This window comes from Pseudomonas sp. Leaf127, assembly GCF_001423155.1.
Taxonomy (GTDB): Bacteria; Pseudomonadota; Gammaproteobacteria; order Pseudomonadales; family Pseudomonadaceae; genus Aquipseudomonas; species Aquipseudomonas ovata.
Genome location: NZ_LMOA01000001.1, coordinates 453,401 through 684,086 on the forward strand (window position 1 = coordinate 453,401; position 230,686 = coordinate 684,086).

Consider the following 230,686-nt stretch of genomic DNA (forward strand, 5'->3'; position numbering starts at 1 on the left):
CGTTGTGCCTTGCCGAAGGCATAGGCGAACAGCACGCTGGCCTTGCCTTGCGCCGCATTGCTGCGCCACCAGTCATTGATGCCGGCAAAGATCTGCGCCTGCGGGGTCCAGCGGTAGATCGGCAGGCCGAAGGTCGACTCGGTGATGAACGTGTGGCAACGCACCGGCTCGAAGGTCTCGCAGGTGCCGTCGGGCTCGACCTTGTAGTCACCGGACGCCACCCAGACCTCGCCCTGGTATTCCAGGCGCACTTGCGCCGAGCCCAGCACATGCCCGGCCGGGTGCAGGCTGATGGTCACGCCGTGATGGGTCACGGTTTCGCCGTAGGCCAGGGTCTGCAGGTTGATGTCCTGACCCAGGCGCCAGCGCAGGATGCCCTCGCCACTGGCCGTCGCCAGGTAATGCCCGCTGCCGGTGCGCGCATGGTCACCATGGCCGTGGGTGATGACGGCGCGGTCCACCGGCCGCCACGGATCGATATAGAAATCTCCGGGCGGGCAATACAGACCTTCGGGACGGGCAACGACAAGATCCATGGGGCAACCAGTGCAATGGGCGTGTCAGTTAGGAGCCGCCGCGCCGTGCGCAAGTTCAGCGGTTTTATCTCGCAACCACCGCCTGGGTGCCCGCCAACACTCGATCTGCAGGAGGTGATGTTCATGCCGCTCAGGCGTTGGGTCTGACAAGAGCCCGCTGCGCCGCCTCGACCAATCCTTCCAGCCACTGCTGATGCCCATTGATCATCGGGTTGGGGCGCGTCCTGGCCAGTGCCTTGGCCGGCGCGCCGTTCTGGGTTTCCTGGGTCAGGATCCGTAGCCGCCCACCCGGCAGGTCTTCGAGCAGCCAGGCGTGGTGCACGTCCAGTCGCGTATCGGCAGCGCCTTCGACCCAGCCATGCCAGGCCACCCGTGCCGGCTGCCCAGGCTGGGGCGCAACGTGCTCGACTACCTCAGCGTGGACCGGAAAACCAAAGGTACTGAAACGAAACCGTGCGCCGGTGGCCAGTTCAGGCCCGTGCCCGGCCTCGAACGCAATGTCGGCACAGTTGCTGTAATAGTCGGGCCAGAGAGACGGCGTATCGAGCAACGGCCAGACACTGGCCACGCTCAGGCCGGCGACGATGACTTCGTTGCTGGCAAAGTTATCGGCTGTGCCCGGGAGGTAGCCTTGCGGCCAATCAATCGCATGCTGCATGAAGTGTTCCTCGGTGATGAGCTTTGACGAGGGCCATTTTCGCGGCGCACACTCCATAAGACCAATCGTATCTCCTGAGGCTTTTCATCAGCATGCGTGATATCAGAAGCCTGGACCTCAACCTGCTCAAGGCCCTCGACGCCCTGCTTGAAGAAGGCAGTGTCACCCGCGCCGCCAGTCGCCTGTCGCTGACGCAGCCGGCGGTCAGCGGCATGCTGATCCGCCTGCGTGAAAGCTTCGACGACCCGTTGTTCGTACGTGCGCAGCGCGGCATCGTGCCCACGCCACGGGCGCAGGCCCTGGCCGTCCCGGTGCGGCAGGTGCTGAACGAGATCGAACAGTTGTTGCAGCCACAGGCCTTCGAGCCGGGGCAGGCCACCCTGACGCTGACCCTGGCCGCCACTGACTACGCCCAACGCACACTGGTACTGCCCTTGCTGGCCCGTGTGCGCAATGAGGCGCCGGGTGTGCGTCTGGCGGTCCGGCCGGTGGACGATGAGCGGGTAACCCGCCAGCTCGAAAGCGGCGAGGTCGACCTGGCGATCCTGACCCCGGAAACCACGTTCGAAGGCCTGCATGCCCGGCACCTGTACGACGAACGCTATGGGGTGGTGATGCGCCATGGGCATCCGGCGGCGCAGGACCTGGACCTCGACACGTTCTGCGCGCTGGACCATGCCATCGTGTCCTTCAGCGGTCATGCCTTCAGCGGCGTGACCGACCAGGCGCTGGCGGCACTGGACCGAACGCGGCGGGTCAGCCTGTCGGTCACCAGTTTTCTGTTGCTGCTCGAAGCGGTCAGCCACAGCGACCTGATTGCCGTGGTGCCCCGGCGCCTGGTGTCCGCCCACGACGGCCTGCACTGGCACGAGCCGCCACTGGCGATTGCGGGTTTTGCCAAACGGGCCGCCTGGCATGCGCGTACCCACCACAGCGCAGCCCATCGCTGGCTGCGCAGCCTGTTGTTCGAGGTGGCGGGCCTTGGCACACATTGACGCAGCGCCACAGTTGCCATTCACGGCGATTTGTAAACAATAGCGCCCCTGATGTTCTTGCTGCCGAGACCTGCATGCCCGTTTTTCCTGTTCATAGAGATGCCACGCCACACCCGAAGGCCCGCCCATGACCGAACTCACCATCGAATTGGTCCCCACCGACCCCGAACAGATCGAGCTGATCAGCAACCTCTATCAGTTCTATGCCTACGAGTCCTCGGACTGGGAGTTGCAAGACGTCGAAGAGGATGGCCGCTTCTACATCCATGACGAACACTTGATGCGCTACTGGCATGAGCCTGACTGGAGCGCCAACCTGTTGCGGGTCAATGGCGAAGTGGCCGGCTTTGTATTGATCGAGCGCAGCGAGTTGCCCGGCATCGACGCGCTGGAGCTGGCCGACCTGTTCATCCTCAAGCGTTACCGGCGCCGTGGCATCGGTCGCTCCTTGATGGGTGAGGTGCTGATGAGCGGCCATGAGAACTGGCTGGTGCGCTACTACCCGCACGATGAAGTCGCCGACGCGTTCTGGGGCAAGGTCCTGGAAGACCTGCCCCGCCCGGCGCGCGCCATCGAGCTTGACGATGATCCGGAACTGGTCAACTACCTGGTGACCCGGGTCATGCATTGAGACCCGTTATGCCTGGCGGCGGCATGCGGCGTGTTCAGCGTCGCGTGGGGCTTGGCTGGCGGGCATGTTTCCTCGCCCCGACCACGCAGCCGATCACCGCGACGGTCACTGCCAGCATGCCCGGGCTGACCGGCTCGCCGAGCAGGGTTGCCGCCAGCGCCAGGCCAAAGAACGGTTGCAGCAACTGCAACTGGCCCACGGCCGCCACGCCGCCCTGGGCCAGCCCGCGATACCAGAACACGAAGCCCACCAGCATGCTGAACACCGAGACATAGCCCAGGCTGAGCCAGGCTGGCAGGGTAATGGCGTCCAGGGTTGCCGGCAGTGTCCACAGGCTCAGCACCAGCATGAACGGCAAGGCCAGCACCAGCGCCCAGCAGATCACCTGCCAGCCGCCGAGCGTCCTGGACAACTGTGCGCCTTCGGCATAGCCCAGGCCGCAGGCCAGGATCGCCAGCAGCATCAGCCCGTCGCCCAGCAGGTTGGCGGCCACGCCCTGGCTGAAGGCAAAGCCGGCGACCATCAGGCTGCCCAGCCCCGAGAACAGCCAGAACACCGGGCGGGGACGCTCGCCGCAACGCAGCACGCCAAACAGCGCGGTGGCCAGTGGCAGCAGGCCGACAAACACGATGCTGTGTGCCGAGGTGACCTGTTGCAGGGCCAGGGCTGTCAGCAAGGGAAAGCCCACTACCACGCCAGCGGCGACGATGCCCAGCGACAGCCGTTGTGAGCGGGCCGGGCGTGGCTGGCGAAACAGCCACAACACGCTCAGCGCCAGCACTCCGGCAATGCTGGCTCTGGCAAAGGTCAGAAACAGCGGCTCGAACTGCGCCACCGCCAGACGCGTCGCGGGCAGCGAGCCACTGAAGATGATTACGCCGATCAGGCCATTGAGCCAGCCGGCCAATGCAGGCGTCGGTTGCAGGGCAAGAGTAGGGGGCATCGGGGCTGACTCATGGCGGTTGCGAGAACCCCATGCTAGGCACCACTATCAGCACAATCAAAAAATTGTCATGGATACATTGCCCATGCCCCGTGCACGTTACAAATCCCTGGTCGACAATCTGGCGGCAGACATTCGGGCCGGTCGCCTGCTGCCCGGATCACGTCTACCGACTCACCGTCAACTGGCCTGCGAGCAAGGGCTGGCGCTGGTCACCGCCTCGCGGGTCTATGCCCAGTTGCAGACCATGGGCCTGGTCAGCGGCGAGACCGGACGTGGGACCTTCGTGCGCGACCCTTCGCTGTCACCCGGACTGGGCATTGACCAGAAGCAGGTGGCGGTCGGCATGGCGGATCTGAATTTCAATTACCCGGCGTTGCCGGAGCAGGCCGACTTGTTGCGCAGTGCCTTGCGCCAGCTGGCAGCGAGCGGTGACCTGGACGCGCTGCTGCGCTACCAGCCTCATGCCGGCCGCGCGCATGAGCGTGCCTGTGTGGCGCGGCACCTGGCGGCGCGCGGGCTGATGGTGAGCGCCGGGCAGGTGCTGATCGTCAATGGCGCGCAGCAAGGACTGGCCGTGACGCTGATGGCGCTGTTGAAGCCGGGGGATGTGATTGCCGCCGATGCCGTGACCTATTCGGGCTTCAAGGTGCTGGCCGAGGCCCTGCATCTGGAAATCGTCGCCATCCCGGTGCTGGCGCACGGCCCGGACCTGACGGCACTCGCCAAGCTCTGTGAACGGCGGCGGGTGAGGGCGGTGTACAGCATGCCGACGCTGCACAATCCGCTGGGCTGGGTCATGGATACCGCGCAACGGTCGCAGCTGGTGGAGATCGCTCGCCGCCACGATCTGCTGCTCATCGAAGACGCCGCCTATGCCTTTCTGGTCGAAGACGCACCGCCACCACTGGCCAGCCTGGCGCCGGAGCGCACGGTGCATGTCTGCGGGCTGTCCAAAAGCGTGGCCACCGGATTGCGCGTCGGCTTTATCAGCGCGCCGCTGGACCAGGTGCCGGCGCTGGAGCGCATCATTCGGGCGACCACCTGGAACACACCGGGCGTGTTGACCGCCATCGCCTGCCAGTGGCTGGCGGACGGCACGGTGATGCAGCTTGAAGAACAAAAACGCCAGGACGCACAGACCCGCCAAGGCATTGCCGCCCAAGTGCTGCAAGGGCTGGGCGTGTGCAGCCATCCGGCTTCGTATTTTCTCTGGTTGCCCCTGGTCGAAGACGCCCGTGCCGAGCCGATTGTCGCCGCGTTGCAGCGCGAGCAGGTGGCCGTGTCCAGCGCCGAACCCTTTGCCATCACCCGCCACGTCCCGCAGGCTTTGCGCCTGGCGCTGGGTTCGGTGGACCTGACCACGCTGCGTACGGCGCTGGAAAAGGTGAAGTGGGTGGTGGAGGCGCATACCTGATTGCCGCGCATGACGCGGGAGCGACCCACGGTCGCGAAAGGGCCGGCGCAGGCCCACCATTTCTGGCGCCTGGCGATCAGTTTTCGCGACCGCAGGTCGCGCTTACCTGCGCCAGCTCTGCCTTGAGCGTGGTAGCCCGTTCCGGCGCCCGGGCCAGGCCGATCTGCACCAGGTCCTGGGCACGCTCGCTCTGGCCCAGGTGCATGGCAATGCGCGCCAGGTGCAGGGCGGTGCGGCCGTGGATCGTCGCCGGGTCTATTTCGCGTTGCAGCAAGGCCTCATAGCTTTGCGGGTAACGGGCATGTTGGGCAAAGAACGCTCGCCCCACGCGTGCCCATTCGCTGAGGATGAACGCGATGGTTTCTTCGGCCTCGGCTGCATCGGCGCTGTAGGCCCAACCGAAGGCCGGCCCGGTGGGGGGATCGATGCGGTCACGGAAGATGCAGTGCGACTCGGTCATGGCTTGCGCAGTAACCGGCAAACCACCCTCGGGCGGGATAAAGTCCAGGTGCGCCCCCAGGTTCAAGTAGCACTGGTCGCCACCGCGCGCACCTTGCACGTTGAACACATGGATCAGTGGCCCGTCGAGGCGGCGCAAGGTCTGGCCCGAGCCCTTGAACCCTTCGGCGCGCAGCACCGGATACAGCCTTTGCGCCAGAAGCTTGAAAAAATCATTGCGGTTCATGGGATATGGCCTCAAGGAGTTGAACCATGGCCGTGTCAGACCAGGATAGACGCGAATCCAGCCAGACATGCCGGCTCTTGCCTGGCACCCACGGCGTATCCAGCGTGGCCACGGCCAGTGAAATCCAGTCGGCAAACTGCCCGCTGGTATCGTGCCAGAACAGCGACGATCCGCAGTGCGCACAGAACTGCCGGGTGACGCCGGGCGAGGATTGATAACCCTTTAGCGCCTCAAGGCCGCTGACGATCGACAGCGCTGTGCGCGGCACGCTGGCATAGGAGGCAAAGGCGGCGCCGTGGGCTTTCTGGCATTGCGTGCAGTGGCAATGGCTCAGCGCCTTGGGTTCATTGAACAGTTGATAGCGAATGGCGCCGCACAGGCAACTGCCGTGGTGAAGTGCTTGCATGCAATGAAAACCCCTGGGGTTCATGAAAGATCACCCTGTGTTGCTGACACAGCGCTTTCGTGCAGCAAACATGGAATCGGTGTAGGAGCGCGCTTGCCCGCGACTGGGCGCGAAGCGGCCACAAAATTGATGAAACACTGCAATTTTACGACTGCTGCGCAGCCGGTCGCGGGCAAGCGCGCTCCTACACCGGGTCCATGTCTGCTGCGCGCAAGCGCTCTCACCAAACATAAAATAACTTATTGATTTTATTGGCTATAAAAACTTGCCGGCGACTGGGCGCGAAGCGGCCACAAAATTGATGAAACGCTGCAATTTTACGACTGCTAACGCAGCCGGTCGCGGGCAAGCGCGCTCCTACACCGGGTCCATGTCTACTGCGCGMAAKCGCTCTCAYCAAACATAAAATAACTTRTTGATTTTATTGGCTATAAAACTCACACCTGTAGGAGCCCGCTTGCCGGCGACTGGGCGCGAAGCGGCCACAAAATTGATGAAACRCTGCAATTTTACGACTGCTGCGCAGCCGGTCGCGGGCAAGCGCGCTCCTACACCGGGTCCGTAGGAGCCCGCTTGCCGGCGACTGGGTATTGATTTTATTGGCTATAAAACTCACACCTGTAGGAGCSCGCTTGCCGGCGACTGGGCGCGAAGCGGCCACAAAATTGATGAAACRCTGCAATTTTACGACTGCTAACGCAGCCGGTCGCGGGCAAGCGCGCTCCTACACCGGGTCCATGTCTGCTGCGCGCAAGCGCTCTCACCAAACATAAAATAACTTATTGATTTTATTGGCTATAAAAGCGCTTGCCGGCGACTGGGCGCGAAGCGGCCACAAAATTGATGAAACGCTGCAATTTTACGACTGCTAACGCAGCCGGTCGCGGGCAAGCGCGCTCCTACAGCATTGGATTTAATATCTAATAAAATCAGTAAGTTATTTTTTCTGATGAAAGCCGACAGGCTAGCCGGTTTTCAAGCGCATGACACCTTGCGGCTAAAGCGATGGCCCATCGACCCTGGCCGGTAGCACCAGCTCCACCACCGTGCCATTGTCGTTGCGCCAGACCGGCGTCGCACCCAGCTGCGCAGCAAAGCTGCCAATGATCTTCAGGCCCAGGCTGTGCCGTCCGGCCGAGGGTTCGGGGCCGGCAAAGCCACGGCCATCGTCGGCCACGCGCAGACGCAGGGTGTCGAGCGGCAGGCGTTCCAGTGACACACGAATGGTGCCCGGCTGGTTGGGCGCAAAGGCGTGCTTGAGGGCATTGGTCACCAGCTCTGCGACCAGCATCGACAAGGTGGTCAGGCGGGTCAGGTCCAGGCGCACATCGCCGGGCTCGACAATGCACCGGACAGCGTTCTGGCCGCTGACGCTGAGCAGGTCCTGGCACAGTTCGGCCAGGCACGCCGAGGCCGGCAGGTCGGCGCGGCTGGGGTCGTACAGGCGGCGGTGGATGCGCGAAATGATCTGCAGGCGCTCTTGCGCATCGCCCAGCACCGCAAGGGCGTCGGCACCACGTTGCACCTTCTGGCGGCCGACATACAGGATGCTGGAAATGAACTGCATGTTATTGGCCACCCGGTGCTGCAGCTCGGTAAACATGAAGTTCTGTTGCTCATAAAGCTGGCCAATGACCTGTTTGTCGCGGCGCAGGCGCGTGCTGCTGCGTTGCATGTAGTGGATCAGGGCAATGTCCACGGCCACGATAAAGGCATAAAACGCCAGCGCCAGCAGGTCGCTGCCACTGGTGGAGAATGGCTTGCCCGGTGAGATGAACCAGGCCCATGAGGCACCCCCCGACAACACCGCGCACAGAATGCCCGGGCGGGTGCCGCAGAAGAACGCCGTGAGAATGACGGCCGGAAAGAACGTCAGGAAGGGAAAACCGACCGGCAGGTCGCCCATCAGGTGCAGGCGCGCATACAGGCTGGCGCCGAAGATACCCAGGCTGGCGGTGTAGGCGAGCCATACGCAGTTGCGCAGCAAGGCCGCAAACGCGAAGACGCGTTGCAGGAGTGGCCGTTTTTCAGACAAGCAATTCCCCCAGGGGCGGCGGATCAGTGAGCGGGCGATGCGGATGGCCCGGCATCCTATCCCAGCCGCCTGGCCTGTGGGGAGGTATTTTCAGCCTGGCAGCGGCCTGACGGTCATCGCTGCCAGGCCGCTGTGGGCGCGCTCGCGCACCCGCTCATCTTCATCGGCCTGTGCGGCCCGCAAGCCCTGCACGGCGCGCTGCCAATCCGCCTCTTCAAGGTCACGATGATTCAAGACCTCCACCGCATGCCGACGGATCGCAACCTGCGACACGCCCAGGCCACGCAGGGCTTCGCTGACATCGGCAGGGGTGCCGTCCATGCCGCCGTTTTGTTCGCCCAGAGTGTCTTCGATCATTGCCGTCCATTCCGGGCGCTGTTCCAGCAAGCGCTGCAGCGGCGCGTAATCAAGCACCGGGCGGCGGGCGCCCTTGCGGCGAAAGCTGTCGAAAGGGGCGCAGAAGCCGCTGACGGCAACCTCCTGGGCCTGCTCGATCAGCCAGTCGAAGTCACCCAGGTAACCCAGGGCGCTGGCGCACCAGTTACGCAGGGGCGCCTGCCGGGTGCGCAAGGCCTGCTGGCGCAAAGCGTCGATCACGACCGGGTCGGCACGTCCCGCCAGGCCCAGAATGCGGGCGGCAGGCGTGGCGTCCTTTTTGCTCATCAACTGCTCGATCAGGCCCTGCTGCGCGGCGGCGCCGTGGGCGATCAGCCAGGGTTCGGCGACTTCGCCGGACACGCCATCAACGCGGTGCAGGCGCCCAAGGTAAAATGCCGCCTGCTCGGCCTCCGATTGTGTGGCCACGGCTTTCAAGGTGGTCTCGATGGCCAGCTCTACCGGAAACAGGGATTCGAACTGCTGGCGACTGATGCTGCGCCGGGCCAATCCGATATCGCCGTCGAAATCGTGAAAGATCACCACGAAATCGGCCGTCACCCCGGGATGTCCGGCAAAGTGCGCCCCCAGCGCCCGGGCGGCCCGCGCCACACTGACCATAAAGCGGCGCTCGGCGTGGCGCCACTGGCGCGGGCCGGCGCGATTGGCAAAGGCTTGCAGGGTCTCATCCAGCGCCAGCAGCGCCGGTGTGGCGTATTCGATGTCCAGGTCGTGGCGCCAGTCCGCCGGGTTCCATTTCACCGAGCTGAAGCTTTGATCCGTCTCGTCGGCAAAGTCTTCGTCCAGGGCCTGCAGGCTGTTGAAGGCCAGGGAGGGCAGCGACAGCACCGCTTCCTCTTCACGGTAACTGCCATGAAAAGCGGCCGCATACAACGGTGCCCCGGCCTGGTCGAGGTGCGCGTGCAGTGCCTGGCGGGCCGAGTCGAACATGTGCTGCTCAAAGGCTTGCCAGTTCATGGCCCGGTCGTGATAGGTGCTCATGGAAGGTCCTTGTCGATGATCGCAGCGCAGGATCATAGCAACACCGGGGCCGTACTGAACCTTGGGCGCATGCGCCGATCAATCAGTCATGCCTGAGCCTCAGGCCAACCGATCAATACGGATGCAAGGACAGTCGAACATGGTGGCACGCTGGCAGTGGCTGTTGACGCAATCGACCAAGCGGCTGTGGTTCCGGGCCAGCCTGTTCTCCTTGCTGGGCGTGGTCACCGCGCTGATGGCCATGATCCTGAAGGATTATGTGCCGATCACCCTGTCGGCAAAGATCGGTGCCGACGCGGTCGACAAGATTCTGGGCATCATTGCGTCGAGCATGCTGGCGGTCACCACGTTTTCGCTGAGCACCATGGTCGCCGCCTACAGCGCGGCCAGCAGCAGTGTTACCCCGCGTGCCACGACGCTGCTGATGGAGGACAGCACGACCCAGAATGCGCTGGCCACCTTCATTGGTTCGTTCCTGTTCAGCCTGGTGGGCATCATCGCCCTGAGCACCGGCGCCTATGGCTCGCAAGGCCGGGTCGTGCTGTTTGCCGTGACCCTGGTGGTGGTGATCCTGATCGTCTACACACTGCTGCGCTGGATCGATCATCTGTCGCGGCTGGGGCGGGTAGGAGAGACGATCGACCGGGTCGAAGCGGCCACCCTCAAGGCGGTCCGCGATCGCGCCGAACGCCCTTGCCTGGGCGCCTGTGCCTACCCGGCCGGGCTGGCCAGGGCCGATACGCAGGTCATTGGCAGCCAGGCGATTGGCTATGTGCAACACATCGACGTGCAGGCGCTGGAAGGGCTGGCCGACACATATTGCCTGCAGATTTTCCTGGAGGTCGTGCCCGGCGACTTCGTGCATGAAGGCACCGCGGTCGCACAGCTCGCGTTTCAGGAGCCCGCTTCAGCGCAGCAGACTGATCGGCTCATTGAGGCCCTCCTGGCGTCGCTGACCATCGGCCTGCGCCGCACCTTCGAGCACGACCCGCGCTTTGGCGTGTCGGTGCTGTCGGAGATTGCCTCGCGGGCCTTGTCACCGGCCGTCAATGACCCCGGCACCGCCATTGATGTGATCACCCGTGGCGTGCGGGTTTTTGCCGCACTGGGCAAGCCTGCGGCCGCAACACAGGCCCCTCCGGCATGCACCCGGGTGTACCTGCGCTGCCTGCAGGCCAGTGATTATTTCGAGGACTTTTTCTCACCCATTGCCCGTGACGGTGCCAGCCTGATCGAGATTAACCTGCGGCTGGTCAAGGCGCTGGCCAGCCTGCGCCAGATGCAGCCCGGCTGTTTCAAGGCGCTGTGTGACCAGCACATCGAACTGATCTGCGCGCGGGCCGAGGTGGCCATGACCCTGGCGCACGACAAGCAGCGCCTGCGCGAGTGTGTGGCCCGGCTTGCCAAGTGACCGGACCTGGCTTGACTTGACTTGACGCATACCGGCAAGCGCGCTTCTACGGGGGACGTCGGACTCACGCCATCACCAGTTGTAGGTAACATCCGCCGTCAACGTGCGGTTCTGGCCGTAGTAACAGTCCAGGTCGGAACCATGGTTGCCACGCACATAACGCACGCCCAGCCCAGCCGGCGATACAGCCAGCCCTTGAGCCAACTGTTGTGCTCTGCATACAAAAGCCCGAGATGATCGTTGCCCACGGCGCACTCTCCCTGAAGAAGCGCGCAAGATAAATGGTAATGATTCTCAAATCAATAAGGCTTGCCTTGTGCATCCCGGCAACAAACGCACCGCTGCGATCATTGATACGGTAAAACAGGAAACTTTTGCACGTTCATTGCCTCTGACCGTGCGACGAAATGAATCAGGTGAGCCATGACAAGGGACGATGCGATTTATCAGGAGTTAGGCGAGATCTTGCTGGCCATTGTGCCCAAGCGCGCCTGTGTGGCGTATCTGGATGCCTGGGTTTCCCGCGAGGCCGACCATGCCAGGCTGCAGTTCAACTACCTGGACGAGCAGGGTGAGTTGCAGGCATTCATGTCGCCCAATGCCCGTACCGATCACGACATCCTGGTGCTGCTGGCCCGGTTGCGCGAGTTCTTCGTGGTCAACGGCCTGTATGCCGGTGGCCAGCCCTGGAGCGGCTGCCAGGTCACCCTGCCACTCGACAGTGCCAGGGTCAGTGTGGATTTCACCTACGATTAACGGCCGGGGTCGTAGGCCGACAGGGCGACGTCCCACTCGATCACATGGTTCTCGACCGCCACGCGCCACTCACAGGCCGGCAACGCGTTGCGCAACTGGCTCAAACACAGGCACCAGTGCTGCACGCCGATCCAGGTGGCCTCATCGGTGTTGTCGGGCAACGTGCTTGAACCGCTCAGGACCGTGTATTTGTCGTGCACGGCGTCGTAGGTGGCATTGACATCCAGATCAAACGACGACCAGTTCAGGCCCTCGCCGCTGGCCAGATAATCCTCAATGGATCGATCCTTGCTGAAACGCCCGGCGATGGCCCTGGCTTCGGCTTGCTGATCAGGTGTCAGCGGGGTATCGCTCATGGCGGTGCAATAGATGGCAATGGCCATGGAACCTCTTGAGCCGCACGCGGTGTCGAGCGGCCAATGGAAGGGGAAGGGCGACTACACCGGACGCTCGATCAACTGCGCCACCCGTGCCGCAATATCGTCACGGCGAAACGGCTTGGCCAGCACTTCAAATGCCTGCAACTGCGCAGGCTTGAGGTTGGCATAGCCGGTGATGATCAACACCGGCAGGTCCGGTATCGATTGGCGGACGTCGACGGCCAGTTGCGCGCCGGTCTTGTTGGCCATGAGGTGGTCGGTGATCAGCAGGTCGGGGCGCAGGCCGGCTTCGATCATCTGCAGGGCATTGTGCGCCGTGGCCGTGTCGGTCACCTGGTAGCCCAGGTCGCGCAGTTGCAGGGCCGTGGCATAGCGCGCCAGGTCTTCGTCATCGACCAGCAGAATATGCGTGGGGCAGGGCGCGACCGGTGCGCTGGCCTGCGCGTCGGTTTCACGGGCGACAACCGCTTCGGTCACCGGCAGCCAGAGCATCACCTGCGTGCCCTGGCCATCCTGCGAGGTGATGTCGAAGCCGCCGCCCGATTGCAGCGCCAGGCCCTGCACCATCGACAGGCCCAGTCCCGTGCCCTTGCCCACGCCCTTGGTCGAATAGAACGGCTCGACGCAGTGCTTGAGGGTTTCTTCGTCCATGCCGCGGCCATTATCGGCCACCACCAGTTGCACATAGTGACCGGCGCCCAGGCCGTTGACCTGGCCGTCGCTGACGACTGCCAGGTCGGCGGTGATGCTCAGTTGCCCGCCCTCATCCATCGCATCGCGGGCGTTGACGGCCAGGTTGAGCACTGACAATTCCAGTTGGTGCGGGTCGACGAACACCGCTGGCAGTTGTTCGGGAATGTCGATCAGCACCTCGAACAATGGCCCCAGCGAACGCTCGACCAGTTCGTTCATGTCGTTGATCAGGCTGTGCAGGGCCACGGCCTGTGGCTTGAGGGTCTGGCGCCGGCCGAAGGTCAGCAGGCGACCCACCAGGATGCGTGCCCGGTCGGCCGCCTGCAACGCGCCGTCGATCAGGCGGCTGTGCTGCGGGTCAGGCGAGCGCCGGCGGATCAGCTCCAGCGAAGCCATGATCGGGGTCAGCAGATTGTTGAAATCGTGGGCCATGCCGCCGCTGAGCTGGCCGATCATTTCCAGCTTGCGCGACTCGTGCAACTGCACGATGGCCTGCTCGCGCTCGGCAAGGCTGGCGGCCACACGCTGTTCAAGGCTGTCATTGAGCTCGCGCAGTTCAAGCTCGGCCTGGATGCGCGCACTGATGTCGACGCACACGCACAGCAAGCCATTGAATTGTTGCTGGTCATCATGCAGCGGCGTGATGTGGTTCTGTACCCAGACCAGGCGGCCGTCGGGGCGGGTATAGCGCTTGGTGATTTCGAAAGGGGTGGCGTTGTCGAGGTTATGCCCGCCGGCCAGGGTATGCAGCGCGGCGTCATCAGGGTGGGTGATGGTTTCGATGGGCCGCTGGAGCAGGTCCTCACGGCGGCGGCCGACGATGGTGCAGTACTGATCATTGACCCGCACCAGGGCGCCGCTTGAGTCACAGACAGCAATGCCGGCGCCGGCCTGGTCAAACATCGCCGACAACTGCGCCGAACTGGTGCGCAAGGCTGCCTCGGCACGGGCATGATCGATCCACAGCCAGCCCAGCTTGGCGGCTTCCTCGGCCAGCAGGACCTCGTGGCTGTCGAAGCCGGTCGAGCGGTTGCGCTGCACATCAAGCACCGCCTCAAGCTGGCCGTGACGCAGCACCGGCACCAGCAGGCGTGAAGCGGGTGCGAGGCTGCTGCCCTGTTCAGGCGCCACCTGGAGTACGCTTTTGCCTGCAAGCAACGGCGTCAGTTGCTGCGCATCCAGTTGCAAAGGCAGGCACAGCTCAGGCTTGTCAGAGGGGCGATGAGGTAAAAGCCGGTCATCGGCGCTGGCGCTCTCGACCAGAAAGGCCTGTGCATCGCCGAGCACCTCGCACAGCCGTGTGAGCACCAGGGTCTGCATCTGCCTGGGCGCGGTGATCGAAGGCAAAAGCTTGCCCAGCTCCAGGGCAAAGGCCTGGCGCCGCTCGAACTGCACCCGCTCGGTGGTCTCGGTGACGATGCACAGCACGCCGCCGACCGAGCCGTCGGCTTCGCGCACGGCCGAGTAGGACACATCGAACCAGACGTTTTCGCCGCGACCATGGCGCTCGATATAGAACGGCCGGTCCTTTGCCGAAAAGGTCTGGCCGGTCTCGCGCACTCCGCGCAGCAGCGGTTCCAGGTCGTCCCACAGTTCACGCCAGTGCTCGATGGCCGGCCGGCCGAGGGCGGCGGGGTGCTTGTTGCCGATGGTCGGCGCATACGCGTCGTTGTACAGCGCGACATACTCCGGGCCCCAGAACACCACGATCTGCGCCTGCACCGGCAAGACGGTGCTCATCAGGGTTTTCAGGCTGGCCGGCCACTGGTCGGGCATGCCCAGAGGAGAATGTGCCAAGGCACCTTTTTGCAACAGCGCACTCATTTCACCGCCATGGGCAAGAAAATCCCAGGTGCAGGGCGCGGTTTCGCCAGTATTCATCCTGCTGAGCAGTTCCATGGCTGAGTAGGCTCGAGTGGCACAGGGTGGAATAAGTGATCTGGCGGTTAGAGCGGCAAAGGGGGATGGATGTTCCCCAAAAGGTCGATACGGCCGCGCTCGCAGCAGGTGCAAGGCGGCCGTGCGGGTTATTTTTCCGGGGTCAGGGTCAGGCGCTGTTTACCGTAGCCGCGCTCATAGTTCTGCTGTTGCAACGGCAGGGTGGTGTACTGGCCCTTGAACCAGGCCTCGATACTGTTGGCGTGGTAGGGGCTGGCCGGGTTGCCGGACTGACCGGTGGAAACCTGCGCCTGCAGTGGCTCGGCCTGACTGAAGTCGACCAGCATGCGCAGGCTGGCGACCGGTCGTGTGTCAAAGTCCTGGCCCCAGGCCACTGGCGTGGCGTTGAGCGTGGTGTTGTCGCCACCGATCGGCACCGCCGCCCCACGCGCAAAGTTGCCGTCGTCGCCCAGATAACGCGCCAACGGGGCGCGTGATGGCGTCCAGTCCAGACGATGCAGGTTGCCCCATTGCCATGCCTTGCGGTCCTGGCCCAACCGGCTTTCGCCGGCAGTGATCGTGGCCGCCAGGCTGCGCGCCAGGATGGCTGGCTTGTCTTCCTGCTGCGGGGTGCGGGTGTCGTTCCAGAACGGGCTGTCCTCGCGGCCCAGCAGGTGATCGACCTGCGGCGACCAGGCCGAGCGGGCCTGGGTCACCAGTGCCTGCCAGGCCGGGCTGTCGGTCGGGCCCAGTTCATCGGCAAAGATCTGCTGCGCACTCTGCTGCAGGAACAGCTCGAACAGCGCCGCATCGGCCGAGGTGGCGCTCAGCTTGCCGTCGAAGGCCATCAGCCGGCTGTAGGCCTCGCGGGCCTTGGCGCGGTCGGTCTCGGGCAGGGCATCGATAGCCTGCTTGAGCGGCTTGACCATGCCGGGCGCCTCGAACATCTGCTTGAGTTTTGCCGCCAGGGGCGTGGTCTGGTCGTTCTGCAGGGCAATGCTGCTGCGGCTGTCATGCTTGCCGTTGCCGGCCACTTCGGCCAGGCGTTCGGCGCGTTCCGGGTAGCCCCAGGTGTTGGACAGCTGCATGCCATAGCCCTTGGGGATCACGCGGTTATTGGCGGTGCCCAGCCAGCCCTGGCGCGGGTCCTGGTCGTAGGGGTGCAGCATGGCGTCGGCGAAACCGTCCCAGTCGTAACGGCTGTCCCAGCCCGGTGACGGCACCAGGCCTTGGCCATCGCGGCGGTTCGGGTAACGACCGGTCACCTGCCAGGCAATATTGGAGGCGGTGGCAAACACCATGTTCAGGCCGATGGCGCGGATCTCGCGGGTGCTGTCGAAGCCTTTGTCGACCGTGCCGGCCCGCGACAGATCGAAGAACGCATCCAGGCTCTTGTCGTCCTTGAAGTCCGGCATCTGCAGCGCCAGGCCCAGCGCATTGGCCGACTGGCCGGCGTCGAGCAAGGTGCCGTGGCGAGTGGCATAGACGGTCTCGCGCACCGGCTGGCCGCCCTTGACCAGGAAGGTTTCCTGATGACTGGCCGCTGGCAGCCACTTGCCGTCGGCCTGGTACATCAGGCGATTGTTGTCGCGGCTGAGCTTTTCCAGAAACAGGTCCTGGTTGTCGCCCTTGAGGTTGCCCATGCTCCAGGCCAGCTTGCCGTTGAAACCGCTGAGAAACAGCGGCATGCCGGCCAGGGTCACGCCGGACACCTGATACTTGGGTGCGCGAATCTGCACCAGGCTCCAGGCCGAGGCGGGGCCGGCCGGCACCTGCATCTCGCCGGCCAGCAGGCTGACGCCGCTGCGGGTGCGTGGCGGCGCCAGCGCCCAGTGACTTGAAGCGGCAGCGCCGAGCAGGTTGAAGTCCGCCAGTTGCATCGCCACCTTGTTCAGGTCGTTGAGCGCCGATGCTTGCCCGGCCAGGCTCAGGCCCTTGAGCTTTTCGGCCTCGGCCATCGGCAAGGCTTCGTCGGGGTAGGTCGGCAGCAGCCAGGCGAGCCGGTCGGCGCCGACTTTCTGGTTGAGGGCCAGGGCGGCCAGTTCCTGTTGCAGGTTGACCGACAGATTGAAGCTCAGCAGGCTGAAGATCAGCGCCGAATCCTCAGGCTGCCAGTACTCCAGGCGCATGCCGGCACTGGCCAGGTCGCCCGGCAGCTTGTCGCGGTAGCGGAACAGATAGGCGTTGACGCCGCGGGCATAGACTTCGAAGAACCGCTGCAGGCGCGGCGACGAGGCCTTGTACAGCTCACTGGCACTGCGCTTGAGGTTGGCCGCGCGCATCAGCCGGTCGACCGGCAACGCCTCGGCACCCGCCACTTCGGCCAGTCGCCCCTGGGCCAGCAAACGCATGTGCAGCATCTGCCCGATGCGGTCGCCGGCATGCACGTAGCCCAGGGTAAACAGCGCGTCATGGAACGAGCTGCTTTCAATCAGCGCCATGCCCTGCGGGTTACGCCTTACCGAGACGTTCTGTGCCAGCCCCTTGACCGCAAAGGTGCCAGCGTCAGGCAACAGGGTCGAGGCATCGCCACCGCCCAGCTGGCAGCCGGCAAGGCCCAGAAAAGTGGTGGCCAGGGCGGCGGTACCAAAACGGGAAAAGGCATGAAACGAGGCGGGCGAGGCCATGGCGAAACTCCGGCGACGAGGCAACTGCAAAGGTCGCTACGTTAGAGAGCAGGCTGGCGACGCGCAAGCGCGCAGGCGAGGTTTATTGCGGAATATTTCCCAAGGCATCACCCACGCATGAAAACGGCCTGCAAGGCAGGCCGTTGACGTGAAGCGAGGCGTTGTATCAGGCGCCGTGGCACTTCTTGAACTTCTTGTCGCTGCCGCACGGGCACGGGTCGTTGCGACCGACATCCTTCAGGGTGTTGCGCACCGGCTCCTGAGGGGCGTGGTTGCAGTGCGGACCATGGACATGACCGTGATCATGGGCGTGATGGTCATGATCATGGTCGTGGTTGCAGTCAGGGCCATGGACATGGGGCTGGTTCATCTGGGGTACTCCGTCATTGAATCGGCGGGTAGTATCTCGCCATTGAAGCCAATACGCACGCTGTCCCTGAACAGCAGGCCGGTCTTGAGCTTGCCTTCGAGCCGGTAGGGGATCGGCCGGTCGCGGTGCTTGAGGCGCTGGGCGATGGGCTTGGCGTAGCGCCACAGGTTGGTGCGCACCGGCACCACCAGCACTTCATGGCTGTTGCCGGCGACAAAAAACCAGTCGCTGACCTTGTCGTCGATCAGCGGCATGCCGTCGAGCTCCACCGTGTAGCGCAGGCTGCGCACCAGCAGGCGAGTGTCATTGGGGTTGTCGATCTCGAAATACAGGCGCAGGTCCTGTTGCAGCAGGCGAATCTTGACCGCCTCGACCTTGAGCAGGCGCACATGCGGCGGCTGATAGGCCGATGCGCCCCACCAACTGGAGCACCCGCTGAGCCCGCACAGCAAAAAAACGATCATCAGGGTTCTGTGCATGGGGTGTTGAGTGGTCATGGTGCGCTCCGTTCACGACATCGGTGGCAAGGGGATGGACCGTCCAGCCCCTCGGCTTGTCGCTGCGATTGACGCTGCGCCATACTCGGGCCACATGGTGAAGAGTGCCCATAATGCCCTTTTACGAGATCGTCTTCAGCGGCCAGGTGCTCGAAGGCGCCCAGCCCGATAACGTCAAAGCCAACCTGGCCCGCTTGTTCCAGGCCGATGCCCAGCGCATGGCCCTGCTGTTTTCCGGGCGCCGGCTGGTGCTCAAGAACAATCTCGATGCCCAGGCGGCGGAAAAATACCGTTCCACCCTGGCGCGTGCCGGTGCTTTGGTCGAGATGCTCGAGATGCCGCCACACATAGAAGAAGTGGAGCTGGCGCCGCCGCCGGACGCACCCACGTGGCTGAAAAAGGCCAGGCCGGCCGACGGACGGTTGCAGGTGGTGCCGCGCGACAACTACATGGCCGCGTTCGCTGCCGTCGATGCCCCGGACCTGTCGCTGGCCGAGGTCGGCAGCCCGATGCAGGACCCCAGGCCTGCGCCCCAGGCGCCACGGCTGGACCTGACCGGCCTGAGCCTGGCGCCGGCCGGCAGTGACATGGGCCAGGCGAAGAAGCCACCGGCCGGTCCGCCGCCGGACACTTCGCACCTCAAGTTGCGTTGAAAACAACAGGCCAGAAAATAGTCCGCCGGCCCTGTCACTTTTCGCTTTTCGTCCGGCTAGGGGACATCGACCTGTATTCCCGACCGGAGTTGCTCCATGTCCCGCTCTCTCGACACCGTATTACGGCCCGGCCTGCTGGCCGTCGCCATTGCCCTTGGTACGCCGTTGGCCAGCCCCGCCCTGATGGCGGCCAGCCAGGCAAGCGGTGTCAGCGCCTATGACCTGCCGGCCGGTGCCCTGGCCGGCACCCTGAACCAAATTGCCAGCCAGGGCGGCCTGGCCCTGAGCCTGGACCCTGCGCTGGTGGCCGGCAAGCGCAGTGCGCAAGTGCGTGGCCAGTACGATGCGCCGTCTGCCTTGCGCGAGGCGTTGCGCGGCACCGGCCTGCAACTGGTGCAGAGCGGCGCCGGGACCTACACGCTGATGGCGATCGAAAGCGGCGCGATCAACCTTTCGGATGTGAACATCAATGCCAGCGCCACGGCCCGTGAAGGCAGCGAGGCGACGGGCTATCGCAGCGAGAATGTCAGCAACGTCGGCGCGCTGGGCAGCATGAAGCTGCAGGACACACCGTATTCGATGAGCGTCATGCCCCAGGCCATGCTCAAGAACATCCAGGCCACCTCGCTGGACGATGTGATCAAGCACAACCCGTTCACCCAGATGTACTCGCCCACCAGCGCAGGCTACGCCAGTGCCGTGAACATGCGCGGCTTCAGCAGCGCCGGCAGCCTGAACATCGCCAATGACGGCCTGCGCTTCACCAATGGCGCCGACGGCAACAATTACCTCGAAGAGCAGGAGCAGGTGGAAATCATCACCGGCCTGAGCGGCTTCCTGTATGGCCCGGCCTCACCGGGCGGGCTGGTCAACTACGTGCTCAAGCGCCCGACCTACGAGCGCTACAACAGCGTGACCCTGGGCAATGCCGGTGGCGACAACTATTACCTGCACGGTGATTTCGGCGGCCCGATCGACCCTGAGGGCCGGTTTGCCTACCGCGTCAACGTCCTGACCCAGGACGGCGAGACCGCCATCGACATGAACAAGCGCCGCCGCGAAATGCTTTCGGTGGCGCTGGACTGGAACGTCACCGACGACCTGCTGCTGCAGTTCGATGCCTCGCACAAGAAAACCGAACAGCGTGGCCTGAGCAGCTACTGGTATTTCGGCAATGAAGCGTTTCGCCCCAGCGCTGCGTCATTGAAGAACGACGAGCTGTACAGCCAGAAATGGTCGTACTCCGACTTCGAAAGCGACAAGGCCGGTGTGCGCGGCACCTGGCGCCTGGACGACACCTTCACCTTGCGCGGCGCGTTCTATGCCACGCAATACACCAGCAAGAACGCCTACACCGGCCCGACCGTCTACAGTGCCGGCCGCTATTCGCAGCCGTTGTACGCCTTCGCGCCCATCGACACCGAAGAGAAGACCGGCTACCTGTTTCTGGATGCGGCCTTTGATACCGGGTTTATCGGCCACAAGCTGACCGCCGGTTACCAGGGTAATACTTCGCGCCAGCGCCAGTACGAAGACCACATTCCTTACCCGGGCCCGCAATACGTCTCGCCAGTCGGTGAAATCCCGCTGAGCGAGCGGCCGCAGGTCGGCAAGCCGTCCTACTCCATCGGCCATGGTGACCAGCGCCTGGCCAATGTCACCGAGACCAACAACTTTTTGATCGGCGATGTCATCACCTTCAACGAGCAATGGTCGACCATCCTTGGCGTGACCCATACCCGGATCAAGACCTACGCCAACGAGTTCGTCTACGCCCGGGCCTTCGGCAGCCCCGAGACCGAGACGCGCTATGACCAGAGCGAGACCTCGCCCAGCCTCTCGCTGATCTACAAGCCAGTGCCCTGGCTGACCACCTACGTGACCTACATCGAAGGCCTGCAGTCCGGGGGCGTGGCGCCCAGCGGCACGGCCAATGCCGGCCAGACCTTTGCCCCGCAAGTCAGCGAACAGTATGAAATCGGCGCCAAGGCCACGTTCGGTGAAACCCTGCTGACCCTGGCGCTGTTCAATATCGAGAAGCCCAACGGCTACACCACCGGCGGTAACGTCTATGTGGTCGATGGTCGCCAGGAGAACAACGGCCTGGAATTCAGCGTGACCGGCAAGGTGCTGCCTGAGCTGACCGTGGTGGGCGGTTTTACCTTGCTCGATCCGCAGGTTAAGAAAACCGGCGTGGCCGCCAACGACGGCAATGTGCCGACCAATGTCGCCAGGCAACTGGCCAAGGTGTATGCCGAATACGACCTCAATCCGGTGCCGGGCCTGGCCCTGACCGGTGGCACGTTCTACACCGGCAAGCAGTACACCGATCTGGCCAATGACTACGACCTGCCGGCCTTCACCACCTTCGACGCCGGCGCCCGCTACCGGATGAACATTTCACAGAACGACCTGACCTTGCGCATGAATGTCAGCAACCTGACCAACAAGGAGTACTGGCTCAACAGCAGTTACCTGGGCGACCCACGCACCGTGACGTTCTCGGCCCAACTGGAGTTTTGATCACCGGCTGACAGGGTCAGCGGTCGCGAACGCGAATGCTGAGACTCTTTCGCGACCGTTGGTCGCTCCTACGGGATAGGTGGCGTGCGCAGGGTCTGGGCGCGGCACAACCATTGGAGCGATCAGCAGTCGCGAAGGCTGACGAACCGGCGGCGCAGGTCTGTCAGACATACCCCGCGCAGCACTTCTTGAACTTCTGTTCGCTGCCGCACGGGCAGGTGTCGTTGCGCCCGGCCTTGAACGCGACCGTGGGGTCGATGAAGTACCAGCGCCCCTGGCTCTGCACGAAGGCCGAGCGTTCGCGGTGGCTGTGTTCGCCGCTTTCGTCATGCCAGCGGGCGGTGAAGGTCACGAAGGCATGCTCGGGCTTGCCGCCCAGCACCTCAATGTCTTCCACCTCCAGCCCCAGCCAGGTGCTCTGCGCGCTCCACCGGGCAATCGCCTCGCGGTCCAGGCCTGGCTGCTGCGCCGGCAGTGTGGTAGCCAGCAGGTAATCCACCCGCCCCAGCACATAGGCGCTGTAGCGCGAGCGCATCAGTTTTTCGGCGCAGGGCGCCGACAGGCCGCCGTGGTAACGGTCGCAGCAGGCCAGCAACAGGTCCCCGCTGCCGCAGGGGCAACTTGTACTACTCATCGATCACCACCAGTATTTGCCAAAGTTTTCCGGGTTGGCCCAGAACTTCGCGTTCAGCCAGTCAGGCACCTGCTTGTATTCGCGCAAGTCGTAGGTGAACAGCGTCAGGACCTGTTCGTCACGGGCAAAGCGTTCGCTGGCCTGCAGGGCCAGGGAGAAGAAATCGGTTTCCTGCCAGCCGCAGGCCACCAGGTCGGCCAGCACCGCGATGCGGCTGGCATTGAGGTTGCGGATGCCGCCCAGCAACTGCAAGCCTTCACGGCGCGGAATGTGTTCCAGGCAATCGACCACTATTGCCAGGTCGAAGCGTTGTGCGGCCAGTTCGGCCGGCAGCGGGCCTGGCGCACTTACCGCCACTTCCGTCTCGGGGTGCGCTTCGCGAAACGCCTGCAAGGCCGGAAACTCATGGGCACCGATCAGCAACAGACGCTGCGGGGCGTAGCGGTCGAGCAGGGCGGCCAGCGCCTGCTGGGGCGTGCGGGTAGAAAAACCGGCGGTCATCAAAAATCCTCGTGAAAGCCTGCAAGACAGCCTGGCAATGAAAGAAACACGCCTGCGCAGTCTACTGGATCAGGTTGGCGTTCGACATGCACGCGTCTATTTCAGGCCTTGGCTTAAAAGCTTGGCCGTCGCCCGGATTCAAGGCCAAAACCGCATCGGCAAGCAGATCACCGGTCCATGAACTTAAATGCTTGCGGGGGGTGAACCTTCTTGAATTCACAACGGACAAACCTTAGCGCAATGGCAAAGTGCCGTCGCATCAGCGGCAGAACCGCCGCCCCATGGGAGTAAATAATAATGACCATGTTTCGGACAGCAGTACCTTTGATTCTGGTGACCAGCGTGTTGACCGGCTGTGCCGGTCTGCAAAAGACCGATTGGCCCAAATGCGCCGCCGGTGGCTTTCTCGGCGGGGCGGCGGTGGGTGCATTCCAGACGGCGGCCGTGGCGGCCAGCCTGGGTGGCGCGGTGGGGGTAATGGCCGGTGCCTATTGCTGGGTGCACGGTGATGGCGACGACGATGGCGACGGCGTGATGAACAGCGTCGACAAGTGCCCCGATACGCCACGAGGCACACCGGTCGACGCCACCGGTTGCCCGTTCCCGCCGCCGGCCCCTGAAGTCATGCCGGTCGCTCCGGTGCCACCACCGAGCGAAGAAGTCATCGTGATCAACAAGGAAGTGCTGTTCGAGTTCGACTCGGCGCGCCTGACCCCTTCGGACCGCAATGGCCTGGACGCGGTAGCCACTCGCCTGCGTAACGAGGCCCCCAATGTGCAATTGCGCGTGACCGGCCATACCGACAGCGTCGGCAGCGATGCCTACAACCAGAAGCTTTCCGATCGTCGTGCCCATTCGGTCACCGACTACCTGATCGGTGCGGGCATCCCGCGCGCCTCGTTCGTCTCGGTGAGCGGTGAGGGCGAGGCCCGTCCCGTGGCCGATAACAGCACCGCCGACGGCCGTGCGCAGAACCGCCGCGTGGAAATCAAGATCAACCGCTAACGCTCCTGCCTTCGATCTGCGGCCTGGCCCTTGAGGGCCAGGCCGGCAGTCTGTCCCGTGTGTTCAATGCTGTATCGGCGCTGGCATAGTCCTTATGCTTGGCGTTACTGTGCGTGCTGGAAAAGGCAGGCATTACAACGATCGGGGGCATGACATGAAGCTGTTCTGGGGGCTGGGCAAACTGTTGACGCTGGGGTTCTGGACCGTGGTGCTGGTCAGTGCGGTGATCGATACGCCCAAACCGTTCGGTGCGCTGATCTCGATGGCCGCCCTGCTGATCCTGCTCATTCATGTCTTCGAAGTGCTGTTCTTCAATGCCAGCTTGCGCGGGCGCACGCACCCGTGGCGTGATCGCGGCAAGATCATCCTGTTCGGCATCTTTCATCTCCAGGCCATCGGCCGCTCCCACCTCGGAAACCGTCATGCGTAAATTGCTGTTGCTCACCGCCTTGTGCAGCCCGATGGCCATGGCCCAGACCCTGGTGGTCGAGGCCAACTCGCTGATGCGCCTGCCGGCCAGCGGCACCACCTTGCAGCTCGATCGTCTTGAGGTCGCCGATTATGGCACCTTGCTGGTGCCGGGCGGCGTCACCGAACTGAAGGTCGGGCAACTGCTGCTCGGCCATGAAGCGCGTATCGCCATCGTGCCCAGTGCCCAGCCGCTGAGCGTGCAGGTGAGCCACGCACAATTGGGCAGCGGCAGCCAGATCACTGCCCGTGGCGCGCCGGGCACTTACCAGAAGTTCGCCACGCCAGGACGCACGCTGACGTTGCGCGTGCAGCAACTGGACGCCGAGCAGTTGTCGGTGGACGCCCGGGGTGGAGCCGGTGCGCCGGGTTTTGTCGGCCTCGATGGCGCCAATGGCCAGGCGCCGGGCTGCACCTGGGGGCAGGCCGGTCGAGGGTATGACGGTGATGCCGGAAGCAATGGCCATAACGGCGCGCCCGGCGGCCAGGTGCGCCTGGAGCTGCCACTGGCGTATGCCGCCGAACGCATCAAGGTCAATGTCGACGGCGGTGCCGGCGGGCCTGGCGGCAGCGGCGGCAAGGCCGGCAAGGGGGGTGATTCCAAGGGTTGCATCGTCTACCGTGCCGACGGCGGCAAGGCCGGTGTGTCGGGCCAGGCCGGTCAGGCCGGCAGCGCGGGGCCGGCGGGCACTGTGAGTGTGCAGCGGTTTTAAGCCGGCCCTTTACAGCGAAGGCCGGGCTGCGGCAATCGCCACCACCGCCAGACCAATCAACAGGTTGATGCCCACCAGCCGCCGAATGCGCCCCAGCACCGCCGCGCCTTCGGCCCATTGCTGGGCCTGCACGGCTTTTTTCAGCTCGGGCAACTGTAACGAATGAATGCGCAGAAACAGCGCGACCATCACCACATACAGGCCCATCATCACCTGCACGTAGCGCGGCGCATGCTCAAGGCTCGGGTAGGTGAGGTGGACCATGCCGACCCCGGTCACCGGCAACACCACCACCGCGGCCCAGACCCAGACGAAAAAGCGCGGGAACACCTCGACCCACAGCTTCAGGCGCGTCGGCCCCTCAAGCGCTGCGATGATGGCCGGGCGCAGCACCATCCAGGCGAAAAACATGCCGCCGACCCAGACCAGGGCGGCCAGGACGTGCAGGGTGTAGACAGAAGCGAAGGCGGTCATGCAAAACTCCAGAGGTGCCGTTCGGCCGGCTGTAACGTTTTTTACCAATGCGCGTTCTGCGCGATTGAAAATAGCGCGCTATGATAGCGCCCACCCGCAAACACTGAAAATTTATCCAGCCTTTCAGGGCTGCGTCTGAACCGAGCCGATGATCACCACAGAACTCAAATCCCAGATCCAGGGCGCCTACACGCGTTTTCTGGAAGCCAAAAGCCTCAAGCCGCGCTATGGCCAGCGCCTGATGATCGCCGAGGTGGCCAAGGTGCTGGGTGATGTAAAAACCGACGACGAAGGTCGCCGCCTGGGCGACCCGGCCGTGGTCGCGGTGGAGGCGGGCACCGGTACCGGCAAGACCGTCGCCTATGCCATCGCCTCGATTCCCGCGGCCAAGGCGGCCGGCAAGCGGTTGGTGATCGCCACCGCCACGGTCGCCCTGCAGGAGCAGATCGTCTACAAGGACCTGCCCGACCTGATGCGCAACAGCGGCCTGAATTTCAGCTTCGCCCTGGCCAAGGGGCGGGGGCGCTACATGTGCCTGTCCAAGCTCGACATGCTGCTGCAGGAGGGCGACCAGACCAACGCCACCGCACAACTGTTCGAAGAGGAAGGCTTCAAGATCGAAGTCGACGAAGCCAGCCAGAAGCTGTTCCACAGCATGTTGCAGAAACTGGCCGGCAACAAATGGGACGGCGACCGCGACAGCTGGCCCCAGGAACTGGAAGACCAGACCTGGGCACGCCTGACCACCGACCACAGCCAGTGCACCACACGCCATTGCCCCAACTTCCAGCAGTGCGCCTTCTACAAGGCCCGCGAAGGCATGGGCAAGGTCGATGTGATCGTCACCAACCACGACATGGTTTTGGCTGACCTGGCGCTGGGCGGCGGTGCGGTATTGCCCGACCCGCGCGACACCATGTACGTGTTCGACGAAGGCCATCACCTGCCCGACAAGGCCATCGGTCACTTCGCTCATTACACCCGGCTGCGCTCCACCGCCGACTGGCTGGAGCAGACCGCGAAGAACCTGACCAAACTGCTGGCCCAGCACACCCTGCCCGGTGACCTGGGGCGCCTGATCGAACAGGTGCCGGAGCTGGCTCGGGAGATCAAGGGCCAGCAGCAGTTCATGTTCGCCGCCTGCGAGCAACTGGCCGACTTTCGTGCCGGTGAAGACATGGAAGGCCGCGAGCGGCCGCGCCACCGCTTTATCGGCGGGGTCATCCCGGAGCACATTCGCGACATTGGCATCGAACTCAAGAAGGGCTTTTCACGCCTAAACGACCTGTTCACGCGCCTGACCGACCTGCTTAAAGAGGGCATGGACGGCGAGGTGAGCATCGGCATCGCCAGCCACCAGGCCGAAGAGTGGTACCCGCTGTTCGGCAGCCTGCTGGCGCGTGCCGAGGGCAACTGGGAACTGTGGACGGCATTTACCGCTGAAGATCCCGAAGACAACCCGCCCATGGCCCGCTGGCTGACCCTGGCCGACAGCGGTGCGCTGTTCGATATCGAAGTCAACGCCAGCCCGATCCTGGCCGCCGAGATGCTGCGGCGCAACCTGTGGAATGTCGCTTATGCGGCACTGGTGACCTCGGCCACCCTGACGGCGCTGGGCAAGTTCGACCGCTACCGCATGCGCGCCGGCCTGCCTCGGGACGCGGTCACCGCCGTGGTGCCCAGCCCCTTCCACCATGCCGACGCCGGCGTGTTGCGGGTGCCGGACCTCAAGGCCGACCCGCGCGATGCGCCCGCGCACACGGCCGCGATCATTCGCGACTTGCCCGCGCTGGTCGAAGGCTCGCGCGGCAGCCTGGTGCTGTTCTCGTCACGTCGGCAGATGCAGGACGTGTTCGATGGCCTGGAGCGCGACTGGCGCAAGCAGGTATTCATCCAGGGCAACCTGTCCAAACAGGAAACGCTGAACAAGCACAAGGCGCGGGTCGACAGCGGCGAGTCCAGCGTGCTGTTCGGCCTGGCCAGCTTTGCCGAAGGGGTCGACCTGCCCGGCGCCTATTGCGAGCATGTGGTGATCGCCAAGATTCCTTTCGCGGTGCCGGACGATCCGGTCGAAGCCGCGCTGGCCGAATGGATCGAGGCGCGCGGTGGTAATCCGTTCATGGAAATCGCCGTGCCCGACGCTTCGCTGCGCCTGATCCAGGCCTGTGGCCGGCTGCTGCGCACCGAAGCCGACCGCGGCACCATCACCTTGCTCGATCGCCGGGTGGTCACCCAGCGTTATGGCAAGGCGATTCTCAATGCGCTGCCGCCGTTTCATCGCGAGATTTCCTGAGGTTCACAACGCCTGCAAACACTGGAACAATGCAGGCCAATTTTTTGTGTCGGGCCTTCGCGGCGGCTCCTGCGGTTCAATGCAGGAGCCGCCGCGAAGACCTTGATAAGGAGCCCCCCATTGCAGATCCAGGGTCATTTCGAGCTTGAATTCGAAGCTGTGCGCGAAGCGTTCGCGGCGTTGTTCGACGACCCCCAGGAGCGAGGCGCGGCCTTGTGCATCCAGGTCGGTGGCCGCACCGTGCTCGACCTGTGGGCCGGTACGGCCGACCAGCAGGGCAGTGAGGCCTGGCACAGCGATACCCTCGCCAACCTGTTTTCCTGCACCAAGCCCTTTGCCGCCGTGACGGCCCTGCAACTGGTCGAGGAGGGCAAGCTCCACCTCGACGAACCCGTGGCCCGTCTCTGGCCTGAGTTCGCCGCCGCCGGCAAGGCGTCGATCACCCTGCGCCAGTTGCTGTGTCACCGGGCCGGCCTGCCGGCGCTGCGCGAGACCCTGCCCGCCGAGGCACTTTACCAATGGGACACCATGACCGCGGCACTGGCCGCCGAGACCCCGTGGTGGACGCCCGGCCAGGAACACGGCTATGCGGCGATCACCTATGGCTGGCTGGTGGGCGAGATGCTGCGCCGCGCCGACGGTCGCCAGCCGGGCGATGCGATTGTGGCGCGGGTGGCACGGCCGCTGGGGCTGGACTTTCATATTGGTCTTGCCGACGAAGAATTCCACCGGGTGGCGCACATCGCCCGTGGCAAGGGCAATGCCGGCGATGACGCCGCCCAGCGCTTGCTGCATGCCACGATGCGCGAGCCTGACTCGATCACGGCCCGTGCCTTCACCAACCCGCCGTCGATCCTGACCAGCACCAACAAACCCGAGTGGCGCCGTTTCCAGCAACCGGCCGCCAACGGGCATGGTCATGCACGCAGCCTGGCGGGCTTCTATACCGGCCTGCTCGACGGCAGCCTGCTGGGCTCTGACATGCTCAACGAACTGACCCGTGAACACAGCGTGGGCCAGGACCGTACCCTGTTGACCTCGACCCGCTTCGGCCTGGGTTGCATGCTCGACCAGCCCGAGGTGGCCAACGCCACCTACGGGCTCGGGCCGCGGGCCTTCGGCCATCCGGGGGCGGGCGGCTCGGTGGGTTTTGCCGACCCCGATTACGACGTGGCCTTCGGTTTTGTGACCAATACCCTGGGCCCTTACGTGCTGATGGACCCCAGGGCGCAGAAACTGGTGGCGGTGCTGCGTGAGTCTTTGCAATAACAATCGCCCATAAGTACTTGTAAAATACCGACTGTCAGTTAATGAGGCCGAACCTGAACCACAGGACGGTTTCTTTTTCCAACGCAGCCGTGATGCGTGTTATATGGACGCTCCTGCGTTCTTCTGTCTGATCAATCTTGCTGTAGGCCTTCCATGTCCGTGAATAAAAGCCTCGTTCTTGCTCTGTGCATCGCCGTGACCGGCTGCGCCCAAACGCCAAAAACCGACTCTGCCAGTGCTGCAGGCCCTTGGTACTGGCCGTTCAGTTCCGAAGCCACCGCTGATGCCAGCCCGCAAGAGGCCGCAGGCAAGGCTGCGCAAAAGCCTGAGGTCAAGCCGGCGCCGGCGGTAGCCGCCAAGTCCGAAGGCGAAAGCAAGTGGTACTGGCCATTCGGCTCGGACGCGACCGCTGATGCCAAGGCGCAACCCTCGGCCGACAAGGCGGCGCAGAAACCCGAGGCCAAGCCGGCACCGGCCCTGGTGGCCAAGTCCGAGACCGACAGCAAGTGGTGGTGGCCGTTCGGCGCCAGCAACAGCGCCGACACGCCACAGGCGGCCAAGGCCCTGCCGATGCCGGATCCCAAGATCACCCAGGCCTGGCTGGACGAGTACGAGCCACGCGTGCGCCTGGCCATCAAGGACAGCAATTTTCAGGTCGAGCGTCGTGAAGACCTGCTGATCGTCACCGCGCCGGTCGACGGCTCGTTCAACCCGGATCGCCCCGCCATGCTGCTGCCGGTGAGCCTGGGTCCGATCACCCGCCTGGCCAAGGCGGTCGAAGCCGACCCGAAGACTGCCGTGCTGATCCTGGGCCATGCCGACACCACCGGTGCTGCGGCCGCCAATCAGAAAATCAGCCAGGAACGCGCGCAGTCGATCTCTGCCATCTTCCGCCTCAGTGGTCTTGAGCGTAACCGTCTGAGCAACCGTGGCATGGGCGCGGTCATGCCGCGTGCCGCCAATGACAGCCCGCAGGGTCGTGCGCTCAACCGCCGTGTGGAAATCCTGCTGACTCCACAAGACACCATGCGCGCCCTGATGAGCCGCTACGAAGTGCCAGCGGTTGCACCGACCATGGTCGCCGTGCAGGACGCCAAGCCGGCCGCCCCGGCACCCGCGGCGAAAAAGGCCGCCCCGGCCAAGAAAGAAACGGCCAAGAAAGCCACTGTAGCCAAGAAAGCCGCTACGCCGGCGAAGAAGGCGCCGGCCAAGAAAGCCGAGCCTGCCAAGAAAAGCAATACCCAGGCCAGCAACTGACCTGTGACCGTACCGCCTGCGTCCTCGGCTTGAGGGCGCAGGCCTGCACGGTCTGCGCTTCGAACTACCCGCTGCCAGGCGGTTGTGCTTAACTGCCAGGCCTCGCACCGTTTCGAAGGAGCCCCGCCCCATGACCTCTTCCCTGGCCGATATGCGCCGCGACTACACCCGTGACGGCCTGACCGAAGCCCAGGCGCCGGACGAACCCTTTGCCCTGTTTCACCAATGGTTCACCGAGGCGGTCAAGACCGAACAGGCGCCGGTGGAAGCCAACGCCATGACCCTGGCCACGGTCGATGCCGAGGGTCGCCCGCATTGCCGCGTCTTGTTGCTCAAGGCGCTGGACAGTCAGGGCTTCACCTTCTTCACCAACTACGACAGCGCCAAGGGCCAGCAACTGGCGGCACAGCCGTTCGCCGCCATGACCTTCTTCTGGCCGACCCTGGAGCGCCAGGTGCGCATCGAAGGGCGGGTGGTCAAGGTCAGTGCGCAGGAGTCCGATGCCTATTACCAGGTTCGTCCGCTGGGCAGCCGCCTCGGCGCCTGGGCTTCGCCACAGAGCCGGGTGATTGCCGACCGTGACCAGTTGCAGGACCTGTTGCGTGAAACCGAGCAGCGTTTTCTCGATACCTTGCCGCATTGTCCCGAGCATTGGGGCGGCTACCGGCTGTTGCCCGACCGCATTGAGTTCTGGCAGGGACGCTCCAGCCGCCTGCATGACCGTTTGAACTATCGTTTAAAGGATGACGCCTGGATTCGCGAGCGCCTGGCGCCCTGATCGACGACGCCTGCCGTGGGTGAATTATTCCCCGCCCACGCCGTCTTAAGCTGTGTGGGCGGGTGCTGTATGCCGCCTGAATGAATTCGATATGTATGAGCCGGCACCGTGACGTCCCCTTTGGGTGGGCGTTTAATGGCGACTGGTTCTTCTGGAGATACCCCTTATGCGCAAGTCTGCACTGCTGGTTGCTTCCTTCACGGCCATGGCCTTGACCCTGGGTGGCTGTACGTCAAACCTGACCGGTGATTCCTACTCGCGCAGTGAGGCGCGCGCGGTCCAGACCGTGCGCCTGGGCACTGTGGAATCGCTGCGCCCGGTCAAGATCGAAGGCACCAAGACCCCGATCGGCGCCGGTGCCGGTGCGGTGGTAGGGGGTGTCGGCGGCAGCGCCATCGGCGGTGGCCGTGGCAGTGTCGTGGCGGCGGTGATCGGTGCCGTGGCCGGTGGCCTGCTCGGGTCGATGACCGAAGAAGGCCTGACCCGCACCCAGGGTGTGGAAATCACCGTGCGTGAAGACGATGGCGGCATGCGCGCCTACGTGCAGCAGGTCGAGGAAAACGAAATTTTCCGTGTGGGTGATCGCGTGCGCGTGATGACCGTCAACGGTACCAGCCGCGTCACCCACTGATCATCTACTGATCAGTCCGTTTCGTTCCGGCGGCTGGCCAGGGCCATGACCCCATAGCCCAGCACTGCCGCCAGGATCGACCCGGTGAGAATACCCATGCGGTCCACGCCGGCAAACGGACTGACGCCGGCCTCGAAGGCCAGCGAGCCGACGAACAGGCTCATGGTGAAGCCGATGCCGCACAGGATCGACACGCCCAGCACCTGGCCCCAGTTCGCCCCGTTGGGCAGCCTGGCCAGACCACAGGCCACGGCCAGCCAGGTCAGCCCGAACACTCCCACCGTCTTGCCCACCAACAGCCCTGCGGCAATGCCCATGGCTACCGGGTGGGTGAAGCTTTCCAGGGTCAGTCCGGCCAGCGGTACGCCGGCATTGGCAAAGGCGAACAGCGGCAGGATAGCAAAGGCCACCCAAGGGTGCAGGCTGTGTTCCAGGATCAACAGCGGTGAGGCCTCCCTGGCCGGATTCTGCGCATTGCGCAGCGGAATGCAGAAGGCCAGGGCGACGCCTGCCAGGGTGGCATGCACGCCGCTCTTGAGCACACACACCCAGAGCACCACGCCAATCAGCAGGTAGGGCGCCAGCCTCACCACCCCCAGGCGGTTCATCAGCACCAGCGCCACCAGCGAGGCGGCCGCCAGGCTCAGGGCCATGCTGGACAATTCGCCGGAATAGAACAGCGCAATGACAATGATCGCACCCAGGTCGTCGATGATCGCCAGGGTCATGAGAAACAGCTTGAGCGACAACGGCACGCGCTTGCCCAGCAAGGCCAGTACCCCCAGCGCGAAGGCGATGTCGGTGGCCATCGGGATGGCCCAACCGGCCATGGCCGCGGTGTCGTGCCTGTTGAGGGCCACGTAGACCAGCGCCGGTATCAGCATGCCACCGATGGCCGCCGCGCCCGGCAGCACGATCTGCGAGGGTTTCGACAGGTGGCCTGCCAGGATTTCACGCTTGACCTCAAGGCCGATGACCAGGAAGAACAGGGCCATCAACCCGTCGTTGATCCACAGCAGCAGCGGCTTGGCGATCTGCACGGTGCCGATGCCGGCGACCACCGGGGTTTCCAGAAAAGCGTTGTACAGCCAGGCCAGCGGCGAGTTGTTGATGATCAGGGCCAGGGCGGCTGCGGCAATCAGCAACAGGCCGCCGGCTGCCTCGAGCTGGAAAAAGCGAATGATGGTGTGGCGCATGGGGCGGGACCGCTCTGCGAAGGTTGACAGGGAATCGACGCTTTGGCTGATTGGGCACGGCCTGCGCCATTGTGAGCGGCCTGGCTGCATTCACCAAAGTGCGCGAAAGTCTAACAATCGCAGGGTTAATTACTGCGTGGCTGTATCTACTTGTGCTGTAGGACTCTTCCTAAAATAGCGGCCTGTCGTTGCATGCCTGGCAGTTCGAAGGTCTTTTAGGGTTTTGGGAGCAAACGATCAATGAGCAATAACCGCCAGTGGGTCCGCAATGCAATCCGCATCATCGAAGCCGATTTCCAGCGCAGTGCCGATACCCACCTGATTCCATTGCCTTTGCCCGGCCTGCCCGGTGTCGACCTGTATTTCAAGGACGAGTCCAGTCACCCCACCGGCAGCCTCAAGCATCGCCTGGCCCGCTCGCTGTTCCTGTATGCCTTGTGCAACGGCTGGCTCAAGCCCGGCGCGCCGGTGATCGAGGCCTCAAGCGGTTCAACGGCGGTGTCGGAAGCCTATTTTGCAAGGCTGCTGGGCGTGCCGTTCATCGCCGTGATGCCGGCCAGCACCTCCAGGATCAAGATCGAGCAGATCGCCTTCTATGGCGGGCAGTGCCACCTGGTCGATGACCCGACGCGCATTCACGCCGAGTCCGAGCGGCTGGCCCGGGAAAGCGGCGGGCATTTCATGGACCAGTTCACCTATGCCGAGCGCGCCACCGACTGGCGCGCCAACAACAACATTGCCGAGTCGATCTTCCAGCAGATGCGCCTGGAGCGTTATCCGCAGCCGAGCTGGCTGGTCTCCAGCCCCGGCACCGGAGGCACCACCGCGACCCTGGGGCGCTATGTGTGCTATCGCCAGTACGACACCCGGGTACTGTGCGCCGATGCCGAGCGCTCGGTGTTCTTCGAGGCGTATTGCAGCGGTGACGCGACCCTGCGCCTGGACCATGGTTCACGCATTGAAGGCATTGGCCGGCCACGGGTCGAGGCCTCCTTTTTGCCGCAGGTCATCGATGCGATGGTCAAGGTCCCGGATGCGCTGTCGCTGGCGGCCATGCACTACCTGGCCGGGCGCCTGGGCCGCAAGGTCGGTGGCTCCAGCGGCACCAACCTGATCGGTGCCTTGCAGGCGGCCTGGCAGATGACCCAGGCCGGTGAGCAGGGCTCGATCGTGGCGATCCTGTGCGACGGTGGCGAGCGCTACGCCAGCACTTATTACGATGACGCCTGGCTCAAGGCCCAGGGCTTTGAGTTGCCGGGGCTGATCGACGCGGTGGCTGCCTGCGCCGAGCAAGGCGCACCCTTGCCCGAGGGTGTTGCGCGCCAGGGTATCTGAGCCGGCTGTGCGGCTCACACCGACACCGCCTCCCGTTGCCCGGCACGGGCCAGTGGGTGTGCCGGGTCTTGCTCAATGGCCTTCAGCGGTGTGGCCAGCAACATATCGGCCGCTTTTTCACCGATCATGATCGCGCCGGCATTGGTGTTGCCGGTGGTCAGGGTCGGCATGATCGAGGCGTCGGCCACGCGCAGTCCCTGCAGGCCATGAACCCGTAACTGGTCGTCGACCACCGCCAGGTCGTCGTGGCCCATCTTGCAGGTGCCCACCGGGTGGAAGACAGTCCCCAGGTTATTGCGCACCCATTGTTCGAGCCCGGACTGGCTGTCGATGGCCCGGCCGGGAATCAGCTCGCCTTTGAGACGGGCGGCAAAGGCCTGGGTGTCGGCCAGTTGGCGCACCAGTCGCACACCGGCCACCAGCTTGCGCAGGTCCTCGGGATGGCTGAGGAAATTGGCCTCGATAATGGGTTTGTCATGCGGGTCGGCGGAGTTGAGTCGTACCTGCCCGCGGCTTTGCGGGTGCATGACACCAATGTGCAGGCTGATGCCATGGCCGACCGGCACCAGGCGCTGCGGCTGGTTCTTGAGGGCCGGGGCCACTATCAGGCCCAGCTCCGGCACCTCATCGTCCGGCGACAGGCGCAGGAATGCCCCCGATTCCACCGTGTTGGAAGTCAGCGGCCCCTGGCGGCGCGCCAGGTAGTGCAGAGGCGAGGTTGCCAGCGGCCACAGCCCCTTGGCTGACAGTCCATAGCTCAAGTCATGGTCGCTGCGGTACATCAGCACCACATCCTGGTGGTCCTGCAGGTTATGGCCCACACCGGGCAGCTCATGTTGCAGGGCGATGCCGTGACGGGCCAGTTCCTGCGCAGGGCCTATGCCCGATAACAGCAGCAATTGCGGCGAATTGATCGAGCCGGCACTGAGGATGACCTCGCAGCGGGCCTGTACCTGCGTCACGCTGCCGTTCTGGCTGATTTCCACGCCCGTGGCCCGTTTTCCTTGCAGCAGGACCCGATGCGTCAGGGTCGAGCTCAGCACCGTCAGGTTGGGGCGTGCCAGCGCCGGGTGCAGAAAAGCCCGTGCAGCACTGCAGCGCTCGCCGTTGATCTGGGTGACATGAAAAGGCCCGTAGCCTTCCTGTTCCTCGCCGTTGAAGTCGGGGTTATAGCGCCAGCCCAGTTCGGCGGCAGCGTCATAGAACACCTGATTGACCGGGGCCGGGCTGCGCAGGCTGGCCACGTTCAGCTCGCCTTGCTGGCCATGCCAGGGCGAGTCGCCGGGCTCGAAGTGTTCCGAGCGGCGAAAATACGGCAGCAGTTCGTCGTAGCTCCAGCCCTGGTTGCCGGCGGCTGCCCAGCGGTCGTAATCATTGCGATGGCCGCGAATGTAGATCATGCCGTTGATGGCGCTGGAGCCGCCCCACAGCCGGCCACGCGGGCACGGGATAGGGCGCTCGCCGCTGTTGCTCTGGGCGCTGAACTGATGCATCCAGTTCCACCTGGGGTTGGCGATCAGGCGGATGATGCCGGCCGGCGTGCGCACATAGGCGCCGGGCCACAGGCTTTGATCGCTGGGGCCGGCCTCGATCAGGCAGACCGTGGTCTGCGGATTGGCAGACAACCGGTTGGCCAGTACGCAACCGGCCGACCCGGCGCCGACCACAATGTAGTCGAACGAGCGTGGAGTGTTGCGGGCAGGAAGTGGGGGGGATGCGGGCATGGTCGGCCTCTGATTGTTGTCGTGGGAGGGACATTCAGGGGGGACTTTAAAGCCGACGCCATGTGCCGGTTTGATTGGATCGGACCGGTTTGTTGCCGCGATCGGACAAGACGGCCAGGCGCTCGTGGATCCGCGTGGCAAGCGTTGACAAGGTCCAAGGTTCATATGTTAATGAATGGGCAAGGCTCGCCATTCCACCTTGTCGCTCCTGCGGAACCCGTCACCCATGAAAAAAACAATAATGACGTCAAACGCACTGCTCGAAATCCGTCACGCCAGCACCCAGACCATAGCGCCGGAGCAGCGGCTGGCCTTCTGGGAGCAGTACAACGCCGCTTCGCTGGTGGGGCTCAAGTGCAACAGCTGGTGCGAGAGCGGCTTCGTCGGCCGCCAGGATAACCTGCAGCTGGATGAACTGGCCCTGGCCCGCGTGGCCGGCAACCAGCATGTCGTCGAACGCGACAGCACGATGATCCGCACTGTGCCCAAGGAATCGGTGTTCGTGGCGCTGGTAACCGGCAGTGGGTCGTTCTTTTACCAGGACGGCGATTGTCAGTTATTGGCGCCGGGCGAACTGATCATCTACCGCACCGACAAACCCTACCTGATCGGCTTTTCCGGCCCCTGCGAGCAGTTCATTTTCGATATCCCGCAGGCGCGCTTTGCCGAGCGCTGCCTGAGGCAGTTCGGCAAGTCATTGAAGATCAGCGCCGACAACAGCGTACAACGCTTGCTGCTGCGCACGCTGGGTGAACAGACCGGCGCGTTTTTCCGGCACCCGGACTGTGAACAGGCCACGGTCTACAAGGAACAGGTGTTCGAACTGCTGGGCAATATCATTGCCGGGCAACTGGGCACAGGACGCATCAATGCCCTGAGTGCGTCTTACCTGCTGGCGGCCAAGCAGTGCATCCAGGCGCAACTGGGCGACTCGGCGCTCAGCTGCGAGCGGGTGGCCCTGCAGATCGGCATTTCCTCGCGGCACCTGACGCGCTTGTTCGCGCTGGAAGACACGCTGCCCAGCCGGTTCATTCTGGAGCAGCGCCTGCTTCAGGCCCGTGAGCTGCTGGCCGGTCGGCGGGGGGCGGGGCTGGATGTCAGCGAGATCGCCTATCGCCACGGCTTTACCAGCCAGGCGCATTTTGCCCGGGCGTTCAAGGCCCGGTTCGGGATCACGCCCAGCCAGGCGCGCGAGGCGTGCGTGGCTGGGCCATCAGGGTCGGATCAACCGGGGATCCCGAGCAGATCACGCGCCACCGCTTCAGCGATACGGATCCCGTCCACGCCGGCCGACAGGATGCCGCCGGCATAGCCTGCGCCTTCACCGGCCGGGTACAGGCCCTTGACGTTAAGGCTTTGCAGGTCGGCGCCACGGGTAATGCGCACCGGTGCCGAGGTCCGGGTTTCAAGCCCGGTCAGGACGGCGTCGTGCAGGGCGTAGCCCTTGATCTGCCGGTCGAACACCGGCAGGGCTTCGCGAATGGCGTCGATGGCAAAGGCCGGCAGCGCCTCGGCCAGGTCCACCAGCTTGACGCCCGGCTTGTAGGACGGCTCGACACTGCCCAGCGCCGTCGACGGCCGCCCGGCCATGAAGTCACCGACCAGTTGTGCCGGAGCCTCGTAGGTGCCGCCGCCCAGCGTATAGGCCAGCGACTCCAGGCGTTCCTGCAGCTCGATACCGGCCAGTGGGCCGCCCGGATAGTCACGCTCCGGGTCGATGCCCACCACCAGCCCCGAGTTGGCATTGCGCTCGTTGCGCGAATACTGGCTCATGCCGTTGGTGACCACCCGCTCCGGTTCCGAGGTCGCCGCCACTACGGTGCCGCCAGGGCACATGCAGAAGCTGTAGACCGAGCGACCGTTGCTGGCGTGGTACACCAGCTTGTAATCGGCGGCACCGAGCTTGGGGTGACCGGCGTATTTGCCCAGGCGCGCCTGGTCGATCAGCGATTGTGGGTGTTCGATGCGAAAGCCCACCGAGAACGGCTTGGCTTCCATGTACACGCCACGGCTGTGCATCATGCGGAAGGTGTCCCGGGCGCTGTGACCCAGGGCCAGCACCACATGGCGCGACTCGATACGCTCGCCATTGGCCAGCTCGACGCCGTGCAACTGGCCGTCATCGATCAACAGATCGCTGACCTTGTGCTCGAAACGCACCTCGCCACCCAGCGCGATGATCTCGGCGCGCATGTTCTCGACCATGCCGGTCAGGCGGAAGGTGCCGATATGCGGCTTGTTGACGTAAAGGATCTCGTCCGGCGCGCCGGCCTTGACGAACTCGTGCAGCACCTTGCGACCCAGGAAGTTCGGGTCCTTGATCTGGCTGTAGAGCTTGCCATCGGAAAAGGTCCCGGCACCGCCCTCGCCAAACTGCACGTTGGATTCGGTGTTGAGGACGCTCTTGCGCCACAGGCCCCAAGTGTCCTTGGTGCGCTGGCGCACTTCCTTGCCGCGCTCCAGCACGATCGGCTTGAAGCCCATCTGCGCCAACAACAGGCCGGCAAAGATGCCGCACGGGCCAAAGCCGATCACCAGCGGGCGGGTGCTGAACCCTTCGGGAGCATGGCCGACGAATGTGTAGCTGACGTCCGGCGCCGGGACAATCTGAGGGTCGTGGGCCAGCTTGCCGAGCAGGGCGGCTTCATCGCGTACGCTGAAGTCCAGGGTGTAGATGAACAGCAGCTCGGAGGATTTCTTGCGCGCGTCGTAGCTGCGCTTGAAGACGCTGAAGTCCAGCAGCTCGTTGGCGTCGATGCCCAGGCGTTCCAGCAGGGCGCTGCGCAGCGCCTCTTCGGGATGATCCAGGGGCAGCTTGAGTTCGTTGATTCGTAACATTGAAAAGATCCAGTTTCCGGGCCGCAGGTCCAGCCCGGCAGCACTACAAGAACCGGGCATTATAAGCGGCATCGCCAACCAGATGTTGTGCGTTTGGGCTCTGTACGAAAAGTCGGTGAGCGCCGCCGATTAGCGTAAAGGGCCGGGCCTGTTTTGCCGCGAGACGGCGTTACTCGCCACTCATCTGGAATGACCAGACTTCGAGGCGCCTGCCTTGCCTCGCGGCAAAACGGGCGCCGGCGCGGCCGTGCTGAAACGGCAACAGACCCTAATCGTTGCGTGCGCCGCCGTAGTAACCACACCCGCGCACGGTCGTGCCATTGACGCGCAACTCGGCGCTCAGGTGGCGCACCGCACCGTTCTTGCTGTCGACGCAACGCTGCGGTGCAACCCAGAGTTCGACGCGCTGGCCGTTGGCTTCGCTGCTGAGGTTGAAGCGTCCATCGGGCAGTTGTTCTTCGAGGTAGGGCAGGGCGACGGGCGGCTGCCCGGCGACGTCGATGATCATGCCCTTGCCGCTGACATTGACGCTCCAGACTGGATCAAGGCCTTCGGCGTGCAGGGTCAGGCGCTTGAAGTTGGGGTCTTCGCAGGCGGTTCCGGTGCGTTCGACGCGGTACAGCTGGTGAAGATCAAGCTGGCCGTCGCTGCCGGCGGCCTTGCTGGCCGTGAAGTGGCCGCGCAGGTCGGCGAACACGCGGTTCTGGCTGTCCGCCAGGCTTGCCGCCTCCTGCAGGATGCCGGTAGCACCGCGATCGAGCACGACATAGCGGCGCCGCTCATGGCAGGGTTCGAACAGCAGCTTTCCGGCTTCGCCGGTGAGGTCGCCCTGCATGCGGACCATGCTGGCCGTGGACACCCTGGCAGGCGCCTGCGATTGCAGCCCCAGCCATTGGCAGCCGGCGAACAGGGGCAACAGGGAACATACAAGGGCGGTGCGAACAACGGACATGGGCAGCCTCCAGACAGGAGGTGCCACGTTACGCAGGGTGGGAATGGATCTCAAGAGGGAAGCGTGCGATGTCAGGCATTGTTCATTCATGTTTTTCGCGGCTGAAGCCGCTCCTACCAATGATGCAAGTCGTAGGAGCGGCTTCAGCCGCGAACAAGGCGCAAGGACTCAACCGCCCAGATACGCCTCGCGCACTTTCGGGTCGGTCAGCAATTGCTCGCCCGAGCCCTCCATCACCACCCGGCCGTTTTCCAGTACATAGGCGCGGTCGGCGATTTTCAGGGCCTGGTTGGCGTTCTGCTCGACCAGGAACACCGTCACGCCATCGCGGCGCAGTTGCTCGATGATGTCGAAGATCTGCTGGATGATGATCGGCGCCAGGCCCAGCGATGGCTCATCGAGCAGCAGCAGCTTGGGCTTGCTCATCAGCGCCCGGCCGATGGCGAGCATTTGCTGCTCGCCGCCGGACATGGTGCCGCCGCGCTGGCTGAAGCGCTCCTTCAGGCGCGGAAACAAATGCAGCACCTTGTCCATCTGCTCCTGATAGTCGCCCTTGTCGGTGAAGAAACCGCCCATGGCCAGGTTTTCCTCGACGGTCAGGCGGGCGAACACGCGGCGGCCTTCAGGCACCACCGCAATGCTCTTGCGCATGATCACCGAAGACTCCTGGCCGACCAGTTCCTCGCCCAGGTAGCGGATGTTGCCGCTGTGGGCCCGCGGTGAGCCGCACAGGGTCATCAGCAACGTCGATTTGCCGGCACCGTTGGCACCGATCAGGGTGACGATCTCGCCCTTGCGCACCTCGACATTGACGCTGTGCAGCGCCTGGATCTTGCCGTAGAAGGTCGAAACGTTCTCGAACTGGAGCATTTACGCTTCCCCCAGATAGGCTTTGATGACGTCCGGATTGTCACGGATCTCCTGGGGCACCCCATTGGCCAGGGGCGTGCCCTGGTTGATCACGAAGATGTGGTCGGAAATGCTCATGACCAGCTTCATGTCGTGCTCGATCAACAGCACCGTGGCGTTGTGATCATTGCGCAGCACGCCGATCAGGGCCTTGAGGTCTTCGGTTTCGCGCGGGTTGAGGCCGGCGGCCGGCTCGTCGAGCATCAGGATGCGCGGGCGGGTCATCATGCAGCGGGCGATTTCCAGGCGCCGTTGCTGACCGTAGGCCAAGGTGCCGGCCGGACGGTTGGCAAATTCCTTGAGGTTGACCGCTTCCAGCCAGTACTCGGCGTATTCCATGGCCTCGCGCTCGCTGCGGCGAAACGCCGGGGTCTTGAAAAGGCCGGCCAGGAAGTTGGTGTTCAGGTGGCGGTGCTGGGCGACCAGCAGGTTTTCCACGGCGGTCATTTCCTTGAACAGGCGCACGTTCTGGAAGGTGCGCACCACGCCCTTGCGGGCGATCTGATGCCCGGCCAGGCCCTGGATCGGCTCGCCGTCGAGCAGGATGGTGCCGGAGGTCGGCTTGTAGAAGCCGGTCAGGCAGTTGAACACCGTGGTCTTGCCGGCACCGTTGGGGCCGATGATCGACACGACCTGCTTTTCATTGACGGTCAGGGCCACGCCGTTGACGGCCAGCAGGCCGCCGAAGCGCATGGACAGGCCCGAGGCCTGCAATAGTGGGCGGCTCATTTGCGCAGCTCCATATGAGGACGTTGCATGGGCAGGAAGCCTTGAGGACGCCAGACCATCATCAGCACCATCAGGGCGCCGAACATCAACATGCGGTATTCGCTGAATTCACGCATCAGTTCAGGCAGCAGGATCATCACGATCGCGGCCAGGATCACGCCCAGCTGCGAGCCCATGCCGCCCAGCACGACAATGGCCAGGATGATGGCCGACTCGATGAAGGTGAATGATTCCGGGGTCACCAGGCCTTGGCGTGCGGCGAAGAAGCTGCCGGCGAAACCGGCGAACGCTGCGCCCAGGGTGAAAGCCGACAGTTTGATGATGGTCGGGTTCAGGCCCAGCGCGCGGCAGGCGATCTCGTCCTCGCGCAGCGCTTCCCAGGCACGTCCGATGGGCATGCGCAGCAGGCGGTTGATCACGAACAACGCCACCAGCGCCAGCATCAGCGCCACCAGGTACAGGAAGATCACCTTGTTGATCGAGTTGTACGGCAGGCCGAAGAACTCGTGGAAGGTCTGCATGCCTTCAGCGGCCTTGCGCTCGAACGACAGGCCGAAGAAGGTCGGCTTCTCGATGTTGCTGATGCCGTTGGGGCCGCCGGTGACGCTGGTCATGTTGCGCAGCAGCAGGCGGATGATCTCGCCGAAGCCCAGGGTCACGATGGCCAGGTAGTCACCGCGCAGGCGCAGCACCGGAAAGCCCAGCAGAAAGCCGAACAGTGCCGCCATCATCCCGGCGATCGGCAGGCAGATCCAGAAGCCCCAGCCCAGGTAGAACGACAGCAGGGCGTAGCTGTAGGCACCCACGGCGTAGAAGCCTACATAACCCAGGTCCAGTAAGCCGGCCAGGCCCACCACGATGTTCAGGCCCAGGCCCAGCATCACGTAGATCAGGATCAGGGTGGCGATGTCCACCGCGCCGCGCGAGCCGAAGAACGGCCAGACCAGCGCGACCATGACCATGGCCAGGATGATCCAGCGCTGGGTGCTCGGCAGGGTCAGGAAATTGCTGGCCTTGGCCGGCACCACCGGCAAGCCGGGCGAGGAGCGCCACAGGGCCGCAATCTGTTCGTGGAACAGGACGCGCAGGAAGATCACCAGGGCGCAGCCCAGGATGATGGCGATGGTCGAGCTGCTGGCATTGAGGACGGTCAGGTTGACCCCGACGATCTCCAGCTTCAGGCCCAGTACCGGGTAGGCGACGGCGAGCACCAGCAAGGCACTGAAAAACGCCGATTTGAGATTCTTGCTCATACTTTTTCAACCTCCGGACGACCCAGCAGGCCCGTCGGGCGGAACAGCAACACCAGCACCAGCAGGCTGAACGCCACGACATCCTTGTACTGGTCGCCGAATACATCAGCACCAAAGGCTTCGGCAATGCCCAGCACCAGGCCACCGAGCATGGCGCCGGGAATGCTGCCGATGCCGCCCAGGACCGCCGCAGTGAACGCCTTGATACCCACCAGGAAACCCGCGTTGGGGTTGATCACCCCGTACTGCATGCTCAGCAGCACGGCCGCCACGGCCGCCAGGGCCGCACCGATCACGAACGTCAGGGCAATGATGTTGTTGGTGTTGATACCCAGCAGGTTGGCCATCTTGATGTCTTCGGCGCAGGCGCGGCAGGCACGACCCAGGCGCGAACGCGAGATGAACCAGGTCAGGGCCAGCATGGTGATCACGGTGACCACGAAGATCAGCACCTGCATGTAGGAAATGACCACTTCATGGGTACTGGCCGAGCCGAACACGAAGTTGCCCGGAATCAGGTTGGGGATCGACTTGTCCTTGGAGTCCTGCGACAGCAAGACCGTGTTCTGCAGGAACAGCGACATGCCGATGGCGGAAATCAGCGGAATCAGCCGGTTGCTGCCGCGCAGCGGCCGGTAGGCGACCCGTTCGATGGTGTAGCCGTAGGCACTGGTCACCACGATGCTGGCCACGAAGGCGGCGGTGATGATCAAGGGCAGACTGCCCAGGCCCATCATGGTCAGGCCCGCGATGGCGATGAACGCCACGTAGGAACCGATCATGTACACCTCGCCGTGGGCGAAGTTGATCATGCCGATGATGCCGTAGACCATGGTGTAGCCAATGGCGATCAAGGCGTAGGTGCTGCCAATGGTCATGCCATTAACCAGCTGTTGAAAGAAGTGATAGATGTCTATCTCGGGCATTACAGCGCTCCTGAAAACCTGCACGTCAGTCGTTGTGTGCTTGCGCGCGTGGTATCGCTCCACGTTGGCACAAGCCCGCTGAGCCTCGGGCACGGCTTCGAGTTGTTCGGGTACGTGTGGCGTCTTGTGGACGCCATGCACCTCGCAAAACAAAGCCCACTGCGATTGCAGTGGGCTCTGGTATTCATCGAAGGGGTGAAATCACTTCACTGGCGCTTCGGTCTTGGTGCCGTCCTTGTGCCAGGTGTAGACCACGAACTTGAAGTCCTTCAGGTCGCCCTTGTCATCGAAGGCCAGCTCGCCGGTCGGCGTCTTGAAGGTGTTGGCGCGCAGGGCGGCCGCGACCTTGTCGGTGTCTTCGCTCTTGGCCAGGGTGATGGCGTCGGCGATGACCTGCACAGCAGCGTAGGACGGGAACACGAACGGGCCGCTGGAATCTTCCTTCTTGGCCTTGAACGCATCGACCAGCGCCTTGTTGGCCGGGTCCTGGTCGAACGAAGCCGGCAGGGTGACCAGCAGGCCTTCGGAGGCATCCTGGGCGATCTGCGAGATCGACGCGTTACCCACGCCTTCAGGACCCATGAAGCCGGCCTTCAGGCCTTTTTCCTGGGCCTGGCGCAGGATCAGGCCCAGCTCCGGGTGGTAGCCGCCGTAATAGACGAAATCGACGTTGGCCTGCTTCATCTTCGCGATCAGCGAGGAGAAGTCCTTGTCGCCGGCATTGACGCCTTCGAACAGGGCGACCTTGATGCCGTCTTTTTCCAGGGTCTGCTTGACGGCCGTGGCGATGCCTTCACCGTATTGCTGCTTGTCGTGAATGACGGCCACGACCTTGGGCTTGACCTGCTTGGCAATGTAGTTGCCGGCGGCCGGGCCCTGGGCGCTGTCCAGGCCGATGGTGCGGAACACCAGCTTGTAGCCACGGGCGGTGAGTTCCGGGCTGGTGGCGGCTGGCGTCACCATGATGATGCCTTCGTCTTCGTAGACATCCGAAGCCGGCTGGGCAGAGCTGGAGCACAGGTGGCCGATGACGAACTTCACGCCATCGTTGACGATCTTGTTGGCCACGGCGACCGCTTGCTTGGGATCGCAGGCATCGTCGTACTCGACCGCTTCAAGCTTCTTGCCATCGACACCGCCCTTGGCGTTGATCTGCTCGATGGCCATCTTGGCACCGCTGAACTGCATGTCGCCGTATTGGGCTACAGCGCCGGTCTTGGGGCCTGCGATGCCGATCCTGATGGTATCGGCCGCGAACGAATGGCTTGCAACGCCTGCCATTACCAGTGCCGCAAACAGCTTGGAAAGCTTCTTGGTACCCTTGATCATGATGCTCCACTCTTGCGTTGTAGTTTTTATAATCCTGACGGCCAAGGCTGCAGGACCGGATGGGGTGCGACCGGTCTTTCCCGCCCTGCCAACTGTACCGGCACAGTTTAGAGTGCCGCTGGATCGATTGAAAAGCTGGCAGTTCGGATAAGAATCGCTGCATGTCGCCTGATCGACAGGAAATTACATAATTACGCTGTCATGTCCGGCTTTCGACGCGTTGTCTGCAGCCGTTCAGGTGAGATGCGGTGTTACTGGTGCCACGTGGGTGCAGCCTTTCGCTACGGTGTCGACACGGTCAGGCGTTGATCTTCAGTGCCGTCGAAAAGCCGTAATTGCCCGCGTATGCGGATGTTGCCGGTGTTTATCCGGAAAAGGCGGCGCTATGATTACGTCGATTTTTCACTCGGTAAAACCCATGAACCAAGAACCAAGCACCCTCTATGCCAAAATCCTCGGTGAGACGGCGATTATTCCCTGGCATCAATTGCAACCATTCTTTGCAAAGGGTGCCCTGTTGTGGGTCGACGCTGCGCTTGACCTGATCGCGGTGGGCGAGGCGCTGGCCGAAGACAAGGCTGCCACCCTGGCGACCTGGATGGAGGCCGGGCAAGTGGCCAAGGTGTCTGAAACAAGGGCGCTGGACTTCTTCGAACGTGATGCGCAGCTGTGGGCCGTGGTGGTTTCGCCCTGGATCCTGATCCAGGAAAGGGCAAGCAGCTGATTAATGCGCCTTTTTGGTGCGTATTGATGCGCTGTTATGGTGTCTTGCCAGTCTGTCTTCAATCCGACCACCGTGTGCGCTTGGTGCGTAGCGGATTGCCTGACGCACGATGGCCTGTCGGTACAGGCAGGTCGCTGAACAGGTCCAGTGACCTGGGCTCATTGTCCTCCAGGAGCCGGTCCTGCAGCATCAGGGTGGCCGGCCACAGGCTGGCGGCCTCACGCTGGTTCATCTGCGTGATCATCGGCAGCAGGCGCTCCAGCGGTTGCGGCTTGCTGAACAGATAGCCCTGCACATAGTCGCTGGCGTACTGGCTGAGAAACTCCAGCTGTGCCGGTGTTTCGACGCCTTCGGTAACCACCTTTAGCTGCAGGGTATGGGCCATGACGATGATTGCATGAACGATTTCCATGTCCTGGGGCGAGCGGGGAATGTCCTGAATGAATGAGCGATCAATCTTCAAGGTGTCCAGCGGCAGGCGCTTGAGGTAGGCCAGCGACGAGTAACCGGTGCCGAAATCGTCGATCGACAATGACACGCCCAGGCTGCGGATGTGTTTGAGCAGCACGATGGTGTTGCTGATATTGCCCATCAGGGCGTTTTCGGTCACCTCCAGTTCCAGCCGCCCCGGCGCGACGTCGGCCTGGCGCAGTGCGTCCTCGACTTCATCACCCAGTTCTTCGCGTGCCAGGTTCAGGGCCGAGCAGTTCACCGCAATGATCAACCGCTCGAACCCGTCCAGGCGCAAGGCGCCCAGATCCTTGCAGGCCCGACGCAGTACCCAGTTGTCCAGTTCGGCGATCAGGCCGTTGGCTTCGGCAATGCCGATGAAGCGATCCGGGGTCAGCAGGCCATGTTGCGGATGTTCCCAGCGCACCAGCGCTTCGAGCTTGGCCACATGCCCGGTACGCAGGTCGATGATGGGCTGGTAATACACCTGCAGGCCGGTTTCCTCGCGCAGGGCATTGCGCAGTTCTTCTTCCAGGTGCAGTTCCAGGCTGGCCTTGGTCTTGAGTGCGGGGTTGAAGAAGTTCGCCCGGTTGCGGCCGTTGCCCTTGGACTGATAAAGGGCAAGGTCGGCATGCTTGAGCAGTTCGTCGGTGGTCGAGCCGTCGCGGGGAAACACTGCAATGCCGATACTGGTGGTCATCACCATGCGACGCCCGGACAGGGCGATAGGCTCTTTCATTTTCTGCATGACCCGATTGGCCAGGTGCCTGGCCTCTTCGTAATGCGGGATGCTGATCAGGATGCAGAATTCATCGCCGCCAAAACGGGCGACCACGTCCTGTACGCGGGTGGCGCTGCGGATGCGCTCGGCGATCACCTTGAGCAGCTCATCGCCGGCATCATGGCCCAGGCTGTCATTGATGCGCTTGAAGTGGTCGATGTCCAGAAACATGACGGCCAGCAGGCCTTGTGTCGTGGTGTGCTCGGCGAGCCTTTCGGCAAACAGCTGGTTGAAACCGCGACGGTTGACCAGGTTGGTCAGCGGGTCGTAATGCGCCACTTGCTGCAGCGATACCCGGGCCTGGTCGAGCTGGGTGAGCAGGGCGTTGACCCGCTGCAGGTCACGCTCCTTGCCTTGCAGCTTCTTGTCGGCCATCGCGGCGCTGATGCTGCCGGCTATGATCAGCAAGGTAATGGTGGCCAAGGTCAGGCCCAGTTGCTGACTGTTCTCGGTATTGGGCAGTTGCGGGACGCTGCCTTCGGGCAGCACCAGGTGCAGGGCATGCATGCCGACCAAGTGCATGGCCAGCAAGCCGGCGCCCAGCAGCACGCTGGCGCCATAGCGGAACAGCTGATGAAACAGGCCACGGTTCTTGCGCAGCAACCGGGGAGCCACCAGCAGCGCTGCACTGGCCAGGATCGCCACAAGGATCGACAGGCCAAACAGGGTCGGCTCGTAATGCTGGCGGGCGTCGGAGCGCATGGCCGCCATGCCGACATAATGCATGGCACTGATGGCCAGACCGATCAGCACAGCGTTGAACACCATGCTGGGAATCGTCAGGGTGTCCTGGCACAGGCTGCGGATCGCCAGCGCACCGGCAAACAATACGATCAGCAGCGAGACAAGCGTAATGCCCAGGTCGAAGGTGATGTTCAGCGGGGCCTGGAACGCCAGCATGCTGATGAAATGCATGGCCCAGACACCGCCAGCCAGGCACAAAGCGCCCAGGCATTTCCATAGCCGCCGGGTATGCCGGGCCTCGACATGAATGGCCCGGTCGGCGATATCCACCGTAGCAAAGCACGCCGCACAGATCACGCCATAGGCCAGCGCCACCAGAAAGACATTGTGGTTGCAGTCGATCAGCACTTGTCCCGTCGTCGGCAGGCCGACAAACACATGCAACCCCGGCCATTCCATAGCGAGCCCTATCTGTTCACTGCAGGGTCGCCAAGGGCGCAAAGCCGCTCCTGTGGCGAGTCGAGTACCAGTATAGAAGCTGATAAAAACTCGCCAGCTCCATCGGAGATTAATTTGTCTGCAATTAATCTGCCGGGGTGGATTGAACCGGGAGGAGAGGGCGTGAGGGTTTAGTAACGAATGTTTACAGACTATGCCCGGTCGTTGCCCGGGATCATGGCCTAGGCTGAGTACGCCGCTGTATCAACCTGATCGCACCGCAAGGATGCCTGCATGAACAAACCCCTGCCGGATGGATCCACCCAGGCCAGCAATGCCTGGCGTGTGCTGTTTCTCTTGTTCCTGGCCAACCTGTTCAATTTTTTCGACCGGGCCATCCCCTCGATCGTCACCGAGCCCATTCGCCTTGAGTGGCACCTGAGCGACTTTCAACTGGGGCTGATGGGCACCGCCTTCACCCTGGTGTATGCCATTGCCGGCCTGCCGCTGGGGCGCCTGGCCGATAACGGCTCACGCAAGGCGATCATGGGCGGCGGCCTGGCCGTGTGGAGCGCGCTGACCGCGGTCAATGGCATGGTCAGCAGTTTCTGGGCGTTCGTGCTGGTGCGCATGGGCGTGGGCATCGGCGAGGCCAGTTATGCGCCAGCGGCCAATTCGTTGATTGGCGACCTGTTCCCGGCCCGGCGCCGGGCACGGGCCATGGGCATCTTCATGCTGGGCCTGCCGCTGGGCCTGATGCTGGCGTTCTTTACCATCGGGGCGATGGTCAAGGCCTTCGACAGCTGGCGCGCACCGTTTTTCATTGCCGCCGTGCCGGGCCTGATCCTGGCGTTGTTCATGCTTTTCATTCGCGAGCCACAGCGGGGCGCGGCAGAGGGTGGGGTGATGTCGCAGGCCAGGATCGAGCGGCCCATCCGTCGGCTGCTGGGCATTGCCACCTTCCGCTGGCTGATGCTGGCAGGGCTGGCCTACAACTTTGCTGCCTATGCCTGCAATTCGTTCATGGTGCCGATGCTGCAGCGCTATTTCCAGGTGTCCTTGCAGGAGGCGGCCGTGGCCACCGGGGTAATCGTCGGCGTGACCGGTCTGTTTGGCCTGACACTGGGCGGGGTGGTGGCTGACAAGCTGCACGAGCGCTCGATCACCGGGCGTCTGTGGTTTGCCGCCTTCAGCATGCTGGTGGCCACCCTGGCCACCGGCTATGCCCTGCACGCGGGGCTGGTGGCCATCACCTTGTTCGTGGCGGTGTTCAGCCTGGGCTGGCTGTTTGCCTATAACTTCTATACCTGCGTCTATCCGGCCATTCAGGACGTGGTCGAGCCCCGCTTGCGGGCGACGGCCATGGCGTTGTTCTTTGCCGGGTTATACCTGCTGGGCGGTGGCCTGGGGCCGGTGATGGTAGGACTGCTGTCTGACCATTTTGCCCAACAGGCGATGCTGGCCGCCGGCGCCACGCAGATGACCGAAACCTTCAAGGCGGTCGGCCTGCATGGCGCCCTGTACCTGATCCCGGCCGCCTTGCTGGTGACCCTGGTGTGCCTGCTGCGGGCTACCCGCAGCTTCGGACGCGACGCCGAAGCGATGCAGGCCAGGATGTAACAATAACCGCTCGACCTGTAGGAGCGCGCTTGCCCGCGACCGAGTGCGTAGCGCTCGCAAAATTTGTGTGGCCGCTGAAAATTTACGACTGCTAACGCAGCCGGTCGCGGTGGTCCGGCATTCCGGCAAGCGCGCTCCTACCTGGCCCCGTGTCGGCTGCGCAACAGCGCGCCGCCTTGGCGCGCCGCCTTGGCGTGGCACCAGGGCGGCGGGTAATCTTCTACAGGGCCGTTTCAAGCACAAGAAATCAGCCGGCCACCAGCACGCGGATCGATTCCAGGCGCAGTGCGGCCTTGTCAAGCATGGCCAGGCCTTGCTCGCGCAGCTTGCGCAGGGCTTCCAGTTCGCTGTCGCGCACGGTCGGGTTGACCGCTTGCAGGGCGGTCAGGCGCGCCAGTTCTTCTTCGGTGTCGGCGGCCAGGCGACGCTGGGCCTCGGCCACGCGCTCGGCATGACGCGGGGCGATCTTGGCTTCGCCGGAGTTGATCTTCGGTGTCAGCACATCGCGCTGCGCCTGGATGAACTTGTTGGCGCTGGCCCGTGGCACGCTTTCGAGCTGGTCATTAAGGGTGTTGAACGACACCCGGCCCGACAGGTCGTTGCCGTTGCCGTCCAGCAGGCAGCGCAGTGCCGCCGGTGGCAGGTAGCGACCCAGTTGCAGGGCGCGCGGGGCGACCACTTCGCTGACGTAGATCAACTCCAGCAGCACGGTGCCCGGCTTGAGCGCCTTGTTCTTGATCAGGGCCACGGCGGTGTTGCCCATCGAGCCGGACAACACCAGGTCCATGCCGCCCTGCACCATGGGGTGTTCCCAGGTAATGAACTGCATGTCTTCGCGGCTCAGCGCCTGGTTGCGGTCGTAGGTGATGGTCACGCCTTCGTCGTCGCCGAGCGGAAAGCTGGCATCGAGCATCTTTTCGCTGGGCTTGAGGATCAGGGCGTTTTCCGAATGGTCTTCGCTGTCGATGCCAAAGGCGTTGAACAGGGTTTCCATGTAGATCGGCAGGGAGAACTGGTCGTCCTGCTCGAGGATCGCCTCGACCAGTGCTTCGCCTTCGCCAGCACCGCCGGAGTTGAGCTCCAGCAAGCGGTCGCGGCCGCTGTGCAGCTCGCCTTCGAGGCGCTCGCGTTCGCTGCGGGCCTCATCGATCAGGGCTTGCCACTGCTCATCGTCACCGCCTTCGAGCAGCGGCAGCAGGCGCGGGCCGAACTGATGCTGCATGGCGTTGCCGGTCGGGCAGGTGTTGAGGAAGGCATTGAGCGCTTCGTGGTACCACTGGAACAGCCGCGCCTGCGGGCTGGTTTCCAGGTACGGCACGTGCAGTTCGATGGTGTGCTTCTGGCCGATCCGGTCCAGGCGGCCGATGCGCTGCTCCAGCAGGTCGGGGTGCGAGGGCAGGTCGAACAGCACCAGATGATGCGCGAACTGGAAGTTGCGGCCTTCGCTGCCGATTTCCGAGCAGATCAGCACCTGGGCGCCGAACTCTTCGTCGGCGAAGTAGGCTGCTGCACGGTCGCGCTCCAGGATGTTCATGCCTTCATGGAACACCGTGGCCGGGATGCCGGAGCGCACGCGCAGGGCGTCTTCCAGGTCCATGGCGGTTTCGGCGTGGGCGCAGATCACCAGCACCTTGACGCGCTTGAGCATTTTCAGGGTGTCGATCAGCCACTCGACCCGCGGGTCGAAGCGCCACCAGCGTTGCTCGTCACCCGTGTCGGCCTGGGCCTGGAAGCTGACTTCCGGATACAGGTCGGCATGCTCGCCCAGCGGCAGTTCCATGTACTCGTCCGGGTTGGGCAGCGGGTAGGCGTGCAACTGACGTTGCGGGAAACCCTGCACGGCGGCACGCGTGTTGCGGAACAGCACGCGGCCGGTGCCGTGACGGTCGAGCAGTTCGCGGACCAGCCGCGCCTTGGCTTCGTCGTCGCCGGCATTCACCGCCTTGATCAGGGTTTCGCCTTCGTCGCCCAGGAAACCCACGATGGTGGCCGTGGCTTCGGCCGACAGCTTGCCCTGGTCGAGCAACTGCTGGACGGCTTCGGCAACCGGGCGGTAATGCTCGCTCTCGGCGCGAAAGGCTGCCAGGTCATGGAAGCGGTTCGGGTCAAGCAGGCGCAGGCGTGCAAAATGGCTGTCCTGGCCCAGTTGTTCCGGGGTTGCGGTCAGCAGCAGCACGCCGGGGATGACTTCGGCCAGTTGCTCGACCAGCGAGTATTCGCTGCTGGCCTTGTCTTCGTGCCAGACCAGGTGGTGAGCCTCGTCGACCACCATCAGGTCCCAGCCGGCGGCAAACAGCGCGTCCTGGGCCTTTTCGTCCTCGACCAGCCACTCCAGCGCCACCAGCGCCAGTTGGGTGTCTTCGAACGGGTTGCTGGCATCGCTTTCGATGAAGCGTTCACTGTCGAACAGCGCGACCTGAAGGTTGAAGCGACGGCGCATTTCCACCAGCCACTGGTGCTGGAGGTTTTCCGGTACCAGGATCAGCACGCGATTGGCGCGGCCGGACAGCAACTGGCGGTGGATCACCAGGCCTGCTTCGATGGTCTTGCCCAAACCCACTTCGTCGGCCAGCAGGACCCGCGGCGCAATGCGGTCGGCCACTTCACGGGCGATGTGCAACTGGTGCGCGATCGGCTGGGCGCGTACACCGCCCAGGCCCCACAGCGAGGATTGCAGCTGGCGGCTGGTGTGCTCCAGGGTGTGGTAGCGCAGCGAGAACCAGGACAGCGGGTCGATCTGCCCGGCAAACAGGCGGTCGGTGGCCAGGCGGAACTGAATGAAGTTCGACAACTGGGTTTCCGGCAGGGTCACCAGCTCGTTCTGGCTGTTGAAGCCGTGGTAGACCAACAGGCCGTCGACGTCTTCGACTTCGCGTACGGTCAGCTTCCAGTTGTCGAAATGGGTGATCAGGTCACCAGGGGAGAAGCGCACGCGGGTCAAGGGCGCGTTGCGCAGGGCGTACTGGCGGGTGTCGCCAGTGGCCGGATAGAGCACGGTCAACAAGCGGCCGTCCTGTGCCAGAACGGTGCCTAATCCCAGCTCGGCTTCGCTGTCGCTGATCCAGCGTTGCCCCGGTTGATACTGCTGCGCCATGCTGCCTGTCTCCGCGATGAAAAAGCGGGCTATGGTAACGGAACCTGCTGCCCAAGACCAAAGGCGACATGAAAAAACCGCAGGTTTTCGCTTGTCGAGACACTCATCCTGTCAGTCAGGGGCACTAATAGCTTAAAACGTAGTCGAAAAGTTTCTGCCGTAAAGGCTGATGGGTGCCCTCAAGTTGAGGAAGTGGCCGCCGAAAGCCTGACAACAGGAGAACAAACCATGTTGCAACCGATGCTTCCTTTAAGTGTGGTCCCTGTGACCTCGCAACTGGACCCGGCCAAGCGCTTGCCGGACGTCCCTCCTGTTGCGCCGGTGCAACCGAGTTCCAGCGAGACCGCCATCGACCTGCGCTACGAAGACGCCGAGCGCTCGGCATTGCTGCTGCGCGAAGAGCAGGAGCGTCAACAGCGCCAGCAACGTGGCGATGCACCGCCCGAACACGATCATGACGACGAACTGCTGGTTGTTCCCGGCAACTCGCTCAATGCCGACAACACCGTACCGGTGGTGCCGCTGATCGACAATGAGCCGCGCCAGGGCTTGTGGGTGGACGTCGAGGTCTGATACATCTGGCCGCGTCGATGCGATGACGCATCATTGAGCCCGGTCCCAGCCCCGTTGTCAGAGAACTGCCCGTCATGAGCGATGAAGCCCAACTGATCGATTTCAGCGCCGAGCGCGCCAAGCGCATCCATGATGCCAACGACAAGCGCCTGAACGAGATGCGCAAGGCTTTCGAGCAGGTCATGCCGCTGAGTAGCAAGAAAAAGCCGAAGAAGCCGAAAAAGCGCTGAATCCCCACCTTTGCTACCCGGCGCCAGCCCCCTCGGCTGGCGCCGGGCACACTCGTATCCTGTGCCAAGCCTCCCGCCAACCTGACGGATCACTGATCCAGGTCAATACCTGCCCGTACGCCCCGGATTAATCTTGCTCCATCGAACAGCAACACACCGGAGGAAGGCCATCATGTTCCTGGAAAATTCGGACACCGTCGTCACCGTAGGCTACGTCACCCTGACCATGCTGGCCTTGTTCTTCACCGGCATGGGGCTGTTTATCTGGAAAGACTCGCGGTCCTGACAGGCGACGCTTTTCACAACGAGCACGCAAGGCATTTAGGGCGACTTCGGTTGCCCATTTTTTTGCCTGACGTTTTTGGGGTGGCAGGCGCCTTGACTGGCTTTGGCGATCTTCGAGAGAGGGTTGGAACCTCTATTGCAGACCGACACGACCAGCAGGACCAACCCTCATCAACACGGCAGTCCTGCAACGGCCTGCCTGACTATCAACCGAAGGAAATGTCCGGCAATACCGTCAGCTCAACGGTCTGCTGCTTGCGCGGTGCCAGGATCTCGGCTTCGCCGTCGACCACCAGTTCTTCGTTCTGGTTGAACACACGAGTGGCGATGCGCACGCGGAACTTGGGCAGCTTTTCCAGGATTTCCAGGCGCACGGTCAGGGTGTCGCCCAGTTTCACCGGTTTCTGGAAGGTCATGGTCTGGCCGATATAAATGGTGCCAGGTCCTGGCAGCTCGCAGGCCACGGCGGCGCTGATCAGGGCGCCGCTGAACATGCCATGGGCGATACGCTCCTTGAACATGGTCTTGGCCGCATACTCGGCGTCTAGGTGCACCGGGTTGTGATCGCCGGACATGGCGGCGAACAACTGGATATCGCGTTCTTCAACGGTTTTGCTGTAGCTGGCGGTCTGGCCGACTTCAAGGGCTTCGTAGGGCGTGTTGGTGACCTGGGTCATTCGTTTATTTATCCTGACTATTAAAAGAAAAGGCCGAGACGTCATTCGGCTCTGGGCGGTCGTGGTTGTTCAATGGCCCACTGCAGCCAGTCGATCACGTCACGCATGACTTCATCACGGTTAACTTCGTTGAACAGCTCATGGCGGGCGTCGGGGTAGAGTTTAAGCTGCAAGGCCTGATGCCCCACCCCGGTCAAAACATGGGCCAGTCGTCTCAGACGCTTGCCGTGGCTGACCGGATCACATTCGCCGCCGATAATCAGCAGCGGCAGCTGCGGGTCGATCTGCGCCAGGCTCGAAGGCTTGCTGATTTTCGTCAGCCCCCACAGCAGGTCGAGCCACAGCTGATTGGTGCAGCGAAAGCCGCACAAGGGGTCCTGAACGTAGGCATCGACCTCTTGCGGGTCGCGGCTCAGCCAGTCAAAGCGGGTGCGTGCGGGCTTGAACGCCTGGTTGAAGGTGCCGAACGACAGCGCGTCGATCAGGGCGCTGCGGCCACGCGGGCCCTGACGCACCCGCTCCAGGCGTGCGATCAGGCGGGCGCTGCGGTACAGGGATGCCGGCTGGTAGTTCGAGCCGCTGAGAATGGCACCCTGCAGGCTGGCGCCGTGATGCATCAGCCAGGCCTGGGCGATGTAGCTGCCCATGCTGTGCCCGAGCAGAAACAGGGGCCGCTGCGGGTGCAGCTCTTCGAGTGTGCGGGCCATCAGCGCCAGGTCGCCCAGCACCTTGCTCCAGCCGTCCCGGTCGGCGTAATGCCCCAGCGTGCCCTGCGCGGCGGTCTTGCCATGGCCGCGCTGGTCGTGGGCATACAGGGCGATGCCTTGCGCATTCAGGGCCGCGCCCAGCCGTGCATAGCGGCCGCCGTGCTCGGCCATGCCATGCGACAGCATCACCACGGCGCGCACCTCGCCCGCCGGGACCCAGGCGTTGACGAACAGGCGGCAATGATCGGGGGTGTCGAGCCAGAAAGTCTGCTGTGTCATGGCGATGTCCGCGAGCGACGGCGATAGGGATCAGTGTATACCGACGCAGGTGGAACAGACTGCGCAACCGGGAGCATGATTCGGATCTGTCTGGATATTTTGTAGGGCTATTCGACAGGTATTCCCCAGGCCTTTGTGTGCACGCAGGATCTGTCACGCTTCTTCTGCCGGGCAGGAAGGTATAGGCGTGATGAGCTGCCAGGAAATTCGTGACTATTTGTTGATGTTTAGTCGCTTTTGTGACTGGTGATGACTCGTTTGCTGCTGGTCGCTGTTTGGCAAAGCTGCTAATCTCGGCCCGCTTTTTGACTCGTCATCAAGCGAAAGCGTGAATCGCATAATTCCAATACATTCACTCAGCATCGCCTGCGCGATGTGCAGAGTTCGCTGTCGCTAAGGAGCTGGCTTGCATGATCGAAAACTTCTGGAAGGACAAGTACCCCGCTGGTGTGGCTGCCGAGATCGATCCTGACGAGTATCCGAATGTCCAGGCCGTACTCAAGCGGTCCTGCCAGCGTTTTGCCGACAAGCCAGCCTTCAGCAACCTGGGCAAGACCCTGACCTATGGCGAGCTGTATGAGTTGTCCGGTGCCTTCGCCGCCTGGATCCAGCAGTACACCGACCTCAAGCCTGGCGACCGTATCGCCGTGCAGTTGCCCAATGTCCTGCAATACCCGGTGGCGGTGTTCGGGGCCATGCGCGCCGGCCTGATCGTGGTCAACACCAACCCGCTGTACACCGCCCGCGAAATGGAGCACCAGCTCAACGATTCCGGCGCCCGGGCGTTGCTGTGCCTGGCCAACATGGCGCACCTGGCCGAGAAGGTCGTGCCCAAGACCCAGGTCCGGCATGTGATCGTCACCGAGGTGGCCGACCTGCTGCCGACGCTCAAGCGCCTGCTGGTCAACAGTGTCATCAAGTACGTGAAGAAGATGGTCCCGGCCTATCACCTGCCACAGGCCGTGCGTTTCAACGATGCCCTGGCCAAGGGCCGTGGCCAGGCGATCAATGAAGCCTCGCCCGCCAGCGAAGACGTGGCCGTGCTGCAATACACCGGCGGCACCACCGGCGTGGCCAAGGGCGCGATGCTCACCCACCGCAACCTGATCGCCAACATGCTGCAATGTCGCGAACTGATGGGCTCGAACCTCAATGAAGGTTGCGAGATTCTTATCACCCCGTTGCCGCTGTACCACATCTACGCCTTTACCTTCCATTGCATGGCCATGATGCAGTGCGGCAACCACAACGTCCTGATCACCAACCCGCGCGATCTGCCAGCGATGGTCAAGGAGCTGTCGAAGTGGAAGTTCAGCGGCTTTGTCGGTCTCAATACCCTGTTTGTGGCCTTGTGCAACAACCAGGACTTCCGCAACCTCGATTTTTCCGCCCTGAAAGTCACGCTGTCTGGCGGCATGGCCTTGCAACAGGCGGTGGCCGAGCGCTGGAAGGCGGTCACCCAGTGCCCGATCTGCGAAGGCTATGGCATGACCGAAACCAGTCCGGTGGCCACGGTCAACCCGATCCAGAACATCCAGATCGGCACCATCGGCATTCCGGTGCCCTCGACCCTGTGCAAGGTGATCGACGACGCGGGCACCGAACTGGCCTTCGGCGAAACCGGCGAGCTGTGCATCAAGGGCCCGCAGGTGATGAAAGGCTACTGGCAGCGCGCCGAGGCTACCGACGAGATTCTCGATGCCGAGGGCTGGCTCAAGACCGGTGACATCGCGGTAATCCAGCCTGACGGTTACCTGCGCATCGTCGACCGCAAGAAGGACATGATCCTGATCTCCGGTTTCAACGTGTACCCCAACGAACTCGAAGACGTACTGGTTGCCTTGCCGGGCGTACTGCAATGCGCGGCGATCGGCGTGCCGGACGAAAAGTCCGGCGAGTCGATCAAGGTCTTCGTGGTGGTCAAGCCGGGCATGACCCTGACCAAGGAGCAGGTCATGGAGCACATGCGCGCCAACCTGACCGGCTACAAGGTTCCGCGCAGTGTCGAATTCCGCGATGCGCTGCCCACCACCAACGTCGGCAAGATCCTGCGCCGCGAATTGCGCGATGAAGAATTGAAAAAGCTGGGTGTGAAGAAATAGCACTGCCACGCCTTGCGGCGTGACAGTTGAATGATGGCGCCCCGGGCTCGCGAATGCAGGCTGTCAGGCACTGAAGGTGTTGAATGCACCGGCCTTTCGCGACCGCTGGTCGCTCCCACAGAAGGGGCGTCAGGCCTGGAAATCCTGCCCTGACACAAGCCCCGTAGGAGCGACCAACGGTCGCGAATGCAGGCTGTCAGACATTGAAGGTGTTGAATGCACCGGCCCATTCGCGACCGCTGGTCGCTCCCACAGCGAATGCAGGCTGTCAGGCACTAAAAAGGCTCAACGTGCCAGCGCCTTTCGCCAGCGCTGTGTCAGTGATCCGACATCGAGGCCTGAAGATTGGTCAGTTCCTTGATCAAGGTCTTCTGGTCATGCACGTACTGGCGCTCCAGGTCGCGGGCGGCGCGTTCGTAGGCCGGATCGTTGAGGCTCTCGAAGCGTTCGCTCAAGGTGCTCAGGTTATCCCGGTAGGCTTGTTCCAGCGCCGCAAAGCGCTCGGCATGCTGTTCGCGCAGCCAGCCGGTCCAGAAATCCTGGCCGGCCGCGTATTCCAGGAAGGCATCACCCTGTTCGCCGGTCCTGACCTGCAGCAGGGCACTGTCCAGTTCGCCGTGGCGCAAATTGGCGTGGGCCTGGTAGAGCATGTGCCGGGGCGGCACAGGCAGGTCCAGCTCATGGGCGGCGTGCAAGCGATAGGCCAGGCGCACTTCTGCTTCATCACGGCCCATGGCCTGCGCCCGGGCAACCGCGTCCAGCGCTTGCAGGCGATAGAGCCGACGGACCAGGTTCAGCAACGAGGCACCGCGCTGTTCGCCAGGCATGTCACGCAGCGACTGGCGGGTGAAGACCAGCACCTCCATCTGGTTGAACTCCAGAATCACCCCGTCATGACAGGTGTCCGCGTTGAGCAGTTGTTGCAACGGCTCATCGGCGATGGCCTCCAGGGTTGCACGCAACTCGGCGTCCTGATCGGCGGCCTGCAGCACTCGCCAGACACGCTCGGTCAGCCCGGGTCGGCTGTCTGCCTTGCGAAAGTCGGCGGTGTGGCGCAACTGGTCCACCAGCTCCAGTAAACGACTGGCAGGCGCCTGCTCCAGACGCTGCCAGACGGTCCGGTGCATGGGCGTATCGGGCGCCAGCAGGTCCAGCCATGGGTCGATGCGTGGCGTCGCCGGGCTGTAGTGACTGGCCGGGCTGTGCGCATGTTGGGGCGATGGAGCACCGGAGGTCTGCGAATCCGAATCATGGGCTTCGTGCCAGTCGATACGCCGGATGTCCTCGGGCAGGTCCAGCTGGAACGTGAAGGTGCGGTTGTAGGCTTCGGAGGTGTGGGCGCGCAACAGGCTTTCGTGAGACAGCGGGTTGTTGAGCAGGCTGATATCGCAGTGATGGTATTCATTGCGTGGGTTGGCCAGCAGTTGCTCGTCAATCCCGGCCAGACGGTTATTGTCCAGGATCAGGGTTTCCAGCTGGTTAGATGGCAAGTCGATGAGCCACTGCGGCCACTGGGCCAGTTGCATGTCACGTAACGACAACCAGCGCAGGTTCTGCGACCTGAGCGCCGAGGCATCGTGGATCTCACCCAGCCGGTTGCCGTCCAGTTCAAGCACTTCCAGTGACTGCAAACGCCCCAGCTGTTCGATGGCGGCCTGATCGATTTGCCAGCCCTGGTCGATCAGGCTCAGTGTCCTGAGACCCGACAGGTGCATCAGTGCGCCAGGCAGTTCGCTCATGGGGCGGACATGGCCTTCCATCTCCAGCAGGGTCAGGCCTGGAAAGCGTCTGAGCAACTCATCGAGTTGCAAAGGCGTGGCATTGACACGGTTCAGGTGCAGGCCGCGCAGGCGGGTGCGCATGAAGGCCGGCAGGCGCCTGGGAAATTGCGCCAGGTCGACGGCCTCCAGGACCAGCGGGGTGTTGGCGAAACCTCGGGTATAGACGTGCCAGTATTCAAGCAGTGCTTGTCCGATACGTTGCCGCTCATTGATCGATTGCGCCGTCAGCGGCGCGCCGGAGCTGGAGGCATTGACCCAGCCTTCAATGGCTTCGGCCAGGGCATTGCGCTCACCGAGCAAGCTGTCGAGGTGGGTTTGCAAGTCTGCGGGAATATCCAGTGTAAAGGCCCATGACGCATTGACTGCCTGCTCGCTGAGGCGCATGCGGAGCAGCAAGGTATGGGTCAGTGGGTTGCCGCGCAGGTCAATAGTACGAGGAGGGCGAATGCCCGCCGGGTTGTTCAGGATGGTTTCCGGCAAGGCGCTGAGCCGGTTATGGGCCAGTGACAGTTCGCGCAGCGGGCCCGCCAGCAGTGGAACGAGCCAGTCGGGCCAGATATCCAGGCCGGTGCGTTCCAGCACCAGCCGCTCCACAGGCAGCCAGGCCAGGTCCAGGGGCATGAACGGGTTGAAGCGGTTACCTGACAGGTCCAGGCGACGCAGCCGGGTCAAGGGCCGCAAGGCATCCATGTAGCGCTGGTCGAGCAACTGGCTCTGCCCGGTCAGGCTCAATTCTTCCAGCAAGGGCAGGCTGGCAGCCACCCGCGCCGGCAGGTCGACAAAGCGCGGGAACAGACCGGCCGTTGATGCAGGCTCGTTCAGGCTCAAGGCACGCACCTGGGCAAAGGGTCTGAGAAAGCGTTCCAGCGCCTGGCCATTGCCGGTCAGGCCCGAGGCGGCGGCATGGCTATCGGCATAGGCGGTCACGTTCTCAAGCGCCAGGTGCGTGACCCGCGCCAGGAAAAAGTCCGGCAGTGAGTCCGGAAAATCTTCCAGGGCAACGTCACGCAGCGTCAGGGTTGCTGGACCGCGTTGCAGCTCGGGCAGGTTGTTCATGCGCCAGTGGCGCCAGAGTTCGTCTGCCAGGCGGGTACGGCTGGCCATGCGCGGCGCATTGCTGTTCAGCCCAAGGATATCGGCACTGCGTGTAGCCCATTGGTCAAGGCGGGCGCGCAGCGTCTGTTGTTCGTCCAGCAGGGCATTGAGGCGGGTGTCGATTTGCACGCGGCTCAGTCCTTGTGCCACGAGTTGTTCAAAAAGCTCGTCGGGGTACAGGTCCTCCAGCTCCAGCAGACGGATCTTGTCCAGCAGGGTCTCGCGGGTGAACGCCCGCTCGGGCAGGCCGCGGCCGCTGAGCGGGTAGCCCAGGCGACCATCGGCCAGGCGCATGGGCGAGCGAAACCCGGGCTTGACCGGCTGCATGCCCAGGACCGTGCGGGCAATGCGCCGTGGCAACGGTGGATGCCCGAGCAGAATGCGCAGGTCGTTGCCGGCCTCGGTGGCTGAAAGCGCCAGGTCCTCGCGCAGGCCTGGTGGCAAGGCGTCGGCGATGGCGGCAAACAGCGTCATGGGCCTGGCCGGGCCGGGCGCCTGTGCAGCGGCCACGGCATAGCCGTCAAGCGTGCGGATCAGTACCTGGCGCACCGGTGCCTCCGGGGCTCCGATGCTGTCGATCAAGGCGCCTTCGGCATGGCCGTCGCGCACTTCAAGGCGAATGTCCGCCGGCCAGTCGGGCAGGCGTTCCAGGCCATGCAGTGCCAGCCGGTCCGTGTCCGGGTTGCGCAGTCCTTGCAGGTACAGCCCTTCATAGGCCCGGGCCAGGCGCACTTGTTGGGCATAGACGCGGGCCTCTTCGGCCAGGCGCAACGGGATCTTGCCGCCTTCAGCCAGTTGCGCCCGTTCTGCTGCAGTGGCGTGGGTCAGCAGTTCTTCGGCCACAGCCCTGGGCAGTGGCGCGGGCAGGCGCTGTTGCAATGCCGCCAGCAACGCATCGTCCGGAGTCTGCAAGGCCTGGTAGCGTGGCTGGAATTGCTCGAGCTGGCCGGCCTCGTCCAGGTGCTGATAAAGCTCGAAACGCTCGGCCGTGTCCATCAGCAGGGCGGCGGGGCGCTCGCCTTCGCTGAGGGCGCGGCGCAGGGTCATTTCGGGCACGCCACTGACCTTGAGCAGCATCCTGACGGTGATGTTGGAGAACTCGCCGGGCAGGTAGCCCAGGCGCCGCATCAGGGTCAGGCCCTGCATCTGCTCGGGGTGCTCAAGTGTGCTCAGCCAGGCGCGGTGGCCGTTATGGCGTACCTCAGGCTCATGGCCCAGAGGGTTTCGAGGGTGTTCGAACACATGGCCTTCACTGTTGCGGGCCGGCCTGACCGAGTAAGGGCGGCCCTCCAGCACCAGCCAGTGCTTGCCTTTATAAGGGATCAGGCCCGAGGCATCGGACTTGAGCCCGGCCGGCAGCACGATGTCGTGGGCAAAGGGCGCCAGGTCCGGCTTCCACAACTTCATGGCGCCGCCGGGCAGCGTGACCGGTTCAAGGGCGCCGATCCATGCCGGGGCCTCGATGGCGGGCAGCTTTCCGGCTTGACCTGCGGCAGAGCCCAAAGCGGTGATCAGCGCCAGGTTCTGCACCACATCCACCAAGTATGTCAGTGCCTGGTCCTTCTCGCCCTCGGTCCAGCTTTCGATGCCTTCGAACACTTCATAACCCAGTTGCGCCACGGTCACCGCCAGCATGACCTCGCCCAGCACAGGGACGAAAAACGCCGCGACATTGAGGGTGTTGAGCGCCAGGTCGCGCCACCACGCCCGGCGCTCGCTGGCACTGCGCGCGTCCTGCTCGGCCGTCGGTACGCCATGAAAGCGTGCATTGTCTTTTATCGCCTCAAGCTTGCGCTGGTACATGGCCTGGAACACCGGGCCGGTCAGCACGGGACCGCCGCCCTTGAGCCGGGCATCGGGGTCGGCTTGCTCGGCATAGTAGCCAGGACCCAACAGCGGGCCTTGCCATACCTCGGGAAATAGCTGGCGGTGCAGCCTGTTCATGAGCCGGGCACGCTGGCGGGCGGGAATGAACCGGCTGAAGAAATTCCGGTAGCGCTCATCGAACAGCCGGTTGCGCAGGGCGTCGTGAAAGTCGTCCAGCGAGGCATAGGTGATCAAGGGGGCTACCGGGTCTTCCGGAATGTACACCGTGACCGGTTGTGGCAGGTCGCGCTCGCGTGGTTCGGTGAAGATCACCAGGATGTCGGTCAGCCCGGTGTCCCATAGCCCCAGGGTGCAGCACTCGGGTGCAGGGCCGGTGGCAGCCGGGTCTGCCAGGCTCAGCAGGGCCTGATGGGTGACCGCGTCGATCCGCTGGCGCAGGCGGGCCAGATGGGTGTGCAGGATAAACGCCGAGCCCTCCATGGCCTGCATGTCCAGCATCACAGGCTCGGTAAGCACGCGGTCGATGTGCGCCTGGTACTGGCCGCCCAGATCAAGGTCACGGGCCAGGGCCGCGAATTCGTGTGCAGCAATGGCCAGGGGCGTGCCGCGCAGGCCCGGCCCCAGGATTTCGAACTGACTGAATACGGCGGCCTTGAGCTGCGTGTCGTGGTCCATGGCGCCGGGCTGCGTGTCGGCGGCCTGGAAGTTCTGCAAGGCCGCGTCGAGCAGCGGTCGGATGGCGCCGCGCAAGGCCTTGTTGGCCTCGATGAGCGGGTCTTTCGAGGCGCCCATGAAGGTCGGGTCGGTCAGTGCATGGCTGGCATGCAGCAGCCAGGTGTTGCGCACGTCCAGGTCCAGGCCGAAGCGCGCCTTGAGCGCCGCTTTCAGCCGCGGCTCGGCAAAATCCTGCAGGGTGCCCAGTTGCGCCAGGTGGGGTGCGACACGTTGTTGCAACTGGCGGTGTTCGTTGTACTGGCGGTGTAGCTGCGCGGCCACCCCGGGCATCCCGGCCTGCGCGGCCAGCCAGGACCGGTCCGTGGCCGTCTGGCGGGCACGGCGCAGCGCGGCATGCGTGCCGGCCGGTGCCTGCCTGAGCCAGGCAGGCACATGAGTGGCAATGAGCGGTTGATGAACCGCCGGTGGTGTCGTTGCGGTCGGAGTATCCATGTCCATATGAGGCACGCCTTGTGGCTGTTGAATAAACGTCAAAGCTTACCGAGGGGGGCGTGGCGTCCTGGCGTTAACTATTTATTAATACGTTCGGCATGAATCGTTAAAGGCGTGTCATCAATGCCTTGCAGGCCGTATTCCTGAGGGTGTTGGCAGAAATTTCCTGCGCGTCTGCCGCCTTTAAAAAGCCGGGGCGCCAATCACTAATGACACGCGCCTGCTAACTTGCCGACAGAGACGCTAATGCACTAACGGTTGGGCTATACTCCAGCCCGCCTGGGCCATCATGCGGTCCATTTCATGAACACGGCCATGCCGGTGTTGAACCCTTGAGGGCTGACTGTGAAGAACTGGACGTTGCGTCAACGGATCCTGGCGAGTTTTGCCGTAATCATCGCCATCATGTTGTTGATGGTGGTGGCGTCCTATTCGCGTCTGCTGTCGATCGAGACCAGCGAAGAGCAGGTCCGTCGGGATGCCTTGCCCGGCGTCTACTACAGCACCCTGGTGCGCAGCGCCTGGGGCGAAAGTTATATCCGCACCTTGGAGCTGATCGGCGAAGGGCAGGGGCGGGCCTTGAGCCCGGCCGAGCGCGAGCAGTTCCAGGGCTTTGAAGATGCCCTGCAAAAACAGATCGACGGCTACAAGCGTTCCATCTTCGATGACACCGACAAGGCCAACTTCCAGCAGTTTGAAAAACAGCGCGAGCTGTATTCACGTTTGCTGAAAGACGTGCACGTGACTTACGAGCGCGGTGACTTTGCCGCTGCCAAGGAGGAGTTCTACGAACAGGTCAATCCGGTCTGGACCCAGGGCCGCAAGCAGCTCAACGAAATCATTCTGGCCAATAAGCAATTGGCCGATGACGCGACCGACAATATCGTCAAAGCCGTGCTGGCCGCCAAGGTCGGCATGATCGTTTCGCTGCTGATTGCCGTGCTCGCCGCCGGGGCCTGCGGCCTGCTGCTGATGCGCTCGATCATCGCGCCCATGCAGCGGCTGGTCGAAATCCTCGGCATCATGCGCACCGGCGACCTGAGCCAGCGCCTGAACCTGTCGCGCAATGATGAATTCAACGTGGTGCAGACTGGCTTCAACGACATGGTCACCGAGTTGACCGCGCTGGTGGCTCAGGCCCAGCGCTCGTCGGTGCAGGTCACCACTTCAGTGACCGAGATCGCTGCAACGTCCAAGCAGCAACAGGCCACGGCCACTGAAACCGCGGCCACCACCACTGAAATCGGCGCGACGTCGCGTGAAATCGCCGCCACCTCCCGCGACCTGGTGCGCACCATGACCGAGGTGACCTCGGCCGCCGACCAGGCCTCGACCCTGGCCGGCTCCGGCCAGCAGGGCCTGGCGCGCATGGAAGAAACCATGCACCAGGTGATGGGCGCGGCCAACCTGGTCAATGCCAAGCTGGCGATCCTCAACGAGAAGGCCGGCAACATCAACCAGGTGGTGGTGACCATCGTCAAGGTGGCCGACCAGACCAACCTGCTGTCGCTCAATGCGGCCATCGAGGCCGAGAAAGCCGGCGAATACGGGCGCGGCTTTGCCGTGGTCGCCACCGAAGTACGGCGCCTGGCCGACCAGACCGCCGTCGCCACCTATGACATCGAGCAGATGGTGCGTGAAATCCAGTCGGCGGTGTCGGCCGGCGTGATGGGCATGGACAAGTTCTCCGAAGAGGTGCGTCGAGGCATGTTCGAGGTCACCCAGGTGGGTGAGCAACTGTCGCAGATCATCCATCAGGTGCAGGCCCTGGCGCCGCGCGTACTGATGGTCAACGAGGGCATGCAGGCCCAGGCCACCGGTGCCGAACAGATCAATCAGGCCCTGGTGCAACTGGCCGACGCCAGCAGCCAGACCGTCGAGTCCCTGCGCCAGGCCAGCTTCGCCATCGACGAACTGAGCCAGGTCGCGGTCGGCCTGCGCAGTGGCGTCTCGCGTTTCAAGGTCTGAGACGCCGCCATGCGCGATCACTCACTCAGGCGCCAGACGGTTGCACAGGCCCGCGATACGCTGTTTCTGCTGTTTCGCATCGGCGAAGAGCGCTACGCCCTGCAGGCCACGGAAATCGCCGAGGTGCTGCCGCGCCTGAAACTCAAGGTCATCCCCAAGGCGCCGCACTGGGTCGCGGGCATCTTTGCCCATCGGGGCGAGATCGTGCCGGTGATCGACATCAGCGCCTTGAGCCACGGCACCCAGGCGGCAGCGCGCACCAGTACGCGCATGGTCCTGGTGCATTATCGCCATGACGACCGGCATCCGGCCCAGTGGCTCGGCCTGATCCTGGAGCAGGCCACCGAAACCCTGCGCTGCCCGGCCTCGCAGTTCAAGGAATACGGGCTGGAAAATCGCCTGTCGCCTTACCTGGGGCCGGTGCGCGAAGATGAACTGGGCCTGTTGCAGTGGATCCGTGTCGAAGAGCTGCTCAGTGAGCCGGTGCGTGAACTGCTTTACCCGGTCACGCCCCCTGACATCGACCAGCTCGAGGACGCGCCATGAGTGATGACGCGCGCTTTTTTGCTTTCCTCAAAGAGCGCATCGGGCTGGATGTCGCCTCGGTGGGCGAGGCCATCGTCGAACGGGCCTTGCGTCAGCGCTGCACCGCCAGCGGCGCGGCTGACAGCGACGCCTACTGGCTGTTGCTGCTGGGTTCGCAGACCGAACAGCAGGCGCTGATCGAGGCGGTGATCGTTCCGGAAACCTGGTTCTTTCGCTACCCCGAATCGTTCATCACTCTGGGCCGGCTGGCAGTGGCCCGGCTGCAGACGCTGGCCGGCGTGCGGCCGCTGCGCATCCTGAGCCTGCCCTGCTCCACGGGCGAGGAGCCTTACTCGATAGCCATGGCGCTGTTCGATGCCGGCCTGGGCGCGGCGCAGTTCAGGATCGATGCGATGGACATCAGCCCCTTGTCGATCCAGCGCGCCCAGCGCGCCATCTATGGCAAGAACTCGTTCCGTGGCATGGACCTGAGCTTTCGCGAGCGTCACTTCGCGCCATTCGCCGAAGGCTGGCAGGTCGCCCAGCGGGTGCGCGATAGCGTGGACTTTCGCCCTGGCAACCTGCTCGACCCTGCGCTGCTCAACCGACCGGCCTACGATTTCGTGTTCTGCCGCAACCTGGTGATCTATTTCGACCGCCCGACCCAGCAGCGTGTCTTTACGGTGCTCAAGCGCCTGACCCTGGAAGACGGCGTGCTGTTCATCGGCCCGGCCGAAGGCAACCTGATGAGCCACATCGGCATGCGCTCAATCAATATCGCGCAGTCCTTCGCCTTCCGGCATGCGAGCGAAGAAGACGCCCCCCCGGTGTTTGCCAGCCCCGCCTTGCCTGCTTCGGCAACGGCCCCGACGGCTCCGACGGCCCACCGATTGCCACCACCGATTGCGCCCGCCACGCCCCGGCCCTTTGCCCCGGGCGCGGCGGCACGGGTCACGGCGGCCGGCCCGGCGTTGCCCGGCATTGCAGCACAGGCGGCTGCAGCCGGCGCCCTGCCGGGACCTGCCGACAGCGATCTGAGCGCCATTGCCCGCCTGGCCAACCAAGGCCAGAGCCGCGAAGCCGTGGCAGCCTGTGAGCGTTATCTGCAACAGCACGGGCCGGCGGCGCCGGTGTTCTACTGGCTGGGCCTGCTCAGCGAAGTGGACGGCCATGTGAGCCAGGCGCAGGGCTACTACCGCAAGGCGTTGTACTTGCAGCCCCAGCATCCCGAGGCAATGGCACAACTGGCCGCGCTGCTGGCCGCCCAGGGCGACAGCGCCGGCGCCCAGCGCCTGCTTGAGCGGGCCGCGCGCAGCGCCAGTAAACCAGGAGGCAGCCGATGAACGAGGTCAGCCTTTCGAATATCACCCAGGGCGATGATCAGGCCATCGACGATTGCTGGAACCGCATCGGCATCCATGGCGACCGGTCCTGCCCGGTCCTGGCCGGGCATATTCATTGCCGCAACTGCGAGGTGTACTCGGCCGCTGCCACACGCCTGCTCGACCGCTACAGCCTGGTGCAGGACTACCACGACCGCTCGCGCAGCAGCGAACAGCAGACCCAGGTCCGGACCCGTTCGGTGCTGGTCTTCCGCCTGGGTGACGAGTGGCTGGGGCTTGCCACCCGCAGCCTGGTCGAGGTGGCGCCGATGCAGGCGATCCATTCGCTGCCGCACCAGCGTGCCCGGGCCTTGCTCGGGGTGGCCAATGTACGCGGGGCGCTGGTGGCCTGTATTTCGCTGGTCGAACTGCTGGGGCTCGATGGCATGACGTCGGTCGCGCCGGCAGGTGGACGGATCATGCCGCGCATGCTGATCGTTGCCGCCCAGGGCGGGCCTGTGGTGGTGCCGGTCGATGAAGTGGACGGCATTCACGCCATGACCGAACAGTCGCTGGACTCGGCGTCGCTGTCCGGCACCCATGCCAACGCTCGCTTCACCCGTGGCGTGCTGCACTGGAAGGACCGCAGTCTGCGGCTGCTCGATGAGCAGGAGTTGTTGTCGGCGGTCAACCGGAGCCTTACATGACGCCTGATCAAATGCGCGACGCCTCGCTGTTCGAGCTGTTCACCCTGGAAGCCGAGGCGCAGACCCAGGTGTTGAGCGCCGGCCTGCTGGCGCTGGAGCGCAGCCCGACCCTGGCCGACCAGCTCGAAGCCTGCATGCGCGCGGCGCACTCGCTCAAGGGCGCGGCGCGCATTGTCGGGGTCGACTTCGGGGTCAGCGTCGCCCACGTCATGGAGGATTGCCTGGTCAGCGCCCAGGAAGGCCGGCTGGTGTTGCAGGCCGAGCACATCGATGTGCTGTTGTCCGGCACGGACATGTTGATGCGCATCGCCACACCCGGCGATGGCAGCGTTGACCAGGCCGCCGTCGACGCCTACGTGCAACGCATGAATACCCTGATGAACTCTGGCGCCGGGGCCGGGCGCAGTGCCATGCGCCCACCCGACCCCTTGCTGGCGCCTGGCCTGCTGGCCGACCCGTTGCTGCGCGCCTCCTTGCCCGGACAGGCCTTGCCGGAAATCGACCTGTCCCAGGCGTCGCACTGGCTGCAGGCCGATGCTGCGGCGGCCGGGCCGGTGCCTGTGCTGCCTGAACCGACCCCGGTACAGCCCGAACCGGCGGCACTCGGGGCCGAGACCGACCCGGCCTCGCGCCCGCTGCGTGAGCGGCGGGTGGCCGAGGGCGGTGAGCGGGTCTTGCGGGTCACCGCCGAGCGCCTCAACGGCCTGCTTGACCTGTCGAGTAAATCCTTGGTGGAAAGCCAGCGCATAAAGCCCTTGCTGGCCGGGATGCAGCGCCTCAAACGCCTGCAACTGGGCAGCGACCGGGCCTTGCAGATGCTGGAGGCGAACCTGAGTGTCAGCGCCGTGAGCCCCGAGGCCCAGCGGGCGCTGGAAGACGCTCGCAGCCTGTTGTCCCAGGCACAGAACATGCTGATCGAGCAGGCCGCCGAGCTGGATGAATTTGGCTGGCAATCGGCGCAACGCGCCCAGTCGCTCTACGACAGCGCGCTGGCCTGTCGCATGCGGCCGTTTGCCGATGTGCTGGGCGGGCAGGCGCGCATGGTGCGTGACCTGGGGCGTGAACTGGGCAAGCAGGTGCGCCTGGACATCGAAGGCGACAAGACCCAGGTCGACCGCGAGGTGCTGGAAAAGCTCGAGGCGCCCCTGACCCATCTGCTGCGCAACGCCGTCGACCATGGCATCGAAATGCCCGAGCAGCGCCTGGCACAAGGCAAGGACAGCGAGGGCGCCATTTGCCTGCGGGCCTCGCACCAGGCCGGCATGCTGGTGGTCGAGTTGAGCGACGATGGCGGCGGCGTGGACCTGGAGCGTCTGGCGCAAGCCATCGTCCAGCGCAAGCTGTCGCCGGCCGAAAGCACGGCGCAGATGAGCGAAGAAGAGCTGCTCAGCTTCCTGTTCCTGCCCGGCTTCAGCATGCGCGACAAGGTCACGCAGATTTCCGGCCGTGGCGTCGGCCTGGACGCGGTGCAGCACATGGTGCGCCAGTTGCACGGGGGCGTGACCCTGGAGCAGACGGCCGGACAGGGCAGTTGTTTTCGCATCGAGGTGCCGCTGACCCTGTCGGTGGTGCGCAGCCTGGTGGTGGACGTCGGCGGTGAGGCCTATGCCTTCCCGCTGGCGCATATCGAACGCATGTGCGACCTGGAGCCGGCCGACATCGTGCAACTGGAAGGGCGTCAGCACTTCTGGCACGAGGGGCGGCATGTGGGCCTGGTGTCGGCCAGCCAGTTGCTCAACCGCCCGCCCGGCACCCAGGGGCAGGAAAGCCTCAAGGTCGTGGTGATCCGTGAACGTGACGCGGTGTATGGCGTGGCGGTGGAGCGTTTCATCGGTGAGCGCACGCTGGTGGTCATGCCCCTGGATGCCCGGTTGGGCAAGGTGCAGGACGTCTCGGCCGGCGCCTTGCTCGACGATGGCTCGGTGGTGCTGATCATCGATGTCGAAGACTTGCTGCGCTCGGTCGAGAAACTGCTCAATACCGGCCGGCTGGAGCGCATCGACCGTCAGAGTCGCAGTGCCGGTCATGTGGCCCGCAAACGCGTTCTGGTGGTCGATGACTCATTGACGGTGCGTGAGTTGGAGCGCAAGTTACTCGTCAGCCGCGGCTACGAAGTGGCGGTGGCCGTCGACGGCATGGATGGCTGGAACGCCCTGCGCAGTGAAGATTTCGACCTGCTGATCACTGATATCGACATGCCGCGCATGGACGGGATCGAACTGGTGACCCTGTTGCGCCGCGACACGCGCCTGCAATCGTTGCCGGTGATGGTGGTGTCCTACAAGGACCGTGAGGAAGACCGCCAGCGTGGCCTGGAGGCGGGTGCCGATTATTACCTGGCCAAGGCCAGTTTTCACGATGATGCCTTGCTCGATGCCGTAGTGGAATTGATAGGAGAAGCACAGGCATGAAGATCGCCATCGTCAACGACATGCCCATGGCGGTCGAAGCGCTGCGCCGGGCCCTGGCCTTCGAGCCGGCGCATCAGATCGTCTGGGTGGCCAATAACGGCGCCGACGCCGTGCAGCGCTGCGCCGAGCTGACCCCGGATGTAATCCTCATGGACCTGATCATGCCCATCATGGATGGGGTCGAGGCCACCCGGCGGATCATGGCCGACACGCCATGCGCTATCGTTCTGGTAACGGTCGATCGCGAGCAGAACGTCCACCGCGTGTTCGAGGCCATGGGCCACGGCGCGCTGGACGTGGTCGACACCCCGGCCATCGGTTCAGGCAACCCCAGGGAAGCGGCAGCGCCCCTGCTGCGCAAGATCCTCAACATTGGCTGGCTGATCGGCCAGAGCAGCACCCGCGAGCGCAACCAGGGTTCGGCCCTGCGCCATGCGGTCAGGCGTGACGGACTGGTAGCCATCGGCTCATCGGCCGGCGGGCCGGCGGCGCTGGAAGAGTTGCTCAAGGGCCTGCCGGTGAATTTTCCGGCGGCCATTGTCCTGGTGCAGCATGTCGACCAGGTGTTCGCCGCCGGCATGGCCGAGTGGCTGAGCAGCGCGTCCGGCATGCCGGTGCGCCTGGCGCGCGAGGGCGAGCCGCCGCAGGCCGGCCAGGTCGTGCTGGCCGGCACCAATCACCATATTCGCCTGCTCAAGGACGGGACGCTGGCGTACACGGCAGAGCCTGTCAACGAAATCTACCGGCCCTCGATCGACGTGTTCTTCGAGAGTGTGGCCCGCTACTGGAGTGGAGAAGCTGTGGGAGTTTTATTGACCGGCATGGGGCGTGACGGTGCCCAGGGGCTCAAGGCCATGCGTCAGCAGGGGTTTCTGACGATTGCCCAGGACCAGGCCAGTTGCGCGGTCTACGGCATGCCCAAGGCGGCCGCCGCCATTGACGCTGCTGTCGAGATCCGGCCGCTGCGCACCATTGCACCTCGCTTGCTTGAGGTATTCGCTCAATGATGTTCCAGGTGAACTCACCCACCGTCGGTGACCAGGAGACGCTTCATGCATGACTTGCAGATCGAAGAGATCAAGGCCTCGGATGAAAATGCCGCCATGGTGCTGCTGGTCGACGATCAGGCGATGATCGGTGAGGCGGTGCGTCGCGGGCTGGCCAACGAAGCGATGATCGACTTTCATTTCTGTGCCGATCCGCACCAGGCCATTGCCCAGGCGATCCAGATCAAGCCCACGGTCATCCTGCAGGACCTGGTCATGCCGGGCCTGGACGGCCTGACGCTGGTGCGCGAGTACCGCAACAACCCGTTGACCCGGGACATCCCGATCATCGTGCTGTCGACCAAGGAGGACCCGCTGATCAAGAGCGCTGCCTTTGCCGCCGGTGCCAACGATTACCTGGTCAAGCTGCCGGACAATATCGAGCTGGTGGCGCGTATCCGCTATCACTCGCGCTCCTACATGACTCTGTTGCAGCGCGACGAGGCCTACCGGGCCTTGCGCGTCAGCCAGCAGCAGTTGCTCGACACCAACCTGGTGCTGCAACGGCTGATGAACTCCGACGGCCTGACCGGGCTGTCCAACCGTCGCCACTTCGATGAATACCTGGAGCTGGAGTGGCGTCGGGCGTTGCGCGAGCAGAGCCAGTTGTCGCTGATGATGATCGATGTTGACTACTTCAAGGCCTACAACGACAACTTCGGGCATCTGGAAGGCGATGAAGCCTTGCGTCAGGTGGCCAAGGCAATCCGCGCCAACTGCAGTCGCCCCTCGGACCTGCCGGCCCGCTATGGCGGTGAAGAGTTTGCCATGGTGCTTCCCAATACCACCCCTGGTGGTGCGCGGTTGCTGGCCGAAAAACTGCGCCAGAGCGTCGTCGGCATGAGCATCCCGCACATCGCCCCGGACCAGGGCGCGCATCTGACCATCAGCATCGGCGTCGCCACGGTGGTGCCCCAGCCGGGCAGCAACAGCCGGCAATTGATTCTGGATGCCGACAAAGGCTTGTACGCGGCCAAGCACAACGGCCGTAACCAGGTGCAAGTCGGCGGGTAGGGCGCAGGACCGGCCGGGCGGCGATCGCCGCTTCACCGGCAACAGCGCAACGGCGGCCATTAAAAAAAGCCACCCTTACTCCCCGATATCATGATTTTTCACGCCCGCACACCTTCCCTATAGTCCTCGCAAGCCCACTCGGAACACGCAGGTGTTCCCTTGATGCGAGAGACTTCATGGACAACAGCAAATACGCCGCACCGTCTTCGGATGTCGGCATGGGCACCCGGGTCGTCTGGGGCGGCGAGCAGGTCCGTCACCCTTACAACGCCACCCAGGCGCCCATTGTAGTCAGTGCCGCCTATGGCTATGACGACATCGACAACTGGTACGACGTGGCCCTGGGCAAGGAACCCGGCTTCATCTACAGCCGCATGAGCAATCCCACCGTCGAGGTGCTGGAGCATAAACTCTGCGAACTGGAGCGCGCCGAGTCTGCGGTTGCGTTCAGCACCGGCATGGCGGCCATCAGCGGTGTGTTGCACACCTTCCTGGCCTGCGGGCAGCGTGTGGTGTCGACCCGCGACAGCTACGGCGGCACCAACAAGATTTTCGAGGAATTCCTGCCGCGCATGGGCGTGCAGGTCACCCTGTGCGACACGCTCGACACCGAGCAGCTCGAACGGGAAATCGCCAAGGGCTGCAACGTCCTGTACCTGGAAACCCCCACCAACCCTACGCTCAAGATCGTCGACATTCGCCGTCTGGTCGCAGCGGCCAGACGCGTTGGCGCGCTGGTGGTGGCTGACAACACCTTCGCCACGCCGCTGAACCAGAATCCGCTGGCGCTGGGGGTGGATGTGGTCGTGCACAGCGCTACCAAGTTTCTCTCCGGTCACGGCGATGCCATGGGCGGCGTGGTGTGCGGCGCCGAAGCGCTGATGGCGCAGGTGCGTCATTACCGTGAAATCAATGGTGCCTCGCTGGATGCCTTTTCGGCGTTCCTGATCATTCGCGGCATCAAGACCCTGGCGCTGCGTCTGCGTCAGCAGCAAGCCAGTGCGCAGTTGCTGGCCGAGTACCTGTGCACCGAGCCGTTGGTGGAGTCGGTGAACTACCCGGGGTTGCCACAGCATCCAGGCCATGCCATTGCGTGCACGCAAATGAACGGCTTCGGCGCCATCGTCAGCTTCGTGCTCAAGGGCGGCATGCCGACCGTGGCCCGCTTGCTGCCGCAACTGAAGTACGCCCACCGGGCCGGCAACCTGGGAGCGGTCGAGACCATCTACGGCCCGGCGCGCACCACCAGCCATGTCGAGAACACCCCACAAGAGCGCCAGGCCCTGGGCATTTCCGAAGGCCTGGTGCGTGTGTCCGTCGGCATTGAAGAGTCGGCCGACCTGCTGGCTGACCTGCAACAGGCCTTTGCCTTCGTGCGAAGCCAGCCAGGCGCTGCACCCGTTCATCCAGACCCTGCGCACTCATGGGTTGATGCAGGCGCCTGAGGACGGGCAAGGCCCGGGAACGTCATCCCGGGCCGTTCATGAAGCATGAAAACAATAAAATCCAGCGACAGGAAAATTGCACTGCCCAAACGGTTGCAAGGCCTTTGTTCGCGCATTTCATGAGACCACTACCATGTCGACGCACTTGAAAGATCACCAGCCCGACCCCGCCTCACAGTTCCAGAAGCAGATGCAGACCCGCCATATCGTGATGCTGGCCCTGGGCGGCGTCATCGGCACCGGGCTGTTCCTGACCTCCGGGTATACGGTCAATCAGGCCGGGCCACTGGGGGCCGTGATTGCCTACATGATTGGCGCGGTAATGGTTTACCTGGTCATGGTCTGCCTGGGTGAACTGGCCGTGCAGATGCCGGAAACCGGCTCGTTCAGCAGTTACGCCACACGCTACCTGGGCCCGGGCACCGGCTATACCGTGGCCTGGCTCTACTGGCTGACGTGGACGGTGGCGATCGGTTCTGAATTTACCGCCGCCGGCATCCTGATGGTGCGCTGGTTCCCCGATACACCGGTGTGGATCTGGAGTGCGCTGTTTGCCATGACCGTATTCGTCAGCAACGTGGTGTCAGTGCGCCTGTTTGCAGAAACCGAGTTCTGGCTGTCGTTGATCAAGGTGCTGACTGTGATCACCTTCATTCTGATTGGCGGGGCCGCGATCCTGGGGTTGTTTGAGGTGCAGAGCCTGCAAGGTGCCGGGCTTTCCAACTTCACCCGTGAAGGGCTGTTCCCCACCGGCTTCATGCCCATCGTCATGACCCTGCTGGCGGTGTCCTTTGCCTTTTCCGGCACCGAACTGATCGGCATTGCCGCCGGTGAAGCGCAAGACCCGCAAAGCAGCGTGCCCAAGGCCATCCGCACCACCGTGGTCCGCCTGGCGCTGTTCTTTGTCGGCACCATCTTTGTGTTGGCCACCTTGCTGCCCCGCGAACAGGCCGGCCTGGTCGAAAGTCCGTTCGTCATGGTGTTCGAATTGATCGGCATTCCGTACTCGGCCGACATCATGAACTTTGTCATTCTCACGGCGCTGATTTCCGCCGCCAACTCCGGGTTGTATGCCGCCTCGCGCATGCTGTGGACGCTGAGCGACCAGGGCCACATGCCCAAGTGCTACGCCAGGCTCTCGCGGCGCGGCACACCGGTGAACGCCATCATCCTGAGCATGGCCGGTGCTGCAGCGTCCCTGCTCAGCAGTGTGTTTGCCCCCGACACCGTGTACCTGGCGCTGGTGTCCATTTCCGGCCTGGCCGTGGTGGTGGTGTGGATGAGCATCGCCGCCAGCCAGATCGCGTTCCGTCGGCACTATGTCGCCCATGGCGGTCGCGTCGAAGACCTGCACTTTCGCGTGCGCGGCTACCCGTGGGTGCCCATCGCGGCCTTGTTGAGCTGCACGCTGGCGTGCGTGGGCATCGCCTTCGACCCGGAGCAGCGTGTGGCCCTGTACTTCGGCCTGCCCTTTATTGCCTGGTGCTATTTCATCTACTGGATCACCCGCAACAAGCGGGCCGAGCGCCTGGCGCTGGAAGCCACCGTGCATTCCTCTGGTACGCCATGAAGGTCTCGGGCAATGATTGCGCCCCGATAAAGCACTGATGAGGTCGCGCCGATGAGCCAGAAGTCACTCCCTCCCTTGAACTGGCTGAGGGCCTTTGAAGTGTCGGCGCGTTACCTGAACTTCACCCACGCCGCCGATGAACTGCACCTGACCCAGGGCGCGGTGAGCCAGCAGATCCGTCAGCTGGAAAGCCACCTGGGCGTGGCGTTGTTCAAGCGCCTGCCGCGTGGCCTGGGCCTGACCGAGGAAGGGCAGTCGTACCTGCCGGTGGTGCAGGATGCGATCAGCCGCTTGGCGGTGGGCACCAACGAGATTTTCGGCCAGCACCATCGCCGGCATTTGAAGGTGCGCGGCAGCTTGTCTTTTCTGCACTACTGGCTGGCGCCGCGGCTGGCTGATTTCTGCCGGGAATACCCGCAGATCGATATTCGCTACATCAGCAACCTCTGGGTCAAGGAACCGGACGGCGAAGATGACCTAGAGATTCGCTGGGGCTGCGGCCGCTGGCCTGGGCTGCATGCCCAGCGCCTGACCTGGGACCTCCTGCAACCGGTGTGCTCGCCGGCCCTCATGCTGCGCTCGCCCATCCATGAACCGCGCGACCTGATGCACCATTCCCTGCTGCACGTGCTGGGGTACGAGGAAGGCTGGGGGTACTGGTTGCGGCGGGTGGGCGCCCATGACGTCGACGCTTCCCGGGGTCTGCAGTTCGACACGTTGATTTCCACGATCCGCATGGCCGAACTGGGGCAGGGCGTGGCGCTGGCCCGTTCTTCGGTGGTCGAAGATCAGTTGCGAAGCGGGCAATTGGTGGCGCCCTTCAAGCACCGTATCGAGGCCAGCGAATCCTTTTACCTGGTGCATGAACAGGCCGAAGCGCTGTCGCCTGATGCCGCCAGCTTTTCGACCTGGCTGGTGGCTCAGGCCCATCGCCTTTTGTAATACCCAACAGGAGTGGTCATGGAGTATGTAAGTACACGCGGCGGCGAGCTACGGGCGGATTTTCGCCGCGTGGTGCTGTCGGGACTGGCCGAAAACGGTGGCCTGTATGTGCCGGCCCGCTTGCCGCTGTTCACCGAGAAGCAGATCGCCAGTTGGTCATGGCTGCCGTTCGATGAGCTGGTGTGGCGTGTGATCTCGCCCTTTGTCGGCACCGCCATGGATGAAGGCACTCTGCGGGCCTTGCTCAGCGACAGCTACCGGGCCTTCAGGCACCGGGCGATCACGCCGCTTGAGCAGATCGGCCATAACGAGTGGATCCTGCAGCTGTTCCACGGCCCGACCGGTTCTTCCAAGGACTTCGCCGCCCAATTGCAGGCGCGCCTGGTCGGGCATTTTCTGCAGGAACTCGACAAGGACGCCTGGGTGGTCGGTGCCACCAACGGTGATACGGGCCTGGCGGCGCTGCAAGCCTTTGCCGATTGTCCGGCGGTGCGCATGGCGATCCTGTACCCGCGCGACGGGCTGGCACCCGGACAGCTCGCCGCCTTGCAGGCCGCCGACCCGCAGCGGGTCAAGCTGTTTGCCGTCGAAGGCAACTTCGATGACTGCCAGACCCTGGTGGCGCAGCTGCTGCGTGAGTGGCCCGCGGACGCGCCGGTGCCGGTGTGTTTCAACTCCACCAACTGGATCGGCGTGCTGGCGCAGATCGTTTTCTATTTCTATGCCGCCCTGCAACTGGGCGGCGGCTCGCGGCCGGTCGGGTTCAGCATTCCGGCGGCCAGTTCGGCCGAGATCTACGCCGGCTACATCGCGCAGAAAATGGGTTTGCCGATCAACCAGGTGATCATTTCCACCAACCGCAACGATGCGCTGCATCAGTTCTTTCATTGCAACCGCTACTCGACCCGGCGCACCGACCGCACGGTGTCGCCGGCGATGGACTTCTCGTTGTTCTGCAACCTGGAACGCTTTATCTGGGAGGTGTATGAGCACGATGGCGCTGCCACTCGGGCGCTGATGGAGCAGTTTGAACGCCACGGCGAAATGAGCATCGGCAACCCGCAATGGTTGCGCGGGCGCCTGCTGTTCGACTCCTATGCAGTGGACGAAGCCCAGGTGCGCGACGAAGTGGTCGGGCTGTTCCGCGAGACCGGCTCGGCCATCGACCCGCACACCGCCGTCGGCGTGCTGGCCGGCCGATTGCATCGGCGTAGCCTGGGCGCGCCGATGGTCACCTTCGGGCAGATTGCGCCAGGCAAGTCGGCCGCCTTGCTGGCCGAGCTGGGTGTCTGGTCGGCCAGTGTGCCGCCGACGCCAATGGTGAGCGCACAACCGCCGTACCTGGCCAAGGACGACCTACAAGGCCTGTTGCAGGCCCTGCAACTGACACCGTCGAGGCTGGCATGAAGCGCATCCTCGATCCGCTGGATGAGCGCATCCTGGCCGAACTGACCGCCAATGCACGCATCGCCCATATCGAACTGGGCGCCAAGGTCAACCTGTCGCGCAACGCAGTGCGCCAGCGCATCGAACGCCTTGAGCGCGACGGGGCGATTCAGGGCTACACGGTGCGGCTCGGGGAGTCGCGCCGACCGGCCTCGCTGATCAGCGCCGTGATCTTCGTCTACCGCTATGACCGCATGCGCGGCGAGGCCGTGCTGGCGGCGTTGCGAGGATTGCCGGAGGTGGTGCAGTGTGAAGTGCTCAGCGGCGAATTCGACCTGATGCTGCGCGTCAACGCCGCCACGCCCGAGCGCGTGCACCAGGTGTGGAAGGACATCGCCGCCATGCCGGGGGTGGAAAACACGGTCACCTCGTTCGTGTTGTCGGCGGTGTTCTGACCCGGCCGTGAGCGGTGCGGGCATGGGCAAAACGCTCAATGAATACAGCAAACTGGCCTATTCAACTGCCAGTGCCCGGCTCTTAGGATGGTCCTGTCGAACAACAACATCCCTGAGAGAGACGCCTTCATGACTGAGTACAAGATAGCCCTGGTAGGATTCGGTGGCGTGAACCGTGGCTTCGCCCAACTGGTGGCCGAGCGCAATGCCCAGTGGCAGGCGTCCCTGGGCTTCACGATCAGGATTGTCGGGGTCACCGACCTGTTCCTGGGCTCTATCGTGGCCCGCGAAGGGCTGGATGCCGCGCAACTGGTGGCACTGCCGAGCGAGAAGGGCGCATTCGCCCGGTTGCCGGGCGGCCATGCCGAGGCGTTCAACGAAAACGTGATCAAGCACTCCGGTGCCGATCTCATTGCCGAGGCCACTTTCACCAACCCCATCGATGGCGAGCCGGCCACCACCTTCTGCCGCTGGGCCCTGGAAAGCGGCATCCATGTGGTGACCACCAACAAGGGCCCCGTGGCCTTGCACGCGGCCGAGCTCAAGGCCCTGGCGCGTCGCAACAACGTAGCTTTCGAATACGAAGGCGCGGTCATGAGCGGCACGCCGGTGCTGCGCCTGGCCCGCCAGGCCCTGGCTGGCGCCAACGTGCAAGGCTTCGAAGGCATCCTCAACGGCACCTCCAACTATGTGCTCAGCCAGATGAAAGACGGCCTGGCCTTCGCTGATGCCGTGGCCCAGGCACAACAGCTTGGCTACGCCGAAGCGGACCCGACCGCCGATGTCGAAGGTTTCGATGTACGTCTCAAGGTGGTCATCCTCGCCAACGAACTGCTCGATGCGCGTTTGCAGCTCAGCGATGTGGCCTGTTCGGGCATCAGCGCCATCAGCGCCCAGGACATTGCCGATGCCAGCGCCAACAACGCCAGCTGGAAACTGATCGGCGCGGCCGAGCGCCAGGCCGATGGCTCGGTGCAGGCCCGGGTGCAGGCGCGCCTGCTGCCCAATACACACCCGCTGGCGGGCATCGGCGGGGCGATCAATGCGGTGACCTTCACCACCGAGCTGCTGGGCGCGGTCACCGTATCCGGGCCTGGCGCTGGACGTATCGAGACCGCCTTCGCCCTGCTGTCGGACATCGTTGCCATCCACGCCGCCCGCGGCCATTGATCAGGAGTTCCTCATGAGCGTATCCAGCCTGGCCAGCATCATGCTGCCTGAACCTGCCCAGATCGATGTTCTGAGCCCTTTCGATGGGCGTCTGATCGGACGCGTGCCGTGCCTCGATGCTACGGCCGTGCCCGGCTTGCTGGCGCGTGCGCGCATCGGCGTGCGCGACAGCGCCGCTCTGCCGCGCCACCGTCGGGCGCGCATTCTCGAAGACGCCGCCCACGCCATTGAGCGAGACGCCGAAGCCTTTGCCCGGCTGATCGTGGCCGAGGCGGGCAAGACCCTGCGCCAGGCCGAAAAAGAGGTGAAGCGCTGCGTCAACACCCTCAAGCTTTCGGCCGAGGAAGCGCGGCGCAACGCCGGGGAAGTGATTCCGTTCGGCGCCTATGAAGGCTCGGAGTCGCGCCAGGGCTGGTTCACCCGTGAGCCGCTGGGGCTGATCGTGGCGATCACACCGTACAACGACCCCCTCAACCTGGTCGCGCACAAACTGGGCCCGGCCATCGCCGGTGGCAATGCCGTGATCCTCAAGCCCTCGGAGCTGGCGCCGCTCTCGGCCCTCAAGCTGGTGGAGTACCTGGTCCAGGCCGGCCTGCCCGATTCGGTGGTGACCGTGGCCACCGGCGGCGTCGACCTGGGCAAGGCCCTGGTGGAAGTACGCGAGGTACGGATGATTTCCTTCACCGGCGGCTTTGCCACCGGCGAGGCCATTGCCCGCAGCGCCGGCCTGAAAAAACTGGCCATGGACCTGGGCGGCAATGCTCCGGTGCTGGTGCTGGAAGATTGCGATCTGGAGGCGACCGTAGAATCGTGCGTGTCCGGCGCCTTCTGGGCGGCCGGGCAAAACTGCATCGGCACCCAGCGCATCCTGGTGCACCGCTCGATCTACGCCGACTTCCGTGAGCGCTTTGTCCACCAGACCCGCGCCCTGGTCACCGGCGACCCCGCCCTGCGCAGCACGGATGTCGGCCCGATGATCAGCGAACAGGCCGCGCATCGCACCGAGCACTTGGTCAACAGCGCCTTGGTCGAAGGCGCCGTGCTTTTGTGCGGGCACCAGCGCCAGGCCGGCAGCTACGCGCCGACCGTACTGGAGCAGGTCAGCCACAGCAGCGCCCTCTGGCAACAGGAAGTCTTTGCCCCGGTGGTGATCCTGGAACCGTTCGAGCACCTGGACGCCGCCGTGGCCCTGGCCAACGCCCCCGAATACAGCCTGCACGCCGGCCTGTTCACCCGCGACCTGGGCAAGGCGCTGAAACTGGCCCGACAGATCGAAGCCGGCGGCGTGATGATCAACGACTCGTCCGACTACCGCTTCGACGCCATGCCCTTCGGCGGCTTCAAGTACGGCAGCCTGGGGCGCGAGGGGGTGCGGTTTGCGTATGAAGACATGACGCAGCCGAAGGTGGTTTGTATCAATGGGGTGGCGTGAGGGGCATCCGTTCTGAAGGCCGTCTTCTCGATGCCCTGTGTTTGGTTAGTCAGGAACAGGGTCAGAGACTATAATTTTTTAAAGAGTCAAATACCTGGTATGTCATCATTCCAACAAAGGCGTGTGCAACGGTTTTATAAAGGTTCCAGTGTTCTAGAACGGTTGAAAACGAAAGGCAGAAAAGTAGTGAAAGTAATAGAGCTGAAGCGTTTTTTAAAGTGAGCAATGCCGGTATTCCTGTGGTGGCTTGATAAGTGCTGGGAGGTTGTTTATGAGTGCTTATGCGATAGGCGAATCGTCAACGTGTCTGGGTACTTATGAAGGCCATAAGGCAGCCGGCCGAGAAAATGAGCAGGCCTGTCCAGAAGGTTTTATTGTTTGAGATGAGTGGCTGTGATATCCATCCGGATTTAAAGGCTAGCAGGGAGCACGTGATGGTGATAATGCCTAGGGTGAGTAAGGATATTGTGGTCATGGAGATGGGCGCCATTTACCAGTGATGGAAACGCTTCAATCCTGTATGCGTAAACTGGAGATAAGAGGTTGTATGTTGCGGTTTGTAATGACTTGGTCTTTTTATAAAGCTAACTGTACTGGATTTTGCACTGTATTATCAGTTATAGGTGTTGCATGTTGACTGTGTTTTTTTGTAAGGCGTGCTTGTGGTTATGATGTGGTTGTCGATGAATTTTAAATGCGTGATACTGGCCTATTAATCGATTCCTGCAGGGGTTGCTAAGCTTCTGCAGGAACGGCCTCTCCGACCCTTAACTAAGGCGGATGGAACAATTGAGCTTCTACCTGACTGATAGGCAGGTGCGAGATTTCTTCATCAACCACCCATTCGCACAGGAGGCCCCATATAAGACCCGTAAGGAATTCCACTAAGACCCACTGACCCAATTTCACGCTTGCCGTTGATTAGGTAGTTAGCTGCAGCAGCACCAACGATGATGCCAGCTGTTCCGGTTAAGATACTTGCACCTGCTCCGGCGCCTAAGCCGGCAATAGCCCCAATTCCGCCACCGGCTGCTCCTCCTACGGTCTCTGCGGAGACCGTTAAGCCAGTATCCGCGCCAGTAATCATAGACAGTTCTTCTTCAGTTAAGTTTCTCATTTTATATCCTTGGGGTGTGGGAGTTTATTTTGTGTTTGAATGTTTTTGGCTCAAATTTAGTAGGGTTGAATTTTTATGATATTTAGTAAATAAATGGAAAGGCTTAGCGCTATAATCATTGAGGTGTACCTGAAATATATATTGAGTTCCCAGTAATCGGAAACTGATCCTGTTGTAATAATGAGAGAGAACGGTATTAGAAAGTTGAGTATTTTTTTCAAGGCGCTACCCTTTGTTTATGCATGCCAGGTTTTGGGTTGTCGATGGCTGTTCGTTAGTTTTTAAAAATAGATTTGATCAGTGTGTCATGGGGTTTTAAAAAGTTTTAGGGGGTGGTTTGCGTCGTGACGCTTTTCTGATTGTATAGTCAGTTGTTATGCGTGCCCCATTAATTCCATGGATGTTGTGTGCTTGGAAAATGTTCTTTGTCTGCTGAAAGGCTTCCTTGCTTCCGCCATTATGAAAACAGTAATTCAATATTTGATCGAGAGGTGTGCGAACATTTTATAGTGTGTGCTGTATAGGGGGGGTTGGTTTTCGCAATCTTGGTGGGCCTAGTCATTTCAGTGCTTATTGAGATAGGTTTATGGGATCAAGGCTGAAAAGACTTTTAGGTAAAAGGACAGGGTGACGGTTAACGTGGTCATGATAAAAAATTTTATGGGTTGGGAAGGGTCCAGTTTGAAATATTTTTTTGTGATGTGCAATGTTGAGGTGGCCAGAAAAAAAGCGATGAGGCCCCAGCTAAAGCTAATGATCAGTTCTATTAGGATTGATTTAATCAAGATGGCTTCCTGTGATAATGCAGCGAGGGTTTATGAGAAGGCTGGGGCGTGCAGGGCTGTTTAGTAAGCACTTATCCTCCCCGCGATACGTGTGTGCGGGGCGCTTCAAACAGTGGTATGTATCCATCCCAGTAAAGCCCTCGCTTGGTGCCTGCATTTGCTCGCTGAAAGGGCAAGGCTCGAAATGACAGGCAACAACAGGGTTGAGTCCGTGGCAGAAAAAAACCAGTTTTTACCTGTGCTGGACGGTTATTATTGAGGTGGTGATGCTATAAAGTGAGCCTTTTTCTCAAGGCGATATTGAGTGCTGGAAACGTCAAGAAAATCCTCCCCCGTATTGATAGTTTGGTCGAACGCCATTCATGGGAAGATGGAGTGTGACAGGATCTATTGTGCCGAGTGCTTGAGCATTTTCCTGTGCCCATCTACCCACGGCAGCTCCTGCAAAAGTACCAATTGCTCCGCCAACATGTCCGCCTCTTGCAGCGCCAATGGCGCCGCCGACTAGGCCGCCTGCAGTCTCCAGTGAAACAGGAAGGTCGTTGTTGGCACCTGCAACTAGACGTTGTTCTTCTACGGTTAGGTCTCTCATGTTGTATCTTTCCTGTGATGTGTCTTTAGGTGAGCAAGATTTAGTGTTCTTGCAAATCATCGTGAGCCAGTAGTTTGTTTTTAAGTGCTTCATACGACCAGCTTAATATGAGTCCGGTTGCTCCGTATTTTAAATAGTGATAAAGATTCCAGTGTTCTATGGCCATGCTGGAAAGGAGGGCGATGATGATTGATGCTGCCATGGCGCACGTTTTTTTGATTTTGATGGTGTGGTTTTTTTTGTGGTGGGCCTTTGGTGGATTTTGATTTTTCAGGTGCGGAACCTTTGCGTGTGAGATGAGCTGGCTTCTTGTTTTTACAGTATTGCGATTTTTATTTCGCGCCCAAAATATCTGCTTTATATTGGTGTCGTGAAATATTTTTTAAGTGGCGTGATGCAATCCCACACCCCGCCACAGGGAAAACAAGCATCAATAATCCATGTCCGGCCCCCTTCGTTCCATTCAGATGGATGCAAAATAAAATCAGGGTCGTTCAGCAGGCGCTGTTCGGTATCCGGTGCCAAATGCGCCCAGATAACGTAGCCAACAGGTTGCCCTGTACAGCCAAAGAAAAAAGCAATCTGTTGATGGTCAATGGCGGGCCTCAACCAGAAATCCAGTGTCTTCATTTGAAAGGTTGATGAGCGCTTGCACATGAACATGATCATGCTGGCATAGCCCAGAGCGGCTGCTTTCTCCTGTGTTTCGATGCGCCTGCATTGAGTGCTCAAGCTATAGCGACGTGTCATTGATCATGCTCCATGTTTCACGGTAGAACTGCAGCGCCGTGCGGACCTCGTTATGACTGACGCCGAACCCGGGCAACACATCGAACGGCAATAGGTATTGCCCTGCCATGTTCACAATGAACAGGCCCGCTACAGGATCGAACTCAATGACGAGCTTATCGCTTCGCCAGAAAGGAATAGTCAGCCCTTCCTCATTTCCCAGATGCAGCTTGGCAGCCTGCATCGCTTCATCTGCCAAGGCTTGAGTGGGCAATGCTTTATCGGGCTGTGCATTGAGTCTCAGCCCTTTGATTCGGGCCGTGAGCTCATGCAATACGAGAGGGCTACGATTCAGTCGCGTGGCATTGATGGCCATGCAACGATAAAAATTCGGCTGGCTGATGCCATGCTCATTTGCAACGGAACAGGCCAACTCAAACAGCTGGTTGAAGCTTGAGTGTAACTGCTCTGCTTGCTCATCACTCAGGTTGACCCCGGCTGGTGTTACGAGCGGTGTAGTCTTTGCCTTGGCTGTCAGCAGGGCGATATACAAACGTCCAGTCCAACGCTCGTGGCCTTCCCAGTCATCGCCAAACTTTACGGTCGTTACACTGAAATCATTTCGGTCCAAAAGGTCGCGCAGGTGTTTGGAGAACGTTGCAAAAGCCGTATGATCAGCTATTGATTTCAATAGCCAGAGCGAAAATCCTGCTTGAGCGACTTCATACAGGCTTAAGTGCATGGTGTACTGGTGCGTAAAGTGTTCCAAGGCTTTCTTAAGAATGCATGCAGAATGTTCAGTGGTCAGAATCGAATACTTGCTCAGGTAATAACAAAGGCTTTCTAGGCTGTAGACCGCATGTCTGTATTCAGTATTGAACCTTTCAATGTTCAGTCGATCACTGCTGACAGCATGCGTAAACAGACGCGCGCCACTCACGTCCAGCCAGGCACCATTAAGCGCAATATTCGATTCGCTGACATTATTGTGGCTGATGTGCTTGGCACGCGAGGCCGCAAATTGCTCGGCGTATCGCGCTGCCAGTTCAAGAAGGCCGGACTCCAGTCGTTCCTGTTGGCTTGAAGCACCTGCAGTCTTTTCCGAAAAGGGCAGAAAATCCACCAGTTTCCCAATGGCCGCTTTAACCCGTTGAGCATCTTCGCCCAAGGTGTCGATGTGCTTCTGCTTGAAATAGATAGCCCGGATAAAGTGAGCTGGCCGCACGACAGGCTCACGTACGATAAGCCCGCGTATCTTGGGCTGTCCGTATTTTTCATAGGCCAGGCCGGTATCCAGAACAGCCACCGTGCGCACAGCACCATGGGGCAAGGCCTCGTGGATGATTTCAGCCCAGATGGACTCATACAACGCTGTGTGCAGGCACTGGTAACCGTCGCGATGGGACAGGTCGACCGTGTGGTCGACCAATTGATTGGGTCCCAATCCCTTGAGTTGCCAGACACCATCGAAACCGCAGCGCCCGCCGCCGCCATTTCGGGCGATCCCGTCTCCGCCATAGCGCTCGGCCATGAATGTTTTAACCTGCGCCTGATCGTTTGGGACGTTCGAGGTGTTTACAAGATAACTGTAATGGTCAAGCAGGGTGGCGCTGTCTTGCCCATTTGCCAGTGTTTCATTCAGATAAACCACACGGCACCCCTCGATTTTTTCAGTTTCAAAACTGACGAAGACTTCCGGCAGATCAACCAGTTGCTTACTGTTTATCATGGTTGAAAACGCTCCTTGCAAAAAACAGGCTGCGCCAACCCCTTGGCTTATCGTGTTCATTGTGCGCGCGGATCAACGCAGTCAGGCGTGATGGTCGATAGGGTGGCGGTGGCGATGAACTATCTTAGAACGAGGCTTTTACAAAAAACAATCATGATTTTTTAATGGTAATAATTCCTACAGACTTGAGGGGTGAGTTTTCTTACATGTGTAGGATCTTGACCCCCTACATCTGTCGGGGATGACAAGTGTCAGAGCGGTATGCAAGAATTAAACGCATCGAAAGAAGTAGTTACTTTGCTGTTTAATTGAAGAGCGTCTTTATGCACTTCAGGATTTTCAACAGCTTCGGCCAGTGCTCATCACTGAGCATTAATCGGGGCATTACAGGCTCGTATTGGTGTTGTGTGAGAATTCCAACAATACGAGCCTATTCTTTTACAGATCAATGGGTTACGTCGAAACGGCAACAGACCCTAGGGCTGTTGAGATTCAGCTTTTCTACCCCCTTCCTCTGTGATGAAATTCTGGAATGATCAGACTCGTACTCACAGACGCCCAATGGGCAAAAATGGAACTCTACTGCCTGGGAAAACCAAGCGATCCAGGCCGTAGCGGTAAAAATAATCGACTTTTTATCGAGGCCATCCTGTGGATTGTCCGAACAGGCAGTCCATGGCGTGACCTACCGGATTACTTCGGTAAATGGAACACCATTTTCAAGCGGTTTCGGGACTGGGTAAAAGCAGATGTATTCCAGCGCCTGTTTGATGTCGTGAGCGATGACCCTGACATGGAATATGCCATGGTCGACGCTACGATTGTGAAGGTTCATCGTCACGGCCAAGGCGCAAAAGGGGGACTCAGAGCCAAGCCATAGGCAAGTCCAGAGGTGGCATGACGAGCAAGATTCTGGCCCTGACAGATGCCTTGGGCAATTTGGTGCGTTTTGTTCTGCTGCCAGGTCAGCGCAACGATGTCATGGGGGTTGCCCCTTTGATCAAGGGTATTGAATTCGAAGGCTTGATTGCTGACAAGGCATTTGATGCGAACGGGTTGATTGCTGATCTGAATGAGCGAGGTGCCAAGATCGTCATCTCTCAGATGCCACAGCGTGTAGCGCCAGTGAAAATTGATCTGGAGGTGTACAAGTGGCGGCACCTGATTGAAAACTTCTTCTGCAAGCTGAAGGAGTTCAAACGCATTGCCATGCGCAGCGACAAGACCGACACAAGCTATTGCGCCATGATCAATCTTGCCGCGGCGGTCATCAACTCCCGATGAATCTCAACAGGCCCTAGGGCAGGTCAAGTTGTTCAGCAGGTTTTGCTTGTAATGAAAGCAAAAAAGACTGCCCCGGTGGCTATGGAAATAATCATCCAGTAGATCTTGCTGTTTAAGGGTTTTCTATTTGTCGGTATTGCCCAGCCGAGTTTTACAGCCAGCAGTGAGAAAGTGACAGCGAGTGCGCCGACGATAAGTAGCGTCATTGTATTGCCTCGTAATTCCATTTTTGGAAATGGAGGTGGTCGTTTAGGGGCTAGCTGTGATTGCCATTGAAGGCGTTGCCATTAATCATACCGTCGCCTATGGCGACTCCTCCTATATAAGCCGTGGCTGCCGCTGCGCCCAGGCCTACCAGCCCAACAGGGTTGGAAACAATGACGATGGAAACACTTACTGCGGCTACACCCGCGCTCACCTCGCCCCAATCGGTTCCGCCCGATACCATTGTCCACTCGTTGTCTGTTAGATCTCTCATGTAAGATTCCTTAAATAGGATGGGATGAGTTGGTTTGACGTCAATTCGCTAATTTGTTGGTCCGGTTTTTGTGTGTTTTCTCCTTTTTGCTGTTTTTAGGTGTGTAGAAGGTCTTGTGGTCTATAGGTATGGTTTAGGATGACGGTGGCGATGAACTATCTTAGAACGAGGCTTTTACAAAAAACAATCATGATTTTTTAATGGTAATAATTCCTACAGGCTTGAGGGGTAAGTTTTCTTACATGTGTAGGATCTTGACCCCCCTACATCTGTCGGGGATGACAAGTGTCAAGGCGGTGTGCAAGAATTAAACACATCGAAAGAAGTAGTTACTTTGCTGTTTACTTAAAGAGCGTCTTTATGCAAGACGCTCTTCGGTCTTCTATTGGCCAAGGATAAGGCTGTGATACCTGAAACTCCGCTGTTTCGAAAGGAAGCGCTTGCCTCGCGGCAGGTCAACTGGCTGGGTGAAATCATCCTCATCAGGCCCATTTCCTTCGCTGTACTGACCTTGATGGCTGTGCTGTTTGCGGCGCTGGTCATTGTGTTCTTCCTGTACGGCAGCTACACCAAGCGCAGCACCGTGCCCGGTCAACTGGTGCCTTCGTCGGGGCAGTTGAAAATACACACCCCTCACTCTGGCGTGGTCGTTGAACGCTTTGTTGAGGAGGGCCAGGCGATCAAACAGGGCGATCCGTTGTTTCGGCTCTCTATCGAGCGTTTTTCCAGTGTTGCAGAGTCGGTTCAGGCCGCCGTGGGCAACCAGTTGGCGAATCGACGTCAATCCCTTGAGCAGGAACTGAAGAAGCAAAAGCAGCTGCACGCCGAAGAGCGGCAAAGCCTGCAGAGCAAGCGGGCCAACCTGCGCCTCGAACTCAAGACACTGGAGCAGCAACAGGCGAGTCAGGAAAAACGCGTGCAGTTGGCCGCCAATGCAGCGCAGCGCTATCAGGGATTGATGGAAAAAGGCTACATCTCCATGGATCAACTTCAGCAGCGTCAGGCCGAGCTGTTGGCGCAGCGTCAGGTTCTGCAAGGCCTGGTGCGTGAATCCACGGTGCTGAAGCAGAAGCTGATCGAGCGTCAACATGAGCTGGCGGGACTTTCCGCGCTGCACGAGAACCAGCTGGCCGGTATTCATCGTGCGTTGTCCAGTCTTCAGCAAGAGATCATCGAAAGCGAAGCCATGCGCATGCTCGTGATCAAGGCACCGCAGGATGGCGTGGCTACCGCTGTGCTGGTCGAGCCAGGCCAGGCCGTGGACAGCTCGGTATCGATGATGAGCCTTGTGCCTGTGCACGCCGATCTGCAAGCCGAACTGTATGCGCCCAGCAAGACGATCGGCTTCATTCAGGCCGGCGACCCGGTGATGGTTCGCTACCAGGCGTATCCGTACCAGAAGTTCGGCCAGCATCGCGGCAAGGTGATGTCCGTTTCCAGGGCAACCCTGTCCGCGACAGAGCTGGCCAGCATGACCGGCACCCTTCCCGGGCTGGGCCTCAATGGCGAGCAGATCTATCGCCTGCGCGTCGAGCTGGAGGCGCAATCGGTAATGGCATACGGCAAATCAAAAGCGCTGCAGATCGGCATGTTGCTTGAGGCCGACATTCTTCAGGACTCGCGTCACCTCTATGAGTGGGTGCTTGAACCGCTTTACAGCCTGTCCGGCAAACTTCAGGACTGAATAAATGAATTATCTGGATGCAATCAGCTTGCGCTGGGGACGGCGGCTGCCGCTGATTCTACAAACCGAAGCGACAGAGTGCGGGTTGGCCTGTCTGGCCATGATCGCGGGGTACCATGGCCATCACGCGACACTGACGGAGTTGCGCCGCCGGTTCAGCGTGTCACTCAAGGGCATTACTCTCAGGCAACTGATGCAGGCCGCTGATGAATTGAACCTGGGCACACGGGCCGTAAGGCTTGAGCTGGACGACTTGGGCAAGCTCAAATTGCCTTGTGTGTTGCACTGGAACTTCAACCACTTCGTGGTGCTCCAGGGCGTCGAGGGTCAGTGCCTGACGGTGTACGACCCTGCCCAGGGCGTTCGTCGGCTGAGCCAGGACCAGGCAAGCCAGTCATTTACCGGTGCGGCCCTTGAGGTCTGGCCTGGCAATGACTTTGCCCACCAGCCGCCCAAGCCACACGTCAGGTTATTGAGCCTGCTGGGGCGGGTCAGCGGTCTTTATGCTTCGTTGATACAGGTGCTGTTGCTGGCTCTGGCGCTTGAAGTGTTTGCACTGGTCAGCCCGTTTCTACTGCAATGGACCATCGACACGGTATTGATCACTCAAGACCGGGCGCTGCTGACGACATTGCTGATCGGTTTTGGCTTGCTGCTGCTGATGCAGCAAACGCTAAGTACGGCACGGGCCTGGGTGATGCTTCATATGAGCACGCTGTTGAGCGTGCAATGGCGGGCCAACGTCTTCAGCCACTTGCTGCGTCTGCCGATCCACTATTTTGAAAAGCGCCATCTGGGCGATGTGGTTTCACGCTTCGGTGCTGTCGGTCAGATACAGCAGACCCTGACAGCCGCGTTCTTTTCTACGTTGCTGGATGGCCTGATGGCCATCGCGACGCTCTTTCTCATGTTTCTCTACAGTCCGCTGCTTGCCTCGATAGCACTGGCGGCAATGACGCTTTATGCCTTGCTTCGTTGGGCGTGGTACCGCCCCCTGCGGCGGGCAAGTGAAGAGCAGATTATTCACGCCGCCCGCCAGGAAAGCCATTTTCTGGAAACGGTGCGCGGCATACGGACCTTGAAGTTGTTCCAGCGCCAGACCGAGCGTCGATCTGCCTGGCTGGCATTACTGGTGGAACAGATCAATGCAGGGCTGCGGACCCAGAAACTTCAATTGGTATATACCCAGTTCAATGCCCTGATTTTCGGGGTTGAGCATTTGCTGGCCATCGGGCTGGGCGCCTCTCTGGTGATGGATAACCGCTTTACGGTCGGTGTGCTGATGGCGTTCATGGCGTACAAGTCGCAATTTGTCAGTCGCGTTGCCCGATTGATCGATCATCTGTTTGAGCTGCACATGTTGCGCTTGCAGGGCGAGCGCCTGGCCGACATCGTGTTGCATCCACCCGAAGACGGTGGCGAGGTGTCGAATGTCATCACCCTGAATTCAATGCCGGCAGACATTGTTATCCGCAATGTGAAATACCGTTATGGCGAGCAAGAGCCCTTTGTGTTGAACGGCATTGACTTGTGTATTGCACAAGGCGAGTCGGTGGCCATTACCGGCGCTTCAGGCTGTGGAAAAAGTACCTTGATCAATCTGCTTTTGGGCATACATAAACCCACCGAGGGGCAGATACAGATTGCCGGGCTCGACCTTGAACGAACAGGCACGCAAGGCCTGTGCAACAGGATTGCCACGGTGTTGCAGGACGATTCTCTGTTTGCCGGCTCACTGGCCGACAATATCGCTTTCTTCGAGCCCGGCCCGGATCTGGAGCGGGTCATGGCGTGCGCGGCCAAGGCGTCGATCCATGCGGATATTCTAGGCATGCCCATGGGCTACAACACGCTCGTGGGTGATATGGGGACTGTGTTGTCGGGTGGGCAGAAGCAGCGTGTGCTGCTGGCCAGGGCGCTGTATAAAAAGCCCGACATTCTGATTCTTGACGAGGCCACCAGCCATCTGGATGTCCAATGCGAGCAGCGTGTCAATGAGGCCGTCGGTGCGCTGAACGTGACGCGCATTATTGTGGCCCATCGCGCAGAGTCCATTGCTTCGGCCGATCGTGTGGTACGGATCGAAGCCGGCCGGATTGCTTGCGATACACGGCGCTCAAGCCCGGTGCGTCAACCGGTTGAGGGTGTCGCATTGTGAAAAGCATTCTGTTTACGTGTGCGTTGCTGGGAAGCTTCTGGTGCTTGCCACGCGGAAGTCTGGCGCTGGATCGGGAGGCCCTGGCCACTGATGTTCAGGTTTCACGCACAGTGACCGAGGCATTCAAGGCGAGGAGGGAGGATTGCAACGACTCGTCCATGCCGACGTTTCTGACGCTGGAAAACATGATCGAGCGTGTGCTGTGTCACGACCCTCTCACCCGACAGCGTTGGGCCAGCGCCAGGGCTCAGGCCGCCATGGTCAGGGTCAGGCAATCGGCCTACCTGCCCAGACTCGATGCGACGCTTGGCAGTAACAGTGGCCGTAGCGATACGGCTTATAAACAACGCAATGACGCGGTCGGTGGCCGTCAGCGCCGCTTCGAGCGCCGCTTGAACCTGAGTTGGGTGCTGTTCGATTTCGGTCGGCGCGATTCGGGCCTGCTTCATGCCCATAATTTGTTGGTTGCAGCGAATGCCCACTATGACAGGCACTTGCAAGAAGCTTTCGCAGGCGCCGCACAGTTGTATTACCAGGCGTTGGCCGCCCGGCACAACCTGCTTGTCGCCCGGCAGGTCACTGCACTGGCGACGCAAAACGTCAACGTTGCCAATGCCCGATATGAAGCAGGAGCTGCTGCGCTTTCCGATCGCCTGCAAGCACAGACCGCTCACTCACGTGCGCAACTCAACGAAGTGCGCGCCGAGGGCGCCTTGCGCAGTGTCAAGGGCGTCATTGCGCTGCAAACAGGGTTGCCTGCGCAGGTGGAGCTGGAACTGGTGGGTGATCTGAGTCGGCGGGTAGGCATGGACTTTTTCGACAGCCTCGATGACCTGCTTGAGCAGGCGCTGCAGCAACATCCATCGCTGGTGGCGGCCAGAGCGAACGTCAATGCGGCCAAGGCGGACATTGACGAGCGCCGTGCGGCGGGCCGTCCTGTCCTGTCGTTGACCGCCAACCTTTCCGATGTGAAGACCCGGCAACCCATGGCGCTCAATGGTGACAGCCACGCACGCAACAACAGTGTGGGTCTGCAACTGAGCATTGCCTTGTTCGACGGCTTCGAGAATACCCATCACGTGCGCAGGGCCCAGGCACACCTGGCGGCCACCGAAGCGCAGTTGCTGGATGAAGAGCGGCGCCTCTCGCTGACGCTGTGGAGCACCTATCAAGCGTTGAAAGTCGAGTCGCTCGCGCTACAAAACACAGCGCAGTGGGTAGAGCAGTCAAGGCAGACGCTGAGCGTGGTGCAAGGCCGGTATCGTGCGGGCGTCGGCAGCATGATCGAGTCGCTGGATGCCTTGACCGCCTATGCGGCCGCCGAACAGCAGCATATCAATACGTTGAACGCCTGGCAGGAAACACGGCTGAAGCTGGCAGCGAGTCTGGGAACGCTGGGTTTCTGGACGCTGTAGCCGTGAGGTGAATCTGTGAAGACGGTGTGTGCGTGCGTTTTTTATCGAGAGATTCAATGGGTTTTAATAACAGGTCAAAGGGCGTTGTGACGGACGGCGCTCGTTCTTTTTTCGCCCACACATTGTCCCTGCTGTCGTTGTACTGGAAGGGCGAAGAGAAAGTATTCGCCTGGGCAGGCCTGGTCGCCTTGATGGTGCTTTCTTTACTGTCCGTGGCGACCGCCCTGGCAATCAATGAATGGTACAAGCACTTCTATAATGCAGTTCAGGCCCTTGATGAGTCCGGTTTTTATCGACTGATCATTCTCTTCGTGGTGATGGTCCTGTTTTCCGTCGGGCGATTGGTGCTCAGCAACTATCTGGTTGATGTATTCGCCCTCAAGTGGCGTCGCTGGCTGACCCAGCATTATCTTTGCGCCTGGGTCATCGAGTCGAGGTGTCCCACGCAGGTTGCACAATGCATCGATAATCCGGATCAACGCATTGCCGAGGATATTCATACATTCACTTATGAGACCCTTGACCTGGCGTGTGGCCTTGTCTACACCGTAGCCAGTGTTGTTTCGTTCAGCGTGGTGCTGATCAGCATTTCAGGCGAAGCCTCCTTCTGGGGCGTTACAGTGCCCGCTCATATGTTCTGGGTGGCGATTCTCTATGCCGTGGCAGGGACCTGGCTGAGCCAGAAAATCGGCCGCAGACTGGTCTCGCTCAGTAACAGGCAACAACGCTCTGAAGCGGACTTCAGGTATGTGCTGGTCCGGTTCAGGGACGGTTTCAACGTGCGTAGGCAGGACGCGAGCCGTCATCAAGAGAAGGCCTGCATCAGCGCCAGGCTGGATGTCAGCCTGGCCAATACGCGACGCACCATCAAGGTCAAGATGCGCCTGGCCCTGTTCACCGAAAGCTACCGCAGGTTTTCCCTTGTGTTCAGCAGTGTACTGGCCGTGCCACGCTTTTTTTCCGGCACCCTCATGTTTGGCGATGTCATGCAGATCAATTCGGCTTTTGGCAATCTGTGTGGAAACCTGAGCTGGTTCATCAATGCCTATCATCGCCTTGCTGACTGGAAAGCCACGACCGACCGGCTCATCGCCTTCGAGGTCACGCTTGTGCAGCTTGCTCAGGGCGAGGTGATCGATCCGGCGCTGCACAGCCCTACCCACCGGCCGCCCACCGACAATTGATTGGCTGCATGCATCTGCCTCACCACCCCATCCGAAGAGGCTGCTTTCCCGGCAGCCTCTGGGGTATACTCGCCGGCTTTGTAATTTTCGCCTGCGAGTGCTGACGACCATGGAAATCAATCCGATCATAAACAGCATCAAGGACCTCTCCGAGCGTTCCCAAACCATTCGGGGGTATCTTTGACTACGATCACAAACATGATCGTCTGACCGAAGTGACCCGCGAGCTCGAAGACCCCGCTGTCTGGAACAAACCCGAATACGCCCAGAACCTGGGCCGCGAACGCGCCCAGCTGGCGCTGATCGTCGACACCCTCGACGAACTGGCCAGCGGCCTGGCCGATGCCCGCGACCTGCTGGACATGGCCGCCGAGGAAGAAGACGAAGGCGCTGTGGCTGATGTGTCGGCCGAGGTCGAGCGCTTGCGCGAGGCGCTCGAAAAGCTCGAGTTCCGCCGCATGTTCAGTGGCGAGATGGACCCCAACAACGCCTACCTCGACATCCAGGCCGGCTCCGGCGGTACCGAGGCTCAGGACTGGGCCAACATCCTGTTGCGCATGTACCTGCGCTGGGCTGACAAACGCGGTTTCGAAGCGACCATCATGGAACTGTCGGCCGGTGAAGTCGCCGGCATCAAGGGTGCGACCGTGCACATCAAGGGCGAGTACGCCTTTGGCTGGCTGCGCACCGAGATCGGCGTGCACCGCCTGGTGCGCAAGAGTCCGTTCGACTCCGGCAACCGTCGCCACACCTCGTTCTCGGCCGTGTTCGTCTCGCCCGAAATCGATGACAACATCGAAATCGAGATCAACCCGTCCGACCTGCGCATCGACACCTACCGCTCCTCCGGTGCCGGTGGCCAGCACGTCAACACCACTGACTCGGCGGTGCGCATCACGCACGTGCCGACCAACACCGTGGTCAGTTGCCAGAACGAGCGCTCCCAGCACGCCAACAAGGACACCGCCATGAAAATGCTGCGGGCCCGGTTGTACGAGCAGGAAATCCAGAAGCGCAACGCCGCCTCCCAGGCGCTGGAGGACACCAAGTCCGACATCGGCTGGGGTCACCAGATTCGCTCCTATGTCCTGGATGCCTCGCGCATCAAGGACCTGCGCACCAGTATCGAGCGCAGCGACTGCGACAAGGTGCTCGACGGCGACCTGGACGAGTACCTGATTGCCAGCCTCAAACAAGGCCTGTGAGGACACCTCTAAAAACTACCTGCGTTGTCATCGCTGCGTTAAAAACAGGCTCAAAATGCTCATTTACAATCTGTAAAGTCGAACGCGACTCCGACCGTTTTTCGCCTGTTTTTGCCTTGCGCTGACTGCCTCGGCAACGTTTTTAGAGGCACCCTAGGCCGACACAACAGCAGCGGGCAGCCCGGACTGCCCGCCATCCCTTGCCGCAGGCGAGGGACAACGTACCTGTGATGGAATAACTGAAGACATGAGCGACCAACAACCCGACTCGCAAGCCCTGCAACAGGAAGAAAACACCCTGATCGCCCTGCGCAAGGAAAAGCTTGCCGCCGAACGCGCCAAGGGTCAGGCCTTCCCCAACGACTTCCGTCGCGACAACTACTGCAACGACCTGCAGAAACAGTACGTCGACCACACCAAGGAAGCGCTGGCCGAGGCTGCCATCCCCGTCAAGGTTGCCGGTCGCATCATGCTCAACCGTGGGGCCTTCATGGTCATCCAGGACATGACCGGGCGCATCCAGGTCTATGTCAACCGCAAGACCTTGCCCGAGCAGACCCTGGCCGAGGTCAAGACCTGGGACCTGGGTGACATCATCGCCGCCGAAGGCACCCTGGCCCGTTCCGGCAAGGGCGACCTGTACGTCGAAATGACCGCCGTGCGCCTGCTGACCAAGTCGCTGCGCCCGCTGCCGGACAAGCACCACGGCCTGACCGACACCGAGCAGCGTTATCGCCAGCGCTACGTCGACCTGATCGTCAACGAAGAGGTGCGCGACACCTTCCGCGTGCGCTCGCAGGTGATCAGCCATATCCGCAGCTTCCTGGCCAGGCGCGACTTCCTTGAAGTCGAGACGCCGATGCTGCAGACCATTCCGGGCGGTGCGGCAGCCAAGCCGTTCGAAACCCACCACAACGCGCTGGACATGCCGATGTTCCTGCGCATCGCGCCGGAGCTGTACCTCAAGCGCCTGGTGGTGGGCGGGTTCGAGAAGGTGTTCGAGATCAACCGCAACTTCCGCAACGAAGGCGTCTCGACCCGGCACAACCCTGAATTCACCATGCTGGAGTTCTACCAGGCCTACGCCGACTACGAAGACAACATGGACCTCACCGAGGAGTTGTTCCGTGAGCTGGCGCAACTGGTGCTGGGCAGCACTGACGTGCCATACGGTGACAAGGTGTTCCACTTCGGCGAGCCGTTCGTGCGCCTGTCGGTGTTCGACTCGATCCTCAAGTACAACCCCGAGCTGACCGCCGATGACCTGCAGGACATCGACAAGGCCCGCGCCATCGCCAAGAAAGCCGGCGCCAAGGTGCTGGGCTTCGAAGGCCTGGGCAAGCTGCAGGTGATGATTTTCGAAGAGCTGGTCGAACACAAGCTGGAGCAGCCGCACTTCATCACCCAGTACCCGTTCGAAGTGTCGCCGCTGGCGCGCCGCAACGATGACAACCCGAACGTCACCGACCGCTTCGAGCTGTTCATCGGCGGCCGTGAAATCGCCAACGCCTACTCCGAGCTCAACGATGCCGAAGACCAGGCCGAGCGCTTCCAGGCCCAGGTGGCCGACAAGGACGCCGGCGACGACGAAGCCATGCACTACGACGCCGACTTCGTCCGCGCCCTGGAGTACGGCATGCCACCAACGGCGGGTGAGGGCATCGGCATCGACCGTCTGGTCATGCTGCTGACCAACTCGCCGTCGATCCGCGACGTGATCCTGTTCCCGCACATGCGCCCACAGGCGTAAGCGGCAACACTCCGAACCGCCTGTTTCGCGTGATGTGGACAGGCGGTTTTTTTATGCCCGGCATAAAGAAAGGCGCCAGCCAGACAGCCGGTGGGCGCGAGCCACGGTCGCGAAGGCGGCCAGGCGCTCTTGAATCATCAGTATTGACGCGCCTTGTGCGGCGCAGTGAAGATCGGGTCCCGTGCCCAGTCAGAACGTCAACAGCAGGATCAAGGAGTACCGCGTGGACGATTACCAGCAGACTATTCGTACGTTATCCGACCGTATCGTGGCGGCGCAGACGCCGATCCGCGTGCTGGATGCAGTGAAGTGGGACGAAGGGGTGCGCAAGACCTTCCTGGCCGCCAAGGGCAAGGAGCTGCCGATCGTGGACCGTGCCTATTACGAGAACCGTTCGTTGGGCTTCGATGCCGGTGCGCTCAAGCAGGAATTCCAGAACATCGAGCGCGATATTACCCGCCAGTTGGGGCAGTTCAATCCGGCCGGGCAGATCATGCGCCGCATGTGCCGCGAATACCGCATGGTGGTGCGCATGCTCGAAGCGCGCGGCACCCAGGATTTCGGCCTGATTTCCCAGGAACTGTATGGCGCGGCCTCCGATGCCTTTCATGCCGGTGACCCGACCCTGTCGGACCTGGGCCTGATGCTCTCGGGCTACCTGAACAACATCGCCGGCCGTGGCGACCTCAAGGACGAGCCCAAGACCCTGACCGCCAAGGATGCGGTGGCCATGCTGCAAAGCCGCTTGAACCGGGTGTTCGGCGAGGCCGAGGACACCGTGCGGGTGTTCGAGTCTGACGGCATCGTGGCCGATGCGGCGGCCGGTGCCGACTACATCAAGGTGCGCTCCGACGCCATGTTCAACGAGCGTGACGTGCGCGCCCTGGAAGTGCATGAGGGGCTGGTGCATGTGGCCACGACCCTCAATGGCCAGAACCAGCCCATCTGCACCTTCCTGTCCAAGGGCCCGCCCTCATCGACCGTGACCCAGGAAGGCCTGGCGATCCTGATGGAAGTGATCGCCTTCGCGTCCTACCCCAGCCGCCTGCGCAAGCTGACCAACCGCACCCGCGCCATCCACATGGCCGAGGAGGGCGCCGACTTCATCGAGGTGTTCGACTTCTACCGTGAACAGGGTTTCGGTATGTCGGAAAGCTACGGCAACGCCAGCCGCGTCTTCCGTGGCTCGACGCCCAACGGCCTGCCCTTCACCAAGGACCTGTCGTACCTCAAGGGCTTCATCATGATCTACAACTACATCCAGCTGGCGGTGCGCAAGGGCAAGCTCGAGCAGGTGCCGTTGCTGTTCTGCGGCAAGACCACCCTGGAAGACATGCGCACGTTGCGCCAGCTGGTGGACGAAGGCCTGGTGATCGCGCCCAAGTACCTGCCCGAGCAGTTCCGCGACATGAACGCACTGTCGGCCTGGATGTGCTTCTCCAACTTCCTGAACCACCTGAGCCTGGACCGGATCGAAGCGGATTACTCAAATATCCTGTGAGGGCCTTGTAGGAGCGCGCTTGCCCGCGACCGAGTGCGCAGCGCTCGCAAAATCTCGGAAACGCCACAAATTTACGACTGCTACCCCGTCAGGGATCTATGAAGCGCTGAAAATTTACGACTGCTACCCCGTCAGGGATTGATGAAACGCCACAAATTTACGACTGCTTACGCAGCCGGTCGCGGGCAAGCGCGCTCCTACTGGCGGCAACATTCAAGGGATGTGCATTTGAAACTGATCGGTCTGATGGTCCTGCTGCTGAGCCTCGGCGGTTGCAGTGGCCTGCTGTTCTACCCCGAGCGCGGCCAGCCCTTTACCCCGGAAAAGGCGCAGCTGGCGTACCGCGACGTCACCCTGACGGCCGCCGACGGCACGCGCTTGCATGGCTGGTGGCTGCCGGCCAGGCCCGGCGTGGCGGTCAAGGGCACGGTGCTGCACCTGCATGGCAACGGCGGCAACCTGGCCTGGCACCTGGGTGGAAGTGGGTGGCTGCCGGAGCAGGGCTATCAGGTGCTGATGCTTGATTACCGCGGCTACGGCCTGTCCCAGGGCGCGCCCAGCCTGCCGGCGATCTACCAGGACCTGGACGCCGCCTTTGCCTGGCTGGACGCCGCACCCGAGGTGCAGGGCCATCCACGCATTGTGCTCGGGCAAAGCATCGGTGGCGCGCTGGCGGTGCATTACCTGGCCCGTCACCCCGAGCATCGCGGTCGCCTCAAGGCCTTGGTGCTCGACGGCGCGCCAGCCAGCTACCGCGACGTGGCTCGCTATACCTTGGGCACCTCGTGGCTGACCTGGGCCTTTAAACGGCCACTGTCCTGGCTGGTGCCCGATGCCGACAGCGCGGTCAACAGCCTGGACGGGCTCAAGGGTACGCCCATGCTGATCTTCCAGAGCCTGGACGACACGCTGGTGCCGCTGGACAACGGCCTGACGCTGTACAAGGCCGCGCCCTTGCCCCGGGTGCTGCAACTGACCCGTGGCGGCCACGTGCAAACCTTCGCCGACCCTACCTGGCGCCAGGTGCTGTTGCGCTACCTCGACGACCCGCAGCATTTCAACGGCCTGCGCCGCCTGGGCGAAATCCCCAATTACCCGGACCAGGCCGAGCCGTGAGCCAGGACCGCAACCTGATCCCGCTGATCCTGACCGCTGTGGCCAGCATTGCCGGCACCGTCGCCTGCCTGGGCTACTACGGCTACCTGCATTTCGCCAAACCCGAAGACGCGCTGCGCCTGGAGCAGTTCACGTTTCTCAAGACCGTCCCCGGCCAGGAGTACCGCGCCAGCGTGACCCCGGCGGATCCGGTGGCGCAGTGCATTGATGGCGTGCTGGTGCTGTTCGACACCACACAGAAAGGCTTGAGCGGCGTGCTGGTTGATGAGCGTCAGCGCGTGGTGCGCTGCACATCGGGGCAGTAGAACCGTTTTACGTGCGGTCCATTGCCTTATCGCCTTTGCCGTTTCAAGGAAAAACCCAATGCCTTCGCGTCTCGACACCCCTTTGCCTTCCGCCTTGCCCGGCAGTTCCGGATTCGTCCGGGTGCGCGGTGCCCGGGAACATAACCTCAAGAATGTCGACGTCGATGTGCCCCGCGATGCGCTGGTGGTGTTCACCGGGGTGTCGGGGTCCGGCAAGTCGTCGCTGGCCTTCTCGACGCTCTATGCCGAAGCGCAGCGCCGCTACTTCGAGTCGGTGGCGCCTTATGCGCGCCGTCTGATCGACCAGGTCGGGGTGCCCGATGTCGACGCCATCGAGGGCCTGCCGCCGGCGGTGGCCCTGCAACAGCAGCGCGGCACGCCCAGTGCGCGCTCCTCGGTGGGCAGCGTCACGACCCTGTCGAGCCTGATCCGCATGCTCTATTCACGCGCCGGTCGCTACCCGGCCGGCCAGCCGATGCTCTATGCCGAAGACTTCTCGGCCAACACGCCGCAAGGCGCCTGCCCGCAATGCCACGGTATCGGAAGGGTGCATGAAGTCACTGAAGCGTCCATGGTGCCCGACCCTTCGCTGACCATCCGCCAGCGTGCCGTGGCGGCCTGGCCGCTGGCCTGGCAGGGCCAGAACCTGCGCGACATCCTGGTGACCCTGGGCTATGACGTCGACATCCCGTGGTGCGACCTGCCCAAGGCGCAGCGCGACTGGATTCTGTTCACCGAAGAAACCCCCACCGTGCCGGTGTACGCCGGGCTGACCCCGGCGCAGACCCGCACCGCGCTCAAGCGCCAGCTCGAGCCCAGCTACCAGGGCACCTTCAGTGGCGCGCGGCGCTACCTGCTGCACACCTTCATGCATTCGCAGAGCGCGCAGATGCGCAAACGGGTGTCGCAGTACATGCGCGCCAGCCCGTGCCCGGCGTGCGCGGGCAAACGCCTCAAGCGCGAGGCGCTGACCGTGACCTTCGCCGGGCTGGACATCGCCGAGCTGTCGCAGCTGTCGTTGCAGGCGCTCAGCGAAGTGCTCAAGGACGTGGCCGGTGCCGATTACCTGGCGCACGAAGACCCCGACCTGTCACTGGAAAAGCGCCTGGCCGCGCAACGCATCGCCCATGAACTGCTGGAGCGCATCACCACCCTGATCGATCTGGGCCTGGGCTACCTGGCGCTGGAACGCAGCACACCGACCCTGTCGTCCGGCGAGTTGCAACGCCTGCGCCTGGCCACCCAGCTTAACTCGCAGTTGTTCGGCGTGATCTACGTGCTCGACGAGCCGTCCGCCGGCCTGCACCCGGCCGACAGCCAGGCGCTGTTCGATGCCCTGCAACGCCTGAAGGCCTCGGGCAACTCGGTGTTTGTGGTCGAGCACGACCTGGACACCATGCGCCGCGCCGACTGGCTGATCGACGTCGGCCCGGCGGCGGGCGAGCAGGGCGGGCGCATCCTCTACAGCGGCCCGCCGGCCGGCCTTGAGCAGGTGGCCGATTCCAGCACCCGCGCTTACCTGTTCAGCGAGCCGGACGCCACCGCGCATCCGCTACGCCAGCCACAGGAGTGGCTGCGCCTGGAGGGCATCACCCGCAATAACCTGCACAACCTGAGCGCCGGGTTTCCGCTGGGCTGCTTCACCGCCGTCACCGGCATTTCCGGCTCGGGCAAGTCCAGCCTGGTCAGCCAAGCCTTGCTGGAGCTGGTCGGCAGCCACCTGGGTCAGGCGCCGGCCAGCCCCGAGACCGGCGAAACGGACCTGGAAGACGAACCGCTGCACACCAGCGGCGGCCAGATCAGTGGCGGGCTCGAAGGCCTCAAGCGCCTGGTGCAGGTCGACCAGAAACCCATCGGCCGCACGCCGCGCTCGAACCTGGCGACCTACACCGGGTTGTTCGATCACGTGCGCAAGCTGTTTGCCGCCACTGAACAGGCACAAGCGCTGGGCTTCGATGCCGGGCAGTTCTCGTTCAACGTCGCCAAGGGCCGTTGCCCGAATTGCGAAGGCGAAGGCTTTGTCAGCGTCGAATTGCTGTTCATGCCCAGCGTCTATGCCCCGTGCCCGACCTGCCACGGCGCTCGCTACAGCCCTGAGACCCTGGCGGTTACCTGGCAGGGCCTGAACATCGCCCAGGTGCTGCAACAGACCGTCGATCAGGCCTTCGACACCTTTGCCGAGCAACCGGCGGCCCGCCGTGCCCTGCAGGTGCTCAAGGACATCGGCCTGGGCTACCTGCGCCTGGGCCAGCCGGCCACTGAACTGTCGGGCGGCGAGGCGCAGCGCATCAAGCTGGCCACCGAACTGCAGCGCATGGCCCGCGGCAAGACCCTGTACGTGCTGGACGAACCCACCAACGGCCTGCACCCCCAGGACGTCGACCGCCTGATGGTGCAGCTCAACCGCCTGGTCGATGCCGGGCACACGGTGATCGTGGTCGAGCACGACATGCGCGTGGTAGCGCAGAGCGACTGGGTGATCGACATCGGTCCCGGGGCCGGCGAGGCGGGCGGCAAGGTGGTGGTGGCCGGTCCGCCACAGGCCGTGGCGCAGTGTGCCGAAAGCCGCACGGCGCCGTTTCTGGCCAGCGCGTTGTAGCCACTGCCGAACCGGCCATGCGCTTGCGAAGGGCCGGTTCAGGCGCCGGCCTGCAAGGCGTGTCTTCTCGTACCTTCCTGATCGGCGCGAGCCTGTTCGGCCATGATTTCCCGGAGGGCTTTGTAGTTGAGCCAGTCAAAGGTGCGCAGAAAATCGGCCGCGCACTGAGCGCCTTCAAGAAAGAGCCGGGTCTTTTCAGCGTCAGGCATAGTGAAGTCCAGCCAGTTGAAGCCTTTTGCCGGAATCCAGGTGACCAGTTGCCTGTAGTCGGGGTTAGTCGCGCCAGCGGATCCATGTGTCGTTGCGCCAGTCCAGCAGTTGCAAGGTGTTGCCCAGCCATTCCAGCCCGCTCAGGTTCGGCTCTTGCGGCCGGCATTCGGTACGGCGGTGCTATTCGGGGATGACCCCGTGGTTCAGTCATTGGCGCAGGATAATCAGGCGGCTTGGGCATGACCAGTCGTGGACAGGCCGATCCGGAAAGTTCGGAAGTGAACTACAAGGGTGGGGACGACTTGTTGTAGGAGCGCGCTTGCCCGCGACCGAGTGCGCAGCGCTCGCAAAAATTTGTGAAACGCCACAATTTTACGACTGCTAACGCAGCCGGTCGCGGGCAGAGCGCGCTCCTACCAGTGCAGCATCACGAGCGGCTGATTGTCGCATTCAGGTTGACGGTCATACGCATTCCAGCCGATTTATCCCTCAATCAATCGCCCTTAATCTGTGCCCATGTTGAACGCAACCACTTACTCACTTAAGCAAGGGATTCGATCATGAGCGCAGCCACTTACAACCGCCTGAACAAAGACGACGCCATCGTACTGCTGGTGGACCACCAGACCGGCCTGATCTCGCTGGTGCAGGACTTCTCGCCCAACGAGTTCAAAAACAACGTGCTGGCCCTGGCTGATCTGGCGAAGTTCTTCGAGCTGCCGACCATCCTCACCACCAGCTTCGAGCAAGGCCCCAATGGCCCGCTGGTGCCAGAGTTGAAAGAGATGTTCCCGGACGCGCCGTACATCGCCCGCCCTGGCCAGATCAATGCATGGGACAACGAAGACTTCGTCAAGGCAATCAAGGCCACCGGCCGCAAGCAGATCATCATTGCCGGTGTGGTCACCGATGTGTGCGTGGCGTTCCCGACCCTGTCGGCGCTGGCCGAAGGCTTTGAAGTGTTTGTGGTCACCGATGCGTCGGGCACCTTCAACGAGACCGTGCAGCAGGCCGCGTGGAACCGCATGAGCCAGGCCGGTGCGCAACTGATGAACTGGTTCTCGGTGGCCTGCGAGCTGCACCGCGACTGGCGCAACGACGGTCGGGCACCTTCAACGAGACCGTGCAGCAGGCCGCGTGGAACCGCATGAGCCAGGCCGGTGCGCAACTGATGAACTGGTTCTCGGTGGCCTGCGAGCTGCACCGCGACTGGCGCAACGATATTGAAGGCCTGGGCAACCTGCTGTCGCAGCGGATTCCCAACTACCGCAACCTGATGAATGGCTACGCCGCGCTGACCGCCCACAAAGGCTAAGCCGCTGCCCATGCCCTGAAAGCCTGCCTTGACCCGCAGGCTTTTTTTCAGCCCAAGGATTTGTGAGAGCCGCCATGCACACGCCGACCGCCACATTGCCCGCTGCATCAACCGCATCGCCCTGGAAACCCCTGCACACCCGCGTCTTCCTGTGGTTGTGGCTGGCCAGTATTGCCTCGAACATCGGCACCTGGATGCACGAAGTCGGTTCCGGCTGGCTGATGACCTCGCTGTCGGCCAGCCCACAAGCCGTGGCGCTGGTGCAGGTGGCTGGCGCCTTGCCAGTGTTTTTGCTGGCGCTGCCGGCCGGGGCCCTGGCCGACATCGTCAACAAGCGCCGCTACCTGCTGGCCGTGCAGGGCTGGATGGCGCTGGTGGCCCTGGCGCTTACCCTGCTGACAGTAACCGGTCAGATGTCGGTGCCGCTGTTGCTGACCCTGACCTTTGCCATGGGCATCGGCAGCGCGCTGATGATGCCGGCCTGGTCGGCGCTGGCCCCGGAGATCGTCGCCCGTGAGGACGTACCGGCCGCGGTGGCATTGTCGAGCCTGGCGATGAACGTGGCGCGGGCCATTGGTCCGGCGATTGCCGGGGTGCTGGTGAGCCTGAGCGGGCCGTGGCTGACCTTTGCCTTGAACAGCGTATCGTTTCTGGCGGTGATCGTGGCCCTGTATGCCTGGCGCCATACGCCGGCCCCGGCGACCTTGCCGGCCGAGCGCTGGTGGGGTGCCATGCGTGCCGGTGTGCGTTATGCCCGCGGTTCGCGGTCGTTGCGGGCGGTGCTGGTGCGCACGGCGGCGTTCTTTGTCGGTGCGGTGGTGGGCATGGCCTTGCTGCCGTTACTGGTGCGCCGCGAGATCGGCGGCACGGCGCTGGACTACGGCATTCTGCTGGGCTGCGTGGGCATCGGTGCGGTAGTGGGCGCGGTGCTGCTGCCCAGGTTGCGGGCGCGCTTGAGCGCCGACCTGATCGTGGTGGGGGCCAGTGTGGTGTATGCGCTGGTGCTGTTCGGCCTGGCGTGGGTGCGTTCGATGGCGGCGCTGGCGCCGCTGATGCTGATCAGTGGCGTGGCCTGGATTGCGGTGTTGAGCAGCCTGCAAGTGGCGGTGCAGACCACGGTGCCGTCGTGGGTCAGGGCGCGGGCGGTGTCGCTGTACATTCTGGTGTTCTTCGGCTGTTCAGCCGGCGGCGCGGCCGGGTGGGGTGCGGTGGCCAGCCATGTGTCGATGAATGCGGCTTTCATGGGCGCCGGCGTGGTGTTGTTGATCGGCATCCTGCTGCGCTGGCACTTCCCGCTGCCGACCGGCGAGATGGACGAGATGCAGCCATCGAAGCATTGGGCCGCGCCGCAACTCGACGAGGCGCTGCCAGCCGAGCGCGGGCCAGTGATGATCACCGTGGAGTACCGGATTGCCCAGGAGCACGTGGCGAAATTCAGCCACGCCATGCAGGCGGTCAGCCACATGCGCAAGCGTAATGGTGCGTTTTCATGGGGCTTGATGCAGGACGCGCAGGACCCCCGGCTGTGGCAGGAGTACTTTTTCGAGGAATCCTGGGTCGAGCACCTGCGCCATCACGACCGCGTGACCCGCGCCGACCAGAAGCTGGAAGTGGCCGCACGAAGGTTCCAGGAAGAAGGCGTGCCGGTGAAGATCCGGCACTTGTTGAATCAGGCGGCGGGGCATTGAGAACCCCCCCGCCCTGGTGAGGGGTGTTTTCTAGAAACCCACGGTAGCCGAGAGCAGGTAGGTGCGTGGCGTCGACAGGGTCAGGCCCGGCTCGCTGTCATCCGAGGCGCCAGCCGAGGCCCAGTAGGCCTTATCCAGCACGTTCTCGACATTGGCGCGCAGGGTGATGTCCTTGCCTTCGACCTTGAAGGCATAGCGGGCGCCGAGGTCGAAGCGTTCCCAGCCGTCGATCGACTTGCTGTTGGCCTGGTCCAGGTACTGCGAGCTGGAATGGATGCCGCGTGCGGTCAGGGTCACGCCTTGCACGCCCGGCACGTCCCATTCGGCGCCCAGGTTGACGTTGTACTTGGGTGTGGCCGGGGCGCGGTTGCCGTCGTAGATACCGCCTGCGGTGTTGGTCAACTCGCTGTCGATGTACATCAGGCCGCCCAGCAGGCGCACGCCTTCGACCGGTTCACCGAAGACGCTCAGCTCGACACCGGTGTTCTCGCGCTTGCCGCTGGGGCCGAACACGCGGGTGGTGGCGTTGGTCTCGTAGGCCGGTTGCTTGATGCGGAACACGCTGGCGGTGAAGGCCACCGAGCCCAGGTCGTACTTGGTGCCCAGCTCAACCTGGCGGCTGATGAACGGCGCGAAGATCTGGTTTTCGTTGATGGAGGTGGAGGGGGCGATCTTGCCCAGGCTCAGGCCTTCCATATAGTTGGCGTACAGCGACCACTGGTCGGTGACCTTGTACACCACGCCACCAGAGGGCGAGAACTTCTTCTCGTCATAGGCGGTGGGGCCCTTGACGCCGTCGCTCCAGTCCTCGACCTGCACGCGCTGGAAACGCCCGCCCAGGGTCAGCAGCAGGCGGTCATCGAAAAAGCCCAGGGTGTCGGCAATGCCGATGCTGTCGAAGCGGTTCTCGGTGTAGTCCTTGGAATCCTGGCGGGTCGGGGTGCCGGGTTCCGGGCGCTGGATCGGGTTGTAGATATTGCCGCCAGCGGTGGCGTAGCGCGAGCCGCCGTTGGTGAAGTCCATGTAGAAGTGCGTGGCCGAGATGTTCAGCTCGTGGCTGACGGGGCCGGTGTGGAACCACTTGCGCGCCCCGACGGTGGCGGTGCGCACGCTTTCGTCACGGGTGAAATAGCGCGGCGAAATGGTGAAGTCGCCGGCGTCGTTGGTGACACTGACCGCGTGGCGCAGGAAGTCGTGGTTGCTTTCGCGGGCACCGACCGCACCGTAGACCATGAACGAGTCGCTCAGGTCGTATTCGGCGTTGAGGTCGCCGAAGGTGTCGTTGGTGCTGGCCTGGCTCCAGTGCTGGGCGTAGTTCCTGTTGATCGAGCCGGCGCTGGGCACGCGGGCGTTGGCGCCGACCTGGATGCGCTCCTGCGGGGCATCGGTGTCGCGCTCGGTGCGGCCGATGTCGGCCGAAACGCGCAGGCGTTCGCCACGGAAATCCAGGCCCAGCACCGACATTTCACGGTCGACGTTCTGGTGGTCCCATTCGGTATCACCCGACTGCTTAACGCCGTTGAAACGGATGCCGTACTGGTCTTCGTCGCCGAAGCGCCGGCCAATGTCCACGCCACCGCCGACCTGGCTGTCGGAAGCCAGGCTGCCGGTGAATTCGGTGATCGGCTTTTCCGTGGCGCGCTTGGCGACCACGTTGATGCCGCCGCCGACGCTGCCGCGCGGCGAGATGCCGTTGAGCAACTGGTTGGTGCCCTTGAACACGTCGATGCGGTCGGCCATTTCCATGTCGATGGAGTAGGTCGGCAGCACGCCGTACAGGCCGTTGTACGACACGTCGGTATTGAACAGGCTGAAGCCACGGATGGTGAACTGCTCGAAGCGTCCGCCGGCCGGGTTGGTGGCACGCACCGACGGGTCGCTGGCCACCAGGTCGGTCAGGGTGCGTGCCTGCTGGTTCTTGGCTGCTTCGCTGGTGTAGGTGGTGATGCTTTGCGGGGTGTCCATGAAGTCGCGCGAGCCCAGCAGGCCCAGCGAACCGCGCCGCGCCACCTGGCCACCGGCATAGCGCTCGCCGTCGCCATTGAACGACAGGATGCTGGTGCTGACGATGTCGGTGGCGTTGAGCTCCAGCGTGCCGGCCGTGGCTGCGGCCGGTGCCGGCATCAGGGTGTAGCTGCCGCTGGCGACCGGTTGCAGTTGCAGGCCGCTGCCTTGCAGCAATTGGCTAAAGCCGCTTTCGACGCTGTAGGTGCCGTTCAGGCCCGCACTGCGCCGGCCGTTGACCAGCGCCGGGTCCACCGACAGACTGACCCCGGCCAGGCCGGCAAAGCGGGTCAGCACTGAGCCCAGGTCACCGGCGGCAATGCTGTAGCTTTGCTGCTGGCTTTCGGCCAGGGCGACGGGCGCAGTCAGCAGGCTCAGGCCTATGGTCGTGCCGAGCGTCAATTGCAGACACAGCGTGGCACGGGAAATCGATGACGCCAGGAACGACCTGTGGCGTGGCAGTGCGGGCATTGGAGGACTCTCTTCGATGGGTTCACTTGTAGCTCATGACACGCCAGCGGCAAAAAGGGGACACGGTGTTGCCCACTATTTTGTCGTGGCCGTGGTTTAACCGGTTTTCGATCGAACCGGCAGGGCAATCGAGTGTTCCGATGTGCAGACCTTCAGAACGCACGCGCCAGGGAGACGATCATGCAACGACGCACTTTGGGAACCACCGGCATCGACATTGCGCCACTGGTGTTCGGCGGCAACGTCCTGGGCTGGACCCTTGACGAGCAGACCGGCTTTGCCGTGCTGGATGCCTTTATCGATCACGGCTTCGATGCCATCGACACCGCTGATGTGTATTCGGCCTGGGCCGAGGGCAACCAGGGCGGCGAGTCGGAAACCCTTATCGGCAAATGGCTGCAGGCGCGACCTGGCCTGCGCGAAAAGATCAAGGTGTTCACCAAGGTGGGCGCGGACATGGGTGGCGAAGGGCGCAAGGGCCTGTCGCAGCGCTGGATCAGCCAGGCCGTGGAAGACTCGCTCAACCGCTTGCAGACCGACTACATCGACCTGTACTTCTCGCACTGGCCCGACCCCGAGACGTCCTACCCGGAAACCCTGAGTGCGTTCGGGCAACTGCTGGGCGACGGCAAGATTCGCAGCGTCGGTGCCTCCAACCTCAACTATCAACAACTGGCCGAGGCCCTGAGCGCCGCCGGGCAGCCGGGGTTGCCGGCGTACCAGGTGTTGCAGCCTGAATACAACCTGTACGACCGCCAGGGTTTCGAGGGTGACCTGCAACAGTTGTGCATTCACGCCAATATCGGCGTGGTCACCTACTACAGCCTGGCGTCGGGCTTTTTGTCCGGCAAATACCGCTCGCCGGCTGACCTGGGCAAGAGCACGCGCGGCCAGGGCGTCGCCAAGTACCTGGATGCCCGCGGCCTGGCAATGCTCGACACCCTGGACGACATCGCTGCGAGTCATCAGGCCAGTCCTTCGGAAGTCTCCCTGGCCTGGCTGCTGCGCCAGCCGGGCGTGACCGCGCCGATCGTCAGCGCCACCAGCGTGGCCCAGGTCGAAAGCCTGGCACGGGCCGCGACCCTGGTGCTCAGTGATGAGGACGTGGCGAGGCTTGATCGGCTTTGATTTGAAGGGCAGCGGCAACATGTGCCGCCGCCAGACTGGCGTGATCGTTCTGACACGCGCCTGAGTCAACATCCTTCCAGACATGCCGCTCATTCAATGAAACGTTGCGGCATATCCTTCATTCGTCAGCGATTGCGCTGACATGACACACTGCTGTGCCCGGATCAGACTGTCCACCATGAAAAGGTTCTTGATTAACCTAATAAAAATACTTATTTTTAATAAGTGTTTGGTGAGGCGGAATGAATACAATCCACTGGGCGCGCAAAGCGGTCAAGCAGTTGGGCAAGCTCCACAAAACCGACCAGTCCAGGATCTACGATGCGGTTCAGGCTTTGGTGCATATGCCCAATGTCCAGAATGTCAAAAGCCTCGCCCATCACTCATATGGCTACCGTCTTCGTACAGGAAACTATCGAGTCATGTTCGACTGGGAGGGTGGCGTGAAGATCGTGAATATCGAAGAGGTGAAAAAGCGAGATGAGCACACCTACTAACGTGCAAATCATCAATGGACCGGACGGCGCGCCTGCTTTCGTCGTCATTCCCTATGCGGACTACGTGAAAGATCATCCTCTGCACGATCGGGTGCCCAATGAAGTTGTGGGGTTCATGGTCAAGGAAGGGCTTACCGCTGCGGGGGCGTGGCGTAAATACTTTGGCCTTTCTCAGGCTCAGGTGGCTGAACGGATCGGGATCACCCAATCGGCCTATGCACAGCAGGAGCAGGCTACCCGGCCGCGACGTGCAACGCGTGAGAAAATTGCAACGGCTCTGGGGGTTGCGCCAGCGCTCCTTGATATCTGACGTGCAGCAATACCATTCGTAAAGCGTCACCCACTTCTATGGCCTGCCTGCCCGGTCAGTTCGATTACACTCGCCCGTCTTTCAGCCTCACTCGAGACCTGCAATGCCGTGCTTACTTTCAACCTTGCGACGCACCCTGGTGTACTGGCTGTACGCCGTGGCCCTGGCTCATCTGCTGGGTGGCCTGCTGGTCAGTTGGGCGGGCGGTTCTGTGCTGTTCGATGGCTACCTCGCTTCCCTGGAGCAGGCTTTCTGGCCCGAGGCGGCGCCGGTTTTTGCCCGCCAACAGCAGGTCTGGTGGCTGGCGTTGTTCGGTGCCACGGTGCAGAGCTTTTCGTTGTACATGCTGGCGCTGGTGCACATTGGCAGCCAGATCCGCCAGCCCAGGGTCTGGGCCTGGCTGATCGCCGGGCTGTTGCTGTGGGCGCCGCAGGATCTGTTCTTTTCGCTGCAGGCCGGGATCTGGTCACATCTGCTGATCGATTCGCTGGCCTTGCTGGCGTTGTTGCCGCCCTTGTTCTGGCTGTATCGCCATGATGGGCAGCCCCGGGGTGACGCATGAACAAGCCGGTGATGTACCTGCTGGCCGGCAACGGCAGCAGCGCCCGTTGGTGGGATGATGTGCTGGAGCACTTTCAGCGCTATGAAGTGATACCGCTGGAACTGCCGGGGTTCGGCGCCAACCCGGCGCCACCGTGCGAGGACCTGCCGGCCTATGCCGAGGCGCTGTTGGGTGCGACGGTAAAAGGCCGCGCAATCATGGCCGTGGGCGTCAGTGCCTTGCTGGTGCTGCATGCCTTGCAGCGTCGACCCGGGCATTTTTCGCGCAGCGTGTTGCTGGCACCGGTGGGGGCCTTTCTGTGGCAGCGGCGCTTGCCGGCGCTGATGTCGCCCATGCCGATCCGCAAGACCATCCACTGGTTGCTGGCGCATCGCCCGACGTTGTTTGCCGGCAAGTTTTCAAGGCACACCTGGAGCGCAGCCCAGTACCGGCGCATGGGCGAGGGCTATGCCCGGTGCCGGGCGTTCGTGCCGTACTGGGACCTGCTGCGCGCCGACACGGCTCTGCCGCTGCTGGAGTGGATCAAGGACCCGGTCGAGCTGGTGTGGGGCGATCAGGACGGTGTGCTGGGCATTGAACAGGCCGCCGCCTGGTCGGCGATCCTGGCGCGTGCCGACCTTACCATCAGCCTCAAGCCGGGCTGGGGCCACTATCCGTGGATCGACGCGCCGGCCGAATTTGCCGAATGGCTGGAGTCGGGCGCGCCGGGTTTTGTCGCCCACACCAAGGGTGGACGCTTGCGCCTGGCGGAACTGGCCGGGCAGCCGGTGCCCACCGCGCTGTCGCTGCACGACGCCGATGACGGACGCCTGCCAACCTTGTTGGCCAGCCAGCCCGAAGCACTCTGGGCGGTGCGCTCGTCCAGCTATGGCGAAGACCAGGCCGACTCGGCCAATGCCGGGTTGAGCACCACCTACCTGCGTGTGCCGGCGGTTGACGTGGCCGAGCGTGTGAGTGCGTTGTGCAGTGCCGGCGTCGAGGAAGTGGTGGTCCAGCGCTTCATCACTCCGGTGCTGTCGGGCATTGCCTTTGTGCGCCATCTGGCCGTGGAGCTGGAGTGGGTCGAAGGCCATCTGGAGGCGCTGGCCGACGGTCAGGCCAGCCCTGAACGAGCGGTCATTTCCAGGCTGGGCGAGGGCTGGAGCAGCGGCGCCTTTGCCACCGCGCACGGCTTGCACCAAGAACAGCTGTGGGACTTTCTGCAAGGCGTGCTGCGGGTGTTCCATTATGTGCCCGGTGACGTCGAGTGGGCCTGGGATGGCCAGCAACTGTGGCTGTTGCAGTACCGGCCGATCAGCGACTATGGCTGGCGCCGGCACCTGACCGCCGCCAACATCGCCGAGATCCTGCCGCCGCAACCGAGCCGTTTTGTCGAATATGGCCAGCGCCGGGCGGCGGCCAGCATACCGGCGATCATGGCGCGCTGGGATGCGCGGGTGTTGCAGGATAACGAGCCGTTCACCGCCGTATTCGGTGGCGCGTCGTACATCAACAACGACCTGTTTCTCGCCCGTCTGGCGGACTGGGGTATTGCCGCCAGCCGCTATGCCGGCGAGGTGGGTGGTGCCACGCCTTATCTGCCCTGGCGGCCGGCACGTCTGCTGCGTTCATTGCCGGTGTTCATGCGCATGCAGCGCCAGGCGCGCGGGCATCTGCCGACGCTTGAACGGCAACTGCAACGCTTTGACCGGGAGCTGGCCACGCTGAGCCGGCAAGGCGCGGACGGGCAGCAACTGGCCGACTGGTTCACGCGGTTCTATGTCTTCGTGGTGCAGGGCAACCTGTGCATTGCCACTGCCCTGGCCAGCAGCGGCGGCGATGCGCTGGGCCGGCCACCCACCGCCTACGATGACCTGCACGATTGCCCACACCGGCTGCCCTGGGAAACCGATCCGGGCACCCCGCGCCCGGCCCTGAGCGACCTGCCGCTGCAAGCCTTCCCGCACTGGCCACTGCGGGTGCGCCTGGCCCATGCGGCAGGCCTGCCGGGGCTGCGCGGTTATTACCTGCAAGTGCGCGAGTGGTACCGCGACAACCTGATGCGGGTGTTTTTCCGCCTGCACCACGCCATGCCCCAGGCCGAGCGCGAGCACTGGTTTGCCCCGCACCCGGACATCCGCAGCCGCGCCGGCAGTTTCTGGCAGGACGGTCGCGAGGGTTCCGAACAGGCCGCCGGCTTCATGATCTACCCCGGCCAGGTGCAAGGCATCCTCGGCCGCGACATTCTGCTGGAGGACACCCTTGATCCGGGTCGGCACGCCCATTACCAGGCCGCGCGTGCGGTGATTGCCCGCATGGGCGGGCGCCTGTCTCACGGCTCGACCCTGCTGCGTGAACTGCGCAAGCCTTCGGCGGTGTTGCCGCAGGTGGACATGACGTGGGTGGGGCGTGAGGTGGTGTATGCGGACGGGGAGTTGCGGCTGGTAACGCCCTGACGAACTTGGCTCCAGAACCCGGGTCTATTGCAGTCGATTTTCCTCGCGCGGTTGCGCAGCGCCGGAAACTTCATGCACTGGAAAAGGATAAGCAAGCCGTGTCTATCAAGCGATTGTTCACTGCCGCGTTGCTGGGGGCCCTGCTGGGTGGTTGTGTCGAATACCGTCATGTGCCGCCGGCAACGGCCGAGGGACAGCAGTGCGTGGAACAGTGCTCCGGGCAGCAGGCGGCCTGCGTCGACAAGGCGCAGCGCTCGGTGCAGGACGATAAGGCCTTCTACGATTGGCAGATGACCAACTACCGATCCTGCATGTCGAACATGAGCAGCGCAGACACGTGGAAGTATGCGTGTGGTGGCGAGCCCTCTTCACCCTCCAGGCCCGACACCCGTCATTGCACCTCGTCCTACGACAGTTGTTTCACCCGCTGTGGTGGACGGATCGAGAAGGTGCCGCGCCAGTAGTTGCTGGCAAGGAGCGAAACGGGCAGGGCGCATGGCCCCGCCCGTTTATTAGTATCAGTCCCCGACCAGGTGCAGGTAGTGCATATGGCGTTCGTACTGGTCGAGGATGTCGCCGATGACGTCCTCTTTCGACCAGCCCATCACGTCATGGTCCTGCCCGCCTTCGCGCAGGTGCACTTCGGCGCGGAAATACTTGCGCTCTTCGCTTTGCGTGTCACCCATCACGAAGCTGGGCATGGCGTAGGCTTGCGGGCGAACCTCGTAGAGGTACTCCGGGTTGTCGGCCGGGCCCACGGTCAGTCGCACGCGACCGTCTTCACCGTCCTCGACGCTGCAGCTGTAGCCCTGGCGTCGCCATTCCTCGGCCACCGAAAGGCAGGCGGGCTTGGCCACTTCGCTGATGAAACGCACCACATGCGAACGACGCGGGAACATCGCCATGTTGCGCAGGCGTCGCTGCCAGCTGCCTGGCGTGCGGGCCACCGAGGGTGACAAGGCGTGATGACGCAGGCCGCGCTTGGTGGCGTCCAGCTTCAGGGCCTTGAGCAGGCCGCGCATGCTGAACAACAGGGCGATGGTAAAGGGCAGGGCGCTGGCGATGGTCGCCGTTTGCAGCGCCTTGAGCCCATCGGCCAGCAGCAGGGCAATGGCCACCACCCCCATGGCCGAAGCCCAGAAGATCCGCTGCCATACCGGCGTCTTGTCGTTACCGCCGGAGGCGAGCATGTCGACCACCATGGCGCCGGAGTCGGCCGAGGTGACGAAGAACACCACCACCATGATGATCGCGACCACCGAAATGAAACTGGCGAACGGGAAGTGTTGCAGGAACGCAAACAGGGCCAGGGCCGTGTCCTTGTCGATGGCCGCCGCCAGGTCGGTCATGCCTTGGTCGAGAATCAAGTGAATGGCGGTATTGCCGAACACAGTCATCCACAACAGGGTGAACGCGGTCGGCACCAACAGTACCCCGCTCACAAACTCGCGGATCGTGCGGCCGCGTGAAATACGCGCGATGAACAGGCCCACGAAGGGCGACCAGGCCAGCCACCAGCCCCAGTAGAACAGGGTCCAGCCGCCGATCCAGTCGGTGGGGTCATAGGCGTACAGGTTCAGGGTACGGCTGACGATTTCGGTCAGGTAGCCGCCGGTGTTCTGCACGAAGGTCTGCAGAATCAACACGGTCGGACCGAGCAGCACCACCATCAGCATCAAGAGGACGGCCAGGCCCAGGTTCAGCTCCGAGAGCCTGCGCACACCTTTGTCCAGGCCCGAGACCACCGACAGGGTGGCCAGCGCCGTGGTGCCGATGATCAGGCCGATCTGCACGCCGGTGTTGATCGGCAGGCCGAACATGCTGTTCAGGCCGGTGTTGATCTGCGCCACGCCAAAGCCCAGCGAGGTGGCCACGCCGAGCACGGTGCCGATGATGGCGAAAATATCGACGGCATGGCCGATGGGGCCATGGATACGTTCGCCGATCAGCGGGTAGAGCGCCGAGCGCAAGGTCAGCGGCAGGCCGTGGCGGTAGCTGAAGTACGCCAGGATCAGCGCGACGATGGCGTAGATCGCCCAGGCATGCAGGCCCCAGTGAAAGAAGGTGATCTTCATCGCTTCGCGGGCGGCTTCGATGGTGTTGCCATCACCGACCGGCGGGTTGAGGAAGTGCATGACTGGTTCCGCCACGCCAAAGAACATCAGGCCGATGCCCATGCCCGCCGAGAACAGCATGGCGAACCAGGTGGTGCTGCTGTAGTCGGGCGTGCTGTGGTCGGGGCCGAGCTTGATATCGCCATAGCGGCTGACACCCAGGTACACCACAGTGCCGAGGATGATCGCCACCGCCAGGATATAGAACCAGCTGACATTGGTGATGATCCAGTCCTGGATGTGACCGAACAGGGCCTGGGCGGTATCGCGAAAGATACTGGTGAACAAGACCAGGACCAGCAACAGGATCGCAGACGTCCAGAACACCGGTGCATTGAGTGCCGACTGGGGCACGGGTGGGTTTTTTTCAACCATGGGCTAAGGCTTATCCATGTACGCCGTGGCGCGTCGTGTGTGTAAGTAGAGGCGAGGGTGTTGACCCTCGCCAGCCGCGAGGGTTTCTTGTTGATTTCCTGCAGGCCAAAAAAAGCCCCGCCTGCACAGGGCAGGCGGGGCTTGGACGACAGCTCAGGCGATCAACGCAGGGTCGAACGTGGTGCCACTGGCTGGTTGTCGTTGGAGATGGTGACTTCTACACGGCGATTCATGGCACGGCCAGAGTTGCTGCTGTTGTCGGCAACCGGGTATTCCTTGCCATAACCCTGGGCAACGATGCGCGATGGGTCAACGCCGGCGCGCACCAGTGCCATGCGTACGGAGTTGGCGCGGCGCTCGGACAGGCCCTGGTTGTAGGTGGCGGAACCGGTGCTGTCGGTGTAACCCTCGACAATCACTTTACGGTCGGCGTTTTCCTGCAGGAACTGAGCGAGCTTGAAGATATCGCCCTGGGCGTTCGGCTTGAGTTCGGCCTTGTTGTAGTCGAACAGGACGTCACCGAAAGTCACCAGCGTACCGCGCTCGGTCTGCTTGGCGTTCATGCTTTCTTTGAGTTTGGCAATCTGGGCGTCGCGGGCGTCCAGGCGGGCCTTGGCGCGGTCGGCGCTGGCTTTGCCCAGGTTGGCTTCAGCGGTGCGCAGGGCGATGGTCTGCTTGGCCACTTCGACGCGCTGGTTGGTCAGGTAGGCCAGTTGATCGACTTTCTTGGCGTCTTCGCCGTCACGGAAGGCCTTGTCAGCCTTTTCCAGCCATTCGCTGGCGTCTTTGGTTTCCAGCGCGGCGACCTTGGTGGCTTCCGGGTTGGTCTGCAGCGAAGTGTAGTTGGTGCGGGCCTGCTCCAGGCTAGGGTTTGGCTTGGTGGCACAGGCCGCCAGGGCAACGCTCATGGCCAGCAGGGCAGGGATCATCAGTTGTTTGCGCATAATAGTGTCGTCCTTAAATCAATGGCGAATACGTGAAAAGCAAAGGGCAAGGGGTCGGTTTACTGGACCTGGCGCATGCCTTCTTCACGGAGTTCGTTGACGCCCTGGCGAGCATCCTGCACAGCCTTCTCGGCTTTGGCGGCTTGTGCCTTGCGTTCGGCCAGACGGGCATCCCACTCGGCCTGTTGGGCCAGGCGACGCGCTTCGTCGTATTTCTTGTCCTGCATGGCCACGTCGGCGGCGCGCAGTTTGTCTTGTGCCGCCTTCATTTCGACAGCGGCAAACTCGGTACCACCGGCACTGACGGCGCTATTGACGGCCGACTGGGTCACCGCGTACTGCTCGGTAGGAGGGTTGCCAGCACAGCCGGCCAGGACCAGAGTGCTTCCCAGGGCCAACGCAGCCAGTTTCAGCCCGCGCAGACGTTTGAACGAGGTTTTGGCAGTGAGGGTGTTCATGGTCATCAACTCCATTGTTTAACTCCAAGTGCTTTGGTTTTCCATGACAGTCGGTGCCGGAGTCAGAGGTGTCAGGGCCATGGGCGGCTGCTACCTGCGGTCTTCCTGTAATGGCTATTGGCTGGGACCCGTGGGGTTTTTGAATAGTTCACTCGAATTTCTGTACTGATGAGTAAATTTTTTCCCAACCTATTGAAAACGTTGGTAAATATTGGATTTTACGGCGCGCAGGGACGCGCCTGCAGCGCCAGGGAGGCTGCCTGAAAGTGGGGTGTCACAAAGGCGCCGGCCGGCTCAGCGGTGCGGCGTCTGTGCCTTGAGGATGCGTTGCTCGGCTTCGACGAAGGCTGGCGTACGGCCCTCGTCGGCGTACACCGCATCGCCTTCTTCGACACGGATGACTTCGGCGCCCTGTACATAGGGAATGGCCGCTTCGGCCTGTTCCAGAGCGACGTGCAGCAAGCCTTCGGTGACCTGGGCTTCGCTGATGCCATAGGCCTGCGCCAGTGCCTGGATCTTGACCAGGTCGTGGCGGTACAGGCTCAGGGTGACCTCGCTGCGTTCCTGCTGCTGGCGAGACTGGGTTTCCCATGCGTTGAGCAGGTCCTTGAAACTGTTCATGATGCCTCCGGTGCGATTGATGCAGTCAAAGGTGTGACTGCAACGAAGCGGCAGTGGTTCGATGACAAAGGATTTGGCGCAGTGAGGTTTTTGAGGCAATGTTCGTAACATAACAACAAACTGCAGGAGGTTAGGATGGCCGATATAGATGCCCGTTTGCGTGAAGACGTCCACTTGCTGGGCGAACTGCTAGGCAACACCATTCGCGACCAGCGAGGCGCGGATTTTCTCGACACCATCGAGCGCATTCGCAAGGCTGCCAAGGCGGGCCGGCGCGGCTCGGCCGAAGGCGCCGAGCAGCTCACTTCCAGTGTCGCCGGCCTTGAAGACGACGAACTGCTGCCTGTGGCCCGCGCTTTCAACCAGTTTCTCAACCTGGCCAATATCGCCGAGCAGTATCAACTGCTGCGCCGTCGTGACGATGCACAGCCATCGGCCTTTGAAAACCGCGTACTGCCTGAACTGCTTGAGCGCCTCAAGCGCGCCGGCCACAGCCAGGAGGCCCTGGCCCGGCAACTGGGCAAGCTCGACATCGAGCTGGTGCTGACCGCTCACCCCACCGAAGTGACCCGCCGCACGCTGATCCAGAAGTACGATGCGATGGCCGAGCAACTGGCCGCGCTGGACCACCGCGACCTCAATAGCCAGGAATACGAGCAGATCGTCACGCGCTTGCAACGGCTGATCGCCGAGGCCTGGCACACTGAAGAAATCCGTCGCACCCGGCCTACGCCCGTGGATGAAGCCAAATGGGGCTTTGCCGTGATCGAGCATTCGTTGTGGCAAGCCGTGCCCAACTACCTGCGCAAGGCTGACCAGGCGCTGCACGCCGCCACCGGCCTGCGCCTGCCACTGGAGGCCGCCCCGATCCGCTTTGCCTCGTGGATGGGCGGCGACCGTGATGGCAATCCCAATGTCACCGCCGGCGTGACCCGTGAGGTTCTGCTGTTGGCGCGCTGGATGGCCGCCGACCTGTACCTGCGCGATGTCGACCACCTGGCCGCCGATCTGTCGATGCAAGAGGCCAATGCGACCCTCAAGGCGCAGGTGGGCGACAGCGCCGAGCCGTATCGCGCCGAACTCAAGCGCCTGCGTGAGCGTCTGCGCGCCACGCGCAACTGGGCGCAGGCCTCACTGGCCAGCCCCCAGCCGGCGCCTGATGCGGTGCTGCATGACAACCGTGACCTGCTGGCACCGCTGCAACGGTGCTTCGATTCGCTGCACGAATGTGGCATGGGCGTGATCGCCGACGGACCTTTGCTCGATTGCCTGCGCCGGGCAGTGACATTCGGGCTGTTTCTGGTGCGGCTGGATGTGCGTCAGGACTCCAGCCGGCATAGCGCAGCGCTGACGGAAATCACCGATTACCTGGGCCTGGGCCGTTACGAAGACTGGGATGAAGAGGCCCGGATCGAGTTTCTCACTCAGGAATTGAAGAGCCGCCGGCCCTTGTTGCCGACGCACTTCACACCGGCCGCCGACACCGCCGAGGTGCTGGCCACCTGCCGCGAGGTTGCGGCAGCGCCTGCGGCTTCGCTGGGCTCCTACGTGATTTCCATGGCGGGCGCGGCCTCTGACGTGCTGGCGGTGCAGTTGCTGCTTAAAGAAGCCGGCCTGCAACGGCCGATGCGCGTGGTGCCGCTGTTCGAGACCCTGGCCGACCTGGACAACGCCGGTCCCGTGATCGAGCGCCTGCTGGGGCTGCCCGGCTATCGGACGCGCCTGCACGGGCCGCAGGAAGTGATGATCGGTTATTCGGACTCGGCCAAGGACGCCGGCACCACGGCGGCGGCCTGGGCACAGTACCGGGCGCAGGAAAACCTGGTCAGGATCTGCCGCGAGCAGCAGGTCGAACTGCTGTTGTTCCATGGTCGCGGCGGTACGGTCGGGCGCGGCGGCGGTCCTGCGCATGCGGCGATTCTGTCGCAGCCGCCAGGCTCGGTGGCCGGGCGTTTTCGCACCACCGAGCAGGGCGAGATGATCCGTTTCAAGTTCGGCCTGCCGGGCATTGCCGAACAGAACCTCAACCTTTATCTGGCCGCGGTGCTGGAAGCGACCCTGCTGCCGCCGCCGCTGCCGGAACCGGCCTGGCGGCAGATGATGGACCGCCTGGCCGGCGACGGGGTCAAGGCCTACCGCGCCGTGGTGCGTGAGCACCCCGAGTTCGTCGAGTATTTCCGCCAGGCCACGCCCGAGCAGGAGCTGGGGCGCCTGCCGCTGGGCAGCCGTCCGGCCAAGCGTCGCGAAGGCGGGGTCGAAAGCCTGCGAGCCATCCCGTGGATCTTCGCCTGGACCCAGACGCGCCTGATGCTGCCGGCCTGGCTGGGCTGGGAGGCGGCGCTGAGCCAGGCGCTGGCGCGCGGTGAAGGGCCGTTGCTGGCGCAGATGCGTGAGCAGTGGCCATTCTTCCGCACCCGCATCGACATGCTGGAAATGGTCCTGGCCAAGGCCGACAGCGACATCGCCCGGCTCTACGACGAGCGTCTGGTCAGCCCGAAGTTGCAGCATTTGGGGTCGCATTTACGCGACCTATTGTCGCAGGCGTGCGAGGTGGTGCTGGGCCTGACCGGCCAGCAGCGGTTGCTGGCGCACAGTCCCGAGACGCTGGAGTTCATCAGCCTGCGCAATACCTACCTGGACCCGCTGCACCTGCTCCAGGCCGAGCTGCTGGCGCGTGCCCGCGAGCGTGAAGCCCGTCTGGACAGCCCGCTGGAGCGGGCCCTGCTGGTATCGGTGGCCGGTATCGCGGCCGGTTTGCGCAATACCGGTTGACGATCGATGCTGCCTGCGCAAGGCCTGCCGCCGTCACCTGGCGGCGGGTCTTGTCAATTCACTCAGCCCACCACTGTAAGGCTTGCCGGGCGCGGCGTAGCTGCGACCTTGGGCGGCTTGTGCGCCCTGTGTGGGCTGTGTATCTTGATCAACCTTTTGGCCTTTGGCCGTCTATTTAGTTTTCGATTGGCCCAAGAGGCGAATCCGATGATTTCCATATAAAAATTTGAGGAGCATGACGATGCGCGTGATTCTGCTGGGAGCTCCGGGCGCCGGAAAAGGTACTCAGGCAAAGTTCATCACTGAAAAGTTCGGCATTCCCCAGGTCTCTACCGGCGACATGCTGCGCGCGGCCGTCAAGGCGGGCACCGAGCTGGGCCTCAAGGCCAAGAGCGTCATGGACGCCGGCGGCCTGGTGTCCGATGACCTGATCATCGGCCTGATCAAGGACCGCCTGGCTCAGCCGGACTGCGAAGGCGGCGTGCTGTTCGACGGCTTCCCGCGCACCATCCCCCAGGCTGAAGCCCTGAAGGACGCCGGTGTCGAGATCGACCATGTGCTCGAGATTGCCGTGGACGACGAAGAAATCGTCCAGCGTATCTCCGGTCGTCGTGTGCACGAGGCCTCAGGGCGCGTTTATCACACGATCCACAATCCGCCCAAGGTCGAAGGCCTGGACGATGCCACCGGCGAGCCGCTGATCCAGCGCAAGGACGACACCGAAGACACCGTGCGTCATCGCCTGTCGGTCTACCACTCGCAGACCAAGCCGCTGGTCGAGTTCTACAGCACGCTGGGTGCCGAGCAGGGCAAGCCCAAGTGCAGCCACATTCCTGGCGTGGGTTCGGTCGACGAGATCACCACCAAGGTGCTGGCAGCTCTGAGCTGATCCACACTGTTTGACATGACAATGGCCCGCTTGCGGGCCATTTGTCATTTATACTGCGCCACTTTTATTTTGCGACGGATACCTCGATGACCACCTTGCTGGCCCTGGACACTGCCACTGAAGCCTGCTCGGTTGCCTTGCTGCATGACGGCAAGGTGCTGAGCCACTACGAGGTGATCCCGCGCCTGCACGCCCAGAAGCTGCTGCCGATGATTCAGGACCTGCTGGCCCAGGCCGGGATTGCCCGTTCGGCGCTGGATGCGATTGCCTTCGGTCGCGGGCCGGGGGCCTTTACCGGGGTGCGCATTGCCATCGGTGTGGTGCAGGGCCTGGCCTTTGCGCTGGACCGTCCGGTGCTGCCGGTGTCGAACCTGGCGGTGCTGGCCCAGCGTGCACAACGCGAACAGGGCGCGACCCAGGTAGCCGCCGCCATTGATGCGCGCATGGACGAGGTCTACTGGGGTTGCTACCGCGCCACGGCCGGTGAGATGCGCCTGGTGGGCGTCGAGGCGGTGCTGCCGCCCGAGCAGGCGCTGTTGCCAGGCGATGCCAGCGGCGACTGGTTCGGGGCCGGCACCGGTTGGGGCTACGCGCCACGCCTGCCGGTCAGCCTGGTCGGGATGGATGCCAGCCTGCTGCCGCATGCCCAGGACCTGCTGAGCCTTGCCACCTTTGCCTGGCAACGCGGCGAAGCCCTGCCGGCCGATGATGCGCAACCGGTTTACCTGCGTGACAAGGTGGCCACGCCCAAGGGGCAGTAAGGCTCAAGATCGCTGCAGAACGGACGATACCCTTGTGAGTGTCTGGTCACGAGGCAGGGATCCTTCACTCAGGTCAGTGAACGGACATGTCTGGCAATAAAGGATGTCAATCGGCCATCTACCATTTATCGGCCAACGCTATCGAGGCGACTTATGGTTCAAATAAATGGCAATAAGTGTGGTCTGTTTAGCATTCGGATGTTTGCCAAAGCGCCTATCCGTGACGTTAAATTGCCACTACAAGACGCCGAGTAATCATCGATGCGCATAGACGGTCCTTCATCACGCTCGTACCCCATCAAGCGTCAGCCTCGCAAGAGTGCCGCCACGCTTGAGGGTTCGTTCGAGCAACTCGACAGCGAAGTCGAACTGCCCCCGCAGCCGGCCAGGACGGCCCGTAATGAGGCCAGCGACACGCCCACTGCCAATGTCCCGGCTCGCCCGCAAGACATCATTTTTCCGCGTTCCATGAGTTCCCGCGTCGCCAACGCCCTGGCCAGCTACCTGACCACCGCCACCTTTGTCGGCGATTGGGACATGGAAGGTGCAGAACTCGACCTTTACGTGTGACGGCCCGCCTGCCGTATTTTCTCGGTTGCCCGTCCTGGAGCGAAAACGCCTGGCGTGACGGGTTCTACCCTGACGACGCGCGCAGCACCGATTTTCTGGGGCTGTATACGCAGGTGTTCAATACGGTCGAAGGCAATACCACCTTCTATGCCCGCCCGGCGGCGGCCACGGTGCAGCGCTGGGCCGAGATCATGCCGGCGGACTTTCGCTTCACGGCCAAATTCCATCGCGACATCAGCCATGATGGCGACCTGCGCCTGCAGATCGACGCAGCGCAGGCGTTCGCCAGCCTGCTGGCGCCACTGGGCGAGCGGGTCACGCCGTTCTGGCTGCAACTGGCGGCCAGTTTCACCCCGCAACGCCTGGCGGAACTGGCCACGTTCCTGGATGAGGTCAAGCTGCCCATCGCCGTGGAGGTCAGGCACCTGGCGTTTTTCCAGAAGGGCGATGAAGAGCGCGTGCTCAATCGCCTGTTGCTTGACCGTGGCATAGAGCGCATCTGCCTGGATTCGCGGGCGCTGTTCAGTTGCGTGTCCAGCGACCCTGCGGTGCTGCATGCGCAATCGAAGAAACCCAAGGTGCCGGTGCGCCCGGCAGCGCTGACGCAAAGCCCGCAAGTGCGCTTTATCGGCCGCCCGGAGCTTGAGGCCAATGACCCGTTCATGGCCCAGTGGGTCGAAAAGGTCGCGGTGTGGATCGAAGAGGGCCGCACGCCCTATGTGTACCTGCACACGCCCGACAATCACAATGCGCCGCAACTGGCGCAGCGCTTTCATGAGCAATTGATGGCCCGCCTGCCGGGCCTGGCACCGTTGCCGCAGATTGATCGTGGCCCGCAGGTGGAGCAGTTGGGCCTGTTATGAGGTCAATGCTGTAACTGATCTCTGACAAGGGCTGCCTGATGCGTGTATTGCTTGTGATTCTGCTGCTGTGCGCCCTGCCGGTTGTGGCGGTATGGCGTGGCTGGATCGATGTACCGCCGCGCTGGAATCCCTGGGCGCCGCTGGATGTGCGTGCCGAGCCCAACCTGCTGACCTCGTTCAAACTCTCGCGACTGGAGAATGACCCGTCGCTGTGTGACCAGGCGCTGGCTTCATCGACCCTGCGCTACAGCCGCCAGGCTGACAGCCCGGCGTCGGCGCGTTGTCCGCTGAGCAATACCTTGCGCATCCAGGGCGGTGACGTGGCGCTGAGCAGCAGTTTCCTGGCCAGTTGCCCGCTGGCCGTGGCTTACGCCCTGTTCGAATACCACAGCCTGCAACCCACCGCCGAGGCGGTGCTGGGCCAGCGCGTGACGCGCATCGATCATCTGGGCAGTTTTGCCTGCCGCAATATGTATAACCGCAGCGAAGGCCGCCTCAGCCAGCATGCCAGCGCCAATGCCCTGGACATCGCCGGCTTTCGCCTGGCCAACGGGCAGCGCATCGACCTGCTCAAGGACTGGAATGACCCGGGCGAAAAGGGGCGTTTTCTCAAGGCGGTGCAGCAGGCGGCCTGCAAGCATTTCAATACGGTGCTGGGACCGGAGTACAACGCCGCGCACCGCAATCACTTTCATCTGGACATGGGGTTGTGGCGGGTGTGCCGTTGATGCGCGGTGTTCAGGCGACCTGACGCAGGTTTTGCAGGATCAGCGGCCGGGCCCAGCCATTGTCGTAATCCAGCTGGCGCTGTTGGGCAGCCATCGTGGCTTCGTCGAACGGCAGGGCAGGCTTGTCGGCCAGGTCCCATTCCAGCTCGGCGATGGGCAGGTTCAGCGGACGGGGTTGCGGGGCCTGGCCAGGTTCGGCGCGATCATCATAGGCGTGGAATACGGTAGGACGGACCCACTGGGTGTCGAATTCCAGGCCGCGTTGCTGCTCGATCAGTGCCAGGGCGTCGAAGGGCTCGGCCGCCGGAGGCAACAAATCGGTTTCGAACTCGGCAATGGGCAGGAACAACGGCTCGGGCGGGCGCACGACGGTGTCGGTGACCGGCAGGTTGCGCTGTGCAACGATCTGGCCCAGGGTCTGGGCGCCGGCGATCGGCTCGCCTTCAGGGCTGTAGACTTCAGGCTGGGCGACGGTGGCCGGAAACTGAGTGCCATCGCCAATCTGTTCAGCCATCGCCCGGGCGAACGCATCGGACCAGAGCTGGGTGACACCACCCAATGCCCGGTTGTTGCGCAGGCTATAGTCGCCGGAATGCGACAAGTAGCCTATGGATTGAACATTCTCTGACATAGCGATCAGTACTGGCCGTGGCTCTGGCAAAATGCCGGATACCCAGCTTATCGGCTGTTCTGGCCGATCCTTAATTTATTTTTCAAGTGTGTGGACATCATGAGCGAGCAGCAAGCAGGCAGTCGTATCCGGGTTGAAGCCCTGGCGCCGAGCGAGCAGGAGCAGGCCGGTTACTGGGCGCAACGCCTCGGCTTGCCAGTGCAGGACATCGAGGCAGAGTTTGCCCTGCAAGTGACCGCCGATGGCCTGCAATTGCAGCAACTGGGCAAGGATGCACCGGGCGCGGTGCGGGTGGATTTCGTCGAAGGTGCCACGGCGCATCGGCGGCTGTTCGGCGGTGGCAGCGGGCAAATGATCGCCAAGGCGGTCGGTGTGCAGCCGGGCGTGCGTCCGCGCGTGCTGGATGCCACGGCTGGGCTGGGCAAGGACGCCTTCGTGCTGGCCAGCCTGGGCTGCGACATGCACCTGATCGAGCGCCAGCCGATCATCGCCGCCTTGCTTGAAGACGGGCTGGCGCGTGCCCGGCAGCATCTGGACGTCAGCGATATCGTCCAGCGCATGCAACTGCTGGCCGGCAACGCCATCGAGCTGATCCGCCAGTGGCAGGGCGAGCCGCCGCAGGTCATCTACCTGGACCCGATGTTCCCGCACCGTGACAAGAGTGCCCTGGTGAAAAAGGAAATGCGCCTGTTCCGCCCGCTGGTGGGCGACGACCTCGACGCCCCGGCCCTGCTGCAGGCCGCCCTGGCCCTGGCCAGCCACCGCGTGGTGGTCAAGCGCCCGCGCAAGGCGCCGTGTATAGATGCCACCAAGCCCGGTTATACGCTGGAGGGCAAGTCCAGCCGCTACGACATCTACCCGAAAAAGGCGCTCAAATAGAGACGGCAGGATAATGTTGTAGGCGCGCGCTTGCCCGCGACCGAGTGCGTAGCAGTCGTAAAAATAGTGGCCTCACCATCGCAAGAAGGTCCTTGAGGACCTTGTCGCCGGCAAGCGGGCTCCTACCGAACCGTGCCTGTTCGAATAGCCCATTCTGCCGGAATGCCGGACCACCGCGACCGGCTGCGTAGCAGTCGTAAAGTTGTGGCGTTTCGCAGATTTACAGTCGTAAATTTTCAGCGTTTCGCAGATTTTGCGAGCGCTGCGCACTCGGTCGCGGGCAAGCGCGCTCCTACAGATCAGGCCGGATCAGGGGGCGTAGGCGCGCATGAACAGCCGTACCACGTCTTGCACATGCGCCTCGATTTCGGCCTCGTCCAGTGTCTCGCAACAGCCCACCAGCAAGCGGAAGTGGTCGACACCCTTGACCAGGCTGAAAAAGTGCCCGGCCGCATGGGCCGGCGAGTCGATGCGCAACTGGCCACTGGCGTCGACCTGGGCCAGAAAGCGCTGCATGCTGTCGAGCAGCCGCTGGGGGCCGGCGGCAAAGAAGGTCTTCGACAACTGCGGGTCCTGCAGGCCGAGGTCGGACATCAGGCGGTGCAGTTGCAAAGACTCCGGGCTGTTGACCAGATGCTCGAACGCCCGGCCGATGGCCAGCAGCACCGGCTCCAGCGGCTGCCGGGGGTCGAAGGCGAAATACAGGTCAGGCAACTGATCTTCGCAGCGCGCCATGACGGCGGCAGTGAACAGGGTTTCCTTGTCGGTGAAGTGGCTGTAGACCGTAAGCTTGGAAACCCCGGCTTCGCCGGCAATGGCATCCATGCTGGTGCCCGCATAGCCGTGGCGCACGAACAGGTTCTTGGCGGCCTCAAGAATGGCATTACGTTTTTCCAGGTCTTTAGGGCGACCCGGGCCGCTGTTTGCAAGGAGATCAGGCATTTTGGTTCTAATAATGTACTGGTGAGTTTTATAATTTTTAATATACTCGCCAGTACAATTATTCCAAGCCTCCTGCATAGAAGACTCTTCACACCATGTTGCGCAAACTCCCGATTTTTTGCCTGATCGCGCTGCTGGCCGCCTGTGGCCAGGAGGCCGCGGCGCCCGTGACCGTCCGTCCGGTGATGGTGGTCCAGCCGCTGCCCTCATCGCAGGCACAGGACAATTTCCCCGGTGAGGTCCGTGCCCGTTTCGAGCCCGAGCTGGCCTTCCGGATTGCTGGCAAGGTCAGTCGTCGACTGGTCGAGGAGGGGCAACGGGTCAAGGCCAATCAGCCGCTGGCCGAACTGGATGCCCAGGATGTGCGCTTGCAGCGCGACGCCATGCGTGCCCAGGTAACGGCGGCCGAAGCCAATCTGCAGCTGGTCCGCCTGGAGCGTGAGCGCTACAAGACCCTGCTGGGCAAGCAGATGGTGAGTCAGTCGCAGTACGACACCTCGGATAACAATTACCGTGCCGCCGAGGCGCGCTTGAAGCAACTGCGTGCCGAACTGACGGTGGCCGACAATCAGGCCGACTACACCGTCTTGCGTGCGCCGCAGGATGGCGTGATCGCCCGGCGCTCGGTCGAGGTCGGACAGGTGGTTGCCGCCGGGCAGACGGTGTTCAGCCTGGCGGTCGAGGGTGAGCGTGAAGTCGCCATCAGCCTGCCCGAGCAGAACATTGCCCGCTTCAAGGTCGGCCAGCCGGTGACGGTGGAGCTGTGGACCCAGCGTGACCTGCGCTTGCCAGGTCGCATTCGTGAGCTGTCGCCGGCTGCTGATCCGCGTTCGCGCACTTTTGCCGCCCGCATTGCGTTTGACGCCGGCAAGGTGCCGGCCGAGCTGGGCCAGAGCGCCCGGGTGTACATCGCCACCGGACAGACCGTGTCACTGGCGCTGCCGTTATCAGCCATCAGCGCCTATGACGGCGTCAGCTATGCCTGGCGGATCGAGCCGGACAGCACCCTGAAGCGGGTGCCGGTGCAACTCGGCGCCTGGGGCCAGGAAAGCGTGCCGGTGCTCGACGGGCTGCGCGCCAGCGACTGGGTGGTGGCCGCCGGCGTGCATGTGCTGCGCGAGGGCGAACGGGTGCGTCCCGTGGACCGCAGTAATCGGGTCGTCAAGCTGACCGGCCAGGAGTAGACCCGCATGCATTTCAACCTTTCCGAATGGGCGTTGCGCCATCGTCAGGTCGTGCTGTACCTGATGATCGTCCTGGCCGTGGTCGGCGCGTTGTCCTACAGCAAGCTGGGGCAGAGCGAAGACCCGCCATTTACCTTCAAGGTCATGGTCATCCGCACGCTATGGCCGGGTGCCAGCGCCGAAGAAGTGGCGCGTCAGGTCACTGACCGCATTGAAAAGAAACTGATGGAAACCGGCGAGTACGAGCGACTGTCGTCGTTCTCGCGGCCGGGTGAGTCGACAGTGATCTTCGTGGCCCGTGACTCGCTGGTCTCGGCCTTGTTGCCCGAGCTGTGGTATCAGGTGCGCAAGAAGGTCGGCGACATCCGCCAGACCTTGCCAGCCGGCGTGCAAGGCCCGTTTTTCGACGACGAATTTGGCACCACGTTCGGCAATATCTACGCGCTCACCGGCCCCGGCTTCGACTATGCAGTGCTCAAGGACTATGCCGAGCGGGTCCAGGTTCGCCTGCAGCGGGTCAAGGACGTCGGCAAGGTCGAGCTGATCGGCCTGCAGGCCGAGAAAGTCTGGATCGAGTTGTCCAACGTCAAGCTGGCGACCCTGGGCATTGCCCTGCCGGACGTGCAGCAGGCGCTGGAAGAACAGAACGTGGTGGCCTCGTCGAGTTTCTTTGAAACGTCCCAGGAGCGTATTCACCTGCGGGTCAGCGGCCGCTTTGTCTCGGTGGATGAAATCCGCAACTTCCCGATCCGTGTGCAGGGTCGCACCTTGCGCATCAGCGACCTGGCCGAGGTGCACCGCAGCTTCAACGAGCCGCCGGCACCGGGCATGCGCTTCATGGACCAGGACGCGATTGGCGTGGCGGTGGCGATGAAGGCTGGTGGCGACATCCTGATCCTGGGGCGCGCCCTGGAAGCCGAATTCACCCGTTTGCAGAACAACCTGCCGGCCGGCATGCAGCTGCGCAAGGTGTCCGATCAGCCGGCAGCGGTCAAGACCGGTGTCGGCGAGTTCGTCCAGGTGCTGGCCGAGGCCTTGATCATCGTCTTGCTGGTCAGCTTCTTCTCGCTGGGCATGCGCACCGGCATGGTGGTGGCATTGGCGATTCCACTGGTGCTGGCCATGACCTTTGCCAGCATGTATCTGCTCGGCATCGGCCTGCACAAGATCTCGCTCGGGGCACTGGTGCTGGCGCTGGGGCTGTTGGTGGATGACGCGATCATTGCCGTGGAGATGATGGCGATCAAGATGGAACAGGGTTATGACCGCCTGAAAGCGGCCAGTTTCGCCTGGACCAGCACGGCGTTTCCGATGCTCACCGGCACGCTGATCACAGCGGCGGGCTTCTTGCCGATTGCCACGGCGCAGTCGAGCACCGGCGAATACACCCGCTCGATCTTTCAGGTGGTCACCCTGGCGTTGCTCGCCTCATGGGTGGCGGCGGTGATGTTCGTGCCGTACCTGGGCGACCGCCTGTTGCCAGACCTGGCCAGGCGGCATGCACTCAAGCACGGCGACAGCCACGGTCCTGACCCTTATGCCACGCCGATGTACCAGCGGGTGCGCCGGGTGGTGGCCTGGTGCGTGCGGCGGCGCAAGACCGTGATCGTCGCCACCGTAGCGCTGTTCGTGCTGTCGGTGGTGATGTTCCGCTTTGTGCCCCAGCAGTTTTTCCCGGCTTCCGGGCGCCTGGAACTGATGGTCGACCTGAAACTGGCCGAAGGCGCCTCGCTGAGCAACACCACCGAGCAGGTCAAGCGCCTGGAGCAGATGCTCAAGGATCACGCCGGCATCGACAATTATGTGGCCTATGTGGGCACCGGCTCGCCGCGTTTTTACCTGCCACTGGACCAGCAGTTGCCGGCGGCCAGCTTTGCCCAGTTTGTGGTCCTGGCCAAGAGCATCGAAGACCGCGAGGCCCTGCGTACCTGGTTGATCACCGCGCTGAACGAAAACTTCCCGGCCCTGCGCTCGCGGGTGACCCGCCTGGAGAACGGGCCGCCTGTAGGCTACCCGGTGCAGTTTCGGGTCACCGGTGAGCACATCGAGGTGGTCAGGGCCCTGGCGCGTCAGGTGCAGGAAAAAGTGCGTGAGAATCCACACGTGGTCAACGTGCACTTGGACTGGGAAGAGCCGAGCAAGGTCGTGCACCTGAACATCGATCAGGATCGGGCCCGGGCCCTGGGGGTCAGCAGCCGCGATGTGGCGGCGTTCCTGCAGTCGTCGCTGACCGGCGCCAGCGTCAGCCAGTTTCGTGAAGACGACGAGTTGATCGACATCGTGTTGCGCGGCACCCGCAGCGAGCGCGAGCGCCTGCAGGACCTGTCGAGCCTGGCGGTGCCGACGAGCAACGGTGCCAGCATCGCGCTGGCGCAGATTGCGACGCTGGAATATGGTTTTGAAGAGGGCGTGATCTGGCATCGTAACCGTCTGCCCAGTGTGACTGTGCGTGCCGATATCTACGGGCGCGAGCAACCGGCGACCCTGGTCAATCAGATCCTGCCCAACCTGGAGGCGATCCGCGCCGAACTGCCCGATGGCTACCTGCTGGAAGTGGGCGGCACGGTGGAAGACTCGGCCCGCGGGCAGAACTCGGTGAACGCCGGGGTGCCGCTGTTCATCGTGGTGGTGCTGACCCTGCTGATGATCCAGCTGCGCAGTTTCTCGCTGATGTTCATGGTGTTCATCACCGCGCCTCTTGGGCTGATCGGCGTGACCCTCTTCCTGCTGCTGTTCAACCAGCCGTTCGGCTTTGTCGCCATGCTTGGCACCATCGCGCTGTCGGGGATGATCATGCGCAACTCGGTGATTCTGGTGGACCAGATCGAACAGGACATCGCTTCGGGGCTGGACACTTGGCAAGCGATCATCGAGGCCACGGTGAGGCGTTTCCGGCCCATCGTGCTCACCGCCCTGGCGGCGGTGCTGGCGATGATCCCACTGTCACGCAGCCTGTTCTTCGGACCGATGGCGGTGGCGATCATGGGCGGGCTGATCGTGGCCACCGCGTTGACGCTGCTGTTCCTGCCGGCGCTGTATGCAGCATGGTTCAGGGTCAAAAAGCCGATGTGAGGCTGAGCGGCTTCAGCCGCGAAGGGCAGCACCCTCAATTGGCGTGTCTGTTTCCCGGCTGAAACGGATCGCCGCCCGGCCGCTGCATTCGCCAGCAGAGCTTGTGTCGGGCACAAGATCCGGCTGCTTATTAGTCTGGTGCCAGGTCCGAAATTCAGCGTCATATCAAACCTGTGGGAGGCGGCTTGCTGCGGGCGGCGATCCGGCGATGAGGCCGGCAAGGCCCATACACCTGCTGCGCCTGTCACACAGCCATCGCCAGCAGAGCTGCCTCCCACAAGTTCGAGTCGAGGCCTGACGGATCTGCATGAGTCCTAGAGCGCCCCAAACACCTTCTTGGCCAGGCTGGTGGCGGCCGCTGCCGGGTTGGCGCGGATGCTTTCTTCCTGTTTGGCGATCATCTCGAACAGGCCGTTGAGTGCCTGTTCGGCGACATAGTTCTCGACGTTGGCGTTCTTGGTGTCCAGCACTCCCAAGGCTGCGGCCTGACCGGCAAAGGCGTTGTATTTCTGTGCCACGCCGACCTGGTCGGTGGCCTGCTTGACGATCGGCAGGAATTTGGCGCGGATGGCTTCGCGGCTGCTCTTGTCCAGATACTGGGTGGCCGAGTCCTTGCCGCCGCTGAGGATCGACTTGGCATCGGCCACGGTCATTTTCTTCACGGCATCGACCAGCAGCGCCTGGGCTTGCGGCACGGCAGCCTCGGCGGCCTGGTTCATGCTGGTTTCCAGCTGGTCGACCTGGGCGCCCATGCCGAACTGGCGCATTTTCTTGGCGACCTTGCCCAGGTTGCCTGGCAGCTCGATGCGCACTGCTTCGTTATTGCTGAAGCCGCCCGGGGTGCCCAGTTGCTTGACCGCGATCTGTGCGCCCTGGGTCAGGGCATCCTTGAGCCCGCCGCTGGCGTCCGATTGCGACAGGTCGCTCAACGACAGGGCGAACACGTTGGCCGACAGCAGCAGGCCTGCACACAGGCCGGCAAGGGTAAACGAAGGGCGGAGCATGGCAGTTTCCTTTTGCAATGGAGGGCTGGACGCAGAGTATCAGGGATGCACCGGGTTGACCCGGATGCGCAGCGGTTGCGGGTCGCTGCCGTCAGGGCTGACGCTGTGCTGTTCGGTGTTGATGAACAACAGACGGCCTTCGGACTCGATACGGGCGCTGATGGCATAGCGATGGCCGGGTTGTAGCTGGTCCACCGGGTACCTGAGGGTGAACGGCAGGGGCACCTGGCCCTGGACCGGGCCGCTTTGTTGCGCCAGCACGACGGCCGGGGCATCGGCGCGCGAAACATCCTGGAGGCTGACATTCAGCGTGGCCGAGGGCGGCAGGGCCATGCGCTGCAGGTAGAACACTTCGCCGTCGAGGCGGCCCATCGGTGTCGGCAGGGTCGAGCAGGCGGCCAGCAGGCCGGCCAGGGCGATCACGGGAAGGGTTTTCATGCAGGAGTCTCCTGGGTGGGGGCGGCAGGCTCGTCGCCATTGCTCTGCAAGGTCACCTGGCGGATCGACAGGCGGATCTCGGCGGTCAGCACGCGCTTGGCCGCGCCTTCGGCCAGTTCGCCCAGCAGCGGGTGGTAGCTGAGCTTGCCGTTGCCATCCTTGCGCAGCACGCCAAGGTCGAGCAGGGTCTGGATGAAGTGGCGGAACAGGCTCTTGTCGAAAAACTCCGGGGCATTGAGGCCATGCAGGATCGACAGGCGCTGGGCCATGACGGTGCACAGGTCTTCCAGCTCTTCGGCGCTCAGGCTGTGCTGGCCGTTATTGAGCAGCAGGGCAATGGCCATGTAGAAGCGCTGCAGGGTCTGGGTAATGGCCTTGGACAGCAGGCTCAGTTGCACGAATTCGCGCGAGCTGGGCTCGGGGCGCAGGTAGACGTCGTTTTCCAGGCGCAGCAGGCCCTGGTCGACGAACGTGGCCAGCCACTGTTCGATGACCTCGTCCAGTGCTTCCAGCGGCCAGCGGATGAACAGCTCTGCCTGCAGGAACGGGTACAGGGCGCGCACGTAGCGGAAGATCAGTTCGCGGCTCATGCGCGACCAGCTCTGGAAAAAGCACGCCAGCAGCGAGGGCAGGGCAAAGATGTGCAGCACGTTGTTGCGGTAGTAGGTCATCAGGACGGCGTTCTGCTCGTCCAGATAATAAATGCGCCCCAGCGCGTCTTTCTGCTCGGCCAGCAGCTCCATGCCTTTGACATGGGCGATCAGTGCCTTGCCATCGCCTTCGGGCAGGGTGATGTGCGGCGAGTAGGGCACCTGGCGCAGCAGGCTCAGGAACAGATCCAGCGTGCGCTCCAGCGCCAGGTCATCCAGCGCCAGGCGCGGGGTCGAGAGCAGCGCCAGGGCCACCAGGTTGACCGGGTTGATGGCGGCGGCCGCGTTGAGCCGCTGGGCCACCTGGTCGGCCAGGCGGTGGGTGGTTGCATTGAACCATTCGGGGCGGTCCTGCGGTGCCAGCGCCTGGGCGCGCCAGTCGGGTTGTTCCTGGTCAAGGAAGGCGTCCAGGTGCAGCGGCTCGCCAAAGTTGACCGCGACCTCGCCGAAACGCTTTTTCAGGGCGCTGAACACCTTGAACAGGTCGAAGACCGACTCTTTTTTCTTGGTCGCGCCGCGCAGCTCGCCCAGGTAAGTACGGCCTTCGAGTACCCGCTCATAGCCGATGTACACCGGGATGAAGACAATGGGCATGCGCGAGTTGCGCAAAAAACTGCGCAGGGTGATGGCCAGCATGCCGGTCTTGGGTTGCAGCATGCGCCCGGTGCGCGAACGCCCGCCCTCGACGAAATACTCGACCGGGAAGCCTTTGCTGAACAGGGTGTGCATGTACTCGTTGAACACGGCGGTGTACAGCGGGTTGCCCTTGAACGTGCGACGCATGAAGAATGCTCCGCCACGGCGTAGCAGGCCGCCGACCACGGGCATGTTGAGGTTGATGCCGGCGGCGATGTGCGGCGGGGTCAGGCCGTTGCGAAACAGCAGGTACGACAGCAGCAGGTAGTCGATATGGCTGCGGTGGCAGGGCACGTAGACGACTTCATGGCCCGGCGCGACCTTTTGCACGTTCTCGATGTGGCTGACCTTGATGCCGTCGTAGATCTTGTTCCAGAACCAGCTCAGCACCACTTCCATGAAGCGGATCACCGTGTAGGTGTAGTCCGAGGCGATCTCGTTGGCGTAGCTCAGCGCCTGTTCGCGGGCTTTATCCCTGGAGATGTTGTCGCGTTCGGCCGCTTCGTTGATGGCTTCGATGACCTGCGGTTCCTGCAGCAGGTCCTTGACCAGGTTGCGCCGGTGCGAGACGTCGGGACCGATGACGGCACTCTTGAGGTGGCGAAAGTGCACGCGCAACAGGCGCTGGGTCATGCGCAGGGTCAGGGCCGGGCCTTTGTCCTGCTTGAGCAGGTCGCGCAAATGGATCGGCGCGGAAAACTGCACCCGGGTCTTGCGGCCCAGGATCAGGATGGTGACCAGCCGGCGCAGGCGACCGGTGACGGCCCAGCTGTCGGCGAACAGCAGTTTCCAGGCGCTGGACTCACGGTCCGGCGACTGGCCCCAGAACACGCTGACCGGAATGATCTGGGCGTCGAGCCCCGGATGCTCGCCGAGTGTTGCCACCAGCCGCTCCAGGGTCGGCGGTGCACCGCGCTTGTCGTGCCGGCCCAGCCAGTCGGGCTCGGGGGTCAGGTAGAAAAACGCCGCCGGCTCCATGAGTTCGCCCACCGCCACCGACAGCACCGGGCGTGGTAGCCCGACCTTGGTGCATTCGCGATCGACCACCGCCAGGTCGCTCAGGGAGGGGGACTGCAAGGCGTAGAACACCGGCTTGCTGCGGTCCAGGTCCAGCCCCAGGGACGACTGATTGATGGTTTCGGAACGAACCCAGAGGTACAACAAGCGGCGCAGGGCGCCGAACACAAGGCGACGCAGGGGTGAACGAGTCATACGCTTCTGCTGAATAAAGGACGTGAGCGGCCGGGGCGCCAGTGTGCCGGATCTGCCAGCGAACGGCAAAAAGGCCGGTGTGGTCTATTGGTGTCGCGTTTTGTGGGAATGTTCCCCAGGCCCGGCCACTCCTGAACGGATTACGAGGTCCGCCAGACAATCTCCTGCTCGCCATCGGCACTGACACGGATCCAGCGGTCGGCGTCTTCTTCGCCTTCTTCTTCCACCCAGGTGCCCGGTGCGCAGCGCACCTCGACAGCCAGCGCAGCAAAGGCAGCGCGGGCGCAGGCGATGTCGTCGTCCCACGGCGTCTGCTCGCTTTCCAGGTACAGGCTGTTCCACTTGCCTACGGCCTTGGGCAGCCAGGTCACCGGCACGGCGCCTGCGGTGCATTTCCAGGTCTGGCCGCGTTGCGTCCACTCGCTGCACGGGCCCAGCGCCACGCTCAGCCAGGCGGTGATGGCCTTGTGGTCGACGTCTTCGTCCTTGAGGTAAATCTCGATATCGGGTTGGCGCATGGTGACCTCGAATAAGTGCTTAGCGCAGAACGAAAAAATCGTAGCGCATGGAAACGGTGACCTTGAACGGCCCAGGGTACTCGATGACCGCTGCCCGCCGCTCGGCGCTGGCGCGCCAGCCATGGGGTGTCATCGCCAGCAGGTCGGCGCGGGACTGGTTGTCGATCAGCTTGAGGCTGTACGTCAGGGTTTCACTGTGGGCCAGCGCCATGCCCGGCGGCACCAGGGCCAGGTGCTTGTCATCGGCATAGTCGCGCACCTCGTCATACAGTTTTTCGCGCATTTCCATCAGGTGGCCGCGGGTAGGGCCGACCCGCATCAGGCCGCCGCCGGGTGTCAGCAGGCGCCTGGCTTCAAGCCAGTCCAGCGGGCTGAACACGCTGGCCAGAAACTGGCAACTGGCGTCGGGCAGCGGAATGCGCGCCATACTGGCGACCAGCCAGGTCAGCGCCGGGTCGCGCTTGCAGGCGCGCTTGACGGCCTCGCGGGAGATGTCCAGGGCATAACCGTCGGCCTTGGGCAGCGCCTGGGCCAGCTGTGCGGTGTAGTAACCCTCGCCACAACCGATGTCCAGCCAGCGCGCCGGGGCGCGCTCGGCCGCCAGTTCCGCCAGGCGCCGGGCCACCGGGGCGTAGTGCCCGCCGTCGAGAAAGCGTCGCCGCGCCTCGACCATGGCCTGGTTGTCACCCGGGTCGCGGCTGTTCTTGTGCTGCACCGGCAGCAGGTTCAGGTAGCCCTGGCGTGCGCGGTCGAAGCGGTGATTGACCGGGCAGGCGACGCCATGCTCGACGGCGCTCAAGGGCGCCGAACAGATTGGACAGGTCAGCATCAGGCGAGCAACTTGACCAGGGTCTGGTAGTAGATCTCGGTCAGCACGTCCAGATCACTGGCCAGGATGCGTTCGTCGACCTGGTGGATGGTGGCGTTGACCGGCCCCAGCTCGACCACCTGGGTGCCGAGCGTGGCAATGAAACGCCCGTCGGAGGTGCCGCCGCTGGTCGAGGCCTGGGTTTCACGGCCGGTAACCTGGCGGATGCTGGCCGATACCGCGTCGAGCAGGGCGCCCGGCTCGGTGAGAAACGGCAGGCCCGACAGCGCCCAGTCGATGTGCCAGTCCAGGCCATGCTTGTCGAGAATGACCGCGACCCGCTGCTTGAGGCCTTCGACCGTCGACTCGGTAGAGAAGCGGAAATTGAACACCGCCACCAGATCGCCGGGAATCACGTTGGTCGCGCCGGTGCCGGAGTTGAGGTTGGAAATCTGGAAGCTGGTCGGCGGGAAGAAGGCATTGCCTTCATCCCAGTGCTCGGCGGCCAGCTCGGCCAGGGCCGGGGCGGCCAGGTGGATCGGGTTGCGGGCCAGGTGCGGGTAGGCCACATGGCCTTGCTTGCCGCGCACCGTGAGGGTCGCGCCCAGCGAGCCGCGCCGACCGTTCTTGACCACATCCCCCACCAGCGTGGTGCTCGACGGCTCGCCGACGATGCACCAGTCCAGGCGCTCCTGGCGTGCGGCCAGGCGCTCGACCACCGCCTTGGTGCCGTGGTGCGCCGGGCCTTCTTCATCACTGGTGATTAGAAAGGCCACCGAGCCTTTATGGTCCGGGTAATCGCCGACAAAACGCTCAACCGCCACCACCATCGACGCCAGGCTGCCCTTCATGTCGGCCGCACCGCGCCCGCAGAGCATGCCCTGTTCGTCGATCAAGGCGTCGAACGGATCGTTCTGCCAGGCTTGCACGGGGCCGGTCGGCACCACGTCGGTGTGCCCGGCAAAGCACAGCACCGGGCCGTCGCCGTTGCCATGGGTGGCCCAGAAGTTATCCACATCTTCGATGCGCATCGGCTCCAGCTTGAAGCCAGCCGCGCCCAGGCGACGCATCATCACGGCCTGGCAATCGGCGTCCAGCGGCGTGACCGACGGCCGGCGAATGAGGTCGCAGGCCAGTTGAAGAGTGGGCGAAAGGTCGGCTGGGGCCGTCATGAACAGGACTCCGGTACAGGGCGTGGGGCGAAAAGGCGGTTATCTTAAAGCAAAATGCAGCCATCAAGGCCGACGTTTGCAGTGAGAGGTTATCCGTTCTCGTCCTGGCGCATGCCCAGGGCCGGCATACAGGAAAGAATCGTCATGACCACAGCGGCCAGGCACGGCAACGACTGTGTCAACAGCAGCATCACCCAACCGCTCATATCCACAGTGCCCAAACCGCGAGTCAGGCCGAGTGCCAAGGCGGCGGTCCACAACAAGACCATCAGCCAGACCTCCTCACGCACATGAGAAAGCGCCACGCTCAAACCCTGGGTAGAGACCGCCTTGGGCGTCCGGAAGAACGGCAGCCCCCGCGTAAAACATCCTGCCAATACAGCCTTGCCGATGGTGGGGTACAGCGCCATGCCGGCCAGGGTTGCTGCAAAGGCATGCTTCCAGTCGGTGCTGACAAGGCGGGTGTAGAGGCTGGCGATTTTCAGAGTACGTATCAACAAGGTCACGATCGGCGGTGCCGCGAATATCCAGGGAACAGGATTCGATTGCCCGGGCAACACCAGCATGATGAATGACCAGAACAGGGTGGCGAAGATCAACAGGTAATTGATCCCTTCACACATCCATGGCAGCCAGCCGGCCAGAAAGTGATAACGCTGTGCAGTGCTGAGCTTGTTTTGCCTTGCACGAATCAGGCTGTTGGCATGGCGCTTGATGATTTGCATGGCGCCGTAGGCCCACCGATGACGTTGCTTCTTGAAGTCCAGGAACGTATCCGGTACGAGTCCCTTGCCGTAGCTGGCGGGCATATAGCCTGTTGCATGCCCGCTTTCCAGCAGGCGCAGGCCCAGTTCGGCATCCTCGCAGATGCACCATGGCGCCCAGCGCAGAGCTTGCAGGATCGAGTGTCGGATCAGGGTCATTGTGCCGTGTTGAATGATTGCGTTGTAATCATTGCGAATGACCATGCCGATATTGAAAAAGCCTTGGTATTCAGCATGGCAGCAGCGTTTGAACAGACTCTGCTGACCATCGCGATAGTCTTGCGGCGCCTGGATAAGGGCAATGTGCGGTGCCTGGAAGTGCGGCACCATCTCGTATAGCCAGTTGCGCTCAATGACATAGTCCGAGTCGATAACGGCAATGATATGCGCTGCAGCTGACGTATGCTCCAGCAGGTAATTGAGTGCCCCGGCCTTGAAGCCTGCCAGCGGAGCGACATGGAAAAACCTGAAACGTGGCCCTAGTGACTCGCAATGCCGTTGCACAGGCTCCCAGACCTGAGGGTCCGAAGTGTTGTTGTCAATGACCAGCACTTCATAGTCCGGGTAATGCAGCAGGCTCAAGGCGTTCAGTGTCTGAATGACCATGGCTGCAGGCTCGTTGTAGCAGGCCACATGGATCGAGACAAAAGGACGGTAATGGCAAGCCCCTCGAATGGGCAAGAACTGCCTTGGGTGCTCGGTACCCAACTGACTTTCCAGAAACTCGTGGATTTCTACGCTCAGCAGGGCGAGTGTAAAAGCCGCCCAGATCATTGTCAGCGTTACGCCGAACCATGACATCGGGTCATGCAGGCGGCTCACGCCGATCAGCGTCAGTGCGATATAAGTTGTCAGGCACAGGATGAGCAGGCGGCGGGTGCGTCGTGCGCCCGGCTGCGAGCCTCCCAGTAGTCTTGAAAAAGCATACCCCCAGTCAACCGGCACGCCGACAGGCCCCGTACGCTGGAGTTTAAGCCTGCGTCGAGCGGTAAACAGTCCCCAATGCGGGCCTGAGAGTCCTTCTATGGTTTTCCAGGGTTGATCGAACGCCTCAATGACGAAGTACTCGTAGCCCTGGTCCTGAAGCGCGTTGACTTGCTGGCGTATGGCAACGGTCTGTGTGGGGATAGAGCTGTGGGTCTGTTTTGTTACGCTGCCACGGCTGGGCCAGCCGACTTCTGAAATCAGCAGGGGTTTGCCGGGGTACAGTCGCTCCAGGGTCTGCGCCAGGCTCGACACTGCTTTGCCAGCCTGCATGAAGTGCTCGGCTTCCCAATAAGGCAGGATGTGTGCCGCAATGAAATCCACCTGTTCTACCAGCGCTGGAATATCGCGCCATTGGTGCCATTGCTCTGACGTAGAAACCGGTACGTCGACGTGTTGACGCACGTGCCGCAGGTAGCCGGCCAGGCGCTCAAAAGTGATCAGGCCGTCGTACAGGCTTTCGTTACCAACCAGCACCCGGTCTATGCAGGAAAATCGTCGGGTCAACCTGATGGCCAGCGCAATCTCCTGATGATTGCGGGCGTCGTCCTTGCCAATCCAGATACCCAGTGTGACCTTGAGCCCCAGTGCCTGGGCAATCCGGGGTATATGTCTCAATGAGCCTTCTACCGAATAAGTACGGATGCGCCCGGTCATGGCCTTGAGCATCACCAGGTCTTCCCGGATCTGAGCGCTTGAGGGGTAGATGCCTCTCTGGGGGCTCATGCCGGGTCGATAGGGCGTATAGCAAATGCCGTGCACCTGCGCTGGCCAGTCAGGCACAAGAACGTGCTGCCAAGCGCGGGTGCGTACGATGACCAGGGCTAGGCTGAACAGTCCAAGACCGATAAGGATCAATAAAGTCATTACAAGAGAAAGCGTGTGTAGTTGCCATAGGTTCTCTGGTAAGTCTAGAAGAGGCAGGCAGGGTGCTTAGTGCATTTGCAATGCCGAGACGTCATTTACTGCGCACTCTGTGATCGAGGGGATACGCAAGGAAGTGCCAGCGCGCTTGTCAAAGGGCTGATGAAGTCCGGCAATGCGCTGTTGACGCGACAATGACTGTTTTCATCCGATGAGCGTTCTATACTGCGCGCCGGTTTTCGAGGTCAGGCCCAATGAGCGTAATAGATCCACGGTTCGCCGGTATCGCAAGGTTATATGGCAATGAAGGGCTGGCGCGCCTGCAAGCGGCCCATGTGGCGGTGGTCGGCATTGGCGGCGTGGGTTCGTGGGCCGCCGAGGCGCTGGCGCGTTCGGGGGTGGGCGAGATCTCGCTGTTCGACCTGGACGATGTCTGTGTCAGCAACGTCAATCGCCAGTTGCACGCGCTGGACGGCACCGTGGGCCGGGCCAAGGTCGAGGTCATGGCCGAGCGCATCCACGCCATCAATCCGGCGTGCGTGGTGCATGCAGTGGCTGACTTTGTCACGGTCGAGACTCTGGCCGAACACATTACGCCGGAACTGGATTTCGTCGTCGATTGCATCGACAGCGTCAAGTCCAAGGCCGCGCTGATCGCTTGGTGCAAGCGGCGCAAGATCCAGGTGGTGACCACCGGCGGTGCCGGCGGGCAGATCGATCCGACGCAGATCCAGGTCATTGATTTGAACCGCACCTTCAACGACCCGCTGGCCGCCAAGGTGCGCTCGACCCTGCGCCGTGATTACGGCTTTTCACGCACGCCCAATCGCACCTACAGCGTGCCGTGCGTGTTTTCCAGTGAACAACTGCGCTATCCGATGCCCGATGGCAGCGTGTGCCAGAGCAAGACCTTTGTCGGCGACGGCGTGCGGCTGGACTGCGCCGGTGGCTTTGGCGCGGTGATGATGGTCACCGCGACCTTTGGCATGGTCGCGGCCAGTCGTGCGGTCGACAAACTGGTCGCCGGTGCGCGCAGGCCTTCGGAGCGGGTCAAGACCGAGCCTGCGCCGGTTGATCCGGCTCAGGCCTGAGCCCGTTCACGCATGCGTTGCAGCACCGCGTTAAGGCCATTGCTGCGTGACGGCGAGAGCTGGCGACCCAGCCCCAGGCGGTCGAACCAGTGGTGCAGGTCGACCTGATTCAGCGCTTGTGCCGGCAGGTCATTGACCCGCACCAGCAACACCGCCAGCAGGCCGCGTAACAGCCGCGCATCGCTGCCGGCACGAAACTGCCAGCGGCCGTCGCGTTCTTCGGCCACCAGCCAGACCTGGCTTTCGCAACCGTGCACTCGATACTCGTCGGATTTTTCCGCTTCACTCAACGGTGCCAGGCGCTCGCCCCACTGCATCAGCAGGCGGGCGCGTTGCTCCCAGCCCTGAGCCTGGCCGAAAGCCTCCAGTGCCGCCTGAGCCTCGACGGTCAAGTCGTCAGGCAGGCTCATGCCAGCAACTCCAGACCCTGGTCCAGGGCGCTGAAGAAGCGCAGCAAGTCGTCGGAATCGTTGTAAAGCCCTAGCGAAACACGGATGGCGCCCGGCAGGCCCAGGCTCTTGAGCAACGGCATGGCGCAATGGTGACCGGCGCGCACGGCGATGCCCTGTTCGGTCAGCAGGTGAGCGAGGTCGGCGTTGTGCACACCGTCGACGACAAAGCTGACCAGCGCCAGCTCCGGCGCCCCCAGCACACGTACCTGCTCGCGCTGCTGCAAACCTTCGAGCAGGCGCCGGTGCAGGCGTGCTTCGTGATCGACTATGGCCTTCTGGTCGAGGCCGTCGAGGTATTCAAGGGTCGCGCCCAGGCCGATGACGCTGGCAATGGGCGGCGTTCCGGCTTCGAAACCCAAAGGGGCCGGGCGAAATTCGGCGCGGTGGTAATCGACGTCCAGGACCATTTCACCGCCGAACTGCCAGTGGTCGAGGTGCGCCAGCGCGGCATGGCGGCCATAGAGCACGCCCAGCCCTTCGGGGCCGTACAGCTTATGACTGGAAAATACATAGAAGTCGCAGCCCAGTGCCTGCACGTCGTGGCGGCCATGCACCACACCTTGGGCGCCATCGACCACGGTCAGCGCGCCTTGCGCCTGTGCCAGCGCCAGCAGGCGGGTCAGCGGCTGCCAGGCGCCGAGCACGTTGGAGAACTGGCTGACCGCCAGCAGGCGCGTGCGCGGGCCGATCAGCGTGGCGGCGGCCTCCAGGTCGATCAGGCCATGGCCGTCCAGCGGCAGCACCACCAGGCGCAGGTTGCGTCGGCGGGCCAGTTGTTGCCAGGGCAGCAGGTTGGCGTGGTGCTCCAGGGCACTGATGACGATCTCGTCGCCTTCGGCAAAATGCGCTTGCAATCCATAGGCCAGCAGGTTGAGGGCCGAGGTTGCGCCGTGGGTGAAAATGATCTGCCCGGATTCGCCGGCATTGAGCCACTGCCCGACCTTGTGCCGCGAGGCTTCGAAGGCCTGGGTGGCGTGCGCGCCGGGCAAATGCTGGGCACGGTGCACGTTGGCGGCGCCGCTGGTGTAGTAGTGGTTCAGGGCATCGAGCAATGCCTGGGGCTTTTGCGTGGTGGCGGCGCTGTCCAGGTAGGTCTGGCCTTGCCGTTGCAGGGCGTCGAGGGCTGGAAAGTCCGCGCGCCAGGGAGAAATGAGGGGCATTGGTCCATCCGGCTCGGTCGGTCGCGGCGACCCCTGCGGTAATGCCGCCGGGACCGCCGCGCCGATAACATCAGTTGTGAGCGTGCAGTGCTTCGTTCAGCTCGATGGCCGACTTGTGGGTCTTGCATTCCACGGCGCCGGTCTGCGAGTTGCGACGGAACAGCAGGTCGGCCTGGCCGGCCAGGTCACGGGCCTTGACCACCTTGACCAGTTCGTTGTGTTCGTCGAGCAGCGCAACCTTGGTGCCGGCGGTGATGTACAGGCCGGCCTCGACGGTGTTGCGGTCGCCCAGCGGAATGCCGATACCGGCGTTGGCGCCGATCAGGCAGCCTTCACCGACCTTGATGACGATGTTGCCGCCGCCGGACAGGGTGCCCATGGTCGAGCAGCCGCCGCCCAGGTCCGAGCCCTTGCCGACGAACACACCGGCCGAAACACGGCCTTCGATCATGCCCGGGCCTTCGGTGCCGCCGTTGAAGTTGACGAAACCTTCGTGCATCACGGTGGTGCCTTCACCGATGTAGGCGCCCAGGCGCACACGGGCGCTGTCGGCGATGCGCACACCGCTCGGCACGACGTAGTCGGTCATTTTCGGGAATTTGTCGACCGAGAACACTTCCAGCAGCTCGCCTTTCAGGCGTGCTTCGAGCTGACGCTCGGCCAGTTCGGCCAGATCGATGGCGCCCTGGCTGGTCCAGGCCACGTTCGGCAGCAGCGGGAAGATGCCGGCCAGGCTCAGGCCGTGCGGCTTGGCCAGGCGGTGCGACAGCAGGTGCAGCTTCAGGTAGGCCTCAGGGGTCGAGGTCAGGGCGGCGTCTTCAGCCAGGACGGTGGCAACCAGCGGCTTGTGGCTTTCGGCCAGACGGGTCAGCAGTGCGGCCTGGGCGGCATCGACCGGCTTGAGCGCGTCGGCCAGTTTCGAGGCCAGGTCGGTGTTGAAGGTGATGGCCTGGTTGCCGCCGGTATAGCCCAGCAGCGGGGTGACGGCCGCGACCAGTTCGGCCGACGGATTGATCAGGGGTTGGGCGTAGAAGACTTCCAGCCAGGTGCCTTGACGGTTTTGAGTGCCGACGCCGAAGGCCAGGCTGAACAGGGTGGTGGACATGCACATTCCTCTTGAGTGATCGGGGGTTGTCAGCAGCGCTCGGGCTTACTGCAACGCCGCCGCATACAATTGCGGTTTGAAACCAATCAGGGTTCGGTTGCCGAGATCAAGCACAGGACGCTTGATCATCGACGGTTGTGCCAGCATCAGTTCAATTGCGCGGGCCTGGTCGAGGTCGTTCTTCTGCGCCTCGTCGAGCTTGCGAAACGTCGTGCCGGCACGGTTGAGGACCACTTGCCAACCGTGTTCGTCACACCACTGCGTCAGGTGTTCACGGTCGATGCCCTCTTTCTTGTAGTCATGAAAATCATGGCCCACGGCATGTTCTTCGAGCCAGGTACGGGCTTTTTTCATGGTGTCGCAGGCTTTGATGCCGTAGAGAGTGTAAGCCATTGATTCCTATAGGGTAGTCGGCCTTTCCCGAAACGTCCCCCATTGCCTCCGCAAAATTCAGCCCGTGATTATGCCACGTCGCTCGATTGCGCGCTCAGGCTGTCAGGGGGCAGATCGTGTCCGGGCATCACGCAGGACGGCCCGGCCATGGCAGCAGGGTCCGGGCGTGGAGGGGCGTGATTTAGCCGGCGTGGCTCAAGGCTTCTATGAGTTGCGCCTTGGTCATGCGCGAGCGGCCACGAATGTCCTGGCTGCGTGCCTCTTTCATCAGGCTCTCGCGGGTCTGGCTTTGCAGTGACTCCGGGGAGGTGCGCGCGTGACCCTTGCGCGTCTGCGCGGCGCGTTTGGCCGAGTCCGAGCGGGCGGTCTGTTTTTCTCGGCCGGAGGTATCTGTGCCGGACCCGCCGGCCCTTTCACCACCGCCCGACTGTTTGTTCACCGTGGCCCAGGCCCGCGCCTGGGCCTGATCCTCCGGCATTCCCTTGTGCTCGTAGCTTTCTTCGATGTGTTGGGCCTTGCGCTTCTGCTTGGCCGTGTATTTATCCTTGCTTGCGACTGGCATGGCGATCACCTTGAGTCTGATTACAGGAAACAAGCCCTCTTGGGCCGTTCACGTGTGAAATGCCAGGCGCCTTGCAAGTGCAATCGGGCAGACGAATGGTTGCCGGTCATGCGCCGCCATATTTCGAACTGCTACGGTCCGGGTACACGGACCTCATCATCTGGATGTCGCCGCCGCCCGGTGACAGGGGCGGCGCGACGAACGACAACGGTAAGGCCGACCGGCCTGATGCCGGCGGTATATAACGCTATGGCTCAGCGATTATTGATGAAGGCGCGAATGCGCTCGGCGGCTTCGACGCACTCGGCCAGCGGCGCGACCAGGGCCAGGCGCACGCGGCCGGCGCCAGGGTTGAAGCCGTCGACGTCACGCGACAGGTATGAGCCCGGTACTACGGTCACATGCTGCTCCAGGTAAAGGTCGCGGCAGAAGGCGGCGTCGTCGCCACCGACGTTCGGCCACAGGTAGAAGCTGCCGTCGGGCCGCTGCACGTCGAGCACCGGGCTGAGGATGTCCAGCACCGCATCGAACTTCTCGCGGTACAGGTCACGGTTGGCGAGCACATGGGCTTCGTCGTTCCAGGCGGCCACGCTGGCCAGTTGGGTCTGCACCGGCATGGCGCAGCCGTGGTAGGTGCGGTACAGCAAAAAGGCCTTGAGGATCTCGGCATCGCCGGCCACGAAGCCCGAACGCAGGCCCGGCAGGTTGGAGCGTTTGGACAGGCTGTGGAACACCACACACCGCTTGAAGTCCTGGCGGCCCAGCTCGGCGCAGGCGCTGAGCAGGCCTGGTGGCGGGGTGGCTTCGTCGAAGTACAGCTCGCTGTAGCACTCGTCGCTGGCGATCACGAAGTCGTACTGGTCGGCCAGGGCGATCAGCTTTTTCAGGGTGTCGACCGGAATCAAGGCGCCGGTCGGGTTGCCCGGCGAGCACAGGAACAGAATCTGGCAGCGCTGCCAGATCTCGGCCGGCACGGCGTCGAAATCAGGATTGAAGCCATGTTCGCTCAGGCAGGGCAGGTAGTGCGGCTGGGCACCGGCCAGCAGGGCGGCGCCCTCGTAGATCTGGTAGAACGGATTGGGGCTGACCACCAGGCCGTTGGCTTCGCGGTTGACTACGGTCTGGGTAAAGGCGAACAGCGCCTCGCGGGTGCCATTGACCGGCAGCACATGACGGGCCGGGTCGATCCAGCCCTCGGGTACGCCAAAGCGCCGCTCGCACCAGTGGCCTATCGCTTCGCGCAAGGCCGGGACGCCGAGTGTAGTGGGGTAGACGGCCATCTTGTCGAGGTTATCGACCAGGGCCTGGGCCACGAACGCCGGTGAGGTGTGCTTGGGTTCGCCAATGGACAGGGCGATCGGGCGCTTGTCCGGGTTGGGCGTCACGCTGCCGAGCAGGGCGCGCAGTTTCTCGAACGGGTAGGGCTGAAGCAGTTGCATGGCGTTGTTCATGTTTCGGCTCTCAAGGCGCAGAAAACTCAAGGTGCATGGCGCCCGGCAGGCGGGCGTCCTCGATCAGATGCTCAGGCGAAACCCCACTTCGGGCTCGCGGGTGACGCTCAGCTGTTCGGTAATGGCTTCCTGCAGGCGCAGGCACAGCTGCGGGTCCGACAGTGGCTGGTTGTTGGCGTCGGTGATGAAGAACACGTCCTCGACCCGTTCGCCCAGCGTGGCAATCTTGGCGTTCTGCAGCGACAGGTCGAACTCCAGGAAGATCTTGCCGATCCGTGCCAGCAGGCCCGGGCGGTCGGGCGCCAGCAATTCCAGCACCGTGACCGGACGCTGGGCATCGTTGTGGATGGTGACTTGCGGGGCAAAGGCAAAGTGCTTGAGCTGGCGCGGCACCCGGCGCTTGATGATGGTCGGGTAGTCGTCGGGGTTGTGCAGGGCTTCGGTCAGGCCGTGGCGGATCTGTTCGATGCGCTCGGGGTTGTTGCCGATCGAGCCGCCGTCGCTGTCGAGCACCACGTAGGTGTCCAGGGTGAAGCGGCTGCTGGAGGTGATGATGCGTGCGTCATGGATGTTGAGGTTCAACTGGTCCATGGCTGCCACAGTCACGGCGAAGAAGTCGTGCTGGTCCGGCGCATAGATGAAGATCTGCGTGGCCCCTTCGAATTCGCGCTGGGTGGTTTCCTTGATCAGCACCAGCGGGCCGCCGTCGGCGGGTTGCTGGAGGATCGCGTCGCTGTGCCAGGCCACGTCGCCTGCGGTGTGGCGCAGGAAATAGTCATCGCCCAGGCCCGACCACAATTGCTCGACATCGTCCGGGTCGGTGCCGTTGCGCACCAGGATGTCCAGCGCGGCCGTCTGGGTGCGGCGGATCTGCTCTTCGCGGTCGACCGGGTTTTCCAGGCCGCGACGCAGGGCGCGCTTGGTCTCGGTGTAGAGCTGGCGCAGCAGGCTGGCGCGCCAGGAGTTCCACAACGTCGGGTTGGTCGCGTTGATGTCGGCCACGGTCAGCACGTACAGGTAGTCCAGGTGCACTTCGTCGCCGACGAACAGGGCAAAATCGTGGATCACCTGCGGGTCGGAAAGGTCCTTGCGCTGTGCCGTTGTAGACATCACCAGGTGATGGCTGACCAGCCAGACGATGAGTCGCGTATCCCACACCGGCAACTGGTGGCGCACGCCGAATGCCTCGGCATCCACCGCGCCCAGTTCCGAGTGGTCGCCGCCGCGGCCCTTGCCGATGTCGTGGTACAGCCCGGCCAGGTAGATCAGTTCGGGCTTGGGCAGCCGCCCCATGATCTTGCTGGCCAGCGGGAATTTCTCGGAAACCTCGGTGTACTGCAGCTTGCGCAGGTGCTTGATGAGGTTGAGGGTGTGGGCGTCCACCGTATAGATGTGGAACAGGTCATGCTGCATCTGCCCCACGATGTGCCCGAACTCCGGCAGGTACAGGCCCAGGATGCCATAGCGGTTCATGCGCCGCAGGTTGCGGTGGATGCCGGTTTCGCACTTGAACAGCTCGATGAACAGGCTGGTGTTGCGGATGTCGTTGCGGAAATCGTCGTTGATCAGGTGCCGGTGTTCGCGCAGCAGGCGGATGGTGTTGGCGCGCACGCCCTTGATGTCCGGACGCTGGGCCATCAATACAAAGATTTCGATGATGGCAAACGGGGTGCGCTTGAAGACGTTGGCGTGGGTGGCCTCGATGTAGCCATCATGCAACTGGAAGCGCGAGTTGACCGGCTGGGTGCTGCCGTCATCTTCGCTGAGGATCACTTCTTCGAAATGCTGGATGATCAGGTCGCTCAACTGGGCGATGCTCATGACCACCCGGTAGTACTTTTGCATGAAGCGTTCGATGGCACGCTTGCCGTCGTTGTCCTGATAGCCCAGCAAGGCGGCGATGGTGCGCTGGTGATCGAACAACAGGCGGTCTTCGGCGCGACCGGCCAGCATGTGCAGGGCGTAGCGCACCTTCCAGATGAATTCCTGGGAAGAGGCCAGCAGGTTGTTTTCGCTTTCGAGCAAAAAGCCTTCGCCGGCCAGGGCGTGCAGGTTCAGGGTGCCGTACTGGCGCCGGGCGACCCAGAGGATGGTCTGGATATCGCGCAGGCCGCCCGGGGAGCCCTTGACGTTGGGCTCCAGGTTGTATTCGGTGTCGTTGTACTTGTGGTGCCGGGCGCGTTGTTCGGCGCGCTTGGCCAGGAAGAAGTCCTTGCTCGGCCACATGTGTGTGGTGCTGGTGACTTCGAGCATGCGCTGGCGCAGTGGCTCGGGGCCGGAAATGGTACGGCTTTCCATCAGGTTGGTGATTACCGTCAGGTCGGCCCGGGCCTCGACGGCGCACTCATTGACCGAACGCACGCTTTGCCCGACCTCCAGGCCAATGTCCCACAGCAGGGTCAGAAAGCGCTCGATGGAATCGCGAAACAGCTCGTGGTCATCGTTGTCCAGCAGGATCAGCAGGTCGATGTCCGAGTAGGGGTGCAGTTCGCCACGCCCGTAGCCGCCGACCGCCAGCAGGGCGATCTCGGCCTGCCGGCTCCAGTCGAACTGGCCCCAGGCCTGCTGCAGGATGTTGTCGACGAACCAGGCGCGGTCCTCGATCAGGCGGCGAATGTCCCGGCCGGAGCGAAAGCGCTCATCGAGCACCTCGCGTGCATGGCGGATGGCTTTCTTGAAGGCGGCGATGGGGCTGGCCTTCAGGGCCAGTTCGGCCTGGAACTGGCCGCGATCGAACAAATCAGGATCCACCTGCGGCATGGCAACTGCTTTCCTTCTGGGTTATCGGCAAATGCTGCAAGGCATCGAGCGCCCTGCCTTAGCGGGCGTTGGTGCGCGGAAAGGTTTCGTCGCTGCGCAACGTGAAGATTTCGTAGCCGTCGGCGGTGACCAGCAGGGTGTGCTCCCATTGGGCCGACAGCTTGTGGTCCTTGGTCACGGCGGTCCAGCCATCGGCCAGCAAGTGGGTATCGGCGCGACCCTGGTTGATCATCGGCTCGATGGTGAAGGTCATGCCTTCGACCAGTTCAAGGCCGGTGCCGGCCTCGCCATAATGCATCACCTGCGGTTCCTCATGAAAGATCTTGCCGATGCCATGGCCGCAGTATTCCGTCACCACGGAAAAGCCGTTCTTCTCGGCATGCTGCTGGATCACCGCGCCAATGTCGCCCAGGTGTGCACCGGGCCGTACGACTTCGATGCCTTTATAGAGGCATTCCTGGGTGATGCGCGACAGGCGTTCGACCCATTGGGCAACCGGGCCGACGTGGAACATCTTGCTGGTGTCGCCGAAGTAGCCGTCCTTGATGACGGTGACGTCAATGTTCAGCGCATCGCCTTTCTTGAGTCGCTTGCTGCCGGGGATGCCGTGGCACACCACGTGGTTGATCGAGGTGCAGATCGACTTCGGGAAACCCTTGTAGTTGAGCGGCGCAGGGATGGCCTGCTGGACGTTGACGATGTAGTCGTGACACAGGGTGTTGAGCTCATCGGTGGTGACGCCCGGCTTTACGTAAGGCTCGATCATCTCCAGTACATCGGCGGCCAGGCGGCCGGCAATCCGCATCTTTTCGATGTCTTCGTGGTTTTTGATGCTGACAGTCATACACGCTCTCTCAGGAAGCCGCACGCGGCTTGAAAATACGGAAAACAGTGATTCTAACAGACCGTCGTGCGGGCAGTGGCGATGGGCTTGCGGTGGCGGCGCTGGCGCCGGCTGAAAGGCCGGCAAAATGTGCGGTTTTGTTTGTCAGGCTTTTGTGATATAAAGTGCGCCGCTTTGCAGGGGTCACCCGCAGGGCACTAACCCACACACGTATCGACACGATGACCTGGGTGCCTTGGGCAATGCCTCTGGTTGGTCATTGGGATGCGTGGAGGCCTAACCCGACTTATCAAGGAACTATCATGTCCCAAGTCAATATGCGCGATATGCTGAAGGCCGGTGTGCACTTCGGCCACCAGACCCGTTACTGGAACCCGAAAATGGGCAAGTACATTTTCGGCGCGCGCAACAAGATCCACATCATCAACCTCGAAAAAACCCTGCCACTGTTCAACGAAGCCCTGGCTTTCGTAGAGCGTCTGGCCTCGGGCAAGAACAAGATCCTGTTCGTCGGCACCAAGCGTTCCGTCGGCAAGATCGTTTCCGAGGAAGCAGCACGTTGCGGTTCGCCGTACGTCGACCATCGCTGGTTGGGCGGCATGCTGACCAACTTCAAGACCATCCGTCAGTCGATCAAGCGTCTGCGCGACCTGGAAATCCAGGCCGAAGATGGCACCTTCGCCAAGCTGACCAAGAAAGAAGCGCTGATGCGCACCCGTGATCTGGAAAAACTGGATCGCAGCCTGGGTGGTATCAAGGACATGGGCGGCCTGCCTGATGCCCTGTTCGTCATCGACGTTGATCACGAGCGCATCGCAATCACCGAAGCCAACAAGCTGGGCATTCCTGTTATCGGCATCGTCGATACCAACAGCAGCCCGGAAGGCGTTGATTTCGTGATTCCAGGTAACGACGACGCCATTCGCGCCGTTCAGCTGTACATGGGTTCGATGGCTGACGCCGTCATCCGTGGCCGCAACAACGTTGCCGGCGGCACCGAAGTCTACGTTGAAGAAGCGCAGACTGCTGCTGTAGAAGGCTGAGTAGCCAACGCCAGGCGTTGACTCAGTGCGCAAAAAGGGGGCTAGGCCCCCTTTTTGCCACCTCGGAAAACATCCAGTGGCGAGGTCACGGTCTGCTTGTCATCTGTGACTGTCACGATGGTTTTCCAAGAATTTGAACACCCGCACGTTCGGGTGGTTTGGTTTAAGACCTTTCCAAGAGGATTTTGAAATGGCAGAGATTACTGCGGCGCTGGTCAAAGAACTGCGCGAGCGTACCGGCGAAGGCATGATGGATTGCAAAAAGGCCTTGACCAAGGCTGGCGGCGACATCGAGAAAGCAATCGACGACATGCGTGCTTCCGGCGCCATCAAGGCTGCCAAGAAAGCCGGCAACGTCGCTGCTGAAGGCGCGATCGCCATCAAGGACGACGGTAAAGCCGCTGTCCTGCTGGAAGTCAACTCGCAGACCGACTTCCTGGCCCTGCAAGACGACTTCAAGGCATTCGTTGCTGCCAGCGTCGAAAAAGCCTTTGCCGAGAAGCTGACCACTGTCGAGCCGCTGATCGCCGCACAGGAAGAAGCGCGTCTGGTCCTGGTTGGCAAGACTGGCGAGAACGTCAACATCCGCCGTCTGGCCCGTGTTGAAGGCGACGTGCTGGGTTCGTACCTGCACGGCAACAAGATCGGCGTGGTTGTCGTCCTCAAGGGCGGCGACAGCGAGCTGGCCAAGGACATCGCCATGCACGTGGCGGCGACCAACCCTGAGTTCCTGCTGCCGTCGGAAGTTTCGGCTGAAGCGATCGAGCGCGAGAAGGGCGTTTTCCTGCAGCTGAACGCTGACAAGATCGCCGGCAAGCCGGAAAACATCGTCGAGAACATGGTGAAGGGTCGTATCACCAAGTTCCTGGCCGAAGCCAGCCTGGTCGAGCAAGCGTTCGTCAAGAACCCGGAAATCAAGGTCGGTGAACTGGCCAAGAAAGCCGGCGCCGAAATCGTTTCCTTCACCTACTTCAAAGTGGGCGAAGGCATCGAGAAGCCAGTCGACAACTTCGCTGAAGAAGTGGCTGCTCAAGTCGCTGCCAGCAAGAAGTAAGACGGTTTCACACGTCGCAAGAGAGGCTGCCCGCACATGCGCGCGGCCTCTTTTTCAAAGAAGGAAAGGGAATTTTTTCTCGCAGAAACAGTCTGCAAGGCAGCATTTTCTGGCGCCTTCAATGTGCCGGACTAGAGTTGACGCAGGCCCTGGTGCCTGCACGGATTTCATTATCAAGTAACGCCGCAGGAGAGATTCGCAATGGCTCAGCAGAGCAGTGGTCATCAGGCTCGCTATAAACGCATTCTACTCAAGCTTAGCGGCGAGGCCCTGATGGGCTCCGAGGAATTCGGAATCGACCCCAAAGTGCTTGATCGCATGGCGCTTGAAGTGGGTCAGCTGGTAGGTATCGGTGTACAGGTCGGGCTGGTCATCGGCGGTGGCAACCTGTTCCGTGGTGCGGCCCTCAGTGCGGCTGGCATGGACCGGGTCACCGGCGATCACATGGGCATGCTGGCCACCGTGATGAACGCACTGGCCATGCGCGATGCGCTGGAGCGTGCCAATATCACAGCCATCGTGATGTCCGCCATTTCCATGGTCGGGGTGACCGATCATTACGATCGTCGCAAGGCCATGCGCCACCTGAGCGCCAAGGAAGTGGTCATCTTCGCCGCCGGCACCGGCAACCCGTTCTTCACCACCGATTCGGCCGCCTGCCTGCGGGCCATCGAAATCGATGCCGACGTCGTGCTCAAGGCGACCAAGGTCGATGGTGTCTACACTGCCGATCCGTTCAAGGACCCCAATGCCGAGAAGTTCGATCATCTGACCTACGATGAAGTGCTGGATCGCAAGCTGGGTGTCATGGACCTGACCGCCATCTGCCTGTGCCGCGACCACAAGATGCCGTTGCGCGTCTTCAACATGAACAAACCTGGCGCCCTGCTCAATATTGTGCACGGTGGCGCTGAAGGCACCCTGATCGAGGAAGTTCAATAATGATCAACGAAATCAAGAAGGACGCCCAGGAGCGCATGCAGAAAAGCCTGGAGTCCCTGGGCCATGCATTCGGCCGTATCCGTACCGGCAAGGCTCACCCCAGCATCCTGGAAGGGGTAATGGTGCCTTACTACGGCAACGATACGCCAATCAAGCAGGTTGCCAATATCACGGTCAAGGATGCACGCACCCTGCAAGTGGTGGCGTTCGAGCGCAACATGCTGGGCGCGGTCGACAAGGCCATCGGCAGTGCCGGCCTGAACCTGAACCCGACCAACCTGGGTGAGCTGCTGCTGATTTCGATGCCGGCCCTGACCGAAGAAACCCGCAAGGGTTTCACCAAACAGGCGCGTGATGCGGCTGAAGATGCCCGTGTAGCGGTGCGCAACATTCGCCGTGATGCGTTGAGCCAGTACAAGGATCTGGTCAAGGAAAAGGAAATCAGCGAAGACGAAGAGCGTCGTGCGGCTGAAGAGATCCAGAAGCTGACTGACAAGTTCGTCGCCGAGATCGAAGTGGCCGTCAAGCAGAAAGAAGCCGACCTGATGGCCGTATAGGGCTCGGTGCGTTTTAATGGAAAAGACCAAGCAAGCGGCACTGTCTTCGGTGCCGCGACACGTCGCGATCATCATGGATGGTAACAATCGCTGGGCGAAGAAACGCCTGCTGCCCGGTGTCGCCGGGCACAAGGCCGGTGTGGATGCCGTGCGTGCGGTCATTGAGGTGTGTGCCGAGGCCAAGGTCGAGGTGCTCACCCTGTTTGCGTTCTCCAGCGAGAACTGGCAGCGGCCGGCCGATGAGGTCGGGGCATTGATGGAACTGTTTCTAACTGCCTTGAGGCGCGAAACGCGGCGCCTGAACGACAACGCCATCTCCTTGCGCATCATCGGTGACCGCTCGCGCTTTCATCCTGAATTGCAGGCGGCCATGCGCGATGCCGAGCAGGGTACCGCCGGCAATGACCGCTTTATCCTGCAGGTTGCGGCCAATTACGGTGGTCAGTGGGATATTGCCCAGGCTGCCCAGCGTCTGGCGCGCGAAGTACAGGCAGGGCATCTGCAGCCCGAGGACATTACGCCGGGGCTGTTGCAGGCCTGCCTGTCCACCGGTGACCTGCCGTTGCCTGACCTGTGCATTCGTACCGGCGGCGAGCGGCGCGTCAGCAATTTCCTGCTCTGGCAGCTGGCGTATGCCGAGCTGTATTTCTCCGACCTTTTCTGGCCGGACTTCAAACACGACGCCATGCGCGCAGCGCTGGCCGATTTTGCTTCACGCCAACGTCGCTTCGGTAAGACCAGCGAACAGGTTGAAGCCGGAGCCCGCGCCTGATGCTCAAACAACGGATTATCACTGCCCTCATCCTGTTGCCGATTGCCTTGTGCGGCTTCTTCCTGCTCAAGGGGGCAAGCTTTGCCCTGTTCATTGGCCTGGTCGTCGTGCTGGGTGGCTGGGAGTGGGCACGACTGGCCGGTTTTGCCAGCCAGTCGATGCGTATTGCCTACGCTGCAACCGTCGCGGTGCTGCTGTTTCTGTTGTACCTGCTGCCGGGGCTTGCGCCGTGGGTACTGACTGCTGCGGTCATCTGGTGGCTGCTGGCGACCTGGCTGGTGCTGACCTTTCCCGAGTCCAGCGATCATTGGGCCAGTGCGGTGTGCAAGCTGGCGATCGGCCTGCTGATCCTGCTGCCGGCCTGGCAAGGCCTGGTGCTGCTCAAGCAATGGCCGCTGGGCAACTGGCTGATCCTGTCGGTGATGGTGCTGGTCTGGGCCGCCGACATCGGGGCGTATTTCACCGGCAAGGCGCTGGGCAAGCGCAAGCTGGCGCCCAAGGTCAGTCCGGGCAAGAGCTGGGAAGGGGTGTATGGCGGGCTGGCGGTCACACTGGCGATCACCTTTGTGGTCGGTGTGATGCGCGACTGGTCGTTCGGCCAGTTCATCGCCGGGCTGCTGGCGACTGCCATCATCGTCCTGATTTCCGTGGTGGGCGACCTCACCGAAAGCATGTTCAAGCGCCAGTCCGGGGTCAAGGACAGCAGTAACCTGCTGCCCGGCCATGGCGGCGTGCTGGACCGTATCGACAGCCTGACGGCGGCGATTCCGGTGTTTGCCGTGCTGCTGTGGGCGGCTGACTGGGGTGTGATGTGAGCATGCCGCAACAGATTACCGTGCTGGGTGCGACCGGCTCCATCGGCTTGAGTACGCTGGATGTCATTGCGCGCCATCGCGATCGTTACCAGGTGTTTGCCTTGACCGGCTTTGCACGGCTCGATGAACTGCTGCAGTTGTGTATCGTGCACCGGCCACGTTTTGCCGTGGTGCCAACGCCTGAGGCGGCCAGTCGCCTGCAGGCGCAGTTGCGTGATGCCGGCCTTGAAACCGGCGTGCTGGTGGGGGAGGGCGGTCTGTGCGACGTGGCCGCCCACCCTGATGTCGATGCGGTGATGGCCGCCATCGTGGGCGCGGCCGGGCTGCGTCCCACCCTGGCCGCGGTCGAGGCGGGCAAGAAGGTATTGCTGGCCAACAAGGAGGCCCTGGTGATGTCCGGGGCGCTGTTCATGCAGGCGGTGCGGCGCAGTGGCGCTGTACTGCTGCCGATCGACAGCGAGCACAACGCGATCTTCCAGTGTCTGCCACAGGATTTTGCCCGTGGCCTGGGCGCGATCGGTGTGCGTCGTATTCTTCTGACCGCTTCCGGTGGGCCGTTTCGCCAGACGCCGCTGGAGCAGTTGCAGGCGGTCACGCCGGAGCAGGCCTGTGCGCATCCGGTCTGGTCGATGGGGCGCAAGATTTCCGTCGATTCGGCCACCATGATGAACAAGGGCCTGGAGCTGATCGAAGCCTGCTGGCTGTTCGATGCGCGTCCCGATCAGGTCGAGGTGGTCATCCATCCGCAAAGTGTGATCCACTCGCTGGTGGATTATGTCGATGGTTCGGTACTGGCCCAGCTCGGCAACCCCGACATGCGTACGCCCATTGCCAATGCCCTGGCGTGGCCGGCGCGTATCGATTCGGGCGTGGCACCGCTGGATCTGTTTCGTATCGGCCAACTGGACTTCCAGGCGCCGGACGAGCAGCGGTTTCCTTGCCTGCGCCTGGCGCGTCAGGCCGCAGAAGCGGGCGGCAGTGCGCCGGCCATGCTCAATGCGGCCAATGAGGTGGCAGTGGCGGCCTTTCTCGAGGGGCGCATCGGCTATCTGCAGATTTCCGGCGTCATCGAGTCGGTATTGTCATGCGAGCCGGTGGTCGCGCTCAATGAGCTGGAAACGGTATTCGCGATGGATGCGCGGGCGCGGGTGCTGGCCATGCAATGGCTCGAGCGTCATGCGCAATGAAGCCATGCGCGATCAATCCATGGATGATCGGGTGATGCGTCAGGGGCGGCTTTACAGGCCTTCAATGATTGATGCCGGCTGGCAAGCCGGTCCCCGGAGAAACTGAATGAGTGCGTTATATATGATCCTCGGGACCCTGGTGGCCCTGGGTGTGCTGGTGACGTTCCATGAGTTCGGCCACTTCTGGGTGGCACGTCGCTGTGGCGTGAAGGTCTTGCGGTTTTCGGTGGGCTTCGGCATGCCGCTGGTACGCTGGCATGACCGGCAGGGCACCGAGTTCGTCGTGGCGGCCATCCCGCTGGGTGGCTACGTCAAGATGCTCGACGAGCGCGAAGGGCATGTGCCGGCCGAGATGGCCGAGCAGTCGTTCAATCGCAAGACGGTCTATCAGCGTATCGCCATTGTCGCGGCAGGTCCGATTGCCAATTTCCTGCTGGCCATCGTGTTCTTCTGGGCGCTGGCCATGCTGGGCAGTCAGCAGGTCAAGCCGGTCATCGGCACCGTGGCCCCTGACAGCATTGCGCAACTAGCCGGCCTGAATGCCGGCCAGGAAATCGTGGCCGTCGACGGCAAGCCGACCGTCGGCTGGTCGGCTGTCAACCTGCAGCTGGTTCGTCGGCTGGGTGAGAGCGGGACCATCAATGTCACGGTGCGCGAGCCGGGCGCGAGCAGCGACAGCGCACATCAACTGGTACTCAAGGACTGGCTCAAAGGCTCTGAAGAGCCTGATCCGATTCGCTCGCTGGGCATCCAGCCCTGGCGCCCGGCCTTGCCGCCGGTGCTTGCCGAGCTTGATGGCAAGGGCCCCGCGCAGGCCGCCGGCCTGAAGACCGGTGATCGACTGGTGGCGCTGGACGAGCAGCCGGTGAGCGAGTGGCAACAGGTGGTCGACTGGGTGCGCGAGCGGCCCGATGCGCGTATCGCCGTGACCGTCGAGCGTGATGGCGCCACGGTTGTCGTGCCCCTGACCCTGGCGGCGCGCGGCGAAGGCGAGGCGGCCACCGGTTACCTGGGGGCTGGCGTCAAGGGTGGCGAGTGGCCGGCCGAGATGCTGCGTGAAGTCAGCTATGGACCGCTGGAAGCGGTGGTAGAAGGCTTCAGGCGCACCTGGACCATGAGCGTGCTGACGCTTGAATCGTTGAAGAAAATGTTGTTCGGGGAGCTGTCTGTAAAAAACTTGAGCGGACCGATAACCATTGCTAAAGTGGCGGGCGCTTCGGCCCAGTCGGGCGTGGGTGACTTCCTGAACTTCCTGGCCTATCTGAGCATAAGCCTGGGGGTTCTCAATTTGCTGCCTATTCCAGTACTGGATGGGGGGCATTTGCTGTTTTATCTGATCGAATGGGCCCGCGGGCGTCCTCTTTCGGAAAAGGTACAGGGTTGGGGTGTTCAGATTGGTATCAGTCTGGTAGTGGGCGTCATGTTGCTCGCACTGGTCAACGATCTGGGTCGACTCTGAAAGTTTCGCTCCATTGCGAATCTGCCGCCTGAGGCGGCAGTTTGTTTATTGCCAGTTGGAATAAAGGACTTCATGAAACGTCTGCTGCTAACTGCGGCTCTTGCCGCACTGATGATCGCTGAAGTTCACGCCGAGTCCTTCACCATCTCCGATATCCGTGTCAATGGCCTGCAGCGGGTTTCCGCCGGCAGCGTCTTTGGCGCCTTGCCGCTTAACGTGGGCGAGAATGCGGACGATGGCCGTCTGGTCGAAGCCACTCGTGCGCTGTTCAAAACCGGGTTCTTCCAGGACATCCAGCTGGGGCGTGAAGGTAACGTTCTGGTCATCACTGTCGTCGAGCGCCCGTCGGTCGCGAGCATCGAGATCGAAGGCAACAAGGCGATCTCCACCGAAGACCTGATGAAGGGGCTGAAACAGTCCGGTCTGGCCGAAGGCGAGATCTTCCAGCGTGCGACCCTCGAAGGCGTGCGCAACGAGCTGCAGCGCCAGTACGTGGCTCAGGGCCGCTACTCGGCCGAGGTCAAGGCCGAAGTCGTTCCCCAGCCACGCAACCGTGTCGGCCTGAAGATCGACATCAACGAAGGCACCGTGGCCGCCATCCAGCACATCAACGTGGTGGGCAACACTGTCTTCCCCGAGCAGGAACTGGTTGACCTGTTCGAGCTCAAGACCACCAACTGGCTGTCGTTCTTCAAGAACGATGACAAGTACGCCCGGGAAAAACTCTCCGGCGACCTGGAACGCCTGCGCTCCTTCTACCTGGACCGCGGCTACATCAACATGGACATCGCCTCCACCCAGGTGTCGATCACCCCTGACAAGAAGAGCGTGTACATCACGGTCAACGTCAACGAGGGCGAGAAATACAGCGTCAAGTCGGTCAAGCTCAGTGGCGACCTGAAGGTGCCTGAAGACCAGGTCGATTCCCTGTTGCTGGTACAGCCCGGCCAGGTATTCTCGCGCAAGGTCATGACCACCACGTCCGAACTGATCACCCGCCGCCTGGGCAACGAAGGCTATACCTTCGCCAACGTCAATGGCGTGCCGACCCCGAACAATGAAGACCGTACCGTCGACATCACCTTCGTGGTCGATCCGGGCAAGCGTGCCTACGTCAACCGCATCAATTTCCGTGGCAACACCAAGTCGGCCGACGAAGTGCTGCGCCGCGAAATGCGCCAGATGGAAGGCGGCTGGGCTTCGACCTACCTGATCGACCAGTCGAAGGTGCGCCTCGATCGCCTGGGCTTCTTCAAGGAAGTCAACGTCGAAACGCCGGCCGTGCCGGGTACCGACGACCAGGTCGACGTCAACTATGCCGTGGAAGAGCAGGCTTCGGGTTCGATCACCGCCAGTGTCGGTTTCGCCCAGAGCGCCGGCCTGATCCTGGGTGGTTCGATCAGCCAGAACAACTTCCTGGGTACAGGTAACAAGGTCAGCATCGGCCTGACCCGCAGCGAATACCAGACCCGCTACAACTTCAGCTATGTCGACCCGTACTACACGCCGGACGGCGTCAGCCTGGGCTACAACGCGTTCTACCGCACCACCGACTACGACGACCTTGACGTCGACGTGGCCAGCTACGCCGTGGACAGCATGGGCGCAGGCATCAGCCTGGGCTACCCGATCAGCGAGACGGCGCGCCTGACCTACGGTCTGAACGTGCAGCAGGACAAGATCAAGACCGGTACCTACACCGTCGAGGAGATCTTCGATTTCATCGACAAGGAAGGCGACAACTTCCTGAACTTCAAGGGCTCGATCGGCTGGTCCGAGTCGACCCTGAACAAAGGTGTGCTGGCGACCCGTGGTCACTCGCAAAGCCTGGTGGCCGAAGCGACCCTGCCGGGCAGCGACCTGTCGTTCTTCAAGGTTGACTACCGCGGGCAGTACTTCTATCCGATCAATGACACCTACACCTTGCGCCTGCACACCGAGCTGGGCTTTGGCGACGGCTACGGTTCGACCAGTGGCCTGCCGTTCTACGAGAACTACTATGCCGGTGGCTTCAACTCGGTACGTGGCTTCAAGGACAGCACGCTGGGCCCGCGCAGTACGCCTAGCAGGGGTGAAGCTGACGGTGGTCGACCAGGTACTATTGCCGACCCGGATCAGGATCCGCTGCCGTTTGGTGGCAACGCCCTGGTGCAAGGCGGTGTAGAACTGATGTTCCCGCTGCCGTTCATCAAGGACCAGCGTTCCCTGCGCACCTCCGTATTCTGGGATGTGGGTAACGTTTTCGACACTAATTGCGACAGCAGCAGAACCAAGAACGGTCAGAAGGTCGAATGTAATGGTGTCGACTTCTCCGGCATGGCCAGTTCTGTCGGTGTCGGCGTCACCTGGATCACTGCTCTGGGCCCGTTGAGCTTCGCGCTGGCCATGCCGATCAAGAAACCGGATGACGACTCGGAAACCCAAGTGTTCCAGTTCTCCCTGGGCCAGACCTTCTAAGGGTCTGACTCCAAGCAACGACCAACGAATTCTGTAGGAGTGTATTTGTGCGTAAGTTGACCCAATTGGTACTGCTGGCCACTGTTCTGGTCGCAACCCCGGCCTTCGCCGACCTGAAAATCGCCGTGCTGAACTATCAGATGGCTCTGCTGGAATCCGACGCTGCCAAGCGTTATGCCGTGGATGCCGAGAAAAAATTCGGCCCGCAAGTCACCAAGCTCAAGAGCCTGGAAACCAGCGCCAAGGGCATCCAGGACCGTCTGGTCAGTGGTGGCGATAAGATGGCCCAGCCAGAGCGCGAGCGTCTTGAGCTGGAATTCAAGCAGAAGGCCCGTGACTACCAGTTCCAGTCCAAGGAATTGAACGAAGCCAAGGCCACGGCTGACCGCGAAATGCTCAAGCAACTCAAGCCGAAGCTGGACCAGGCCGTTGAAGAAGTCATCAAGCGTGGTGCCTACGACCTGGTGTTCGAGCGTGGCGCAGTGATCGACGTCAAGCCTCAGTATGACGTCACTCGCCAGGTCATCGAGCGCATGAACCAGCTGAAGTAAATCATGAGCGCACCCATCAAGCTCGGCCAGTTGGCCGAGTTCCTGGGCGCCACCCTGCGTGGCGACAAGGACAAGGACATTACCGGGCTGGCCACCTTGCAAGAGGCGGGGCCCGGCCAGGTCAGTTTTCTGGCCAATCCGCAGTATCGAAAATTTCTCGCCGAAACCCATGCGGCTGCCGTCCTGCTCAAGCCGGTCGACATCGACAGCTATGACGGCGATGCGCTTCTGGTGCCCGATCCCTATCTGGCCTATGCGCGGGTGTCGCATCTGTTCGACCCCAAGCCCAAGGCGGCAACCGGCATTCATCCGACCGCTATCGTGGCCGACGATGCCCATGTCGACCCGAGCGCAAGCGTAGGTCCTTATGCGGTGATCGAAAGCGGTGCGCGCATCGCGGCCGGCGTCACCGTAGGCGCGCATTGCTTCATTGGTGCCCGCAGCGAAATCGGTGAGGGCGGCTGGCTGGCCTCGCGTGTCACGCTGTACCACGATGTGCGCATCGGTCAGCGGGTCGTGATCCAGTCGGGTGCCGTGCTGGGGGGCGAAGGGTTCGGTTTCGCCAATGAAAAAGGCGTCTGGCAGAAAATCGCCCAGATTGGCGGTGTGATCATCGGTGATGATGTAGAAATCGGTGTCAACACGGCCATCGACCGCGGAGCACTGGCGGATACCCGGATCGGCAACGGTGTGAAACTGGACAACCAGATCCAGATTGCACACAACGTGCAGATCGGCGACCACACGGCCATGGCCGCCTGTGTCGGCATTTCCGGCAGTGCCCGAATCGGCAAGCACTGCATGCTGGCCGGCGGCGTCGGGCTGGTGGGGCATATCGATATCTGCGACGGGGTGTTCATCACCGGCATGACCATGGTGACCCATTCGATCACCGAGCCGGGTTCCTATTCGTCCGGCACGGCCATGCAGCCTGCCGCCGAATGGCGCAAGAGCGCTGCACGGTTGCGCAAGATCGATGACATGGCCCGACGGCTGCAAAAGCTGGAAAAAGTCGTCGAGACCGTGACCCGCGCTCCCAATGATTCATCTGATGGCTGAAATCTCTTTCATATCGGGTCGGTAGGGTCGCCAGGCCGCCTGCCCGATTTGCAGAAGAGTGCGCGCAGTCGTTGCGCACTCTCACTCTTTACTACAGGCTTTCCCTCGAAATGATGGACATCAACGAAATACGCGAATACTTGCCTCATCGTTACCCTTTCCTGTTGGTGGATCGTGTCGTAGAGCTGGATATCGAGGGCAAGACAATTCGTGCCTACAAGAATGTCAGCGTCAACGAACCGTTCTTCAATGGCCATTTTCCCCAGCATCCGATCATGCCAGGCGTTCTGATCATCGAAGCGATGGCCCAGGCCGCCGGGATCCTGGGTTTCAAAATGCTTGACGCCAAGCCTGCCGATGGCACTCTCTATTACTTCGTCGGTTCGGACAAACTGCGTTTTCGTCAGCCCGTGGTGCCGGGCGACCAGTTGCTGCTTGAAGCCCGGTTCGTCAGCTGCAAGCGCCAGATCTGGAAGTTCGAGTGCAAGGCGTCGGTTGACGGCAAGTCGGTTTGTTCCGCTGAAATCATCTGTGCGGAACGCAAGCTATGAGTTTGATTGACCCTCGCGCAATCATCGATCCGACGGCCGTCCTGGCCGACAGCGTTGAGGTCGGCCCCTGGTCGATCATCGGAGCCGGTGTGGAAATTGGCGAGGGTACAGTGATAGGCCCCCATGTGATCGTGCGCGGGCCGACGTCCATCGGTCGTCATAACCGTATCTACCAGTTTTCCTCGGTGGGTGAAGACACCCCTGACCTCAAGTACAAGGGTGAAGAAACACGCCTGGTGATCGGTGATCACAATGTGATTCGCGAAGGGGTGACCATCCACCGTGGCACCGTCCAGGACCGCGCCGAAACCACGCTGGGCGATCACAATCTGATCATGGCCTATGCCCATATCGGTCATGACAGCGTGATCGGCAATCACTGCATCCTGGTCAACAACACCGCACTGGCCGGTCATGTGCATGTCGATGACTGGGCAATCCTGTCCGGCTACACCCTTGTGCACCAGCACTGCCATATCGGCGCCCACAGCTTTTCCGGCATGGGCACGGCGATCGGCAAGGACGTACCGGCCTTCGTTACCGTATTCGGCAACCCTGCCGAGGCACGCAGCATGAATTTTGAAGGCATGCGCCGTCGCGGCTTTTCCGAAAAGGCGATTCAGGCCCTGCGCAGGGCCTACAAGACGGTCTATCGCCAGGGACTGACCGTTGATCAGGCCATTGTCGAGCTGGCCGAGCCGGCTTGCGCCTTTCCTGAAGTGGCCGTTTTCCTTCAGTCGATCCAGTCTTCGACCCGCGGCATTACCCGCTGATCATGGGCGGTTCATTGCGTATCGCTCTGGTGGCCGGCGAAGCGTCCGGCGATATTCTCGGCGCCGGCCTGATGCGCGCCATCAAGGCACGTCATCCGGATGCCACGTTCATTGGTGTCGGCGGCCCGCTCATGGAGGCCGAAGGCATGGTCTCGTACTTCCCCATGGAGCGCCTGTCGGTCATGGGCCTGGTCGAAGTACTGGGCCGCCTGCGTGAATTGCTGGGGCGGCGCAAGGAATTGATTGCGGCCCTGATTGCCGAGCGCCCGGATGTGTTCATTGGCATCGATGCGCCGGACTTTACCCTCAATATCGAGCTGCAGCTGCGCCGTGCCGGGATCAAGACCGTGCACTACGTCAGCCCGTCGGTCTGGGCCTGGCGGCAGAAGCGGGTATTGAAAATTCGCGAAGGCTGCGACCTGATGCTGACCCTGCTGCCCTTCGAGGCGCGCTTCTATGAAGAGAAGGGCGTTCCGGTGCGCTTCGTCGGTCATCCGTTGGCCGATACCATTGCACTGACATCCGACCGTGCAGCCGCTCGTGCCGAACTGGGCCTGGGCGAGGGGCCGTTGGTCGCCTTGATGCCCGGTAGCCGCGGGGGCGAAGTCGGACGCCTGGGGGCGCTGTTTTTCGATGCTGCCCAGCGCCTGCTGGCCGAACGGCCTGGATTGCGCTTCGTGTTGCCTTGCGCCAGCCCGCAACGGCGGGTGCAGATCGAACAACTGCTGCAAGGCCGCGACCTGCCGGTGACGTTGCTCGACGGTGGCTCGCACCTGGCACTGGCGGCCTGTAATGCGGTATTGATCGCTTCCGGGACGGCTACACTGGAGGCGCTGTTGTACAAGCGCCCGATGGTGGTGGCTTACCGCATGGCACCGTTGACCTTCTGGATTCTCAGACGGCTGGTCAAGAGCCCTTATGTGTCGTTGCCCAACTTGCTGGCCGGTCGCGCCCTGGTGCCCGAATTGCTTCAGGAGGCAGCGACACCCGAATCGCTGGCTGCCGAAATCGGGCCGCTGATCGATAGCGGCCAGGCGCAGACCGAAGGGTTCGATGCGATTCACCGCACGCTGCGTCGCGATGCCTCCAACCAGGCCGCTGATGCCGTGCTGGCCCTGATCGGCCGTCCTTCTTCACTGTGAGCGTAAAAACAATGCAAATGGGCCTGGATTTCACCCTTGTCGAAGAACTGGTGGCCGGTGTCGATGAGGTCGGGCGTGGCCCGTTGTGCGGTCCGGTGGTGACTGCTGCGGTCATTCTCGACCCGGCCCGGCCGATTCTTGGCCTGAACGACTCCAAGAAACTGACCGAGGCGCGGCGCGAAAAGCTGTTCGATGAAATTCGTGAAAAAGCCCTGTGCTGGTGCATTGCCCGCGCCGAGGTCGACGAGATCGATCATCTGAACATCCTGCATGCCACCATGCTGGCCATGCAGCGGGCGGTCGAAGGCTTGAGCATTACGCCCAGGCTGGCCCTGATCGATGGCAATCGCTGCCCCAAACTGGCAGTGCCCTCGGCACCCGTGGTGCAAGGCGATGCCAAGGTGCCGGCCATTGCCGCCGCCTCCATTCTGGCCAAGGTCAGCCGTGACCGGGAAATGGCGGCGTTCGAGCTGATCTATCCAGGCTATGGCATGGGTGGACACAAGGGCTATCCGACGCCCGTTCATCTGGAAGCCTTGGCACGTCTTGGTCCCACGCCGATCCACCGGCGCTCCTTTGCCCCGGTGCGTGCGGCCTGGGAGGCACGTGCAGTGATCGCCCAGGCCGTGTCGGGCCGTCTGCTTCAGGACTGACGTTTCAGGTCTGGCTGGGTACAATCACGCTCTTCGTTTTTCGTGTTCCAGCGTTATAGGATCTTCATGTCGGCTTCTTTCGTTCATCTGCGCCTGCACACCGAGTACTCCCTGGTCGACGGGCTGGTCCGGGTCAAGCCACTGGTCAAGGCGCTGACAGCCATGAACATGCCTGCCGTGGCGGTCACCGACCAGGGCAACATGTGTTCGCTGGTCAAGTTCTACAAGGCGGCTCAAGGTGCGGGCATCAAGCCGATCTGCGGTGCCGACCTGTGGCTGGCCGGCAAGAATGCCGACGCGCCGCTGAGCCGCCTCAGCCTGCTGGTCATGAACCCGCAAGGCTATCGCAACCTGACCGAACTGATCTCCCGCGGCTTCACTGAAGGCCAGCGCAATGGCTTTGTCGTGATCCAGCGCGAGTGGGTGGCCCAGGCCAGTGAAGGCCTGATTGCATTATCGGCGGCCAAGGAGGGTGAGATCGGCGTGGCCCTGCTCGGCGGCAATGTCGATGAAGCCGGCCAGTTGCTGCGTGAATGGATGGCGGTGTTTCCCGACCGCTTCTACATCGAGCTGCAGCGCACCAACCGGGTCAATGATGAAGAGCATGTGCATGCGGCTGTAGCTCTGGCCGATCGCCACGGTGCGCCGCTGGTGGCCACCAACGATGTGCGCTTTATCCACGAAGAGGATTTTGCCGCCCACGAAACCCGGGTGTGTATCGGTGAAGGCCGGGCACTGGACGATCCGCGCCGTTCGCGCAACTACAGTGACCAGCAGTACCTCAAGAGCCCGGCAGAAATGGCCGAGCTGTTCAGCGACCTGCCCGAGGCGCTGGAGAACACCGTCGAGATCGCCAAGCGCTGCAACATCGACGTCAAGCTGGGCACGCACTTTCTGCCCAACTTCCCGATTCCCGATGGCATGACCATTGACGAGTATTTCCGCAAGGTGTCCTTCGACGGGCTTGAAGAGCGTCTTGCGGTGCTGCTGCCCAAAAGCTCGGAAAACTATGAAGAACGCCGCCAGGTATACGTCGACCGGCTGAATTTCGAGCTGGATATCATCATCCAGATGGGCTTCCCGGGTTACTTCCTGATCGTGATGGACTTTATCCAGTGGGCCAAGAGCAACGGCGTGCCGGTGGGGCCGGGCCGGGGCTCGGGTGCCGGATCGCTGGTAGCCTATGTGCAGAAGATCACCGACCTGGACCCGCTGGAATACGACCTGCTGTTCGAACGCTTCCTCAATCCCGAGCGGGTATCGATGCCCGACTTCGACGTCGACTTCTGCATGGACGGTCGTGACCGGGTCATCGAGTACGTGGCGGAAAAATACGGGCGCAACGCGGTCAGCCAGATCATCACCTTCGGTTCCATGGCGGCCAAGGCGGTGGTGCGCGACGTGGCGCGGGTGCAGGGCAAGTCCTACGGCCTGGCCGATCGCCTGTCGAAGATGATCCCCTTCGAAGTGGGCATGACCCTGGCGAAGGCCTATGAGCAGGAAGAGATCCTGCGCGACTTTCTCAAGAACGATGAAGAGGCTGCCGAAATCTGGGAAATGGCCCTCAAGCTCGAGGGCGTGGTGCGTAACGTTGGCAAGCACGCCGGTGGCGTGGTCATCGCACCGACCAAGCTCACCGACTTTTCCCCTATCTATTGCGATGAGGCCGGCGACGGCCTGGTGACCCAGTTCGACAAGGACGATGTCGAGGCGGCGGGCCTGGTGAAGTTCGACTTCCTCGGCCTGCGCACCCTGACCATCATCGACTGGGCGCTGGAGACCATCAACCGCGAGCGGGCCAAGGAAGACAAGGCGCCGCTGGACATCGCCTTCATTCCGCTGGACGACAAGCCGACCTACGAGCTGCTGCAGCGCGCCGAGACCACGGCGGTGTTCCAGCTTGAATCGCGCGGCATGAAAGAGCTGATCAAGAAGCTCAAGCCCGACTGCCTGGAAGACCTGATCGCACTGGTGGCGCTGTTTCGTCCAGGCCCTTTGCAGTCGGGCATGGTCGACGACTTCATCAACCGCAAGCACGGTCGTGCCGAACTGGCCTACCCGCACCCGGATTACCAGTACGAAGGTCTCAAACCGGTGCTGGCACCGACCTACGGCATCATCCTGTATCAGGAACAGGTGATGCAGATTGCCCAGGTCATGGCCGGCTATACCCTGGGCGGGGCCGACATGCTGCGCCGGGCCATGGGCAAGAAAAAACCCGAAGAAATGGCCAAGCAGCGCGGTGGTTTCATCGAAGGCTGCAAGAACAACAACATCGAGCCGGACCTGGCCGGTAACATTTTCGACCTGGTGGAAAAGTTCGCCGGCTACGGCTTCAACAAATCCCACTCGGCCGCCTACGGCCTGGTGTCCTACCAGACAGCCTGGCTGAAGATGCACTACCCGGCGCCGTTCATGGCTGCGGTGTTGTCGGCGGACATGCACAACACCGACAAGGTCGTGACCCTGATCGAGGAAGTGCGCAGCATGAAGCTGCGCCTGGACGCGCCGGACGTGAACATGTCCGAGTTCAAGTTCACGGTCAGCGACGACGGGCGGATCATTTACGGCCTGGGGGCGATCAAGGGCGTCGGTGAAGGCCCTGTAGAGGCGATTACCGAGGCGCGTCAGGCCGGGCCTTTCAAGGACCTGTTCGATTTCTGCGCGCGGGTCGACCTCAAGCGGGTCAACAAGCGCACGCTGGACGGCCTGATCCGCAGCGGCGCGCTGGACCGCCTGGGGCCGTATTTCGAGCTGGAACCCAAGGCTTACCAGGCCAATATCGACCGCAACCGTTCAGTGCTGCTGACGGCGCTGGAAGAGGCCATCCAGTCCGCCGAACAGACCGCCCGCAGCCGCGACAGCGGGCACAGCGACCTGTTTGGCGGACTGTTCGAGGCCGAAGATGCCGACGTCTATGCCAACCATCGCCAGACCCGGGAAATCACCCTCAAGGAACGCTTGCGCGGCGAGAAGGAAACCCTGGGCCTGTACCTGACCGGTCATCCGATCGACGAGTACGAGGGTGAGATCCGGCGTTTTGCCCGTCAGCGCATCATCGACCTCAAGCCGGCCCGTGATACCCAGACGGTGGCCGGGCTGGTGATCGCCCTGCGGGTGATGAAAAACAAGAAGGGCGACAAGATGGGCTTCATCACCCTGGACGACCGCTCGGCGCGCATCGAAGCCTCTTTGTTTGCCGAAGCGTTTCATGCCGCCCAGTCACTGTTGCAGACCGATGCTATCGTGGTGGTCGAGGGTGAAGTCAGCAACGACGACTTTTCCGGGGGCCTGCGCTTGCGTGCCAAGCGCGTCATGAGTATCGAGGATGCCCGTACCGGCCTTGCCGAAAGCCTGCGGGTAACGGTGGATGCTGCCGCACTCAAGGGCGACCGGCTGCGCTGGCTGGGCGATCTGTGCAAGCGCCATCGCGGTGCCTGCCCGGTCACGCTCGATTACACTGGCATGGACGCCAGGGCTATCCTGCAGTTTGGCGACAGCTGGCGAATCGATCCCGCGGACAACCTGATCCAGGCGTTGCGTGACCAGTTCGGAAAGCAGAACGTCTTCCTCCAGTACCGCTAGGCTCTCTTACGTAAAAAGTGGCTACGCTCGCTCGCCGACTTTTCGTAAAGGCCTGGAGCACTTAAAGTACCGAATTTTTAAACTCGACCTGAATGCGCCCCTTCCGTATGGTGGGGCGCTTTTACAGATCAACCGGCCGGCCTCTTGGCCGTCGACCCAAGACGGATGCCTATGAACCCGAATTTTCTCGATTTCGAACAGCCTATCGCTGACTTGCAAGCCAAGATCGAAGAGCTGCGCCTGGTAGGCAATGACAACTCGCTGAACATCAGCGACGAGATCTCCCGGTTGCAGGACAAGAGCAATACGCTTACCGAAAGCATTTTCGGCAACCTGACCAGTTGGCAGATCGCCCGGATGGCGCGTCACCCGCGTCGTCCCTACACCCTGGACTACATCGAACACATCTTTACCGAGTTCGACGAATTGCACGGCGACCGGCATTTTGCCGATGACGCCGCACTGGTCGGCGGTGTCGCACGTCTGGACGATCAGCCAGTGATGGTGATCGGTCACCAGAAAGGCCGTGAAGTGCGCGAAAAGGTCCGTCGCAATTTCGGCATGCCGCGCCCTGAAGGCTATCGCAAGGCGTGCCGCCTGATGGAGATGGCCGAGCGCTTCAAGATGCCGATCCTGACCTTCATCGACACCCCGGGCGCCTACCCGGGCATCGACGCCGAGGAGCGCAACCAGAGCGAGGCGATTGCCTGGAACCTGCGCGTCATGGCGCGCCTGAAAACCCCGATCATCGCCACTGTGATCGGTGAGGGCGGTTCCGGCGGCGCACTGGCCATCGGTGTCTGCGATCAACTGAACATGCTCCAGTATTCCACCTATGCGGTGATCTCGCCCGAGGGCTGTGCCTCGATCCTGTGGAAGACCGCCGAAAAGGCACCCGATGCCGCCGAAGCCATGGGCATCACGGCCGAGCGCCTCAAGGGCCTGGGTATCGTCGACAAGGTGATCAACGAGCCATTGGGCGGTGCGCATCGCGACCCGGCTGCAGCCGCGGCACTGATTCGCGAAGAGCTGCTCGGCCAACTGGCCTCGCTGAAGAAACTCGACAACGCCGCCCTGCTGGCGCGCCGTTATGAGCGCCTGATGAGCTACGGCGTCTGACATGACCTTGCCCGGCCATGGCGTCTTGTCCATGGCCGGGCACTGTTCAGGACCTGGTCATGAGCGATGAGGCGCTGTACACGGCGCTTGCCCGGGCGCTGTCCGGGGCAGGCGCGGTGCCTGCCTTGCACGTTGCGTTCTCCGGTGGCCTGGATTCCACCGTTCTGCTGCACCTGCTGATTGCGCTCTCCAGGCGCCAGCCCCTCCCGCCGATTCATGCCATTCACGTGCACCATGGCTTGCAAGCGACCGCTGACGCCTGGCCTGCGCATTGCCGTCAGGTCTGTGCGGCGCTGGGCGTGCCCCTGCGTATAGAGCGGGTGCGGGTGCGCAGCGGCGCCAGTCTCGAGGAAGCGGCACGTCAGGCTCGCTATGCCGCCTTTTCCCGGGCGCTGGGCCCGGGTGAATGGCTGCTGGTGGCCCAGCACCGTGACGATCAGGCCGAGACGCTGCTGTTTCGTTTGTTGCGTGGTGCCGGCGTGCGCGGTCTGGCGGCCATGGCGCCCTCTCGGGCGTTGGGCCGGGGCCGCTTGCTGCGCCCGTTATTGGACGTGTCGCGCACCGCCCTCGAAGATTACGCACGGCGGCATGGGTTGCGCTGGGTGGAAGACCCGAGCAATCAGGATGTGCATTATTCGCGCAACTTTCTGCGCCATCAGGTGCTGCCGCTGTTGCAGGCACGCTGGCCGCAGGCGCAGGCCAGCCTGGCGCGCAGTGCCGCGCACCTTGGCGACGCGCAGCAGTTGCTCGATGAGCTGGCGGTCGATGACCTGGCGCGTGCGCAGCGACACAGCGAGTTTGCCTGGCTGAATCTTCCGGCCCTGGCCCTGGCACCGTTGGCCAGTCTGTCCGAGGCGCGCCAGCGCAATGCCTTGCGCCATTGGCTGGCCCCGCTGACTCGCCTGCCGGACACCGATCATTGGGCCGGCTGGAAGGATCTGCGCGATGCACGACCCGCTGCGCATCCGCTCTGGCGCCTGGCCGATGGCGAGTTGCACCGGGCGGACGGGCACGTGTGGTGGCTGGCCGGTGACTGGCTGCATCCACCGTGTGGTGGATTGCACTGGTCGAATCCTGCGCATGCGCTGAGGCTGCCTGGCAACGGCACGCTGTCTTTTTCCGCGGGTGCGCCGCCAGGGCCGTTCGAGGTTCGCTACCGCCAGGGTGGTGAAGTCATGGGCGTGCCGGGGCGTGGGCAGCGCGATCTGAAGCGGCTGCTGAATGAAACACGCTTGCCCGGTTTTGTCCGTGCCCGCTTGCCGTTGGTGTTCCAGGACGGTCGTTTACTGGCCGTGGCCAATCTGGCAGGGCTTGATCGAATGGGCGAAAACGGTGCCTGGCTGTGCTGGCATGCACCGACGAGCGACCAAAGTTTGAGGTGATAGGCCCTTTCCGGTAGACTACGCTCCCTTCTTGATACAGCTTGTGTCAGTGGTTTCCAATTGACCCAAGTTGCCGATTTCCAACCCGTGTTTACGGGGCAATCTTTAACGTGTGGCGCAATGGGCAGGCTTATGGCCGGTCGGTTTCAATACAGCAGTTTCGGGAATGCACTGTGAACCTTGTGGGTGATCGGGGGCTTCGGCCTTCCTTCGCTTTCCCCGGCGGCTCTGACCGCTTTAACGCAGACTTCTAGGGTTTTTCATGACGCGCTTCATCTTCGTCACGGGCGGTGTTGTTTCTTCATTGGGGAAAGGTATTGCCTCGGCTTCATTGGCGGCCATCCTGGAGGCGAGGGGACTTAAGGTCACCATGCTCAAGCTGGACCCCTACATTAACGTCGATCCGGGCACCATGAGCCCGTTCCAGCACGGTGAAGTGTTCGTCACGCATGACGGCGCCGAGACCGACCTGGACCTGGGTCACTACGAGCGGTTCATCCGCACGACCATGACCCAGAACAACAACTTCACCACCGGACGGGTGTACGAGCACGTACTGCGCAAGGAGCGCCGTGGTGATTACCTGGGCGCGACCATCCAGGTGATTCCGCACATTACCGACGAGATCAAGCGCCGGATCATCAAGGGTGCCGGCGATGCCGACGTGGCCCTGGTCGAGATCGGCGGCACGGTCGGCGACATCGAGTCGCAACCGTTCCTGGAAGCGATCCGCCAGTTGCGCTTCGAAGTGGGTGCCAAGCGCGCCATGCTGATGCACCTGACCCTGGTCCCGTACATCGCCACCGCAGGCGAAACCAAGACCAAGCCGACCCAGCATTCGGTCAAGGAGCTGCGCTCCATCGGCCTGCAGCCTGACGTGCTGATCTGCCGCTCCGATCACGCGATCGATGTTTCGTCGCGTCGCAAGATCGCGCAGTTCACCAACGTCGAAGAGCGTGCGGTGATCGGCCTGGAAGATGCCGACACCATCTACAAGATCCCGGGCATCCTGCACGCCCAGGGCCTGGACGATTTCGTCGTCGAGCGTTTCGGCCTGCAATGCGGCGGTGCCGACCTGTCCGAGTGGGACGCGGTGGTCGATGCCAAGCTCAACCCCGAACACGAAGTGACCATTGCCATGGTCGGCAAGTACATGGAGCTGCTCGACGCGTACAAGTCGCTGATCGAAGCCATGAGCCACGCCGGGATCACCAACCGCACCAAGGTCAACCTGCGCTACATCGATTCCGAAGACATCGAAAACCAGGGCACCGGCCTGCTCGAAGGTGTCGACGCGATCCTGGTACCGGGCGGCTTCGGCCTGCGCGGTGTCGAAGGCAAGATCACCGCCGTGCAGTACGCCCGTGAAAACAAGGTGCCGTACCTGGGCATCTGCCTGGGCATGCAAGTGGCGGTCATCGAGTTCGCCCGTAACGTGCTGGGCTGGAAGGATGCCAACTCCACCGAGTTCGACCGCACCGTCGCGCATCCGGTCGTGGGCCTGATCACCGAGTGGGAAGATGCCACCGGCGCGGTCGAAACCCGTACCGAAAGCTCCGACCTGGGCGGCACCATGCGTCTGGGTGCCCAGGAATGCCAGCTGCTGCCGGGCACCAAGGTGCACGATTGCTATGCCAAGGATGTGATTGTCGAGCGTCATCGTCATCGCTACGAGGTCAACAACAAGCTGCTGCCGCAACTGATCGAGGCCGGCCTGCAGATTTCCGGTCGCTCCGGTGACGGTGCGCTGGTCGAAGTGGTCGAGGCGGCTGATCATCCATGGTTCGTGGCCTGCCAGTTCCACCCCGAGTTCACCTCGACACCGCGTGACGGACATCCACTGTTCAGTGGCTTCGTCAAGGCCGCCCTGGCTCAACACCAGAAGAACGTCTGATTCGGGATACCAAGCACATGGCTCAGAAAATCATCCGCGTAGGCGCTATCGAGATTGCCAACGACAAGCCCATGGTCCTGTTCGGCGGCATGAACGTGCTGGAGTCCCGTGACCTGGCCATGCAGATCTGCGAGCACTACGTGCGGGTGACCGAAAAGCTCGGCATCCCGTACGTGTTCAAGGCCAGCTTCGACAAGGCCAATCGCTCGTCGATCAACTCCTATCGCGGCCCGGGCCTTGAAGAAGGCCTGCGCATCTTCGAAGAGATCAAGCGCACCTTCAACGTGCCGCTGATCACCGACGTGCATGAACCGCATCAGGCAGCGCCCGTAGCCGAGGTGTGCGACATCATCCAGTTGCCGGCCTTCCTGTCGCGCCAGACCGATCTGGTGGTGGCGATGGCCAGGACCGGTGCGGTAATCAACATCAAGAAAGCCCAGTTCCTTGCGCCTCAGGAAATGAAGCACATCCTGACCAAGTGCGAAGAAGCGGGCAACGAACAGTTGATCCTCTGCGAGCGCGGTTCGAGCTTCGGCTATAACAACCTGGTGGTGGACATGCTTGGCTTCGGCATCATGAAGCAGTTCCAGTACCCGGTGTTCTTCGACGTGACTCACGCCCTGCAGATGCCGGGCGGTCGCGCCGATTCGGCCGGCGGTCGTCGCGCCCAAGTGCTGGAGCTGGCCAAGGCTGGTTTGTCCCAGGGCCTGGCCGGTCTGTTCCTTGAAGCCCATCCGGACCCTGACAACGCCCGCTGCGATGGTCCTTGCGCCCTGCGCCTGGACAAGCTGGAGCCGTTCCTGGCCCAGCTCAAGGCCCTGGATGATCTGGTGAAAAGTTTTGCACCGGTAGAGACCGCGTAAGCCTGGTTCTCCGGTAAAGTGCGCGCCCGGCCCTGCCAATTTGCGGCCGGCCGCGCCTCGTTTTCCCTGCTGTGTCGTTTACGTCAATCTTGGAGTGTTCACAACAATGGCAAAAATCGTCGACATCAAAGGTCGTGAAGTTCTCGACTCCCGTGGTAACCCCACTGTGGAAGCAGACGTGCTTCTCGATAATGGCATCATCGGTTCGGCCTGCGCGCCTTCCGGTGCTTCGACCGGCTCGCGCGAAGCGCTCGAGCTGCGTGATGGCGACAAGAGCCGTTACATGGGCAAGGGCGTTCTGAAAGCCGTCGCCAATATCAATGGCCCGATCCGTGACCTGCTGCTGGGCAAGGATCCGGTGGACCAGAAGGCGCTGGACCGTGCCATGATCGAACTCGATGGCACCGAGAACAAGGCTTCGCTGGGCGCCAACGCCATTCTCGCGGTGTCCCTGGCTGCGGCCAAGGCTGCAGCCCAGGATCAGGACCTGCCGCTGTACGCGCACATCGCCAACCTTAATGGCACCCCGGGCGTCTACTCGATGCCGGTCCCGATGATGAACATCATCAACGGTGGCGAGCATGCCGACAACAACGTCGACATCCAGGAATTCATGGTCCAGCCGGTTGGCGCCAAGAGCTTCTCCGATGCCCTGCGCATGGGCACCGAGATCTTTCATCACCTCAAGGCTGTGCTCAAGGCCCGTGGCCTGAACACTGCCGTGGGTGACGAAGGCGGTTTCGCACCTGACCTGGCCTCCAACGAAGACGCCCTGAGCGCCATCGCCGAAGCGGTCGCCAATGCCGGCTACACCTTGGGCACCGACGTGACCCTGGCCCTGGACTGCGCGGCCAGCGAATTCTTCGAGGAAGGCGGCCAGTACAACCTGTCCGGCGAAGGTAAATCCTTCGACGCGGCCGGTTTTGCCGATTACCTGGCCGGTCTGGCCAACCGTTACCCGATCATCTCGATCGAAGACGGCCTGGACGAGTCCGACTGGGCGGGCTGGAAAGTGCTGACCGACAAGCTGGGCGACAAGGTGCAACTGGTGGGCGACGACCTGTTCGTGACCAACACCAAGATCCTGAAAGAGGGCATCGACAAGAAGATCGCCAACTCGATCCTGATCAAGTTCAACCAGATCGGCACCCTGACCGAAACCCTGGAAGCGATCCAGATGGCCAAGGCCGCCGGCTACACGGCCGTGATCTCGCACCGCTCCGGTGAAACCGAAGATTCGACCATCGCCGACCTGGCCGTGGGGACCGCTGCGGGCCAGATCAAGACCGGTTCGCTGTGCCGTTCCGACCGGGTCTCGAAGTACAACCAGTTGCTGCGCATCGAAGAGCAATTGGGTGCCAAGGCAGTCTATCGCGGTCGCGCAGAGTTTCGCGGCTAAGCCATAGATGGTAAAACGGCAGGGCGTGCACGATAGGTGCAGGCTCATGCCGATGTTGCGTTGATTGGGCCTGGCATTTGTCAGGCCCAATGCCGTTGGTCACTATGCTTTGGCTCTGCCGCCTCATTACCGGGTAACTGATATTTACATGCGCAGTCCTTACTGGTTGTTTCTTGTCCTGTTGCTGTTACTGGCCGGTCTGCAATACCGGCTGTGGGTAGGCAACGGAAGCCTGGCGCAAGTGGCTAGCCTGACCCAGCAGATTGCCGATCAACACGCCGAAAACGCTAACCTGCTCGAACGTAACCGGGTGCTGGATGCCGAGGTCATGGAGCTGAAAAAGGGTCTGGAGACCGTCGAGGAGCGTGCCCGCCACGAGCTGGGCATGGTCAAGGACGGTGAAACGCTTTATCAGCTTGCGCGGTGACCTTGCCATGAACGACGTATTGCCGGCCTTCTGGGCTGTTATTCCTGCCGCGGGCGTTGGCGCTCGCATGGCCGCAGACCGTCCCAAGCAGTATCTGCCGTTGGGCGGCCTCACAATTCTCGAACACAGCCTGCTGTGTTTTCTCGATCATCCCAGGCTCAAGGGGCTGGTGATCAGCCTGGCGGCGGATGATCCCTACTGGCCGGCCTTGCCGTGTGCCCTGGATTCGCGGATTCAGCGCGTCACCGGCGGCAAGGAGCGGGCCGATTCGGTCCTCAATGCCTTGTTGCACCTGCACGCGCAGGGCGCCAGCGATGACGACTGGGTGCTGGTGCACGATGCTGCGCGGCCCAACCTGGCGCGCAGTGACCTGGATCAGCTGTTGGGCGAACTGGCCGATGATCCGGTCGGTGGCCTGCTGGCCGTACCGGCCCGCGATACCCTCAAGCGCGCCGATGCCCAGGGGCGGGTGGCCGAGACCGTCGACCGCAGCCTGATCTGGCAGGCCTATACGCCGCAGATGTTTCGCCTGGGGGCCTTGCATCGGGCCCTGGCCGACAGCCTGGTGGCGCATGTGCCGATCACTGACGAGGCGTCAGCCATCGAGTGGGCCGGCGCAGCCCCGCGCCTGATCGAAGGGCGGGCCGATAACATCAAGGTCACCCGGCCCGAGGACCTTGAGTGGTTGCGCCGGCATCGGCAGAGCCGCTTCTAGCTGACGCCTGGCCCGCCGCATATTCCTTGCGTTGCGCCAGCCCCTGCTTGAGATAGTCGACCAGCTTGCGCACCTTGGGCGACAGGTGCCGTTGCTGCGGGTACAGCGCCCAGACCGCGGTGTTGGGCGGCTGATGGCTCTCGAGCAAGGACACCAGCGCGCCACTGTGCAAATGCTCCAGCACATAATAATCCGGCAACTGGCACAGCCCCGTGCCCTGCAAGGCGGCATCCAGTACCGCCTGGCCGCTGTTGCAGCGCCAGTTGCCCTGGACGCGCTGGGAAAACTCCCGCCCGTTCTGCTGTAACAGCCAGGTGTCGCTGCCGCCGATCAGGCAGTTGTGGCGGCTCAGCTCCGACAGGCTGTGCGGCCGGCCATAACGCTCCAGATAGGACGGCGATGCGCACAGGTACATGCGCCGCGGTGCCAGGCGGGTGGCGACCAGGCGTGAATCCTGCAGGCGCCCCAGGCGAATCGCCAGATCCATGCCCTCATGCACCAGGTCCAGCGTGTCGTTGCTCAGCTCGATGTCGACCCGCAGTTGTGGGTAGCTTTCCATGAAGCGTGTCACCAGCGGTGCGATAAAGCGCTCCCCGTAGGCCACCGCGCAGGTCATGCGCAACAGCCCCTTGGGCTCGCTGTTCAGGTCGCCTATTGCCCGCAGTGCTTCTTCGCGTCCGTCCTGCAGGCGCTGGCAATGCTGCAGGAACGTCTGCCCGGCTTCGGTGAGCGTCACGCGGCGGGTGCTGCGATACAGCAGACGGGTTTGAAGGCGTTCTTCAAGGCGCATGATCTGCCGGCTGACGTGCGAGGACGACACGCCCAGGCGCAAAGCCGCCGCAGTGAATTGGCCACTTTCGGCCACGGCTACGAACTCGTCCAGGCCTTCCCAGCGATTGGTGTACATCGATTGTCCCTGTGCAGCAATAATGTTTTGCTTTTGTCTGGATTACTCATCATTCGGCAGCGTACTACACTCCGGGTCTGTTTTAACCCTAACGGAGAGACCCCATGATCAAGTCACGTGCCGCTGTCGCCTTTGAAGCCAAGAAGCCACTGGAAATTGTCGAGATCGATGTGGCCATGCCCAAGGCTGGCGAAGTGCTGCTGCGGGTCGTTGCCTCGGGCGTTTGTCACACCGACGCCTACACGTTGTCTGGCGCTGACCCGGAGGGTATTTTCCCGGCGATCCTGGGCCATGAAGGCGGCGCCATCGTCGAGGCGATCGGCGAGGGCGTGACTTCGGTAGCGGTCGGCGACCACGTCATTCCGCTGTACACCCCCGAGTGCCGCCAGTGCAAATTCTGCCTGTCGGGCAAGACCAACCTGTGCCAGTCGATCCGCGCGACCCAAGGCAAGGGCCTGATGCCGGATGGCACGGCGCGCTTTTCCTATAAAGGCCAGCCGATTTTCCACTACATGGGCACCTCGACATTCTCCGAGTACACCGTGCTGCCGGAAATCTCGGTGGCCAGGATCCAGAAGGACGCGCCGCTGGAGAAGGTCTGCTTGCTGGGCTGTGGCGTGACCACCGGCATCGGTGCGGTGCTCAACACCGCCAAGGTCAAGCCGGGTGACACCGTGGCGATCTTCGGCCTGGGCGGCATCGGTCTGTCGGCGATCATTGGTGCGGTCAAGGCCAAGGCCTCGCGCATCATCGCCATCGACATCAACCCGTCCAAGTTCGATATCGCCCGGCAACTGGGTGCTACCGATTTCATCAACCCGAAGGAATATGATCGTCCTATCCAGGAAGTGATTGTCGATCTGACCGATGGCGGCGTGGACTTCTCGTTCGAGTGCATCGGCAACGTGCAACTGATGCGTGCAGCGCTTGAGTGCTGCCACAAGGGCTGGGGTGAGTCGGTGATCATCGGCGTGGCCGGTGCTGGCCAGGAAATCGCTACCCGTCCGTTCCAGCTGGTCACCGGTCGCGTCTGGCGCGGCTCGGCCTTCGGCGGCGTGCGCGGGCGCACCGAGCTGCCAAGCTATGTCGACATGGCACAGACCGGCGAGATTCCGCTGGACAGCTTCATTACCCACACCATGGGCCTGGAAGACATCAACAAGGCGTTCGACCTGATGCACGAAGGCAAGAGCATTCGTTCGGTCATCCATTTCTGAATAAGCCTCAAGCGTTGAGCTTCAAGCGGCAAGCGGGCATTCGTTGCTGCTTGCTGCTTATGGTCGATCGCTTGTCGCTGGAGGTCGTATGAATCTGGAAAACATTTCTTGCCAGAAAAGCTTTGGTGGCTGGCACAAACGGTACAAGCACACGTCCAGCGTACTGGGCTGCGACATGGTCTTTGCCGTGTACCTGCCGCCCCAGGCGGAGCAGGGCGGCAAACTGCCGGTGCTGTACTGGCTGTCGGGACTGACCTGCACGGATGAAAACTTCATGCAGAAGGCCGGTGCCCATCGACTGGCCGCGCAGTTGGGAATCATCATCGTGGCGCCGGACACCAGCCCGCGCGGCCCCGATGTGCCGGGCGACCCGGACGGTGCCTGGGATTTCGGCCTGGGTGCGGGCTTCTATCTCAATGCCACCGAGCAGCCGTATGCCAAGCATTACCGGATGCATGACTATGTGGTCGATGAGTTGCCGTCGCTGATCGAGGCGCACTTTCCGGCGTCCCAGGCGCGGGGCATCAGCGGCCACTCCATGGGCGGGCACGGTGCGCTGGTCTGCGCCTTGCGTAACCCGGGCCGCTATCAGTCGGTCTCGGCGTTCTCGCCCATCAGCAACCCGGTCGATTGCCCCTGGGGCCAGAAAGCCTTTTCTCGCTACCTGGGTGAGGACCGCTCGCGCTGGCGCGAGTGGGATGCCAGCCTGCTGCTGGCACAGGCCACGCAGAAGCTGCCGATCCTGGTCGATCAGGGTGATCGCGACGATTTTCTGGTCAACCAGCTCAAGCCCGAGGCACTGGTGCAAGCCGCCAAGGCCGCAGGTCACCCGCTGAATCTGCGGCTGCAGCCCGGTTATGATCACAGCTATTACTTCATTGCCAGCTTCATCGAGGAACACCTGCGTCATCATGCCACAGCCTTGAACGCTTATTGAGGCAAAGCACCCAGTTGTGCTGACCCTGCACCCTGCAAAGCAGGTAGAATCGCGCCCTGACTTTTTTCAGGGCGTTTTTCTATGCGTATTGGCCATGGCTACGATGTGCACCGTTTCGCCGAAGGCGATTTCATTACCTTGGGCGGTGTGCGCATTGCACACGGTTTCGGCCTGCTGGCCCATTCCGATGGCGATGTACTGTTGCATGCCTTGAGCGATGCCTTGCTGGGTGCCGCTGCGCTGGGCGATATCGGCAAGCACTTTCCGGACACCGATCCGCAATTCAAGGGTGCCGACAGCCGTGTGCTGCTGCGCCATGTCCTCACGCTGGTGCAGGGCAAGGGCTGGAAGATCGCCAATGTCGACGCCACTATCGTCGCCCAGGCACCGAAAATGGCGCCGCACATCCAGGCCATGCGCGAGCTGATCGCCCAGGACCTGCAGGTCGATCCCGACCAGGTCAACGTCAAGGCCACGACCACCGAGAAGCTCGGCTTCGTCGGCCGCGAAGAAGGCATCGCGGTGCATGCCGTCGCGCTGTTGTTGCGCGCATGAACGACCTTCAACTGTTGGGGCCGCGTGCCTACGGCGCGGCATTGGGCACCGCCGTCCTCAAGGCCAGCGCCGATGACTTCCAGGTCGATGAGGTGCTGGACATTCCTTTGTCCGGCGATGGTGAGCATCTATGGCTGTGGGTCGAAAAACGCGGTCTCAATACCGAAGAAGCCGCTCGCCGGTTGGCCCGTGCCGCCGGCGTACCGCTGCGTACCATCAGTTACGCCGGCCTCAAGGATCGTCAGGCACTGACTCGCCAGTGGTTCAGCATTCAGTTGCCAGGCAAGGCCGACCCCGATCTGTCGGCAGCCGAAGATGCCACGCTCAAGATCCTTTCGTGCGGCCGGCACCGGCGCAAACTGCAGCGTGGCGCGCATGCCGCCAATGGCTTCACCTTGCGCCTGACAGGATTGAAGGCCGATACCCAGGCCCTGGAACGGCGCCTGGAGGCAATCGCCGCCCAGGGCGTGCCCAATTACTTCGGTGCCCAGCGTTTTGGCCATGACGGCGGCAACCTGGCCCAGGCGCGCGACTACGCCGGGCGTCAGGCCTTGCCCGAGCAGCGTGCGGTACGCTCGCGGCTGTTATCCACGGCCCGCAGCTACCTGTTCAACCAAGTGTTGGCAGCACGGGTGGCCGATGGCACCTGGAACAAGGCCCAAGTGGGCGATCTACTGGCCTTTACTGACAGTCGCAGCTTTTTTTCGGCCGGCCCCGAGGAGTGCAGTGACCCACGCCTGGCGATTCTCGACCTGCACCCTACGGGTCCGCAGTGGGGTAGTGGCGCTTCGCCAGCCACTGGCGTCACCGGCGAGCTGGAGGACCGTCTGGCTGCAAGCGAGGCGGCACTATGCGACTGGCTGGTGCGGGCGGGCATGGTGCACGAACGTCGTATCCTGCGACTGCCCATTGGGCGCTTGGCATGGCATTATCCCGAGCCTGACATTCTGCAACTGGAATTTGTCCTTCCGCCCGGATGTTTCGCCACCGTTCTGGTACGCGAACTCGTCGATCTGGTGCCGGTCGGGCTAACGGATAGCCCATGCGTATTCTGATTTCAAACGATGACGGGGTCACCGCACCCGGTCTGGCAGCGCTGTATGCGGCGCTGGCGGATTATGCCGAGTGCACGGTCATTGCCCCCGATCAAGACCGAAGCGGCGCCAGCAGTTCACTGACGCTGGATCGCCCCCTGCATCCACATGTCCTGGACAACGGTTTCATCAGCGTCAATGGCACGCCGACCGATTGCGTGCACCTGGGGCTCAACGGAATCTTGCCGTACACCTGCGACATGGTCGTCTCGGGCATCAACCTGGGCGCCAACCTGGGTGATGATGTGCTTTATTCCGGCACCGTTGCGGCGGCACTCGAAGGCCGTTTCCTGCAGCGTCCCGGCATGGCCTTCTCGTTCCTGTCGCGACAGCCGGACAACCTGGCCACCGCCGCCCATTACGCCCGTCTGCTGGTCGAGGCGCATGAGCAACTCGACCTGCCGCCGCGTACGGTCCTGAACGTGAACATTCCCAACCTGCCCCTGGATCGGGTGCGCGGCATCCAGTTGACCCGGCTGGGGCATCGCGCCCGGGCTGCAGCTCCGGTCAAGGTGGTCGACCCGCGTGGTCGTGCCGGCTACTGGATTGCGGCCGCCGGCGATGCCGAGGACGGCGGTGCCGGCACCGATTTCCATGCCGTGATGCAGGGGTATGTGTCCATCACGCCACTGCAGCTTGACCGGACCTTTCAGGACGGTTTCAGCCGTCTGAACACCTGGCTTGAGGGGTTGCGCTGATGTCCCGTGACCATGATGACCTGTTGCGCCGCGGTATCGGCATGACGTCGCAGCGTACCCGCGAGCGTCTGATCCAGCGATTGTCCGAAGAAGGCGTGGCGGATGCGCGGGTACTGAACGTCATTCGCAAGACCCCGCGCCACCTCTTTGTCGACGAGGCCCTGGCGCATCGGGCCTACGAAGACACCGCCTTGCCCATCGGCCATAACCAGACCATTTCCCAGCCCTATATGGTGGCGCGCATGAGCGAGCTGCTGCTGGAAGCGGGTCCTCTGGACAAGGTGATGGAGATCGGCACCGGTTCAGGCTATCAGACAGCGGTGCTGGCCCAATTGGTCGAGCGGGTGTTTTCCGTCGAGCGCATCAAGGTGCTGCAGGATCGTGCCAAGGAACGCCTGGTGGAGTTGAACGTGCGCAACGTGGTGTTTCGTTGGGGCGACGGTTGGGAAGGCTGGCCGGCGCTGGCACCTTACAACGGCATCATCGTCACGGCAGTGGCCACCGACGTGCCTCAGGCGCTGCTTGATCAATTGGCGCCTGGCGGGCGAATGGTCATTCCCGTAGGCGCAGGCGAGGTTCAGCAGTTGCTGATGATCGTACGTGAGGAGCACGGGTTTTCAAGGCGCGTACTGGGGGCTGTGCGTTTTGTCCCATTGCTCAACGGGCCGTTGGCCTGAATCATGTTGCCGGAATAGATGGGGAATTCTGCACGTCGCCGCCGGTCTATCTCCTGCCCGCGTGTCCTTGCATGGCCGCTTGGCATTATCGAGAGAAGCCGCTTGTTACAGGCAAGCGTGCTTAACACCGGTTACACTCGCTGCCAGTCGCCTATGCGGTACAACAGGCAGCATTTCAAATCTATCACCGGGAAAGGGAGTGGCGGGTGAGTCACACAGTCATTGGGCAGCTCAGGTTTTTGACAGGTTTTCAGCGTCTGGTGATTGGCCTTGCCTTGAGCGTCCTTCTGGTCGGCTGCTCCAGTTCGCCTTCAGGCGGCGTGCGTGTGGTCGATCGCAACGGCAATGCTATCGAGCAGCGTGCCCCTGTCACTTCCGGGCAATACGTGGTCAAGCGCGGTGACACGTTGTTTTCCATTGCCTTCCGTTATGGCTGGGACTGGAAAGCACTGGCCGTGAGCAATCGCATTCCCGAGCCTTATACCATTCGCCCCGGGCAGACGATTCGTTTCGACGGGCGTTCGGATGCCGCCTCGAGCGTCGTCAGTACCCCCACACGCTCGGGTCCGGTCACCACCTCCACGTCCACTACAAGCAGTGGTTCAGGCTCTGTAAAGACCACGGTCATCACCAAGCCGGTGGCTGTAACGCCAGTGGTCATTCCACCAGCAGCCACCAGTCCGCAGACGCCTGCAGGGCGCTCTCCAGGCGGCTGGACATGGCCGGCTAGTGGCGTTTTGATAGGGAAATTTTCTTCAAACGGAAGTTTGAATAAAGGCATTGATATTGCCGGAAATTTGGGACAGCCTGTTTTGGCAGCGTCTGATGGTTCAGTTGTTTACGCCGGGAGTGGATTGCGGGGCTACGGCGAATTGATCATCATCAAACACAGCGATACCTACGTCAGTGCCTACGGTCATAACCGCAGGCTGCTCGTACAGGAAGGGCAACAGGTCAAGGCAGGGCAGACAATTGCCGAGATGGGGTCAACGGGGACTGACCGGGTGAAGCTGCATTTCGAGATTCGCCGCCAGGGTAAGCCTGTAGATCCGCTGCAATTCTTGCCACGCCGTTGAGTGTTGTCGGCCTGTTCCTGGCGTAATAGGAACAGGCTCAGGCGTTGCCATGGAAATCAGGCGACGCGGGGGCTTGAGGTCGAACTCACCAAAGGACTATAACAATGGCTCTTAGCAACGAGGCGCCGGAGTTTGACATCGATGATGAAGTGCTCCTTACGGAAGCAGGCATTGTCCTGGAGCAGGTGTCTGACGAAAAGCAGTCGTCAACCCCGGTCTCGGCTCGCGCCAAGGCTAAAACTTCTTCTTCGCTCAAACAGCACAAATACATCGATTATACCCGGGCGCTAGACGCCACCCAGCTGTACCTCAATGAAATCGGTTTTTCGCCCTTGTTGTCTCCGGAAGAGGAAGTTCACTTTGCGCGTCTGTCGCAACGTGGCGATCCTGCGGGGCGTAAACGCATGATCGAAAGCAACCTGAGGCTGGTGGTCAAGATTGCCAGGCGCTATGTCAATCGCGGCCTGTCATTGCTGGACCTTATCGAAGAAGGCAACCTGGGGTTGATCCGGGCCGTCGAGAAATTCGATCCTGAACGGGGTTTCCGTTTTTCGACCTACGCGACCTGGTGGATTCGCCAGACCATCGAACGGGCGATCATGAACCAGACGCGGACCATCCGTCTGCCGATTCATGTCGTCAAAGAGCTTAACGTCTATTTGCGCGCTGCCCGTGAATTGACCCAGAAGCTTGATCATGAACCTTCCGCCGAAGAGATCGCCCACTTGCTGGAAAAACCCGTGAGCGAGGTCAAGCGCATGCTTGGGCTCAATGAACGGGTCTCCTCCGTGGATGTGTCGCTGGGGCCTGACTCGGACAAGACGCTGCTCGATACCCTGACCGACGATCGACCCACCGATCCCTGCGAGTTGCTGCAGGATGACGATCTTTCGCAAAGCATCGATCAATGGCTTTCGGAATTGACTGAAAAGCAGCGCGAGGTGGTCATTCGCCGCTTCGGTCTGCGGGGTCATGAAAGCAGCACGCTGGAGGATGTCGGCCTCGAGATCGGCCTGACGCGTGAGCGGGTCCGGCAGATTCAGGTCGAGGGCCTCAAGCGCCTGCGTGAAATCCTCGAGAGGAACGGCCTCTCCAGCGAGTCGCTCTTCCAGTAGTTCGCCTGCCAGACAAAAGGCCGATAGCAACATGCCTGTTGCTATCGGCCTTTTTGCTGTCTGCATGATTTCATGACACTGTCGTGGCAATAGCATCTTTTAATAGTGCAGGGTTTGGTGCGGGGGCGGCTTTTTGATACTAACTAAGCGTCGTGTAAGTCATTGCTTACGCGGGCTGTAAGTGTTTGCAGGCTTAGTGTGTAAAATTATTCCAGTCGCGTATCAGGAAAGCACCCATCACTTTGATTTAATTCGGTTTTCCGTAAGTACTGTCCATTATTTTGACACTTTTTACGCCGTCGAAGGGGGTTGCCCTTAGTCTGAAAATCACTATGATCGGAACTGTACCAACGGATCGGTACAGGCACTCAAGGATGAGCGCTGACAAGGACATCGCAGGATGCGATTCATCAGGATGATGAAAGGGATCAAATGGACCAAGGAAAAATGTGGGCGGTTATACCGCCCCTTTTTTTTGCCTGCAGAAAAGATAAGCAAAAGGCCCGCAAGGGGCCTTTTGGTCAACGCTCCAGATCGGCAATCTTGCCTTTCTTGCCGTCCCACTCCTCGGCGTCGGGGAGAGCATCCTTACGCTCGGTAATGTTCGGCCAGACCTCGGCAAGCTCGGCATTGAGTTCGATGAAGTTCTCCATGCCAGCTGGAATCTCGTCTTCCGAGAAAATGGCCTGGGCCGGGCATTCAGGCTCGCACAGGGCGCAGTCGATGCACTCATCCGGGTGGATCACCAGGAAGTTCGGGCCTTCGTAAAAGCAGTCCACCGGACAGACTTCTACGCAGTCGGTGTACTTGCACTTGATGCAGTTGTCGGTGACGACGAAGGTCATTTCTAATTTTCTCCTCAGGCGGCGGCAGCATCGCCCTGTCAGACAGCGATGCCAGGTTCGGGAGGTTATCGCCCGAGCCGTGTGAAAACATGGGCTTCAAGTGAGTGGTCTCAAGGCGGGTTGGCTGTATCCGCCTGCCGCTCGACCTGTGGTTCGCTAGGTCCTCACGCGGCCCGGATAGCGACTTGACCAGGCTAGGTGTCAAGAGCATTCCAAAACCGCGCGGGATTCTAACAGTATGTAACGCCCGGCGTCACAGGCGAGTTTGCAATGAGTACAACAAATCCAGCGCCTGACGAGGCGTCAGGTCATCGGGCTTGAGGCGTCCAAGCTCTTCGAGCACCGGATGCGGCAGGGCAGCAAACAGGTCGCTCTGTTGGGGGGCGGCCGGTTTTCCGGCCTTGGCCTTGAGCGGTGCATGCGTCTGCTCATGCGGCAGGCTGGTAGTCTCCAGGCGTTGCAGGTGCTCCTTGGCCCGGCTGATGACCCGGCCCGGAACCCCGGCCAGTTGCGCCACTGCCAGGCCATAGCTCTGGCTGGCCGGTCCTGGCAGCACCCGATGCAGAAACACGATGCGCTCATTGTGCTCGGTGGCATTGAGATGCACGTTGCTGACCAGCGGCTCGCTTTCGGGCAATACCGTCAGTTCGAAATAGTGCGTGGCAAACAGTGTGTAGGCGCGTAGCTGGGCCAGGCATTCTGCCGCCGCCCAGGCCAGCGACAGACCGTCGAACGTGCTGGTGCCGCGTCCGACCTCATCCATCAGCACCAGGCTGCGGTCAGTGGCATTGTGCAGGATATTGGCCGTTTCGCTCATTTCCACCATGAAGGTCGAGCGTCCACCGGCCAGGTCGTCGCTGGAGCCGATACGGGTAAAGATCCGGTCGACCAGTGACAGTTCGCAACGGGCCGCCGGCACGTAGCTGCCAATGTGGGCCAGCAGCACGATCAGGGCGGTCTGACGCATGTAGGTCGATTTACCGCCCATGTTCGGGCCGGTGATGACCAGCATGCGGGTGTTGTCGTCCAGCGCCAGGTCGTTAGCCACGAACGGGCTCGACAGCACCTGCTCGACCACCGGGTGACGGCCTTGCTCGATCTTCATGCACGGCTGTGCGACGAAGCGTGGGCAATTGAGGTCCAGGTTCAGGGCGCGTTCGGCCAGGTTGCTCAGCACGTCCAGTTCGGCCAGGGCCGCAGCGGTGTCCTGCAGCGGCGCCAGATGGCCGATCAAGTCTTCGAGCAGGGCTTCATAGAGTATTTTCTCGCGGGCCAGGGCGCGGCTCTTGGCCGACAGCGCCTTGTCTTCGAATTCCTTGAGCTCCGGGGTGATGAAGCGTTCGGCCCCCTTGAGGGTCTGGCGCCGGATGTAGTCGGCCGGCGCCTGCTCGGCCTGCTTGCTGGGCAGCTCGATGAAATACCCGTGCACCCGGTTATAGCCGACCTTGAGGTTGGCCAGGCCCGTGCGGGCCTTTTCCCGGGTTTCGAGATCGATGAGGAATTGCCCGGCGTTCTCGCTCAGCGATTGCAAGTCGTCCAGCTCGGCGTCGTAGCCGGTCTTGAGCACGCCACCCTCGCGGATGACCGCCGGCGGGTTGTCGATGATTGCCCGTTGCAGCAGCTCGGCCAGTTGCGGATAGGTGCTGGTCGTCTGTGCCAGGTGCTGCAAGTGCGGCGCTTGCAGGTCGGCCATGGCGTGTTGCAGCGCGGGCAGGGCAGCAAGGGCGTCACGCAGGCGCGCCAGGTCGCGTGGACGGGCATTACGCAAGCCGATGCGCGCCAGGATGCGCTCGATGTCGCCGATTTCCTTGAGCTGCGGCTGCAGGCCCTCGAAACGATACTGCTCCAGCAGGCAGTCGATACCGCTCTGGCGGGCCTGGATCACTGGCAGGTCGCGCAGGGGGCGATTCAGCCAGCGGATCAGCAGGCGTGTGCCCATCGCCGTCTGGCAGCGGTCAATGACCGACAGCAGAGTATTGTCACGGCCACCGGCCAGATTGGTATCCAGCTCCAGGTTGCGGCGGCTGGCTCCGTCCATGATGACCGTGTCGTCCAGACGCTCATGGCGCAGGCTGCGCAAGTGCGGCAGGGCGGTGCGCTGGGTTTCCTTGGCGTAGCCCAGCAGGCAGCCGGCCGCGCCAATGGCCAGGGTCAGGGTTTCACAGCCGAAACCTTTGAGGTCCTGGGTCGAAAACTGCTGGCACAGGCTCTTGTGGGCCGAGTCGCGCTCGAAATCCCAAGGGGCGCGGCGGCGTGCGCCTCGACGCTTTTCAGCGGGCAGGCCCTGGGGCCAGTCATCGGGAATCAGCAGCTCGACCGGATTGATCCGCTCCAGCTCGGCCAGCAGCGTTTCCCAGCCCTTGATTTCCTGCACGCTGAACAGGCCGCTGGTGATGTCCAGCACCGCCAGGCCGAACAGGCGCTCATCGCCCAGTACCGCGGCCAGGAGGTTGTCACGACGCTCATCGAGCAGTGCTTCATCGCTGACCGTACCCGGTGTGATGATGCGCACCACCTGGCGTTCGACAGGGCCTTTGCTGGTCGCCGGGTCGCCGATCTGTTCGCAAATCACCACCGACTCGCCCAGCTTGACCAGCTTGGCCAGGTAGCCTTCGGCGGCGTGGTAGGGAATGCCGCACATGGGAATGCTCTGGCCGGCCGACTGACCGCGAGCGGTCAGGGTGATGTCCAGCAACTTTGCGGCTTTTTTGGCGTCTTCATAGAAGATTTCATAGAAATCGCCCATGCGATAGAACATCAGCTGGTCCGGGTGCTGATTTTTCAGCCGCCAGTATTGCTGCATCATCGGTGTATGGGAGGACAGGTCGGAAATGGCTTTATTCATCAGTGGGGTCAGACAGAGTCGTAAAGAAAGGGGGTGGCGCCCGGGGCAGAAGCGGGTTTCGATTTGAAACAGGAGGTGTCTGCTGGCGGCTCGGCGATGGGCGCAAGGTTACCACGCGCGCCGGGTCGGCGCAGGTGCGCACCGGACCGCCGTGAAGGATGCCTATACATTTGGCCGGGTGCGCGCAGGCGGTGAATGTGTAGACTTCCCCCGCTGTCCGTTCGACGGACCTGTCACTTTCTTCATTGCCAGGAATTGCACCATGGATGACATCACCCGGCTTGCCGACACGCTTGGCAGGCACCTTGTATCGCTCAAGGCTCAGGTCAGTACGGCTGAGTCATGCACCGGTGGTGGCATCGCCGAGGCCATCACCCGTATCAGCGGCAGTTCAGCCTGGTTCGAGGCGGGCTATGTGACCTATTCCAACGCGCAGAAAGTGCGTCAGTTGCAAGTGTCCGAGACGTTGTTCGACACAGTTGGGGCAGTCAGTGAAGAGGTGGTGCGAGCCATGGTGCTTGGTGCGCAACGCCATAGCGGTGCGCGCTTTGCCGTTGCGGTCAGCGGGGTGGCCGGTCCTTCGGGTGGCTCACCGCAAAAGCCGGTGGGAACGGTCTGGATCGGCTGGGCCGACGGCACGCAGGTTGTGGCTCAAGGCCATCATTTTGCCGGCGATCGCGATGAAGTACGCCGACAAACGGTCAGGGCCGCTCTAGAGGGGCTCATTCAACTTTGTGCAGGTGAAAAACCGAAACAGGGGTAGGCGAGCGCTCGGGGCTGTGGAATAATACTGGCTACTTATACAGTTGTCGTGGCCGCAAGGCCTTTAATGAATTTGATTACGTGAGGACTTCAATGGACGAGAACAAGAAGAAAGCCTTGGCTGCGGCCTTGGGTCAGATCGAGCGTCAGTTCGGCAAAGGTGCCGTAATGCGCATGGGTGACCAGGACCGCCAGGCTATTCCTTCCATCTCCACCGGCTCGCTCGGCCTGGACATTGCGCTGGGTATCGGCGGTCTGCCACGCGGCCGTATCGTCGAGATCTATGGCCCGGAATCATCCGGTAAAACCACCCTGACCCTGTCGGTGATCGCCCAGGCACAGAAGCTGGGGGCCACCTGCGCCTTCGTCGACGCCGAGCACGCCCTGGACCCTGAGTACGCCGGCAAGCTGGGCGTCAATGTCGACGACCTGCTGGTTTCCCAGCCGGACACCGGCGAGCAGGCACTGGAAATCACCGACATGCTGGTGCGCTCCAATGCCGTCGACGTGATTGTGGTCGACTCCGTGGCCGCCCTGGTGCCCAAGGCTGAAATCGAAGGCGAAATGGGCGACATGCACGTGGGCCTGCAGGCTCGCCTGATGTCCCAGGCGCTGCGCAAGATCACCGGTAACATCAAGAACGCCAACTGCCTGGTGATCTTCATCAACCAGATCCGCATGAAGATCGGTGTAATGTTCGGCAGCCCGGAAACCACCACCGGTGGTAATGCCCTGAAGTTCTACGCTTCGGTGCGCCTGGACATTCGCCGTACCGGTGCCGTGAAAGAAGGCGACGAAGTGGTCGGCAGCGAAACCCGCGTCAAGATCGTCAAGAACAAGGTGGCACCGCCGTTCCGTCAGGCCGAGTTCCAGATCCTGTACGGCAAGGGTATCTACCTGAACGGCGAGATCATCGACCTGGCCGTGGCGCATGGCTTTCTCGAGAAATCCGGTGCCTGGTACAGCTACAAGGGCAGCAAGATCGGTCAGGGTAAGGCCAACTCGGCCAAGTTCCTGGCGGAAAACCAGGACATCGCCGGCGCGCTCGAGAAGCAGATTCGCGACAAGCTGCTCAATGGTGGTGCCGCAGCGGCTGACGCGCTTCCTGTAAGTGCCGATGAGTCTGCTGACGACATGGCCGAAATCGACGCCGATAGCTGATAGTCGACCATGACCACCGTGCTCGATACCCTCGTCGCTGTACGGCGCACTGCAATGGACCTGCTCGCACGTCGCGAGCACGGTCGTGTCGAACTGGCGCGCAAACTGCGCCAGCGCGGCGCCTCTTCCGAAATGATCGACGCCGCCCTTGACCGCCTGGTCGAGGACGGCCTCCTGTCTGAAGCCCGTTACCTTGAAAGCTTCATCGCCTCGCGTGCCCGTGGCGGGCAAGGCCCTTTGCGCATTCGTGAAGAGCTGAGCCAGCGCGGTCTGGCGCGTGCTGATATCGAGCAGGCGTTAAGTGAGTGCGATATTGACTGGCGAGCGCGGCTGGAAGAAACCTGGCAGCGCAAGTTTGCCGGCAAGTTGCCTGCTGATATGCGTGAGCGTGCCCAGCAGACCCGTTTCCTGAGCTATCGGGGTTACCCGATGGACCTGATCGGCCGCCTGTTGAGCGGCCGGGGTGGCGATTTCGACTGAGCCTATTGAGCGGTGCCTGAGCCCGCCAGCCAGCCCTCAATCGATATTCAGCGGTTCGCGTGAAGCAGCTTCGCTGCAAGGCAAGGTATCTACCCAGTTTTCCGGCTGGTTGATACAGTCGATCAACTCGCGCAAGCGCCCTTGCTGTCGTCCGGTAAAGGCGAAGGTCAACCGTGTCAGATGACTGAACGGTGAGTCTTCACGTTCAGGCGATTCAACACCAAGTTGCTCGAACCCCCCGCTCAGGCACAGATCGGCAAAGGTGTTGCGCACATGCGCCAACGCTGTCTCGTTGAGCGGGTGGTGCATGCGCAGTACGAATGTCTTTTTCAGCCAACGGCTTGAATGGAAGTTGCTGTAAAAGCGATCGATTTCCTCGACGGCCTGCTCAGGGCTGTGCACCAGGCGCAGCAGTTGCATGTCGCTGGGCAGGATGTAGTGATTGTCCTGCAGCTGGGCCTTGAAAAAATCCAGTGCACCCTGCCAGAAGCCACCCCCGGGCACGTCGAGCAGGACGATGGGCACCAGTGGACTCTTGCCGGTCTGGATCAGGGTCAGCACTTCAAGCGCTTCATCCAGCGTGCCGAAGCCGCCCGGGCAAAGCACCAGCGCATCGGCCTCCTTGACAAAGAACAACTTGCGCGTGAAAAAGAAGTGGAAAGACAGCAAATGCTCGCTGCCCTCTACAGTGGCATTGGCGTGCTGTTCGAAGGGCAGGGTGATATTGAGTCCCAGGCTGTGTTCAAGCCCGGCCCCTTCATGGGCGGCGGCCATAATGCCGCCGCCACCACCGGTAATGACCATGATGCCGGCCTTGGCCAAGCGCTCTCCCAGTTCACGCGCCTGCCCATAGAGCGGGTGTTCGAGCGGTGTGCGGGCCGAGCCGAATACCGTGACCTTGCGGCGTCCCTTGAACTGCTCCAGAACACGAAAGGCGTTATCCAGCTCGCGCAGTGTCTGCAGAACGATCTTGGCATCCCAGCGATTGCGGTCATCCTCGGCCATGCGCAAGACGGTGAGGATCATGTCGCGGTACAACGGCAGGTTGGCGCTGCCAGGCGCCAGCAAATCAAGGTGTTTCTGGACCTGGTCGGTGATATCCAGGCCTTTGTCCTGAAAGTGCCGGGACAGAACATCGTTGGGTACATACGGCATTTAGGTGTTCTCCTCCTGCAGAATCGATACAACAGCCCGCTGCATGTCGGGTCTGCACTTGAACCGGAGCCGATCCTGCCTGTGTCCTTGGGTTGGCGAAATACGTGGGTATTCGGTGATGGGCAATTTCCTGTCGCCAGCAGGGCTGCAAGCCTGCATAAAGGTTATCAAGGTTTGTGCTGTGGCCGCTTGTCGATATCGGGTGCGACTTGTCAGCGCCCGTCCGTCGGGCAGCCGGATGCGTGTCCGTTGCTCTGATTTACTGCATTCAGGACGGGGCCCGATCGCAATGCTCAGGCCGTTTGCACAGCAGCGGAACCTGGCCGGTGGCCAGTGATGATGGACGTGCAGGGAGGCTGCAGATGGTAATCATCAGGATTGAAATGGATCAGTGGCTGTACGACGCGATCGAGCAGTCTGCACAGACGGAGGGCTTGACAGTGCAGCAGGAATGCCTGCGCCGACTGCGCGGAGAGGAAACCCGCTCGCGGTATGTCCAGGCATTGATTGCCGAGTTGCGCGCCGACGAGGAGCAACGGCGCGCTGCAAGACGCATGCACGCCGCCAAATCGTAGCGCTTACTTCTTGGCTGCAGGTTTGGTGGTGCAATCGGTATTGATGAACGACTGGCTGATGACTGGGCGGTTGGTCTTGTACTCGGTGAACTGATACTTGAGCACGGCCCCCTTGGTCATCAACTGGCGATAGCCGTTGTTGTGACAGACACTGTTGGCCAGTTGGGCGCGCACGGTGTCGGGATTGGCACGCATCTGCCGGGCCTGGCCTTCACGCACGCTCAGGTGATTGATCAACTCGTTGCCGTTGACCGTGTAGCCCTGGTCAAGAATGTCTTCGTTGATGGCGCGCGGCGTGCCCACACTGCTTTCCCTGGCGACTTGTTCCAGCATTTTGCTCAATTCGTACTCTTGCTTCGAAGCGGCCTGGGCAACCAGGGGGGCTGCGAGCACAAGCATGAGGGTGGGGGCGATAAGGCGCAGCATTGAACTCTCCTGATACGGTGGCTGGCGCTTTGACCAGCAACTAGGGTGGGCGTTCACAACGAGGCGCGGCAGTATAGAGTCTATGGGCCACGAATCACATCGTGCCGAAAACGCGGGCCGACCGCGCTCTGGTAAACTGCGCGCACTTTTCAGTCCTGTCGGGTTATCTGCTGTGCCGATGCTTTTTCCCTGCGAGTGTGTCTCGCCATGAGCCACGCCGTCTCCCGCCTGCGCGACGAGCGTCTGGCGCGCAGTACCAAACCGTTTATTGCCCGGGGTTCGCGAGCGCCGCGTTGCCCCGGTTGCCGGGTGATTTTCAGCTATTGCCTGTGTGCCTGGCGCTCGCACGCAACGGCTGTTTCGGCGATGTGCCTGTTGATGCATGATACCGAGCCCTTGAAGCCGACCAATACCGGCTGGCTGATCGCTGATGTGATCGAGGATACCCATGCCTTCGGCTGGTCGCGCCTGGACGTCGACCAAAGGCTGCTGGCTTTGCTCGATGACCCACAATGGCAGCCTTATCTGGTGTTTCCCGGTGAGTTCGTCGCCCAGGAGCGCGTGGTCAATCAGGTTGCTAAAGGATCAGGCAAGCGTCCGCTGTTCATCCTGCTGGATGCCACCTGGACAGAAGCGCGCAAGATGTTTCGCAAAAGCCCGTACCTTGAGCGCTTTCCGGTGTTGAGCCTGGCCCCGGAACAGATCTCGCGCTATCGCTTGCGCCGTTCCAGACGTGACGATCACTTCTGCACCGCCGAGGTGGCGGCGTTGTGCCTGGAGCTGGCGGGCGACACCGAGGCCAGCCAGCAACTGGATGCTTATCTGGATGTGTTCACGGCCCATTATCTGGGCGCCAAGTATCAGAATCCGATCGATCCGGATGACGCTGTGCATGAGCGGCTCAAGGCCTGGCTTTGAAACGGATGGCTTACAGGCCAACTGCCACCCTCTACCCGGATCGCGCTTGACCACCACGGCCCGGCTGGGCATGCTTGGCGCCGCCCCGAGTCGCGCAGGCACGCTGAGCATTGGCCGACATTCGCAGTGGCTGGATCGGGTATTCGTACTCAGTATAAAAAGGATCAAATAATGACCTACGATATCCTGATCGCCGATGATCACCCACTGTTTCGCAGTGCCCTGCATCAGGCGCTGAGCCTGGGGCTCGGTCCGCAGGCACGGCTGGTCGAGGCCGACAGCATTGCGCAGATCGAAGCGCAGCTGGCCCACAAGACCGATTGGGACCTGGTGCTGCTGGACCTCAACATGCCAGGTGCCTATGGCTTCTCGGGCCTTGTGTTGCTGCGTGGTCAATATCCGCAGATTCCGGTGGTCATGGTGTCGGCGCAGGAGGAGGCGGCCATCGTGGTCCGCTCTCGCGAATTCGGTGCCAGCGGGTTTATTCCCAAGTCCAGCCCCCTGGAAACCATCCAGCAGGCTGTGCGTACCGTGCTTGAAGGTGATGCCTGGTGGCCGCCACAGGCCGACGAGGCCGTCAGTGTCTCGGCCGAGGCCAAGGCTGCCAGTGCCGGCCTGGCCAGCCTGACGCCGCAACAGTTCCGGGTGCTGACCATGGTCTGCGAAGGGTTGTTGAACAAGCAGATTGCCTATGAACTGAGTGTGTCGGAAGCCACCATCAAGGCGCATGTCACGGCGATCTTTCGCAAGCTCGGCGTGCGCACCCGCACTCAGGCCGCACTGCTGCTGCAACAGCTGGAATCGATTCCGGCGCAATAATTCGGCGGGTTCACATTTTTTTGACCAGGCCGGCCTTAATTTCCCTCCTCCTTATTGCATGGCAGTTCTCTGTATGTCGCCTTTCAAGGGCCAGACCGGCCTCAAACGTATTTTCAATGCTGCCGGGTATTCGTTCGATGGCCTGAGTGCCGCCTTCAAGGGCGAGGCTGCCTTTCGCCAGCTGGTGTTGCTCAATGTCGTCCTGATTCCGCTGTCGTTCTTTGTCGACGTCAGCCGTGGCGAACACGCGCTGTTGATTGCCGTATGCCTGCTGGCGCTGATCGTCGAGTTGCTCAACTCGGCGGTGGAAGCAGCCATCGACCGGATTTCCCTGGACCTGCACCCCTTGTCCAAGAACGCCAAGGACATGGGCAGCGCCGCGCAACTGATTGCCCTGAGCATGATTACCGTGGTCTGGGCTGTGATCCTGCTTGGCTGACAGGCCCGTTCAATAAAGACTGGGCAACACAATCTGGTCGCTGCGCTGCACGCCGGCGGTAAAGGCCCGGCACAGCTCCAGGAACTCGCGCATCGCCGAGGTCTGGTACTTCTGTTTGTGCCAGATGAAGTAGAACTGCCTCGACAGGTCCAGTTGCGGCGTGTCCAGCGCCACCAGGCTGCCGCGGCGAAAGGCATCGCGCAGGGCCAGCCTGGAAATGCAGCCGATCCCCAGTCCTGATTCCACCGCCCGCTTGATGGCTTCGGTGTGCTCCAGTTCCAGCCGCACGTTCAGGCCGTTGCGATGATGACGCAAGGCCTGGTCGAAAGTCAGGCGGGTGCCGGAGCCCTGTTCGCGCAGAATCCAGGCTTCACGGGTAAGCTCTTCCAGCGACGCCTGGCCCTTGATGGCCAGCGGGTGTTGTGGCGCGCAGAACACCACCAGTTCGTCCTCGACCCAGGACTGCACTTCAATGTCCGGGTGGCTGCAATCACCCTCGATCAGGCCCAGGTCGATTTCGTAGTGCGCGACCTGTTGCACGATGTGGGCGGTATTTTGCACATGCAGCTTCACCTGGCTTTCCGGGTGGCGCTGCATGAAGCTGCCGATCAGCAGGGTGGCCAGGTAATTGCCGATGGTCAGCGTCGCCCCGACCGCCAGCGAGCCGAAACCGGACTTGCCGTTGAGCAGGTCTTCGATTTCCTTGGCCTGGTCGAGCAGGGCCACGGCTTGAGGCAGTAGTTGGCGGCCGGTTGCATTGAGGCTCAGGCGCTTGCCGGCACGGTCGAATAGCTGACAGCTCGACTGGCGTTCCAGCTCGGTGATCGAGGTGCTGGCCGCCGATTGCGACAGTGACAGCAGAATCGCGGCCTTGGAGACGCTTTCCTGCTGGGCGACGGCCACGAAGACCTGGAGTTGACGCAGAGTAAATCGCATATCTATATAACCGATAACCCATATCTTGATAATTCAGTTAACAGATATTGTGTCTGCCACTAGAATGGCGCGCAATAGCGCCTGTGCCGGCGCGAGCAGATTTCTTCAGGAGTTTTCACGTACATGAGCAACATGTATCACGAGCGTGTCCTTAGTGTTCATCATTGGAATGACACTCTCTTCAGCTTCAAGTGCACCCGTGACCCAGGCCTGCGCTTCGAGAACGGTCAATTCGTCATGATCGGTCTGCAGCAGCCCACTGGCCGTCCGCTCATGCGCGCCTATTCCATTGCCAGCCCGAACTGGGAAGAGCATCTGGAGTTTTTCAGCATCAAGGTGCCGGATGGCCCGCTGACCTCCCAGTTGCAGCACCTCAAGGAAGGCGATGAGATCATCATCAGCAAAAAGCCTACCGGCACCCTGGTGCTCGACGACCTCAAGCCCGGCAGGCACCTGTACCTGCTGAGCACCGGCACGGGTCTTGCGCCGTTCATGAGCGTCATTCAGGATCCGGAAACCTACGAGCGTTTCGAGAAGGTCGTGCTGGTGCACGGCGTGCGTCACGTCAACGAGGTGGCTTACCACGAGTTCATCACCGAGGTCCTGCCGCAGAACGAGTTCTTCGGTGAAGCGCTGCAGGAAAAGCTGATCTACTACCCCACTGTGACCCGCGAGCCGTACCGCAACCAGGGGCGTCTGACCGACCTGATGCGCAGTGGCAAGCTGTTCAGCGACATCGGCCTGCCGCCGATCAACCCGCAGGACGATCGTGCCATGCTGTGCGGCAGCCCGAGCATGCTGGATGAAACCAGTGAGGTGCTCAACGAATTCGGCCTGACCGTTTCGCCGCGCATGCGCGAGCCGGGTGACTACCTGATCGAGCGCGCCTTCGTCGAGAAGTGATCGGCGCCTGAAGAAAAAACCCGCCGGCTCCCACAAGGGGGCGGCGGGTTTTTTTATGGGCCGTTGGCCGGCACCACTTCCAGTACCCGGATCAGCCCGGGCTCCGGGTAATGCCAGCGTACATCCAGGTCCCAGAACTGCGCACCATAGCGCCGCTCAGGCGCCGGCACCTGGTATGCCGGTCGCGGGTCCTGGGCCAGGCACTGTTCGATCAGCTCGATCAGCGGCTCGCCCAGGCGCACGGCCTGCGCGTGAGCCTGTTGCAGGGCATCGTCGTGCCAGCGCACCGGGATCAGCACCGGTGCGGCGCTGGCCATGTCGTTGCGCGCCCCGGCCACGCTGTCGGCGTAGGGCACATAGGGCTTGATGTCCAGCACCGGCGTACCGTCGAGCAGGTCGATGCCCGACAGCCACAGACGGCCTGCTTCAACCTTGTCCAGGCGCACCACCGACTGGCCGATGCCGTTCGGGCGGTGCGTGGCACGGGTGGCGAACACGCCCATGCTCTGGTTGCCGCCCAGACGCGGCGGCCGTACCTTCAGGCGCGGCGTGGTTTCCAGGGCCTGATGAAACAGGAACAACAGCCAGACATGGCTGACCTGCTCCAGGCCCTGCACGGCATCGCCCTGGTCGAACGGTGCCACCAGCTCCAGCACGCCGCGTGCCGCCGGCGCCAGGTGTGGCTGGCGCGGGATGGCGAACTTTTCCTTGAAGCAGGAGCGCACGAAACCCACGGGTGACACGCTATGGTTCATGGCTGGGCAGGGCGCACGCGCAGGGTCAGGCCCTTGAGGAAGTTGCGCAGCAACTGGTCGCCGCATTCGCGGTAGTTGTTGTGGCCGACCTTGCGAAACAGCGCACTGAGCTCGGGCTTGGACACCGGAAAATCAACCGAGGCGAGGATCGCGTGCAGGTCTTCTTCCTTGAGCTCGAACGCCACGCGCAGTTTTTTCATCACGATGTTATTGGTGATCGGCAGCTCGAGTGGTTGCGGTGCACGGCTTTCGTCCTTGCCACGCTTGAAATACACCAGGCCATCGAGAAAGTGCGCCATCAGCTCGTCGGACAGCACGACATAGCCCTCGTCCTCTTCCTTTTTCAGGAAGGCGGCCACTTCTTCACGGCTCAGTTCGCAGCCGGCCAGCTTGAGGATGTCGACGATCTTGAAATCGCTGATGTCGAGCATGTAGCGCACGCTGCGCAGAATATCGTTGTTGATCATGGAAGCAGGAGTCCTTTCAGGTCTTGAGCCTGGAAAACGGTCATCAGAATTTTTCTTGGGCGGTCATGTAGCGCCATTGCCCTTCAGGCAGCTTGCCCATGGACACGCCGCCGATGCGGATACGACGCATGGCGACGATTTTCAGGCCGACAGCGCTGCACAGCTGGGCGATGACGTCGGGTTGCGGGTTCTTCAAGGCAAAGCGCAGGCGGTTCTCGCTTTGCCAACTGGCCTTGACCTTAGGCAGTTCCTTGCCCTTGTGCATCATGCCGTGGTTCAGGCGGTTGAGGCCGTGGGCGATCATCTCGCCGCTGACTTCAACCACGTATTCCTGTTCGATGCGGCTGCGATCGTCGGTGAGCTTGCGCAGGATTTTCCAGTCCTGGCTGAACACCACCAGGCCGCTGGCGTTGGCCTGCAGGCTCGACACCGCCTCCTGACGCAGGAAGTGGCCCTTGAGCACACGCTTGCTGTAACTGTGCTCGACCGACAAGGTGCCCGGGGTGATCGAGCCAAGTGCGGCGTCCAGGCTCTGGCTGGCCGGCTTGTGCAGGATCAGGGTGACCGGGTCCGGCGCGTTGGCGACCGCTTGCGGGTTGAGTTCGACCTTCTGCTTGTCGACCTTGAATTGCGGCTCTTCGATCACTTCGCCATCGACGGTCACCCAGCCGCCTTCGATATACAGCTCGGCTTCGCGACGCGAGCAGCCGGTCAGCTCGATGAGGCGTTTGGAAAGACGTAGGGGTTCAGACATGAAAGGCAGCCGTCGTTAAAGAGTAGAAAGGCGCCATTGTACGCATGCGCGCCCGGTTAATCTGTTTGCTGCTCAGCTTCGAGCAAGCCTGTCCGGTTCAAGGGTCAGGCGCAGCATGGGGTAGGGTTGGCCGAGGCCGTCCACCGGGCTGCGGCTGCTTTGCCTGAAACCATGGCTGAGGTAAAACCCCAGCGCCTGTGGATTCTGTTCGTTGACGTCCAGCTCGTGGATGCCGAAATGCTCGATGGCATGGTTGAGCAGGTGCGTGCCCAGCCCCTGGCCGCGGTACTGGGCGCCGACAAACAGCATCTGCAGTTTGCCCAGGCTCACACCCGCAAACCCTGTGATCAGCCCTTGGGCGTCGCGGGTGCAGAACAGGGTCACGTTGTCCAGATACTGGTCCAGCAGCAGACCCTTGAGACGTTGCAGGTAAGGCTCGGGCAAAAAGTCATGCGTGGCGCGCACGGCGCTTTCCCAGAGCTCGATCAGCCGTGGGTAGTCGTGCCTGTCAGGGCAATGGAAGTCCATCTCGCCTCACTCCTGCGCCAATGAAAAGCCCCGCGACGGCGGGGCTGGGGAAGCACCGTCCCGGGGATTACAGCGGTTCGGCCCACAGGTCGTACTCGTCGGCGTCGGTCACCCGGCACATGATCTTGTCGCCCGGCTTGACGGGACTGTCGTCCTCAAGACCAATGTAGACGTTGCCGTCGATTTCCGGAGCGTCGAAGAAGCAACGTCCGACCGCGCCGCGCTCGTCGACCTCATCGATCAGCACTTCGATGTCCTTGCCGATCTTCATTTGCAGGCGGGCGGCACTGATGGCCTGTTGATGGGCCATGAAGCGGTCCCAGCGGTCCTGCTTGATGTCATCGGGCACCACGGCGGCGTCCAGCAGGTTGGCCGGTGCGCCTTCGACCGGCGAGTACTGGAAGCAGCCGACACGGTCGAGCTGGGCTTCGGTCAGCCAGTCGAGCAGGTACTGGAAGTCTTCTTCGGTCTCGCCCGGGAAGCCCACGATGAAGGTCGAGCGGATGATCAGGTCCGGGCACTGTTCGCGCCAGTTCTTGATCCGCGCCAGGGTCTTGTCTTCGAAGGCCGGGCGCTTCATCAGCTTGAGCACTTTGGGGCTGGCGTGCTGGAAGGGAATGTCCAGGTACGGCAGGATCTTGCCGGCGGCCATCAGCGGAATCAGCTCGTCGACGTGCGGGTACGGGTAGACGTAATGCAGGCGCACCCAGACGCCCAGCGAGCTGAGCGCCTGGCACAGTTCGGTCATGCGCGTTTTCACTGGCTGGCCGTCCCAGAAACCGGTGCGGTACTTGACGTCTACGCCGTAGGCGCTGGTGTCCTGGGAGATCACCAGCAGTTCCTTGACGCCGGACTTGACCAGGCGCTTGGCTTCATCGAGGACGTCGCCCACGGGACGGCTGACCAGCTTGCCGCGCATCGACGGGATAATGCAGAAACTGCAACTGTGGTTGCAGCCTTCGGAAATCTTCAGGTACGCGTAGTGGCGCGGGGTCAGCTTGATGCCTTGCGGCGGCACCAGGTCGATCAGCGGGTTGTGATCGATGTTGGGTGGCACGACCGAATGCACGGCATTGACCACTTGTTCGTACTGCTGGGGACCGGTGACCGACAGCACGCTGGGGTGCACGTTGCGGATCACGCTTTCATCGACGCCCATGCAGCCGGTGACGATTACCTTGCCATTTTCGGCAATCGCTTCACCGATCACTTCCAGCGATTCGGCCTTGGCCGAGTCGATGAAGCCACAGGTGTTGACGACCACCACATCGGCGTCCTCATAGGTCGGCACGACTTCGTAACCTTCCATGCGCAGCTGGGTCAGGATGCGCTCGGAGTCTACAAGCGCCTTCGGGCAGCCGAGGCTGACGAATCCGACTTTGGGCGCGGATGCGGGAGTGTTGACGGTGGACATGGCAAACCTCGGCGTGAAGGGGGAGGCCTCAACGCACTGCGCGGGCTCCGACGTGGGCGCTGGGTGCGCCTCTGGTCAAAAAGTGCGCAATTCTAGCGATCAGCCGGCGACATGACCAGTGCCTGACGGAGAAATAAGACGAGTGCTGCGCTATGCTTCGCGCCGTTGCGCACGGAATCTGTCAAGAAACCGTGCAAACTCAATTGTTTCCTGTTGTTAAGCTCAAACACGATTCAGCCCGGGCGCAGGTCGCCCCGGTCTCAAGTTCCGGCTTCTGGAGTTTTCGATGAGTCATACAAGTAGTCAGGCCGGAACAGGAAGTGCCGCCAAACCGTTGGGATTGCTGGTGGCGGCAGTGGGGGTGGTGTACGGCGATATCGGCACCAGCCCGCTGTACACCCTCAAGGAGGTGTTTCAGGGCGGTTATGGGGTTGAAGTGACCCACGATGCCATTCTCGGCGTGTTGTCGCTGATTTTCTGGTCGTTGATCTGGGTGGTCTCGTTCAAGTACATGGTGTTCGTCCTGCGTGCCGACAACCAGGGCGAAGGCGGCATCATGGCCCTGACGGCGCTGGCGCGGCGGGCGACGGTGCGCTTTCCACGGTTGCAGGCGGTGATGATCGCCTTCGGGTTGTTCGGGGCGGCCCTGTTCTATGGCGACAGCATGATTACGCCGGCAGTATCGGTGCTGTCGGCCATGGAAGGGCTGGAGCTGGCTTTCGAGGGGCTGGAGCGCTGGATCGTGCCGATGGCGCTGGTGGTGCTGGTGGGCCTGTTCCTGATCCAGAAGCACGGCACCGCGCGTATTGGCGTGCTGTTCGGGCCGGTCATGGTCCTCTGGTTTCTGGTGCTGGGAGCGCTTGGGGTGTACGGCATCCTGCACAGCCCGGAGGTCTTGCAGGCGGTGAATCCGGTGTGGGCGGTGCGCTTTTTCATCGTGCATCCCGGCATCGGCGTGGCCATTCTCGGCGCGGTGGTGCTGGCCCTGACCGGTGCGGAAGCCTTGTATGCCGACATGGGGCATTTCGGTCGCAAGCCGATTTCCCGGGCCTGGTTCATCCTGGTCCTGCCGGCCTTGCTGCTCAACTACTTCGGCCAGGGCGCACTGGTGCTGGAACACCCTGAAGCGGTGCGCAACCCGTTCTACCTGCTGGCGCCGGGCTGGGCCTTGCTGCCGTTGATTGCATTGTCCACGCTGGCGACCATCATTGCCTCGCAGGCGGTGATTTCCGGCGCCTTCTCCATGACCTTGCAGGCCATTCAGCTCGGTTACATCCCGCGCATGTACATCCAGCACACCTCCAGTGACGCCCAGGGGCAGATCTACATCGGTGCCGTGAACTGGGCGCTGATGGTCGGGGTGATCTTGCTGGTGATCGGGTTCGAGTCTTCAGGCGCGTTGGCATCGGCCTACGGTGTCGCGGTGACCGGCACCATGCTGTGCACCACGATTCTGGTGTCGGCGGTCATGCTGCTGTTGTGGAAGTGGCCGCCGTTGCTGGCCGTGCCGCTGCTGATCGGACTGTTGCTGGTCGACGGTCTGTTCTTCGCCGCCAACGTACCCAAGGTAGTGCAGGGCGGGGCCTTTCCGGTGCTGGCGGGGGCGGCGTTGTTTATCCTGATGACCACCTGGAAACGTGGCCGGCAACTATTGGCCGAGCGCATCGACGAGGGGGGGCTGCCATTGCCGATCTTCATCGGCAGCATTCGTGTGCAGCCCCCACACCGTGTGCAGGGCACGGCCGTATTCCTGACCGCCCGCTCGGACGCGGTGCCGCATGCCTTGCTGCACAACATGCTGCACAACCAGGTATTGCACGAGCAGGTGGTGTTGCTGACCGTGATGTATGAGGATCAGCCACGGGTACCGGCCCATGAGCGCTTTGAAGTAGAGGCTCATGGCGAAGGCTTTTACCGGGTGATCCTGCATTTCGGCTTCATCGACGAGCCGGATGTGCCTCAGGCACTGAGCCTGTGCCCGCTCGATGAGCTGGACTTCAGCCCGATGCGTACCACGTATTTCCTGAGCCGCGAGACCGTGATTCCTTCGAAGATGGTCGGCATGGCGCGCTGGCGCGAGGCGTTGTTCGCCTTCATGCTCAAGAATGCCAACGGCAACCTGCGCTTCTTCAAGCTGCCGTTCAATCGCGTGATCGAGTTGGGTACGCAGGTCGAGATGTAAATGAAAAAGCCCCGGTCACCTTGTGGTGCCGGGGCTTGTGTTCATTCGCGGCTGAAGCGGATCACCCAGGGGATTGCGACATTTGCGGTCATGGCTTGCCCTGCCACTGGTTGATGGCCTTGATCAGGCGCTTGGCCAGGGCCGGGTAGTCTTCGTCGAAGTGATGGCCGCCCGGCAATTGCAGCTTTTCACCCACAGCAGTGGTGTCAGTGCAGCCGCTGTCTTTCTGTTCTTCGACGCCGTATACGCACAAGACCTTGGCGGCTGGCAGTCTGGCCATCTCCGGGCCGGTCTGCGCTTCGGTGCCCTTGTTGCCCAGCCAGCCGTCGACATGAATCTCGAAGTTGCCGCTGCGGGCGAAGGCCAGCAGGATGATGCCGTCGACACGAGCCTGATCCTCGGGCGCCATGCGGTTGTAGACCGCCGGCAGTACATCGGCACCGAACGAATAACCGGCCAGGATAAAGCGCTTGGCGCCCCACTTCTGCCGGTAATGGTTCATCAGGTCGGTCAGGTCGGCGGCGGTCTGCTCGGGGGATTTGCGCTCCCAGTAGTAGCGCAGCACATCGATGCCCACCACCGGATAACCCATGCCTGCCATATCGCCGGCCACGACCTTGTCCAGGTCGCGCCAGCCTCCGTCACCCGAGAGAAACAGGGTCACGGTGTCACTGGCCTGCTTTGACGGCACCTCGACGGTCGGTACGCCCAGGCCGCCCGCGTCGTTTTCACCGAGCAGCAAATGACGCAATTCTGTGGTCAGCACCTGTGGCAGCGGAATGTCGTAGTCGCTGATGCTGGTGTCGGCATTGGGCTGATCACGCACGAAGGCTGCGCTTGGGTCATCTGGTGCGTCGTTGAAGGCGGCCAGCCAATGCCCGTGCGGGGCCTTCTGGGGCAGTGGTTCGTCGCAGAGTTGTGGCGGTGTATCGCCTTCTTCGACTTCCGGCGGCGGGTTGGAGACATGCTGCAGGGCAAAGCCCACCGAGATGGCCTGGGCCTTGTCGTCGGTCTGTGCGGCCAGCCAGCGCCAGGCCAGGGTGCCGCCATGGCCGATACCGCCGACCACCTGGGCCGGCCCGTCGAGCTGCTGCAGGGCGGCTTCAAAGGTCTTGCGCTGCAGCACGCAGTCATCGGCGGGCAACACGACCTGCACAATGCGTGCACTGGCGTCGGTGCCCAGCGCCTGCAATTGCTTGTCGCTGAGTTTGTCCTGGGCCGAGACCGCCAGGGCGATACGGGTCTTGACCCGGCCGGCCGGGGTCACCCGGGTCGCGGGCGCGCCGTCGGCCAGGGTCAGTTGTTCCAGCGTGGCCGGGGTGGCAGGACGCTGCCAGAACCATACCCCCACGCCTGCAATCAGCACAATCGCCAGTACCACCAGCGCGTAGCGCCATAAGCGTCGAATCATCAGCGTTTCACCAATCCAGTCAGGCCGCCCGCGATCAGGGCGGCGGTATCTGCCAGGGCCACCAGCGGATCGAGTCCGGCCGGTACAGCCATGTAGCGAGGTTCCCAGTCAGGCTGGAACTTGTCCTTGAAGCGCCGCAGCCCCTGAAAGTTATAGAGTTGTTCGCCGCGGCGGAACACCATCGAGCCCAGGCGCTGGGTCAGGGGCGCTCCACGCCGTGGCTGCAGGCCCGACAGCGGCACCATGCCGAGGCTGAAGCGGCTGTAACCCTGGGCTTTGTAGTATTGAATCAGGCCGATCATCATGAATTCCATGGTCGACTTGGGCGCGTCCGGGTGGGCGCGCATCAGGTCCAGGCTCGACAGATCCAGGCGGCTGGTCTCCAGCAGGTTGGCAAAGGCCACCGGCTTGTCCTGGAAGCGGATGATGGCAATGCGGAAATGCTGCAGGTAATCCGCGGTGAAACGCCCCAGCGAGAAGCCTTTTTCCCGCACATTCTTGCCACTCAGCCAGGCATCGGAAATGACCTTCAATTCATCCAGCGGAGCCTGACCGGCTTCATGGATTTCCAGCGACAGGCCGTCACGGCTGCCACGGTTCCAGGTATAGCGCAGGTCTTTCATCTCCTTGCCCTTGGCGTCGATGTCGAAGCGGCGCAGGTCGACACGGGCTTCCTCGCCCAGCTTGATCGCAGTCAGGCCGATGTCCATGTAGTAGGGCAGGTTTTCCGCACGTACCTGGTAGAACACCGGGCGGGCGTGGTGCACGTCGCACAGGTCACGGAATTGCCAGATCATCTCGGCACGTTGTTGCGCCGGTCCGATCGGGTCGTACAGGGCGACCAGGCTGCGACCGCGATGCGAGTACATCAGAAACGCATTGTTGTCGGGGTGGAACAGGATCGCCTTGTCGCCGGTCAGTGCCAATCCGCCGTCGGGCTGGCTGGAGGCTTTGAGAATCCCGGCCGCCTTGGCCAATTCGGTGCTGTCGGGCAGCTTGATGACCGGACGCGCGGTGCGCAGCAGCCAGGTCAGGCCGACCACCAGCAGCAGCACTGCACTGCCCAGCGCCGAGCGCAGGCCGCGCGGTGCGTCGGCATCCAGGGTGAACTGCCACCACAACTGGTGGCTGTAAGGCACATCCTGATAGGCAAACAACAGCAGCCAGATCGACGCGCCGACCACGCAGAAGCTGGCGATCAGGTACAGCGGCGAGAACGGCAGCTCCAGCAGGCGGCTGGGGCGGTAGAACGAGCGGCGAAAGGTGGCCAGCAGGGCGGCGGTCAATAGCAGCAGGCTGGCTTCTTCCCAGTCAAATCCCTTGAGAATCGACAGCACAGCGCCGACCAGCAACAAGATGACTGTCAGCATCCAGGCCGCAGACAGTCGGCGGCGCAAGCCTTGGGCCAGTAGCAGGCACAACACACCCACCAGGCTGGCGACAAAGTGCGAAGCGTCGATCAGCCGGTGCGGCAGCATGAAGCCGACGTTTTCCAGGCGTGTGTCGATTTCCGGCGTAGCCCCGGAAAACAGCAGGACCACCCCGGAAAGAAACACCAGCAACGCCAGGATCGGTGCCGCCAGGCCCGAGGCCACGCGCATGGCCTGGCGGGTCGGCAGCAGGCGCTGGGCTTCGGTAAACAACAGCGTCAGACACGCCAGTAGCAGTGGCAATACCACATAGATCAGCCGGTAGAGCAGCAGGGCGGCCGCCAGAGGGGCTGCCCCCAGCTCGTTGGCAAAGGCGGCCAGCAGTACGGCTTCGAACACGCCGACGCCACCGGGTACATGGCTGAGTACACCGGCGGCCAGGGCCAGCAGGTAAATGAGCATGAACGCGCCCAGTGGCGGCGCCTGTGGTAACAACAGGTACAGCACCAGGGCGGCGGCGGCCACGTCCAGCGCCGTGATCAGCAATTGCACCAGGGTCAGGCGCAGGTCGGGCAGGCGCAGCGAGCGACGACCGGCCCGGACCAGCAGGACGTGAGGAATGTCCTGCTCCGGCAGGCGCCTGCGGTACACCGCATACGCAATCAGCAGGCTGCCGGCCAGGACCACAATGGCGATGCCCGCCAGCAGATCGACCGGCAGTTTCAGTGCCAGCGAGGCGCCGGACAGGTTGCTCAAGGTGGCAATCGCGGCCAGTGGTGGCAGGGCGCAGCCCAGCGACAGGCTGGCAAACACGGTCATCCGGGCGATTTCCACCGCGCCGATGCCATGCCGTGAGTACAGCCTGTAGCGCACCGAGCCGCCCGAGAGCATCGACAGGCCGACGGCATTGCCAATGGCAAACGAGGTGAAGCCGCCCAGCAGCAGTGTACGGGTGGGCAGGTCGACCCCGGCATAGCGGCTGGCCGAAAGCTCGTAACCCATCAGGATCACATAGCCGATCACCGCTGCCAGCAGTGCGCCGCCCAATGAAGGCAGGGGCACGGCATACAGCGCATCGCGCAGGGCATAGAAGTCCATTTCGATCAGCATGTGCCGGCAGGCGATCAAGGCCATGCCGAACAGCACCAGCATGACCGCCAGGCCAATCGGCTGGCGATACTTGCTCAGGCGTTCCAGCCACCGGAGGCGCGCAGGTTGGATCGGTTGAGTCGCCGTTACGGCTTCGGGCGTTTCTGACGAAGTATCACGCATCATTCACTTCCTGAAAGGTGCGCGACAGGGTTGAGGTCTACAGCCAAGTTACCGATCCCTACGCAAAAATATGTCGAGATGTTAGCGCGTCAGCGGCTAACGAGCGAATAGCCAGTGGAGCAGGGTAGAGCTGTTCAGCTGTGATTCAGCCTAGCCACAAAGGTATCGGCAGTGCAGGAAAAAACTGTCGGACAGGACATATACAGTTACCTCGCCGATGATAGGGTTTTCCACGCAGCGACGCTAAACAGTTTTTGCTCGGGTATTTGTTCGGTTGGCAGGCTTTTCTGGCGCACAACAAAAAAGGCCACTTTTTCAAGTGGCCTTTCTTTTGTATCTGGTTGCGGGAGCCGGATTTGAACCGACGACCTTCGGGTTATGAGCCCGACGAGCTACCAAGCTGCTCCATCCCGCGTCTGTGTGGGCGCATTCTACAGCTAAAAGAAATCTTGTCAACGATATATGTAAAAAAATGAAGGATACATTCTGGCCCCCGACAGGGCATAAAATCGAGGCCAAAAAAAAGCCACTTTTTCAAGTGGCCTTCTTTCTGTATTTGGTTGCGGGAGCCGGATTTGAACCGACGACCTTCGGGTTATGAGCCCGACGAGCTACCAGACTGCTCCATCCCGCGTCTGTGTTGGCCATTCTACGGATTATCGACCGGGTGTCAAGCCTGTATTTGGGAAAAGTGCTTTTTCTTCAATTGTTTACTGTAGGCGCTCAACAGTATGCAGGCTTACCGTCAGCCTGTCGGCAGTCAGGCGTATGCCTGCATTGGATTTTCGGGTCTTGTCTTGGACGTGTCAGCGTCAGGTAGCGGTGAGATACTACGTCCCCCTGCAACCTATGAACGGACGGCATGACCCAGCGCAAGATTATCCATATCGACTGTGACTGCTTTTATGCTGCCATCGAAATGCGCGACAACCCGAAGCTGGCTGGTATTCCCCTGGCCGTGGGCGGCTCGGCAGACCGGCGTGGTGTGATCGCCACGTGTAATTACGAGGCGCGGGCATTCGGGGTGCGTTCGGCCATGTCCTCGCACCATGCCTTGAAGCTGTGCCCGGACCTGACCATCGTCAAGCCACGCATGGACGCCTATAAGGAAGCGTCTCGGGAAATCCAGAGCATTTTTCGCGACTACACCGACCTGATCGAGCCTTTGTCGCTGGATGAGGCCTACCTGGATGTGTCCGAGTCGACCCGTTTCGACGGCAGTGCCACAAGAATTGCCCAGGATATTCGTCGACGAGTGTCCAATCAGTTGCACATCACCGTTTCAGCCGGCGTGGCGCCTAACAAGTTTCTGGCCAAGATTGCCAGCGACTGGAAAAAACCCAACGGTCTGTTTGTCATCACCCCTGCGCAAATCGAAGACTTTGTGGCGGCCTTGCCGGTCAGCAAGTTGCATGGCGTCGGCAAGGTCACGGCCGACAAGCTGGCGCGCCTGGGTATTGTTTATTGCCATGACCTGCTGGCCTGGAACAAGCTGGCGCTGGTGCGCGAGTTCGGCAGTTTCGGTGAGCGGCTCTGGAGCCTGGCGCGGGGGATCGATGAGCGACCGGTGCATAACGACAATCGGCGGCAGTCAATCAGTGTGGAAAACACCTATGACACCGACCTGCCTGATCTGAACAGTTGTCTTGAGCGGTTACCCGAGTTGATCCAGACCCTGGAAACCCGTATGCAGCGGCTGGACGGTCAGTATCGACCGGGCAAGCCGTTCGTGAAGGTCAAGTTTCATGATTTTACCCAGACCACGCTTGAGCAGGCCGGCGCCGGGCGTGACCTTGGCAGCTATCAACTGCTGCTGGCCCAGGCGTTTGCCCGGGGCGGCAAGCCGGTGCGGCTATTGGGGATCGGGGTGCGCCTGCAGGATCTGCGTGGCGCACATGAACAGCTGGAGCTGTTCGAACGCTGACGAATCAATCGTCGGCAGGCGCCGGTGCTGCCAGGCGTCCGGCATCACGCGCCAGAAGCTTGAGGAAATCGCCCTGCAATTGCGGGTCATTGCGGGTCAGCTCGATCAGGCTCTGTTCCAGTTCGACGGCCTGCTCTTCCAGACCCAGCTCCGCCAGGCGCTTGACCCGGTAGACCCACTGGCTGACTTCGTCATCTTCCAGGTCGCCGTAGATCAGGTCGTGCGCTTCCAGCAGTTTGCCGCGCAGGCTGCGGCTGACGGGCAGGCTGTCGCTGGCGTGCGTATTGTCCTGTTCGTCTTCTACATTGATATAGAGCCGGGTGATCTGGCGCAGGTCTTGTTCGGCGAATGGACTTTCCAGCAGGTTCAGGCGCAGCACGCCATTGCGGTCAGTGCTCAGTTCATGGGTTGTATTGCCTGCCTTTACCAGCACCGGACGTTCGTTCCAGGGCAGGGCCGTGCGCTCGATGCGTTTGTCCTGCTGGGCTTCATCGATGCTGGCCAGGTTCTGTTCGGCCCGGCCATGCGAGGGCGCGTTCATGAACGGGTTGAGTCCGGCCAGGCCGTAATCGAGCCAGTCATGGGTCACGCTCTCAGGCAGATTGCCCAGGGCAAAGACGTTGACGACATTGGCACCCAGCCCTGCCACCACCGCCACGGCACCCAGCGGCATCTCATAGATTTCGCGCCAGGGCTGATAGGGCGTATAGCGATCATAGTGACGGGTCACTTCGAACTCGGTGACTTCGAAGGCCTTGTGCTCATGAATGCGGATGCGACGTTGCGGCAACTCCAGGGTCTTGGGGTCACCCACATCGATCTGCAGGGTGTGTTCGAGAAGTTTGCGCTCGACGCGTTCTTCATGCTCGCTGCGTTGTGACAAATGATTGGCACAGCCGCTGACCAGCAAGGCGCCGCACAAGGTGGCGCTGCCGAGGCTCAGGTTATGTCGCTTGAACATGGGGGCTCTGAATTCGGATAGCCGCGCAGGTGTGGGCCTGGCGCACCCGCTTGAGCGGGTGCGCCGAAGGCTCAGCGACGCAGGCGGTTCTGGATGAACGACAGCACGTCGGCGAGGGCGACAGCTTGTGGCTGCGCTTCGGTGCGGCTCTTGTACTCGATGTTGCCGTCGGCCAGGCCGCGATCGCTGACCACGATGCGGTGCGGGATGCCGATCAGTTCCATGTCGGCAAACTTGTTGCCGGGGCTGGTTTTCTTGTCGCGGTCGTCGAGCAGAACCTCGAAGCCGGCGGCAGTCAGGTCGGCATACAGCTTGTCGGTGGCTTCGCGGACCGCGTCGGTTTCATAGCGCAGCGGCACCAGGGCAATGTGGAACGGCGCCAGGGTGTCGTTCCAGATAATGCCGTTTTCGTCGCTGTTCTGCTCGATGGCGGCGGCGACCACGCGGGACACGCCGATACCGTAGCAACCCATGATCAGGTCGATCGGCTTGCCGTTTTCGCCCAGTACCTGGCATTTCAGTGCCTGGCTGTACTTGGTACCCAGCTGGAAGATGTGCCCGACTTCGATGCCGCGCTTGATTTCCAGAGTGCCCTGGCCGTCCGGGCTTGGATCGCCGCTGACCACGTTGCGCAGATCGGCCACTTGTGGCACCGGCAGGTCGCGCTCCCAGTTGACGCCAAAGTAGTGCTTGTCGTCGATATTGGCGCCGACGCCGAAGTCGCTCATCAGCTCGACCGAGCGATCGATGATGCAGGGCAGTGGCAGGTTCAATGGACCCAGGGAGCCGGCGCCGGCGCCAATGGCGTCGCGCAGCTCGGCTTCGGTGGCCATGGTCAGCGGACTGGCGACCTGCTCCAGCCTGGCCGCCTTGATCTCGTTGAGTTCGTGGTCGCCACGGATGATCAGGGCGATCAGCTTGCCTTCTTCGGCTGCGTGCACCACCAGGGTCTTGACGGTCTTCTCGATCGGCAGGTTGAAGCCTTCGACCAGTTGCGCAATGGTCTTGGCATTCGGGGTGTCGACCAGGCGCAGTTCTTCAGTGGGCGCCGGGCGGCTCTTTTCCTGCGGCAGGGCTTCGGCTTTCTCGATGTTGGCAGCGTACCCGGAGCCATTGCTGAAGACGATGTCGTCTTCACCGGACTCGGCCAGTACGTGGAACTCGTGGGAGCCGGCGCCACCGATCGAGCCATTGTCGGCTTCAACCGGGCGAAATTTCAGGCCCAGGCGGCTGAATACATTGCTGTAGGCCTGGTGCATGCGGTCGTAGGTCTGTTGCAGGGATGCCTGATCGGCGTGGAACGAGTAGGCATCCTTCATGATGAACTCGCGACCACGCATCAGCCCGAAGCGCGGACGAATCTCGTCACGGAACTTGGTCTGGATCTGGTACATGTTGATCGGCAGCTGTTTATAGCTGTTGAGTTCGTTGCGGGCCAGGTCGGTGATGACTTCTTCATGGGTCGGGCCCAGGCAGAAGTCACGTGCATGGCGATCGACCAGACGCATCAGCTCCGGACCATACTGCTCCCAGCGACCCGATTCCTGCCACAGTTCGGCAGGCTGGATGCCAGGCATGAGAATTTCGAGGGCGCCGGCGGCGTTCATCTCTTCGCGGACAATGGCCTCGACCTTGCGCAACACGCGCAGGCCCATCGGCAGCCAGGTGTAAAGGCCCGAAGCCAGTTTGCGAATCATGCCGGCACGCAGCATCAGCTGATGGCTGACCACGACCGCATCGGAAGGGGTTTCTTTCTGTGTGGCGAGCAAAAATTGACTGGTGCGCATGGTTGGCCGTTGTCGGTTGCTTGAGACTGAAAATGACCCGGCATTGTACGGCGCTGTGCCTGTCGAGTACAGGGCAGGGCGGCTGCGGATCGGTCGGGCCATGAACGAACAAGCCCGGCATGAGCCGGGCTTGTGGTGCTGCAGACAGCCTGATTGCGATTACAGAACCGAAATCGGGTAGTCGATGATCAGGCGGAACTCGTCGATGTTGCCTTCGGCCTGGTCGGCGTTGCCGCGGTGCCAGGCTTGACGGATGCGGAAGGACAAATCTTTCGCAGGGCCCGATTGCAGCACGTATTTGGCTTCGACGTTGGTCTCGCGGTGTTCACCGTCTGAACCGTAGAGGCCGGCGTAGGCGCTGTTGACAGGCGTGTTGCTGCCGTCGATGTCCCAGCCCTTGACGTAGCGAGCCATGAAGCTCAGGCCTGGAACGCCGTAAGGTGCCATGTTCAGGTCGTAACGCACCTGGGCGGACTTCTCGTTCGGACCGTTGAAGTCGGAGTACTGAATGGAGTTATTCAGGAAGATCGAGTCGCCACCACGGTTGTTGTCGCCGATACCGATGTAGTCGAACGGCGTGTCACCGTTGATCTTCTGCAGGGCCAGGGTGACGGTGTGTGCCGCCAGGAACGAGTAGGCAACCGAGCCGGAGAAGGCGGTGTTGCTGATCGAGCCGGCCTTGGCGCTGCCTTCGTCGACGGTGCGGTACAGGTTGGCGTCGAACGCCAGGGACTGATCGCCGCCCAGTGGCAGGGCGTAGTTGATGTTGGCGTAGTACTGGTTCCAGACATCCTCGAGGTTGGCAGCATAGAAGGCTACGCCCAGGCTGTCGGTGATCGAGTATTTGCCGCCTGCGAAATCGGCGGTCTTGGCGGTCACGCCAGCGTAGTTGGCCCAGATGCTGCCGTTACGATTGGTCTCATCCTGGCTGGTGCCGGAGTAGAAGTGACCGGCTTCCAGATCCAGGCCTGCGAACTCGCTGCTCTGCAGGCTGATGCCGCTGGCAGACTGGGAAACCAGGCGCGAGCCGCCTACGGCGAAGACCGGGCTGGTCGGCATCATGTCGCCGATTTTCAGTTCAGTCTTGGAAATGCGGAATTTGACGGCGCCACCGGCCTTGCCGAAGCTGTCTTCGTTACGGCCGCGGCTGTCGACTACCAGGTTGCCGGAGCCGGAATACTTGTCTTCGCCGTCCAGTTTCAGGCCGAAGAAGCCGAAAGCGTCAACGCCGACACCGACGGTGCCCTGGGTGTAGCCAGAGCTGTACATCGCGGAGAAACCCTGGGTCCAGTCTTTATCATCAACCGCGCCGTCTTTCTTGTTGCGGTTGTAATAGTAGTTACGGGCCTTGAGGTTCAACGAGCTGCCTTCGACAAAACCCTTGGCCTCAGCCTGGTCGCTGACGAACGGCGCTGCCGTGGCCAATTGGGTGCTGGCTGCTGCTGCAACGGCCAGTGCGATTGCGCTCCACTTCATCACTCTCATCGTGATTGCTCCTTTGGTTTTTAGAAGACTCTTGCCGCTCACCTGTATTTTTATCTGGGCGGCTCTTTCTTTTTATGCTGGCGCAATGTACATCACGCCGGCCGGGGTTGCGAGAGTCGCAAACCCATTATTTTCGGTTTTTTTCCGGCTTTATCGTCGAAAAAGTCCCTTATGTCGTCGAAAATGTCGCTATTGGGTAAAATGCTTCGACGGTGGTGTCAGGGTTTTAGCAAAAGTCTTGCCAGGTTCAGTCGATCAGGATCGAAGCGACCGTTTCCGACGTGAGACATGCCAGTAGTAAAGCAACAAGCGTGCTCAAAGTTCCTGAAAATGAAAAAATTTTGTGAAAAACTCAGGTTTGACTTTCAGATATCAATGTAACTTCATGTTTTTTATGTAAAAAAATAAATAATGCGTGACCTGTACTCTGTGCACGGTCTTGGCGGCTTTCAGCGACGGGTAGCAGGCAAAGCGTTACCTCAAGTGCAACGGTTTGGGTAAATTCCGCAATATTGGTATGCCAGGTACACACTTGTGTTTCGTTTTGGTGCGTTTTGACGCAGGGCTGCCTGAATACGAGCGCTCCGGTCGCTGTTGGCGGATGAACAATCTGTGACCGCTCTGTGCGCAGGGGTACAGCGTGCAGTGTCATTGCTGCCAACAGATGACAGTGGCTTCGAATCGGTGCGCAACAGGCCCCATGCGCCAAGGAAGGGTGCAGGCCGGGGCGTCGGGTTTTTGATATTCTTGTACGCTGCGTGGCGTCACTGCATGGCGGCGTCTTTTTTCTTTCGATCAGGAGTACGGTTGTGTTCGTTCTCGATTCGCGCCTGCAACAAGACACCTTGCCCATAGGCAATTTCCCTTTGTGCAGGCTGTTGCTGTCCAACGATGCGCAATACCCCTGGTTCATCCTGGTGCCGCGTCGCGCTGGCATTGTTGAGGTCTTTGACCTTGCCGAGCATGAGCAGGCGCTGCTGTGGCAGGAAACCACGTTGTTGGCGAGCGTGCTCAAAGAGGTGTTTGCGGCTGACAAGCTCAACGTGGCGACCCTGGGTAACGTCGTCAGTCAGTTGCACATGCATGTCATCGTCCGCCTGCGCGATGACATCGCATGGCCTGCCCCGGTGTGGGGCAAGCATCCGGCGGTGCCTTATACGGCCGGGCAATATGCCGCTGTCATCGAGCGCCTCAAGCCTGGATTGGCCGGTGCCTTTGAGTTTGAGGCGTCGTTATGAGTCTTGAATTGCGCGTCGTCGAGCTTGAAACCCGCCTGGCCTTTCAGGACGACACCATCCAGGCACTCAATGATGCGCTGGTTGCCCAGCAGCGCAGCCTGGACCGCCTGCAGCTGCAACTGGCAATGGTGATCAAGCGTCAGGAAGAAATGAGTCATCGCGGTGACGGTTTTGAGGATGAAGCGCCTCCGCCGCATTATTGAAAGAAGAAAAAAGCCGCGATCGATTCGCGGCTTTTTTATGTTGCTTGAGGGTGGGCTTAGCGACGCGGCAGTGCGGCAATCACGTCTTCGGCCTGCAGGCCCTTGTCGCGGTTCATCACGGAAAACTCCACGCGCTGGCCTTCGACCAGGACGCGATGGCCTTCACCGCGAATGGCGCGAAAGTGTACGAAGATATCGTCACCCGAATCCCGGGAAATAAAGCCGAAGCCCTTGGAGGCGTTAAACCATTTCACGGTGCCGGTATCGCGGTTACCTACGTCATGGCTTTGGGCAATGGGTGTCGGTGAGCGCTTGTGCAGGGTGGTTGCCAGGTGCAGGGCCACGGCCAGCAGAGCGATGGTCAGGGCAACGGCGATGGCTGGCTGGTCGGCAATGCTTTGCAGGGGCACCAGCAGTGCCAGGGTCTGGACGATGACTGCAACGACCAGCAGGGCACTGGCCAGATTCTGCAAGGTGCGACGCGGGCCTTTTTTCCACTGCGGAACGACGGGCGCCAGCAGCAGGTTGAGCAGGCCGAAGAAGACCAGGTACAGCGCCTCGGGTGCAAACAGGTGGGGAAAGAGCGCTTCGCTGCGCAGGCTGGGGATGAACGAAAGCAGCAGGGCAGCCGCTCCCGTTACCAGGTGGACGATTTTCAACATGATAAAAAGCTCGCATTAAGATGGATCGCAAGGAAATAGCGGGTAACGCCCGGTACGCTTCTAAAGATGAAGGAGGCGTGCTGCACGAGCGTTGGTCCTGCCTATGCACTACAAACCAGGTGGAGTTGTTCGGTGGCCGGTTCGTAGCGACACGCGGTGTATTTAACAGCAAAGCCATGTGCTACTCAAATCAGTTGCCTGGCAATGGGCTGTCGCTTGCGGGCGTGGCGGCAGGTCATGCCGGAACTGCGCGCGCACCCTTCGCGTCATAGTCGTGGGTGAGGCGTTGCACAGGTGCATGCAGCGGCTCTATCGCCTCTATAGTGCTGCGCGGCAGGGCATGTCTTGATAGAGTGGCCCTTGTCGTTTTTTTATCGTCATTCAAGGAGCTTGAGCATGGCAATCGATATCGGTATCAGTGAAGAAGATCGCAAGTCGATCGTCGACGGGCTTTCCCGTCTGCTGGCAGACACCTATGTGCTGTACCTGAAGACGCATAACTTTCACTGGAACGTCAGCGGTCCGATGTTTCGCACCCTGCACCTGATGTTTGAAGAGCAGTACAACGAGCTGGCACTGGCGGTCGATGCCATTGCCGAGCGTATTCGTGCGCTGGGCTTTCCGGCGCCCGGCACCTATTCAACCTACGCCCGTCTGTCTTCCATACAGGAAGAAGAGGGTGTGCCAGCCGCCACTGACATGATCAAGAGCCTGGTTCAGGGGCAAGAAGCCGTGACGCGTACTGCGCGCAGCATTTTTCCCTTGCTGGACAAGGTCAGTGACGAGCCGACCGCCGACCTGTTGACCCAGCGCATGCAAGTGCACGAGAAGACCGCCTGGATGCTGCGCTCGATGCTTGAGGGCCAGTAACCCTGCCAGCGGGTGGCGTACCTGCGCTGCCCGCTGTTGTTGCGTGCCGGGTGTGGCACCCTGTTGAAATACATATCTAACACCCGTCTGATTGTCTTCTGATATTGCGTTTCTCGAATCCCCGATTCCTCATGTTGGTGTGGTTATGTCCTACAGCTTTTGAGTGTTGGGCCTGCTGGATTAGTTCTCATGTTTCGGGCTTTATAAGGACGCATTTATTTATTTTTAAATGTTTCTTTTCAAGGTTCCTTGAGTTGACTATTCGGAGGTCATCATTGCCATGATTCGAGGTGTTGAACGTGAGGTAAAAGATTCAATTCGCCATGTGGCAATTCCCGACGATCCCTTCGTCGAGGGTTTCAACATGACGCTGGCCCAGCCCCACTCCAAGTCGGTCAGGCTCAATGGCCTGGCCACCTGCCTGCGGCTGGAAAATGTCTACTGGAACATTCTTTCGGCCATTGCCCGGTCCAATAATTGCTCGGTCAATGCCGTCCTGTCCTATGTCGACAGGGAGGTTCACCTGCGTTACGGCGGTGTCAAGAATTTCAGCGGCCTGATCCGGGTCGTTTGCGTGGCACATCTGCTCAAGGCCCAGCATCAGGCCTGACGGCAGCGCTCAGATTTTTCATGCGCGATTGCCGTCGGGTGATCGCGTTCCGGTCCTGGTGCCTTGTCGTGCTGCCAGGGCTGCTCCAGTCGGCACGAACCTGTCTCCCGTCGGATGGGTTCGTGCGGCTGCAACATATCGATTAACTCTATATAATCCTCCGTCTTGCCAATGGCATGGCTCTGCGCGGACACCGCTGCTTGAACTGCACCTCGTGGCTCTTGCACTATTGGACGCTCGCCAGGGGCCAAAGCCGCCACTGAATCTCGAATTACGGAAGTGAATACAACATCATGATGCGCAGCCACTATTGCGGCCAACTGAACGAGAGTCTGGAAGGTCAGGAAGTTACCCTTTGCGGATGGGTCCATCGTCGTCGTGACCACGGTGGCGTGATTTTCCTCGACATCCGTGACCGTGAAGGGATGGCTCAGGTGGTCTTCGATCCGGATCGCGCCGACTCCTTCGCGGCAGCCGACCGTGTGCGCAGCGAATATGTCGTCAAGATCGTCGGCAAGGTGCGTGCCCGTCCAGCCGGCGCCGTCAACCCGAACATGGCCTCCGGTGGCATCGAGGTCCTCGGTTACGAGCTCGAAGTGCTGAACGAGTCGGAAACCCCACCGTTCCCGCTCAACGAATACTCCGACGTGGGCGAGGAAACCCGCCTGCGTTACCGCTTCATCGACCTGCGTCGTCCGGAAATGGCTGAAAAGCTGCGCCTGCGTTCGCGCATTACCACCAGCATCCGCCGCTACCTGGATGACAACGGTTTCCTGGACGTCGAGACGCCGATCCTGACCCGTGCCACCCCTGAAGGTGCCCGTGACTATCTGGTGCCGAGCCGCACCCACCCCGGCAGCTTCTTCGCCCTGCCGCAATCGCCGCAGCTGTTCAAGCAGTTGCTGATGGTGGCCGGCTTCGACCGTTACTACCAGATTGCCAAGTGCTTCCGCGACGAAGACCTGCGTGCCGACCGCCAGCCGGAATTCACCCAGATCGACATCGAGACCAGCTTCCTTGACGAAGACGACATCATCGGCCTGACCGAGAAAATGGTGCGCCAGCTGTTCAAGGAAGTGCTGGACGTCGAGTTTGGCGAGTTCCCGCACATGCCGTTCGAAGAAGCCATGCGTCGCTATGGCTCGGACAAGCCCGACCTGCGCAACCCGCTGGAACTGGTCGACGTCGCTGATCAACTGACCGGTGTGGAATTCAAGGTGTTCAGCGGTCCGGCCAACGATCCGAAAGGTCGCGTTGCCGCCTTGCGTGTGCCAGGTGCCGCCAACATGCCACGCAGCCAGATTGACGACTACACCAAGTTCGTCAGCATCTACGGCGCGAGGGGCCTGGCCTACATCAAGGTCAACGAGCGTGCCAAGGGCGTCGAAGGCCTGCAGTCGCCGATCGTCAAGTTCATCCCTGAAGAAAACCTCAAGGTCATCCTGGATCGCGTAGGCGCGGTCGACGGTGACATCGTGTTCTTCGGTGCCGACAAGTTCAAGATCGTCAGCGAGGCCCTGGGCGCGCTGCGCATCAAGCTGGGCAATGACCTCAAGCTGCACACCTGCGAGTGGGCGCCGATGTGGGTCGTCGATTTCCCGATGTTCGAAGAAAACGACGACGGTTCGTTCTCGGCCTTGCACCACCCCTTCACGGCGCCAAAATGCAGCCCTGAAGAGCTGGAAGCCAACCCGGGCAAGGCGCTGTCGCGGGCCTATGACATGGTGCTCAACGGCACCGAGCTGGGCGGCGGTTCGATCCGTATCCATCGCAAGGAAATGCAGCAGGCGGTCTTCCGTCTTCTGGGCATCAACGAAGACGAGCAGCAGGAGAAGTTCGGCTTCCTGCTCGATGCGCTGAAGTTCGGTGCACCACCGCATGGCGGCCTGGCATTCGGCCTCGATCGCCTGGTGATGCTGATGACCGGCGCGCAGTCGATTCGTGAAGTCATTGCCTTCCCGAAAACCCAGAGCGCTGCCGATGTCATGACCCAGGCGCCGGGTGTCGTCGATGCCAAGGCACTGCGCGAACTGCACATCCGCCTGCGCGAGCAGCAAAAGGCCGAGTAAGGCAGAGGCAGGGCAGGGCGCACCCGGTGTGCGTCCTGTGCCTATGTCTTGGATCAGGTGTTCGAGCCTTTCGCTTGTGACAACGGGCGAGAGGCGAGCGTGTTTGTGAAAGAATCTGGAGCGAGAAATGGCAGGTCATTCTAAGTGGGCGAACATCAAGCACCGCAAAGAGCGTCAGGATGCCAAGAAAGGCAAGGTTTTCACCAAGTGGATTCGTGAGCTGACCGTGGCAGCCCGTCAGGGCGGCGGCGATCCAGGCTCCAACCCGCGTCTGCGCCTGGCGCTGGACAAAGCGCTGAGCGCCAACATGACCCGTGACACCATCGACCGTGCGGTCGCCCGTGGTGCCGGCGCCACCGATGCTGACGACATGGTCGAGCTGGGCTATGAGGGCTATGGCCCGGGCGGCGTGGCGGTGATGGTCGAGGCCATGACCGACAACCGCAATCGTACGGCAGCGGCTGTGCGTCATGCCTTCAGCAAGTGTGGCGGCAATCTGGGCACCGACGGTTCGGTGGCCTACCTGTTCGACCGCAAGGGGCAGATCTCCTTTGCGGCCGGCGTCGATGAAGACGCCCTGATCGAAGCGGCCATGGAGGCCGATGCCGACGATGTGGTGACCAACGAAGATGGCTCCATCGACGTGTTCACCTCCTTTGCCGGTTTCTACGCGGTGCGTAATGCCCTGGAGGCTGCTGGTTTCAAGGGGACGGATGCCGAGATCGTCCTGCTGCCTACCACCAGTGCAGTGCTTGACCTGGAACATGCCGAGAAGGTCCTCAAGCTGATCGACATGCTCGAAGACCTCGACGATGTGCAGAACGTCTATTCAAACGCTGAAATTCCCGATGAGATCATGGAACAGCTGGGCTGATCCGGTCTCGAGCAATACCAGAGTGCCGACGATCTGTCGTAAACGGACAGGTCGTCGGCTTCTGCATTTATAGGGCGCCGGTCACGGCGTCGGACTGCTGGCATTATGACTCTTATACTTGGTATTGATCCGGGTTCACGCATTACCGGTTATGGTGTGGTGCATGACAGTGGTCGTGGCTGTACCTATGTGGCTTCCGGGTGTATCCGCACCGGTGATGGCGAACTGCATGAGCGCCTGCAGATTGTGTTTCGCGGCGTGCGTGAGGTGATTCGTGCCTATGGACCGGTCACCATGGGCATCGAGCGGGTGTTCATGGCACGTAATGCCGATTCGGCACTCAAACTGGGTCAGGCGCGGGGTGCTGCCATCGTCGCCGGGGCCGAAGAGGGGCTGGAGATCGCCGAATACAGCGCGACCCAGGTCAAGCAGGCAGTGGCTGGCACCGGTGCGGCCAACAAGGAACAGGTGATGATGATGGTCATGCACCTGCTCAAGCTCACCAGCAAGCCCCAGATTGATGCCTCCGATGCGCTGGCCATTGCCTTGTGCCATGCCCATACCCGATCCAGCCTGGCGCCTCATGGGTTGAGTGCGGCGCGCAGTCGACGCGGGCGGTTGCGGCTCTGATTGCAGCATCCGCTCGCATTTTTTCACTTGCTTGCAGCCATGATTGTGTCCATTTTTTCAGTGGGCCAAGGGCAATATAGGATCTGACGGTGATTGGACGTTTACGCGGTGCACTGGTCGAAAAGCAGCCGCCCCACCTGGTGCTGGATGTCAATGGGGTCGGTTACGAGCTCGAGGTGCCGATGACCACGCTGTACCGGCTGCCGCATGTCGGTGAAAGCGTGACGCTGCACACTCATCTGGTGGTGCGTGAAGACGCGCACCTGCTTTATGGCTTTTTCGAGAAGCGCGAGCGCGAGCTGTTTCGCGAACTGATCCGCCTCAATGGCGTGGGCCCCAAGCTGGCCCTGGCCTTGATGTCGGGGCTCGAGGTCGATGAGCTGGTGCGCTGCGTGCAGGCCCAGGACACCTCGGCGCTGACCCGTATTCCAGGTGTCGGCAAGAAGACCGCCGAGCGGCTGCTGGTCGAGCTCAAGGATCGCTTCAAGGCCTGGGAGTCCTTGCCGGGGACATTCGCCCTGGTTTCCAGCGGGCCTGGCGTACTTGAGCCCGCCGCCTCGGAAGAGGCTGATGCCGTTAGCGCGCTGATTGCCCTGGGCTACAAGCCCCAGGAGGCGAGCAAAGCCGTCTCCGCCATCAAGGATAAAGACTTGAGCAGTGCCGACCTGATTCGCCGTGCCTTGAAGGGGATGGGTTAAGTGATAGAAGCCGACCGTCTGATAAGCGCCGCTGGCAGCCGTGATCGCGAAGAGCAGATCGACCGCGCCATCCGCCCCCTGAGCCTGGCCGACTACATCGGCCAGCCGACCGTGCGCGAGCAGATGGAACTGTTCATCCAGGCGGCGCGCGGACGCAACGAATCGCTGGACCACACCCTGATCTTCGGCCCGCCAGGGCTTGGCAAGACCACCCTGGCCAATATCATCGCCCAGGAAATGGGCGTGTCGATCAAGAGCACCTCCGGGCCGGTGCTGGAGCGCCCGGGCGACCTGGCAGCGATCCTGACCAATCTTGAGCCCAACGATGTGCTGTTCATCGACGAGATCCACCGGCTTTCGCCCATCGTCGAGGAGGTGCTGTACCCGGCCATGGAGGATTTTCAGCTCGACATCATGATCGGCGAGGGGCCGGCTGCCCGTTCGATCAAGCTCGACCTGCCGCCGTTCACCCTGGTCGGCGCGACGACGCGCGCCGGGATGCTCACCAATCCGCTGCGTGACCGCTTCGGGATCGTACAGCGCCTGGAGTTCTACAACATTGCCGACCTGTCGACCATCGTGTCGCGCTCGGCCGGCATCCTGGGGCTGACCATCGAGCCTGAAGGCGCCTTCGAGGTCGCCCGTCGCGCGCGTGGCACGCCGCGTATCGCCAACCGCTTGCTGCGCCGGGTACGCGACTTCGCCGAAGTCCGCGGCAACGGCCAGATCACGCGGCAGACAGCTGACAAGGCCTTGAACCTGCTGGATGTCGACGAGCACGGTTTCGACCATCAGGACCGCCGCCTGCTGTTGACCATGATCGAGAAGTTCGACGGTGGCCCGGTCGGGGTCGACAACCTGGCGGCGGCCATCAGCGAAGAGCGTCATACCATTGAGGACGTGCTGGAGCCGTACCTGATCCAGCAGGGCTACATCATGCGTACGCCACGTGGACGCGTGGTGACCCGGCATGCCTATTTGCATTTCGGGCTGAACATTCCATCAAGAATGGGCGATATGCCAGTTATTGGGGAACCAGTCGATGATCCTGTCGACTAATGGCATCGGGGCAGGGTTCAAGCGCTTCCCGTCAGGATTGAAGGCCGGGTTGTGCGATGCCATCGGGCCTGTTTTGCGAAACGTTGAAAAACAGTTGTATCACCTGATTGGCAACCCGAGGAGTAAGCACTAGAGTATGCGCGCGCAAAACGGGGTTCAGTCGTTCGCCCATCTGTGTCGTGTCTATTACGAGGACACGGATGCCGGCGGCGTCGTCTACTACGTCAACTACCTGAAATTCATGGAGCGGGCTCGCACCGAGCGGCTGCGGCAACTGGGCTTTCTCCAGTCCCGGCTGGCCGATGAGAACCTGTTGTTCGTCGTGCATTCAAGCGAGGCGCGTTACCACAAGCCTGCACGGCTGGACGATGAATTGTCGGTCACCGCGCAAGTCATCGAATTGAACCGCGCCAGCCTGCGTTTTCGTCAGCAGGTCAGGCGGGTAACGGATGCAACGCTGCTCTGTGAAGGGCAGTTTCTGGTGGCGTGTGTAAGCGCCGATAGTTTCAAACCCCGGGCCATTCCCCAAGCGCTGCGCACGGCCTTTGCCGATGATCAGCGCGACACGGGCACCTATTCGGATTCAGAGCAGGAGATACAGCGTGGAAGCTAACGTCGTCGACCATACCTCCATGTGGAGTTTGGTCAGCAATGCCAGCATTGTCGTTCAGTTGGTGATGCTGAGCCTGGTGGCGGCCTCGGTCGCCTCCTGGGTCATGATTTTTCAGCGTAGCAACATGATTCGTGCCGGCCGCCGTGCACTGGACAGTTTCGAGGAGCGGTTCTGGTCGGGCATCGACCTGTCCAAGCTCTACCGCCAGGCCGGCAGCAGCCCGGACCCGGATTCGGGGGTCGAGCAGATCTTCCGTGCCGGCTTCAAGGAGTTTTCCCGTCTGCGCCAGCAGTCGGGTGTCGATCCGGATGCGGTGATGGAAGGTGTGGCCCGTGCCATGCGCGTAGCCATCTCGCGTGAAGAAGAGAAGCTGGAGACCGGGCTGTCGTTCCTGGCCACTGTCGGTTCGACCAGTCCGTACGTCGGCCTGTTCGGGACCGTATGGGGCATCATGAACTCCTTCCGTGGCCTGGCCACCGCCCAGCAGGCCACCCTGGCGACCGTCGCCCCCGGCATTGCCGAGGCCCTGATCGCAACAGCCATCGGCCTGTTCGCCGCGATCCCGGCCGTCATGGCCTACAACCGCTTCGCAGCGCGCACCGAGACCCTGATCAATCGCTACTACACCTTTGCCGATGAGTTCCAGGCCATCCTGCACCGCAAAGTGCACACCAGCGAAGAATGAGGTACTGATTCCCCATGGCTCTGATCGCTCGAGATCGTCGCAAAAAACGCAGGCCGGTCGCCGAAATGAACGTGGTCCCCTACATCGACGTGATGTTGGTGCTGCTGGTCATTTTCATGGTGACAGCCCCCATGATCAATCAGGGTGTGAAGGTCGATCTGCCCAAGGTCTCCAGCGAGGCCTTGCCGCAGGACAACAACAATCAGGTCCTGACCATTTCGATCAAGGCCGACAAGACCTACTACTGGAACCTCGGCAGCGAAGTCGACACCGACAAGCAGATGGACAAGGCCATGACCTTGCCGCAACTGACCAGTGCCGTGACCAAGATCGTTGCTTCCGGACGTGACGCCGGCAAGCAGACACAGGTGTTCATCCGCGGTGACAAGGCGGTCGACTACGGTTCGGTCATGGTGACCATGGGCGGGCTGCAGAAAGCCGGGATTGCCAACGTCGGCTTGATTACCGAGGCGCCCTGATGCAACCAATTCGAGAGCCGTCCGCCTCGGAGAATTACTTCTGGCCTACTGTCTGGGCCGTGGGTCTGCACATCCTGATTTTTGGCACGCTCTTCGTCAGTTTTGCCATGACCCCCGAGCTGCCTGAAGCCAAGCCGGTGGTTCAGGCGACGCTGTACCAGCTCAAGTCCAAGAGCCAGGCGACCACCCAGACCAACCAGAAGATCGCAGGCGAGGCGAAGAAAACCGCTGCCCGGCAGAGCGAGGCCGAACAGCTGGAGCAGAAAAAGATCGAACAGGAAGCTGTAAAGGCGGCGGAACAAAAGAAAGTCGACGCCGCTCAAAAAGCCCAGGAACAAAAGGCTGCCGAAGAGGCGCGCAAGGCCGCCGAGCAGAAGGAAGCCCAGGAAAAGGCGGCCGAAGAAAAAGCCGAGCAAAAGGCTGAAGAAGCCAAGAAAGCGGCCGATGAAGCCAAGAAGGCCGCCGCAGACGATGCCAAGAAGGCCGCTGACGCCAAAAAGGCAGAAGAGAAACAATTGGCTGATATAGCCAAGAAGAAGGCTGAAGAAGAGGCGAAGAAAAAAGCCGAGGAAGAGGCCAAGAAGGCCGCTGCCGAGGACGCCAAGAAAGCCGCTGCCGAAGAGGCCAAGAAGAAAGCGGCCGACGAGGCCAAGAAAAAAGCGGCTGAAGACGCCAAGAAGCAGGCTGCCGAAGACGCCAAGAAGAAAGCCGCCGAAGACGCGAAGAAGAAAGCCACTGCCGATGCTGCTGCCAAGAAGGCTCAGGATGCTGCACGCAAGGCTGCCGAAGACAAGAAGGCGCAAGCACTGGCCGACCTGCTCTCCGACAAGACCGAACGTCAACAGGCCCTGGCCGACGAAGTCGGTAATGAAACGGCCGGCAGCTTCGACGACCTGATTCGCATGCGTGCATCCGAAGGCTGGGCACGTCCGCCATCGGCGCGCAAGGGTATGGCCGTGGTGCTGCAGATCGGTATGTTGCCTGACGGTACTGTGACGTCGGTCAGTATTTCCCGCTCCAGCGGCGATGGTCCGTTCGACAGTTCGGCGGTAGCAGCGGTCAAGAACATTGGTCGTTTGACAGAGATGCAGGGGCTCAAACCAGCTGAGTTCGCGCCCTATCGTTCATTCAAGATGACATTCACACCTGAGGATCTAGCCTTGTGATTAACCTTCTTCGAGGACTGCTTGTAGTTCTTTGCTGTGCGGCAGGATTGGCTGTCGCAGAGGAAAAGAACATTATGGTCACCAGCGGAAGTGACCGTGCCACCCCGATTGCCGTCGTGCCGTTCGGCTGGCAGGGCGGTAACGTCCTGCCTGACGACATGGCCGAAATCATCGGCAACGACCTGCGCAACTCCGGCTATTACACGCCGATTCCACGTCAGAACATGATCAGCTTGCCGGTTCAGGCCAGCGAAGTGGTGTTCCGTGACTGGAAAGCGCTGGGTACGCAGTACGTGATGGTGGGTAACATCACCCCGTCCGGCGGTCGCCTGCAGGTGCAATATGCCCTGTTCAACGTCGCCACCGAGCAGCAGGTGTATGCCGGCAACGTTTCGGGCACCACCGATCAGTTGCGCGACATGTCGCACTATATTGCCGACCAGTCGTTCGAAAAGCTGACCGGCATCAAGGGCGCCTTTTCGACTCGCATGCTGTACGTGACGGCCGAGCGTTTCTCCGAAGCCAACACCCGCTACACCCTGCAGCGGTCTGATTATGACGGTGCGCGTGCGGTGACCTTGTTGCAATCGCGCGAGCCGATTCTGTCGCCGCGTTTTGCGCCTGATGGCAAGCGTATCGCCTATGTGTCGTTCGAGCAGAAGCGTCCGCGCATCTTCGTTCAGCACATCGATACCGGTCGCCGTGAGCAGATCACCAACTTCGAAGGCCTCAACGGTGCGCCGGCCTGGTCACCGGACGGCAGCCGCCTGGCATTTGTGCTGTCCAAGGACGGCAACCCGGAAATTTATGTCATGAATCTGGCCAGCCGCCAGATCAGCCGGGTGACCAATGATTCCTCGATCGACACCGAGCCGTTCTTCGGCAAGGATGGCTCGACGATCTACTTCACGTCCGACCGTGGCGGCAAGCCACAGATCTACAAGACCAGCGTTTCCGGTGGTGGCGCCCAGCGCGTGACCTTCACAGGCAACTACAATGCCAACCCGAAACTGTCGGCCGACGAGAAGACCCTGGTGATGATCCATCGTCAGGAAGGCTTCACTAACTTCAAGGTGGCGGCTCAGGATCTGGCGCGTGGGAGTGTAAAAATCCTCACAGACAGTAACCTTGATGAGTCACCCACTGTCGCGCCCAACGGCACCATGGTAATCTACGCCACCCGCCAGCAGGGCCGGGGAGTCTTGATGCTCGTGTCCATCAATGGACGCGTAAGGCTCCCGCTTCCTACCGCTCAAGGCGAAGTCAGAGAACCGTCCTGGTCCCCTTACCTGAACTGACGCGGCGCTACACAAGTTTTTGCTTAACACACTGGGGTTCATTAGGAGTTTCAAGATGGAAATGCTGAAGTTTGGTAAGTTTGCTGCGCTGGCTCTGGCCATGGCCGTAGCAGTAGGTTGCTCCTCCAAGGGCGGCGACAATGCCGGTGCCGGTACTGGTGCTGTCGATCCTAACGCTGGTTACGGCTCCAACACTGGTGCTGTCGACGGCAGCCTGAGCGAAGAAGCTGCTCTGCGCGCAATCACCACCTTCTACTTCGAATACGACAGCTCGGACCTGAAGCCAGAAGCCCTGCGCGCTCTGGACGTTCATGCCAAGGACCTGAAAGGCAACGGCGCTCGCGTCGTTCTGGAAGGTAACACCGACGAGCGCGGCACTCGCGAGTACAACCTGGCTCTGGGCGAGCGTCGTGCGAAAGCCGTTCAGCGCTACCTGGTGCTGCAAGGCGTTTCCCCAGCTCAGCTGGAACTGGTTTCCTATGGTGAAGAGCGTCCAGTTGCCACCGGCAACGACGAGCAATCCTGGGCTCAAAACCGTCGCGTCGAACTGCGTAAGTAATTTGACATGCGAACGTGCCGTCGTGCTCTAACCGTTTTGGCTCTCACCCTTCCGCTTGCGGCGTGGGGTGCGGTACCTGTAGTCGGTGACAATTCTGGCTCTGGCAGCAGCTACCCGCCAGCGGGATATGGCACGTCCGGCGCCTATGCGGGGGGCGGGGTTGCGGCCCAGCCCTCCGCACAGGGTCAACTGTTTCTACAGTTGCAGCAGATGCAGGAAGAAATCGCGCGTTTGCGCGGTATCGTCGAAGTCCAGCAAAATGACATCCAGCGCATCAAGCAGGAAGCCCTGGAGCGTTATCAGGAACTCGACCAGCGTATCGTCAGTGGCGCTGCCACGGCGAACAACAATTCTCAACCCGCTGGCAATGCAGTAAACGCCAGCGGGACGCCTTCGGCCCCGGTCAGTAATGCTGCACCGGTTGCGGGGGGCGAGCCGCCTGATCCGGCGAAGGAAAAGCTTTATTACGAAGCAGCCTTCGACCTGGTCAAGGCCAAGGATTTCGACAAGGCCAGCCAGGCTTTTGCCGCTTTCCTGCGCAAGTATCCCAACAGCAGCTACGCGGGCAACGCCCAGTACTGGCTGGGTGAAGTCAACCTGGCCAAAGGCGACTTGCAAGGTGCAGGCCAGGCGTTTGCCAAAGTCAGCCAGGCCTATCCCAAGCATGCCAAGGTGCCGGATTCGCTCTACAAGCTGGCTGATGTCGAGCGTCGCCTGGGCCATACCGACAAGGTCAAGGGGATTCTCCAGCAGGTGATTGCCCAGTATCCGGGCACCTCGGCTGCGCAATTGGCGCAGCGTGACCTGCAACGCCTCTGATCGACCGTACAGCTGTTCAAGAAAGCCGCGCTTGTCGCGGCTTTTTTCGTTAGACTTCGCACCCGAAATTTTTTGCTCATTACGCTTCCTGGTATTACGCGAGCGCGGATACCCTGAAGTGCCTGACGGAGGCGGACAGCCTGTTTAGCTGTTACGCCCGTGGCCCCTATGCAAGACACCCTACGCATCACCGAAATATTTCACTCGCTGCAGGGTGAAACCCGAACCGCCGGGTTGCCCACCGTATTCGTGCGCCTCACCGGCTGCCCGTTGCGCTGCCAATATTGCGACAGCGCCTACGCCTTTACCGGCGGCACCATCACCACGCTGGATGCCATCGTCGAGCAGGTCGCGACCTGGAAGCCGCGCTATGTCTGCGTGACCGGTGGTGAGCCGCTGGCGCAGCCCAATGCCATTCCCTTGCTCAAGCGCCTGTGTGACGCCGGCTATGAGGTGTCGCTGGAGACCAGTGGTGCCCTGGACATCTCGGCAGTTGACCCACGGGTCAGTCGCGTGGTCGATCTCAAGACGCCGGGGTCACTGGAAGTGGCGCGCAACCGTTATGAAAACATGCAATGGCTGACGCCCAATGACCAGGTCAAGTTCGTGATCTGCTCGCGCGAAGACTACGACTGGGCGGTGTCCAAGCTGATCCAGTACCGGCTTGACGAGCGTGCCGGCGAAGTCTTGTTCTCGGCCAGCCATCATCAGCTCAAGGGTCGTGACCTGGCCGACTGGATCGTGGCGGACAATCTGCCGGTACGCCTGCAGATGCAATTGCACAAACTGCTTTGGGACGACGAGCCAGGGCGCTGAGGGGAAATGAACATGAGCGATAAAAAAGCAGTCATCCTGTTGTCCGGTGGCCTGGACTCCGCCACCGTGGTGGCCATGGCCCGTGCCGAAGGCTACGCCTGCTACACCATGAGCTTCGATTATGGCCAGCGGCACCGTGCCGAACTGCAGGCCGCGGCACGTGTGGCCCGTGATCTGGGTGCCATCGAGCACAAGGTCATCGGTCTTAACCTGGACGGCATGGGCGGCTCGGCGCTGACCGACAGCAGCATCGATGTACCCGAAGCGCCGACCGAAGGTATTCCGGTCACCTATGTGCCGGCCCGCAACACGGTGTTCCTGTCGCTGGCGCTGGGCTGGGCCGAAGTGCTTGGGGCGCGGGATATCTTCATTGGCGTCAATGCCGTGGACTATTCCGGGTATCCCGATTGCCGCCCCGAGTTCGTCGAGGCTTTCGAGCGCCTGGCCAACCTGGCGACCAAGGCCGGAGTCGAAGGGCAGGGCTTTACCATTCAGGCGCCCCTGCAGAACCTCAGCAAGGCGGATATCGTCGCGGCGGGCATGAAGCTGGGTGTGGATTATTCACTGACGGTGTCGTGCTATCAGGCCGATGATCAGGGACGTGCCTGCCGCAAATGCGACAGTTGCCGCCTGCGTGCCGAAGGCTTCGCGGCAGCCGGTGTTGCAGACCCGACGAACTATTTTTAGTTTTTTTGCGCAAGGGTGTTGAATTACTGATAAAAATCAGTAATATACGCCCCACGCAACGGGTCGTTAGCTCAGTTGGTAGAGCAGTTGGCTTTTAACCAATTGGTCGTAGGTTCGAATCCTACACGACCCACCATCTTCAAAGGCAGCTGCAAGAAGGTTCAGGACACTCTTGGTGTCAGGGCCGCAGATGTCAGTAGCGAGTCAGTGGCTCAGCCTACAGAAACACCTTGAAACCCACCTTATCAGGTGGGTTTTTGCGTTGGGGTGTTCCATTCCTTACAGCGGGCATGGCGCTGGCCTATTCTCTTTCGTGAAAACACGTCATTCTTGAAATACCTTGAAACAACTGTGACAGTCTGATGGTCAACAGCTCATCCTGTCCATTGTCTGGTTTCGCATGAAAACACCCGATCCTGCCCGCCGCCTGCCCTACCTCGATCAGATGCGTAACCTGAAGATGGCGCGTTCTGCCCATGCCTACGTGCGCGGCAGCACCGTGCAATTCTATGAGTGGCTGCAAAGCCAGCCCGGCCGCCGCCTGCCCAGTGGGCCGGCCGTGTGGATCTGTGGAGATTGTCACGCCGGTAACCTGGGGCCGACCGGAGACCTCAAGGGCGAGACCGATGTACATATTCGCGACCTCGATCAGACAGTGGTGGGTAACCCCGCCCATGATCTGGTCCGTCTCGCCTTGTCGCTGGCCACCGCTGCCCGTGGGTCCGATCTTCCGGGTGTGACCAGCGCGCGTATGCTCGAAGAAATGATGCGCGGCTACGAACTGGCCTTTGAAACCAGCCTTGACCAGGAACCGCTGCGCCCGCAGCAGGTCAAGGCTGGCTTGCGCAGCGCGGTGCGGCGCACCTGGAAGCATCTGGCCAAGGAGCGCATGGCTGGCAGTCGTCTGACCTTGCCCCTGGGCAAGCATTTCTGGCGACTGAGCAAGGCCGAGCGCCAGGCCATCGAGGTGCTGTGCCTGACCCCGGAAATTCATGCGCTGGTGACTTCGCTCAAGGGCCGCAGTCATGACAGCGACGTGCAACTGCTGGACTGCGCCTATTGGGTCAAGGGCTGCAGCTCACTGGGCTTGCGCCGCTATGCGGTGTTGCTGAGTGTAAGCGATGGCGACGATGAAGATTATTGCCTGCTGGACGTCAAGCAGGCGGTGGCGGCCGCTGCCCCTCGCGCCGCCCGCGCCGGCATGCCTCGGGACAACGGCAGGCGTGTGGTCGAGGGCGCACGACAGTTATCACCGGGGCTGGGCAATCGAATGCTCGCCGTGCGCTTGCTGGAGCATTCGTTCTTCATCCGCGAACTGTTGCCACAGGACCTCAAGCTGGAGCTTGACCAGCTTGATCCGCGTCAGGCCATGGAGGCTGCCGGTTACCTGGCCCGGGTCGTCGGTCAGGCTCATGCACGGCAGATGGATCTGGAAGATCGCCTGGCCTGGATGACTGACCTGCAGAGAAATCGTACCCGTACGCTCGATGCGCCGTCATGGCTATGGAGCAGCGTGGTGCAATTGGTGGGCGACCATGAAATGGGTTATCTGGCGCATTGCCGTCGCTATGCACTTGAGCAGGCAATCGCCTGAGCGACAAGCCAGCAGCGTGTCATGCCGTGTGAACGAAAAACAGGCCTGCTGCCTGGGCCTGACTGCCTGTCTTGCGCAGGTAAAGATGCGCCACGGCATCGGTCAGATAGAAGACATCGGTAAAGGGCGCCGGGAAGTCAGCCGAGTAAAACTGGCAGAAGAATTCGTAATCGTCATCAATCGGCGGGTTGGTGGGCGCCCAGTGGGGTGGCGTCATACTGATCAGTGAGTCGGCTGGAATATCCTGCGGACCCAGTGTCCGCTCGCCAAGGATGGCCGATCGTTGCTCGATGC

199 protein-coding genes, 3 tRNA genes and 5 pseudogenes (2 of these 207 cut by a window edge) are annotated in these 230,686 nt (G+C 62.0%); 128 read left to right on the forward strand and 79 right to left on the reverse strand.

Annotation, left to right across the window (positions count from 1 at the left end; genetic code table 11):
* Together ASF84_RS02070 and ASF84_RS02075 are read right to left on the reverse strand one after the other, a co-directional pair.
* Nucleotides 1–536 carry the 5' portion of a ligase-associated DNA damage response exonuclease gene (locus tag ASF84_RS02070; protein ID WP_056834717.1) on the reverse strand. 499 nt of this gene lie to the left of the window's left edge, so only the first 536 of its 1,035 coding nucleotides appear in the window; the start codon lies at nt 534–536; its stop codon lies beyond the left edge, outside the window.
* Between the two features lie 130 nt (nt 537–666).
* Nucleotides 667–1,194 (reverse strand): polyketide cyclase, encoded by a 528-nt coding sequence (locus tag ASF84_RS02075; protein ID WP_056834719.1) that lies wholly within the window; start codon nt 1,192–1,194, stop codon nt 667–669.
* Between the two features lie 92 nt (nt 1,195–1,286).
* Here ASF84_RS02075 and ASF84_RS02080 point away from each other — a divergent pair, with 92 nt between their 5' ends.
* Nucleotides 1,287–2,189: a LysR family transcriptional regulator gene (locus ASF84_RS02080; RefSeq protein WP_056834721.1), complete on the forward strand. Its 903-nt coding sequence runs from the start codon at nt 1,287–1,289 to the stop codon at nt 2,187–2,189.
* Nucleotides 2,190–2,316: 127 nt separating this feature from the next.
* Complete coding sequence (locus ASF84_RS02085; protein ID WP_056834723.1) at nt 2,317–2,820, forward strand: GNAT family N-acetyltransferase; 504 nt, start codon at nt 2,317–2,319, stop codon at nt 2,818–2,820.
* A 34-nt stretch (nt 2,821–2,854) separates the two neighbouring features.
* On the opposite strand, the gene ASF84_RS02090 is transcribed toward ASF84_RS02085, so the two are convergent.
* Entirely contained in the window at nt 2,855–3,763 is a 909-nt protein-coding gene (locus ASF84_RS02090) for a DMT family transporter (protein WP_056834725.1), read from the reverse strand.
* An 85-nt stretch (nt 3,764–3,848) separates the two neighbouring features.
* On the opposite strand from ASF84_RS02090, the gene ASF84_RS02095 reads away from it, so the two are divergent.
* Complete coding sequence (locus ASF84_RS02095; RefSeq protein WP_056834727.1) at nt 3,849–5,180, forward strand: aminotransferase-like domain-containing protein; 1,332 nt, start codon at nt 3,849–3,851, stop codon at nt 5,178–5,180.
* Between the two features lie 76 nt (nt 5,181–5,256).
* Here ASF84_RS02095 and ASF84_RS02100 read toward each other — a convergent pair whose 3' ends face one another.
* From ASF84_RS02100 to ASF84_RS02115, 4 genes are all read right to left on the reverse strand, one after another.
* Entirely contained in the window at nt 5,257–5,865 is a 609-nt protein-coding gene (locus ASF84_RS02100; protein ID WP_056834730.1) for a DUF4304 domain-containing protein, read from the reverse strand.
* Nucleotides 5,852–6,271, reverse strand: coding sequence for a GFA family protein (locus tag ASF84_RS02105; RefSeq protein ID WP_056834732.1), 420 nt, complete (start codon nt 6,269–6,271; stop codon nt 5,852–5,854). The genes ASF84_RS02100 and ASF84_RS02105 overlap by 14 nt, the downstream gene beginning before the upstream one ends.
* 997 nt (nt 6,272–7,268) lie before the next feature.
* Nucleotides 7,269–8,306 carry a sensor histidine kinase gene (locus ASF84_RS02110; RefSeq protein ID WP_236709346.1) on the reverse strand — a complete coding sequence of 346 codons (1,038 nt, stop codon included), beginning with the start codon at nt 8,304–8,306 and terminating at the stop codon, nt 7,269–7,271.
* Between the two features lie 90 nt (nt 8,307–8,396).
* Nucleotides 8,397–9,683, reverse strand: coding sequence for a DUF4303 domain-containing protein (locus ASF84_RS02115; RefSeq protein WP_056834735.1), 1,287 nt, complete (start codon nt 9,681–9,683; stop codon nt 8,397–8,399).
* Between the two features lie 139 nt (nt 9,684–9,822).
* On the opposite strand from ASF84_RS02115, the gene ASF84_RS02120 reads away from it, so the two are divergent.
* The gene (locus tag ASF84_RS02120; RefSeq protein WP_056834737.1) at nt 9,823–11,094 is read left to right on the forward strand and encodes a DUF2254 domain-containing protein; all 1,272 of its coding nucleotides are present in this window, start codon (nt 9,823–9,825) and stop codon (nt 11,092–11,094) included.
* 423 nt (nt 11,095–11,517) lie between these two features.
* On the forward strand, nt 11,518–11,850 hold the full coding sequence (locus tag ASF84_RS02125; protein ID WP_056834738.1) for a hypothetical protein: 333 nt from the start codon (nt 11,518–11,520) through the stop codon (nt 11,848–11,850).
* On the opposite strand, the gene ASF84_RS02130 is transcribed toward ASF84_RS02125, so the two are convergent.
* The 5 genes from ASF84_RS02130 to ASF84_RS02150 form a co-directional block, all read right to left on the reverse strand.
* Complete coding sequence (locus tag ASF84_RS02130) at nt 11,847–12,233, reverse strand: hypothetical protein (RefSeq protein WP_201783662.1); 387 nt, start codon at nt 12,231–12,233, stop codon at nt 11,847–11,849. The two genes, ASF84_RS02125 and ASF84_RS02130, sit on opposite strands and share 4 nt — an antisense overlap.
* 54 nt (nt 12,234–12,287) lie before the next feature.
* Nucleotides 12,288–14,804 (reverse strand): PAS domain S-box protein, encoded by a 2,517-nt coding sequence (locus tag ASF84_RS02135; protein WP_236709347.1) that lies wholly within the window; start codon nt 14,802–14,804, stop codon nt 12,288–12,290.
* Nucleotides 14,805–14,950: 146 nt separating this feature from the next.
* Complete coding sequence (locus ASF84_RS02140; RefSeq protein ID WP_056834742.1) at nt 14,951–17,428, reverse strand: penicillin acylase family protein; 2,478 nt, start codon at nt 17,426–17,428, stop codon at nt 14,951–14,953.
* 166 nt (nt 17,429–17,594) lie between these two features.
* Nucleotides 17,595–17,798: an SEC-C metal-binding domain-containing protein gene (locus ASF84_RS02145; protein ID WP_056834744.1), complete on the reverse strand. Its 204-nt coding sequence runs from the start codon at nt 17,796–17,798 to the stop codon at nt 17,595–17,597.
* The gene (locus ASF84_RS02150) at nt 17,795–18,295 is read right to left on the reverse strand and encodes an LEA type 2 family protein (RefSeq protein ID WP_056834745.1); all 501 of its coding nucleotides are present in this window, start codon (nt 18,293–18,295) and stop codon (nt 17,795–17,797) included. Before ASF84_RS02150 ends, ASF84_RS02145 begins: the two co-directional genes overlap by 4 nt.
* 113 nt (nt 18,296–18,408) lie before the next feature.
* On the opposite strand from ASF84_RS02150, the gene ASF84_RS02155 reads away from it, so the two are divergent.
* Together ASF84_RS02155 and ASF84_RS02160 are read left to right on the forward strand one after the other, a co-directional pair.
* Entirely contained in the window at nt 18,409–18,948 is a 540-nt protein-coding gene (locus tag ASF84_RS02155; RefSeq protein ID WP_056834747.1) for a hypothetical protein, read from the forward strand.
* A 96-nt stretch (nt 18,949–19,044) separates the two neighbouring features.
* Nucleotides 19,045–21,471 (forward strand): TonB-dependent receptor, encoded by a 2,427-nt coding sequence (locus ASF84_RS02160; RefSeq protein ID WP_056834749.1) that lies wholly within the window; start codon nt 19,045–19,047, stop codon nt 21,469–21,471.
* A 163-nt stretch (nt 21,472–21,634) separates the two neighbouring features.
* On the opposite strand, the gene ASF84_RS02165 is transcribed toward ASF84_RS02160, so the two are convergent.
* A complete protein-coding gene (locus tag ASF84_RS02165) occupies nt 21,635–22,105 on the reverse strand; it encodes a YchJ family protein (protein ID WP_056834751.1) in 471 nt (156 codons plus the stop codon).
* A 3-nt stretch (nt 22,106–22,108) separates the two neighbouring features.
* Nucleotides 22,109–22,606 carry a DUF6231 family protein gene (locus ASF84_RS02170; RefSeq protein ID WP_056834753.1) on the reverse strand — a complete coding sequence of 166 codons (498 nt, stop codon included), beginning with the start codon at nt 22,604–22,606 and terminating at the stop codon, nt 22,109–22,111.
* A gap of 297 nt (nt 22,607–22,903) precedes the next feature.
* On the opposite strand from ASF84_RS02170, the gene ASF84_RS02175 reads away from it, so the two are divergent.
* From ASF84_RS02175 to ASF84_RS02185, 3 genes are all read left to right on the forward strand, one after another.
* Nucleotides 22,904–23,611, forward strand: coding sequence for an OmpA family protein (locus ASF84_RS02175; protein WP_056834755.1), 708 nt, complete (start codon nt 22,904–22,906; stop codon nt 23,609–23,611).
* A gap of 154 nt (nt 23,612–23,765) precedes the next feature.
* Nucleotides 23,766–24,041, forward strand: a complete 276-nt coding sequence (locus ASF84_RS02180; RefSeq protein WP_056834757.1) for a DUF1145 domain-containing protein — start codon at nt 23,766–23,768, stop codon at nt 24,039–24,041.
* On the forward strand, nt 24,034–24,792 hold the full coding sequence (locus ASF84_RS02185; RefSeq protein WP_056834759.1) for a hypothetical protein: 759 nt from the start codon (nt 24,034–24,036) through the stop codon (nt 24,790–24,792). Before ASF84_RS02180 ends, ASF84_RS02185 begins: the two co-directional genes overlap by 8 nt.
* Nucleotides 24,793–24,801: 9 nt before the next feature.
* Here the strand turns inward: ASF84_RS02185 and ASF84_RS02190 are convergent, their stop codons facing one another.
* The gene (locus ASF84_RS02190) at nt 24,802–25,266 is read right to left on the reverse strand and encodes a CopD family protein (protein WP_056834761.1); all 465 of its coding nucleotides are present in this window, start codon (nt 25,264–25,266) and stop codon (nt 24,802–24,804) included.
* Between the two features lie 148 nt (nt 25,267–25,414).
* Here ASF84_RS02190 and dinG point away from each other — a divergent pair, with 148 nt between their 5' ends.
* The 5 genes from dinG to ASF84_RS02215 all read left to right on the forward strand — a co-directional run bounded on the left by dinG (nt 25,415) and on the right by ASF84_RS02215 (nt 31,494).
* Nucleotides 25,415–27,559: an ATP-dependent DNA helicase DinG gene (gene dinG / locus ASF84_RS02195; RefSeq protein WP_056834763.1), complete on the forward strand. Its 2,145-nt coding sequence runs from the start codon at nt 25,415–25,417 to the stop codon at nt 27,557–27,559.
* Between the two features lie 120 nt (nt 27,560–27,679).
* On the forward strand, nt 27,680–28,828 hold the full coding sequence (locus ASF84_RS02200) for a serine hydrolase domain-containing protein (protein WP_056834765.1): 1,149 nt from the start codon (nt 27,680–27,682) through the stop codon (nt 28,826–28,828).
* A 153-nt stretch (nt 28,829–28,981) separates the two neighbouring features.
* Nucleotides 28,982–30,085 (forward strand): OmpA family protein, encoded by a 1,104-nt coding sequence (locus ASF84_RS02205; RefSeq protein WP_056834767.1) that lies wholly within the window; start codon nt 28,982–28,984, stop codon nt 30,083–30,085.
* 130 nt (nt 30,086–30,215) lie between these two features.
* On the forward strand, nt 30,216–30,863 hold the full coding sequence (gene pdxH / locus ASF84_RS02210; protein WP_056834769.1) for a pyridoxamine 5'-phosphate oxidase: 648 nt from the start codon (nt 30,216–30,218) through the stop codon (nt 30,861–30,863).
* Between the two features lie 166 nt (nt 30,864–31,029).
* Entirely contained in the window at nt 31,030–31,494 is a 465-nt protein-coding gene (locus ASF84_RS02215; RefSeq protein WP_056834771.1) for a glycine zipper 2TM domain-containing protein, read from the forward strand.
* 11 nt (nt 31,495–31,505) lie between these two features.
* Here ASF84_RS02215 and nhaA read toward each other — a convergent pair whose 3' ends face one another.
* Entirely contained in the window at nt 31,506–32,690 is a 1,185-nt protein-coding gene (gene nhaA, locus ASF84_RS02220) for a Na+/H+ antiporter NhaA (RefSeq protein WP_056834773.1), read from the reverse strand.
* Between the two features lie 240 nt (nt 32,691–32,930).
* On the opposite strand from nhaA, the gene ASF84_RS02225 reads away from it, so the two are divergent.
* Entirely contained in the window at nt 32,931–34,025 is a 1,095-nt protein-coding gene (locus tag ASF84_RS02225; protein ID WP_056834774.1) for a PLP-dependent cysteine synthase family protein, read from the forward strand.
* Nucleotides 34,026–34,039: 14 nt separating this feature from the next.
* Here ASF84_RS02225 and ASF84_RS02230 read toward each other — a convergent pair whose 3' ends face one another.
* Entirely contained in the window at nt 34,040–35,749 is a 1,710-nt protein-coding gene (locus ASF84_RS02230; protein WP_056834776.1) for a GMC family oxidoreductase, read from the reverse strand.
* A gap of 241 nt (nt 35,750–35,990) precedes the next feature.
* Between ASF84_RS02230 and ASF84_RS02235 the strand changes: the two genes are divergently transcribed.
* Entirely contained in the window at nt 35,991–37,061 is a 1,071-nt protein-coding gene (locus ASF84_RS02235; RefSeq protein ID WP_082481265.1) for a helix-turn-helix domain-containing protein, read from the forward strand.
* Here ASF84_RS02235 and ASF84_RS02240 read toward each other — a convergent pair.
* From ASF84_RS02240 to ASF84_RS02270, 7 genes are all read right to left on the reverse strand, one after another.
* Nucleotides 36,974–38,587 carry an NAD(P)/FAD-dependent oxidoreductase gene (locus ASF84_RS02240; RefSeq protein ID WP_056834778.1) on the reverse strand — a complete coding sequence of 538 codons (1,614 nt, stop codon included), beginning with the start codon at nt 38,585–38,587 and terminating at the stop codon, nt 36,974–36,976. The two genes, ASF84_RS02235 and ASF84_RS02240, sit on opposite strands and share 88 nt — an antisense overlap.
* 268 nt (nt 38,588–38,855) lie before the next feature.
* Nucleotides 38,856–39,539 carry a COG3650 family protein gene (locus tag ASF84_RS02245; RefSeq protein ID WP_056834780.1) on the reverse strand — a complete coding sequence of 228 codons (684 nt, stop codon included), beginning with the start codon at nt 39,537–39,539 and terminating at the stop codon, nt 38,856–38,858.
* Between the two features lie 168 nt (nt 39,540–39,707).
* Nucleotides 39,708–40,409, reverse strand: a complete 702-nt coding sequence (locus tag ASF84_RS02250) for an ABC transporter ATP-binding protein (RefSeq protein ID WP_056834782.1) — start codon at nt 40,407–40,409, stop codon at nt 39,708–39,710.
* Nucleotides 40,410–41,177 (reverse strand): high-affinity branched-chain amino acid ABC transporter ATP-binding protein LivG, encoded by a 768-nt coding sequence (gene livG / locus ASF84_RS02255; protein ID WP_056834784.1) that lies wholly within the window; start codon nt 41,175–41,177, stop codon nt 40,410–40,412.
* Nucleotides 41,174–42,430 carry a high-affinity branched-chain amino acid ABC transporter permease LivM gene (locus ASF84_RS02260; protein WP_056834786.1) on the reverse strand — a complete coding sequence of 419 codons (1,257 nt, stop codon included), beginning with the start codon at nt 42,428–42,430 and terminating at the stop codon, nt 41,174–41,176. Before ASF84_RS02260 ends, livG begins: the two co-directional genes overlap by 4 nt.
* Nucleotides 42,427–43,356: a high-affinity branched-chain amino acid ABC transporter permease LivH gene (gene livH, locus ASF84_RS02265; RefSeq protein ID WP_056834788.1), complete on the reverse strand. Its 930-nt coding sequence runs from the start codon at nt 43,354–43,356 to the stop codon at nt 42,427–42,429. Before livH ends, ASF84_RS02260 begins: the two co-directional genes overlap by 4 nt.
* A gap of 201 nt (nt 43,357–43,557) precedes the next feature.
* Nucleotides 43,558–44,685 carry a branched-chain amino acid ABC transporter substrate-binding protein gene (locus ASF84_RS02270; RefSeq protein ID WP_056834790.1) on the reverse strand — a complete coding sequence of 376 codons (1,128 nt, stop codon included), beginning with the start codon at nt 44,683–44,685 and terminating at the stop codon, nt 43,558–43,560.
* 418 nt (nt 44,686–45,103) lie between these two features.
* Between ASF84_RS02270 and ASF84_RS02275 the strand changes: the two genes are divergently transcribed.
* On the forward strand, nt 45,104–45,409 hold the full coding sequence (locus ASF84_RS02275) for a DUF2288 domain-containing protein (RefSeq protein WP_056835340.1): 306 nt from the start codon (nt 45,104–45,106) through the stop codon (nt 45,407–45,409).
* Nucleotides 45,410–45,625: 216 nt separating this feature from the next.
* On the opposite strand, the pseudogene ASF84_RS02280 reads toward ASF84_RS02275, so the two are convergent.
* Nucleotides 45,626–47,783: pseudogene (locus ASF84_RS02280) on the reverse strand (putative bifunctional diguanylate cyclase/phosphodiesterase); the annotation flags it as partial.
* Between the two features lie 273 nt (nt 47,784–48,056).
* Here ASF84_RS02280 and ASF84_RS02285 point away from each other — a divergent pair.
* Nucleotides 48,057–49,382: a spinster family MFS transporter gene (locus ASF84_RS02285; RefSeq protein ID WP_056834794.1), complete on the forward strand. Its 1,326-nt coding sequence runs from the start codon at nt 48,057–48,059 to the stop codon at nt 49,380–49,382.
* A gap of 247 nt (nt 49,383–49,629) precedes the next feature.
* On the opposite strand, the gene rapA is transcribed toward ASF84_RS02285, so the two are convergent.
* Nucleotides 49,630–52,476, reverse strand: a complete 2,847-nt coding sequence (rapA, locus tag ASF84_RS02290; RefSeq protein ID WP_056834796.1) for an RNA polymerase-associated protein RapA — start codon at nt 52,474–52,476, stop codon at nt 49,630–49,632.
* 228 nt (nt 52,477–52,704) lie between these two features.
* On the opposite strand from rapA, the gene ASF84_RS02295 reads away from it, so the two are divergent.
* The 3 genes from ASF84_RS02295 (at nt 52,705) to ASF84_RS30030 (ending at nt 53,565) form a co-directional block, all read left to right on the forward strand.
* The gene (locus ASF84_RS02295) at nt 52,705–53,049 is read left to right on the forward strand and encodes a hypothetical protein (protein ID WP_056834798.1); all 345 of its coding nucleotides are present in this window, start codon (nt 52,705–52,707) and stop codon (nt 53,047–53,049) included.
* Between the two features lie 74 nt (nt 53,050–53,123).
* The gene (locus tag ASF84_RS29435) at nt 53,124–53,279 is read left to right on the forward strand and encodes a hypothetical protein (RefSeq protein ID WP_156684129.1); all 156 of its coding nucleotides are present in this window, start codon (nt 53,124–53,126) and stop codon (nt 53,277–53,279) included.
* Between the two features lie 172 nt (nt 53,280–53,451).
* Nucleotides 53,452–53,565, forward strand: a complete 114-nt coding sequence (locus ASF84_RS30030) for a hypothetical protein (protein WP_056834800.1) — start codon at nt 53,452–53,454, stop codon at nt 53,563–53,565.
* Nucleotides 53,566–53,770: 205 nt separating this feature from the next.
* Here the strand turns inward: ASF84_RS30030 and ASF84_RS02305 are convergent, their stop codons facing one another.
* Both ASF84_RS02305 and ASF84_RS02310 read right to left on the reverse strand, forming a co-directional pair.
* The gene (locus ASF84_RS02305; protein ID WP_056834802.1) at nt 53,771–54,241 is read right to left on the reverse strand and encodes a MaoC family dehydratase; all 471 of its coding nucleotides are present in this window, start codon (nt 54,239–54,241) and stop codon (nt 53,771–53,773) included.
* Nucleotides 54,242–54,282: 41 nt separating this feature from the next.
* Complete coding sequence (locus ASF84_RS02310; protein ID WP_056834804.1) at nt 54,283–55,227, reverse strand: alpha/beta hydrolase; 945 nt, start codon at nt 55,225–55,227, stop codon at nt 54,283–54,285.
* A gap of 410 nt (nt 55,228–55,637) precedes the next feature.
* On the opposite strand from ASF84_RS02310, the gene fadD1 reads away from it, so the two are divergent.
* Nucleotides 55,638–57,329 carry a long-chain-fatty-acid--CoA ligase FadD1 gene (gene fadD1, locus ASF84_RS02315; RefSeq protein ID WP_056834806.1) on the forward strand — a complete coding sequence of 564 codons (1,692 nt, stop codon included), beginning with the start codon at nt 55,638–55,640 and terminating at the stop codon, nt 57,327–57,329.
* Between the two features lie 317 nt (nt 57,330–57,646).
* Here fadD1 and ASF84_RS02320 read toward each other — a convergent pair whose 3' ends face one another.
* Nucleotides 57,647–63,205, reverse strand: a complete 5,559-nt coding sequence (locus ASF84_RS02320) for an NEL-type E3 ubiquitin ligase domain-containing protein (protein WP_056834808.1) — start codon at nt 63,203–63,205, stop codon at nt 57,647–57,649.
* Nucleotides 63,206–63,544: 339 nt separating this feature from the next.
* On the opposite strand from ASF84_RS02320, the gene ASF84_RS02325 reads away from it, so the two are divergent.
* The 14 genes from ASF84_RS02325 to ASF84_RS02390 all read left to right on the forward strand — a co-directional run bounded on the left by ASF84_RS02325 (nt 63,545) and on the right by ASF84_RS02390 (nt 80,592).
* Nucleotides 63,545–65,167: a methyl-accepting chemotaxis protein gene (locus ASF84_RS02325; protein ID WP_056834810.1), complete on the forward strand. Its 1,623-nt coding sequence runs from the start codon at nt 63,545–63,547 to the stop codon at nt 65,165–65,167.
* A 9-nt stretch (nt 65,168–65,176) separates the two neighbouring features.
* Nucleotides 65,177–65,713: a chemotaxis protein CheW gene (locus tag ASF84_RS02330; RefSeq protein WP_056834812.1), complete on the forward strand. Its 537-nt coding sequence runs from the start codon at nt 65,177–65,179 to the stop codon at nt 65,711–65,713.
* Nucleotides 65,710–67,035: a CheR family methyltransferase gene (locus tag ASF84_RS02335; RefSeq protein ID WP_056834814.1), complete on the forward strand. Its 1,326-nt coding sequence runs from the start codon at nt 65,710–65,712 to the stop codon at nt 67,033–67,035. Before ASF84_RS02330 ends, ASF84_RS02335 begins: the two co-directional genes overlap by 4 nt.
* Nucleotides 67,032–67,721, forward strand: a complete 690-nt coding sequence (locus tag ASF84_RS02340; protein WP_056834816.1) for a chemotaxis protein CheW — start codon at nt 67,032–67,034, stop codon at nt 67,719–67,721. Before ASF84_RS02335 ends, ASF84_RS02340 begins: the two co-directional genes overlap by 4 nt.
* Nucleotides 67,718–70,132: a hybrid sensor histidine kinase/response regulator gene (locus ASF84_RS02345; protein WP_056834818.1), complete on the forward strand. Its 2,415-nt coding sequence runs from the start codon at nt 67,718–67,720 to the stop codon at nt 70,130–70,132. The genes ASF84_RS02340 and ASF84_RS02345 overlap by 4 nt, the downstream gene beginning before the upstream one ends.
* A complete protein-coding gene (locus ASF84_RS02350; RefSeq protein WP_056834820.1) occupies nt 70,129–71,139 on the forward strand; it encodes a chemotaxis response regulator protein-glutamate methylesterase in 1,011 nt (336 codons plus the stop codon). The genes ASF84_RS02345 and ASF84_RS02350 overlap by 4 nt, the downstream gene beginning before the upstream one ends.
* Nucleotides 71,140–71,184: 45 nt before the next feature.
* Nucleotides 71,185–72,192, forward strand: a complete 1,008-nt coding sequence (locus ASF84_RS02355) for a response regulator (RefSeq protein ID WP_056834822.1) — start codon at nt 71,185–71,187, stop codon at nt 72,190–72,192.
* 176 nt (nt 72,193–72,368) lie between these two features.
* A complete protein-coding gene (locus ASF84_RS02360; protein WP_056834824.1) occupies nt 72,369–73,637 on the forward strand; it encodes a cystathionine gamma-synthase family protein in 1,269 nt (422 codons plus the stop codon).
* Between the two features lie 133 nt (nt 73,638–73,770).
* Nucleotides 73,771–75,207, forward strand: coding sequence for an amino acid permease (locus tag ASF84_RS02365; RefSeq protein ID WP_056834826.1), 1,437 nt, complete (start codon nt 73,771–73,773; stop codon nt 75,205–75,207).
* 51 nt (nt 75,208–75,258) lie between these two features.
* Entirely contained in the window at nt 75,259–76,149 is an 891-nt protein-coding gene (locus ASF84_RS02370) for a LysR substrate-binding domain-containing protein (RefSeq protein ID WP_056834827.1), read from the forward strand.
* Between the two features lie 18 nt (nt 76,150–76,167).
* Entirely contained in the window at nt 76,168–77,556 is a 1,389-nt protein-coding gene (gene thrC, locus ASF84_RS02375; protein ID WP_056834829.1) for a threonine synthase, read from the forward strand.
* Entirely contained in the window at nt 77,553–77,990 is a 438-nt protein-coding gene (locus ASF84_RS02380; protein WP_056834830.1) for an Lrp/AsnC family transcriptional regulator, read from the forward strand. The genes thrC and ASF84_RS02380 overlap by 4 nt, the downstream gene beginning before the upstream one ends.
* A 129-nt stretch (nt 77,991–78,119) precedes the next feature.
* The gene (locus ASF84_RS02385; protein WP_056835342.1) at nt 78,120–79,160 is read left to right on the forward strand and encodes a homoserine dehydrogenase; all 1,041 of its coding nucleotides are present in this window, start codon (nt 78,120–78,122) and stop codon (nt 79,158–79,160) included.
* A 13-nt stretch (nt 79,161–79,173) separates the two neighbouring features.
* Complete coding sequence (locus tag ASF84_RS02390) at nt 79,174–80,592, forward strand: aldehyde dehydrogenase family protein (RefSeq protein WP_056834832.1); 1,419 nt, start codon at nt 79,174–79,176, stop codon at nt 80,590–80,592.
* An 832-nt stretch (nt 80,593–81,424) separates the two neighbouring features.
* On the opposite strand, the gene ASF84_RS28270 is transcribed toward ASF84_RS02390, so the two are convergent.
* From ASF84_RS28270 to ASF84_RS02410, 4 genes are all read right to left on the reverse strand, one after another.
* Complete coding sequence (locus ASF84_RS28270) at nt 81,425–81,709, reverse strand: hypothetical protein (protein WP_082481268.1); 285 nt, start codon at nt 81,707–81,709, stop codon at nt 81,425–81,427.
* 1,101 nt (nt 81,710–82,810) lie between these two features.
* Nucleotides 82,811–83,179, reverse strand: coding sequence for a hypothetical protein (locus ASF84_RS28930; RefSeq protein ID WP_156684130.1), 369 nt, complete (start codon nt 83,177–83,179; stop codon nt 82,811–82,813).
* 264 nt (nt 83,180–83,443) lie between these two features.
* Nucleotides 83,444–83,836, reverse strand: coding sequence for a toxin-activating lysine-acyltransferase (locus tag ASF84_RS02405; RefSeq protein WP_056834839.1), 393 nt, complete (start codon nt 83,834–83,836; stop codon nt 83,444–83,446).
* Nucleotides 83,820–85,544: a hypothetical protein gene (locus ASF84_RS02410; protein WP_056834840.1), complete on the reverse strand. Its 1,725-nt coding sequence runs from the start codon at nt 85,542–85,544 to the stop codon at nt 83,820–83,822. Before ASF84_RS02410 ends, ASF84_RS02405 begins: the two co-directional genes overlap by 17 nt.
* 571 nt (nt 85,545–86,115) lie before the next feature.
* Between ASF84_RS02410 and ASF84_RS28275 the strand changes: the two are divergent.
* A pseudogene (locus ASF84_RS28275) lies at nt 86,116–86,828 on the forward strand (IS5 family transposase).
* A 32-nt stretch (nt 86,829–86,860) separates the two neighbouring features.
* Here ASF84_RS28275 and ASF84_RS28935 read toward each other — a convergent pair.
* Both ASF84_RS28935 and ASF84_RS02425 read right to left on the reverse strand, forming a co-directional pair.
* Nucleotides 86,861–87,034: a hypothetical protein gene (locus tag ASF84_RS28935; protein ID WP_156684132.1), complete on the reverse strand. Its 174-nt coding sequence runs from the start codon at nt 87,032–87,034 to the stop codon at nt 86,861–86,863.
* A gap of 50 nt (nt 87,035–87,084) precedes the next feature.
* A complete protein-coding gene (locus tag ASF84_RS02425; protein ID WP_056834845.1) occupies nt 87,085–87,306 on the reverse strand; it encodes a hypothetical protein in 222 nt (73 codons plus the stop codon).
* Nucleotides 87,307–87,727: 421 nt separating this feature from the next.
* Here ASF84_RS02425 and ASF84_RS02430 point away from each other — a divergent pair, with 421 nt between their 5' ends.
* The 10 genes from ASF84_RS02430 to ASF84_RS02475 all read left to right on the forward strand — a co-directional run bounded on the left by ASF84_RS02430 (nt 87,728) and on the right by ASF84_RS02475 (nt 102,223).
* A complete protein-coding gene (locus tag ASF84_RS02430) occupies nt 87,728–88,990 on the forward strand; it encodes an HlyD family secretion protein (RefSeq protein WP_056835344.1) in 1,263 nt (420 codons plus the stop codon).
* 4 nt (nt 88,991–88,994) lie between these two features.
* The gene (locus ASF84_RS02435) at nt 88,995–91,148 is read left to right on the forward strand and encodes a peptidase domain-containing ABC transporter (protein WP_056834847.1); all 2,154 of its coding nucleotides are present in this window, start codon (nt 88,995–88,997) and stop codon (nt 91,146–91,148) included.
* 158 nt (nt 91,149–91,306) lie between these two features.
* A complete protein-coding gene (locus ASF84_RS02440; protein ID WP_056834849.1) occupies nt 91,307–92,563 on the forward strand; it encodes a TolC family protein in 1,257 nt (418 codons plus the stop codon).
* Nucleotides 92,564–92,619: 56 nt separating this feature from the next.
* Complete coding sequence (locus tag ASF84_RS02445) at nt 92,620–93,747, forward strand: SbmA/BacA-like family transporter (protein WP_082481273.1); 1,128 nt, start codon at nt 92,620–92,622, stop codon at nt 93,745–93,747.
* A gap of 109 nt (nt 93,748–93,856) precedes the next feature.
* Nucleotides 93,857–94,952, forward strand: a protein-coding gene (prfB, locus tag ASF84_RS28940) for a peptide chain release factor 2 (RefSeq protein WP_122469778.1) whose coding sequence is annotated in 2 segments (ribosomal slippage) — nt 93,857–93,928 and nt 93,930–94,952 — 1,095 coding nt in all. Because the reading frame shifts where the segments join, the coding sequence is not laid out codon by codon here.
* A gap of 247 nt (nt 94,953–95,199) precedes the next feature.
* The gene (gene lysS, locus ASF84_RS02455; RefSeq protein WP_056834853.1) at nt 95,200–96,702 is read left to right on the forward strand and encodes a lysine--tRNA ligase; all 1,503 of its coding nucleotides are present in this window, start codon (nt 95,200–95,202) and stop codon (nt 96,700–96,702) included.
* Nucleotides 96,703–96,925: 223 nt separating this feature from the next.
* Entirely contained in the window at nt 96,926–98,203 is a 1,278-nt protein-coding gene (locus ASF84_RS02460) for a flavohemoglobin expression-modulating QEGLA motif protein (RefSeq protein ID WP_056834854.1), read from the forward strand.
* A gap of 246 nt (nt 98,204–98,449) precedes the next feature.
* Nucleotides 98,450–99,319, forward strand: a complete 870-nt coding sequence (locus ASF84_RS02465; protein WP_056835348.1) for an alpha/beta hydrolase — start codon at nt 98,450–98,452, stop codon at nt 99,317–99,319.
* Nucleotides 99,316–99,624 carry a hypothetical protein gene (locus ASF84_RS02470; protein WP_056834856.1) on the forward strand — a complete coding sequence of 103 codons (309 nt, stop codon included), beginning with the start codon at nt 99,316–99,318 and terminating at the stop codon, nt 99,622–99,624. The genes ASF84_RS02465 and ASF84_RS02470 overlap by 4 nt, the downstream gene beginning before the upstream one ends.
* 58 nt (nt 99,625–99,682) lie before the next feature.
* Nucleotides 99,683–102,223, forward strand: coding sequence for an ATP-binding cassette domain-containing protein (locus ASF84_RS02475; protein ID WP_056834857.1), 2,541 nt, complete (start codon nt 99,683–99,685; stop codon nt 102,221–102,223).
* 38 nt (nt 102,224–102,261) lie between these two features.
* Here the strand turns inward: ASF84_RS02475 and ASF84_RS28945 are convergent, their stop codons facing one another.
* Nucleotides 102,262–102,432, reverse strand: a complete 171-nt coding sequence (locus tag ASF84_RS28945; RefSeq protein ID WP_156684135.1) for a hypothetical protein — start codon at nt 102,430–102,432, stop codon at nt 102,262–102,264.
* A 561-nt stretch (nt 102,433–102,993) separates the two neighbouring features.
* On the opposite strand from ASF84_RS28945, the pseudogene ycaC reads away from it, so the two are divergent.
* The 3 genes and pseudogenes from ycaC to ASF84_RS02485 form a co-directional block, all read left to right on the forward strand.
* Nucleotides 102,994–103,533 (forward strand): annotated as a pseudogene (gene ycaC / locus ASF84_RS02480) (isochorismate family cysteine hydrolase YcaC); the annotation flags it as partial.
* A 107-nt stretch (nt 103,534–103,640) separates the two neighbouring features.
* A pseudogene (locus tag ASF84_RS30035) lies at nt 103,641–103,748 on the forward strand (hydrolase); the annotation flags it as partial.
* Between the two features lie 74 nt (nt 103,749–103,822).
* Nucleotides 103,823–105,436 (forward strand): MFS transporter, encoded by a 1,614-nt coding sequence (locus ASF84_RS02485; RefSeq protein ID WP_056834861.1) that lies wholly within the window; start codon nt 103,823–103,825, stop codon nt 105,434–105,436.
* Between the two features lie 30 nt (nt 105,437–105,466).
* On the opposite strand, the gene ASF84_RS02490 is transcribed toward ASF84_RS02485, so the two are convergent.
* Nucleotides 105,467–107,911, reverse strand: coding sequence for a TonB-dependent receptor (locus ASF84_RS02490; protein WP_082481275.1), 2,445 nt, complete (start codon nt 107,909–107,911; stop codon nt 105,467–105,469).
* 180 nt (nt 107,912–108,091) lie between these two features.
* Here ASF84_RS02490 and ASF84_RS02495 point away from each other — a divergent pair, with 180 nt between their 5' ends.
* The 6 genes from ASF84_RS02495 (at nt 108,092) to ASF84_RS02520 (ending at nt 113,307) form a co-directional block, all read left to right on the forward strand.
* A complete protein-coding gene (locus ASF84_RS02495) occupies nt 108,092–109,039 on the forward strand; it encodes an aldo/keto reductase (RefSeq protein ID WP_056834863.1) in 948 nt (315 codons plus the stop codon).
* Nucleotides 109,040–109,281: 242 nt separating this feature from the next.
* A complete protein-coding gene (locus tag ASF84_RS02500; RefSeq protein ID WP_056834866.1) occupies nt 109,282–109,536 on the forward strand; it encodes a type II toxin-antitoxin system RelE family toxin in 255 nt (84 codons plus the stop codon).
* Nucleotides 109,520–109,846, forward strand: coding sequence for a helix-turn-helix domain-containing protein (locus tag ASF84_RS02505; protein WP_056834868.1), 327 nt, complete (start codon nt 109,520–109,522; stop codon nt 109,844–109,846). Before ASF84_RS02500 ends, ASF84_RS02505 begins: the two co-directional genes overlap by 17 nt.
* Nucleotides 109,847–109,949: 103 nt before the next feature.
* Nucleotides 109,950–110,408, forward strand: a complete 459-nt coding sequence (locus tag ASF84_RS02510; protein WP_056834869.1) for a hypothetical protein — start codon at nt 109,950–109,952, stop codon at nt 110,406–110,408.
* Nucleotides 110,405–112,843: an alpha/beta hydrolase gene (locus ASF84_RS02515; protein WP_056834871.1), complete on the forward strand. Its 2,439-nt coding sequence runs from the start codon at nt 110,405–110,407 to the stop codon at nt 112,841–112,843. The genes ASF84_RS02510 and ASF84_RS02515 overlap by 4 nt, the downstream gene beginning before the upstream one ends.
* A 98-nt stretch (nt 112,844–112,941) precedes the next feature.
* Nucleotides 112,942–113,307, forward strand: coding sequence for a hypothetical protein (locus ASF84_RS02520; protein ID WP_056834874.1), 366 nt, complete (start codon nt 112,942–112,944; stop codon nt 113,305–113,307).
* A 54-nt stretch (nt 113,308–113,361) separates the two neighbouring features.
* On the opposite strand, the gene betT is transcribed toward ASF84_RS02520, so the two are convergent.
* The 4 genes from betT to ASF84_RS02540 all read right to left on the reverse strand — a co-directional run bounded on the left by betT (nt 113,362) and on the right by ASF84_RS02540 (nt 117,355).
* Nucleotides 113,362–115,332 (reverse strand): choline BCCT transporter BetT, encoded by a 1,971-nt coding sequence (gene betT / locus ASF84_RS02525; protein ID WP_056834876.1) that lies wholly within the window; start codon nt 115,330–115,332, stop codon nt 113,362–113,364.
* A 161-nt stretch (nt 115,333–115,493) separates the two neighbouring features.
* Complete coding sequence (locus tag ASF84_RS02530; protein ID WP_056834878.1) at nt 115,494–116,276, reverse strand: OmpA family protein; 783 nt, start codon at nt 116,274–116,276, stop codon at nt 115,494–115,496.
* Between the two features lie 59 nt (nt 116,277–116,335).
* Entirely contained in the window at nt 116,336–116,749 is a 414-nt protein-coding gene (locus ASF84_RS02535) for a DUF4398 domain-containing protein (protein WP_056834879.1), read from the reverse strand.
* A 279-nt stretch (nt 116,750–117,028) separates the two neighbouring features.
* Nucleotides 117,029–117,355, reverse strand: coding sequence for a hypothetical protein (locus ASF84_RS02540; RefSeq protein ID WP_056834881.1), 327 nt, complete (start codon nt 117,353–117,355; stop codon nt 117,029–117,031).
* A gap of 135 nt (nt 117,356–117,490) precedes the next feature.
* On the opposite strand from ASF84_RS02540, the gene ppc reads away from it, so the two are divergent.
* The 6 genes from ppc (at nt 117,491) to ASF84_RS02570 (ending at nt 123,938) form a co-directional block, all read left to right on the forward strand.
* The gene (gene ppc / locus ASF84_RS02545; RefSeq protein WP_056834883.1) at nt 117,491–120,127 is read left to right on the forward strand and encodes a phosphoenolpyruvate carboxylase; all 2,637 of its coding nucleotides are present in this window, start codon (nt 117,491–117,493) and stop codon (nt 120,125–120,127) included.
* Between the two features lie 241 nt (nt 120,128–120,368).
* Complete coding sequence (gene adk / locus ASF84_RS02550; RefSeq protein ID WP_056834885.1) at nt 120,369–121,016, forward strand: adenylate kinase; 648 nt, start codon at nt 120,369–120,371, stop codon at nt 121,014–121,016.
* A gap of 86 nt (nt 121,017–121,102) precedes the next feature.
* Entirely contained in the window at nt 121,103–121,777 is a 675-nt protein-coding gene (gene tsaB / locus ASF84_RS02555; protein WP_056834887.1) for a tRNA (adenosine(37)-N6)-threonylcarbamoyltransferase complex dimerization subunit type 1 TsaB, read from the forward strand.
* Between the two features lie 261 nt (nt 121,778–122,038).
* On the forward strand, nt 122,039–122,347 hold the full coding sequence (locus ASF84_RS02560) for a hypothetical protein (RefSeq protein WP_056834889.1): 309 nt from the start codon (nt 122,039–122,041) through the stop codon (nt 122,345–122,347).
* Nucleotides 122,344–123,210: a DUF72 domain-containing protein gene (locus ASF84_RS02565; RefSeq protein ID WP_056834891.1), complete on the forward strand. Its 867-nt coding sequence runs from the start codon at nt 122,344–122,346 to the stop codon at nt 123,208–123,210. Before ASF84_RS02560 ends, ASF84_RS02565 begins: the two co-directional genes overlap by 4 nt.
* Nucleotides 123,211–123,248: 38 nt before the next feature.
* Nucleotides 123,249–123,938: an extensin-like domain-containing protein gene (locus ASF84_RS02570; protein WP_056834893.1), complete on the forward strand. Its 690-nt coding sequence runs from the start codon at nt 123,249–123,251 to the stop codon at nt 123,936–123,938.
* Nucleotides 123,939–123,948: 10 nt separating this feature from the next.
* On the opposite strand, the gene ASF84_RS02575 is transcribed toward ASF84_RS02570, so the two are convergent.
* Nucleotides 123,949–124,569, reverse strand: a complete 621-nt coding sequence (locus ASF84_RS02575; protein ID WP_056834895.1) for a hypothetical protein — start codon at nt 124,567–124,569, stop codon at nt 123,949–123,951.
* A gap of 99 nt (nt 124,570–124,668) precedes the next feature.
* On the opposite strand from ASF84_RS02575, the gene ASF84_RS02580 reads away from it, so the two are divergent.
* Nucleotides 124,669–125,448 carry a class I SAM-dependent methyltransferase gene (locus tag ASF84_RS02580; protein ID WP_056834897.1) on the forward strand — a complete coding sequence of 260 codons (780 nt, stop codon included), beginning with the start codon at nt 124,669–124,671 and terminating at the stop codon, nt 125,446–125,448.
* A gap of 309 nt (nt 125,449–125,757) precedes the next feature.
* Here the strand turns inward: ASF84_RS02580 and ASF84_RS02585 are convergent, their stop codons facing one another.
* Complete coding sequence (locus tag ASF84_RS02585; protein ID WP_056834899.1) at nt 125,758–126,390, reverse strand: TetR/AcrR family transcriptional regulator; 633 nt, start codon at nt 126,388–126,390, stop codon at nt 125,758–125,760.
* Nucleotides 126,391–126,485: 95 nt separating this feature from the next.
* On the opposite strand from ASF84_RS02585, the gene ASF84_RS02590 reads away from it, so the two are divergent.
* Nucleotides 126,486–127,574 carry an efflux RND transporter periplasmic adaptor subunit gene (locus ASF84_RS02590; protein ID WP_056834901.1) on the forward strand — a complete coding sequence of 363 codons (1,089 nt, stop codon included), beginning with the start codon at nt 126,486–126,488 and terminating at the stop codon, nt 127,572–127,574.
* 6 nt (nt 127,575–127,580) lie between these two features.
* The gene (locus tag ASF84_RS02595; RefSeq protein WP_056834903.1) at nt 127,581–130,646 is read left to right on the forward strand and encodes an efflux RND transporter permease subunit; all 3,066 of its coding nucleotides are present in this window, start codon (nt 127,581–127,583) and stop codon (nt 130,644–130,646) included.
* Between the two features lie 314 nt (nt 130,647–130,960).
* Here ASF84_RS02595 and ASF84_RS02600 read toward each other — a convergent pair whose 3' ends face one another.
* The 7 genes from ASF84_RS02600 to ASF84_RS02630 form a co-directional block, all read right to left on the reverse strand.
* Nucleotides 130,961–131,650 carry a DUF4197 domain-containing protein gene (locus ASF84_RS02600; RefSeq protein WP_056834905.1) on the reverse strand — a complete coding sequence of 230 codons (690 nt, stop codon included), beginning with the start codon at nt 131,648–131,650 and terminating at the stop codon, nt 130,961–130,963.
* A 39-nt stretch (nt 131,651–131,689) separates the two neighbouring features.
* The gene (locus ASF84_RS02605; protein WP_056834907.1) at nt 131,690–132,088 is read right to left on the reverse strand and encodes a YbaY family lipoprotein; all 399 of its coding nucleotides are present in this window, start codon (nt 132,086–132,088) and stop codon (nt 131,690–131,692) included.
* Complete coding sequence (gene plsB / locus ASF84_RS02610; protein WP_056834909.1) at nt 132,085–134,586, reverse strand: glycerol-3-phosphate 1-O-acyltransferase PlsB; 2,502 nt, start codon at nt 134,584–134,586, stop codon at nt 132,085–132,087. The genes ASF84_RS02605 and plsB overlap by 4 nt, the downstream gene beginning before the upstream one ends.
* Before the next feature lie 140 nt (nt 134,587–134,726).
* Nucleotides 134,727–135,104 carry a hypothetical protein gene (locus tag ASF84_RS02615; RefSeq protein ID WP_056834911.1) on the reverse strand — a complete coding sequence of 126 codons (378 nt, stop codon included), beginning with the start codon at nt 135,102–135,104 and terminating at the stop codon, nt 134,727–134,729.
* A gap of 19 nt (nt 135,105–135,123) precedes the next feature.
* Complete coding sequence (locus tag ASF84_RS02620) at nt 135,124–135,933, reverse strand: putative RNA methyltransferase (RefSeq protein WP_056834913.1); 810 nt, start codon at nt 135,931–135,933, stop codon at nt 135,124–135,126.
* The gene (gene dapE, locus ASF84_RS02625; protein WP_056834915.1) at nt 135,933–137,084 is read right to left on the reverse strand and encodes a succinyl-diaminopimelate desuccinylase; all 1,152 of its coding nucleotides are present in this window, start codon (nt 137,082–137,084) and stop codon (nt 135,933–135,935) included. Before dapE ends, ASF84_RS02620 begins: the two co-directional genes overlap by 1 nt.
* 89 nt (nt 137,085–137,173) lie before the next feature.
* Nucleotides 137,174–139,558 carry a glycosyltransferase family 2 protein gene (locus ASF84_RS02630; RefSeq protein ID WP_162241239.1) on the reverse strand — a complete coding sequence of 795 codons (2,385 nt, stop codon included), beginning with the start codon at nt 139,556–139,558 and terminating at the stop codon, nt 137,174–137,176.
* Nucleotides 139,559–139,950: 392 nt separating this feature from the next.
* Here ASF84_RS02630 and tcdA point away from each other — a divergent pair, with 392 nt between their 5' ends.
* Entirely contained in the window at nt 139,951–140,787 is an 837-nt protein-coding gene (gene tcdA / locus ASF84_RS02635; RefSeq protein WP_056834919.1) for a tRNA cyclic N6-threonylcarbamoyladenosine(37) synthase TcdA, read from the forward strand.
* Here the strand turns inward: tcdA and ASF84_RS02640 are convergent.
* From ASF84_RS02640 to map, 8 genes are all read right to left on the reverse strand, one after another.
* Nucleotides 140,778–141,197, reverse strand: coding sequence for a SufE family protein (locus tag ASF84_RS02640; protein ID WP_056834921.1), 420 nt, complete (start codon nt 141,195–141,197; stop codon nt 140,778–140,780). The genes tcdA and ASF84_RS02640 overlap by 10 nt on opposite strands.
* A complete protein-coding gene (locus tag ASF84_RS02645; RefSeq protein ID WP_056834923.1) occupies nt 141,194–142,399 on the reverse strand; it encodes an aminotransferase class V-fold PLP-dependent enzyme in 1,206 nt (401 codons plus the stop codon). Before ASF84_RS02645 ends, ASF84_RS02640 begins: the two co-directional genes overlap by 4 nt.
* A gap of 70 nt (nt 142,400–142,469) precedes the next feature.
* Nucleotides 142,470–143,504: a 2,3,4,5-tetrahydropyridine-2,6-dicarboxylate N-succinyltransferase gene (gene dapD / locus ASF84_RS02650; RefSeq protein WP_056834926.1), complete on the reverse strand. Its 1,035-nt coding sequence runs from the start codon at nt 143,502–143,504 to the stop codon at nt 142,470–142,472.
* A 45-nt stretch (nt 143,505–143,549) separates the two neighbouring features.
* Nucleotides 143,550–143,897: an ArsC family reductase gene (locus ASF84_RS02655; protein ID WP_056834928.1), complete on the reverse strand. Its 348-nt coding sequence runs from the start codon at nt 143,895–143,897 to the stop codon at nt 143,550–143,552.
* 181 nt (nt 143,898–144,078) lie between these two features.
* Nucleotides 144,079–144,459: a hypothetical protein gene (locus tag ASF84_RS02660; protein WP_056835356.1), complete on the reverse strand. Its 381-nt coding sequence runs from the start codon at nt 144,457–144,459 to the stop codon at nt 144,079–144,081.
* A gap of 254 nt (nt 144,460–144,713) precedes the next feature.
* Complete coding sequence (gene dapC, locus ASF84_RS02670; RefSeq protein WP_056834931.1) at nt 144,714–145,910, reverse strand: succinyldiaminopimelate transaminase; 1,197 nt, start codon at nt 145,908–145,910, stop codon at nt 144,714–144,716.
* Between the two features lie 63 nt (nt 145,911–145,973).
* On the reverse strand, nt 145,974–148,670 hold the full coding sequence (locus ASF84_RS02675) for a [protein-PII] uridylyltransferase (RefSeq protein WP_056834933.1): 2,697 nt from the start codon (nt 148,668–148,670) through the stop codon (nt 145,974–145,976).
* A gap of 58 nt (nt 148,671–148,728) precedes the next feature.
* Nucleotides 148,729–149,514, reverse strand: coding sequence for a type I methionyl aminopeptidase (gene map / locus ASF84_RS02680; RefSeq protein WP_056834935.1), 786 nt, complete (start codon nt 149,512–149,514; stop codon nt 148,729–148,731).
* 302 nt (nt 149,515–149,816) lie between these two features.
* Here map and rpsB point away from each other — a divergent pair, with 302 nt between their 5' ends.
* From rpsB to ispD, 23 genes are all read left to right on the forward strand, one after another.
* On the forward strand, nt 149,817–150,557 hold the full coding sequence (gene rpsB / locus ASF84_RS02685; RefSeq protein WP_056834936.1) for a 30S ribosomal protein S2: 741 nt from the start codon (nt 149,817–149,819) through the stop codon (nt 150,555–150,557).
* 190 nt (nt 150,558–150,747) lie between these two features.
* Entirely contained in the window at nt 150,748–151,611 is an 864-nt protein-coding gene (gene tsf / locus ASF84_RS02690; protein WP_056834938.1) for a translation elongation factor Ts, read from the forward strand.
* 201 nt (nt 151,612–151,812) lie between these two features.
* Nucleotides 151,813–152,553, forward strand: a complete 741-nt coding sequence (pyrH, locus tag ASF84_RS02695) for a UMP kinase (protein ID WP_056834940.1) — start codon at nt 151,813–151,815, stop codon at nt 152,551–152,553.
* Nucleotides 152,553–153,110: a ribosome recycling factor gene (gene frr, locus ASF84_RS02700; RefSeq protein WP_056834942.1), complete on the forward strand. Its 558-nt coding sequence runs from the start codon at nt 152,553–152,555 to the stop codon at nt 153,108–153,110. Before pyrH ends, frr begins: the two co-directional genes overlap by 1 nt.
* 16 nt (nt 153,111–153,126) lie before the next feature.
* Complete coding sequence (gene uppS, locus ASF84_RS02705) at nt 153,127–153,882, forward strand: polyprenyl diphosphate synthase (RefSeq protein WP_056834944.1); 756 nt, start codon at nt 153,127–153,129, stop codon at nt 153,880–153,882.
* Nucleotides 153,882–154,697: a phosphatidate cytidylyltransferase gene (locus ASF84_RS02710; RefSeq protein WP_056834945.1), complete on the forward strand. Its 816-nt coding sequence runs from the start codon at nt 153,882–153,884 to the stop codon at nt 154,695–154,697. Before uppS ends, ASF84_RS02710 begins: the two co-directional genes overlap by 1 nt.
* The gene (ispC, locus tag ASF84_RS02715) at nt 154,694–155,884 is read left to right on the forward strand and encodes a 1-deoxy-D-xylulose-5-phosphate reductoisomerase (protein ID WP_056834948.1); all 1,191 of its coding nucleotides are present in this window, start codon (nt 154,694–154,696) and stop codon (nt 155,882–155,884) included. The genes ASF84_RS02710 and ispC overlap by 4 nt, the downstream gene beginning before the upstream one ends.
* A 106-nt stretch (nt 155,885–155,990) precedes the next feature.
* Nucleotides 155,991–157,343, forward strand: a complete 1,353-nt coding sequence (gene rseP, locus ASF84_RS02720) for a sigma E protease regulator RseP (RefSeq protein ID WP_056834950.1) — start codon at nt 155,991–155,993, stop codon at nt 157,341–157,343.
* A gap of 72 nt (nt 157,344–157,415) precedes the next feature.
* Nucleotides 157,416–159,800: an outer membrane protein assembly factor BamA gene (bamA, locus tag ASF84_RS02725; protein ID WP_056834952.1), complete on the forward strand. Its 2,385-nt coding sequence runs from the start codon at nt 157,416–157,418 to the stop codon at nt 159,798–159,800.
* A 47-nt stretch (nt 159,801–159,847) separates the two neighbouring features.
* Nucleotides 159,848–160,351: an OmpH family outer membrane protein gene (locus ASF84_RS02730; RefSeq protein ID WP_056834954.1), complete on the forward strand. Its 504-nt coding sequence runs from the start codon at nt 159,848–159,850 to the stop codon at nt 160,349–160,351.
* 3 nt (nt 160,352–160,354) lie between these two features.
* Nucleotides 160,355–161,410, forward strand: coding sequence for a UDP-3-O-(3-hydroxymyristoyl)glucosamine N-acyltransferase (gene lpxD, locus ASF84_RS02735; RefSeq protein WP_056834955.1), 1,056 nt, complete (start codon nt 160,355–160,357; stop codon nt 161,408–161,410).
* Nucleotides 161,411–161,520: 110 nt separating this feature from the next.
* Nucleotides 161,521–161,961 carry a 3-hydroxyacyl-ACP dehydratase FabZ gene (gene fabZ, locus ASF84_RS02740; RefSeq protein WP_056834957.1) on the forward strand — a complete coding sequence of 147 codons (441 nt, stop codon included), beginning with the start codon at nt 161,521–161,523 and terminating at the stop codon, nt 161,959–161,961.
* Complete coding sequence (gene lpxA, locus ASF84_RS02745) at nt 161,958–162,734, forward strand: acyl-ACP--UDP-N-acetylglucosamine O-acyltransferase (RefSeq protein WP_056834959.1); 777 nt, start codon at nt 161,958–161,960, stop codon at nt 162,732–162,734. The genes fabZ and lpxA overlap by 4 nt, the downstream gene beginning before the upstream one ends.
* 2 nt (nt 162,735–162,736) lie before the next feature.
* A complete protein-coding gene (lpxB, locus tag ASF84_RS02750) occupies nt 162,737–163,876 on the forward strand; it encodes a lipid-A-disaccharide synthase (protein ID WP_056834961.1) in 1,140 nt (379 codons plus the stop codon).
* Between the two features lie 11 nt (nt 163,877–163,887).
* Nucleotides 163,888–164,529, forward strand: a complete 642-nt coding sequence (gene rnhB / locus ASF84_RS02755; RefSeq protein WP_056834963.1) for a ribonuclease HII — start codon at nt 163,888–163,890, stop codon at nt 164,527–164,529.
* Nucleotides 164,530–164,595: 66 nt separating this feature from the next.
* Nucleotides 164,596–168,114, forward strand: a complete 3,519-nt coding sequence (gene dnaE / locus ASF84_RS02760) for a DNA polymerase III subunit alpha (RefSeq protein ID WP_056834965.1) — start codon at nt 164,596–164,598, stop codon at nt 168,112–168,114.
* A gap of 171 nt (nt 168,115–168,285) precedes the next feature.
* Nucleotides 168,286–169,233, forward strand: a complete 948-nt coding sequence (gene accA, locus ASF84_RS02765) for an acetyl-CoA carboxylase carboxyl transferase subunit alpha (RefSeq protein WP_056834966.1) — start codon at nt 168,286–168,288, stop codon at nt 169,231–169,233.
* A 59-nt stretch (nt 169,234–169,292) separates the two neighbouring features.
* The gene (gene tilS / locus ASF84_RS02770) at nt 169,293–170,615 is read left to right on the forward strand and encodes a tRNA lysidine(34) synthetase TilS (RefSeq protein ID WP_056834968.1); all 1,323 of its coding nucleotides are present in this window, start codon (nt 169,293–169,295) and stop codon (nt 170,613–170,615) included.
* Nucleotides 170,616–170,877: 262 nt separating this feature from the next.
* Entirely contained in the window at nt 170,878–172,509 is a 1,632-nt protein-coding gene (locus ASF84_RS02775; RefSeq protein ID WP_056834969.1) for a CTP synthase, read from the forward strand.
* Between the two features lie 17 nt (nt 172,510–172,526).
* On the forward strand, nt 172,527–173,372 hold the full coding sequence (gene kdsA / locus ASF84_RS02780; protein ID WP_056834971.1) for a 3-deoxy-8-phosphooctulonate synthase: 846 nt from the start codon (nt 172,527–172,529) through the stop codon (nt 173,370–173,372).
* Between the two features lie 106 nt (nt 173,373–173,478).
* Nucleotides 173,479–174,771 carry a phosphopyruvate hydratase gene (gene eno, locus ASF84_RS02785; RefSeq protein ID WP_056834973.1) on the forward strand — a complete coding sequence of 431 codons (1,293 nt, stop codon included), beginning with the start codon at nt 173,479–173,481 and terminating at the stop codon, nt 174,769–174,771.
* 148 nt (nt 174,772–174,919) lie between these two features.
* Entirely contained in the window at nt 174,920–175,198 is a 279-nt protein-coding gene (ftsB, locus tag ASF84_RS02790; RefSeq protein ID WP_056834975.1) for a cell division protein FtsB, read from the forward strand.
* Between the two features lie 7 nt (nt 175,199–175,205).
* On the forward strand, nt 175,206–175,913 hold the full coding sequence (gene ispD, locus ASF84_RS02795; RefSeq protein ID WP_056835358.1) for a 2-C-methyl-D-erythritol 4-phosphate cytidylyltransferase: 708 nt from the start codon (nt 175,206–175,208) through the stop codon (nt 175,911–175,913).
* Here ispD and ASF84_RS02800 read toward each other — a convergent pair.
* Nucleotides 175,858–176,820, reverse strand: coding sequence for a LysR substrate-binding domain-containing protein (locus ASF84_RS02800; RefSeq protein ID WP_082481277.1), 963 nt, complete (start codon nt 176,818–176,820; stop codon nt 175,858–175,860). The genes ispD and ASF84_RS02800 overlap by 56 nt on opposite strands.
* Before the next feature lie 104 nt (nt 176,821–176,924).
* On the opposite strand from ASF84_RS02800, the gene ASF84_RS02805 reads away from it, so the two are divergent.
* From ASF84_RS02805 to rpoS, 8 genes are all read left to right on the forward strand, one after another.
* Nucleotides 176,925–178,037 (forward strand): S-(hydroxymethyl)glutathione dehydrogenase/class III alcohol dehydrogenase, encoded by a 1,113-nt coding sequence (locus ASF84_RS02805; protein WP_056834978.1) that lies wholly within the window; start codon nt 176,925–176,927, stop codon nt 178,035–178,037.
* 88 nt (nt 178,038–178,125) lie between these two features.
* Entirely contained in the window at nt 178,126–178,974 is an 849-nt protein-coding gene (fghA, locus tag ASF84_RS02810; RefSeq protein WP_056834980.1) for an S-formylglutathione hydrolase, read from the forward strand.
* Between the two features lie 81 nt (nt 178,975–179,055).
* Complete coding sequence (gene ispF / locus ASF84_RS02815; RefSeq protein WP_056834982.1) at nt 179,056–179,529, forward strand: 2-C-methyl-D-erythritol 2,4-cyclodiphosphate synthase; 474 nt, start codon at nt 179,056–179,058, stop codon at nt 179,527–179,529.
* Nucleotides 179,526–180,584, forward strand: coding sequence for a tRNA pseudouridine(13) synthase TruD (gene truD, locus ASF84_RS02820; RefSeq protein WP_056834984.1), 1,059 nt, complete (start codon nt 179,526–179,528; stop codon nt 180,582–180,584). Before ispF ends, truD begins: the two co-directional genes overlap by 4 nt.
* Entirely contained in the window at nt 180,572–181,321 is a 750-nt protein-coding gene (gene surE, locus ASF84_RS02825) for a 5'/3'-nucleotidase SurE (RefSeq protein ID WP_056834986.1), read from the forward strand. Before truD ends, surE begins: the two co-directional genes overlap by 13 nt.
* 41 nt (nt 181,322–181,362) lie before the next feature.
* Nucleotides 181,363–181,998, forward strand: coding sequence for a protein-L-isoaspartate(D-aspartate) O-methyltransferase (locus tag ASF84_RS02830; protein WP_177339444.1), 636 nt, complete (start codon nt 181,363–181,365; stop codon nt 181,996–181,998).
* A gap of 206 nt (nt 181,999–182,204) precedes the next feature.
* Nucleotides 182,205–183,074 (forward strand): peptidoglycan DD-metalloendopeptidase family protein, encoded by an 870-nt coding sequence (locus ASF84_RS02835; RefSeq protein WP_082481278.1) that lies wholly within the window; start codon nt 182,205–182,207, stop codon nt 183,072–183,074.
* A gap of 104 nt (nt 183,075–183,178) precedes the next feature.
* Nucleotides 183,179–184,189 carry an RNA polymerase sigma factor RpoS gene (gene rpoS / locus ASF84_RS02840; RefSeq protein ID WP_056834989.1) on the forward strand — a complete coding sequence of 337 codons (1,011 nt, stop codon included), beginning with the start codon at nt 183,179–183,181 and terminating at the stop codon, nt 184,187–184,189.
* Nucleotides 184,190–184,710: 521 nt separating this feature from the next.
* On the opposite strand, the gene fdxA is transcribed toward rpoS, so the two are convergent.
* Together fdxA and mutS are read right to left on the reverse strand one after the other, a co-directional pair.
* The gene (gene fdxA / locus ASF84_RS02845) at nt 184,711–185,034 is read right to left on the reverse strand and encodes a ferredoxin FdxA (RefSeq protein WP_056834991.1); all 324 of its coding nucleotides are present in this window, start codon (nt 185,032–185,034) and stop codon (nt 184,711–184,713) included.
* A gap of 253 nt (nt 185,035–185,287) precedes the next feature.
* The gene (gene mutS / locus ASF84_RS02850; RefSeq protein WP_162241243.1) at nt 185,288–187,867 is read right to left on the reverse strand and encodes a DNA mismatch repair protein MutS; all 2,580 of its coding nucleotides are present in this window, start codon (nt 187,865–187,867) and stop codon (nt 185,288–185,290) included.
* Between the two features lie 274 nt (nt 187,868–188,141).
* Here mutS and ASF84_RS02855 point away from each other — a divergent pair, with 274 nt between their 5' ends.
* The 3 genes from ASF84_RS02855 (at nt 188,142) to recX (ending at nt 190,282) form a co-directional block, all read left to right on the forward strand.
* Nucleotides 188,142–188,642 (forward strand): CinA family protein, encoded by a 501-nt coding sequence (locus ASF84_RS02855; protein ID WP_056834995.1) that lies wholly within the window; start codon nt 188,142–188,144, stop codon nt 188,640–188,642.
* Nucleotides 188,643–188,734: 92 nt separating this feature from the next.
* Complete coding sequence (gene recA / locus ASF84_RS02860; protein WP_056834997.1) at nt 188,735–189,802, forward strand: recombinase RecA; 1,068 nt, start codon at nt 188,735–188,737, stop codon at nt 189,800–189,802.
* A gap of 9 nt (nt 189,803–189,811) precedes the next feature.
* A complete protein-coding gene (gene recX / locus ASF84_RS02865; protein ID WP_056834999.1) occupies nt 189,812–190,282 on the forward strand; it encodes a recombination regulator RecX in 471 nt (156 codons plus the stop codon).
* 36 nt (nt 190,283–190,318) lie between these two features.
* Here recX and ASF84_RS02870 read toward each other — a convergent pair whose 3' ends face one another.
* Complete coding sequence (locus ASF84_RS02870; protein ID WP_056835001.1) at nt 190,319–191,437, reverse strand: TIGR00730 family Rossman fold protein; 1,119 nt, start codon at nt 191,435–191,437, stop codon at nt 190,319–190,321.
* Between the two features lie 362 nt (nt 191,438–191,799).
* Here ASF84_RS02870 and ASF84_RS02875 point away from each other — a divergent pair, with 362 nt between their 5' ends.
* Nucleotides 191,800–192,012, forward strand: coding sequence for a hypothetical protein (locus ASF84_RS02875; protein ID WP_056835003.1), 213 nt, complete (start codon nt 191,800–191,802; stop codon nt 192,010–192,012).
* Nucleotides 192,013–192,015: 3 nt separating this feature from the next.
* On the opposite strand, the gene ASF84_RS02880 is transcribed toward ASF84_RS02875, so the two are convergent.
* Nucleotides 192,016–192,438 (reverse strand): quorum-sensing-regulated virulence factor family protein, encoded by a 423-nt coding sequence (locus ASF84_RS02880; protein WP_056835004.1) that lies wholly within the window; start codon nt 192,436–192,438, stop codon nt 192,016–192,018.
* A 207-nt stretch (nt 192,439–192,645) separates the two neighbouring features.
* Between ASF84_RS02880 and ASF84_RS02885 the strand changes: the two genes are divergently transcribed.
* The 3 genes from ASF84_RS02885 (at nt 192,646) to ASF84_RS02895 (ending at nt 194,614) form a co-directional block, all read left to right on the forward strand.
* A complete protein-coding gene (locus ASF84_RS02885) occupies nt 192,646–193,356 on the forward strand; it encodes a tRNA-uridine aminocarboxypropyltransferase (RefSeq protein ID WP_056835006.1) in 711 nt (236 codons plus the stop codon).
* Nucleotides 193,357–193,524: 168 nt separating this feature from the next.
* Nucleotides 193,525–194,175, forward strand: a complete 651-nt coding sequence (gene erdR / locus ASF84_RS02890; RefSeq protein ID WP_161959132.1) for a response regulator transcription factor ErdR — start codon at nt 193,525–193,527, stop codon at nt 194,173–194,175.
* Nucleotides 194,176–194,248: 73 nt separating this feature from the next.
* Nucleotides 194,249–194,614: a diacylglycerol kinase gene (locus ASF84_RS02895; RefSeq protein ID WP_056835009.1), complete on the forward strand. Its 366-nt coding sequence runs from the start codon at nt 194,249–194,251 to the stop codon at nt 194,612–194,614.
* 9 nt (nt 194,615–194,623) lie between these two features.
* Here ASF84_RS02895 and ASF84_RS02900 read toward each other — a convergent pair whose 3' ends face one another.
* Nucleotides 194,624–195,550 carry a LysR family transcriptional regulator gene (locus ASF84_RS02900; RefSeq protein WP_056835012.1) on the reverse strand — a complete coding sequence of 309 codons (927 nt, stop codon included), beginning with the start codon at nt 195,548–195,550 and terminating at the stop codon, nt 194,624–194,626.
* A gap of 123 nt (nt 195,551–195,673) precedes the next feature.
* Here ASF84_RS02900 and fpr point away from each other — a divergent pair, with 123 nt between their 5' ends.
* Entirely contained in the window at nt 195,674–196,453 is a 780-nt protein-coding gene (gene fpr, locus ASF84_RS02905; protein ID WP_056835014.1) for a ferredoxin-NADP reductase, read from the forward strand.
* 53 nt (nt 196,454–196,506) lie between these two features.
* Here the strand turns inward: fpr and tsaA are convergent, their stop codons facing one another.
* From tsaA to rimO, 5 genes are all read right to left on the reverse strand, one after another.
* Entirely contained in the window at nt 196,507–197,208 is a 702-nt protein-coding gene (gene tsaA / locus ASF84_RS02910; protein ID WP_056835017.1) for a tRNA (N6-threonylcarbamoyladenosine(37)-N6)-methyltransferase TrmO, read from the reverse strand.
* Complete coding sequence (locus tag ASF84_RS02915; RefSeq protein ID WP_056835019.1) at nt 197,205–197,675, reverse strand: DUF1456 family protein; 471 nt, start codon at nt 197,673–197,675, stop codon at nt 197,205–197,207. Before ASF84_RS02915 ends, tsaA begins: the two co-directional genes overlap by 4 nt.
* 43 nt (nt 197,676–197,718) lie before the next feature.
* Nucleotides 197,719–198,429, reverse strand: coding sequence for an rRNA pseudouridine synthase (locus tag ASF84_RS02920; protein WP_056835021.1), 711 nt, complete (start codon nt 198,427–198,429; stop codon nt 197,719–197,721).
* A 72-nt stretch (nt 198,430–198,501) separates the two neighbouring features.
* Entirely contained in the window at nt 198,502–198,957 is a 456-nt protein-coding gene (locus ASF84_RS02925; protein ID WP_056835023.1) for a GNAT family N-acetyltransferase, read from the reverse strand.
* A 67-nt stretch (nt 198,958–199,024) separates the two neighbouring features.
* Nucleotides 199,025–200,371 (reverse strand): 30S ribosomal protein S12 methylthiotransferase RimO, encoded by a 1,347-nt coding sequence (rimO, locus tag ASF84_RS02930; protein WP_056835025.1) that lies wholly within the window; start codon nt 200,369–200,371, stop codon nt 199,025–199,027.
* Between the two features lie 286 nt (nt 200,372–200,657).
* Here rimO and ASF84_RS02935 point away from each other — a divergent pair, with 286 nt between their 5' ends.
* Nucleotides 200,658–202,553, forward strand: coding sequence for a potassium transporter Kup (locus tag ASF84_RS02935; RefSeq protein WP_056835027.1), 1,896 nt, complete (start codon nt 200,658–200,660; stop codon nt 202,551–202,553).
* A gap of 88 nt (nt 202,554–202,641) precedes the next feature.
* Here ASF84_RS02935 and ASF84_RS02940 read toward each other — a convergent pair whose 3' ends face one another.
* From ASF84_RS02940 to ASF84_RS02955, 4 genes are all read right to left on the reverse strand, one after another.
* Nucleotides 202,642–203,964, reverse strand: coding sequence for a virulence factor family protein (locus ASF84_RS02940; protein ID WP_056835029.1), 1,323 nt, complete (start codon nt 203,962–203,964; stop codon nt 202,642–202,644).
* Entirely contained in the window at nt 203,964–206,606 is a 2,643-nt protein-coding gene (mprF, locus tag ASF84_RS02945) for a bifunctional lysylphosphatidylglycerol flippase/synthetase MprF (RefSeq protein ID WP_056835032.1), read from the reverse strand. Before mprF ends, ASF84_RS02940 begins: the two co-directional genes overlap by 1 nt.
* 338 nt (nt 206,607–206,944) lie before the next feature.
* A tRNA-Met gene (locus ASF84_RS02950) sits at nt 206,945–207,021 on the reverse strand.
* Nucleotides 207,022–207,163: 142 nt separating this feature from the next.
* A tRNA-Met gene (locus ASF84_RS02955) sits at nt 207,164–207,240 on the reverse strand.
* A gap of 228 nt (nt 207,241–207,468) precedes the next feature.
* Between ASF84_RS02955 and dinB the strand changes: the two genes are divergently transcribed.
* Nucleotides 207,469–208,530 carry a DNA polymerase IV gene (gene dinB, locus ASF84_RS02960; protein WP_056835034.1) on the forward strand — a complete coding sequence of 354 codons (1,062 nt, stop codon included), beginning with the start codon at nt 207,469–207,471 and terminating at the stop codon, nt 208,528–208,530.
* Nucleotides 208,531–208,534: 4 nt separating this feature from the next.
* Here the strand turns inward: dinB and ASF84_RS02965 are convergent, their stop codons facing one another.
* From ASF84_RS02965 to ASF84_RS02975, 3 genes are all read right to left on the reverse strand, one after another.
* Nucleotides 208,535–209,491, reverse strand: a complete 957-nt coding sequence (locus tag ASF84_RS02965) for a hypothetical protein (RefSeq protein ID WP_056835035.1) — start codon at nt 209,489–209,491, stop codon at nt 208,535–208,537.
* A 71-nt stretch (nt 209,492–209,562) separates the two neighbouring features.
* Entirely contained in the window at nt 209,563–211,278 is a 1,716-nt protein-coding gene (locus ASF84_RS02970; protein ID WP_056835038.1) for a proline--tRNA ligase, read from the reverse strand.
* Nucleotides 211,279–211,437: 159 nt separating this feature from the next.
* On the reverse strand, nt 211,438–212,763 hold the full coding sequence (locus tag ASF84_RS02975; RefSeq protein ID WP_056835040.1) for an OprD family porin: 1,326 nt from the start codon (nt 212,761–212,763) through the stop codon (nt 211,438–211,440).
* Between the two features lie 809 nt (nt 212,764–213,572).
* Between ASF84_RS02975 and ASF84_RS02980 the strand changes: the two genes are divergently transcribed.
* Together ASF84_RS02980 and ASF84_RS02985 are read left to right on the forward strand one after the other, a co-directional pair.
* Nucleotides 213,573–214,001 (forward strand): HIT domain-containing protein, encoded by a 429-nt coding sequence (locus ASF84_RS02980; protein ID WP_056835042.1) that lies wholly within the window; start codon nt 213,573–213,575, stop codon nt 213,999–214,001.
* Nucleotides 213,998–214,204 carry a SlyX family protein gene (locus ASF84_RS02985; RefSeq protein ID WP_056835044.1) on the forward strand — a complete coding sequence of 69 codons (207 nt, stop codon included), beginning with the start codon at nt 213,998–214,000 and terminating at the stop codon, nt 214,202–214,204. The genes ASF84_RS02980 and ASF84_RS02985 overlap by 4 nt, the downstream gene beginning before the upstream one ends.
* 56 nt (nt 214,205–214,260) lie before the next feature.
* Here ASF84_RS02985 and ASF84_RS30040 read toward each other — a convergent pair whose 3' ends face one another.
* Together ASF84_RS30040 and ASF84_RS30045 are read right to left on the reverse strand one after the other, a co-directional pair.
* Nucleotides 214,261–214,500, reverse strand: a complete 240-nt coding sequence (locus ASF84_RS30040) for a cold-shock protein (RefSeq protein WP_236709353.1) — start codon at nt 214,498–214,500, stop codon at nt 214,261–214,263.
* Nucleotides 214,501–214,590: 90 nt separating this feature from the next.
* Nucleotides 214,591–214,866: pseudogene (locus ASF84_RS30045) on the reverse strand (cold shock domain-containing protein membrane protein); the annotation flags it as partial.
* Nucleotides 214,867–215,262: 396 nt separating this feature from the next.
* Here ASF84_RS30045 and ASF84_RS02995 point away from each other — a divergent pair.
* The 18 genes from ASF84_RS02995 (at nt 215,263) to ASF84_RS03080 (ending at nt 230,392) form a co-directional block, all read left to right on the forward strand.
* Entirely contained in the window at nt 215,263–215,736 is a 474-nt protein-coding gene (locus ASF84_RS02995; protein ID WP_056835048.1) for a Dps family protein, read from the forward strand.
* Nucleotides 215,737–216,010: 274 nt separating this feature from the next.
* Nucleotides 216,011–216,346 carry a ribbon-helix-helix domain-containing protein gene (locus tag ASF84_RS03000; protein WP_177339445.1) on the forward strand — a complete coding sequence of 112 codons (336 nt, stop codon included), beginning with the start codon at nt 216,011–216,013 and terminating at the stop codon, nt 216,344–216,346.
* A gap of 293 nt (nt 216,347–216,639) precedes the next feature.
* On the forward strand, nt 216,640–218,415 hold the full coding sequence (gene aspS, locus ASF84_RS03005) for an aspartate--tRNA ligase (protein WP_056835052.1): 1,776 nt from the start codon (nt 216,640–216,642) through the stop codon (nt 218,413–218,415).
* A 127-nt stretch (nt 218,416–218,542) separates the two neighbouring features.
* Entirely contained in the window at nt 218,543–219,289 is a 747-nt protein-coding gene (locus ASF84_RS03010) for a YebC/PmpR family DNA-binding transcriptional regulator (protein ID WP_056835054.1), read from the forward strand.
* Nucleotides 219,290–219,394: 105 nt separating this feature from the next.
* A complete protein-coding gene (gene ruvC / locus ASF84_RS03015) occupies nt 219,395–219,919 on the forward strand; it encodes a crossover junction endodeoxyribonuclease RuvC (protein WP_056835055.1) in 525 nt (174 codons plus the stop codon).
* A gap of 89 nt (nt 219,920–220,008) precedes the next feature.
* Nucleotides 220,009–220,617 carry a Holliday junction branch migration protein RuvA gene (ruvA, locus tag ASF84_RS03020; RefSeq protein ID WP_056835057.1) on the forward strand — a complete coding sequence of 203 codons (609 nt, stop codon included), beginning with the start codon at nt 220,009–220,011 and terminating at the stop codon, nt 220,615–220,617.
* Nucleotides 220,618–221,676 carry a Holliday junction branch migration DNA helicase RuvB gene (ruvB, locus tag ASF84_RS03025; RefSeq protein WP_056835058.1) on the forward strand — a complete coding sequence of 353 codons (1,059 nt, stop codon included), beginning with the start codon at nt 220,618–220,620 and terminating at the stop codon, nt 221,674–221,676.
* 136 nt (nt 221,677–221,812) lie between these two features.
* Nucleotides 221,813–222,289, forward strand: coding sequence for a tol-pal system-associated acyl-CoA thioesterase (gene ybgC, locus ASF84_RS03030; protein ID WP_056835060.1), 477 nt, complete (start codon nt 221,813–221,815; stop codon nt 222,287–222,289).
* Complete coding sequence (gene tolQ / locus ASF84_RS03035; protein WP_056835063.1) at nt 222,279–222,974, forward strand: protein TolQ; 696 nt, start codon at nt 222,279–222,281, stop codon at nt 222,972–222,974. Before ybgC ends, tolQ begins: the two co-directional genes overlap by 11 nt.
* A 14-nt stretch (nt 222,975–222,988) precedes the next feature.
* Nucleotides 222,989–223,453, forward strand: coding sequence for a protein TolR (gene tolR, locus ASF84_RS03040; RefSeq protein ID WP_056835064.1), 465 nt, complete (start codon nt 222,989–222,991; stop codon nt 223,451–223,453).
* Nucleotides 223,453–224,619 (forward strand): cell envelope integrity protein TolA, encoded by a 1,167-nt coding sequence (gene tolA / locus ASF84_RS03045; RefSeq protein WP_056835066.1) that lies wholly within the window; start codon nt 223,453–223,455, stop codon nt 224,617–224,619. Before tolR ends, tolA begins: the two co-directional genes overlap by 1 nt.
* Nucleotides 224,616–225,917 (forward strand): Tol-Pal system beta propeller repeat protein TolB, encoded by a 1,302-nt coding sequence (tolB, locus tag ASF84_RS03050; RefSeq protein ID WP_056835069.1) that lies wholly within the window; start codon nt 224,616–224,618, stop codon nt 225,915–225,917. The genes tolA and tolB overlap by 4 nt, the downstream gene beginning before the upstream one ends.
* Nucleotides 225,918–225,972: 55 nt before the next feature.
* The gene (pal, locus tag ASF84_RS03055; protein ID WP_056835071.1) at nt 225,973–226,476 is read left to right on the forward strand and encodes a peptidoglycan-associated lipoprotein Pal; all 504 of its coding nucleotides are present in this window, start codon (nt 225,973–225,975) and stop codon (nt 226,474–226,476) included.
* Nucleotides 226,477–226,482: 6 nt separating this feature from the next.
* On the forward strand, nt 226,483–227,295 hold the full coding sequence (gene ybgF, locus ASF84_RS03060) for a tol-pal system protein YbgF (RefSeq protein WP_082481280.1): 813 nt from the start codon (nt 226,483–226,485) through the stop codon (nt 227,293–227,295).
* A gap of 168 nt (nt 227,296–227,463) precedes the next feature.
* Nucleotides 227,464–228,111 carry a 7-carboxy-7-deazaguanine synthase QueE gene (gene queE, locus ASF84_RS03065; protein ID WP_056835076.1) on the forward strand — a complete coding sequence of 216 codons (648 nt, stop codon included), beginning with the start codon at nt 227,464–227,466 and terminating at the stop codon, nt 228,109–228,111.
* Between the two features lie 12 nt (nt 228,112–228,123).
* The gene (gene queC, locus ASF84_RS03070; RefSeq protein WP_056835078.1) at nt 228,124–228,798 is read left to right on the forward strand and encodes a 7-cyano-7-deazaguanine synthase QueC; all 675 of its coding nucleotides are present in this window, start codon (nt 228,124–228,126) and stop codon (nt 228,796–228,798) included.
* Nucleotides 228,799–228,858: 60 nt separating this feature from the next.
* Nucleotides 228,859–228,934 (forward strand) — tRNA-Lys (locus tag ASF84_RS03075).
* 264 nt (nt 228,935–229,198) lie between these two features.
* Complete coding sequence (locus ASF84_RS03080; RefSeq protein ID WP_056835080.1) at nt 229,199–230,392, forward strand: DUF2252 family protein; 1,194 nt, start codon at nt 229,199–229,201, stop codon at nt 230,390–230,392.
* Between the two features lie 19 nt (nt 230,393–230,411).
* Here the strand turns inward: ASF84_RS03080 and ASF84_RS03085 are convergent, their stop codons facing one another.
* Nucleotides 230,412–230,686, reverse strand: the end of a protein-coding gene (locus tag ASF84_RS03085) for a DUF1963 domain-containing protein (RefSeq protein WP_056835082.1). It continues 346 nt past the right edge of the window; only the last 275 of its 621 coding nucleotides appear in the window; the start codon falls outside the window, past its right edge; the stop codon is at nt 230,412–230,414.

Coding starts and splice junctions, on each gene's coding strand:
- ASF84_RS02075 (WP_056834719.1), bottom strand. CDS start 1,194: ATGCAGCATGCGATTGATTGGCCGCAAGGCTACCTCCCGGGCACAGCC.
- ASF84_RS02080 (WP_056834721.1), top strand. CDS start 1,287: ATGCGTGATATCAGAAGCCTGGACCTCAACCTGCTCAAGGCCCTCGAC.
- ASF84_RS02085 (WP_056834723.1), top strand. CDS start 2,317: ATGACCGAACTCACCATCGAATTGGTCCCCACCGACCCCGAACAGATC.
- ASF84_RS02090 (WP_056834725.1), bottom strand. CDS start 3,763: ATGCCCCCTACTCTTGCCCTGCAACCGACGCCTGCATTGGCCGGCTGG.
- ASF84_RS02095 (WP_056834727.1), top strand. CDS start 3,849: ATGCCCCGTGCACGTTACAAATCCCTGGTCGACAATCTGGCGGCAGAC.
- ASF84_RS02100 (WP_056834730.1), bottom strand. CDS start 5,865: ATGAACCGCAATGATTTTTTCAAGCTTCTGGCGCAAAGGCTGTATCCG.
- ASF84_RS02105 (WP_056834732.1), bottom strand. CDS start 6,271: ATGCAAGCACTTCACCACGGCAGTTGCCTGTGCGGCGCCATTCGCTAT.
- ASF84_RS02115 (WP_056834735.1), bottom strand. CDS start 9,683: ATGAGCACCTATCACGACCGGGCCATGAACTGGCAAGCCTTTGAGCAG.
- ASF84_RS02120 (WP_056834737.1), top strand. CDS start 9,823: ATGGTGGCACGCTGGCAGTGGCTGTTGACGCAATCGACCAAGCGGCTG.
- ASF84_RS02125 (WP_056834738.1), top strand. CDS start 11,518: ATGACAAGGGACGATGCGATTTATCAGGAGTTAGGCGAGATCTTGCTG.
- ASF84_RS02130 (WP_201783662.1), bottom strand. CDS start 12,233: ATGGCCATTGCCATCTATTGCACCGCCATGAGCGATACCCCGCTGACA.
- ASF84_RS02135 (WP_236709347.1), bottom strand. CDS start 14,804: ATGAATACTGGCGAAACCGCGCCCTGCACCTGGGATTTTCTTGCCCAT.
- ASF84_RS02140 (WP_056834742.1), bottom strand. CDS start 17,428: ATGGCCTCGCCCGCCTCGTTTCATGCCTTTTCCCGTTTTGGTACCGCC.
- ASF84_RS02145 (WP_056834744.1), bottom strand. CDS start 17,798: ATGAACCAGCCCCATGTCCATGGCCCTGACTGCAACCACGACCATGAT.
- ASF84_RS02150 (WP_056834745.1), bottom strand. CDS start 18,295: ATGACCACTCAACACCCCATGCACAGAACCCTGATGATCGTTTTTTTG.
- ASF84_RS02155 (WP_056834747.1), top strand. CDS start 18,409: ATGCCCTTTTACGAGATCGTCTTCAGCGGCCAGGTGCTCGAAGGCGCC.
- ASF84_RS02160 (WP_056834749.1), top strand. CDS start 19,045: ATGTCCCGCTCTCTCGACACCGTATTACGGCCCGGCCTGCTGGCCGTC.
- ASF84_RS02165 (WP_056834751.1), bottom strand. CDS start 22,105: ATGAGTAGTACAAGTTGCCCCTGCGGCAGCGGGGACCTGTTGCTGGCC.
- ASF84_RS02170 (WP_056834753.1), bottom strand. CDS start 22,606: ATGACCGCCGGTTTTTCTACCCGCACGCCCCAGCAGGCGCTGGCCGCC.
- ASF84_RS02175 (WP_056834755.1), top strand. CDS start 22,904: ATGACCATGTTTCGGACAGCAGTACCTTTGATTCTGGTGACCAGCGTG.
- ASF84_RS02180 (WP_056834757.1), top strand. CDS start 23,766: ATGAAGCTGTTCTGGGGGCTGGGCAAACTGTTGACGCTGGGGTTCTGG.
- ASF84_RS02185 (WP_056834759.1), top strand. CDS start 24,034: ATGCGTAAATTGCTGTTGCTCACCGCCTTGTGCAGCCCGATGGCCATG.
- ASF84_RS02190 (WP_056834761.1), bottom strand. CDS start 25,266: ATGACCGCCTTCGCTTCTGTCTACACCCTGCACGTCCTGGCCGCCCTG.
- dinG (WP_056834763.1), top strand. CDS start 25,415: ATGATCACCACAGAACTCAAATCCCAGATCCAGGGCGCCTACACGCGT.
- ASF84_RS02205 (WP_056834767.1), top strand. CDS start 28,982: ATGTCCGTGAATAAAAGCCTCGTTCTTGCTCTGTGCATCGCCGTGACC.
- pdxH (WP_056834769.1), top strand. CDS start 30,216: ATGACCTCTTCCCTGGCCGATATGCGCCGCGACTACACCCGTGACGGC.
- ASF84_RS02215 (WP_056834771.1), top strand. CDS start 31,030: ATGCGCAAGTCTGCACTGCTGGTTGCTTCCTTCACGGCCATGGCCTTG.
- nhaA (WP_056834773.1), bottom strand. CDS start 32,690: ATGCGCCACACCATCATTCGCTTTTTCCAGCTCGAGGCAGCCGGCGGC.
- ASF84_RS02225 (WP_056834774.1), top strand. CDS start 32,931: ATGAGCAATAACCGCCAGTGGGTCCGCAATGCAATCCGCATCATCGAA.
- ASF84_RS02230 (WP_056834776.1), bottom strand. CDS start 35,749: ATGCCCGCATCCCCCCCACTTCCTGCCCGCAACACTCCACGCTCGTTC.
- ASF84_RS02235 (WP_082481265.1), top strand. CDS start 35,991: ATGACGTCAAACGCACTGCTCGAAATCCGTCACGCCAGCACCCAGACC.
- ASF84_RS02240 (WP_056834778.1), bottom strand. CDS start 38,587: ATGTTACGAATCAACGAACTCAAGCTGCCCCTGGATCATCCCGAAGAG.
- ASF84_RS02245 (WP_056834780.1), bottom strand. CDS start 39,539: ATGTCCGTTGTTCGCACCGCCCTTGTATGTTCCCTGTTGCCCCTGTTC.
- ASF84_RS02250 (WP_056834782.1), bottom strand. CDS start 40,409: ATGCTCCAGTTCGAGAACGTTTCGACCTTCTACGGCAAGATCCAGGCG.
- livG (WP_056834784.1), bottom strand. CDS start 41,177: ATGAGCCGCCCACTATTGCAGGCCTCGGGCCTGTCCATGCGCTTCGGC.
- ASF84_RS02260 (WP_056834786.1), bottom strand. CDS start 42,430: ATGAGCAAGAATCTCAAATCGGCGTTTTTCAGTGCCTTGCTGGTGCTC.
- livH (WP_056834788.1), bottom strand. CDS start 43,356: ATGCCCGAGATAGACATCTATCACTTCTTTCAACAGCTGGTTAATGGC.
- ASF84_RS02270 (WP_056834790.1), bottom strand. CDS start 44,685: ATGATCAAGGGTACCAAGAAGCTTTCCAAGCTGTTTGCGGCACTGGTA.
- ASF84_RS02275 (WP_056835340.1), top strand. CDS start 45,104: ATGAACCAAGAACCAAGCACCCTCTATGCCAAAATCCTCGGTGAGACG.
- ASF84_RS02285 (WP_056834794.1), top strand. CDS start 48,057: ATGAACAAACCCCTGCCGGATGGATCCACCCAGGCCAGCAATGCCTGG.
- rapA (WP_056834796.1), bottom strand. CDS start 52,476: ATGGCGCAGCAGTATCAACCGGGGCAACGCTGGATCAGCGACAGCGAA.
- ASF84_RS02295 (WP_056834798.1), top strand. CDS start 52,705: ATGTTGCAACCGATGCTTCCTTTAAGTGTGGTCCCTGTGACCTCGCAA.
- ASF84_RS29435 (WP_156684129.1), top strand. CDS start 53,124: ATGAGCGATGAAGCCCAACTGATCGATTTCAGCGCCGAGCGCGCCAAG.
- ASF84_RS30030 (WP_056834800.1), top strand. CDS start 53,452: ATGTTCCTGGAAAATTCGGACACCGTCGTCACCGTAGGCTACGTCACC.
- ASF84_RS02305 (WP_056834802.1), bottom strand. CDS start 54,241: ATGACCCAGGTCACCAACACGCCCTACGAAGCCCTTGAAGTCGGCCAG.
- ASF84_RS02310 (WP_056834804.1), bottom strand. CDS start 55,227: ATGACACAGCAGACTTTCTGGCTCGACACCCCCGATCATTGCCGCCTG.
- fadD1 (WP_056834806.1), top strand. CDS start 55,638: ATGATCGAAAACTTCTGGAAGGACAAGTACCCCGCTGGTGTGGCTGCC.
- ASF84_RS02320 (WP_056834808.1), bottom strand. CDS start 63,205: ATGGACATGGATACTCCGACCGCAACGACACCACCGGCGGTTCATCAA.
- ASF84_RS02330 (WP_056834812.1), top strand. CDS start 65,177: ATGCGCGATCACTCACTCAGGCGCCAGACGGTTGCACAGGCCCGCGAT.
- ASF84_RS02335 (WP_056834814.1), top strand. CDS start 65,710: ATGAGTGATGACGCGCGCTTTTTTGCTTTCCTCAAAGAGCGCATCGGG.
- ASF84_RS02340 (WP_056834816.1), top strand. CDS start 67,032: ATGAACGAGGTCAGCCTTTCGAATATCACCCAGGGCGATGATCAGGCC.
- ASF84_RS02345 (WP_056834818.1), top strand. CDS start 67,718: ATGACGCCTGATCAAATGCGCGACGCCTCGCTGTTCGAGCTGTTCACC.
- ASF84_RS02350 (WP_056834820.1), top strand. CDS start 70,129: ATGAAGATCGCCATCGTCAACGACATGCCCATGGCGGTCGAAGCGCTG.
- ASF84_RS02355 (WP_056834822.1), top strand. CDS start 71,185: ATGCATGACTTGCAGATCGAAGAGATCAAGGCCTCGGATGAAAATGCC.
- ASF84_RS02360 (WP_056834824.1), top strand. CDS start 72,369: ATGGACAACAGCAAATACGCCGCACCGTCTTCGGATGTCGGCATGGGC.
- ASF84_RS02365 (WP_056834826.1), top strand. CDS start 73,771: ATGTCGACGCACTTGAAAGATCACCAGCCCGACCCCGCCTCACAGTTC.
- ASF84_RS02370 (WP_056834827.1), top strand. CDS start 75,259: ATGAGCCAGAAGTCACTCCCTCCCTTGAACTGGCTGAGGGCCTTTGAA.
- thrC (WP_056834829.1), top strand. CDS start 76,168: ATGGAGTATGTAAGTACACGCGGCGGCGAGCTACGGGCGGATTTTCGC.
- ASF84_RS02380 (WP_056834830.1), top strand. CDS start 77,553: ATGAAGCGCATCCTCGATCCGCTGGATGAGCGCATCCTGGCCGAACTG.
- ASF84_RS02385 (WP_056835342.1), top strand. CDS start 78,120: ATGACTGAGTACAAGATAGCCCTGGTAGGATTCGGTGGCGTGAACCGT.
- ASF84_RS02390 (WP_056834832.1), top strand. CDS start 79,174: ATGAGCGTATCCAGCCTGGCCAGCATCATGCTGCCTGAACCTGCCCAG.
- ASF84_RS28270 (WP_082481268.1), bottom strand. CDS start 81,709: ATGAGAAACTTAACTGAAGAAGAACTGTCTATGATTACTGGCGCGGAT.
- ASF84_RS28930 (WP_156684130.1), bottom strand. CDS start 83,179: ATGAAGCACTTAAAAACAAACTACTGGCTCACGATGATTTGCAAGAAC.
- ASF84_RS02405 (WP_056834839.1), bottom strand. CDS start 83,836: ATGACACGTCGCTATAGCTTGAGCACTCAATGCAGGCGCATCGAAACA.
- ASF84_RS02410 (WP_056834840.1), bottom strand. CDS start 85,544: ATGATAAACAGTAAGCAACTGGTTGATCTGCCGGAAGTCTTCGTCAGT.
- ASF84_RS28935 (WP_156684132.1), bottom strand. CDS start 87,034: ATGACGCTACTTATCGTCGGCGCACTCGCTGTCACTTTCTCACTGCTG.
- ASF84_RS02425 (WP_056834845.1), bottom strand. CDS start 87,306: ATGAGAGATCTAACAGACAACGAGTGGACAATGGTATCGGGCGGAACC.
- ASF84_RS02435 (WP_056834847.1), top strand. CDS start 88,995: ATGAATTATCTGGATGCAATCAGCTTGCGCTGGGGACGGCGGCTGCCG.
- ASF84_RS02440 (WP_056834849.1), top strand. CDS start 91,307: ATGCCGACGTTTCTGACGCTGGAAAACATGATCGAGCGTGTGCTGTGT.
- ASF84_RS02445 (WP_082481273.1), top strand. CDS start 92,620: ATGGGTTTTAATAACAGGTCAAAGGGCGTTGTGACGGACGGCGCTCGT.
- lysS (WP_056834853.1), top strand. CDS start 95,200: ATGAGCGACCAACAACCCGACTCGCAAGCCCTGCAACAGGAAGAAAAC.
- ASF84_RS02465 (WP_056835348.1), top strand. CDS start 98,450: ATGGTCCTGCTGCTGAGCCTCGGCGGTTGCAGTGGCCTGCTGTTCTAC.
- ASF84_RS02475 (WP_056834857.1), top strand. CDS start 99,683: ATGCCTTCGCGTCTCGACACCCCTTTGCCTTCCGCCTTGCCCGGCAGT.
- ASF84_RS28945 (WP_156684135.1), bottom strand. CDS start 102,432: ATGCCTGACGCTGAAAAGACCCGGCTCTTTCTTGAAGGCGCTCAGTGC.
- ASF84_RS02485 (WP_056834861.1), top strand. CDS start 103,823: ATGCACACGCCGACCGCCACATTGCCCGCTGCATCAACCGCATCGCCC.
- ASF84_RS02490 (WP_082481275.1), bottom strand. CDS start 107,911: ATGCCCGCACTGCCACGCCACAGGTCGTTCCTGGCGTCATCGATTTCC.
- ASF84_RS02495 (WP_056834863.1), top strand. CDS start 108,092: ATGCAACGACGCACTTTGGGAACCACCGGCATCGACATTGCGCCACTG.
- ASF84_RS02500 (WP_056834866.1), top strand. CDS start 109,282: ATGAATACAATCCACTGGGCGCGCAAAGCGGTCAAGCAGTTGGGCAAG.
- ASF84_RS02505 (WP_056834868.1), top strand. CDS start 109,520: ATGAGCACACCTACTAACGTGCAAATCATCAATGGACCGGACGGCGCG.
- ASF84_RS02510 (WP_056834869.1), top strand. CDS start 109,950: ATGCCGTGCTTACTTTCAACCTTGCGACGCACCCTGGTGTACTGGCTG.
- ASF84_RS02515 (WP_056834871.1), top strand. CDS start 110,405: ATGAACAAGCCGGTGATGTACCTGCTGGCCGGCAACGGCAGCAGCGCC.
- betT (WP_056834876.1), bottom strand. CDS start 115,332: ATGGTTGAAAAAAACCCACCCGTGCCCCAGTCGGCACTCAATGCACCG.
- ASF84_RS02530 (WP_056834878.1), bottom strand. CDS start 116,276: ATGCGCAAACAACTGATGATCCCTGCCCTGCTGGCCATGAGCGTTGCC.
- ASF84_RS02535 (WP_056834879.1), bottom strand. CDS start 116,749: ATGGAGTTGATGACCATGAACACCCTCACTGCCAAAACCTCGTTCAAA.
- ASF84_RS02540 (WP_056834881.1), bottom strand. CDS start 117,355: ATGAACAGTTTCAAGGACCTGCTCAACGCATGGGAAACCCAGTCTCGC.
- ppc (WP_056834883.1), top strand. CDS start 117,491: ATGGCCGATATAGATGCCCGTTTGCGTGAAGACGTCCACTTGCTGGGC.
- adk (WP_056834885.1), top strand. CDS start 120,369: ATGCGCGTGATTCTGCTGGGAGCTCCGGGCGCCGGAAAAGGTACTCAG.
- tsaB (WP_056834887.1), top strand. CDS start 121,103: ATGACCACCTTGCTGGCCCTGGACACTGCCACTGAAGCCTGCTCGGTT.
- ASF84_RS02560 (WP_056834889.1), top strand. CDS start 122,039: ATGCGCATAGACGGTCCTTCATCACGCTCGTACCCCATCAAGCGTCAG.
- ASF84_RS02570 (WP_056834893.1), top strand. CDS start 123,249: ATGCGTGTATTGCTTGTGATTCTGCTGCTGTGCGCCCTGCCGGTTGTG.
- ASF84_RS02575 (WP_056834895.1), bottom strand. CDS start 124,569: ATGTCAGAGAATGTTCAATCCATAGGCTACTTGTCGCATTCCGGCGAC.
- ASF84_RS02580 (WP_056834897.1), top strand. CDS start 124,669: ATGAGCGAGCAGCAAGCAGGCAGTCGTATCCGGGTTGAAGCCCTGGCG.
- ASF84_RS02585 (WP_056834899.1), bottom strand. CDS start 126,390: ATGCCTGATCTCCTTGCAAACAGCGGCCCGGGTCGCCCTAAAGACCTG.
- ASF84_RS02590 (WP_056834901.1), top strand. CDS start 126,486: ATGTTGCGCAAACTCCCGATTTTTTGCCTGATCGCGCTGCTGGCCGCC.
- ASF84_RS02595 (WP_056834903.1), top strand. CDS start 127,581: ATGCATTTCAACCTTTCCGAATGGGCGTTGCGCCATCGTCAGGTCGTG.
- ASF84_RS02600 (WP_056834905.1), bottom strand. CDS start 131,650: ATGCTCCGCCCTTCGTTTACCCTTGCCGGCCTGTGTGCAGGCCTGCTG.
- ASF84_RS02605 (WP_056834907.1), bottom strand. CDS start 132,088: ATGAAAACCCTTCCCGTGATCGCCCTGGCCGGCCTGCTGGCCGCCTGC.
- plsB (WP_056834909.1), bottom strand. CDS start 134,586: ATGACTCGTTCACCCCTGCGTCGCCTTGTGTTCGGCGCCCTGCGCCGC.
- ASF84_RS02615 (WP_056834911.1), bottom strand. CDS start 135,104: ATGCGCCAACCCGATATCGAGATTTACCTCAAGGACGAAGACGTCGAC.
- ASF84_RS02620 (WP_056834913.1), bottom strand. CDS start 135,933: ATGCTGACCTGTCCAATCTGTTCGGCGCCCTTGAGCGCCGTCGAGCAT.
- dapE (WP_056834915.1), bottom strand. CDS start 137,084: ATGACGGCCCCAGCCGACCTTTCGCCCACTCTTCAACTGGCCTGCGAC.
- ASF84_RS02630 (WP_162241239.1), bottom strand. CDS start 139,558: ATGAGCCCCCAGAGAGGCATCTACCCCTCAAGCGCTCAGATCCGGGAA.
- tcdA (WP_056834919.1), top strand. CDS start 139,951: ATGAGCGTAATAGATCCACGGTTCGCCGGTATCGCAAGGTTATATGGC.
- ASF84_RS02640 (WP_056834921.1), bottom strand. CDS start 141,197: ATGAGCCTGCCTGACGACTTGACCGTCGAGGCTCAGGCGGCACTGGAG.
- ASF84_RS02645 (WP_056834923.1), bottom strand. CDS start 142,399: ATGCCCCTCATTTCTCCCTGGCGCGCGGACTTTCCAGCCCTCGACGCC.
- dapD (WP_056834926.1), bottom strand. CDS start 143,504: ATGTCCACCACCCTGTTCAGCCTGGCCTTCGGCGTCGGCACTCAAAAC.
- ASF84_RS02655 (WP_056834928.1), bottom strand. CDS start 143,897: ATGGCTTACACTCTCTACGGCATCAAAGCCTGCGACACCATGAAAAAA.
- ASF84_RS02660 (WP_056835356.1), bottom strand. CDS start 144,459: ATGCCAGTCGCAAGCAAGGATAAATACACGGCCAAGCAGAAGCGCAAG.
- dapC (WP_056834931.1), bottom strand. CDS start 145,910: ATGAACAACGCCATGCAACTGCTTCAGCCCTACCCGTTCGAGAAACTG.
- ASF84_RS02675 (WP_056834933.1), bottom strand. CDS start 148,670: ATGCCGCAGGTGGATCCTGATTTGTTCGATCGCGGCCAGTTCCAGGCC.
- map (WP_056834935.1), bottom strand. CDS start 149,514: ATGACTGTCAGCATCAAAAACCACGAAGACATCGAAAAGATGCGGATT.
- rpsB (WP_056834936.1), top strand. CDS start 149,817: ATGTCCCAAGTCAATATGCGCGATATGCTGAAGGCCGGTGTGCACTTC.
- tsf (WP_056834938.1), top strand. CDS start 150,748: ATGGCAGAGATTACTGCGGCGCTGGTCAAAGAACTGCGCGAGCGTACC.
- pyrH (WP_056834940.1), top strand. CDS start 151,813: ATGGCTCAGCAGAGCAGTGGTCATCAGGCTCGCTATAAACGCATTCTA.
- frr (WP_056834942.1), top strand. CDS start 152,553: ATGATCAACGAAATCAAGAAGGACGCCCAGGAGCGCATGCAGAAAAGC.
- uppS (WP_056834944.1), top strand. CDS start 153,127: ATGGAAAAGACCAAGCAAGCGGCACTGTCTTCGGTGCCGCGACACGTC.
- ASF84_RS02710 (WP_056834945.1), top strand. CDS start 153,882: ATGCTCAAACAACGGATTATCACTGCCCTCATCCTGTTGCCGATTGCC.
- rseP (WP_056834950.1), top strand. CDS start 155,991: ATGAGTGCGTTATATATGATCCTCGGGACCCTGGTGGCCCTGGGTGTG.
- bamA (WP_056834952.1), top strand. CDS start 157,416: ATGAAACGTCTGCTGCTAACTGCGGCTCTTGCCGCACTGATGATCGCT.
- lpxD (WP_056834955.1), top strand. CDS start 160,355: ATGAGCGCACCCATCAAGCTCGGCCAGTTGGCCGAGTTCCTGGGCGCC.
- fabZ (WP_056834957.1), top strand. CDS start 161,521: ATGATGGACATCAACGAAATACGCGAATACTTGCCTCATCGTTACCCT.
- lpxA (WP_056834959.1), top strand. CDS start 161,958: ATGAGTTTGATTGACCCTCGCGCAATCATCGATCCGACGGCCGTCCTG.
- lpxB (WP_056834961.1), top strand. CDS start 162,737: ATGGGCGGTTCATTGCGTATCGCTCTGGTGGCCGGCGAAGCGTCCGGC.
- rnhB (WP_056834963.1), top strand. CDS start 163,888: ATGCAAATGGGCCTGGATTTCACCCTTGTCGAAGAACTGGTGGCCGGT.
- dnaE (WP_056834965.1), top strand. CDS start 164,596: ATGTCGGCTTCTTTCGTTCATCTGCGCCTGCACACCGAGTACTCCCTG.
- accA (WP_056834966.1), top strand. CDS start 168,286: ATGAACCCGAATTTTCTCGATTTCGAACAGCCTATCGCTGACTTGCAA.
- tilS (WP_056834968.1), top strand. CDS start 169,293: ATGAGCGATGAGGCGCTGTACACGGCGCTTGCCCGGGCGCTGTCCGGG.
- ASF84_RS02775 (WP_056834969.1), top strand. CDS start 170,878: ATGACGCGCTTCATCTTCGTCACGGGCGGTGTTGTTTCTTCATTGGGG.
- kdsA (WP_056834971.1), top strand. CDS start 172,527: ATGGCTCAGAAAATCATCCGCGTAGGCGCTATCGAGATTGCCAACGAC.
- eno (WP_056834973.1), top strand. CDS start 173,479: ATGGCAAAAATCGTCGACATCAAAGGTCGTGAAGTTCTCGACTCCCGT.
- ftsB (WP_056834975.1), top strand. CDS start 174,920: ATGCGCAGTCCTTACTGGTTGTTTCTTGTCCTGTTGCTGTTACTGGCC.
- ispD (WP_056835358.1), top strand. CDS start 175,206: ATGAACGACGTATTGCCGGCCTTCTGGGCTGTTATTCCTGCCGCGGGC.
- ASF84_RS02800 (WP_082481277.1), bottom strand. CDS start 176,820: ATGTACACCAATCGCTGGGAAGGCCTGGACGAGTTCGTAGCCGTGGCC.
- ASF84_RS02805 (WP_056834978.1), top strand. CDS start 176,925: ATGATCAAGTCACGTGCCGCTGTCGCCTTTGAAGCCAAGAAGCCACTG.
- fghA (WP_056834980.1), top strand. CDS start 178,126: ATGAATCTGGAAAACATTTCTTGCCAGAAAAGCTTTGGTGGCTGGCAC.
- ispF (WP_056834982.1), top strand. CDS start 179,056: ATGCGTATTGGCCATGGCTACGATGTGCACCGTTTCGCCGAAGGCGAT.
- truD (WP_056834984.1), top strand. CDS start 179,526: ATGAACGACCTTCAACTGTTGGGGCCGCGTGCCTACGGCGCGGCATTG.
- surE (WP_056834986.1), top strand. CDS start 180,572: ATGCGTATTCTGATTTCAAACGATGACGGGGTCACCGCACCCGGTCTG.
- ASF84_RS02830 (WP_177339444.1), top strand. CDS start 181,363: ATGACGTCGCAGCGTACCCGCGAGCGTCTGATCCAGCGATTGTCCGAA.
- rpoS (WP_056834989.1), top strand. CDS start 183,179: ATGGCTCTTAGCAACGAGGCGCCGGAGTTTGACATCGATGATGAAGTG.
- fdxA (WP_056834991.1), bottom strand. CDS start 185,034: ATGACCTTCGTCGTCACCGACAACTGCATCAAGTGCAAGTACACCGAC.
- ASF84_RS02855 (WP_056834995.1), top strand. CDS start 188,142: ATGGATGACATCACCCGGCTTGCCGACACGCTTGGCAGGCACCTTGTA.
- recA (WP_056834997.1), top strand. CDS start 188,735: ATGGACGAGAACAAGAAGAAAGCCTTGGCTGCGGCCTTGGGTCAGATC.
- recX (WP_056834999.1), top strand. CDS start 189,812: ATGACCACCGTGCTCGATACCCTCGTCGCTGTACGGCGCACTGCAATG.
- ASF84_RS02870 (WP_056835001.1), bottom strand. CDS start 191,437: ATGCCGTATGTACCCAACGATGTTCTGTCCCGGCACTTTCAGGACAAA.
- ASF84_RS02875 (WP_056835003.1), top strand. CDS start 191,800: ATGGTAATCATCAGGATTGAAATGGATCAGTGGCTGTACGACGCGATC.
- ASF84_RS02880 (WP_056835004.1), bottom strand. CDS start 192,438: ATGCTGCGCCTTATCGCCCCCACCCTCATGCTTGTGCTCGCAGCCCCC.
- ASF84_RS02885 (WP_056835006.1), top strand. CDS start 192,646: ATGAGCCACGCCGTCTCCCGCCTGCGCGACGAGCGTCTGGCGCGCAGT.
- ASF84_RS02895 (WP_056835009.1), top strand. CDS start 194,249: ATGTCGCCTTTCAAGGGCCAGACCGGCCTCAAACGTATTTTCAATGCT.
- ASF84_RS02900 (WP_056835012.1), bottom strand. CDS start 195,550: ATGCGATTTACTCTGCGTCAACTCCAGGTCTTCGTGGCCGTCGCCCAG.
- fpr (WP_056835014.1), top strand. CDS start 195,674: ATGAGCAACATGTATCACGAGCGTGTCCTTAGTGTTCATCATTGGAAT.
- tsaA (WP_056835017.1), bottom strand. CDS start 197,208: ATGAACCATAGCGTGTCACCCGTGGGTTTCGTGCGCTCCTGCTTCAAG.
- ASF84_RS02915 (WP_056835019.1), bottom strand. CDS start 197,675: ATGATCAACAACGATATTCTGCGCAGCGTGCGCTACATGCTCGACATC.
- ASF84_RS02920 (WP_056835021.1), bottom strand. CDS start 198,429: ATGTCTGAACCCCTACGTCTTTCCAAACGCCTCATCGAGCTGACCGGC.
- ASF84_RS02925 (WP_056835023.1), bottom strand. CDS start 198,957: ATGGACTTCCATTGCCCTGACAGGCACGACTACCCACGGCTGATCGAG.
- rimO (WP_056835025.1), bottom strand. CDS start 200,371: ATGTCCACCGTCAACACTCCCGCATCCGCGCCCAAAGTCGGATTCGTC.
- ASF84_RS02935 (WP_056835027.1), top strand. CDS start 200,658: ATGAGTCATACAAGTAGTCAGGCCGGAACAGGAAGTGCCGCCAAACCG.
- ASF84_RS02940 (WP_056835029.1), bottom strand. CDS start 203,964: ATGATTCGACGCTTATGGCGCTACGCGCTGGTGGTACTGGCGATTGTG.
- mprF (WP_056835032.1), bottom strand. CDS start 206,606: ATGCGTGATACTTCGTCAGAAACGCCCGAAGCCGTAACGGCGACTCAA.
- dinB (WP_056835034.1), top strand. CDS start 207,469: ATGACCCAGCGCAAGATTATCCATATCGACTGTGACTGCTTTTATGCT.
- ASF84_RS02965 (WP_056835035.1), bottom strand. CDS start 209,491: ATGTTCAAGCGACATAACCTGAGCCTCGGCAGCGCCACCTTGTGCGGC.
- ASF84_RS02970 (WP_056835038.1), bottom strand. CDS start 211,278: ATGCGCACCAGTCAATTTTTGCTCGCCACACAGAAAGAAACCCCTTCC.
- ASF84_RS02975 (WP_056835040.1), bottom strand. CDS start 212,763: ATGAGAGTGATGAAGTGGAGCGCAATCGCACTGGCCGTTGCAGCAGCA.
- ASF84_RS02985 (WP_056835044.1), top strand. CDS start 213,998: ATGAGTCTTGAATTGCGCGTCGTCGAGCTTGAAACCCGCCTGGCCTTT.
- ASF84_RS02995 (WP_056835048.1), top strand. CDS start 215,263: ATGGCAATCGATATCGGTATCAGTGAAGAAGATCGCAAGTCGATCGTC.
- aspS (WP_056835052.1), top strand. CDS start 216,640: ATGATGCGCAGCCACTATTGCGGCCAACTGAACGAGAGTCTGGAAGGT.
- ASF84_RS03010 (WP_056835054.1), top strand. CDS start 218,543: ATGGCAGGTCATTCTAAGTGGGCGAACATCAAGCACCGCAAAGAGCGT.
- ruvC (WP_056835055.1), top strand. CDS start 219,395: ATGACTCTTATACTTGGTATTGATCCGGGTTCACGCATTACCGGTTAT.
- ybgC (WP_056835060.1), top strand. CDS start 221,813: ATGCGCGCGCAAAACGGGGTTCAGTCGTTCGCCCATCTGTGTCGTGTC.
- tolR (WP_056835064.1), top strand. CDS start 222,989: ATGGCTCTGATCGCTCGAGATCGTCGCAAAAAACGCAGGCCGGTCGCC.
- tolA (WP_056835066.1), top strand. CDS start 223,453: ATGCAACCAATTCGAGAGCCGTCCGCCTCGGAGAATTACTTCTGGCCT.
- pal (WP_056835071.1), top strand. CDS start 225,973: ATGGAAATGCTGAAGTTTGGTAAGTTTGCTGCGCTGGCTCTGGCCATG.
- ybgF (WP_082481280.1), top strand. CDS start 226,483: ATGCGAACGTGCCGTCGTGCTCTAACCGTTTTGGCTCTCACCCTTCCG.
- queE (WP_056835076.1), top strand. CDS start 227,464: ATGCAAGACACCCTACGCATCACCGAAATATTTCACTCGCTGCAGGGT.
- queC (WP_056835078.1), top strand. CDS start 228,124: ATGAGCGATAAAAAAGCAGTCATCCTGTTGTCCGGTGGCCTGGACTCC.
- ASF84_RS03080 (WP_056835080.1), top strand. CDS start 229,199: ATGAAAACACCCGATCCTGCCCGCCGCCTGCCCTACCTCGATCAGATG.